At 53.4% G+C, this 230,686-nt stretch carries 173 protein-coding genes, 1 tRNA gene, 1 other RNA gene, 1 pseudogene and 1 riboswitch (2 of these 177 only partly in view); of the genes and pseudogenes, 47 read left to right on the forward strand and 129 right to left on the reverse strand.

The annotated features are described in order from the left end of the window. On the forward strand, positions 1–707 hold the 3' portion of the coding sequence (locus tag VCU37_RS00275; RefSeq protein ID WP_336248631.1) for a VOC family protein. 190 nt of this gene lie to the left of the window's left edge; 707 of the gene's 897 nt are visible here — the last part of the coding sequence; its start codon lies off the left edge, out of view; its stop codon occupies positions 705–707. Between the two features lie 35 nt (positions 708–742). Here the strand turns inward: VCU37_RS00275 and VCU37_RS00280 are convergent, their stop codons facing one another. Next, the gene (locus tag VCU37_RS00280) at positions 743–1,027 is read right to left on the reverse strand and encodes an AbrB/MazE/SpoVT family DNA-binding domain-containing protein (RefSeq protein WP_336248632.1); all 285 of its coding nucleotides are present in this window, start codon (positions 1,025–1,027) and stop codon (positions 743–745) included. A 221-nt stretch (positions 1,028–1,248) separates the two neighbouring features. Here VCU37_RS00280 and VCU37_RS00285 point away from each other — a divergent pair. The 4 genes from VCU37_RS00285 (at position 1,249) to VCU37_RS00300 (ending at position 4,306) form a co-directional block, all read left to right on the forward strand. Beyond that, positions 1,249–1,321, forward strand: a tRNA-Lys gene (locus VCU37_RS00285). A gap of 404 nt (positions 1,322–1,725) precedes the next feature. Beyond that, complete coding sequence (locus tag VCU37_RS00290) at positions 1,726–2,664, forward strand: exonuclease domain-containing protein (protein WP_336248633.1); 939 nt, start codon at positions 1,726–1,728, stop codon at positions 2,662–2,664. 120 nt (positions 2,665–2,784) lie between these two features. Further along, a complete protein-coding gene (locus VCU37_RS00295; RefSeq protein ID WP_336248634.1) occupies positions 2,785–3,330 on the forward strand; it encodes a DUF6932 family protein in 546 nt (181 codons plus the stop codon). Beyond that, positions 3,308–4,306, forward strand: a complete 999-nt coding sequence (locus tag VCU37_RS00300; RefSeq protein WP_336248635.1) for a hypothetical protein — start codon at positions 3,308–3,310, stop codon at positions 4,304–4,306. The genes VCU37_RS00295 and VCU37_RS00300 overlap by 23 nt, the downstream gene beginning before the upstream one ends. 435 nt (positions 4,307–4,741) lie before the next feature. On the opposite strand, the gene VCU37_RS00305 is transcribed toward VCU37_RS00300, so the two are convergent. Together VCU37_RS00305 and VCU37_RS00310 are read right to left on the reverse strand one after the other, a co-directional pair. Continuing rightward, a complete protein-coding gene (locus tag VCU37_RS00305) occupies positions 4,742–5,095 on the reverse strand; it encodes a hypothetical protein (protein WP_336248636.1) in 354 nt (117 codons plus the stop codon). Positions 5,096–5,197: 102 nt separating this feature from the next. After that, complete coding sequence (locus VCU37_RS00310) at positions 5,198–7,378, reverse strand: cell wall-binding repeat-containing protein (RefSeq protein ID WP_336248637.1); 2,181 nt, start codon at positions 7,376–7,378, stop codon at positions 5,198–5,200. A 219-nt stretch (positions 7,379–7,597) separates the two neighbouring features. Here VCU37_RS00310 and VCU37_RS00315 point away from each other — a divergent pair, with 219 nt between their 5' ends. From VCU37_RS00315 to VCU37_RS09320, 3 genes and pseudogenes are all read left to right on the forward strand, one after another. Continuing rightward, positions 7,598–8,806 (forward strand): S8 family peptidase, encoded by a 1,209-nt coding sequence (locus VCU37_RS00315; protein WP_336248638.1) that lies wholly within the window; start codon positions 7,598–7,600, stop codon positions 8,804–8,806. 267 nt (positions 8,807–9,073) lie between these two features. Next, on the forward strand, positions 9,074–11,059 hold the full coding sequence (locus VCU37_RS00320) for a trypsin-like serine protease (RefSeq protein ID WP_336248639.1): 1,986 nt from the start codon (positions 9,074–9,076) through the stop codon (positions 11,057–11,059). A 225-nt stretch (positions 11,060–11,284) separates the two neighbouring features. Further along, positions 11,285–12,145, forward strand: a pseudogene (locus VCU37_RS09320) (S1 family peptidase); the annotation flags it as partial. 44 nt (positions 12,146–12,189) lie between these two features. Here VCU37_RS09320 and VCU37_RS00325 read toward each other — a convergent pair. After that, on the reverse strand, positions 12,190–12,666 hold the full coding sequence (locus tag VCU37_RS00325) for a PE family protein (RefSeq protein ID WP_336248640.1): 477 nt from the start codon (positions 12,664–12,666) through the stop codon (positions 12,190–12,192). 64 nt (positions 12,667–12,730) lie between these two features. Here VCU37_RS00325 and VCU37_RS00330 point away from each other — a divergent pair, with 64 nt between their 5' ends. Continuing rightward, entirely contained in the window at positions 12,731–13,732 is a 1,002-nt protein-coding gene (locus VCU37_RS00330) for a cell wall-binding repeat-containing protein (RefSeq protein WP_336248641.1), read from the forward strand. 57 nt (positions 13,733–13,789) lie between these two features. Here the strand turns inward: VCU37_RS00330 and VCU37_RS00335 are convergent, their stop codons facing one another. The 3 genes from VCU37_RS00335 to pta form a co-directional block, all read right to left on the reverse strand. Further along, on the reverse strand, positions 13,790–14,800 hold the full coding sequence (locus VCU37_RS00335; protein WP_336248642.1) for a hypothetical protein: 1,011 nt from the start codon (positions 14,798–14,800) through the stop codon (positions 13,790–13,792). Between the two features lie 95 nt (positions 14,801–14,895). Next, entirely contained in the window at positions 14,896–16,083 is a 1,188-nt protein-coding gene (locus VCU37_RS00340; RefSeq protein WP_336248643.1) for an acetate/propionate family kinase, read from the reverse strand. After that, positions 16,084–18,168 carry a phosphate acetyltransferase gene (gene pta, locus VCU37_RS00345; protein WP_336248644.1) on the reverse strand — a complete coding sequence of 695 codons (2,085 nt, stop codon included), beginning with the start codon at positions 18,166–18,168 and terminating at the stop codon, positions 16,084–16,086. Positions 18,169–18,281: 113 nt separating this feature from the next. Here pta and VCU37_RS00350 point away from each other — a divergent pair, with 113 nt between their 5' ends. The 3 genes from VCU37_RS00350 to VCU37_RS00360 all read left to right on the forward strand — a co-directional run bounded on the left by VCU37_RS00350 (position 18,282) and on the right by VCU37_RS00360 (position 23,287). Then, positions 18,282–19,283, forward strand: a complete 1,002-nt coding sequence (locus VCU37_RS00350; protein ID WP_336248645.1) for a bile acid:sodium symporter family protein — start codon at positions 18,282–18,284, stop codon at positions 19,281–19,283. A gap of 197 nt (positions 19,284–19,480) precedes the next feature. After that, a complete protein-coding gene (locus VCU37_RS00355) occupies positions 19,481–22,978 on the forward strand; it encodes a DEAD/DEAH box helicase (protein WP_336248646.1) in 3,498 nt (1,165 codons plus the stop codon). Next, positions 22,979–23,287, forward strand: coding sequence for a hypothetical protein (locus VCU37_RS00360; RefSeq protein ID WP_336248647.1), 309 nt, complete (start codon positions 22,979–22,981; stop codon positions 23,285–23,287). An 88-nt stretch (positions 23,288–23,375) separates the two neighbouring features. On the opposite strand, the gene VCU37_RS00365 is transcribed toward VCU37_RS00360, so the two are convergent. The 4 genes from VCU37_RS00365 to VCU37_RS00380 all read right to left on the reverse strand — a co-directional run bounded on the left by VCU37_RS00365 (position 23,376) and on the right by VCU37_RS00380 (position 27,709). Further along, positions 23,376–24,566: an amino acid aminotransferase gene (locus tag VCU37_RS00365; RefSeq protein WP_336248648.1), complete on the reverse strand. Its 1,191-nt coding sequence runs from the start codon at positions 24,564–24,566 to the stop codon at positions 23,376–23,378. A 138-nt stretch (positions 24,567–24,704) separates the two neighbouring features. Further along, positions 24,705–25,532: a hypothetical protein gene (locus VCU37_RS00370; RefSeq protein ID WP_336248649.1), complete on the reverse strand. Its 828-nt coding sequence runs from the start codon at positions 25,530–25,532 to the stop codon at positions 24,705–24,707. A 324-nt stretch (positions 25,533–25,856) separates the two neighbouring features. After that, positions 25,857–26,369 (reverse strand): hypothetical protein, encoded by a 513-nt coding sequence (locus VCU37_RS00375; RefSeq protein WP_336248650.1) that lies wholly within the window; start codon positions 26,367–26,369, stop codon positions 25,857–25,859. Positions 26,370–26,410: 41 nt separating this feature from the next. Continuing rightward, positions 26,411–27,709 (reverse strand): dihydroorotase, encoded by a 1,299-nt coding sequence (locus tag VCU37_RS00380; RefSeq protein ID WP_336248651.1) that lies wholly within the window; start codon positions 27,707–27,709, stop codon positions 26,411–26,413. A gap of 127 nt (positions 27,710–27,836) precedes the next feature. On the opposite strand from VCU37_RS00380, the gene VCU37_RS00385 reads away from it, so the two are divergent. Next, on the forward strand, positions 27,837–28,085 hold the full coding sequence (locus VCU37_RS00385) for a hypothetical protein (protein ID WP_336248652.1): 249 nt from the start codon (positions 27,837–27,839) through the stop codon (positions 28,083–28,085). Here the strand turns inward: VCU37_RS00385 and rdgB are convergent. From rdgB to VCU37_RS00400, 3 genes are read right to left on the reverse strand one after another with little or no spacing between them, the layout of a single operon-like run. Further along, positions 28,082–28,687 carry an RdgB/HAM1 family non-canonical purine NTP pyrophosphatase gene (gene rdgB / locus VCU37_RS00390; protein ID WP_336248653.1) on the reverse strand — a complete coding sequence of 202 codons (606 nt, stop codon included), beginning with the start codon at positions 28,685–28,687 and terminating at the stop codon, positions 28,082–28,084. The genes VCU37_RS00385 and rdgB overlap by 4 nt on opposite strands. Position 28,688: 1 nt before the next feature. Next, positions 28,689–29,513 (reverse strand): glutamate racemase, encoded by an 825-nt coding sequence (gene murI, locus VCU37_RS00395; protein ID WP_336248654.1) that lies wholly within the window; start codon positions 29,511–29,513, stop codon positions 28,689–28,691. A gap of 4 nt (positions 29,514–29,517) precedes the next feature. Then, positions 29,518–30,000: a M67 family metallopeptidase gene (locus VCU37_RS00400; protein ID WP_336249529.1), complete on the reverse strand. Its 483-nt coding sequence runs from the start codon at positions 29,998–30,000 to the stop codon at positions 29,518–29,520. Here VCU37_RS00400 and VCU37_RS00405 point away from each other — a divergent pair. Then, positions 29,977–31,290, forward strand: a complete 1,314-nt coding sequence (locus tag VCU37_RS00405; protein WP_336248655.1) for a DEAD/DEAH box helicase — start codon at positions 29,977–29,979, stop codon at positions 31,288–31,290. The two genes, VCU37_RS00400 and VCU37_RS00405, sit on opposite strands and share 24 nt — an antisense overlap. 62 nt (positions 31,291–31,352) lie before the next feature. Here the strand turns inward: VCU37_RS00405 and VCU37_RS00410 are convergent, their stop codons facing one another. The 6 genes from VCU37_RS00410 to VCU37_RS00435 form a co-directional block, all read right to left on the reverse strand. Continuing rightward, a complete protein-coding gene (locus VCU37_RS00410; RefSeq protein WP_336248656.1) occupies positions 31,353–32,042 on the reverse strand; it encodes an ABC transporter ATP-binding protein in 690 nt (229 codons plus the stop codon). Next, entirely contained in the window at positions 32,032–32,979 is a 948-nt protein-coding gene (locus VCU37_RS00415) for an ATP-binding cassette domain-containing protein (RefSeq protein WP_336248657.1), read from the reverse strand. The genes VCU37_RS00410 and VCU37_RS00415 overlap by 11 nt, the downstream gene beginning before the upstream one ends. Then, positions 32,976–33,821, reverse strand: a complete 846-nt coding sequence (locus tag VCU37_RS00420; RefSeq protein ID WP_336248658.1) for an ABC transporter permease — start codon at positions 33,819–33,821, stop codon at positions 32,976–32,978. Before VCU37_RS00420 ends, VCU37_RS00415 begins: the two co-directional genes overlap by 4 nt. Then, positions 33,814–34,794, reverse strand: a complete 981-nt coding sequence (locus tag VCU37_RS00425; protein WP_336248659.1) for an ABC transporter permease — start codon at positions 34,792–34,794, stop codon at positions 33,814–33,816. The genes VCU37_RS00420 and VCU37_RS00425 overlap by 8 nt, the downstream gene beginning before the upstream one ends. Continuing rightward, positions 34,787–36,445, reverse strand: a complete 1,659-nt coding sequence (locus VCU37_RS00430; RefSeq protein WP_336248660.1) for an ABC transporter substrate-binding protein — start codon at positions 36,443–36,445, stop codon at positions 34,787–34,789. The genes VCU37_RS00425 and VCU37_RS00430 overlap by 8 nt, the downstream gene beginning before the upstream one ends. Positions 36,446–36,567: 122 nt before the next feature. Further along, complete coding sequence (locus tag VCU37_RS00435) at positions 36,568–37,557, reverse strand: calcium/sodium antiporter (protein ID WP_336248661.1); 990 nt, start codon at positions 37,555–37,557, stop codon at positions 36,568–36,570. A 166-nt stretch (positions 37,558–37,723) separates the two neighbouring features. Here VCU37_RS00435 and VCU37_RS00440 point away from each other — a divergent pair, with 166 nt between their 5' ends. Then, positions 37,724–38,782 carry a glutathione S-transferase family protein gene (locus VCU37_RS00440; protein WP_336248662.1) on the forward strand — a complete coding sequence of 353 codons (1,059 nt, stop codon included), beginning with the start codon at positions 37,724–37,726 and terminating at the stop codon, positions 38,780–38,782. A gap of 29 nt (positions 38,783–38,811) precedes the next feature. Here VCU37_RS00440 and VCU37_RS00445 read toward each other — a convergent pair whose 3' ends face one another. From VCU37_RS00445 to VCU37_RS00460, 4 genes are all read right to left on the reverse strand, one after another. Then, a complete protein-coding gene (locus VCU37_RS00445; protein ID WP_336248663.1) occupies positions 38,812–40,539 on the reverse strand; it encodes a DUF1998 domain-containing protein in 1,728 nt (575 codons plus the stop codon). After that, entirely contained in the window at positions 40,526–44,398 is a 3,873-nt protein-coding gene (gene drmA, locus VCU37_RS00450) for a DISARM system helicase DrmA (RefSeq protein ID WP_336248664.1), read from the reverse strand. Before drmA ends, VCU37_RS00445 begins: the two co-directional genes overlap by 14 nt. Positions 44,399–44,701: 303 nt before the next feature. Further along, positions 44,702–45,059: a transfer-messenger RNA gene (gene ssrA, locus VCU37_RS00455) on the reverse strand. Between the two features lie 243 nt (positions 45,060–45,302). Further along, positions 45,303–46,337 carry a hypothetical protein gene (locus VCU37_RS00460; RefSeq protein ID WP_336248665.1) on the reverse strand — a complete coding sequence of 345 codons (1,035 nt, stop codon included), beginning with the start codon at positions 46,335–46,337 and terminating at the stop codon, positions 45,303–45,305. 69 nt (positions 46,338–46,406) lie between these two features. On the opposite strand from VCU37_RS00460, the gene VCU37_RS00465 reads away from it, so the two are divergent. Both VCU37_RS00465 and VCU37_RS00470 read left to right on the forward strand, forming a co-directional pair. After that, positions 46,407–47,501 carry an ABC transporter ATP-binding protein gene (locus tag VCU37_RS00465; protein WP_336248666.1) on the forward strand — a complete coding sequence of 365 codons (1,095 nt, stop codon included), beginning with the start codon at positions 46,407–46,409 and terminating at the stop codon, positions 47,499–47,501. A 3-nt stretch (positions 47,502–47,504) separates the two neighbouring features. Then, positions 47,505–48,797, forward strand: coding sequence for an ABC transporter permease (locus tag VCU37_RS00470; RefSeq protein ID WP_336248667.1), 1,293 nt, complete (start codon positions 47,505–47,507; stop codon positions 48,795–48,797). Here VCU37_RS00470 and smpB read toward each other — a convergent pair. From smpB to gatC, 8 genes are all read right to left on the reverse strand, one after another. Further along, positions 48,794–49,276, reverse strand: coding sequence for an SsrA-binding protein SmpB (smpB, locus tag VCU37_RS00475; protein WP_336248668.1), 483 nt, complete (start codon positions 49,274–49,276; stop codon positions 48,794–48,796). The genes VCU37_RS00470 and smpB overlap by 4 nt on opposite strands. A 71-nt stretch (positions 49,277–49,347) precedes the next feature. Beyond that, a complete protein-coding gene (locus tag VCU37_RS00480; RefSeq protein WP_336248669.1) occupies positions 49,348–50,514 on the reverse strand; it encodes a S41 family peptidase in 1,167 nt (388 codons plus the stop codon). Continuing rightward, complete coding sequence (locus VCU37_RS00485; protein WP_336248670.1) at positions 50,507–51,742, reverse strand: PPC domain-containing protein; 1,236 nt, start codon at positions 51,740–51,742, stop codon at positions 50,507–50,509. Before VCU37_RS00485 ends, VCU37_RS00480 begins: the two co-directional genes overlap by 8 nt. A 93-nt stretch (positions 51,743–51,835) precedes the next feature. Continuing rightward, entirely contained in the window at positions 51,836–53,197 is a 1,362-nt protein-coding gene (locus tag VCU37_RS00490; protein ID WP_336248671.1) for a peptidoglycan DD-metalloendopeptidase family protein, read from the reverse strand. A gap of 53 nt (positions 53,198–53,250) precedes the next feature. Then, positions 53,251–54,342 carry a polyprenyl synthetase family protein gene (locus tag VCU37_RS00495; RefSeq protein WP_336248672.1) on the reverse strand — a complete coding sequence of 364 codons (1,092 nt, stop codon included), beginning with the start codon at positions 54,340–54,342 and terminating at the stop codon, positions 53,251–53,253. Continuing rightward, entirely contained in the window at positions 54,339–55,820 is a 1,482-nt protein-coding gene (gene gatB / locus VCU37_RS00500; protein ID WP_336248673.1) for an Asp-tRNA(Asn)/Glu-tRNA(Gln) amidotransferase subunit GatB, read from the reverse strand. Before gatB ends, VCU37_RS00495 begins: the two co-directional genes overlap by 4 nt. A 2-nt stretch (positions 55,821–55,822) precedes the next feature. Continuing rightward, positions 55,823–57,319, reverse strand: a complete 1,497-nt coding sequence (gene gatA / locus VCU37_RS00505; protein WP_336248674.1) for an Asp-tRNA(Asn)/Glu-tRNA(Gln) amidotransferase subunit GatA — start codon at positions 57,317–57,319, stop codon at positions 55,823–55,825. A 9-nt stretch (positions 57,320–57,328) separates the two neighbouring features. After that, positions 57,329–57,628, reverse strand: coding sequence for an Asp-tRNA(Asn)/Glu-tRNA(Gln) amidotransferase subunit GatC (gatC, locus tag VCU37_RS00510; RefSeq protein WP_336248675.1), 300 nt, complete (start codon positions 57,626–57,628; stop codon positions 57,329–57,331). Positions 57,629–57,734: 106 nt separating this feature from the next. Between gatC and ptsP the strand changes: the two genes are divergently transcribed. Then, complete coding sequence (ptsP, locus tag VCU37_RS00515; protein WP_336248676.1) at positions 57,735–59,462, forward strand: phosphoenolpyruvate--protein phosphotransferase; 1,728 nt, start codon at positions 57,735–57,737, stop codon at positions 59,460–59,462. A 51-nt stretch (positions 59,463–59,513) separates the two neighbouring features. On the opposite strand, the gene VCU37_RS00520 is transcribed toward ptsP, so the two are convergent. The 9 genes from VCU37_RS00520 to VCU37_RS00560 are packed head-to-tail and all read right to left on the reverse strand — an operon-like array spanning position 59,514 to position 69,715. Then, positions 59,514–59,759, reverse strand: coding sequence for a hypothetical protein (locus tag VCU37_RS00520; RefSeq protein WP_336248677.1), 246 nt, complete (start codon positions 59,757–59,759; stop codon positions 59,514–59,516). Next, entirely contained in the window at positions 59,738–60,691 is a 954-nt protein-coding gene (locus tag VCU37_RS00525; protein ID WP_336248678.1) for a VWA domain-containing protein, read from the reverse strand. Before VCU37_RS00525 ends, VCU37_RS00520 begins: the two co-directional genes overlap by 22 nt. Continuing rightward, positions 60,688–61,599 (reverse strand): DUF58 domain-containing protein, encoded by a 912-nt coding sequence (locus tag VCU37_RS00530; RefSeq protein WP_336248679.1) that lies wholly within the window; start codon positions 61,597–61,599, stop codon positions 60,688–60,690. Before VCU37_RS00530 ends, VCU37_RS00525 begins: the two co-directional genes overlap by 4 nt. Beyond that, positions 61,596–62,663, reverse strand: coding sequence for an AAA family ATPase (locus tag VCU37_RS00535; RefSeq protein WP_336248680.1), 1,068 nt, complete (start codon positions 62,661–62,663; stop codon positions 61,596–61,598). The genes VCU37_RS00530 and VCU37_RS00535 overlap by 4 nt, the downstream gene beginning before the upstream one ends. After that, positions 62,656–63,816, reverse strand: a complete 1,161-nt coding sequence (locus tag VCU37_RS00540; RefSeq protein ID WP_336248681.1) for a hypothetical protein — start codon at positions 63,814–63,816, stop codon at positions 62,656–62,658. Before VCU37_RS00540 ends, VCU37_RS00535 begins: the two co-directional genes overlap by 8 nt. A 45-nt stretch (positions 63,817–63,861) precedes the next feature. Continuing rightward, complete coding sequence (gene ligA, locus VCU37_RS00545) at positions 63,862–66,033, reverse strand: NAD-dependent DNA ligase LigA (RefSeq protein WP_336248682.1); 2,172 nt, start codon at positions 66,031–66,033, stop codon at positions 63,862–63,864. A gap of 26 nt (positions 66,034–66,059) precedes the next feature. Further along, positions 66,060–67,121 (reverse strand): tRNA 2-thiouridine(34) synthase MnmA, encoded by a 1,062-nt coding sequence (gene mnmA, locus VCU37_RS00550; protein WP_336248683.1) that lies wholly within the window; start codon positions 67,119–67,121, stop codon positions 66,060–66,062. Continuing rightward, a complete protein-coding gene (locus tag VCU37_RS00555) occupies positions 67,109–68,314 on the reverse strand; it encodes a cysteine desulfurase family protein (protein ID WP_336248684.1) in 1,206 nt (401 codons plus the stop codon). Before VCU37_RS00555 ends, mnmA begins: the two co-directional genes overlap by 13 nt. Further along, complete coding sequence (locus tag VCU37_RS00560; RefSeq protein ID WP_336248685.1) at positions 68,315–69,715, reverse strand: phenylacetate--CoA ligase family protein; 1,401 nt, start codon at positions 69,713–69,715, stop codon at positions 68,315–68,317. A gap of 61 nt (positions 69,716–69,776) precedes the next feature. Here VCU37_RS00560 and VCU37_RS00565 point away from each other — a divergent pair, with 61 nt between their 5' ends. After that, a complete protein-coding gene (locus VCU37_RS00565; RefSeq protein ID WP_336248686.1) occupies positions 69,777–72,584 on the forward strand; it encodes a hypothetical protein in 2,808 nt (935 codons plus the stop codon). A gap of 63 nt (positions 72,585–72,647) precedes the next feature. Here the strand turns inward: VCU37_RS00565 and VCU37_RS00570 are convergent, their stop codons facing one another. Then, the gene (locus VCU37_RS00570; RefSeq protein WP_336248687.1) at positions 72,648–73,682 is read right to left on the reverse strand and encodes a M15 family metallopeptidase; all 1,035 of its coding nucleotides are present in this window, start codon (positions 73,680–73,682) and stop codon (positions 72,648–72,650) included. 73 nt (positions 73,683–73,755) lie between these two features. On the opposite strand from VCU37_RS00570, the gene VCU37_RS00575 reads away from it, so the two are divergent. Together VCU37_RS00575 and VCU37_RS00580 are read left to right on the forward strand one after the other, a co-directional pair. Beyond that, positions 73,756–73,953 (forward strand): Trm112 family protein, encoded by a 198-nt coding sequence (locus tag VCU37_RS00575; RefSeq protein WP_336248688.1) that lies wholly within the window; start codon positions 73,756–73,758, stop codon positions 73,951–73,953. Positions 73,954–73,955: 2 nt separating this feature from the next. Next, positions 73,956–75,143, forward strand: a complete 1,188-nt coding sequence (locus tag VCU37_RS00580; RefSeq protein WP_336248689.1) for a MalY/PatB family protein — start codon at positions 73,956–73,958, stop codon at positions 75,141–75,143. Positions 75,144–75,201: 58 nt separating this feature from the next. On the opposite strand, the gene VCU37_RS00585 is transcribed toward VCU37_RS00580, so the two are convergent. From VCU37_RS00585 to hisS, 6 genes are all read right to left on the reverse strand, one after another. Continuing rightward, positions 75,202–78,588, reverse strand: coding sequence for a cell wall-binding repeat-containing protein (locus VCU37_RS00585; protein ID WP_336248690.1), 3,387 nt, complete (start codon positions 78,586–78,588; stop codon positions 75,202–75,204). Between the two features lie 60 nt (positions 78,589–78,648). Next, on the reverse strand, positions 78,649–79,779 hold the full coding sequence (locus tag VCU37_RS00590) for an EAL domain-containing protein (RefSeq protein WP_336248691.1): 1,131 nt from the start codon (positions 79,777–79,779) through the stop codon (positions 78,649–78,651). A gap of 17 nt (positions 79,780–79,796) precedes the next feature. Beyond that, positions 79,797–81,575, reverse strand: a complete 1,779-nt coding sequence (gene aspS, locus VCU37_RS00595; RefSeq protein ID WP_336248692.1) for an aspartate--tRNA ligase — start codon at positions 81,573–81,575, stop codon at positions 79,797–79,799. A 205-nt stretch (positions 81,576–81,780) separates the two neighbouring features. Then, on the reverse strand, positions 81,781–82,482 hold the full coding sequence (locus VCU37_RS00600) for a DUF5684 domain-containing protein (RefSeq protein WP_336248693.1): 702 nt from the start codon (positions 82,480–82,482) through the stop codon (positions 81,781–81,783). 215 nt (positions 82,483–82,697) lie between these two features. Then, complete coding sequence (locus VCU37_RS00605; protein ID WP_336248694.1) at positions 82,698–83,396, reverse strand: DUF5684 domain-containing protein; 699 nt, start codon at positions 83,394–83,396, stop codon at positions 82,698–82,700. Positions 83,397–83,423: 27 nt separating this feature from the next. Beyond that, the gene (gene hisS / locus VCU37_RS00610; RefSeq protein ID WP_336248695.1) at positions 83,424–84,743 is read right to left on the reverse strand and encodes a histidine--tRNA ligase; all 1,320 of its coding nucleotides are present in this window, start codon (positions 84,741–84,743) and stop codon (positions 83,424–83,426) included. On the opposite strand from hisS, the gene VCU37_RS00615 reads away from it, so the two are divergent. From VCU37_RS00615 to VCU37_RS00635, 5 genes are all read left to right on the forward strand, one after another. Continuing rightward, positions 84,736–84,876, forward strand: a complete 141-nt coding sequence (locus tag VCU37_RS00615; RefSeq protein ID WP_336248696.1) for a hypothetical protein — start codon at positions 84,736–84,738, stop codon at positions 84,874–84,876. The genes hisS and VCU37_RS00615 overlap by 8 nt on opposite strands. After that, a riboswitch (cobalamin riboswitch) is annotated at positions 84,871–85,071 on the forward strand. Its footprint overlaps the gene before it by 6 nt. Positions 85,072–85,158: 87 nt before the next feature. Next, positions 85,159–86,175: a FecCD family ABC transporter permease gene (locus VCU37_RS00620; RefSeq protein WP_336249530.1), complete on the forward strand. Its 1,017-nt coding sequence runs from the start codon at positions 85,159–85,161 to the stop codon at positions 86,173–86,175. A 9-nt stretch (positions 86,176–86,184) separates the two neighbouring features. Next, positions 86,185–86,946: an ABC transporter ATP-binding protein gene (locus VCU37_RS00625; protein WP_336248697.1), complete on the forward strand. Its 762-nt coding sequence runs from the start codon at positions 86,185–86,187 to the stop codon at positions 86,944–86,946. Positions 86,947–86,978: 32 nt separating this feature from the next. Next, positions 86,979–88,082, forward strand: coding sequence for an ABC transporter substrate-binding protein (locus VCU37_RS00630; RefSeq protein ID WP_336248698.1), 1,104 nt, complete (start codon positions 86,979–86,981; stop codon positions 88,080–88,082). Between the two features lie 147 nt (positions 88,083–88,229). Continuing rightward, positions 88,230–89,483 carry an MFS transporter gene (locus VCU37_RS00635; RefSeq protein WP_336248699.1) on the forward strand — a complete coding sequence of 418 codons (1,254 nt, stop codon included), beginning with the start codon at positions 88,230–88,232 and terminating at the stop codon, positions 89,481–89,483. A gap of 52 nt (positions 89,484–89,535) precedes the next feature. On the opposite strand, the gene VCU37_RS00640 is transcribed toward VCU37_RS00635, so the two are convergent. The 8 genes from VCU37_RS00640 to VCU37_RS00675 form a co-directional block, all read right to left on the reverse strand. Further along, positions 89,536–90,363 (reverse strand): ABC transporter ATP-binding protein, encoded by an 828-nt coding sequence (locus VCU37_RS00640; RefSeq protein WP_336248700.1) that lies wholly within the window; start codon positions 90,361–90,363, stop codon positions 89,536–89,538. Then, entirely contained in the window at positions 90,363–91,403 is a 1,041-nt protein-coding gene (locus VCU37_RS00645; RefSeq protein WP_336248701.1) for a FecCD family ABC transporter permease, read from the reverse strand. Before VCU37_RS00645 ends, VCU37_RS00640 begins: the two co-directional genes overlap by 1 nt. Positions 91,404–91,460: 57 nt before the next feature. Continuing rightward, entirely contained in the window at positions 91,461–92,633 is a 1,173-nt protein-coding gene (locus VCU37_RS00650; protein ID WP_336248702.1) for an ABC transporter substrate-binding protein, read from the reverse strand. 284 nt (positions 92,634–92,917) lie between these two features. Then, the gene (locus tag VCU37_RS00655) at positions 92,918–93,448 is read right to left on the reverse strand and encodes a GNAT family N-acetyltransferase (protein ID WP_336248703.1); all 531 of its coding nucleotides are present in this window, start codon (positions 93,446–93,448) and stop codon (positions 92,918–92,920) included. 64 nt (positions 93,449–93,512) lie between these two features. Continuing rightward, a complete protein-coding gene (locus VCU37_RS00660; RefSeq protein WP_336248704.1) occupies positions 93,513–94,070 on the reverse strand; it encodes a nitroreductase family protein in 558 nt (185 codons plus the stop codon). Positions 94,071–94,186: 116 nt separating this feature from the next. Next, complete coding sequence (locus VCU37_RS00665; protein ID WP_336248705.1) at positions 94,187–94,744, reverse strand: nitroreductase family protein; 558 nt, start codon at positions 94,742–94,744, stop codon at positions 94,187–94,189. 49 nt (positions 94,745–94,793) lie between these two features. Beyond that, complete coding sequence (locus tag VCU37_RS00670) at positions 94,794–95,498, reverse strand: MBL fold metallo-hydrolase (protein ID WP_336248706.1); 705 nt, start codon at positions 95,496–95,498, stop codon at positions 94,794–94,796. Positions 95,499–95,506: 8 nt separating this feature from the next. After that, entirely contained in the window at positions 95,507–97,783 is a 2,277-nt protein-coding gene (locus tag VCU37_RS00675) for a RelA/SpoT family protein (RefSeq protein WP_336248707.1), read from the reverse strand. 183 nt (positions 97,784–97,966) lie between these two features. Between VCU37_RS00675 and VCU37_RS00680 the strand changes: the two genes are divergently transcribed. Continuing rightward, complete coding sequence (locus VCU37_RS00680; protein WP_336248708.1) at positions 97,967–98,170, forward strand: cold-shock protein; 204 nt, start codon at positions 97,967–97,969, stop codon at positions 98,168–98,170. A 131-nt stretch (positions 98,171–98,301) separates the two neighbouring features. Beyond that, positions 98,302–99,531 carry an adenosylcobinamide amidohydrolase gene (locus VCU37_RS00685; protein WP_336248709.1) on the forward strand — a complete coding sequence of 410 codons (1,230 nt, stop codon included), beginning with the start codon at positions 98,302–98,304 and terminating at the stop codon, positions 99,529–99,531. Positions 99,532–99,587: 56 nt separating this feature from the next. Here VCU37_RS00685 and VCU37_RS00690 read toward each other — a convergent pair whose 3' ends face one another. The 11 genes from VCU37_RS00690 to ruvB all read right to left on the reverse strand — a co-directional run bounded on the left by VCU37_RS00690 (position 99,588) and on the right by ruvB (position 115,568). Beyond that, a complete protein-coding gene (locus tag VCU37_RS00690) occupies positions 99,588–100,592 on the reverse strand; it encodes a magnesium chelatase ATPase subunit I (RefSeq protein ID WP_336248710.1) in 1,005 nt (334 codons plus the stop codon). Continuing rightward, a complete protein-coding gene (locus VCU37_RS00695) occupies positions 100,579–102,639 on the reverse strand; it encodes a VWA domain-containing protein (protein ID WP_336248711.1) in 2,061 nt (686 codons plus the stop codon). The genes VCU37_RS00690 and VCU37_RS00695 overlap by 14 nt, the downstream gene beginning before the upstream one ends. Next, the gene (gene cobN, locus VCU37_RS00700) at positions 102,632–106,546 is read right to left on the reverse strand and encodes a cobaltochelatase subunit CobN (protein ID WP_336248712.1); all 3,915 of its coding nucleotides are present in this window, start codon (positions 106,544–106,546) and stop codon (positions 102,632–102,634) included. Before cobN ends, VCU37_RS00695 begins: the two co-directional genes overlap by 8 nt. Next, positions 106,543–107,667 (reverse strand): radical SAM/SPASM domain-containing protein, encoded by a 1,125-nt coding sequence (locus VCU37_RS00705; RefSeq protein ID WP_336248713.1) that lies wholly within the window; start codon positions 107,665–107,667, stop codon positions 106,543–106,545. Before VCU37_RS00705 ends, cobN begins: the two co-directional genes overlap by 4 nt. Beyond that, positions 107,667–108,518, reverse strand: a complete 852-nt coding sequence (locus VCU37_RS00710; protein WP_336248714.1) for an ABC transporter ATP-binding protein — start codon at positions 108,516–108,518, stop codon at positions 107,667–107,669. Before VCU37_RS00710 ends, VCU37_RS00705 begins: the two co-directional genes overlap by 1 nt. After that, positions 108,515–109,546: a FecCD family ABC transporter permease gene (locus VCU37_RS00715; protein ID WP_336249531.1), complete on the reverse strand. Its 1,032-nt coding sequence runs from the start codon at positions 109,544–109,546 to the stop codon at positions 108,515–108,517. The genes VCU37_RS00710 and VCU37_RS00715 overlap by 4 nt, the downstream gene beginning before the upstream one ends. Before the next feature lie 80 nt (positions 109,547–109,626). Next, on the reverse strand, positions 109,627–110,928 hold the full coding sequence (locus tag VCU37_RS00720; protein ID WP_336248715.1) for an ABC transporter substrate-binding protein: 1,302 nt from the start codon (positions 110,926–110,928) through the stop codon (positions 109,627–109,629). A 389-nt stretch (positions 110,929–111,317) separates the two neighbouring features. Next, positions 111,318–112,310, reverse strand: a complete 993-nt coding sequence (secF, locus tag VCU37_RS00725; RefSeq protein WP_336248716.1) for a protein translocase subunit SecF — start codon at positions 112,308–112,310, stop codon at positions 111,318–111,320. Continuing rightward, positions 112,300–113,850 (reverse strand): protein translocase subunit SecD, encoded by a 1,551-nt coding sequence (gene secD / locus VCU37_RS00730; RefSeq protein WP_336248717.1) that lies wholly within the window; start codon positions 113,848–113,850, stop codon positions 112,300–112,302. The genes secF and secD overlap by 11 nt, the downstream gene beginning before the upstream one ends. A 92-nt stretch (positions 113,851–113,942) precedes the next feature. After that, positions 113,943–114,401: a preprotein translocase subunit YajC gene (yajC, locus tag VCU37_RS00735; RefSeq protein WP_336248718.1), complete on the reverse strand. Its 459-nt coding sequence runs from the start codon at positions 114,399–114,401 to the stop codon at positions 113,943–113,945. A gap of 111 nt (positions 114,402–114,512) precedes the next feature. Beyond that, positions 114,513–115,568: a Holliday junction branch migration DNA helicase RuvB gene (gene ruvB / locus VCU37_RS00740; RefSeq protein WP_418896425.1), complete on the reverse strand. Its 1,056-nt coding sequence runs from the start codon at positions 115,566–115,568 to the stop codon at positions 114,513–114,515. A gap of 172 nt (positions 115,569–115,740) precedes the next feature. On the opposite strand from ruvB, the gene VCU37_RS00745 reads away from it, so the two are divergent. The 7 genes from VCU37_RS00745 (at position 115,741) to VCU37_RS00775 (ending at position 124,763) form a co-directional block, all read left to right on the forward strand. Beyond that, complete coding sequence (locus VCU37_RS00745) at positions 115,741–116,814, forward strand: hypothetical protein (protein ID WP_336248719.1); 1,074 nt, start codon at positions 115,741–115,743, stop codon at positions 116,812–116,814. A 132-nt stretch (positions 116,815–116,946) separates the two neighbouring features. Beyond that, positions 116,947–118,062: a hypothetical protein gene (locus tag VCU37_RS00750; protein WP_336248720.1), complete on the forward strand. Its 1,116-nt coding sequence runs from the start codon at positions 116,947–116,949 to the stop codon at positions 118,060–118,062. A gap of 39 nt (positions 118,063–118,101) precedes the next feature. Next, entirely contained in the window at positions 118,102–119,295 is a 1,194-nt protein-coding gene (locus tag VCU37_RS00755; RefSeq protein ID WP_336248721.1) for a peptidoglycan-binding domain-containing protein, read from the forward strand. Continuing rightward, a complete protein-coding gene (locus tag VCU37_RS00760) occupies positions 119,292–121,316 on the forward strand; it encodes an ABC transporter ATP-binding protein/permease (protein WP_336248722.1) in 2,025 nt (674 codons plus the stop codon). The genes VCU37_RS00755 and VCU37_RS00760 overlap by 4 nt, the downstream gene beginning before the upstream one ends. An 87-nt stretch (positions 121,317–121,403) precedes the next feature. Continuing rightward, positions 121,404–122,507, forward strand: coding sequence for a hypothetical protein (locus VCU37_RS00765; protein ID WP_336248723.1), 1,104 nt, complete (start codon positions 121,404–121,406; stop codon positions 122,505–122,507). Positions 122,508–122,527: 20 nt separating this feature from the next. Next, positions 122,528–123,601 carry a hypothetical protein gene (locus VCU37_RS00770; protein ID WP_336248724.1) on the forward strand — a complete coding sequence of 358 codons (1,074 nt, stop codon included), beginning with the start codon at positions 122,528–122,530 and terminating at the stop codon, positions 123,599–123,601. Between the two features lie 124 nt (positions 123,602–123,725). Beyond that, entirely contained in the window at positions 123,726–124,763 is a 1,038-nt protein-coding gene (locus VCU37_RS00775; RefSeq protein ID WP_336248725.1) for a hypothetical protein, read from the forward strand. Positions 124,764–124,831: 68 nt separating this feature from the next. On the opposite strand, the gene ruvA is transcribed toward VCU37_RS00775, so the two are convergent. The 14 genes from ruvA to VCU37_RS00845 form a co-directional block, all read right to left on the reverse strand. Continuing rightward, entirely contained in the window at positions 124,832–125,413 is a 582-nt protein-coding gene (gene ruvA / locus VCU37_RS00780; protein WP_336248726.1) for a Holliday junction branch migration protein RuvA, read from the reverse strand. Next, positions 125,410–126,063, reverse strand: coding sequence for a crossover junction endodeoxyribonuclease RuvC (ruvC, locus tag VCU37_RS00785; protein ID WP_336248727.1), 654 nt, complete (start codon positions 126,061–126,063; stop codon positions 125,410–125,412). Before ruvC ends, ruvA begins: the two co-directional genes overlap by 4 nt. Positions 126,064–126,115: 52 nt before the next feature. Further along, complete coding sequence (locus VCU37_RS00790; protein ID WP_336248728.1) at positions 126,116–126,868, reverse strand: YebC/PmpR family DNA-binding transcriptional regulator; 753 nt, start codon at positions 126,866–126,868, stop codon at positions 126,116–126,118. Positions 126,869–126,931: 63 nt separating this feature from the next. Next, on the reverse strand, positions 126,932–127,816 hold the full coding sequence (locus tag VCU37_RS00795; protein WP_336248729.1) for an ABC transporter permease subunit: 885 nt from the start codon (positions 127,814–127,816) through the stop codon (positions 126,932–126,934). After that, complete coding sequence (locus VCU37_RS00800; protein ID WP_336248730.1) at positions 127,813–130,524, reverse strand: ABC transporter permease subunit; 2,712 nt, start codon at positions 130,522–130,524, stop codon at positions 127,813–127,815. The genes VCU37_RS00795 and VCU37_RS00800 overlap by 4 nt, the downstream gene beginning before the upstream one ends. Positions 130,525–130,563: 39 nt before the next feature. Then, positions 130,564–131,664, reverse strand: a complete 1,101-nt coding sequence (locus tag VCU37_RS00805) for a BMP family lipoprotein (RefSeq protein WP_336248731.1) — start codon at positions 131,662–131,664, stop codon at positions 130,564–130,566. Positions 131,665–131,925: 261 nt separating this feature from the next. Further along, positions 131,926–134,448, reverse strand: coding sequence for an ABC transporter permease (locus VCU37_RS00810; RefSeq protein WP_336248732.1), 2,523 nt, complete (start codon positions 134,446–134,448; stop codon positions 131,926–131,928). 12 nt (positions 134,449–134,460) lie between these two features. Next, positions 134,461–136,983, reverse strand: coding sequence for an ABC transporter permease (locus VCU37_RS00815; protein WP_336248733.1), 2,523 nt, complete (start codon positions 136,981–136,983; stop codon positions 134,461–134,463). 79 nt (positions 136,984–137,062) lie between these two features. Then, positions 137,063–138,157 (reverse strand): BMP family lipoprotein, encoded by a 1,095-nt coding sequence (locus VCU37_RS00820; protein WP_336248734.1) that lies wholly within the window; start codon positions 138,155–138,157, stop codon positions 137,063–137,065. Continuing rightward, entirely contained in the window at positions 138,154–139,392 is a 1,239-nt protein-coding gene (locus tag VCU37_RS00825) for an ABC transporter ATP-binding protein (protein ID WP_336248735.1), read from the reverse strand. Before VCU37_RS00825 ends, VCU37_RS00820 begins: the two co-directional genes overlap by 4 nt. 20 nt (positions 139,393–139,412) lie before the next feature. Beyond that, complete coding sequence (locus tag VCU37_RS00830) at positions 139,413–141,950, reverse strand: ABC transporter permease (protein WP_336248736.1); 2,538 nt, start codon at positions 141,948–141,950, stop codon at positions 139,413–139,415. 71 nt (positions 141,951–142,021) lie between these two features. Continuing rightward, positions 142,022–142,648 carry a pyridoxal 5'-phosphate synthase glutaminase subunit PdxT gene (gene pdxT, locus VCU37_RS00835; protein ID WP_336248737.1) on the reverse strand — a complete coding sequence of 209 codons (627 nt, stop codon included), beginning with the start codon at positions 142,646–142,648 and terminating at the stop codon, positions 142,022–142,024. Then, on the reverse strand, positions 142,605–143,492 hold the full coding sequence (pdxS, locus tag VCU37_RS00840) for a pyridoxal 5'-phosphate synthase lyase subunit PdxS (RefSeq protein ID WP_336248738.1): 888 nt from the start codon (positions 143,490–143,492) through the stop codon (positions 142,605–142,607). Before pdxS ends, pdxT begins: the two co-directional genes overlap by 44 nt. Positions 143,493–143,677: 185 nt before the next feature. Then, a complete protein-coding gene (locus VCU37_RS00845; protein WP_336248739.1) occupies positions 143,678–150,850 on the reverse strand; it encodes a putative Ig domain-containing protein in 7,173 nt (2,390 codons plus the stop codon). A 262-nt stretch (positions 150,851–151,112) separates the two neighbouring features. Between VCU37_RS00845 and VCU37_RS00850 the strand changes: the two genes are divergently transcribed. Then, a complete protein-coding gene (locus VCU37_RS00850) occupies positions 151,113–152,081 on the forward strand; it encodes an NUDIX hydrolase (protein WP_336248740.1) in 969 nt (322 codons plus the stop codon). 342 nt (positions 152,082–152,423) lie between these two features. Beyond that, complete coding sequence (locus tag VCU37_RS00855) at positions 152,424–153,104, forward strand: hypothetical protein (protein WP_336248741.1); 681 nt, start codon at positions 152,424–152,426, stop codon at positions 153,102–153,104. 101 nt (positions 153,105–153,205) lie between these two features. Here the strand turns inward: VCU37_RS00855 and VCU37_RS00860 are convergent, their stop codons facing one another. The 19 genes from VCU37_RS00860 to VCU37_RS00950 form a co-directional block, all read right to left on the reverse strand. After that, the gene (locus tag VCU37_RS00860; protein ID WP_336248742.1) at positions 153,206–155,479 is read right to left on the reverse strand and encodes a cell wall-binding repeat-containing protein; all 2,274 of its coding nucleotides are present in this window, start codon (positions 155,477–155,479) and stop codon (positions 153,206–153,208) included. A gap of 255 nt (positions 155,480–155,734) precedes the next feature. After that, complete coding sequence (gene secA / locus VCU37_RS00865) at positions 155,735–158,455, reverse strand: preprotein translocase subunit SecA (RefSeq protein ID WP_336248743.1); 2,721 nt, start codon at positions 158,453–158,455, stop codon at positions 155,735–155,737. A gap of 105 nt (positions 158,456–158,560) precedes the next feature. Further along, positions 158,561–159,139 carry a ribosome hibernation-promoting factor, HPF/YfiA family gene (gene hpf / locus VCU37_RS00870; protein ID WP_336248744.1) on the reverse strand — a complete coding sequence of 193 codons (579 nt, stop codon included), beginning with the start codon at positions 159,137–159,139 and terminating at the stop codon, positions 158,561–158,563. Between the two features lie 180 nt (positions 159,140–159,319). Beyond that, complete coding sequence (locus VCU37_RS00875) at positions 159,320–159,910, reverse strand: ComF family protein (protein WP_336248745.1); 591 nt, start codon at positions 159,908–159,910, stop codon at positions 159,320–159,322. Positions 159,911–159,999: 89 nt separating this feature from the next. Beyond that, a complete protein-coding gene (gene hisG, locus VCU37_RS00880) occupies positions 160,000–160,884 on the reverse strand; it encodes an ATP phosphoribosyltransferase (protein WP_336248746.1) in 885 nt (294 codons plus the stop codon). A 72-nt stretch (positions 160,885–160,956) separates the two neighbouring features. Further along, positions 160,957–161,286, reverse strand: coding sequence for a phosphoribosyl-ATP diphosphatase (gene hisE / locus VCU37_RS00885; protein WP_336248747.1), 330 nt, complete (start codon positions 161,284–161,286; stop codon positions 160,957–160,959). After that, the gene (locus tag VCU37_RS00890) at positions 161,286–162,107 is read right to left on the reverse strand and encodes a purine-nucleoside phosphorylase (RefSeq protein ID WP_336248748.1); all 822 of its coding nucleotides are present in this window, start codon (positions 162,105–162,107) and stop codon (positions 161,286–161,288) included. The genes hisE and VCU37_RS00890 overlap by 1 nt, the downstream gene beginning before the upstream one ends. Positions 162,108–162,109: 2 nt before the next feature. Next, complete coding sequence (locus tag VCU37_RS00895; RefSeq protein WP_336248749.1) at positions 162,110–163,519, reverse strand: phosphohexomutase domain-containing protein; 1,410 nt, start codon at positions 163,517–163,519, stop codon at positions 162,110–162,112. A gap of 200 nt (positions 163,520–163,719) precedes the next feature. Next, on the reverse strand, positions 163,720–163,890 hold the full coding sequence (locus VCU37_RS00900) for a hypothetical protein (protein WP_336248750.1): 171 nt from the start codon (positions 163,888–163,890) through the stop codon (positions 163,720–163,722). Positions 163,891–164,047: 157 nt separating this feature from the next. Further along, entirely contained in the window at positions 164,048–164,881 is an 834-nt protein-coding gene (locus tag VCU37_RS00905; RefSeq protein ID WP_336248751.1) for a DUF3499 family protein, read from the reverse strand. Positions 164,882–164,987: 106 nt separating this feature from the next. Then, positions 164,988–166,751: a DUF5719 family protein gene (locus VCU37_RS00910; RefSeq protein WP_336248752.1), complete on the reverse strand. Its 1,764-nt coding sequence runs from the start codon at positions 166,749–166,751 to the stop codon at positions 164,988–164,990. Continuing rightward, positions 166,748–169,924 (reverse strand): glycosyltransferase family 2 protein, encoded by a 3,177-nt coding sequence (locus tag VCU37_RS00915; RefSeq protein WP_336248753.1) that lies wholly within the window; start codon positions 169,922–169,924, stop codon positions 166,748–166,750. Before VCU37_RS00915 ends, VCU37_RS00910 begins: the two co-directional genes overlap by 4 nt. Before the next feature lie 105 nt (positions 169,925–170,029). Further along, positions 170,030–170,260: a WhiB family transcriptional regulator gene (locus tag VCU37_RS00920; protein ID WP_336248754.1), complete on the reverse strand. Its 231-nt coding sequence runs from the start codon at positions 170,258–170,260 to the stop codon at positions 170,030–170,032. A 173-nt stretch (positions 170,261–170,433) separates the two neighbouring features. Continuing rightward, positions 170,434–174,543, reverse strand: a complete 4,110-nt coding sequence (locus VCU37_RS00925) for a coiled-coil domain-containing protein (protein WP_336248755.1) — start codon at positions 174,541–174,543, stop codon at positions 170,434–170,436. 12 nt (positions 174,544–174,555) lie between these two features. After that, the gene (locus VCU37_RS00930) at positions 174,556–175,689 is read right to left on the reverse strand and encodes a glycosyltransferase family 2 protein (protein WP_336248756.1); all 1,134 of its coding nucleotides are present in this window, start codon (positions 175,687–175,689) and stop codon (positions 174,556–174,558) included. Positions 175,690–175,691: 2 nt separating this feature from the next. Then, a complete protein-coding gene (locus VCU37_RS00935; RefSeq protein ID WP_336249533.1) occupies positions 175,692–177,224 on the reverse strand; it encodes an ABC transporter ATP-binding protein in 1,533 nt (510 codons plus the stop codon). 2 nt (positions 177,225–177,226) lie between these two features. Then, positions 177,227–178,096 (reverse strand): ABC transporter permease, encoded by an 870-nt coding sequence (locus tag VCU37_RS00940; RefSeq protein ID WP_336248757.1) that lies wholly within the window; start codon positions 178,094–178,096, stop codon positions 177,227–177,229. A gap of 43 nt (positions 178,097–178,139) precedes the next feature. Further along, positions 178,140–178,895 carry an SIR2 family NAD-dependent protein deacylase gene (locus VCU37_RS00945; protein WP_336248758.1) on the reverse strand — a complete coding sequence of 252 codons (756 nt, stop codon included), beginning with the start codon at positions 178,893–178,895 and terminating at the stop codon, positions 178,140–178,142. After that, complete coding sequence (locus VCU37_RS00950; RefSeq protein WP_336248759.1) at positions 178,876–180,735, reverse strand: FUSC family protein; 1,860 nt, start codon at positions 180,733–180,735, stop codon at positions 178,876–178,878. The genes VCU37_RS00945 and VCU37_RS00950 overlap by 20 nt, the downstream gene beginning before the upstream one ends. A 158-nt stretch (positions 180,736–180,893) precedes the next feature. Here VCU37_RS00950 and VCU37_RS00955 point away from each other — a divergent pair, with 158 nt between their 5' ends. Together VCU37_RS00955 and VCU37_RS00960 are read left to right on the forward strand one after the other, a co-directional pair. Beyond that, positions 180,894–181,571 carry a hypothetical protein gene (locus VCU37_RS00955; RefSeq protein WP_336248760.1) on the forward strand — a complete coding sequence of 226 codons (678 nt, stop codon included), beginning with the start codon at positions 180,894–180,896 and terminating at the stop codon, positions 181,569–181,571. A 391-nt stretch (positions 181,572–181,962) separates the two neighbouring features. Next, positions 181,963–182,307 carry a hypothetical protein gene (locus tag VCU37_RS00960; protein ID WP_336248761.1) on the forward strand — a complete coding sequence of 115 codons (345 nt, stop codon included), beginning with the start codon at positions 181,963–181,965 and terminating at the stop codon, positions 182,305–182,307. A gap of 234 nt (positions 182,308–182,541) precedes the next feature. On the opposite strand, the gene VCU37_RS00965 is transcribed toward VCU37_RS00960, so the two are convergent. After that, positions 182,542–183,957, reverse strand: coding sequence for a hypothetical protein (locus tag VCU37_RS00965; protein WP_336248762.1), 1,416 nt, complete (start codon positions 183,955–183,957; stop codon positions 182,542–182,544). Between the two features lie 56 nt (positions 183,958–184,013). After that, positions 184,014–186,539, reverse strand: a complete 2,526-nt coding sequence (locus tag VCU37_RS00970; protein WP_336248763.1) for a glycosyltransferase — start codon at positions 186,537–186,539, stop codon at positions 184,014–184,016. Between the two features lie 107 nt (positions 186,540–186,646). Between VCU37_RS00970 and VCU37_RS00975 the strand changes: the two genes are divergently transcribed. Continuing rightward, positions 186,647–187,609 (forward strand): glycosyltransferase family 2 protein, encoded by a 963-nt coding sequence (locus VCU37_RS00975; protein WP_336248764.1) that lies wholly within the window; start codon positions 186,647–186,649, stop codon positions 187,607–187,609. 5 nt (positions 187,610–187,614) lie between these two features. Continuing rightward, a complete protein-coding gene (locus tag VCU37_RS00980) occupies positions 187,615–188,763 on the forward strand; it encodes a glycosyltransferase (protein ID WP_336248765.1) in 1,149 nt (382 codons plus the stop codon). Positions 188,764–188,789: 26 nt separating this feature from the next. On the opposite strand, the gene prfA is transcribed toward VCU37_RS00980, so the two are convergent. The 8 genes from prfA to argS form a co-directional block, all read right to left on the reverse strand. After that, on the reverse strand, positions 188,790–189,878 hold the full coding sequence (gene prfA, locus VCU37_RS00985; RefSeq protein ID WP_336248766.1) for a peptide chain release factor 1: 1,089 nt from the start codon (positions 189,876–189,878) through the stop codon (positions 188,790–188,792). Positions 189,879–189,993: 115 nt separating this feature from the next. After that, positions 189,994–191,061 carry a DUF1385 domain-containing protein gene (locus VCU37_RS00990; protein ID WP_336248767.1) on the reverse strand — a complete coding sequence of 356 codons (1,068 nt, stop codon included), beginning with the start codon at positions 191,059–191,061 and terminating at the stop codon, positions 189,994–189,996. Continuing rightward, positions 191,058–192,407 carry a Rho termination factor N-terminal domain-containing protein gene (locus VCU37_RS00995; protein WP_336248768.1) on the reverse strand — a complete coding sequence of 450 codons (1,350 nt, stop codon included), beginning with the start codon at positions 192,405–192,407 and terminating at the stop codon, positions 191,058–191,060. The genes VCU37_RS00990 and VCU37_RS00995 overlap by 4 nt, the downstream gene beginning before the upstream one ends. A gap of 122 nt (positions 192,408–192,529) precedes the next feature. Continuing rightward, entirely contained in the window at positions 192,530–193,462 is a 933-nt protein-coding gene (locus tag VCU37_RS01000) for a homoserine kinase (RefSeq protein WP_336248769.1), read from the reverse strand. 2 nt (positions 193,463–193,464) lie between these two features. Next, the gene (gene thrC / locus VCU37_RS01005; RefSeq protein WP_336248770.1) at positions 193,465–194,556 is read right to left on the reverse strand and encodes a threonine synthase; all 1,092 of its coding nucleotides are present in this window, start codon (positions 194,554–194,556) and stop codon (positions 193,465–193,467) included. A gap of 75 nt (positions 194,557–194,631) precedes the next feature. Then, positions 194,632–195,936: a homoserine dehydrogenase gene (locus VCU37_RS01010; RefSeq protein ID WP_336248771.1), complete on the reverse strand. Its 1,305-nt coding sequence runs from the start codon at positions 195,934–195,936 to the stop codon at positions 194,632–194,634. Positions 195,937–196,101: 165 nt separating this feature from the next. Beyond that, a complete protein-coding gene (gene lysA, locus VCU37_RS01015; RefSeq protein ID WP_336248772.1) occupies positions 196,102–197,499 on the reverse strand; it encodes a diaminopimelate decarboxylase in 1,398 nt (465 codons plus the stop codon). Beyond that, a complete protein-coding gene (gene argS, locus VCU37_RS01020; protein ID WP_336248773.1) occupies positions 197,496–199,109 on the reverse strand; it encodes an arginine--tRNA ligase in 1,614 nt (537 codons plus the stop codon). Before argS ends, lysA begins: the two co-directional genes overlap by 4 nt. 119 nt (positions 199,110–199,228) lie before the next feature. On the opposite strand from argS, the gene VCU37_RS01025 reads away from it, so the two are divergent. Then, complete coding sequence (locus tag VCU37_RS01025; RefSeq protein ID WP_336248774.1) at positions 199,229–200,002, forward strand: alpha/beta fold hydrolase; 774 nt, start codon at positions 199,229–199,231, stop codon at positions 200,000–200,002. Between the two features lie 113 nt (positions 200,003–200,115). On the opposite strand, the gene VCU37_RS01030 is transcribed toward VCU37_RS01025, so the two are convergent. Beyond that, positions 200,116–201,141 (reverse strand): stage II sporulation protein M, encoded by a 1,026-nt coding sequence (locus VCU37_RS01030; RefSeq protein ID WP_336248775.1) that lies wholly within the window; start codon positions 201,139–201,141, stop codon positions 200,116–200,118. 22 nt (positions 201,142–201,163) lie between these two features. Here VCU37_RS01030 and VCU37_RS01035 point away from each other — a divergent pair, with 22 nt between their 5' ends. Continuing rightward, positions 201,164–201,988, forward strand: coding sequence for an RDD family protein (locus tag VCU37_RS01035; RefSeq protein WP_336248776.1), 825 nt, complete (start codon positions 201,164–201,166; stop codon positions 201,986–201,988). Here the strand turns inward: VCU37_RS01035 and VCU37_RS01040 are convergent. The 14 genes from VCU37_RS01040 to VCU37_RS01105 all read right to left on the reverse strand — a co-directional run bounded on the left by VCU37_RS01040 (position 201,899) and on the right by VCU37_RS01105 (position 218,875). Further along, positions 201,899–203,401, reverse strand: a complete 1,503-nt coding sequence (locus VCU37_RS01040; RefSeq protein ID WP_336248777.1) for a DUF58 domain-containing protein — start codon at positions 203,399–203,401, stop codon at positions 201,899–201,901. The genes VCU37_RS01035 and VCU37_RS01040 overlap by 90 nt on opposite strands. A gap of 5 nt (positions 203,402–203,406) precedes the next feature. Then, positions 203,407–204,384: an AAA family ATPase gene (locus VCU37_RS01045; protein WP_336248778.1), complete on the reverse strand. Its 978-nt coding sequence runs from the start codon at positions 204,382–204,384 to the stop codon at positions 203,407–203,409. Continuing rightward, complete coding sequence (locus tag VCU37_RS01050) at positions 204,377–205,495, reverse strand: DUF4350 domain-containing protein (RefSeq protein WP_336248779.1); 1,119 nt, start codon at positions 205,493–205,495, stop codon at positions 204,377–204,379. Before VCU37_RS01050 ends, VCU37_RS01045 begins: the two co-directional genes overlap by 8 nt. Further along, positions 205,492–206,088, reverse strand: coding sequence for a DUF4129 domain-containing protein (locus VCU37_RS01055; RefSeq protein ID WP_336248780.1), 597 nt, complete (start codon positions 206,086–206,088; stop codon positions 205,492–205,494). Before VCU37_RS01055 ends, VCU37_RS01050 begins: the two co-directional genes overlap by 4 nt. Then, complete coding sequence (locus tag VCU37_RS01060) at positions 206,072–207,037, reverse strand: hypothetical protein (RefSeq protein WP_336248781.1); 966 nt, start codon at positions 207,035–207,037, stop codon at positions 206,072–206,074. The genes VCU37_RS01055 and VCU37_RS01060 overlap by 17 nt, the downstream gene beginning before the upstream one ends. 17 nt (positions 207,038–207,054) lie before the next feature. Then, positions 207,055–207,408: a hypothetical protein gene (locus VCU37_RS01065; protein ID WP_336248782.1), complete on the reverse strand. Its 354-nt coding sequence runs from the start codon at positions 207,406–207,408 to the stop codon at positions 207,055–207,057. A gap of 11 nt (positions 207,409–207,419) precedes the next feature. Beyond that, complete coding sequence (locus VCU37_RS01070) at positions 207,420–209,165, reverse strand: phospho-sugar mutase (protein WP_336248783.1); 1,746 nt, start codon at positions 209,163–209,165, stop codon at positions 207,420–207,422. Between the two features lie 97 nt (positions 209,166–209,262). Then, positions 209,263–211,704 (reverse strand): hypothetical protein, encoded by a 2,442-nt coding sequence (locus VCU37_RS01075; RefSeq protein ID WP_336248784.1) that lies wholly within the window; start codon positions 211,702–211,704, stop codon positions 209,263–209,265. 54 nt (positions 211,705–211,758) lie between these two features. Then, the gene (gene fdxA, locus VCU37_RS01080) at positions 211,759–212,082 is read right to left on the reverse strand and encodes a ferredoxin (RefSeq protein ID WP_336248785.1); all 324 of its coding nucleotides are present in this window, start codon (positions 212,080–212,082) and stop codon (positions 211,759–211,761) included. Positions 212,083–212,093: 11 nt separating this feature from the next. Further along, the gene (gene pyk / locus VCU37_RS01085; protein WP_336248786.1) at positions 212,094–213,548 is read right to left on the reverse strand and encodes a pyruvate kinase; all 1,455 of its coding nucleotides are present in this window, start codon (positions 213,546–213,548) and stop codon (positions 212,094–212,096) included. Between the two features lie 149 nt (positions 213,549–213,697). Then, positions 213,698–214,978, reverse strand: a complete 1,281-nt coding sequence (locus VCU37_RS01090; RefSeq protein WP_336248787.1) for an ABC transporter permease — start codon at positions 214,976–214,978, stop codon at positions 213,698–213,700. Then, entirely contained in the window at positions 214,975–216,183 is a 1,209-nt protein-coding gene (locus VCU37_RS01095; RefSeq protein WP_336248788.1) for an ABC transporter permease, read from the reverse strand. The genes VCU37_RS01090 and VCU37_RS01095 overlap by 4 nt, the downstream gene beginning before the upstream one ends. Next, positions 216,137–217,675 carry an ABC transporter ATP-binding protein gene (locus VCU37_RS01100; protein ID WP_336248789.1) on the reverse strand — a complete coding sequence of 513 codons (1,539 nt, stop codon included), beginning with the start codon at positions 217,673–217,675 and terminating at the stop codon, positions 216,137–216,139. Before VCU37_RS01100 ends, VCU37_RS01095 begins: the two co-directional genes overlap by 47 nt. 102 nt (positions 217,676–217,777) lie before the next feature. Next, positions 217,778–218,875 carry a BMP family lipoprotein gene (locus VCU37_RS01105; protein WP_418896426.1) on the reverse strand — a complete coding sequence of 366 codons (1,098 nt, stop codon included), beginning with the start codon at positions 218,873–218,875 and terminating at the stop codon, positions 217,778–217,780. A 203-nt stretch (positions 218,876–219,078) separates the two neighbouring features. On the opposite strand from VCU37_RS01105, the gene upp reads away from it, so the two are divergent. Further along, a complete protein-coding gene (gene upp, locus VCU37_RS01110) occupies positions 219,079–219,732 on the forward strand; it encodes a uracil phosphoribosyltransferase (protein ID WP_336248791.1) in 654 nt (217 codons plus the stop codon). 13 nt (positions 219,733–219,745) lie between these two features. Here the strand turns inward: upp and VCU37_RS01115 are convergent, their stop codons facing one another. Further along, positions 219,746–220,864: a ribonuclease D gene (locus VCU37_RS01115; RefSeq protein ID WP_336248792.1), complete on the reverse strand. Its 1,119-nt coding sequence runs from the start codon at positions 220,862–220,864 to the stop codon at positions 219,746–219,748. An 82-nt stretch (positions 220,865–220,946) separates the two neighbouring features. Between VCU37_RS01115 and VCU37_RS01120 the strand changes: the two genes are divergently transcribed. Continuing rightward, on the forward strand, positions 220,947–221,813 hold the full coding sequence (locus VCU37_RS01120) for a PIG-L family deacetylase (protein ID WP_336248793.1): 867 nt from the start codon (positions 220,947–220,949) through the stop codon (positions 221,811–221,813). Between the two features lie 76 nt (positions 221,814–221,889). Here VCU37_RS01120 and VCU37_RS01125 read toward each other — a convergent pair whose 3' ends face one another. The 3 genes from VCU37_RS01125 to VCU37_RS01135 all read right to left on the reverse strand — a co-directional run bounded on the left by VCU37_RS01125 (position 221,890) and on the right by VCU37_RS01135 (position 227,760). Continuing rightward, the gene (locus VCU37_RS01125) at positions 221,890–223,221 is read right to left on the reverse strand and encodes a TIGR04053 family radical SAM/SPASM domain-containing protein (RefSeq protein ID WP_336248794.1); all 1,332 of its coding nucleotides are present in this window, start codon (positions 223,219–223,221) and stop codon (positions 221,890–221,892) included. Positions 223,222–223,361: 140 nt separating this feature from the next. Next, positions 223,362–226,574 (reverse strand): cell wall-binding repeat-containing protein, encoded by a 3,213-nt coding sequence (locus VCU37_RS01130; RefSeq protein ID WP_336248795.1) that lies wholly within the window; start codon positions 226,572–226,574, stop codon positions 223,362–223,364. A gap of 226 nt (positions 226,575–226,800) precedes the next feature. Continuing rightward, entirely contained in the window at positions 226,801–227,760 is a 960-nt protein-coding gene (locus VCU37_RS01135; RefSeq protein ID WP_336248796.1) for a 4-hydroxy-3-methylbut-2-enyl diphosphate reductase, read from the reverse strand. 54 nt (positions 227,761–227,814) lie between these two features. Here VCU37_RS01135 and trkA point away from each other — a divergent pair, with 54 nt between their 5' ends. Beyond that, positions 227,815–229,170: a Trk system potassium transporter TrkA gene (gene trkA, locus VCU37_RS01140; protein WP_336248797.1), complete on the forward strand. Its 1,356-nt coding sequence runs from the start codon at positions 227,815–227,817 to the stop codon at positions 229,168–229,170. Then, positions 229,170–230,686, forward strand: partial view of a TrkH family potassium uptake protein gene (locus tag VCU37_RS01145; RefSeq protein WP_336248798.1) — the 5' portion only. 31 nt of this gene lie beyond the right edge of the window; the window shows 1,517 of its 1,548 coding nt (coding positions 1–1,517); it begins with the start codon at positions 229,170–229,172; its stop codon lies off the right edge, out of view. The genes trkA and VCU37_RS01145 overlap by 1 nt, the downstream gene beginning before the upstream one ends.

The following is a 230,686-nucleotide window of genomic DNA, read 5'->3' on the forward strand; positions in this document are numbered from 1 at the left end:
GGACGTTATGGAACGCAGGTGATGCATTTTCTCCGAATCCCTCCTTCTCACTCATCTTGAACTTTGACAGCCAAACCAACTCAAAAGCTGAACATGAATTGCGAACCACATGGGACCACCTCCGCACGAACGGGCGTATTCACATGCCTTTGGGTGAATACGCCTTTGCCTCTTTATATGGCTGGGTTGAAGATCGATACGGTGTGAATTGGCAGTTGCTGCTTACTGACACTTCTGAAACTGAATATGAGCCAGTCATTCCATGTTTTCTGTTTTCAGGTGATGCTCAAAATAAGACCACACAGGCCATCGACCTCTATACCGACGTCTTTGAACCATCTTCCCTTGACTATGTTGAGCACTACACGGAACGAACTGACCTTGTCGATGAAACCGCAGTCATGAATGCCCGGTTCTGTCTTAATAATCAGTCCTTTAGTGCCATGGATGCATGGGCTGGGGCCGTTTTCTCCTTTTCTCCTGGCGCGTCATTACTCGTCAAATGTGCAACCCAAGAAGATATTGATCGGCTTTGGGACAGTCTTTCAGCTGACCCTAGGGCTGAACAATCAGGCTGGTGTCGTGACGAGTTTGGATTTAGCTGGCAAATCGTACCGGACTGTTTTAGCTCCCTTGTCCAACAGCCTGACACGTACGCGGCGATGGTAAAGATGAAGAAGATCGAACTTGCCCACCTGTGCACCTAAGGCGAATACGCATTGGTACCCCATTGCGGTGAGCCTCACGCGGCTCGCGGCCATAACCTTCGTTGCGGTTCCAGCTCCGGAATAACACGACTATCCCCTCGCGATGTGCCCACCTGGCCAGAAGGATTTAGCTTCTGGTCAACCATGGGACGAGGCGTTACGGGTAATGGAACCACCTCTGATCGAAACGTCGCAATCGTGATCCTGCCCTCGTGATACGACAGCATCACCAAATCACCTTGGCGAATCCCAAGTTTTTGTCGCAACTCCTTAGGAACGGTTACGACACCGTGGCGTTGGACTCGGCGGACATACTTCATAGCAGTACCTCTCTCGCCTGAATCCCCTCAGAACAATCGTGATGGTAAAGAGTCCTGTCCCCCAAACACAAATTCACCACGATGGGTAAGCATTTCAGTACTGATTGTGCGATTTCTCTGTCATTTAGCCACGATACGAATGGTCAGTCCGGTGGTACTAAAAAATTTTGACCTCATTGCTGCAACACCCTGCACTCGCATGTAATCTTTCAAGTCCTTGCGGGCCTCTAGCTCAATTGGCAGAGCATTCGGCTCTTAACCGACAGGTTCAGGGTTCGAGTCCCTGGGGGCCCACAACGCATAACCGAAAAACCCTCCAAACCCCTTACGGTTGGTGGGTTTTTTGATGTACAGAAACCTAGAGTTGGCCTAACTAAAACAAGCTACCTCAGTAGAAATAGTCACCCACTGAGTGGATGAATATATTGCCCCTGAAGAAGTGTTGGAAGGAGGATTATAAGTATTGCCTCCTGCCAGAACGCATTCTCAATCAAACAGCCAAGAAGAAAGCCGCAAAATGCCCCCACGTTGATCTTGACAAGTTTTCTGTGAACGTTGATCTCAAAGACAAGGACTAGTCGAATATGCTTACCTCCGTCTTTAGCCTGATAAGGACCGATGAGTGGTATGTCTCGCCAGTCTGCCAAACTCACCCTCAAATCCCTTTCTACAATCCACACCCATTTCTAAGGCTTTGCATGTCTCTCAATTTTTGTGCAATCGACTTTGAAACCGGCTCCTTTGACCGGTCCTTCGCTATCCAAATCGGTCTCGTCAAAGTCCTCAATGGTGAAATCGTCGATACCTTTACCTCGCTCATTAAACCTATCGAACGACACACGTCCATTGACCCGAGAGCCCAAGCACTTCACGGTATCACGATGGACGACGTGAAAGATGCACCAACCTGGCCAGAGCTATACCCGACGGTGACTCAGTTCGTAGGCAGTCTTCCCGTGCTTGCACATAATCTGAGTTTTGATAGCGGTGTACTTGAAGCCATCTGTGAAGATGCTGAGCTACCTTTTCCTGATTGGCCAGTAGGTGACACGCTGCCATGGTGCCGAACACTCCTCCGTTTGGATTCTCACGGTCTGGCAAACGTGGCTTCTCACCTTGGGATTGAACAAGGGCGTGCTCATCGAGCTGAAGATGATGCAAGAACATGCGCACTAATCGCTATTCAACTTGCTGACCTAACTGGGGTTCACAGCGTTGAAAGTATAGGCCAGCAGGCCATGGCCACGGTCGTAAAGCTCCAGACGCGTATCGATCAGTTACGTCGAAATCGCCGCAAAACCCCAGTAACTTTATTTAATCCCGAGGAATTGAAACAGGTCCTTGAATTCCTTGCTACTCAGCCACTACCACCGCGGTCACTTGAAGGACATCAGGTAGTCTTCACTGGCGCATTGGGGATTCTCCGTGAAGATGCAACCGTGTATGCACAACAAGCAGGGGCTACCGTAACTAAGTCAGTGAACAAGCACACCACCGTTCTTGTCGTGGGTACCGCAAGGCGAGCACGTTTCTTCACGAACAAGTTGAATAGGGCGGTTGAGCTCCAAGTGCAGGGCACGCTCAAACACATCCTGAGTGAAGAGCAGTTTTACCAATTAATTGACTTCGAAGAATAGACCACGGAACCGGCCCTATCCTCAAGCATTTCTGGGAAGACGGAACTTTGACTAGGCCCCTATTATCTGCCAGACTCCCCAGCACTATCACAGATATCAACAATCCGTAAGAGCTTTTGTATGGGCTATCTACCTGATTACACCGACCAAGGCTTCCTCCCTATCGGACGATGGCAAGCAAACAGCCTTGAAGATATCGCCAATAAATACATCTCAGAGGACGACTATCACCGCCAACGACTCTGGAAAGAATGGGCCGAACTTACCTCGCTTGCAAAAAGCGCCTACGGATACATCATTGCCTGCTGGCTGGGCGGTTCATTCTTCACCACCAAACCCGACCCAGAAGATATTGACTGCGTCTACATCATTGCCGACAAAGCATTTACCAATCCCATAGAACCAGACCACGCAAGTATTTTTCAGGCAATCTGGCGAAAAGGCAAACACAGTGTCGATATCCAAGTACTTCGGTTTCGCCCCTTCCTTGGCGATGAGCCGATTCCCAGCCCTGAACGAGACTATGTCCGAGAACGTGGGCAATGGGACGAGTACTGGTCTAAGTACCGAGATAAATCACTTATTATACACAAGGACAAACAAGCGGCTTACCCATCACGGGGATACCTGGAGGTGATGATTGATGGCTACCCAAGACCAGAATAATAACTTCAAACTGCCCTCAATCGAAGAGGCTCTAGCATCCCTGAATAGTCGCTACCCAAACCTTGCCGAAACGCGAGAACCATACGACCCCGAGGCCTTCACCCATGCAATGAAGGACCGCATGACAACCAGATTCCATAGCACGCCAAGGGTCCGACACTCGAACGGGTATGTCCGTCTCAACAACGACCAGAATAGCCACCGTATCGACCTTGATGCCGTTGGCACACTACAAATCGAATGGCAAGAAAGCGTCCATTACCTCGGTGGCGCGATCGAACGAAACCACCCCATTTTCAGCAATGTCTCGCCTAAGGTAATAAGCCTCACCAAGCTAGAGCTTGTTGCCACGCCACGCGTCGGCTCCATCATCCTGGATATCCAAGCGAAATCTAACCCAATGGAAGAGGCATACCCAGATGGCAAATGCTTTCTAGAAGGCCAGCCAGAACCCCTTGTTGATCAGGCCGTCACTTGGCTTCACACGATCATTAACCAAGGTGGCAAACAGAGCCCCGAAGGATTCACCGATGCTATTGGCGCTGCCGGACCAAAGCTCGCCCAGTCTCTCGACCGCATAGCTGAAATCCTTGATGATCAAGAACTCACCTTGACCAGTAAATGGATGCAACCGGGTGTCCAGCCAGTCGATGCACGGATCAACAAGACCAAAGCCAAATGGATTCGGACCACCTTGCAGGGAACTTCTCAACCAGAACGACGTGAGGTCTTTACTGGTACGTTGCACACCATCAGCACAACCAACAAGTGGAAAATCAAGGTTGATGCGGAACAGGCTACAAGCCTTCCAAAAGGTGGTCTTGTTGATATGACGCTCCACGAGTCATTGGATCAAGTAAAAGGGAACTTTCGGCTCAACGAACGGGTACGTCTAGAGGCCACTTTGAGCTCAAGAAAACGGCCTGATGGTGAGACAAAAACGACATACACCATCACATCGATCAAACCCGATTAGGACTGGCTAGTCATTGGCAGGGTGTCCTACTCGATCGGCGACCTGCTAACTAGAGCCCGAATTTAGATCACGCCTCTCAGCATAGGAACCCCAGCCATACCTGGTCCTCGCTATCTCCAAGGTGCCGACACCATCTACCACAAGAAAAGCTGTGACCGGTGGACAACCAAACCATCATCACCGACTCCACCACCGGCCGATCCAAAAAGTCACCCGGTCAGCAAAACCGCCAAGCAAGCCCAAACCCTTCTCACCGAGTTCCAAGCCGGGTAACTGAAGACCCCGGCCTCACCACCACAATCATACCGAAAAAGCAAACCAATATTCCCTGGGGGCCCACAACGTATAACCGAAAAACCCTCCAAACCCCTTACGGTTGGTGGGTTTTTTGATGTTCGCTCGCGCGATTGGTAGCCAGGTCAACGATCTGGGTTCTCAGGGGGCAGAATACGGCGAGGTAGGCTCATGGCGCTGCTCTTCTTCGATACAAACCAGTGTGAACGTCGGGAGTTGTTGGAGGGCCTGGCCAACGGTTTCATTCAAACACGCATCTAAGGAATCCAGGGCATCTTCACCGCCACTCTCGACCCGAAAGACGCACGGGGCCCGTCGCTCAATAGATGCCCCACCATCAAGGATCGTAGCCCCATCACGACGATGATCCGTCTGCAGTTGAATCCACAAGGCATCGGCATCTGCTGTTGATGCGCAACGGAATTGAACTGCATAGAGAAGATCCGATGATGTGTGTGCAGCCCACCAATCTTCACGCAATGTCCACACCTGCATACCGTCAGGCTACGTGTCCTGGTTCCTCTCTACAATGACGTGAGCCAACAGGCAGGTTGGCCTGTTGGCTCACGTACGTATAACGCCGCAGTGTTCGATGCCCTAGTTGAAGGACACCTCACGATCATTGGCCGTTGAGAGGCGTTCTCGACCCCCATAGACAAAGACCCGACTAATGGTGCTGCGTTCCTTGAGGTAGTTATTAACGCGTGTTGCATCCTCACCTTCAACAAGCACCAGGGCTCCACCCTCATGGGATACATGCGCTCCGCCAACAAGGGCGTCAGCGAATTCTTGGGATGTGGCCACCCCAATTTCAGTACTGGTATCAAAGAAGGTCTTTGCTACTGCCAAACTCAAATCAGTTGCGTCATTACCCGTAATGCGACGAGTCGTCACACCCGTATTCGATGCCTTATCCCCGATTGCGGTTACCTGTATCTGGGGATGGGCATCAAGAAACGCTTTCGTTTCAGGTGCCAGATGCTCGCCATTGGTGAGCAGCGTGACACCTTGGGTTTTAGCTGCAATCGGCCCGGTAATCAAGTCAGCTTGCCAATCGTTACCATCAGCGAGATAGACATGCGTTAGGTTGCCATTGGCTTCAAGGTATTTTGCAGTCTCTACCGCAGTAGCCGCACGGTTATGTCCAGCCAATCGCGTCACCCGAAATCCTAGGTTGCGAACAGCCGTTTCGACCTCAGGGGTAATTGCTTCTGGGCCGCCCATGATGATCACCGAACCATCGTCCCCAACAAGCCGTTTAATTTCCTGTCCTAACGAAACATGCAGTTGGTCACTGGGCGTGAGCAAGATAGGCGCATTGATGGCTTTGGCCAGCGGTACCGCTGACACGCTGTCAGCCGCAACATCACCACGAGCCATAATCACTGTTTTAGACACTGACCCTTGAGGGAATTGTTCTTTTGCCGCAGCAACCGCCGTTTCAAAACGGGTATCACCGGAAATACGTTGGGTTGGTCCTTCAATAGGAACAACCGGTTTTACCGGCTCTGACGGAGTTGGTTTCACCGGGGGAAGCGGTGCAGGAGCAGGCGGTGCCGGCTCTGGTTTCTTGTCCAAGTCAATGCACTCTCCCGCACTCAAATCATCGGTGCGTAACACGAGGTTCGTATTAAGTGCAACGGTTTGCTTGGAATCATGGTTTCCCCAGTAGTTGCAGGCGAAATCAAATGCCTCACGGTCATAATCCACCACCTTTGGAAATGGAGCTTTGGCATCAGCAAAGTTATTGCGTGAAACCACCACACCACCAGGGTTAATGAAGGTTTGAGGTAAACGGGTGTAGTAACCGATAGCGGCTATTCCACTAAAGGTGTTTTGCTCAATGCGGATCTGATCGAGAGGGTGGCCGGTTTGGCCGCCTTGTCCGGATGCCTGTGCGTCAGGCAAAATCTGGATGTGATGGATCGGGGGTTGACCGTTACCAACGATCGGCTCTCCGTACGTGATGTTGGCAACATCACCGTCAGTCAAAAACGTATTTCGACGCACCGTTACACGAGAACCCGAAATCATCACGTTAGGTTGCGCATGGTTAGCTGAAACGGTGAAGGTGTTGTGTTCAATGATGAAGGGGTCATCACTTGTTTGAGCTGTTGAGGCTACAAGCGTGAGGCTCTTGAGATTCTCAGTCCGCACAGTGTTATTGGCAAAACGCACCGGCCCAGTCGTTTGGGCAACCACAAGTGGCGCAATATCGTCAAAGGTGCTGTTGGTAATCTCAACACTCATGGGCTGCCCCCCGTGGGCGACATACACCGCAATAGAGACATTCCCAAATGGGCCTGACGCATCACCGACAAACCGGCTGTTATTGATCGTTAGCGAAGCTTGTGGGCTAAAGAATGTCCGGTTCCCCTGTAATTCAACACCGTCAAGTTCAAGCGGTGAACGAACGGCGATTTCCCTATTTGGATTTGAACGTTGAAGGGATGCTCGTGTGCCATCTTGAAGTTTGGACACAATCCGAATCGTGCCTTCTACATTGATTTCTAGAGGCAAGATGTGGGGTCCTGGTGTCGTTAAGACCAGTTCAATCACACGTTGCTCATCAGCACACCCAACTAGCTGAGCTTTCGCTGCTTGGTATGCCGCATCCAGCGTCGTGGTTTGTTCATCTACGATGATTTCTGTTCCCGTCGCCGTGCACGTTGATGACAAGGGCGTAGTCGGAACGTCCGTATTGGCTGTTCCGTTTGGTTGGGCAAACACTGCGCCAGACGGCTGGATGCCAAGCGCGATGGCCGCGAGTGTCACCATGAAAAGAGAGTGCTGCTTCGATTGTTCCATAGCGAAGTGTCTCGGCGTGATCATCCGTTTTATTTAGAGGCATTTTTGTGATAAGGCCAGGAATATTGGAAAGGTTCAACGTCTCCTCCTTCCTCCGACCATCTCAACCAAAAATGCGTATGGTACGTAGGTTAAATTTCACCCTCAGTTAGCCTACAGCACCCTAAGTGATATTCCGTAGCTTGGTGCATGAACACCATCGCTCGCACCCTCAGCACCCTTACCGCCGCAGCCGCTCTTGTCTTAAGTGCCGCTCCTTCCCTGGCTGCTGACTCACCCACCATCCGCTTGGTTGAGCGGGCTGATGGAACCCTCGCCGTTCAAAAGGGCGGCTTGTATAACGGCAAGGCCGGCAGCCGTGTCTTAGCCGAAACACAAGAGGAAATCCCCACCTATACAACGCCAATCAAAGAAGTTGACACCATAATCGAAACCGATTGCGCAGCCATTGTGAGTTCTGCCCTTTCGAACGATCCAGACCGCATGAGCCAATGGGGCTTATCCAAGTTGGAGATCGAATCAGCTTGGAGCCATTCCAAAGGAGAAGGCGTCAAGGTTGCGGTAATTGACACCGGTATTGACAAGAACCATCCAGACTTTGAAGGTCGCGTTATCCGTGGCTACACCGCTCCTGGTCAACGTGAAGGTGACTATAACGGCCATGGCACGCACGTTGCAGGCATTATTGGTGCCGGTGACAACAACCAAATCGCCGGGTCAGGCGTCGCTCCTGATGTCACGATCTTTGAGGCCAAGGTCACCCAAGATAGTGGGGTTGGCAACTCGTCATGGATGGCAGAAGGTATTGTCGCCGCAATCAACGCAAATGTTGACATCATTAATATCTCGATGACGGCCAATAGCCCAATGCCACTGGTAGAAGCAGCAATTAATCAGGCTGTTGCGCGTAATATCACTGTCTTTGCCGCCGCTGGTAATGACGGCTTGAAGGGTTCTCCTACGCGCTGGCCTGCCGCCTATGCCAATACCGTCGCAGTTGCGTCCATCACCCGTGATGACAAGCTTTCTCCGTTTTCGAATACGAATGATTACGTGGATTTGACTGCACCGGGTAGCTCAATTAAGAGCACCGTGCCCAATGGAGCTGTCGGTTTCATGTCAGGAACAAGCCAAGCAACCCCGCACGCAGCAGGCGCGGCTGCCTTGTTGAAGAGCTATAACCACAACATGACAAACCATGAGGTCCGAGAAACACTCATCTCCACCACGACCGGCAAGCTCCGCACCTTAAATATCATGAATGCCATTGCAACCCAAGGCTTTAAGAAGGAACCTGTCCAGTCCATCGAACAGCCAGTAAACACGGTAAACCCTCTCCATCAGTCAGCCCCCAAGCCAATCAATCCGGTACGCCACTTCTCTCGCCCAGAACGCTAAGAACCAACCGTTCATCTCCTGACCGGTAGATCGACAAACGGGTACGACGCTGATAGTCGTATCCGTTTTTCGTGTCATTTCTCTTTTTTGTCCATCGGTACGCACTGCTAAGGCAACAACTACCGTCCTTTGCCTGATCACTTCTTCGTCCCATCATGTGCACCCCGGGTTAAGGTCTGCAATCGTTCGTATCAAACGGTTAAGTTGCCGTGTCCCTATTTACTGCCATGATGAACACGTACTAATCAATTGGTAAAGGATGTTCACATGAACCATGTACGACTAGGCGCTCTAGCCGCAGCAATGCTTACACCTCTGGTCTTTTCCACGTTAAGCGCTGCTGAGCCACGTGATGTGGTCTCGCCCGAAGCCGGCGGCGAGTTCTCAATCATTAATGGTCGTGAAGCAACCTACGAGCAAATGCCCAGCTACATCCAGCTTGTGATAAAGGACAGGCAGGGTAAGTTCAACCATCAATGTGGGGCAACGCTCATTGATGCGGAATGGGTACTGTCTGCAGCCCACTGTTTCTGGGATGAATTCCACTATGAACGCACAGGCCAACTCCAACCCTTGCCCGTGGACCCCTACTATGCGGTGCACCCGTCATCTCACGATGAACGCAAGATTGACCGCATTCTCTTCCCGCCCCAAATTAACCAAGTTGGGTGGCCCGCCGACCTCGCCTTAGTGCATGTTGATAAGGCGTTTAGCACACCAAGCCGCGCCACCCTTGCCGCCCCCGAGTCTCCCTACCCAACCGGTGGGATAGGCACCGTATGGGGCAAAGGTAATTCAAAACGGATTGGCCCAGACCGGTACGAATTGGATTCACGCGATATTTATCAATCAAAATTACGTCGTGCTGAAGTGACCTTGAACCGAGCTGCTTTTTGCGGCGACCCGAAGCGTACCCCCAATATGTTGTGTGCAGAGGTCCCAAGTAAGACCGGCAACTCTCCAGCATCGTGTACCGGCGATTCCGGCGGCCCTTTAACGATTTATAGCGACGATAAGCAACACCAAATTCAGATTGGGCTGGTCAGCCATGCTGACGCACCAAAGGGTGTTGAAATCTGTGGTGGACAGCCCACGTGGTACACCGATATTGGTCACTGGACTAACTGGATTAAAACCCAGGTACCTGGCATTAAAACGGCTACCTACACACTCAATCCAGCCGACGGGTCACCAGCACCGATCGAGTCTGCACCTGCGCCTCGCCCCACACCGCCACCGGCACCTGCTTTACAGTGCGGCAGTGTTGAATCCGCTGGCTCAAGTGCACCCGCTCAAGACACGCCCAGCTTGTATTGGGATCCGGTTCGTGGTGCGAGTGCTGGCTCGACGGTCAGTGTGAAAGCATCATCACTGACCTGGACGAATGGGAAACTGCCCTCAAGCGTACTGATTGCTGGGGAATGCGCCTGGTCAGATGCCCTGGCCGCAACGAGCTTGGCTCAAGATGCGCCACTACTGCTGACTGACCCTAATACGCTAGAGCCAGAAGTGGCCAATGAGCTGAGTCGTCTTGGAACTAAGAAGGTTCTGATTATCGGTGGTACCCAGGCCGTTTCACCCGCCGTAGAGACTGCATTGAAGGCTCGTGGCCTCGAACCTGTACGGGTGCAAGGGCCAAGTCGTGTGGGTACAGCCGCATTGCTTGCAAAGGCAGTCGTTGGCGTTACTGGGGGCACCAAAACCCTCCTTGCCCGCGCCTACCCGGCCCCAGGCGGTAGCCCATCACAGGCCTTTGCTGATTCATTGGCTGCAGCCTATTACGCCCCGCTGACTCGAACCCCAATCCTGTTGTCAGCAACAAATGACCTGAGTCCGGAAACGGTTGATGCCTTACAGGTGTTAAAGCCCAAGCATGTTGAACTCCTTGGTGGCAGTAGTGCATTGTCGCCATCAATTGAGCACACCATTCGTTTTAGTGCGAGCACCAATAACGTCACCCGTGTGAACGGGGCATCACGTGCAGACACGGCGGCCAAGCTTGCGCGTTCACTATTTGCCAGTAACAACAAGCCTGAAGGCGTCATGGTTATTGAAGGCCAAGCCGATGACGCCTGGAAGGTCGGCTTCACCTTTGCCGGTCTTGCCGTAAAAACAAAGAGCGTCTATGCCCTCGCCTCCGGCGATGAATTGGCGCCTGAGTCAGTGGCTTTGATTAAAGAAGCTAAGGCGATGGGCCTGCCCATCCGCTGTGTTGCCAGCACCAAGGCCTGTGCGAAAGCCCAATCCCTCTAAGGGCGAGAACCAGATTATTCCACTGACCAGCGAAAACGCGAGCCTTCGGGCTCGCGTTTGGCGTTATCTGACACCATGGAGAGCATGGCAGTGGTGGCTCATTGGGCATTGTACAAACCATCACTGATGACCAGGTTTGGCGAAAAAGCCGGTATCAGGCTTTGCATATGTGTAATCACACTCCTAAAGATGAATAGCTTTTAATTATTCATACTTGGAGGCAATATGAAATCTCGGCACCTCATTACCCTTGCCGTGCTCGCCATCATCACGCTTACCGTTGGGCAGCTGCCTGCGACGGCACAGCCGCCTGCAACGGGGCATCTACCCAATGTCATCAACGGCACCGTCGTTGATGACCAGGAAGCACCGGAATTTGTTCAAATAACCCACCCAGACCCACAGCGGAACAACCATCATGGTGTTCAACCGTCAGATCTAGTCCATGACTGCGGTGGAACGATTCTGAATAGAAACTGGATTCTCACCGCAGCACATTGCACCTCAAAAAACAATTTTTTTGCAGATAATGACTACAAAGGTTCTCGAACAGATATAAAGATCTACCATAAAGTTACAAACTCAATGAGAGATGTCAAACGTGTTGTTGTTCCGCCAGACATTAAAAGACTGAAAACAAAAGCGGATATTGCACTCATTGAGTTGGCACAACCACTTCCCACAAGTGCGAGAACCCGGCTCCCTCTCCCTACCAGTACAGGCATCGGGGCTGGGCCGAGCAGACTCTTTGGGAAGGGAATGTATGAGATAGGTCCAGACGGAATACCCAAGTTCATTACAGAACCGGCCAATGAGTTGAAACTGCGTAAAGCTACGTTGCCATTCCGGGAGCCTCGTGTTTGCGGTGACAAGTACACCGGAGAGTTTTTCATTTGTGCAGGTGAATGGAATGAGAAGCAAAAGGCTAAGGATTCTTGTAACGGAGATAGCGGTGGCCCGTTAACGATCTATGGTGATAATAAAGCTGAACGTATTCAGGTCGGTTTTGTCAGTCATACTGCACGTAAACCAGGATATTTAAATTGTGGTCAGCACCCTACGCTGTTCGTGAAGATATCCCGTTGGGTTGCTTGGATCCTGACCCAAACGAACGATGTCTCTCGTAGAGACTATGAGGTTGTGGGACCAAGGGATGCCATACGGCCAGAGCCTCCTCGGGCCAAGCCAACGGATAATCCGAAGCCACCAGTAACGCCATTGCCTCCCGTTGTCCCTCCAGTGAAGCCACCGCTACCAACCAAACCACCGGTAAAGCCACCATTGCCAACCAAACCACCGGTGAGGCCGGTGCCGCCCGTGACGCCACCCAAGCCACCGGTAAGGCCGACCGATAAACCCTCTCCAACGCCAACCATTAAACCGTCACCAACACCAACGGGGAGACCATCACCTACACCAACCATTAAACCGTCACCAACACCAACGGGGAGACCATCACCTACACCAACCATTAAACCGTCACCAACACCAACGGGTAGCCCATCGCCTACGCCAACGGCTACCTCAAGGCCAACGGCACCACCAGTCGCGCCTGTGCCTCCGGCGCCAACAAGTAGCCCTACCTCGAGCCCAACGTCTGGGCCCACTACCCCACCGAGTCCAGCTCCGAGCCCTGGTCCAACGCCTGATCCTGGTATTGCGGGCGGATTGTTGCAATGTGGACCGGTCGATGCGCCTGGGTCAACACCACCGGCTGTAGATACGAACAATCTCTTGTGGGACCCTGCGCGTGGGCGTGAGAGCGGTTCTGATGTGTCGGTGCAGGCGAGCAAGCTGGCTTGGCCGAACCCTGGGATGGCTGAATACGTTGTGATTGCCGGTGAATGCGCCTATGCCGATGCGCTCGTTTCAACGAGCCTGGCCGCCAAAGGGCCTTTGTTGCTCACCGACCCAACCAAACTTGAGGACACGGTTAAACACGAGATTGTCCGCTTAGGGGTGAAGAAGATCTACATCGTTGGTGGCGAACAAGCCATCACCCCTGCCGTAGCCGATGCGCTCAAGGCCCTTGGTGTAGAGGTTGAACGTATCTCTGGTGAAACCCGTTTAGGAACGGCTAAACGCCTTGCCCAAACGATGAGCACCAAACCAGGCACTCCGGTGATTATCGCGCGGGGGTATCCGGCTGATGGGGGTACGCCGAGCCAGGCCTTTGCCGATGCGATGGCTGCCGCCTACTACTCACCTCACCAACAGAGCCCTATTGCGCTGAGTGAAACAACCAAACTCTCATCCGACGTTGCACAATTATTGGGCGCCGTTAAACCTGCACAGGTTACGGTAATGGGTGGGCATGCGGCCCTATTTGAGGGCATGGAACAGGCGGTCCGCTCTGCAGTGGGTACCGAGATACCCGTTAACCGCATTGCCGGTGTAACCCGTGCCGATACCGCAGCCAAACTCGCCAGAGCCCAAATCAGTGCAGGCAAGGCGAACGGCGTGCTCGTGATTGAAGGCCAAGCCGACGACGCCTGGAAGGTGGGCTACACCTTTGCCGGTCTCGCCGTGAAAACCAACAGCGTCTATGCCCTCGCCTCCGGCGATGACCTCGCCCCAGAAACCATAGCTCTCATCAAAGAAGCCAAAGCCAAGAACCTGCCCGTTCGCTGTGTTGCGAGCACCAAGGCCTGTGCATTGGCAAACAGGTTGTAGGCCTAGCACCCACTTAACCCGAATAGAACAGAGCTACGTGTAGGTAGTAGCTCTGTTCTATTGGTACGTACGGCGAGCTCTATACAACCGAGGCAATCTCTTTTGCTTCCGAAACCCCCCGTTTTTCTGATTATCTAGATAACTTTCCTTCCAGAAAACAATAGATTCCTTATACCCCGTCACGATCAATATCCAGGAATGGATATAGTACATAAACATAAGAAAACAGAAGGAGTACATTAAGTTATCAAACTGAAGGAAAAATAAATATGATTTTACCTCTACACCATTTATCCTAGCTAGTAGCTGTGGCGTAAAGACAACGACAACTGCCTGATAAGCACGCCCTAAGTAGATAGCTGCATTAAATTTACGAATGAGTGAAGAATCGACCCGATATCTTAAGTTATGGTATATCGCATTATCAAATAGCTTTATTGCCATCGCTGTTACCATAACAACAAAGACAGCAAATAGAATAGCTGAGGACTCGTCATCAACATAGTAACTGGCCATAACCGTAATAAGTGTCAACAAAAGTAAATTCATGTACCAAAGAATAAAATAGTCTGTTGAAAGACTCGAACTTAAAGGCCGATAGACGCCATCTATCATTTCTAGGAGTTTGATAAATATATTTCCTAACTTTGAGCCACTGATCTCCCCATAGAAAACCTCAACCTCACCAATTCTATTAGCTAACTTATCATAAAATCCATCTTCAACAACACTTGTATCTCCTATTAAATAGTCTATATTATAAATAATAAAAATACCTAAATTATACATAGACCTATCCCAGTCTGTAACAGATGCCTCAACTGGAAAATAGATATTATCTAAACAATATTTTTTATTAATATAAATGGTCCTATTAAAACGATATGAACAGACTAATTTTTTATAGTACTTTAACTTAGTCAACTTCTTTGACTTAAAGTATCTAAATAAACTATTTAAATCTTTTATTAAATATCTATTCCCATCAGAAAAGATTTTAGACTTTCTATCTTTAAGGCTATTACCTAAGGCGATAAGTATCTCCCTTGCTTGTGTATCATCAATCACAATCAAACCTTTAAAACGATCTCAATAACAAACGTGGCCAGCAACATCAGTTGCTGGCCACGTTCTAGCACGAGGGTTTACCCTGTTACAACTTGTTACAGCCCAAGCAGCTCTACAGACTCACGGGCAATTTGTTCCTGTTCTTGGGTGAGTACCACAATCACCTTCACCGCACCAGTGGAGATGACGCGGGTACCGGCTTCGTTGAACTCACGCACATCGTTACGGGCCGGGTCAATCTCAATACCCATGTGGGCGAGGGGTTCGAGAATGGCGGCGCGCATTGTTGCCGAGTTTTCACCAATCCCGCCAGTGAACACGATCGCATCCAAGCCACCTAGATGGGCACTGTATTCACCGATGTAGCCACGAACCCGATGGGCAAAGAGGTCGAGGGCCAGTTTGGCGTCGGCGTCCCCGCTATCGGCACGTTCTTCTACGGCACGTGCGTCGTTATCACCGCACACACCTTTCAGCCCTGACTGACGGTTCAACGCATCTTCGGCTTCTTGGGCACTCATCCCCGTTTGGCGCATGATGTAGAACGGAATGGCCGGGTCAATATTGCCTGAGCGTGTCCCCATCACAAGCCCTTCAAGGGGGGTCAGCCCCATGGAGGTTTCGATGCTCTTGCCGTCCTTAATCGCAGTAATGGACGCCCCATTACCCAGGTGTGCCGTAATCACCTTGTGATTATTCGGGTCCAAACCCAACTCACGCACGGCCGTGTTCGCCACATACTTATGGCTGGTGCCGTGGAAGCCATAGCGACGCACCCCGTGGTTGGTGTACCACTCCTTGGGCACCGCATAGCGGTACGCATCCTCGGCAAGGGTGGCATGGTAGGCCGTGTCAAACACAATCACGTGTGGCACATCCCCACGCAGCTCCATGGCCGCACGCACCCCGGTGATACAAGGCGGGTTATGCAGGGGTGCCAGTGGGCTTAGCTTGTCCAGGTCCTTCAGGATTTCCTCGGTCACCTGCGTTGGTTTGGTGTATTCCTCGCCACCGTGCACCATGCGGTGCCCGACTACAGCCAAGTCATCCACCAGGCCATGTTCACCGAGATGGTCAAGCACCGCAGCCAAGGCTTCTTTGTGGTCAGCAAAGGTGCGTTCTTGCTTGTCTTTATTGCCGTTCAGCTTCATGGTGATCGCGCCGACGGATTCACCAATGCGCTCGACTAACCCCTCTGCAACGGAGGTATAGACGTTATCTTCAACGGTGAAGACTTCGTACTTCAGGCTAGATGAGCCAGCGTTTACAACAAGAATGTTCATTTATAAATTTCCTTCTTGGGCTTGGATCGCAGTGATCGCGACGGTGTTAACAATATCGGAAACCAATGCACCACGACTTAAGTCGTTAACCGGCTTATTCAAGCCCTGCAATACCGGACCAACTGCCGTTGCCCCAGAGGATCGTTGCACCGCCTTGTACGTGTTATTCCCCGTATTCAAATCAGGGAAGATAAACACCGTGGCATGGCCGGCAACTTCACTGCCCGGCAGCTTCTTGGCGCCCACCGTGGGATCAATGGCCGCATCGTATTGAATGGGTCCTTCAACAAGGAGGTCCGGGCGGCGTTTGCGCACAATCGCCGTTGCTTCACGAACCTTGTCCACGTCTTGACCCTTGCCCGATTCTCCCGTGGAGTAGGACAGCATGGCCACGCGCGGTTCAATGCGGAACATTTTTGCGGTTTCAGCCGAACTAATCGCCACGTCAGCAAGCTGTTCAGCTGTCGGGTTTGGAATGACGGCGCAATCAGCGTAGATAAGCACCCGGTCAGACATCAGCATGAGGAATGAAGATGAAACATTCTCTACACCGGGCTTGGTACGAATGAACTGGAAGGCCGGAGTGATCGTGTGTGCCGTGGTATTCACCGCACCAGACACCATGCCGTCAGCGTCGCCAAGTTGCACCATCATGGAACCGAAATAGCTCACATCTTGCATCGTTTCCATGGCGACTTCTTTAGTCATGCCCTTGTGCTTACGGGCTTCGACATAGGCATCAGCATAGTCACTTAGCCGTTCACTCTTCGTGGGGTCGATAATGGCGATCCCGTCCAAGGACACCGCGATTTCAATGGCGCGACGACGAATCTCGTCCTCGTCACCCAATAAGGTGAGGTGGGCAACACCACGCTGTTGCAAAATCTCGGACGCAATCAAAATGCGATCATCGAGACCTTCAGGCAGCACAATGTGGCGGCGGTTACGCCGGGCGCGTTCAATCAAGTCAAACTCAAACATCAACGGCGTGACCACATCTGAACGGCTGACCTTCACCCGATTCAAGAACTCCTTGGTCCGTACATTGCGTTCAAAGACGCTGACGGCTTGCGTAGCACGGCGAGAATGCCCGGCCGTAATCCGGCTACGCACCTTAGCAACCGCCCGTGCAGCCTCATACGTTGGCATGTCCGTTGAATAGACGGGCATACGGTGGCGTTCCAGCCCTTCAATCAAATCAAGCAAGGCGGGGTCAGTCGTTAACCCTCCCGTCAGGACGACACCAGACACACTCGGTCCGTTCGAGGATAAACGGCTCATAATGGCGGCAGCCAAAATCTCAGGACGGTCACCAGGGGTAATGAGCAGCGCATCATCACGCAGATGTTTGATGACATTGGGAATACTCATCGCACCCACAATGAACCCATCTACGGTGTTATCCAGATCCTCACTGCCGCGAACCGGTGTTGCGTTCAGTGATGCCATCACCTCAGCCAGGGTCGGCATGGCCAACTCCCGGCTCTCCTCAATGATGCCAACCGGAATCTCATAGTCGGCATATTCGTCTAAGGCTTTGCGTACCACACTTTGTTGCACCCGGTTAATAATCAGTCCTGCACGCACAACTTCGGCTGATTTCGTCTTCATTCGCGCAACTTTTACCTCGTCGCGCAGCGTATCCATATCCATCTTTTCGGCATTCAATACCGTAATCATTGGACTACCAATATTGCGGGCAACTTCAAGGTTAAAGTCATAGGCCGTTTGGGTGCGTTGGCCGTTGAAATCTGCCCCACTAATAAAGACAAACTCGCATTCGTCTGCGAGTTCTCGGTAGGTGGCAATGATGTGCTTCATCGCCTCTTCTTCTTTGCCCTTGGCGATCATGTCGTCAAGTTCTTCGTCGGTGTAGGCATGGCGGGTGCGATCAGCCAGGTTGTAGCGCTCTTGAACCAGCGCGGTTTGGCTGTCTTCTTGCTCACCAGCCACAGGACGGAAGTACCCGAGCTTATTCACCCGTGCGCTCAGGCCTTCCATAAGCCCGAGTGTGACCATTGTTTTACCCCCGATTGGGTGAAAACTCGCCAGGTACATGGATGGCGTGGACTGTGGATCAGACATTGGTTCCTCACAAAGGGGTTTCAGTACGGTTTTATCCAGCCTTGAACGTAATACCTCAGGGCAAAGATAGCTAATGTTCTTCAAGGAAAAGCCTCCCCATATAGGGTGTGCTTATGTCCCAAACCCAAGCCGCTCCCTCGGCCCGGCTCTCAATCGACCCCTTGAGTATTGGGGTGTTGTTAATGATGGTGCTCGGGCTTATCGTGCCGACAACACCAGCCGTTCGGGCGTTTTTAAACGAAGCCCAAGACTACGCGATCATGCTGTTGTTTCTTCTTTACGGTGCGCGTCTCCCTACAAACGAAGTCATCGATGGCCTGAAGAACTGGAAACTCCAAGGTTCTATTTTTTTGACGACCTTTGCAATTTTCCCACTCATCAGCTTGGTTCTCGCTCCACTTTTGCAGCCAATCCTCACCCCCTTGCTCGTAGCCGGTGTGGTCTATATCTGTGTGCTCCCTTCCACAATCCAATCCAGTGTTGCCCTTACCGGAGCAGCCAGAGGGAACGTTGCCGGGGCCATTTGTGCTGCCACCGTCTCCAATGTGGGCGGTATGTTCATTACCCCCTTCTTGGCGACAATATTGATAGGCGGTGACGGCACCGGCGTTGGTGCAGGGGTCACCGTTGATGGGTTCATCAATATTTTTAAAATCCTCCTGGCACCCTTCATCGTGGGCCAGCTCGCACGCCCGTGGGTAGGTGCTTACGTACAATCCAAAGCAAATATCACCAAACAGGTTGATCGTTCGGTGATCTGGCTCAATGTATTTGCTGCCGTCGCTATGGCAACAGCTGATGGGGTGTGGCATGACGTTGATGCCTCACAACTCATCATCATGGGTGTGGTGTGTGTTGGCTTACTCGCCACCGTCCTCACCATTACCTGGACGGGCGGCAAGCTCATCGGCATGAACTATGGCGACCGGGTGGCCTTACTGATGTGCGGGTCAAAGAAAAGCTTGTCGAGTGGGCTTCCCATTGCCGCCGCGATTTTCCCCGCATCCATTCTTGGATTAATGAGCGTGCCTCTCATCGTGTACCACCAGATTCAACTCGTGGTGTGCGCCCTCATCGCCGGTAAGCTCGCCCAAGCACACCCCGATGGCGTATGACGTTCGACACTGACGGTCGGTGAGCCAGTCGCAGTCTGTTCGGTACGTTATTGGCAGAGTTGTCCACTTGCCCGACAGCTAAACATGGTGAACCTGATAGAATGCACTCGTTCGCCCGGCGAGTTACCACCCAGCTGTTCGCATAGCACAGGTAGTTCGTCTCGCTTCGCTTCAGTTTGCTGAGGGACCATTCATTCATGCAGCATCCGCTAGGAACTGACATTACAACCGTTTCACGCAACCCCTTTGTTGGGGCCGCCCAGCCGCGCCTCGAACCCTTTGCCGCAATTGACCAAGGCAACGGGTCGTTGGATTTTGAACTTGAATCGGTTGTACTTGCCCGAAAAGTACGTGCCGCCGACGATGCGTTAGCGCAGGCTCGCTACAGCGTCCGCCGTCCAGAGCGTGCATTGGTATTAGAAGATTTTGATAATGCACGCACGGCGTTGGCAGATCAGTACAACCGGCTCACCGGTAAAGCCATTCAGCGTCGACTTGATGACCCGCGCCCACAAAGCCAAGACAGTGCCAAAACGAAACTGCCCGCTAAGAAGGCCAAGCTCGTTAAAACAGCCCCCACCCCTCAACCGGTGAGTGTTGAGCCAGATGAACGATTAAAGGCTGGGACCACGCGCCTCCAACTCAGTTGGACCAACGGTGACGTGATTGCATGGGCGAGTGGTTTTGAAGCAAGCGCAGCCAGCCATGACCAGATCCGAGAACGCCTTCAGGCGACTGGGGCACCAGTTGCCGCGTTTGAACCCACCGCCGATATACGCCTACCAAACGGCCAACAGGTATCGGCTCTACGCGCCCCGGTATCTGGCACCCTCGGCTGGCTGGTTACGGTTCCTGGCCAAGCAACGCATCTCGGTGATGCGCTCGCACCATCGTTGAAATGGTTGGGGCTCAGTGCAGTGCTGGCGGTGCGACTAGTAGCGCAAGGCCGGTTTGTACTCCAACTTGACCGGGGCAGCCTGGGTGGCGGTAAATCAAAGAAAACTCGCAAACTTGACACCTCGCCAACTGAGTGGGTAGTGCGTTGGGTTCCTGCACTCATTGATCACAATGAGCTGATCGGTCTGACTGACTCACTCCCGGGGGCAGTTCCAGTCTTAGACGATCAGAAAGATCCGCGCGCCTACACCCAAGCTGTTCTTGCTGACCTCTTGAACGCGGTCTGTACGCAAGCAGCCGCACTTATTGATACCCCTGCAGCCTTGGACCGTCCGCGCACACCGGCTGAATGTGGTGAAGCCGTGTTGGCCCACATGGACGGCAAACCGTTTATGCTGCCAAATCAACGCGGCTATGAAATCAGCCGTGGGTTGCAATCTTGGGCAAAAAATGTGCTCGGGGCATCAACGATATCGCTTGCGCTACAACTGGATGAACCTGACGAATACGGGGCCTGGTATCTCCAAGTATTGAGCTTGACGAAAGAAGGCGCTGAACCCGTTGATGCGGCGATGGGGTCAGCTTCCAATAGCCGACGAGAACAAATCAAGAAAGAACTTGAACGCCTTGAAGGGCTCTACCCCGTCCTTGAGCGAACCAAGGGACATCGTCGCGGGGAAGTCATTTTGTCCACCGATGAGGCGTGGGAGTTAATGACCGACATTGGACCAATCCTGAGCGCAGCAGGATTTGAAATGCGGGTCCCACCACTCTCACGCAAGCGGATTGCGCCAGGGTTAAAACTCACCAGCAAGGCTGATGCAAACCAGACAAGTGTGGGGGCTCGCCAACTCACGGAAGTGTCTTGGAGTGCGACCTTTGGTGATGTGAGCTTGACTGCTGCAGAGATTCGCAATCTGGCCAGTCAGCATCGACCAGTTGTGCAAGCTCACGGCAAGTGGGTTGAGCTGTCTCACGCTGATCTGGCCGCTGCCGCCCAAGCCCTTGCCGACGCCGAAGACCAAACCACCATGACTGGGGCAGACATGTTACGCCGTGCCCTCGGTCTTGATGGGGTCATGCTCGAAGGCGGGATTAGTCTCCAAGGTGATGGTTGGGCAGCCGACCTGTTAAACAGTGCAAAGAATATTCCCACTGAACCCGACACCAATCCAGCTTGTTTCTTTGGCACCCTGCGTTCCTACCAGGCCGACGCGGTGGCATGGTTGGACTTTTTAGATGCCGCCGGGTTGGGTGGATGTTTAGCTCTCGACATGGGGCTCGGCAAAACCCCGACTGTGCTTGCCCACCTGGGTACGAGTATCAAAGGGTTAGGGTCCAATGTGGTTGATGACCAGCCGGCCAGAGGCACCTCAATCATTATCGTTCCACCCGCTGTAGTCGGGAACTGGGCCAATGAAGCCCGCCGCTTCACTCCCCACTTGTCACGTCTCATTCATCACGGTCCAAACCGTCGCAGTGGTGAAGATTTCTTGCAGGCGGTGCGCAATCACGACATCGTGATTACGACCTACGGCACGGCTGTTCGTGATATTGCACTTCTTGAACAGGTCGAATGGGGCAAGGTCGTGCTTGACGAAGCCCAAATTATTAAAAACCCGGCCAGTGAAACGGCTCAACAGCTCCGCCGCCTCAATGCGTATAACCGTATCGTATTGACGGGTACCCCCATTGAAAATGGGCTGGGTGACCTGTGGGCATTGCTCGACTTTACAAACCCAGGCCTTGTGGGTGGGCGCAATACGTTTGTCGCCCAGCTCGGGGCAACCGGCAGTGATGAAAACGCCTTACAAACCCTGAACGGTGTGCTGGTGTATCGGCGCACCAAGGCTGAAGCCTCTATTGCTGAAGAGCTCCCTGACCGTATTGACCGCATTGAGTATTGCTCAATGACCCCAGAACAGATTGGGATGTATCAGGCAGTACTCGATCAGCTCATGGCTGACCCCACAACCCAAGGCACTGGAGCGGCAAAACGTGGCAACGTCTTAGCGGCCATCACGGCACTTAAACAGATCTGTAACCACCCAGCGGCATACACGAATGACCGTGAACCGTTAGATGGTCGTTCAGGCAAGTTGACCCGTCTCGGGGAAATTGCTGACAACGTATGGCGTAATGGGGAAAAGATGCTCGTGTTCACCCACTTTGCCCGTTGGGGTGAACGCCTTGCGGACTGGCTGAGTGAACGGATGGGCCAGAAGATTTATTGCTACCACGGTGGTCTCTCTCGCCCCGCCCGCGACGACATTGTGGACCAGTTCCAAGCCACACCTGAAGGGACCAGTGCCGCGATGGTGCTCAGTTTGAAAGCCGGTGGTACAGGGTTGAACCTCACCGCAGCGAATCACGTGGTGCTGTATGACCGTTGGTGGAATCCTGCAGTTGAAGATCAAGCCCGTGACCGCGTCTGGCGTATCGGCCAAAAACATACGGTTATGGCCCACCGTTTGGTCTGTCCAGGAACCGTTGATCAGCGAGTTGAGGAAGTGGTTGAAGGGAAACGGATGATCGCTGATATGGCCTTGCCGAAGTCATCTAGCGTGGGTGATCTGGATGCGGCTGGGCTACAGCGTGCGCTTGGTATCGATACCGATGAACTTGTCCAAGACGATACTGATGGTCCCGTATCAGAAGAATTGACCTCGCCAACCACCCCATCGGAGACAACTGGTTCTCCAACGGGTGAGCGCGTCTTGGACGGGACGGGCCATTCGTGGGTATTGGATGGCACGATTGGGGGCAAATACTCCGCGTTTGCCCAGGAGGAACTGTAAATGAACGCGAATCGTCGGCGCCGTAAACGGCCTGGTTATCAGCACACCTCTGGTGCCGCCCAGCCATCTGGCGGTTCACCTTCAAAGGCAGATAAGCGCAACGGTGTGGCCTTTTGGGGTGACGATGCGGCACTCCCTGATATGACCGAGCGTGTCGTTCTAACTGATGACCCTGCTGCGGTACCACGCAGCCTGGGGCACCCGCCACTTCCAGGCAATGAAGTGATTGCGAGTAACTATTTTGAGGCCGTGCATATGCGGGCCGTCCAATTTGGGGGTGCCTTGGCTGCCTCTGCTGGTCTGTTATAACCCCGTCCAGCTGTCATGCTGATGACCACCTCAGGGATGAGTGTGATCATCAGCAATCGGCGTGGCCCCTGGCGGTGCGAGGGGCCGCCTAGTCAGCAATCACCTGTGCGATCGCGTTGGCTACATAGTCAAGATTTGCCTCACGAAGCCCACCGATATTGATGCGGCTCGATGAGACGGCATAGACCCCAAATTGGTCAATCAATTGATCAACTTGCGCGGCACTAATACCCAAAAATGAGAACATCCCTTTCTCATGGCGAATAAAGTCAAACCGGTCGCTACCGGTCAGGTTTGCGAGGCGATCAGCAAGCCCGTTGCGTAAGGCACGTAAGCGAGCACCCATTTCTTCAATTTCGTCGGCCCACTCTTGATAGAGCGCATCATCGGCGAGTACCGTGCCGACGACAGCACCGCCATGGGCAGGGGCCAAGGAATAGGTCGAGCGTGCGATCTGGGTCATTTGGCTTTGTGCAATGTCTCGTATGGCCGTATCCCTGGTAACCACAATCGCGGCACCAACTCGTTCTCGGTAAATCCCAAAGGACTTAGATGCACTCAGCGCGACAAATAGCTCTGGCAGTTTATTGGCCATAATCTGAATGCTTCGCGCATCCTCAACCAGGCCGTCACCTAAACCCAAATACGCGGTATCCATCAGCACCTGGAAACCTTGATTATTGGCAAGGTCTGCAAGCTGTTCCCACTGTTGAACCGTCGGGTCACCACCGGTTGGGTTGTGACAGCAGGCGTGGAAAAGGACGACATCATTAGGGCCTGCATCAGCCAACGCCTCCATTGCAGCCTCAAGGGTTACCCAATGGGTTGCACGGTCATAGTACGGATAGGTCTTCACCGACAGGCCAGTTTGTTCGGCAATTTGGTGATGGTTTGGCCACGTCGGGTTTGGTAACCAAAGCGTTGCATCGGGGGAGGCCCGTTTAACCAAGGCCATAATGAGATACAACGCCCCGGTACCAGCAATGGTTTGAAGGCATGCCACACGATCTGGCGAAACGGTATTACCCAGTACGAGTGTGGGTGCATGCGTTACAAATGCTTTCACCCCAGGTGCACCGACATAGGCCAGTGAGGTGAGGGAGTCTAAGACACGATGTTCGGCCTTACGAATGGCACGCATAACGGGCACTTCCCCTGCCTCGTTTTGATACATGCCAACCCCAAGATCAACCTTCGTATCACGGGTATCTGAATTGAACCGGTCTGTTAAACCTAGAAGCGGATCTGGCGGCAGCGGTTCCAGATGATGAAGCATCATTCTCTTTTCGATAGGTCAGACTGGTGCACACATGCTGTGCACCAGAACCAGAATAGAGCGATGCCCCATCACAGGGCAGTATCCCACACAGAAACTGTGAACGATTCGCAGTAGTTATGGGGGGTTGGACCTGTTTGCCTAGGTCAGGGTGATGACAAAGGTGGTCTTGGCACCGGTTTGGTCGTTCGAGTCAACCCCTTCAATGGCGAACTTGTACATACCAGGCTTCGCCTCGGGCGTAATAATCACTTCCCAGCGCTCCCCTTCCACATGGTCGAGTGCAAACCCATCATGGCCGTACCACAGGGCGTGTTTCAGACTGGTCCCCGCCGGGGGTGTAATGGTGACTGGGATCGTGTTGCGCTGTCCAGCTGGGAAAGTGCCACCAGTCACGGTTACCCGTGGACCGCTTTCAGGGGAAGGTGGTGTGGGGTTGTTCGTGGGTCCGGGAGCCGGAGGCGGTGTGGGCGTAGTGCTCGGATCTGGCTGAGGTTGGGGCGCTGGCGGTGTCGATGGTTCGGGAGGTGTTGGCCCGGCATCGGGGTTTGGTTTGATGTGGAGAATCATGCCTGAGCGTGACCACTTACCATCACGGTCATACACAATGAAGTGCACGTTGGACCAGGGGTAGGGATTTGTGACCGGTACCCGTAAGTACCAGTTTCGTTCATGCCAGATGATCGTTGTACCGGCAGGAACCGGGTCAACAAACTTAAACCTCAAGTAGCTGAGTGGCTTATCGTCTTCAGCGAGCAGCGGTACCAGATCATAATCATTGGGTTGCCCCGTCGCGTAGGTGATCAAATCAGCCGGCCACAACCGAGGGACACCAACATAGTGGTCTTGTTTATCCACACCAGGTGGCGGATATTCCAATGCGGTGGAAGGTTGGCTCACCATTCCCATAGCCAGGCCAACAGCCATCATTGCCAGAAGGTTGGTTACAACAGTACGAGATAGACGCATCGCGTTTCCTTTTACTCAGATTGCTCTTGAAAAAGAGCAACACATCATCACAACACCCCAGCCATGAGGATCCAGACCCGTTGGCCATGACCATCCTTCACACCGGGTAGGTACCGGCGAACACTGGCTGACTTCGCAACCTTATCTAGATTTATGGGCGCCAAATAACCTGAGTAACTTTAGATGCACGCGATGACTGCACCCATTGGGAATGCCCCGAAGCGTAAAAGCCTCGGGGCATTCATTAAGCGTATGCTTTGTCTAGTGGTATTGGGCAGGTGTAGGAAGTGAAGATGCGTTCTTACACCAGACCAATCTTGATGGCTAGGAGCGGGGCATCCGCCAGCTCATACGCACAAACTTGGGGGCGTCATCGTCACTTCGTTGACCTGCGATCGTGGCTTCATCTGCATCAACATCAAGGAGTTTAATGACCCGTGGGTCAATGCCATCGGCATTTTGAATCGTGATTCGGCCAACGAGTACAAGGTGAACGCCAGATGAGTCGGATGGGTACCAGCGCCCATCAATCCAAACTTCAGGATGTATCTTCGCGATTTCACGAATGGTTTCGTCGTTTAATACCCGACGCATCACGCCAAATACAACGTTTTGGTCGCACGCATTAATCATTGAGCCAGGGAGACTGACACTTAACCAAGGACGGGACTTGAGCGGTACATCATTGCGAACTTGGGCTCGCATGTGGTTAACAACTTGTTGGACTTCATCCTTGGTGCGACGTCCGTGTTCTACATACTGTTTTAAGAGTGTTGCCGCTTCCATGCGAGCTGCCGTACCCATCGAATCTCCCCAGGTAGCGGGTCCTGGACCCATGTTGACTACTATTTGTATTGGAACATTACGCTCCGCTACAATCAGTTGTCGTTCACCATGGCACCGTCCTTTAGAGTCATTTCGACCTTGGAGTAAAAGACGTCACCCAACCAAGGGCTGTTGCGGCTTTGACTTCGAATACTTTCATTGCTAATCATTTGGGTGGCCGCTAGGTCAATGACCGTTAGATTCGCCACACTGCCAGGAACGATGGGCTGCCCATGTCGATGTAACCCGGCAATCATCGCTGGCCGTGTACTCATCGCCCACACCAGTTGACAAGGGCTAATAATGCCTGGCAGAACAAGGTGGGTCCACGCAACCTGCCACGAGGTTTCAACACCCAACATGCCCGGTGGTGCCTGGTCAAGCGGTTTGGCTTTCAATGCCGGTGCGTGGGGCGCATGGTCAGTGGCAATCGCATCAATGACCTGGGCTTTTAACCCCTCTCGAAGTGCCTGAACATCACTTGCGGTTCGCAATGGCGGGTTCATTCGACCACTCGTGCCCAACCGAGGAACATCGTAGGCGGTGAGTACGAGATGCTGGGGTGTCACCTCACAACTCACGGCAAGCCCATCCGCTTTCGCTTGACGAACAAGCGCCAATGAAGCTCCGGTGGAAAGGTGTAACACGTGATAGCGCCCTCTGGTATCACGGGCCAATTCAATATCTCGGGCAACGATGATGGTTTCAGCAACACCTGGCCGCCCAGCCACCCCCAGTTGATCAGCGACTGGCCCTTCTGTGAGCACTCCACCGGCCACAAGGTTTGCGTCCTCACAATGTTGGGCTACCACCATTCCTGGTAATTGGGTCGATGCCTGTAAGGCGTTGCGCATGAGTGCCGCATCCATCACCGCGTCACCATCATCAGTGAAGAGACGGACCCCCGCCTCGTATAAGGCCGCATAATCCACATTTTTGGCACCTTGACGGCCAACGGTGAGACAGCCACTCATCACAATGTCAAGCCGATGGGCCTCCTTCGCTGCAATCGACTGGATATCACGAACCACCTCAACCGAATCAACCGCAGGATTGGTATTGGGCATGGTGACCACAGCAGTCATCCCACCAGCAACCGCGGCATCGGTACCTGAACGGATCGTTTCACTCCCCTCTCCGCCAGGTTCTCGAAAATGTACTTGAATATCAACAAGCCCTGGTGTCACCGTCAATCCGGTGAGATCTATCGTGCGATTAACGTTGGGGAGGTCGTCACCGTCAGCATAGATAGCGCCGATGCGATCACCCACGATGTGGACGTGCCCAAACACTTGCTTGGTATGGTCCAACAAGGTGAGTCCGGTTAGCAGCAATTCGTTTGTCACGCTCATGGCCGAATCCTAGCAAAGGAAGGGTCAAAGATTGGATTGCTCGCCGTGACCTCCTAAGACAGGGCTTGTCCTCGCCGTACCTAAGGGGGCAGTGCACACCAACTTGGTTCAAGAAAGGAGGCGACCCATGACCACCATAGACCATGCCCTTACCTATCCCGGTTGGGAAACTCGGCTCGTCCATGGGTTGATCGACTATTACCTTGAGACCAGTACCGACCATGACGACACCCTGGCGGCTATTCTCGACTTGCTGGAGCCTGATGTGGCGGTACATCAGCTTGCGGCGCACCCCCATATCACCGCAGGTGAAGTGTTGTGGACCCTTGTTTCCTATTTTGAAGATGAGCCTGAAGACAGCGCCCCTGCTAGTTAATCGTCAGCTAGGGACAGTAACAGCGTTTTAAGGTCAGCCAGCGCGTTCCCTCGATGGCTAATGGCATTTTTCTCCTCAGCATCAAGTTCAGCAGCCGTTCGGTCATACCCTTGTGGCACGAAGACGGGATCGTAGCCAAAGCCATTTGTTCCGCGAGGATCATCAATAATGGTGCCTTCAAGTTCCCCGCGCGCAGTTTGTACCCTTCCATCCGGCCAGGCAATCGCAGCAACACAGACATAGCGAGCCGCACGATTGGTATGGTTGGCGAGCTGGTTGACGACCAATTCACGGTTCATGGTGTCCGTATCTCCACCGTGAACGTTGTGCATCGCTGCCCAGCGTGCTGAATACACCCCTGGCGCCCCGTCAAGGGCATCAACACATAACCCACTATCGTCTGCAACGCACACCATGTTGCTCCCTTTGGCCCAAGCCAGAGCTTTTTGCGTTGCATTGGCTTCAAATGTGTCACCGGTTTCATCAACCTCAACACTGATACCAACGTCTGCAGGGTTTTTAACGGTAAACGGGAGGCCCTCTAATAAGGCGGCGAACTCGCGCAATTTACCCGGGTTGGTGGTCGCTAACAAAATATCCATGCTATGCCCTCTCCTGAGTTGTCATATGGTCAACATCGGCCCGGTTGATGCGAGGGCCGAGGAACCGTTGGGCTAGGGAAATAAATGAACCGGTATCACCAGTTGTATAAAACGCACGTTGCACATCGGTGTGTTCAGGGGCGAGGAGGTCATGGGTCACCATGTAGGAAAACACGGCACGAGCGGTCATTTCAGCACTAGAGATGAGCGCAACATCTGGACCCATGACATGCCCGATCATGCCGGTGAGGAGGGGATAGTGCGTACATCCCAGAATCAAGGTATCCACCTGTGCCGCAATGAGCGGAGCAAGAACATTGCGGGCAACAGATAGGACCTCGGCATCGTTGGTACGCCCTTGTTCGGCAAAGGTCACGAACTCTGGACTGGCTTGGCTAGTTACAGTTAGGGGTCGCTCACCGGCCATGTCGTGCAACAACCGTTCATACACACCGGAGTTGATGGTGCCTTCAGTACCGATGACACCGATAGAGCCCGTGTGGGTGCGGGCGAGGGCGGCGCGAACACTGGGTTCAATGACGCCGATTACCTTGACAGGAAATGGAACGGGATCGTTGACGACTGCAGCTGCGGTGGCTGTGTTACAGGCGGCGATGACGAGTTTGACGTCTTGACCATGTAGCCAGTCAACAATTTCTGTTGCAAAGCCTCGAACCTCATCAAATGGTCGCGGCCCATACGGGCAGCGTGCGGTGTCACCGACATAGCGGATTGATTCACCGGGCAGGAGATCAATAATCGATCGTGCAACGGTAAGGCCGCCAACTCCAGAATCGAATATGCCTACTGGTCGAGAAACAGTCATCTCGTCATGGTAGAGGATGTTGCACCCATCTGAGGGGGTGTTCGACAACTTCTCGACCCCCGATAATCGAAAATGCGCGAATAACCGGCTCCGGTTGGGCTAAGGACACAATGATGGCAACGATGCCCGCCCAGTTCAGTGATTGGGCCCGATCCGTGGGTGATGGGTATGCCGCAGATGTTGGGTGTGAATGCCAGATGGCTCGCCACCGACCACCGTGTTGCTCGATCTGGTGATGGGCATTGAGTTGTGCGTATGGTTCCATCGTGAAGCGCACCGGCGATGGATCGGCACTGGGGACGATGACGTGTCGTGTAATGGTGTCGCTATCCCCATCATCACCTAGTAGGCCACACCCTTCGTTTGGTTGCGTTGCAACGGCATGCCGGATAATCGCCGTGCGAATATCAGAAAGAATAAAAAGTGGGGTGCCAAGTGTGTCGATGCACCTAGCGTATCTGCAATGCAGCGTCCAACGCCCCTTGATGGGTTAACCCTCCGTGACTGGCAGATTGATGCGTTTGCCGCATGGGTTTCCCATGATTGCCGTGGGGTGGTTGAAGCTGTTACGGGAGCTGGTAAAACCCGATTGGCTATTGCTGCATCGCGTGTCTGTATCCATCAAGGGGGTCGAGTTCTTGTGCTTGTACCCACATTGGAGTTACAGCGTCAATGGCTCCGTGAGGTCCGAACGCATATTCCCAACGTTCAAGTAGGGCGGCTCGGTGGTGGACAAACAGATGATTTTGACCAGGTTCAGATTCTGATCGCCACCCCACACTCTGCGGCAGATCTACCCCTTGACCCTGGTCCACTCGGGTTACTCATTGCTGATGAAGCCCACCGCTATGGGGCACCCACCTGGGCCAATGCACTAAAGGATCGCTTTCACATGCGGTTAGCCCTCACGGCAACATATGAACGTAATGACGATGGTGTATCCACGGTCCTCGGCCCGTATTTTGGGCCGGTCATTTATAGTTACACCTTTGCTGATGCCGCAAATGACCATGTCATTGCTCCCTTTTCTGTGGGACTTATCCGAGTGCCACTTACCCAAGCAGAGCAGGCAAGCTATACGGCGTATTCCAAGAAGGTGCGTGAAGCAAGAAAAGAACTGATCGCCCACGGATTCCCTAAATATCCCAAGGATCTCATCGCCAAGGCTGCCCACGTTGCTGGCCAAGCTGAAGGTGTTCCTAATAGCCATGCAAATCGTGAGGTTGTGGCTGCCCGAATGTTCTTGGCAGCATTAAGTCAACGGCGTGCCGTTGCGGCACGGTGTGCCGCCAAGCTCGATGTGGTGAAGCAAGTCATACGCGAAATGGGCCAACAGATTCCCCGAACCTTGGTATTTACCGACACCGTTGACCAGGCCAACGACGTGGTACAGCTCATGCTCAAAGCCGGACATACGGCTTGGGCTATTCACGGGGAATTACGCGAACACGATCGCCGTACTCGGCTTGCCGCCTTTGCCAATGGCACGGTACCGATGGTGGTTGCTCCACGGGTGTTGGACGAAGGGATTGATGTCCCCGATGCCTCCCTTGCTATTGTTCTGGCTGCCTTTCGAACGCGACGACAAATGATCCAGCGCCTCGGGAGAGTGTTGCGATTGAAATCTGACCAGTCATCAGCCCGTCTACTCATTGCGGGTGCCCAAGACACACGAGAGGACCCAACACAAGGGGCACAACGCGAGTTCTTGTCTCACATCACGGGAGTTGCCACCCGCATTGATACCCTCGCGCTTGGCGATCGGCTGTTGGATTAGCAGCATCAAACAGGTTAGATGGCTGCCCTGAAATTCAGGATTGATCTGGGAAAATCCTGGCTTTAGTTGGATTTAATTGGGTCTAATTCAAGTACTCGGTCCGCCCAAATATCAAGTAAGGGCCGATCGTGGCTGATGGTTAATACCCCGAATCCCCGTTCAGCTTGATGGGCTTGGATAAGACGAACGAGACTGGCCGTTGTTACCGCATCAAGGGCACTGGTAGCTTCATCACAAATCAACCAGTCGGGATGTTGGATGAGTGCACGTGCAATACAGACACGTTGGAGCTGACCGCCACTCACCTCATGGGATTGCCGGTTCAATACCCCCTTATCTAAGCCCACGGCTTCTGCCATGCGTTCACTTTCTTGCCTACAATGCTCACGTGACGGACGTTGGGTACTCAATACCAGGGGTTCAGCAATAACATCACGCAATATCCATCGTGGGTCCACGCTGGCGCGTGGATCTTGAAAGACCATGGCGACCCGTCGGCGCGTGGCGATAGGTACCTTGCCACCAACCCCTTGAACTGGGGCCCCATCTATGCTGACGACACCGGCTTGTGGGGCCAGGTGCAAGTAGGCAATCTTGCCTACCGTGCTTTTCCCAACACCAGATGGACCTACAATGCCGACCGTTTCACCTCGGGCGATAGCCAACGAAAAATCGTTCAGCACCTGTTCCTTACCGTAGGCTAAGGAAACGTGCTCAAGGGCTAAAACGCTTGCGGGTTCATCAGTACGCATCGGGTGCTCCTAGCACAGTCCATTCAGGGATAGACGGGTCAGGTAACCATCGTGGGCTCCCTGCACCATCGGTAACCACGGTTGCACCATTCGGGGTTGTATCCTCAGCCAGTGCAAGGCCATTAGCAGGCCGTAACCCACCAGAAGGCAAGGCCGCTAACAGTTGTTGGGTCCAAGGATGGGCTGGTGAACCAAAGACTTGAGCAACTGGCCCAACTTCAACAAGATGACCATTGAGCAATACACCAACATGATCAGCTACTGATTTAGCGGCCTCAACATCATGGGTGATGATCAGTGAGGACCGTCCTTGGGCACGTTGGAGTCGGATTAGATTTAGGAATGAATCCACACGATCTGGGTCTAAACCAGCGGTTGGTTCATCAGCGATAAGGACACCAGGATTACCCACCAGCGCCAGGGCAAGACCAACCCGTTGGGCCTGGCCACCACTAAGCTCGTGTGGGAACCGTTTCATCCATCCAGGATCAACATCACATTTTAAACAGAGATCTTCTAAAACGTTCTCAAGCGTGGAACCTGGCTCACCGATTGCCCGAATCGTTTCTTTAAATTGGGCACCGATACTTCTGGTTGGGGTTAAGTGTGCACTCACTTGCTGGGGCATAATGCCTATCTCACGACCCAAGAACTCGCTCCGGAGGCGGGTACTTGGCAGTGCCAATAAATTGACCGGTGTGTTTTCTGGGTTCGTGGTGTACCAGATCGCGCCATCCACGGTTGCTCGCCGGGTGAGCGTTTGGGTAAGGGCAGCAACCATGACGCTTTTGCCGGATCCGCTTTCACCCACGATAGCCAGGATGGTTGCGTCAGGAAGACTCAGGCTTAGGTGGCGTAAGGCATGAACCGGTTCAAGGCTCCCCCGATGACGCACGTCAAAGGCCACGCTCACATCATCAAACCGTAATCGTGTCATAGCAGCGTCTCCTCAGCACCAGGAACCTTCGCAAGATGGTCACGGGCTGACTGGCCAATGGCACTCACACTGAGCACGGTTGCTACCAACACGATGGCAGGGCCAAGGACTTGCCACCATGTTCCAAGAATGACCGTTTGACGCGCGTCAGAGAGCAGGGTGCCGATACTGGGAACTTCTAAGGGCATCCCCAAGCCCAAGAAACTCAACGCGCTTTCATGCCATACGGCGTGGGGCATCATGAGCACAATGGCCACAATGGCTTGTGGCATTACGGTAGGAATCATGTGACGCAGCGCAATATAGGTCATGGTCGCCCCGGACTGTACCGCTGCCGTGACATAAGGACGGCTGCTAATGGACGAAATCATTGCTCGTACGAGGCGGGCGGTATTCGTCCAGTGCGTCACCGCAATTGCAACGGTTAACGCCGTGACTGAGCGGAACATGGCCACGATGACGAGAGACAGTAAGAGGTGTGGCAATGCATTGAACGCGTCAATGAGCCGCATCCCGATACGGTCAACAAAACCGCCAAAGAGACCCATCGCAATCCCGATACCCATACCGAGAATCGTGCTTGATATGGCAACTGTTGTGGCTAACAGTAACGACACTTGCAGGCCGCGTGCTGTCATGGCCATCACATCACGACCAAGTTGATCGGTTCCCATCAAGTGCTCACCTGAAGGCGGTAGTGAGATCTGGTCGTAGGACACGGTGAGTGGATCAAATGGATTAATCATTGGCCAGGTGATTGCCCACCCGATGAGGAGGAGCAATACCAGGGCGCCTACGATGAAGCGCTGGTCACGTATAAACCGTTTAAATGCGCTATCCATCAATATTCACCCTTGGATCCAAACTGATGAGTAGGGCATCACTCAGCCAGGTACCGAATAACGTGAGCAAGGTGGTGACCAGTGTGATGGCCGCTAGGAGTGGAAAATCGAGCTGAACCGCAGCACTCACAACTTCGCTTGCCAGTCCTGGCCAGGCAAAGACCGTTTCAACGAGTAATGCACCGGTAATGAGTTCGGGGATACGCGACGCTAACAGGCCAACTACCGGAAGTGCCGCATAGGGTAATGCGTGGTTGACAATCACTTGTGATTCGGGGATACCGCGCATACGGGCTCCTTGGATGTTTGGTTCAGCCATAGCCCTGCGCAACCCTTCACGCAGTTGGAGATGCAACCAGGGGGTTTGCGCAATCCCGAGCACGATAGCGGGCATAATCAGGTGAATAGCAACGGAACCCAGGGTTGGGGTTTGGCCGATGGGTGCGTTTCCTCCAACCGGAAGGACTTGAAAGCGCACGGCAAAGATGGCAATCGCACCAACCGCGACAATATATACCGGGGTGCCTTCAATGAGCTGGGAGAGGTTTACCAGTGTCCGGTCAATAATGCCCCGAGGTGCGATTGCCGTGACCGCGGCACCAATACCAGCCAACGTAAATGACACGAGGAGGGCTACCCCACCAAGCAAGATGGTCCAGGGGGCTCGCATCAAAATAACTTGACTGACTGGCAGACTTTCTGACCGAGACATGCCCCAATCCCCGTGAAACAACGACTGTACCCAATACCACCACGCCATGTACCAGGGCGCATCAAGATTGAGACTCTGGCGCAATGAATCTAATTGGCCTTGTGTGGCCGTCTGGTAAGAAGCCCCCAGATAGGCTTCCAGTGGGTCCATAGGGCTTAACGCCGCAAGCGCAAAGACGGCTAACGAGACCCCGATAACGACCGGGACGGCGGCCAAGAGCCGCCGCCAGGTCATCTTGAGTAACCGTTGTGGCCTACTCATTAGCCTTCCATTCCTCAAGGTTCCACCAGGGCCCTGAGGTTACGCCGTGTGCGTGGGGGTCGACCATCTCTTTATACCCGTCAAACCCTTTACGCTGAACATAAGTGTGATTCAAGAACACCAAGTAGATACTGCTCGGGTCATTCATCAGTTCTGTTTGAATCTCCTGGTAAGCCGATTCACGTTCACGCTGATCGGTGCTATTGCGTGCCTTATCGAGGAGCTCATCAACCTTGGCATTCTTGTAGTGTCCTGGGTTGCTCCACCCGTCGCCAGCGTGCTTGGAATGCAAGAGTTGGTACACCTGCAAGTCAGGGTCATAGGGATTACCGCCACCAAAGACCGCACCGTCCTTGGACAAGCGGGGTTTAATTACATCCCAGCCGGTGCCTTCGGTTTTGACATCGATACCAATCGCCTTCATATCCTGAGCAAATGCCAGGGCTAGGTCACGACGGACTTCATCGTTTTGGGGGAACATCACCGTAAAGGTTGCCTTCTGGCCACCCTTTTCACGGATACCGTCGCTGCCCTTGCTCCAACCCGCATCATCAAGAATCTTGTTGGCCTGATCTACATCAAATTCGGGCGCAGTGTCCTTGTTATACCAAGGCGACCATGCCGGAGAGAACGCCGTGCTTGCTGGAGTGCCATGGCCGGCAAGGAGAGAGTCGACCATCGCCTGGCGATTAACGGCCAGGTTCATTGCCTTGCGAACATCCAAATCGCCAGTGACTGGGCTATCCATCGGCAGTGAAATCATGCGGTAGTCCACGCTAGGGACATCAAGGAGTTCAAGGTCAGGGTTTGATTTGGTGACTTGTTCTGCAATACGTGGAGGGAGGTCAGCCCCATCAATTTCACCCGTATTGAACCGCTGGGTTAGGTTTGCCTCGTTCTCGGTAATAACAAAGTTCACCGTTTTAATAGACGGCACAGTACCCCAATAGTCTTCGTTGGCTACAAGCGTGGCATCTTGTTTGTCACGTAAGGTTTCGAGTTTGTACGGGCCTGTACCAACGGGGTTCGTGTTCAACTCCAACTCGGTAACCGGGGTACCTGGCTTAGCCATTTCCGATGGAACAATGGATGTCGCCAGCAAGTGAACAAACGGTGCGAATTGATGCTTGAGTTTAAAGACCACCGTCATGTCATCCGGTGCCTCTACGGATTCAAGCATGGGGAACTCTCCAGTTAGTTCACTGGCCCCATTTTCATCGAGAATCGCTTTATAGGTTGCAACCACGTCTTCGGCTTCAAAGGTGGAACCATCATGGAACTTCACGCCATCACGCAGCTTGGCAGTCACGGTCAGCCCATCGTCACTGACCGTTGGTAATTCGGATGCCAACGCCGGAACTGGTTCGAGCTTTTCATTGTGGCTAATCAGTCCATCATAGAACTTGGCAAAGCCGTGTTGTGCCCAGCCGGCCAACGGATTGAACGAATCACTATGTTCGTGTCCAAGGGCAAGTGTGATGGAATCCTTGCCTTGCGCGGTTGAGTCGGTGGTAGCGGCTGCGGTTGATTCACTTGCCGCTGGTTCAGAAGCCTCACTTGATGCAGACCCTGAAGATGTTGGGGTTTGTGCGCATGCAGCGAGGACAAGAGATAACGCGAATACGGGAACTAGCCGTGGAGATACCTTCATGCTGCGACCATATAGGTACTGCATTTGAGTTGCAATAGCTAGTGGTCATGAGACCAGTTCGTGCGCTGGCTGCGGCGCTAACCTGCACCTATATCCACAGCCCCCGATGGAGTGGGAGGCGCCTACTGGGTCATTGGTACAAGGGCCAGCGTCGTCATGATCAAGTAACTCGTATAGGCCACATAGGCGCAGAGGAGGATGGCGCCCTCAATCCGGTTAATACGTCCGGTACCTGCGCCGCGAAAGCCATATCCAAAAATAAAGAGGGTCAGGGTGAGGACCGTCATCGCACCGATATCACGAACTAATACCTCAGGGCTAACTTGGAGTGGAGAGATAGAACCCGCCAAACCCACAACCGCCAATGTGTTAAACAGATTTGATCCCAGTACATTGCCCACCACAATGTCATGGGCTTGTTTACGAATGGCAGCCAAGGAACTGGCAAGCTCGGGAAGGCTTGTGCCTACGGCAACGATCGTGAGGCCAATTACGAGATCACTGACCCCAAATCCCTTGGCGATTTCGACAGCCCCCCAGACCATAATGCGTGATGAGGCAACAAGCACCGCAAGCCCCACGACCAACCAGACGATCGCTAGCGTCAACGGCATCGGGTCTTGCATTTCTTTATCTAATTCTTCACCGAAGGTGTCATCTGCTGAATGGATCCCCTGCCATATCGACCAGCCCATAATGACCGCAAAGATGGTGAGCAAGATCACTGACTGCCATCGTGTGACATCACCATTCCAAAAAACCCAACCAGCCAATGCACAGGTAAATAACAGGAGGGGAAGCTCTTTACGTAACACTGAGGACTTCACGGCAATCGGGGTGATTAATGCGGTGAGGCCGAGGATAAGCCCGATATTGGCGATATTTGATCCAAACGCATTCCCGATGGCAATACCTGAATTCTGTTGACTTGCCGCCAGCACTGACACCACAAGTTCTGGAGCACTGGTACCAAACCCAACAATCACCATACCGATGAGCAGTGGTGGCATCCCCAGATGGGTTGCAATCGCAGACGCACCATCAACGAAGGCATCAGCACTCCATACCAAGAGGCCTAACCCGATAATCACCGCAATAAAGGCAAGAAGCATGCACGAAATCCTGAGAGAGTAGGGTCGGACTAGCTTACGTGTTCCTCGTCCTAAGGGGAATAGCAATATCGCCACCTCACCCCCGTGATTAACTACTCCTGGAGTGGGCGATGTGGCAGGCAACTCCACATTCCAACGAAGGTTTTGACCCGAGTATGCTAGCAAGATGAGTGAAGAACAAGGCATTTATGTCATCAAAGGCGGAAGTTTCGAGCGCGACACGAACTACATCGAAGATCGGATTGTCGCTGATGTTGAAGCAACGAAATTGCTTCCCCCTCCCCCGGCCAGCAAAATCGGCAATGTCGGTTTCGGGCTCAGTGAAGGTGCCCAAGCCTGGCCAGTTGAACCTGGTCGTTATCGTTTAATTGCAGCGGCAGCCTGCCCATGGGCCAACCGTACGCTGATTGTTCGTCGACTATTGGGGCTTGAAGATGTTATCTCCCTTGGCCAGCCAGGCCCAACCCATGATTGGAAGTCCTGGACCTTTGATCTTGACCCCAATGAGGTTGATCCTGTGCTGGGTACCCACTGGTTGCGAGACAATTATTTAAAGCGGTTCCCTGATTATCCGCGTGGGATAACCGTGCCGGCCATCGTTGAAATTGAATCGGGGATGGTTGTTACGAATAACTACCCTCAAATTACCCTGGACTTTTCAACGCAGTGGAAGGCTTACCACCGTGAAGGGGCGCCAGACCTGCTCCCTGAAGACAAGCTTGAGGAGATGTGGCCGGTTATCAAGCGTATCTTTACTGAGGTGAATAACGGGGTGTATCGCTGTGGCTTTGCTGGGAGCCAGGAAGCCTACGATGCCGCCTATGTACGCCTGTGGGAAGCGATGGACTGGCTTGAAGAACGCCTCGCCAAGCAGCGCTATCTGATGGGTGACACGATTACGGAAGCCGATGTGCGTTTATTCACTACGTTGGCTCGCTTTGACCCGGTGTATCACGGGCATTTCAAAGCCAACCGCAACAAGCTCAGCGAGATGGAACACCTCTGGGCCTATGCCCGAGACCTGTATCAAACTCCTGGGTTTGGTGACACGATTGACTTTGAGCAGATTAAGCAGCACTACTACATCACGCACTCAGATATCAATCCCACACAGGTTGTACCCATGGGGCCAGACCTATCAACCTGGAATGAGCCACACGGACGTGAAGCCTTAGGTGGGTCCCCCTTCGGTGATGGCACACCTCCCCCACCGCCTAAGCAGTAAGCGCTCGTACACGGTATGTGACACCACCGTCAGCGATACTGACCTGTTGACGGTGGTCTAGCGGTCTGATCAGGGAAAAATGCCACCTGGGCTAGGCCATCAAACGTCGGGACAAGCACACTGCGGTCAAGGTATTTATTGCCGCGTTCACAAGAGGTTTCTGCCAAGAACGTGCACGCATGGCATGCGGCGAGATGGACGGTGCCATCACCATCAGGAAGGTGTTCGGCGCATAACGGGTCAGATGAACACACATAAGCCCGCTGTAGGGCATTTTGGATGATGCGGGATAGACGCGCAGGCGTGCCCAGTTCGACGAGCCCACCCAGGGTGCCGTCAGTGTCATTGGCTGCGGTATAGACCAACACGCCAGCCATGGGTTCAGCCTCATCACTGCTGGCATAAATCCGTTCCTTGATACTGGCTGCGCTATAGCCACATTCCAAAGCCAGTTCACGAATAAGCACATGGGCAAAGGTATGGATCATCACGTAACGCATATCGGGCATGCCCAAACCGGGCGCAAGATTACGTGCTGTCCGCCATTGCTGGTGGCCTCGATAGAGTGTGTCAAACCGTTGCTGCACGCTAACGGCACGTTCCCAGTCTTGAATGGCTGATTCACGGAAACGAATAAACAGCCCTTCACCATAGACTTCACCAGCGGGAACCCATGTGGGGTTACCCCTCGTTAAGGTGACCAAGTCGTTAGCTTGCATCGTGTGCAGGTCTTCGTCTGGGGCATCAACGCGTGTAAACCCAATGAGGGTGTTGACTTCACGCAACCGTTCGATACGGGCCACCTGGTCGATCACTACGGTGAGGTCCTTTGGTACGTTGGTTGGGACAAGGCGAAACTGTGGCCAAGTATCGCCAGGAACATCGCCGGTGAGGACTTGCCATTCTGGCCACTTCAACTCATGTTGGGATAACGGCTGTTCAGGGGCATCGTCTGGGAGGGGAATGTCCAGGGTCGACAAGGTGACGGGGAACCAGAGATTGCTGGACCCTAAGCTGAGTACAGTCGGGCTTTGGGTGCACGGTTCAAAGCTGCTGAGGTGTGGATGACGGCCTCGGCAGGCCGGCAAGGTAGTTGTATCGTTGCCCATTAAGGCGTGGGCAAGGGGGCGTTTCGTACCACACGAACATTCAACCATGAGGTTTGCCGACTCTATCGCCGAGCCAACGCTGTAGAGCCGGAGTGTGCCTTCACAGGAGGATTGGCCCCGATGGGCATACCAATGCCAGGGAAACTCATCGAGATGCCCGTTCCGACAGGCCAACACGAGGCGGGCAGGAATAGCGTCACTGGGCCAACCGTTATAGCAATCATGATGCTCAAAACGAATTTCGTTGCCTTTTTCGTTGCCAGGCTTCAGGCGTATCGCCGGGTCATCCATGGGTGCGAGCAAACTGCATCGGGTACAACGCACCCAGCGTGGGAACGGTTCGACTGGTGCGCCGATGGGGATCTGGTCCCGTGTTTTTCCATCGTTGTCTGCCTTAAACGGGGGCATTCGAAGCGATTCAACCTGTCTACCCAATCGACGGCGCACAGCATGAAGGAGGCGTGGTTCTTCAATGGGCTCGGCGTAGGCCATATCCCACCCGTCAACACCCTGTGCAATCCTATGGTGAAGACCCATCGTGATCGCAGACCAATTGGGAAGGTCAATGAGCGCACCTGGCCCATAGTTCCACAGCAACTGACTCGTACGAATCGTGCCCGCTTTAGTAAGATATTCACGCGCCGTCATTGTCTTGGATTTCCTGGGATGTCCATGCAGGTTCTTGGTTTATGGGGTTGCCGGTATTGATCACTAACGTGATTGGGGCTTCGACTTCTCGCATTGAATTGGGCACGGTGAACGGTTGCCAGGCAGCCACACCTGGGGTGGCCAGTAAGGCATACTCAGGACCAGCCTTCGCATTGTTGTATGCCAGGTGCTTATTTGATGATTCCGCTCGGTTGATCCACGTCTCAATTCGCGCATCAAGCATCGTTTTAATCAGTCCACTCACATGCTCACCGTTGATCCGCTGGGCACGTTTGGTGATCAGCTCGGCCATCGCATCAGCCAACGGTTTCGTAGTATGGGTGAGTACATGGGCATCGTTGTTGTGGTTTAGTTCATGATGGCGCATGCGTAACCCACTCACCAACACCCCGGTCAGCCCTCGGTCTAATGCGCGTGTTGAAAACGGGGTTACCGATTGGGCTTCCACATGTTTGTAGAAGGATTGGTGGAAATGTTCAAAACGTTCAAAGTGTGAAAGATCACGTGGCCGTGACCAATTCAACACCGTACACACCAGCCCAGGGAAGGCACGACCAACCCGGCTTGTGGCCTGGATGTATTCAGACACCGTTTTTGGTTGGCCACTCACCACCATCAATCCGATACGGTTTACGTCAACACCCACAGACAACATATTGGTAGCGAGCACCACATCTATCGGTTTCTTTGTCTCCGTTGTTGTGCTGGGGTGTTCACCAAGGAAGGGTTGTTCGAGATGATCGAGATACTTAGGAATGTCAGCATTATCAATCCGAGACGTCAGCTCACGGACACGGTCTACATATCGTCGTTCTAACCCTGGCCGTACGGTACTCCCATTGGTCACACGCTTAGCACGTGCGGATATATCGTCTTTACAAAGGCGGCTGGTTGCCCCTAACTCTCGGAGGGCGTTGAAGTAGCCAACGAGCGTCATGTACGGGTCGGCGGCTGGGCCGAATGCATCTAAGAGGTGTTGACCGGCGGTCAACAAGGTGGTGTACATACGACTGAGACTCGCTGGCCGACTGATACCCATTGGGCAGATACCCAGATAGAGCCGTCCTGGTTTGGCTGTTGTAGGCCGTTGCACGGCAAAGAAATTGTCTTCAATATCAATGCCATTGGGTGGGAAAATAGTCACTTCACGGGCAAATACACGCCTGATTTGTTCATCAGCCTTGCGCACCGTGGCGGTAGACGCAACCACTTTGGGGCGAACCGTCTGCCCGTCAAGCGACCAGGAACAAAGGGCATCTACCGCGGTTTCATACAGGCCGACAAGGGTGCCCAGGGGGCCGCTGATCAGGTGGAACTCATCTTGAATGATTAAGTCGGGTGGACGAATGGGGGATATGGGCATAACCTGCGCTTCAGGGAGGTCTTTGGTTGCATGGTGATAGGTGTTACAACCATTCCCTTCCCATACAAGCCCATGCCGTTCACATGACTTGCGGGCATTGCCAAAGAGGGTGGCAACTTGGCCAGCCCAGGCCATTTGGGCAAACTTATCAACGGTGGCGATCAAGATGGATGGTGGGTGATGGTAGATCTCTTCATCTACCACCAGCACAGGTAAGCCCTGATAGTTATGTTCAGATCGCCCAAAGGGGCACGGCCCATGCTGTTCTGGGCAATACATGTAGGTGCGTTCGTGACCACTATCAATCGTGAAGTCGGTTGTTGGGGTGATTGTCGAACCACACCAGGGGCAGGCGGTGAGTTGTGCTGGTGAGCCTTTGCCTGCTTTTCGTCTGGCTTGTTTGGCAGCCAGCCATTGTTTACTTTGTTTGAATCGGTTGGGTGTGGTTGAACCGCCAACCCAGAGCCCAATGGTGAACGGGGTGTGCCCCCAGGTATTCGGGTCATCACGGCGGAGCACTTCCATTGCGCAGATGAGGGCACTGGCGCGCTGAAACTGTTGCAGTGTGAGTAAGCGCAACGTGTACCGCATAATGACGGCAAGGCCGCGACTGCCATCTACATCGCCAAGATTGTGGTGGAGTCGGCGTATCGCCATGGCGAAGGCCGCCACACCAAGGTAAGCCTCGGTTTTACCCCCGCCGGTAGGAAACCAAAGCAGGTCGGCGATCATGTGGGCATCGTCGCCGGTGCGTTCGTGGTGGGTCGGGTCGGCCAAACTGGGAATGGAGAGCAGTACAAATGCCAGCTGGAATGGCCGCCATGAACGGTTCTTGGGGATGTCGATTGTGTCACGGTCAACCGGCGTGCCACGTCGGGTGTTCAACGCAAGTTGGCTTTGGATACGCTGTGACGCCATCGCCGCGTTGGTGAATCGGAATGCGTTGAGGGCATTGTCGTCGGTGGCGAGTACCTGGATGCCTGCCCGCAGCCGGTCACGCACCCGAAGGCAACGGGTGTATGCATCAGCCGCGCTCATGTCATGGCCAATGAGGTCGTTCCCGATACGGCCGCGCATGGCCTGAATCCACCGGTCATAGTCATCAACGAGATAGGTCAGCCCATCAATCAGCGCATCACGTTTAGCCGGTGTGGCCAACGCGGCCAAGTGAGCCATGTCAAAAAACTTGAGCTGCGTCATCGTTCGCATGGCTGGCCGGTCGGTGTTGTCTAGCCCTGGTGGTTCCGTGACATGGACTTCAAAGGTAGGTAAGAATGTGGTTTCAAGCGCGGTGGCCTGGGTGGGATTGGTTGGCGCAAGGGTGGCGTGCACGCTAACGCCATGGCCAACGGCAAACTCAACTCGGTTGCGATACACCATGTTGAGGTTGTGTGCTTCTTCATCATTAGTGAGGTCACGCTGTGGTGGGCGACTAATGAAAATGGGGGCGTTCGTTGGGCTGGTAACCCGCAAGTGCGGTTGGAATACCCAGGCTTCATCTTGGTTGGTATGTGGTTTGGTGTGGGTATTGACCAAGAACAACGTAACCAGTTTGGAGTCATTGGGCTGCACGCGGCTAATGGCCCCGGTGATGCGCACATCCTCGTAGCGGGCATCAGGAATGATAGGGTCAAGCTGGGTATCTGGGGTGAGGGTGATCGAAACGTTCCCACCGGCAGGTTCACGCACCCACCGATAGGCATCACCATTGGCAGGTTCGCTTGAGTCTTGCGATTCAACACGCCGATAGTGCCCCCATTGGGCCTGAACAGTGAGGGTATCTACCGATGCTGGCACCGCAAAGGTCAGCCCCATTGATGAGGGCAGTATGGATTGTGGAGTAGTGGTGTCCTCATCATGAAGGGGATCGTCTTTATCTGAGGCATCAGATGGATTGGTTGAATGGATAACGTCAGTGTCGGGACGGGTGTCACGTGGGGCAAGTTTGCCGATCAGGTACCGTTCACGGACAGGTACCCCGATCACCTCTTCTGTTGGACCGAGCGCTGGGCCGAGCAGATCATCAGCCAATGTGGACGTGAGCAATGACCGGATATAGGCCTGGTCACGCGGGTCGTTGGCGTCGATGGTGTCTAGGTCTGCAATGGTGTCAAGACCAATGGCGTCAAAAACACCACGAACGGTGGCTACATCTGGGGTAGTCAGGGCTGCCCCGGTGGTGGCCAGCGTGTCTGGTGGAGTAATCGGCACCGGTCTTGGTAGGGCTTGGTGGGCACTCAAGAACACCTCAGTTCGATCTGCGAAGGTACGCACGCGATAGACGCGACCAACCGTTCTCGCCACACCAGCCAAGGTGAGTATCACCCCGTCACCGGTTTGCAGTTGCTGCAACTGGGGCACATGGTGCGGCACCGTAATCACGTAGCGCACAACTTGGGCGGTCTGGTTGACATGCAGTGCCCACACGGATGGGTGTTCTTCGCGTTCGTCGTGCGCGGCCTGGCGTTCGTGCATGGCGTTTCTATCGGCTAAATACCAAAACCGATAAAGGAAGTTGGCCAACCTTTTCGGCTCGTCCTGTGCTTCGTATGGGGTGCAGTTTAGAACCGGTACCTGCGAATAGTGTCGATGAAGTACCGTCCTCTAGAGAGCGCTACCTACCCGGCGCTGTCACGGGCTACCTGATGGCCCATTGAGATTGGTTATGTAGTTGTTCCCAGTTCAACGGTATGCGGTTCGTGTGTTCACCATTCGCCGAACCGAAACACAACAAAACCCGCCCCCCCAGGGATATGAATCCTCAAGAGACGGGTTGAGTGGTGGAGGCGGGGGGATTTGAACCCCCGTCCGAACATCTCGTCCAAGTAGGCCCTACGAGCGTAGGTCCAGGTGAATTGTCGGGATCGCCCTTCCCTGGGCCAAAAGGGGCCGATCCGTAGTTCACGATTAGAAGTCCCTAACTACCCATGAACACGAGAGTTAAGCAAGTCTGCTAAATGATGCCCGACCCGTTTGCACAGACGCTCAAGACGGCGGACAGGCTGCGACTATTAGGCAGCCAGGGCGAAGTTATCTTCGGCACCTAGAAGGTTGAAACGCGGATTAACGAGGCAGCGTAACGTCCTCGGCTCGCTCCCACAAGGTCGACCGACATCCGTCGAAACCATACGCCCCCGTGGTTTGGAACTGAGTTATTCAGTTGTCAAGACCACCCAGTGTACCAGCTAGCACCCATGCAGTATGTCTTTCACGGCTGATGGAATGCCCCCTCTTGTGACTTTCTACGCAAATCATGCGTCGAATATCGCCCGTATTCACCGCACATGCTGCGGCGTAGCCGAAGCTGCTTAGGCCAACCGCACCCATAAACCATGTAACCAAGCTCGCCAATACAAGCTGGTTACCGGCCAAGCCAGCATCACCGAGGTGCGTTGCCCTCTGGGCCGACATCAAGATCAATGGTGGTATCTGCAGCTGGTGCCCCAGCCGTCACCACCTTGGGGTCAATCTCGGTCGTTATATCGGCAGAACGCGTATCATCCACCACACGTTGTCCTGGCACATCGTCAGATTCACCGTTTGTCTTGGGCCCAGATGCCGAATCATCAGCATCCTTATTCGCTGAAGAGCCGCGCCCATGACGACGTTCTAAAGAGCGACGGGTCAAGGCAGACAACTGCAAGGGCACAACCATCAGCGCAGCATAGGAAATCGCCAGCACCACGACGAAGAACCGGCATATCCACACCACGAACTTCATTTGTTGTTGGGATTGACGCAGGTTCACCACCCCTTGTTCAAGGGTTGCGTCATACTCATCGAGCAATTTCTCTGTTGCTGAAACGGTCTCACTCAAGGCAGAGACTTGCGCATTCAAACTGACCACGTTCTCACCGGATTCACGCAAGTTCGCTGCCGTATCCTTGATGTTCTTGCCTTGCTCCTCCAAGTTGTCAGCAATAGGCACAAGGCTTTGTTGCAGATTATTCAAGTTCTCACTAAACCGGCGATCGGTGTAGGGCAAGTTCAACGGTGATTTATTTAATGCAGCCATCGCCCCATCAATCGTTGACGCCACCTGAATCAGACCAGGCATCGTGCCATCAAGGTTGCGCACACTCTGGGAGATATCCTTTTCAACCAGGTCACCAATACCAACTAAAGCCGTTTCACCTTTTTCGAACGCCCCGTCCATCCCTTGGGTAGCCCCTTTAATGCCTTCAAGGCCCGCACGAACCGACCCGAGGCTGGAATCAGCGAGATCACTGGATGATTTGAGTGCATCTAACGATGTGGTGGCAAGTTGTAAGGTATCGTCAAGGACTGCTTCAACGTTGTTAAGCGCCCATAGCCCCACAACCATGCCCACGGTTGCCGTAAACGCGCCGACCAAGCCAATTAGCCTGAGTACGTTCGTCATGACAACCTGGGATAACGGAAAAATCTGCTTCATGTCCTACAAAGGGTACGCCCTTCACCCACCAGGGTCGCGTACCTGGACCCACCAAACAGAATTGAACTCATGACTACACCCGCAATCTGGGCAAAAGATTTAGCCAAGGAATTCAACGGTAAGACCGTTGTGAATGACCTGGATTTAGATATTCCAGAGGGCACTATCTATGGCTTTATTGGTCCATCAGGTAGTGGTAAAACGACAAGCCTTCGGATGCTCACGGGTGTCACTGAACGAACCCGAGGCGAAGTCAAACTACTCGGTCGGGCTCCTGAGCATCTCCGGCGAAAAGACCGTGAAGCGATTGGATACACCCCCCAGCTTGGGGTGCTCTACCCACACCTAACGATCATGGATAATCTGCGGTTTATGGCCAACTTGTATGGAATGGCTTTTCCTAACCGTCGGATTAAAGAAGTGCTTGCCCAACTTGATTTGAGTGATGCGGCGAATCGCCAACTCAAAGAAGCCAGTGGTGGGATGCAGCGCCGTGTGGCATTGGCGGGTGCTATCTTACATAACCCCCGACTCTTGTTCCTCGACGAACCATCAGCCGGTCTTGACCCGGTTCTCCGGCGTGAAGTGTGGAAACAATTTCACGGCTTGCGGGCAGAAGGCCGCACCCTTTTTGTGACCACTCAGATTGTGTCTGAGGCCGCCCGATGTGACCAAGTGGGTCTCCTTGTTGACGGGCAGATCGTGGCTGAAGACACCCCAGATGGCTTACGTATCCAGGCCTTCGGTGGACATGTGATTGACCTCTACCTCACTCAGCCTGCCAGCCCTGACCTACTCACGGCACTCCATGCCCACCCACTCGTCAATACGTTAGCCCAGCTCCCAACCCATGCCAAAGCGGTCCGTGTCACAGTTGACAAGGTTGAAACTGACATACCAATTTTGCGTGCAGTGATTGCCGATTATGGCAACGAGCTCATCTTGAGTGAGCGCTACCTGGCCCCCTTCGATGATGTTTTTGTGGCTCTCCTTGAAGCCCACCGCGCCAGCCAAGCCCCGAAGGAATTGGAAGCAACCGCCAGCGACGACGCCCCGCTCCTCACCCCCACGAAGACCCCTATTCCGGTACCTAGTCCACCGGACATGGATTTGGGTACCACGATTGATTCTCTTGACCCTGCCGGCCCGTACGGAAAGCACTAACGCATGGGGATTTTTCACACGTTTATTCGCATCATCGGCGTTGTTCGCAAAGAACTCATTGAATTGGCCAACCAGCCGGGCTTGGTCACGATGCTCGTGGTTGGCCCCCTCATCATTTTGCTGCTCTTTGGGGCTGGAGTATCCACCCGCGATCCCGCAGTGCGTACAATCTTTGTGGCGCCACCCGATGAGCCAGCCCTCATCGAAATCGTCAATAATTATGCTGAAACCCAGGCCAAGCGCCTCAATATCGTTGAGGTTTCAACCGACCGCGCAAATGCCATGGCTGGATTGGAAGACGGTCGTGCAGACATGGTCATCGTGGTGCCACCAAACCCACGCAAGGCCATGGAGGAAAACCGGCGCGTCACGATGGAAGTCTTTCACACCTTCCTTGACCCGATTGAACAACAGGCTATTTTGCTCTTTGCCCGCGGGGCCACAAACGACCTGAACACCATATTGCTCACCCAACTCATTAAAGACACCCAGTCCCAAGCAGACATACTGGTTGGTTCTGTTGATGAGTATCGCAATATTTTGACCACGGCAGGACTGATCAACCCTGACACAGACCTGTCTACCCTCGATAGGGTCAGCAATGATGTAAAAACGTTCACCCTTATCCAACCCTCCATTGTGGCTGCCCCGCTGCGCCAAGAAACAACGAGTATCGCGGGTGAAATCAGCACGCCTGTCTTTTATGCACCAGCGGTCCTCGCCCTCATTTTGCAGCACCTGACGATGACGTTCATTGCCCTTTCCATCGTGCGGGAACAAGAGTTAGGTACCACCGAACTCTTTGCCGTATCTCCGTTACGCAGCTGGGAACGGTCCTTTGGCAAGATTCTTGCCTATTTCCTTGCAGGTGGGGCGATCAGCGCCCTCTTACTTGGGGGCATTGTCTTTGGTTTGGGAGCACCTGTTCGGGGTGGGGTCGCTCCGCTTGCCCTCATTATTAGCCTCGAACTCCTCGCCAGTATGGGTATCGGGTTTGTGGTGGGTCAGGCCTGTCGTAACATCACCCAAGTGGTGCAGACGTCCATGCTCGTCTTGTTAGCGAGCGTGTTCTTTGGCGGTCTCGTCCTCAGTGAGGAACGGTTTCAACCTTGGCTCGTGCCAGTCGGTTGGGTGCTGCCCATGCGGCATGCCCTCATCTCAATGCGCGATTCTATGCTGAAAGGCTTTGCTCCTGACCCCAACGTCATAGCCGCCCTGGCAATCATTGGGGTGGTCCTCATTGGGATTGGCATGGTGTGGTCTGGGCACAAGAACATCAAAACAGATCGCGCTTAGCGCCGCCGTGCATCTGACATCGCACGGGCCATTTCGCGTTTAGCCGTAGCCTCCTTCGCGCTCTGGCGCTTGTCATATTCACTCTTACCTACGCCGTAGCCGATAAGTACCTTGGCTCGCCCGTCTTTCCAGTACATTTTCAGCGGCACCAGGGTACGGCCCCGTTCTTGGGTAAATCGTGCCATATCTTGGATCTCACGCCGGTTGGCAAGGAGCTTGCGCCGCCGCTGGGTGTCATGGTTCCACCGGTTGCCTTGGGCATATTCGGCTATTTCCGCTCCGTACAACCAAAGCTCGTCGTCACGAACCGCCGCAAATGCATGGTTTAAACTGCCGTGACCAGCCCGCAAGCTCTTGACTTCGGTGCCGCGCAGCATAATGCCACATTCGACCGTCTCACTAATTTGGTACTCGTGACGGGCTCGACGATTGACCGTAATGTCATTCGAGCTGTTCTTGTGCTTTGTTCCCTTACCCATGCCACCAGCGTGCCACAGGCAGGGCTATTCAACCGTGGGTTGTGTATACGACCTCTTGCGAACCCAGCACCCTAGTTGGCAAACGCCTCGGGTTTCGTTTCGATGAGATAGTTGGCTGCTTCTTGAAGCACGCGTTCAGGGCTAGCTGAAATCGCTACGTCTGGGGTTACCCCGATCTCGTTTATATTCTCACCGTTTGGGGTGAGGTACCTGGCGGTGGTGAGCTTCATACCGGTACCACCTTGGAGGTTGACAACACTTTGGACAACCCCCTTGCCAAAGGTTTGATGCCCCACGATTTTGGCTCGCCCATGGTCTTGTAAGGCCGCAGACACAATCTCACTGGCAGATGCACTGTACTCATTGACCAACACCACAAAGGGCAAATCACCAAATGGAGGTTCAGCATCCCCCGTATCCATATCTTGGTGGTCATGGCGGCTTTCAATGGTGACCACACGGCTGTGTGGTGCCACAAAGAGCTCCATCACGCCGATACTCTCTTCTAACAACCCACCAGGGTTAGAACGCAAATCAAGCACAATCCCTTTCGCACCTTGAGATTTCGCTTCGGTGATGGCCGTTTTCAACGAATCAGCCGCTCCACGGGAAAACTCATGTAAGCGGATACTGGCAACGCCGTTATCGAGCATCTGTGTTTGGGTGAGTGGCAAGTCGAACTTGGCTCGCGTGATGGTGTATGGCTTTTCTTCACCTGCAGTGGTTGTAATCAAAAGAGATACTTCCGTACCTTCTTCACCCGTGATGAGACCGACCATTTCTTCAAACGGCATCGTTGAGCGCAACCGTGTGCCATTGACAGCCACAATATATTCACCCGCCTTGAGCCCAGCGGTTTCAGCGGGGCTGTTGGGGATGACTCCCGTAATCAACATGCCCACCTCAGTGCGCTCTAAAAACACCCCGATACCGACAAATTTGCCATCTAATTGTGATGAGAAGCGAGCAAACTCGTCTGCGGAATACCAAGAGGCATACTGATCATCCAGACTCGCCACGGCACCGCGTAAGGCCCCATCATTGATCGTCTGGTTATCGGGAACAGCAAGGGCTTGGTCACGGATAACATGTTCAATCTCAGACAGCCCATCAACAGCAGCTACCGACTGACGACCGGCTAGAAAACCGCTCCCTAATCCGATGGTGAGTACAAGCGCACCCCCAAGCAGCAGGCTAAGGGTACGGCGAGGAGCGGTAGGTAAAGATTGATTATTCATTGACGGTAAGCGTAAATTCTGTTTGAGAAGTGGTGAAACTATCGGCTACAAGAATGGTGTACGTTCCATCGGCAGGTGCGATGAATCGTAACTGACTATCTAGGGTAAGACCTTCATCATCGTCCTGGAATCCAACCAGTTCACCATTAGGTCCTAACACCCATATCATCGTGTCACCAAGGAACTTGTTTTCAGCCTTTATGGAGATGGCTTGACCGGTCTTTAAATCAATTTTGTAGGCAACGCCCTGATCCTTTGTTACGTTGCCTTGTTTGCTCTCCCCAATGGCAATCGGTCCACCGTCAGATTGAGTAATTTCACTGGGCTCACGGAAGAACGCAGCATCACGGCCCTGTCCTTGGACGGTTGTCAACGGCGGCACTTCTCCGGGAGGTACAACCGAGGGCTCATTGGATGGTGAACCCTCAGACGGAGTTGTTGACGCACCCGAAGATGGTGTATTTGACACTGTGGAGCTCGGGCTTGTTGTTGAAGGCGACGTCTCGTCTGATGGCCCAGATGAGGGGGAAGCCTCAGCTGTTTGTGTCGCCGAGGCTGACGCTGAAACACCATTTGCAATGGTGTCATCGATTGATGTATAGAACACGGTGATCACGCCCACGAAGAGGGCGACAAGGAGAATAAGCACGATCAGGACACCGGCAAAAATCACCCAGGGCAGCGCGCGATAGGGTTTCTTTACTGGCTGGTAGGGGTTGGCACCATATGGCATCGGTTGCCCCGGTGGGTACTGCCCCGGTGGCATACCGCCTGGTGGCATACCGCCTGGTGGCATACCGCCAGGCGGCACTTGACCGGGTACTCCTTGACCAGAAGGAGGATATTGGCCACCCACAACCTGCCCCGGAGGGGCTTGCCCTACTGCAGGTTGTGATGTCCACCCAAATGGTTGTCCGCCACCCATCGGCTGCCCAGGCGCTGAACCTGACGGGTCTGGGCCTGGCATCGTTTGTGCTTCAGCACCAGGTGCCACAAACGGTGTCTGTGTTGGCGCACCTGTTTCTGGCGGTGTGCTTGGCGGTGGCACCGTCGGCGCACCTGTCCCAGGGGTATCTACTTGGGTATCTTCTCCCGTCTCATGACCCGCTTGTGCCCATGGATTCGTGGCAGCGCTATCGGCTCCTGCTGGTTGGGATTCACCGTTGGGTGTAGGTTCAACCGGTTCGGGGGCTTCAGGGTTGGCGTCATTTGAGAACGGATCATTCACCGGGGTCTCCTTGGGTTGTGCTGAACCTATCCTTACGCATTCCCCTGCACCTTGCCACCACCCCTATGGCAAGGCGAATGACGCACGATGAGGTTAGGTGTACGGAATCGGATTAACTGGGGAGCCGTTAATACGGACCTCCCAGTGCAAATGTGGCCCTGTGGACGCACCCGTCGACCCGACATAGCCAATCACCTGGCCCTGGGATACTTGGGTGCCTGCACCCACCGCGAGGCGGCTTTGGTGTCCGTACAAGGTCGCCACGCCACCACCATGATCAATGATGATGCAGTTGCCATAGCCACCCCGACGCCCCGAGAAACTCACACGCCCATCTTTTGCGGCCAGAATAGGGGTACCAGACGGAGCAGCAATATCTTGCCCGGTATGTAAGCGGCGGACACGGCTGATGGGGTGCACGCGATAGCCGAATGGGCTAGAGAACCGGCCCTTAACCGGCAAAATCATGCCACCAGGCTTTGAAGGTTTCGGGGCTGATGCGGCTGATGCCCGGCGAGCTTCCGCCTCAAGGGCTGCCGCATTAGCAGCACCCGCTTTGCGAGCTTCGTCTGCTTTGGCTTTAGCTTCTCTCGCTTTAGCTTCTGCAGCGGCACGTTCGGCAGCTTCACGACGCGCAATTTCGGCCAATTCGCGTTCGATGCGCTTGGATTCACCTTCAAGTTCGTCCAACAGATGCTCAGCCGCTTCTTTATCATTTGCAAGATTCTTGAGGATGGCGCTTTGCTCATCAACCTTTACCTGCACGTTCGAGAGCAGCGCTTTTTGTTGGCTCACCAGATCGTTGACACGGTTACGTTCGTTCTCTGCTGCAACCTTTTGCTCAGCCTGGCGAGCTCGTAACTCATCAAGTCGGGTTTGGTCAGCCTCTGCACGCTGGCGCAGAATATCTAGCTCTTCAATCTGTGCTTGGTCACGGTCAGTTATCGAGCGTAAATACCGTGTGGCCTGGCCAAGTTCTGCAGCATCAGCGGCATCAAGTACTGGTAATCCCCCACTTTGCGCCGTGATGTAGGTTTGCCGTACCCGACTCTTGAGCGTGCTGGCGTGCGTATCAATCTCTTTACGGGTTTCATTCAGACGCTGTTCGGTGGTTTCTAACTCAGCCGCCGTCACCGTCAAGGCGCGTTCAGCATTATCTAATGTGGACTGGGCTTTAGAAAGATCACTGGAACGCTTGTCCAACTCAACTTGGGCAGACTCCAATTCACCGCTAACGCGATCATAGTCAGCTTTTGTGGCGCTTTGAGCCTCATTGATCCGACTAATATTTGACTGTGCCTCACGGATACGACCTTCAATCCTGTTCAGGTCTTCTCTCGTTTGACCAATGCCAACACCTGGGAGTGCAAAGACGAGCAGCGCAGCTAACGCAGAAATGGACAGATTGCGGCCACGACTAGTAGCCGTCACCAAGGGGGAAGTGTGACGAAACATGCCACTACGGTAGCGGCTTCTCATTAAACGGCATGTCGCACTCAAAGACAGGACTATCGCGAACGATGGACAGCTAAATCTGCCAATTCAAGCAATACCCGTTTCGCAGGATTACCTACCGGTTCGATAGCAGCTTGAGCAATCTCGTACTGGTCTGTAATGCGTGCTTCCACGTAGTCAGCTGCACCGGTTTCACGAACGATCTCACGAACCTGTTCAAGCTGATCGGCATCCACGTGGGCATTGCCCAAGCATTGATTGAGGATAGCCCGTTGGGTTGGAGTTGCCCGTTCCAATGCGGTAAGTATCAAGACGGTGCGCTTCCCCTCACGGATATCACCACCCACGCTTTTACCCGTTTCTGTTTGGTTGCCGAACATGCCCAACACATCATCGCGCATCTGGAAGGCCACTCCAACTGAATCCCCGTAGGTACGCAATGCACGGAGTAGGGACGGGTCACATTCGCCCGCCAAGGCCACACCCAATTCAAGGGGTCGGGTAATGGAATAGCGCCCACTTTTGAGGAGGGCTACGTGCTCACTTTCAGCAACACTCGCTTGGGGCAAGGCAGCTAGTCGAACGTCGAGCCACTGACCAGCCATCACTTCCGCACGCATGGTGTTATAGACCTCAACCGCATCCATCAATACCTCAGGTGAAAGACCAGCCTGCCAGAATGCTTGGTCAGCCCAAACTGATACGAGGTCACCAGCAATGATGCCACTAGAAATACCAAACCATTGTCGGTCACCAATCAATGCTTGGTCATCATGGAATGAGGTCATCGCTACATGGCTCGTCACGGCACCTCGACGGGTGGATGCCCGATCCATAATGTCATCATGAATGAGCGCAAAGGTGTGCAGAAGTTCAACCGCTGCCGCAATGGTGAGCACTGCGTCATTGGGCTCTATTTGTGTTGCGCGATGTCCCCACCACACAAAGGCAGGACGAATCCGCTTACCACCAGCCGCGATAATCGCATCAGTGACGTCGGCTAAGGGGTTAAGGTTTGGATCGACGTTCAGAAGATGTCCCCTGAAGGCCCCACATAACTCCACTAAGCGACTATTGGTAGCTGCAGCTATCGCATCAAGCCCCGTTCCTGGGGCAGGGTCAATGAGGCCTTGGGGAATGGTCATGACAGTTTGGCTCTCAACAGTTCATTGACCAGCCCAGGATTAGCCTTCCCACGGGTGGCCTTCATGATTGGCCCCATCAATGCACCCATTGCTTTGGGATTACCTGCCCGAACCTTGTCCGCGGCATCTTGGTTGTCAGCGATCACTTGGTCAATAATGGCCTCGAGTTCAGCGGTATCACTCATCTGGGCATGGGCAGGAGCTAGTTCCGCAATGCTTCCCTCCCCAGCTAAATAGCTCAGCAAGACCTTATGCGCCCCTTGAGTAGCAAGAGTGCCCTTAGTGACAAGTTCAAGTAGCTCAGCCAGGGTTGTCCCATCAAGCAGCTCATTGACATCACGGCCGGTTTCATTTTGCCAAGCTGCAACCTGGTTGGTTAACCATTTCGCCACATCACTGGGGTTAGCTTGGGCAGCCACCGCCGCATCATAGAGCTTTGTAAGCCCAGACGAATAGATAATGCCTGCCGCTTCAGCATCAACACCCTGGTCCATCATCCGCGCCCGTGTGACAGCCGGTAACTCCGGCAAGGTTTCGCGGATTGATTCAATCCATTCAGTGCTGGGGTTAATGTCTGGTAAGTCGGGGCAGGGGAAGAACCGGTAGTCATCAAGGGTTTCTTTCCGCCGCATCGTGCTGGTCTTACCCGTATCTTCATTGAAGTGCCGAGTCTCTTGCACCAGCGTTTCCCCCGATTCGATCGCGTCAATCTGACGGCGGATTTCAAAGGTGATTGCTCGCCCTAAACTGCGCACACTATTCAAGTTCTTCACCTCGGCACGGACCCCAAACGGTGTGCCTGGCTTGTGGACACTCACATTAGCGTCACAGCGCATTGACCCTTCTTCAAGCCGCGCATCACTAATGCCAAGTGCGGCAACAATTTCACGCAGCGCACTTAGATATGCCTGGGCTTGAGCCGGTGTGCGCATATCGGGCCGACTCACACATTCCAGTAAAGGCACCCCGGCCCGGTTGTAGTCCAGCAAGGAGTGTTCAGCACCGTGGATACGTCCACTTTCACCAACGTGCGTGGATTTACCCGTGTCTTCTTCCATATGGATACGTTCAATGCCGATACGCCACATTTGCCCGTCAACGTCTACATCCAGATAGCCATTTTCACAGATCGCCACGGTGTATTGGCTGGTCTGATAGTTCTTTGGCATATCGGGATAGAAATAGTTTTTACGGCTGAAATGACTAGTCGGGCTAATCGCACAATTTGTAGCCAACCCGATTTTGATGGCATCAGCAATGGCTTGGTGATTGACCATGGGCAGCGTGCCTGGTAAGGCAAGGTCTACCGCACCGACAAGGGTGTTCGGTTCGGCACCAAAAGCGTTGGGGGTGGGGCTGAACATTTTTGTTTTGGTATTGAGTTCAATATGAACTTCGAGCCCAATAATCACTTCCCACCCATCAACAAGGTGGTCGGTCCCAGTCATCTGATCGGCTGTCATTGGTTGTCCCGTCATCGTTATCCCTCCAATGCATTGGCACCACGCGGGGCCAGGTCAAGGGCTAAATCGGCTTCCAGCGCCGCAGCAACACGCAAAATAGTGGCCTCGGCCATTGGTTTACCAACCAGTTGAAGCCCGATGGGTAACCCTTCTGTCTGGCTGAACACCTCCCCGTCCGCAAAACCCACCGGCACACTCATGCCAGGCAGACCAGCCAAGCTTGCGGGCACGCTGTAAATGTCGCTGAGGTACATGGCGAGCGGGCTTCGGGTCGCGTCATTCAGTTTGAACGCGGGGCTCGGTGCTGTCGGGGTCACAATCACGTCGAGATCATTAAACGCGTTCGCAAAGTCGTTAATGATGAGGGTTCGTGTGCGCTGGGCCCGCCCAAAGTATTCGTCGTAGCTGCCCGCACTCAACACATGTGTCCCAATCATGATGCGCCGCTGTACCTCAGGGCCAAAGTTGGCGCTTCGCGTATTGGCCATCATCTCAGCCGTGGTTGCCCCATCCACACGGGTCCCCCATCGAACCCCATCATGGCGGGCAAGGTTTGAGCTTGCCTCAGCCGGGGCAATGATGTAATAAGCCGCTAACCCGTACTGGGCAAAGGGTAATTGGATTTCAACGATCTCAGCACCCAATGCTTCCAAACGCGTGAGGGCATGGCGGGTGGCATCAGCGACACTCGGGTCACAGCCCTCACCGAGATGTTCAGGCACATAACCGATTCTCATCCCTTCAATGCCCTGGTCAAGCCCAGTGGTAAAGTCACCGGCGGCATCAGGCAAACTGGTGGCGTCCTTCGAGTCATGAGAACACATGACTTCAAGACTCCACGCCACATCTTCAACGGTGCGCGCAAACATACCGGCCTGGTCCAAACTCGACGCAAAGGCCACCAACCCATAGCGGCTTGCGCGCCCATAGGTGGGTTTAATCCCAACCACACCACACACACTGGCAGGTTGCCGAATAGATCCGCCCGTGTCGGTGCCGGTGGCAAGGGGGACTTGGAAGGCGGCAACTGCTGCACTTGACCCACCGGATGAACCACCGGGAATACGGTCCAAATCCCACGGGTTATGGGTTAATCCATAGGCACTCGTTTCTGTGCTCGATCCCATAGCAAATTCATCCATATTGAGCTTGCCAAGGGCAATGGCATCAGCATTGCGAAGGTTCTCAACCACAGTGGCGTTAAAGGGTGGCCGGTAGGTTTCAAGCATTTTTGACCCGGCGGTAGTGGGTACCCCTTTGGTGCACATCAGGTCTTTGATCCCAACCGGCACCCCAGCAAGGGCCCCAACAGGAGCCTTTTTCGCCCGACGAGTATCAACATCGGTAGCATGCGCTAAGGCGTCATCGGCCATCATGGCCAGCCAAGCCCCAATATGAGTATCAGTGGCCGCAATCCGATCAAGGTGCGCGTTTGTCACTTCAACGGCACTCACCTCACCACGTTCAAGGAGGTGGTGCAGCCCTTTAGCAGTCTCGCGGGTTAAATCTGTCATGGCCATGTCCTATTCTTCACCGATGATGCGCGGAACCCGGAATTGTTCAGCTTCAACCGCTGGTGCATTCAAGAGCACATCATCACGTGACAATGGTTCACCTATCTCGGTATCCTCACGCCACACATTGACTTGGCGGAATGGGTTCGCCGTTGGTTCGACATCATCCACGCCGGGAGCCTGGGCGATGGTTTGGGCATAGGTCAAGATTTCATCTAGCTGTTGAGCGTAGGTATGAATCTCGTCATCACTTAACGCCAACATGGCCAGCTTGGCCACGTGGGCAGTTTGTGCTTCAGTTAAGGCCACTGACAACCTCCTCGATACAGGGTTTGGACCCAAATATTCAATAATTATGGTGACCAGTCGAAAACTGGGTGAACCATTTTTTCCAATTCGTGCAAGACTACGAGATATGAGCCACTCCATCACAGGACTTCCAGCAGCAACAGGTTCCGCTCTCGCACCTGCGTTCATTCTTCGGACTGAACACGCAGTTGCCGACCGAACACCGGGTACCCCGGAAGAAGAAACGACCCTGCTTGAGCAAAGTATCGCAACGGCTATCGAGCAACTTCAAGACATCGCCGCCAAGGTGAGAGATGAGGTTGGAGAAGAAGAAGCCGGCATTTTTGATGCCCATGCCATGTTTGCAGGGGATCCTGCCCTCGCTGATATGGCAAAAGGTGACATTGCCAACGGCACCCGTGCCGACATTGCGGTGGCAACCGCATTCACCACGTTCAAAGAGATGCTGATGAGCACCGGCGACGAATACATGATGGCCCGTGCAGCAGATATGGATGATGTCAGCAACCGTGTCCAGGCCATCATTAACGGGGTGGACTTGACCGTTGCGGTGCCATCCGAGCCAAGCGTCATCATTGCTGAAGAACTCACGCCAAGCCAGACCGCAACACTCCCCAAGGAACTGATGGCCGCACTCGTCACCGAGAAGGGTTCAGCAACGAGTCATGCGGCCATTTTGGCCCGTGCTGCTGAGATTCCAGCTGTCGTTGGAGCTGAAGGCATCATTGCGGCAGTTGAGCCAGGAACCTTGGTAGGGGTTAACGGCGCAACGGGGGTGATGGTGATTGATCCTGATGAGCATGAAGCTGAAGAGATAGAGCTGCGGATCCAGCGTGAGTCTCGCCGGAAAGAATCCTTGGCTGAACTGGTGAACACACCTGGGCAGACCAAAGACGGGCAGCGTGTTGAGCTTGCGGCCAATATTGGCGGGCTTGAACACCTACCTCTAGCCGTTGCTCAAGGAGCTGAAGGCTCGGGCCTGGTGCGCAGTGAACTTGTCTTCCAAGACCGCACCACAGCTCCAACGGCTGAAGAGCAAGCCGAATTTTATGGTAAAGCTCTTGCCGCCTTCCCAGGCAACCGTGTGGTAATTCGCACGATGGATGTGGGGGCAGACAAGCCCCTCCCCTTCGTAAACCAGGACCCTGAAGAGAATCCCGCACTTGGGGTGCGCGGGGTGCGGTTAAGTTTGGAACGTCCCGACTTATTTGACGCGCAGTTACGCGGGCTACTCATGGCCTATCGTGATACCACTGACGGTGGGCGTTTAGCCATCATGTTCCCAATGGTGTCGGTGGTGAGTGAGTTTAAGGCGGCTAAACAACGCACCTTGGAAATTGCTCAAGAGCTTGGGGTAGATACTACAAACCTCGAAATCGGCATGATGATTGAGGTACCCGTAGCCGCATTATTGGCCGATCAACTTGCCGAGTACGCCGACTTCTTCTCAATTGGTACGAATGACTTGGTGCAGTACCTATTTGCGGCAGACCGCCTTGATAGTCGTTTAGCCAAGCTGGCTCAATACTTGAACCCTGCCGTGATCCGGTTGATTAATCAGGTCGTGAAAGGGGCGAACCGTCACGGTGCTTGGGTAGGGATTTGTGGTGAATCAGCGTCTGACCCCGCGATGGCTGTGATTGCCGCCGGCCTTGGGGTTCGCGAGTTATCCATGACCCCAACGGCCATTGGTGAGGTGAAAGACACCTTGCGCAATCTCACGATGAATCAGTGTAATAACGCCGCTGAATTGGCGATGAATTGCACGACCAGCCAAGAAGTCCGTGAGCGGGTGATGGAGATTATCTCAGAAGCCCGAGGGCGCTTAGGCTAATCCAGGGAACGAGTAAGGGCGTACCCGTTGTGGGGTACGCCCTGTTGGGTGCTAATCACTCCGTTGTGGTAAGGAGAAGGCTGCCCCGAGGATTGACTCCAAACCCACAGAGTGATTGAACGAGTCCATTCCATGGAATACACCTTTGGTCTCAATGCGTTCACCCGTTTTCACATCCCACTGCTCTACTGCAAATGGTTGTGCCGCACCAGGAAGAACTATCACACCAACTAACGCTACCGCACCATAGGGTGACGTGGAATCAACATTGTCACCTAGAGAAGTCGGCGGAACCACACCAGGTTCATCACAAAGGCAGCGAGTAAGAAGACAACCCCGACCAGAATCCAAGGCCAGGTGAATTCGTTATAAACCAATTCTTTGCCTGCCGAGGTGCCAAGCTCATCAAAAATCTTGGTGAGGGATGCCTGATTAGCTGTTTCATAAAACTGCCCATTCGTAATAGAGGCAACCTGTTTAAGCTCATCGGGGGCAGCCGGGGCGGGATAATACAATCCATCAACCCAGATCTCCCCTTGCCCGGTACCAAACACGATCGTTGACACGGGAATATCTGCGTCTTTGGCCTGTTGGGCGCCCCAGTCTGATGGGTTCCCAACGGTGGTTTCGCCATCACCAAGCACCACAATCGTGGCACCTTTCGTATCGTCCACGTTGCGATTACGGAGATCAGCTTTAATCATCTGTACGGCTGAATTGATCGCATCGCCCATTGCGGTACCAAAATCCGGCTGAGCTTCTTGGAGTGCCCGCTTCACTTCGTCACGCGATACCCGTGGGTTTACTGCTGGAGTGACCGTTTGATTAAAGAGCACAAGGCCAAGACGTGCATTATCAGGTACCGCATCAACAAAGCTCTCTGCGGCCTTCTTGGCCGCTTCAAGCCGGTTTGGACTCACGTCTTTGGCTAGCATCGACACACTGATATCAAACACCAACACGACGGTGGAGGCCTCAACATCTTCATAATGTTCAGCCTGTGGCCCAGCTGCAGCGATAATGAACAGGCTACTTGCTACTAACATCCCTATCCCGGGGACAATCCCACGCCATGATGGGCGAGCCGACACCAAGCCCTCGAACAGACTGGTATCAGCTAAGCGCAAGGCGTACGTTGAACGCCGATTTGCCACCACAGCCCACGTAATAGCCACTAATACCGGTGCAATCAGTAGAAGGAGCAATAGTGGACGGGCAAAGGTAATCATGAGGCCTTCCTTGCTACCGTTCCGCTCATGGCCTGAAGCACCCGTTGGCGTTCGAGAACCTGGCTAATCATTTGGGTTACCGGGTCCTGATCGGTCCGAATCACCCACTCTTGGGCCCCGGCATGTTGGATTTTGGCTTTGATCCGTTCTTGACGAACAAGGGCTTGCCGGTGATAGGCCTCTCGGATCCGCTTGCTGGTGGTATCGACACTGAGCTGTGCGTTTGTTTCGGGATCTACGAGACGAACCACACCGACATCAGGTAAATTCAAATCAACAGGATCAACGATACGAATACAAACCGTGTCATGGACATGGGCTAGAGCTGAGAGCGGGCGCTGCCAATCCTTGTCTAAAAAGTCGCTCACCACTGCAACAACGCCACGGCGCGGATGCAGCTGACTTACACGCTCCATCCCCTGGCCAAGGGAGCGTTGACCACCTTCAGCCGGTTCGTTCGCCCAACGCCCGAGTTGGTGCATCACTGTTGCGATATGCTCCGTTCCGCTTTGGGGTTTCCACCAGCGCTCCCTACCACCTCGGATGCCCAAAACCCCAAACTTATTCGGCCCTCGGGAAATGAGATAGCCGAAGGCCGTTGCCGACACTTGGGCGATCCGCGCCCGGGTATCACCACGCGTGCCAGTCAGCATTGATTCGCTCTGGTCACAGAGCACCACCGCAGTTACTTCACGGTCAGCAACCACGTCTCGCACGTAGGTTTCACCTGTACGAGCTACAAGGGCCCAATCAATGCGACGAACATCGTCACCATGCTCATATAAGCGGGCATCACCAATTTCTGAACCTTGGCCGTGACGCACACCCAATACGTCACCGTGAAGCATCCCATTCAGCCGTCTCGCTAATACAAACTCCAGACGGCGTAATTCTTGCGGATTAATCATGCCCCTGGACCGGTTGGCGCTGGAACGGTGGTTAAGACATGGTAGAGAATCTCATCAATCTCTACTTCATCAGCAATCGCGTCAAAGGAACGCCCGATACGGTGATTGAGCACATCGGCAGCAACGTCATACACGTCCTGAGGTTCAACATGGGCGCGACCACGCAAGAGCGCCAGCGCCCGTGCCGCTTGCACCATCGCAATTGACGCACGCGGGCTAGCTCCCCATGCAATCATGCGTTCCAAGCCCGGTAACCGGAAGGCACCCGGTTGGCGGGTTGCCATGGCGATGCGCACGGCATAGTCAGCAACTGCTTTGTCTATATAGATCGTCATCGCAGTCCGCTGGAGTGCGCGCACTTCGTTGATACTAATCACTTGGCGGACCTGTTCATGCCCAACGCTGGCACGGCGCACAATCTCCATCTCTTCATCTATGGATGCTGGGTAGTCAATCAGCACGCGCATCATGAAGCGGTCCCGCTGTGCTTCGGGGAGCTGGTGAACCCCTTCTGAATCGAGTGGGTTCTGGGTAGCCATCACCAGGAATGGCAGCTCAAGTTTGTGTGTTTCACCACCAATGGTGACCTGGTGTTCTGCCATCACTTCGAGGAGTGCACTTTGCACTTTGGCTGGGGCACGGTTGATTTCGTCAGCCAGCACAAAGTTGGCGAATACCGGACCAAGCTGAACCGAGAAGGCTTGCTCATGGGCCTGCCAAATCCGGGTGCCGATGATGTCAGTTGGCAACAGGTCTGGCGTGAACTGGATACGGCTCATCGTGCCACCCATCGTGGCAGACAGGGTATTCAATAATTGCGTTTTACCCAATCCTGGCGGCCCTTCCAAGAGGCAGTGGCCATTGGCCAGGAGACAAACCATGACACGCTCAATGACCCGTTGCTGCCCCACCATGACCTGATTAATTTCTGCAAGAACTTGCGTTAACTTCGCACCGGCTTCACGGGCGGTAAATACCTCCGGTGTGCTCGGCTGTTCAGATGGTGCGGAAGGTTGTGTTTGAGTGGTACCAAAAGGGACGGTAGGTTCAGGAAAATCAGTCAAAGTCAAACCTCATCCCGTTTGCGATGGACTCTAGATCGTTTACGGGTATTCGTTCGTTGCCTTCAATGAGCACACCGATGAGTTCACCATCGGCACCCATACGGCCTACCAGTTGGGGATTATTGTCTTTGGTCAATACCTTGCCATAGACCACTGGCACATCAAAGTCCGCATTGGCACGGTGTTGATCAATGAGGGCACGAGTGCCAGTACCTCTAAAGCCCGTTACTTCAATGGTTTTGCCATTACGCAAAGAAATCACATTCGTCTGTTCGACTCGACCATCAGCAACCTGCTTCACCGTTGGACCAAGGTCAGTGGAACCCAACGGTAAAAGTGTCAGATGCATAAATGGGTCGGTACTCGACGTGGGTGTTTCACGCAACTGCTCAGGATTCTGGGTGGTTGGCGACGCATGGCCACCACCTGTGCCTGGTGCCGGTGGAGCATGGGGCGCACCACCGGGTGGTTGTTGGCCAGGGGCTTGTCCGCCACCTTGGCTGCCCCCAGGCTGGCCACCACCTTCACCACCTTGGCCATCGCCAACATGAGGGCCCTTCCCCTGAACACCATCACCAGGTCCACCAGCACCGTCTTGACCGCCGGCACCACCTTGGCTCCCTTGCTCACCTTGACCGCCACCGGACTCGCCCTGGGTACCGTCAGCCCCCTGGCCGCCTTGACCACCCTCGCTTTGACCATCTTGGGCGTTGGCACCGTCTTGGTCATTTTGGTCAGACGGTTGAGTTGTAGGTTCATCGGCCGGTGGTGATGGAGCAATCGTGGCCGGTGGATGTTCCGTATCACTCAGCCCGACAGCAGTGCTGGGCGGTGGTGACCACTGTGTCGCAAGCCATAACCCAATAAGCGCCACGAGAAGGACGAGCCCACTCGTCGCCCAGATCATCCATACCAGCGGCTTATGGGCTGTTTCAGCAACTTGTGAAATGGCGGCCGGAACAGGCAGGTGCCGGGGATCAAACGTGACCTTCGGGCCTTGCCTGCTCAGCAATAATGGTCGGACAACCGAACCGTAGGGAGGATTTGGCGGTAAATCCTTCAACCGTTTTGGTTTGGCAGAACTTGGATCTACCGACACGCCAACATCTCCCTGGCGGGGCGGTTGAGTGGGTGAGGTCACAGGTTCTTGCACGTCAACACGGTATTGCGGAAAAGGTAAGCCAACTGCAAAGATTCGTTAAGGAAAACTAAGATTGGTAGGAAAATTGCCTGCAAGCAAGTCTGCAAGGTCGTCTTCTCCAAGAATCGGTATACCGAGGGCTTCCGCTTTAGTCCGTTTTGACCCGGCTTTGTCCCCCGCAATGACGGCGGTCGTTTGCCCGCTCACACTTGATGAGATGCGTGCCCCGAGGGCAGCAAGTGCGGCACCGGCCTCCTGTCTCGTCATCGCTTCAAGGGTACCTGTCAGCACGAATGTCATATTGGCAAGTGGGGTTGGCCCATCGGGCTGTGCATGGGGATCGGGTTGGTCGGTTGTCGTGCGCATACCCATGGCAATCAGCCGATCTACAAGCTCAGCGTTGTGACTCGTTGCAAACCAGTCATGTATAGACGTGGCAACAGCGGGACCAATCGTATGAATGCTCGCCATCTCATCAATACTGGCTTGGCGAATCCCCCCAAGTGTTCGATAATGTGCGGCAAGTACTTTGGCCACCTCTGGACCAAGATGGCGAATATTGAGCGCCACAAGCCAACGTTCAACCGGTTGAGTGAGTGCACGCTCGATTTGGGTGAGTAATTGGGTGAAGCTTTTCAGTGCTTCGCCCTTGGCATTGAATCCCAGGAGTGTCCGCTCAGCCGTTAACGCTCGGTGCCGACGTTGCCGTTCCGCATCATCTAGCACAGTATCAGCGAGGGCAGCAATCGCTTCAGTACGCGCATTGGCGAGTGCGTGACGGGTTGTTGTGGTGTCAGCTAACGCAAATACATCCGCAAGCGTTGTGAGGAGTCCAACCTCCAGATACAAATCAATCCGCGCACGACCCAAGCCGTCAATATCTAACGCTGTTCGCCCAGCTAAATGCGCCAAACTCTCAGCCAACCGGTTAGGACAATCTACATTCAAACAAAAATGGTGGGCTTCTTCCCCAGGTCGAATCAGTGGTTGCCCACAAAAGGGGCACCGACTTGGCATTTCAAAGGGTGTTGCGTCCTTGGGACGCCTATCAAGTACCGGCCCGACTACTTCAGGAATCACATCGCCGGCACGCCGAACAAGGACCGTATCGCCTTCACGGACGTCCTTTTCATGTATCTGAATCTCGTTGTGCAAGGTGGCGTTTCGAATCTCAACACCCCCCACAGTCACCGGTTCAAGTACCGCATAGGGGGTGACACGCCCGGTTCGCCCAACATTTATTGCAATGCGATGCAGGAGTGTCGGCCGTTCCGGTGGCGGCATCTTATAGGCAATGGCCCATCGTGGTGCGCGGGCAGTCGCTCCCAAGCGTGCTTCTTGAGCACGGCTATTCACTTTGACCACTACCCCATCAATTTCAAACGGTAACTCGTGGCGCTGCTCCGTTAAGGCTTCAATGTGGGCCCACACCTCATCACGATGTGGCGTCACAATCCGGTAGGGCGCCACTGGTAATCCAGCACCGGCTGCCCAGTCTAAGAACCCTTGGTGAGTGCTAAAGGCATCATCAGGTTCACAAGCACCTATCCCATGTATCCACACGGCGAGAGGACGGGATTGTGTGATGGCCGCATCCTTTTGGCGCAACGCTCCACTAGCAGCATTGCGTGGGTTCTTGAACACCGCTTGTCCTGCTTGTTCGCGCGCAGCATTCATGTGTGTAAACGCCGCTAAGGGGTAATACACCTCACCACGCACTTCCAAGAGGTCAGGAGCATCATCACCTAATTGTGCTGGAATACCCGCAATGGCACGAACATTTGCCGTCACCGTTTCACCGATACGGCCATCTCCACGGGTGGCTGCAAGCACGAGCTGGCCATGGTCATAGGTCAGGTTAATGGCCACACCATCAATTTTGACCTCAGCTACCCATTCAACTGGTTCGCCACCCAAGGCACCAACCGCAGCTTCTGTACGCGCAAACCATGCATCTAGCTCCCCTTTACTAAATACATTGTCAAGGCTCATCATGCGTTGGCGGTGTTCAACGGGTGCAAATGCGGCGGGGCTGCCTACCTGCTGAGAAGGACTTTCGGGGTGCACCCATTCAGGGTGGGCATCCTCAATGGCGAGGAGCTCTTGAAATCGAGCATCATAATCCGCGTCAGGCATCGGGCTTGTTTGGGCAAGATCATAGGCCCGCCGAGCTGCCGTTAATTCAGTGATAAGCGCCTGATAGTACGCCTGGGAGGATGGGTCAGCCATAACAACCTTAGTGAGAAATCGGAACCCTAGGCAAGGGCATGGTCAATCGTTGCGCCGCCTAAGCATTCATCACCGTCATAGAAGACCACCGCCTGACCGGGGGCTACCCCGAGTGGCCGGGCTTGAGGAAAATAGACCGTTACTGTGTCGCCATCCACTTCGATGGTGACTGGATACTGGTCACCGTGATAGCGAACCCGTGCCGTGAGGTTCTCAACATCGATCGGTGGGTCACCCAACACCCAGGTTGCACCGCTTGCTGCTAACTGGGCAACTTGGAGGTCGGTACGCGACCCAATTTGAACAACATTCCCACGGATTCCAGTTACAAACTTCGGTTCTGCCTGACCGCCGAGGCCCAGGCCACGGCGTTGCCCAATGGTGTAGGCAAACGCCCCGTCATGGGTGCCAACTTCATTCCCTTGCGTGTCCACAATCGGACCAGGTGCTGAGCCGAGCTGACGGTGAAGGAAGCCCGATGTATCACGATCAGGAATGAAACAAATATCGCTGCTATCTGGTTTGGATGCGGTTAGCAATCGGCGTTCTTTCGCCATTGCCCGCAATGTGGCTTTGGGATAGTCACCACAAGGGAAGAGCGTTGCGCTCAGCCGGTCTTGGGTGGCCATATACAACACGTAGGTTTGATCCTTGCCCGTGTCAACAGGGCGAAACATGTGCCAACGTCCCGTCTCATCTTGATTGAGTCGGACATGATGGCCAGTAGCCAGCGCATCAAAACCGGCGCTACGTGCACGGTCTTGAACAGCAACATATTTCACACGCTCATTGCACCGGATACACGGGTTTGGAGTACGTCCTTGGGCATATTCGGTTACGAAATCATCCACAACTTGTTCGGTGAAGGCATCATGCATATCCCACACGTAGAAGGGAATATCAAGGGCATCAGCGACACGACGGGCATCACGGGCGTCATCAAGGGTGCAACACCCCCGACCAGGTAGTCCCGATGGGGTATCGGCCATTTTGAGATGGACCCCTGTGACCTCATGGCCAGCTTCAACAAGGAGGGCTGCCGCCATTGTTGAATCAACCCCACCACTCATCGCTACTAAAACACGCATGAGCCCATGTTGCCTGTCGCGGCTGTTCCCGCCGCCATCTTCGTCAGGGCTGACACCGCTTGCGCAATATCTTGGGTGGTACTTGCCCACCCCATTGACAGGCGCAAGGTGGCCTGTGTTGGGGCTAAGCCAATAGCCTTGATCAGCGGGGAGGTTTTCAGCGCACCACTTTGACAGGCCGTACCCGCACTCACATAGACACCTGCCCGGTCAAGGGCCATCACGGCGGTCTCAGTGTCAGTATCAGGTGCGGTGAGGTGCACAATGTTGGCTACCCGATGAGGAGATCGAACCGTCGGTGTCCAGGATGTTCCGGTAAGTCCGTCAACAAGACTGTCACTGAGAACCTGTATCCGCTGCTGTTCTCTTTGCTGGTTATTCACCGCATGGGCAATCGCTTCACCAGCACCCACACACAGTGCCACGGGAATGGTGCCAGATCGAATGCCGCGCTCTTGGCCACCACCAAGTATGGGACTGATAATCGTTTTATTTCGACGCACGATACAAACGCCAACACCCTGAGGACCGCCGAGTTTGTGGGCACTTATCGCCATAGAGGTACATCGGGCAGCGATGTCTTCAAGGGGAACACGACCAATGCCTTGGGTGGCATCAATATGGGACCAAATGGGATGATTTGCTTGTTCATCGTGTACCGACATGGCATTAAGCCAATTACTGATCGGTTGGATGGCACCCAATTCACTTGTCACCAATGTGCCGACCACCAGACGCGTTTGTGGGGTTAGGGCTGCAGTCACGTGTTCGGCTGGAATAACCCCGCAATCTGGATTACCAACCGGCATCGGGGTACACCAAGTGAGGGTGCATCGCCCCTGGGTTTGGGCGTACGTCAGTGGCTCGATTACTGAGGGATGATCTGTGGCTCCCGCAATGACATGCGCCTGTGCATCGCCCTGAAGCGCACCAGCGATGGCGAGATTATTGGCCTCGGTTGCCCCTGAGGTGAACAGGACATCGAGTGGGTGGATACCCAACGCATCTGCAATACGGTCACGGGCGTCCTCAAGTGCTGTTCGGGCTTGGCGTCCCGCACGATGCACAGCAGATGGGTTTCCAGCATGGACCGGATCGAGCCAAGGGTCCATAGCCTCACGAACCTTGGGATGTAGCGGCGCACTCGCTGCATAATCCAAGTAGACGGATTGTCTATTGGGTTCCAGTACCACTTACAACACCCCACCCAATATCCGACGCGGACCGGAAGGAAGACGATGACTTACTTCAATGGTGGGTTCGACACCACAAATCTTGCCAATTTGGGCGGTCGCTATCCGTATTGACGGACGATCAATGCGATCTACTTGGATGACGAGCCGCTGGTGTATCACCGACAACGCGTATTCATTGGCTTGGGCCAATCGCAGCGCTTCCTCGATATCGGTCCGGATACCGCGAAAATCTGGACGCTCCAACGTTGAGCTATCTGGGCGTATCCCTGGCGGGGCAACCGACACTAACGGTTGCCAGGCAGCCTCTGTGATTGTTCCAACTAACCGCGGTGCAACCGACTGGCTATAGGGGTGAGGGTCTCCCTCGATAATGGCTTCTACCCGTGTGCCGGTAGCAAATTGCACCAGTGCGGTCCCAGCCCAGCCCAGGGAGGTGATCACCAATTCTCCAGGCCCTTGGGTAATCGGTTCCCCTGTCTCAGGGTCACGCAAGCCCACAATGTCTTTATCCCCATAGGTCATGAGCCCATGGAACTCACTGGGGTCAGCGTCTTCGGCCATCGGTGGCTCACCATAGAGCACCCGACCAGCCGCTGGACCCCATACCGCTTGGATACGGACGGGATGACCAGCAATCCGTTCACTCATCGTGGCAAGTTGCGCCCGAAGGCCTTCATCTGGTGGTTCGCCAACGCACAGTACGACGTGGATGTGAGGCCGTTTTACCCCGTCATCTAACAGACGCTCAATAAGGAGGCTCGCCTCATAAGTGGGTACGGCTACAACGCTCGCCGGCAATAACCCAAACCCACGCCGAGCAGGGGCAAGAACGGATTCACCCGTGCCTCGGGGATGGAGTGACGCCATGCGCTGCCCACGTCCTAAATGAACGATTCCCCAAAAATCTAGGGTTGGGCCGGCCGGAACTAAATTGATGAGGGTGTCATCTTCGTGAAGACCCAGTACTGCGGCAAGGTCTCGGCCACTTTCTAATCCTCGTTCCAGATCAGCGGAAGACCAGGCAATGGCCAGGACGTTATCTACCCCGGCTTCGTGCACATGAACTGGTTTGTAAGCGTGGTACAGCGCATCACGGCGTGCTTGGACGCTCGTACCGTGACGGGCGCGCCCAAAGAGATCCCGCAACCCTGCTTTTTGGCGAACTTCTCGTTCTTTTGGAGTCAGCATCAGTGCGGGATTACCAGGACCGCCACGCCCTGCCACATCATCTTCGGTTGCAGCTGGCACCTCTCGCAAGGCGTCAACGTCTTGAATTACAAGGTCAGCGAGGCGAATATTCCAATACGGTGCATAGGCAATTACCTCTTGACTTAGCCATTCTCGTAAAGAATCGTCTTGCTGTGCCCGATATTGGTCTAACGGAAGTTCGTTCCACATATCAACCCAGTTTGCCCGTATCCCGTCTATTATCGTTATAACTTAACGAATTGGAGCCAGCGTGACCGACACCAGCTCGTCCCCTCGTTGGTGGGACTTTGATGATTTTTCGACCGCCACACCTGCTGAATCTCAGAAGGTACGTCGTGGTGCCAAAGCTGAATCACCTTCAGCTATCTCTAGAGATGACGGGGAAGACCTCAGTAGTCACCCCTCGTCGATAGGGCTATCTGATACGCACGATGCCCCTGACATCGTGGCGATGCCAGCCGGCATGTTCAGCGAGACAGATACCAGCCGTACCGCTGATGAAGAAGCACAGGCCGCATTGGTAGCGAGTTTGCCTGACGATATGGCTGAAGCAGAGCGAGAAGCCGCTGAATACACCTCAGTGCCTCCTGTGGATACCACTCCTGCGGTACCGCTGCCGCCGGCATCAGATAGTCAGTCTGACTGGGACATCCCCTCGATGCCCGGATTCGCTGCTGATTTGCCAGTGCCACCGCCATCACCGGCACCAACGATCACTGATGCACTCAATGATCCGCTGGTGAACGATGATCTCGACACAGATTTGGGCGGACAGGAATCTGTCATTACGAGTAGTGCGCCAGCAGCAGAAACACCGGCAACCTGGGATGGGCTTCGTGAGACGGACCAGGACCTCGCGCTCAGCCATGATGAAGATGACAACACGGCAATGCCGGATTGGATGCTGAGAACTAGCGACGACGATGCTGACGATATTGTCCAACCCCTTGGTCTTGCTGATGATGACACCCTTGATCAGGAACCAAACAGTTGGGGTGACCAACAAGGTGCGCAACCAACCACGACAAGCGCACCTGATAGCGCTCAGGATGACTTCCCCGCCTTCTCAGTAGCGACCACCGAACCGTCAGATGACACGACGGTGAGTGAACCCGACGATGTAACGCCAAGCTGGGTAGATGTCGACACGCCAACCCATGACATAGCTGCATCAGGCACTGATCCCGTGGCTGAGTGGGATATTCCATCACCATCTGATAGCCATCTTGAACCCGTACCAACGAGTTCCAGTAGTGAAGATGCACTCCCGGCATGGGGAGAACTTGACGACACCCAACCATCATCAGACGAAGATGCGCTTCCTGCTTGGGCCAATACGGATGCAAGCGATTCAGACGGTACCGGTGAGGACTGGAGTACGTCTGATGAGACGATGGCATTGAATTGGGATAACCCGGGTGATGCATCCACTACAACCGATGAGGCAGAACCATCAACCCAATGGGATGAATCGGCTGAACAATACCCCTCCTGGTCAAGCGATCAGCCCGATCCGTCATCCATATCGGGTGAGTCAATCCAAGCAACCCAAAGCAGTTGGGATAGTACAGATGACCGCCCAGTGGCCACATGGGATACCCCTACCGACGATACGGCCAGCACCTGGAATGTGAGTGAAGAGCCCGAGGCGTCAGCTTGGGATAACACTACAGACGATACCTCACCAGCTTGGGGGAGTTCTGCCCAATCAGCCACCACATGGGATACACCCACCGAAGACGTGACGCCAAGTTGGGATGTGTCCGATGACGACGCCCGGTCAGGATGGGGTGCACCAGCTGGCGTAACACCTCCTCCCCCACCACCAAGCGGTCAGGTCGCGGCATTGCCCTTTAACGATGACAGTGGTGATGTGGTAGAGGATACCTTTAGCACAGCCGGTAAGGCATCTGGTGATGTGCTACCAAGCATCGAATCAGCACCCCCACCTCCTCTCGGGTCTGGCGTGCCCATGGCACCCGAAGATCTCCCTGAATGGATGCGCCCTGATGAGGAACCTGAACCGGTCATCGAAACCCCAGCTAATGAAGAAGATTTAGTTGCGGAAGAAATCGCAGCTCCATTCAACCCCGTAATTGCTGGTGTTGAGGACACCCCCGTCGCGCCGGTGCGTGACCCTAGCCTTATTACCGCACCCCTACCTGAGGACGAGGTTTCCCCACCACCGGGCACAGCGCCCATACCAGGACGCACAACGTGGGGACAGCCTGGACCCAGCGGTATTGGGCCAGCCCCAATTACATCACCCACGCTGTCTCACCCCGTACCTGATGGTGACCAGGCCCCTGCTGGTCCTGCGCTTAAGAAACAAGCTAAGGGCAGTTCGGTCAAACGTATCCTCATTGCGGTACTCGCAACGTTGCTTGTGGCCGGTGGTGCGTATGCCCTTTGGAACTATGTGCTGTATGACAAGTTCTTCGCGCAAAGTACTGGCGTTGCCGTGCTGGCACCGGGGAACTCAAGCGTGACGTTCCCTGCAGACCAGAACAATCAGGTTGAATGGACTGTTGAAACCCAACCCGGTGAAGCGTTTGTGTTGACCGTTGAGACACCGCCGGATGCGCAAATTGGGTTTATTGCGCAAAATACAGACGGTGAGGCTATCGGTGCGGCGAACACCCTTGATAATGGGCGAAACGGCTATCGGTTTGTGGCTCAGAACGAGAAAGGTGGACCAGTTACCGTTACTGCGCGTGCGAATGATTCCATCAGTGCGAATGTGTCCTTACATATTGCACCCTTCGCTGGTCGAGCAGAAACGGCTGACGGTGTGAATTGGCCGGTCAGTATCCCGGCTGGCCAGGCGGCAACGGTGAATATCATCACCCGTGGTGCCAATCCTCAAGTTGAAGTGACTGGAACCGACGGGAGCGCACTCGGCCAGGCGGAGTCATTCTCTGCATCAGATGAAGAGGAGCTGTACAACGCTCAGCTAGAGATACCAGCGCAAGCCGGTGAACAACAAATCGTGATTACCTTACGTACCGATCAGGCGTATGCGGCTACATCCACCGTCATTGTGGATCTGGATAATTAGGTCGTAGATACAACTAGAAACGGAGGCCCAAGAACGGGCCTCCGTTTGTGTGGTGCAGCAGTCCTACACCGGTGAACGCGATGCCGTATGCATCAATGCCGTGGTATTTTGTTCAACGGATTGGGGATCGGCAACAAAGGTCCAGTGCCATGGCTCTCGTGGAACATCTTCAACGAAGCCATAATGCTTTGCGTTTTTACGCATCCAGGCTTTTGCCGCATCATTGAGCTGAAGGTCAATAGAAAGCCCCCAACCATGATTGCTCTTGCCAGGTGCAGCTGCCCGCCCACCTTTGCTATACAAGCCATATTTTTCAACCATGCACTGTTGGCAGGCCACATCACGGTACGACGAGTTTACGCCGATATCGACACCATCACGTTTAGCGGCCGCTCGCATCATTTTGAATGCTTTCGCTGCCGGTGACCATAGCTCGTGGTCCCCAACCCCTACCGATTCAAGCTGATCAGCAGGAATCTTACCGTTACCAAACTCTCGTAGTGCAGCGGGAACTTTGCCGTCTCGTCGGTCAGGAACAGCAGGATGCGTACCGCGAGCCAGGGCTGCAATACCTTGGGCTGGATCATCTGCGCCAACCCCGATGGGTGGCTGACCACCATTAGTGAGCACTCCCCCTGGGATACCGGGAGCAACGCCTACTTGCGCCATACCCCCGACGAGTGCCTGAGCAGATGTCCCACCAGGTGTTTGAGCACCTGCACCGGTACCCACCGAGGACATAGCTCCGGCCTGGAGGATGGCGCTAAGGGCCTGGACCGCAGGCTGTGCGAGCTGGTGTGCACTACCTGTCCCGAAGGCACTTGAGCCAAGTGGGCTACTCACCAAACCTGATGATGTCATTCCTGTCGCCCCACTGCTACCGCCTTGGGTACCAAACCCTTGCCCATATGCCTGGAGTGTTTGGGCAGCCAAATGGGATTGAAAGGCAGCTGCAGACGAACCTGGACCAGCGGTTTTCGCCGGTGAATGCTGGGCTGATGTACTGCGATGGAACGGGTTATTTCCCTCAATTTCAGCGATATGTGCGGCAATGGTGCCAATGCGGTCACTGATTGTTCCGATTCCTGCGATGGCCATAGCTTTTTTCATCGGCATAGGGGTCAGGTACGTTAGAGTTCAAACAGATTGCTCATAGTGGTAAGGAACCCAGATGGCCGTTGCTCAAGATTTAATCAAGCTACTGGTTTGTGTGGAATGTCATACACCGGTCTATTACAAGGAACGTCGGAAACTTGTAATTTGTCCAAAGTGCGATATTCGCTATCCCGTCCGGGACAATATTCCTGTCATGCTCCCTGAACATGCTGGTCGTGGTCAAAATCCGCCACCATTTGAAGGAACGGTGTAGCCATGATAAATCCGATACATGCACAGTGGGATCAGATTTCCATTGCCCATCTCCGTGATGTTGGTGGTTCGAAATGGAGCCGTTTCCCCGATCATATTGGTTGTTTTATTGCTGAAATGGATTTTGGGATTGCTCCCGAGATACGTGATTGCATTATCGACTATGCCTCCTCAGAACGCCACGGATACCTCACCAGCCCGTGGCCTCAACAAATGGCTCAGGCATTTAGTCATTTTTGTGCCAATCGATACAACTGGAATGTGAACCCTGATCTCGTGGCACCCATACCAGATGTGCTGAGTGGGATGGAAATTGTTGTTGAGATGCTCACCAACCCAGGCGAACCTATCGTGGTACCAACGCCGGCGTACATGGGTTTCTTTTCAACGCTGCGCGCTATCGGTCGCCCCATTATTGAGGTGCCGAGCCGGCCTGAAGCACGTTGGGCAATGGATTTTGATGGCATTGATCGGGCACTGAGTCAAGGCGCAACAAGCGTTGCCCTCTGTAATCCTCAGAACCCGACCGGGCGGGTCTACACCCGCCAAGAGCTAGAAACGTTGGCCGACATTGTGGATAGCCACAATGCGATTGTCTTCAATGACGAGATTCACGCTCCCTTAACATATTTTGGCCATCAACACATCCCATACCCCACGGTTAGCCCGCTGGCTGCAAGCCATTCGGTAACCGCCACAAGCCCATCTAAGGCCTGGAATATTCCTGGCCACCGTTGTGCCCAGTTGGTCTTTACGAATCAAGCCCACTACGACCTCTTTGCTTCTGGCCCGTTTTATCGGTTTACTGATCGGGTACCAACACTCGGACTGTTTACGAATACCGTTGCGTACGCATCAACCCCCACCTGGCTACCTACCCTTATCCCTTATCTGGAACGCAATATTCGCTATCTGTCAGATGCCATTGCAGCCGGGGTATGGCCAGGGGTGGAGGCCGGTCGAGATTATCAAGAAGCCGAAGGCACCTATCTCGCGTGGATCAACCTCGCTCACACCCCAGCAGCAGGTCAACCAGCCACCTATTTAGCGGAACGTGCGAACGTAATGGGTACGAACGGTGTTGCCTGCGGTAGTGACTGGCAACACTTTTTGCGCCTCAACCTTGGCACACCGCACCCCATTTTGACTGACATCATTGATCGTATCGGTCACGTTTTAGCAGATAGCTAGCACCCCACCCTGCCCCGACATAGCTACCGAGCCGGGACAGTGGTGGTCGAGATACCCGTCACGGTGAAAGCACCGCAATCTCGTGGCCCAGCGTGGGATCAATGACCTGCTCTCCACCGATGAGCAGTACCTGTCGCGGGTTTAATGATTCGATGGCACTCCGAGTGGAATCGGGCAGTTGTGTGGAATCAGTCAGCAGCATGACGCCCTTTTTTGCTTGCATCAGTGGGGTTGCAAGCAAGGCGTCCGCCGTGGAACCTCCATTGGCGATACCAATGACCCCTGTCGGTGCAAGTGCGTTGGCAATGGTGACGGCTGTTTCAAAGCGGTTCTGTCCACCCAATCGTGTGTGCGGCCGATTCCCGCTGGTCAGTGCACTCACCGATTCGTCACGAACGGCTTGGGAGCCACCAATCACCGTGAGCGGTTGGCCAGGGCGACGTTGTACCTGGTCGCTGATAGCCGCTGGTACTGCACCCTGTTCAGGAATAAGTAAGGTCAAACCACCCTTACGGGCAGCAAATACCCCGCCAGTGAGTGCATCAGCGGGTTTATCCCCCGTAGCCACAACAATAGGACTGGTCGTTGGGAATGTTGCCGCAACGAGCGCTGACGTGTCATATCGGGTGGCTCCGCCCAGTCTAGTGATATCCAGATCGGCATTTAACGCCCGAAGCTGGTCAACCACGTGACGGCTCAATACTTGTTCTCCACCGACTAAGAATACTCGTTTAGGGGCAAGCGATCGAATACGCTCAAGGACTGGTTGACTTATGGCATCCATTCCACTCAATACAATAGGTGCGTTATGGGCGGCCGCCAAAGGCCCCGCAACAAGGGTGTCTGCCCACCGGCTGGACTGGGTAATCACAACCGTATCGGCATGGTCGGGATGGGTTTGTGCAGCCAAGGCAAGGGATGTTGCAACTCGGTCTGGTCCAGCCACACGCGTTACGGTATGCATCGTGGTTGGCGCGGTGGTTGGCTTAGATACCCACTGCATCCAGTCAAAGAGTTCATCAACCTGACCAAGCATGTGATGGCGCAATATCCGTTGCGCACCAGAGGCCACCACCCGCCCACGTCCCACATCAGCGGCAATCGTGAGATACATCGGCGTCTTGGTTCGGTAGTTGCTCGGCCACAATCCGCTGGTAATTGCACTACCAGAAGGAATCGTTTGAACGGCACGGAACGTATCAGGAAGGGTTTCCCACACTTGGTAAGGCTCTACAAGTTCGACTTGATGGGTCGCGCGACCAGGCATAACCGGATCTCGCTCACTCTGTTCAGCCGTGATAAGACCAGCAGATCGACGACCAAGGCCTACGGGATTTTGCTTAGCAAATCCCATATCGGTCAACATGAATTGACCACCATCAATGGCAATAAGTGCGCCACCTTTGGTGACCCAATCACGCACTTGTGCCGCCGCTGGTGCACTAATATGGCGTGTCAGAATGAGGACATCAAGGTTGTTGGGAACCTCGGGAGTTTTCAATAAATCCACGTAAACTGGCTCAAATCCCATCAATTCCAACCAATTCATATGGGCTGCATCAGACGTGATCCCCACCCGTAACATGCGTACTCGTTCAAGATGGTCGGGGAGGTCACCGGCCTGGGTGATATTCATGGTGGCCAGATCTGCACGAATATCGTTCAGGTGCGCCGCTGGGATAATGATCGCACCATTCTTGGGGTTGCGATACAACTCCACCCCACGTTTTAGCAGTGTATTCACGACACGAACTTGTTCGAGTGAGCGTGGCACCATCTGCCAAGGGCCCGTCATATCCGCATCACCCGACACAGGCGGAGCCGTTGCGGTGGTTTGGGGCAGTGACTGGCCTTGGGCGAGTTCATCCACCTCAACACCCCATAATTGACCGGGTGACCACGCCGCCAAGTCAGTGGTGCGATCCCCAGGCACCAGGGCACCCGAGCCAAGGGTCACTGACGCAAGCGCTCGATATGGCTGTTTGGCAGAAACGAATGCCGAGCCTTTGGGTACCGGTTTGCCATTAATAGTGGCATCTTCACTCAAATACGAGACGGTAACCCCCTTTTCAACCAGATTCGTAATTAACCGCTCAACATTGACATTGGGATGTTGGGTATCTGGCGCATGAATAACCCAGCCTGCCGGCCACGTTTGACCACTTGATCCTTGGGTGCCGGTGGCCGCTTGGATACGGTAGTTGATCAGTGAGGACGCTAATTCACTCCGTGTATCCATCGCCGCAAGCGCCATCGCATCCATGGCCCCACGGTGGAAGGCAATATTGCCCGCCACCGCAGGGTTCTTCCCATTGACTAGTGGCCGTCCAAAGGGATTAAAGGGGGATTCAACCGTCACCCCAGCACCATTCATCAGTGTGGACCACACCGAGGTATATACCGGTGCCCAGTCATCCCAACGCCCATTCGCTTCATCCCGCATGGCTACCCCGACCTGTTTCGCATCAAAGCCCATTGCCCGTACATCAGGTCTATTGATGATTTGCTCATCGAGCCGATGCAGCCACCCGGCCATTCGAGATTCAAGTAACGCACGGTCCATCGCAACGGCATGTGGGGTTCCAGCCGGCTCAACTAAGCCCATCGCATTGCCGCTGGGACTGTAATATCCATGCAAATCAAGGTGCATGACTGGCTGAAAACGCTGTAACAACGCTTGCAGTGCTTTTGTTTCTGGTTGAGATCGTGTCACCTGGTCACGGTTCAGGTCGATGCCAGCCGCGTTTCGTCGTGTACCTGCCGTGCGTCCATCAGGGTTCACCGAGGGAACGAGGACAAGCTCATACGCATCGAGAAACGCGTCTACCGTTGGACCGGTGCTTGCCCCTTCAACAATGGGATCAGTGCCCTTTGCGTTGGCGAGGTAGCGTGCCCAAGCCAATATCGCGTCTGTACCCTCACCCTCTGAGCCATGAATATTCCCGGTTACCATCAAGGTCTGGCGCCATGGGATCACAGCACCGGATTTAAGGTCTGCATCCAAACGCACAGGATCGGTACGTAACCGATCACGCATTGCTTGGGCGCGTTGACGTTCACTCGCATCTGCGTTACTCACGTGAATCGCAAAAACCTCTCGCCCCGATGCGGTGTTCCATCCTGTGACAAGATGGATTCGGTCACTTGCCTTATCTAATAAACACGCTTGTGTGAGCACTTCATCAAAGGGCACGATGCCAGTTTCACGAGTCATATCAACTGCAGGTTTCCCTGTGGTCGTTAAGGCACAGCCAGGAATGGGCGTTGGCTGTTGTTTGGCACCACGACTAATAGCTGCACTTGGTTCGTCATCAACCCCGTTACGAATGGTCTCTGGGTCGTTGCTTGAATACAAACGTTGAAGATCACTCGGTGTCGCGTTTGCCGGTAGCGAAAGGCAAGCTGCAATGGATAAAGCACAGATGAAAGCAGGATAGACACGCATACGTCAAGGACGCTAGCGAATACACAAGCGCTATGCCACCTACGTTAATAATTCTATTTTTTATTGGGGTGGCGGCCCATAGAGGGGCCCTTGCCCCAGCATGACTCCTGTAGAGGCAAAAAGGAACTCATCAGAATCATCCTCTATTCCCAGCCCAATGAGCATGTGCTCACCGTACGTCATAACATCAACCATGCGAGCCGCACGGGCACGGTTAGACCCACGAAGTTCTTTTAACACGGTGGGATGGAATTTCACGATGTCAGGTTCAATATCAACGAACTGTTCAAGGGTTGTTGCCCCAAATCCCACATCATCAAGCGCAACCATGCAGCCGATGGCACGAACCATGTGGGCAAACTCTTTAAAATGCGCCTCATCTTGGGTAAATGCTTTTGCGCTGATCTCTATACAAAGTTGGAACGTATTGGATGGTCCCTGTTCTAAGCGGCGGACGACTTCTTCCATCATCCCTGGCGTCATCCATGCACCAGGAATATTGACATGAAGATTGAGTCCACCTGACAAGGATTGTCCCATCTCCAAGGCAGTGGATAAATCACGCAAATCAGGGGTTGACTTCGTAACGAGTTCAAAGGCAACCACTTCTCGATGCTCAATCCGCACAATAGGGAGGGCTCGGATAGGCAAGGCTGGCGTCGGTTTTTTAAGGGTAGGTATAGGAATGGTGTCCGTATCATCCCAGGGGTCAGCTAATGGCGCACTCGAGACTGAAACCACCATGCCTGGGGTATGGCTTTTGGTAAGGACATCTTTAGCCCGATTAATGACTTCCAGTGCGGTGGCCCGACCAGGGTAAAGGTGACCGACGACTACCGAAATAATGGGATCAGTATCTTCTGGTGTGGCTGCACCAGAGACCAGCATTTGGATGCGCATTGCGAGGGCGCGACCTTCTCGGTTCGTTAGCCCTGAGGTAACAATCCCGAACTGGTCGCTCTCTAATCGCAGTACACGTCCGTGGGGTGGCACATATTTCATGGCCACACGAATGGCCCGATCCATATAAGCATGGAATCGCGTGAACCCATCGGCACGAACCATATCCACCCAGTTATCACAAGACACAAGCATTAACGTCGCATCACCGGCATCTTTCACATAGCGATCTGCGACTGCGGCAAGGTCACCTATTGCGACTTGGGGGATGGGCTCTACAAGATCGGCCATTGCCGGTACGGTACTCCCTATTTTGTCTGAGGTAGTGTACGTAACCCCAAATCGGTCAATTGTGCATGGTCAACGGGGCTTGGTGCACTACTCATCGGATCGTCACCAGACTTCGTTTTGGGGAAGGCTATGACATCTCGAATTGAGCTTGCCCCAACCATCAGCATCACGAGACGATCCAGTCCCAAGCCAATTCCACCGTGTGGTGGTGTGCCATAGCTCAACCCACGCAAGAAGAAATCAAAGCGTTCTTGGGCAACTTCGGGACTAATACCCAAGGTAGTGAAAACAGCTTCTTGTTGTTGGGCATCATGGATACGAAGCGAACCTGAGCCGAGTTCAACACCGTTTAGGACCAAGTCATAACAAATGCCAAGGGCTTCGCCAGGATGCTCGGCAAACGTGGCGCCAGGTTCAACGGGACGGGTGAATGGGTGGTGGAGAGCTTCCCATCGGTTGTCGTCGGCATTCCATTCGAAGAGTGGCCAGTCGGTAATCCATAAGAATGCCCACTGGTCATCGGGAATAAGTCCCAATTCAGCACCCATGGCGTTTCGCACCGCACCCATGAGGGCTTGCGTTACAGTCGTTTCTCCAGCACCAAAGAAGATCGCATCCCCTGGCTTCGCTGCACAGGCTTCAACGATGGCCACAATCTCATCGGGACTCATAAACTTTGACAGCGGGGACCGTAGCGAGCCGTTCGTCTCAACAACTCCCCAAGCTAAGCCTTTTGCCCCTCGGGCTTTGGCGAAGTCAACCCAACCGTCAAATTGTTTACGGGTCATCGTTCCGCCATCTGGTGCACAGATTGCGATCACTGATCCACCAGCATCAATTGCCCCCCTAAAGACCCCGACCTCGGTACCCGCTAGGCGTTCGGTAAGATCGACCAACTCCATCCCAAACCGTACATCGGGTTTATCGGTACCAAAGCGGCGCATTGACTCGGCGTAGGTCATCCGTGGGAAGGGGGTGGAGAGTTCCTGACCGAGTACCTCTCGCCAAAGGGCCGCCATAATCTCTTCATTCAGCGCATACATATCCTCATCACTGATAAATGAGGCTTCAATATCGAGCTGAGAGAACTCTGGCTGGCGGTCGGCACGCAAATCCTCGTCGCGGAAACAACGTGCAATCTGGTAGTACCGTTCCAAACCAGCAACCATCAACAGCTGTTTAAAAAGCTGAGGGCTTTGAGGGAGGGCGTAGAACTCGCCGGGCTGAAGTCGGCTAGGTACCAGAAAGTCACGGGCACCTTCGGGTGTGGATCGAGCCAGCATAGGGGTTTCAATATCCAAGAACCCATTTGCTTCAAGTACCTGACGCATCACAGAGGTGACCTTGGCACGCGTTTGAATACGCTTAGCCAACTCAGGACGACGAAGGTCAACATAGCGGTGCTTAAGCCGGATCGTTTCATCTGTGTCAATGCCATCTTCAACCAAGAATGGTGGCGTTTGTGCTGCACTGAGAATCTCAAGGTGTTGGGCCTCAACTTCAATATCCCCAGTGTCCAGTTGGTCGTTGCGCATCCCTACAGGACGCATACGCACGGTACCCGTCACCTTAATGACATATTCGCTACGCACATCATGGGCTGCGGCTACCGCATCATTGCCTTCCGGGTTCGCAACGACTTGGCATGTGCCACTCCGATCACGAAGATCAAGGAATACAACACCACCATGGTCACGTCGCTTAGCTACCCACCCCGCAAGTGTGACGGTTTCATCCGTATGTGTCGCGCGTAATGTGCCTGCACCGTGGGTGCGCATCGTGCCATAAGGGGTCATTGGTCCTCCATACCAGTTGTTATTCTCGGCTCGTTCCGTGAACAATCTCTCCCTAGCCTAGGGGGTAGATGCTGAACATGACAGGTGTTCTTGAGATAGCCCGACAAAACGCAATGAAGAGCTACTGCGATTCACATAGCAAGAACGGGAGACCACAGGGTCTCCCGTTCTTGACTGTAGTAAGCACTACAAGAATCAGTCGGTATTACTGACCAAATCCATGACTGTCCGACTGGCCAAATCCATGACTGTCCGACTGGCCAAATCCATTCCCGCCGGCTGGTGGCTGCTGTGGCGGAACAGGCGGTTGTGATGGTGCAGCGGGCGGCTGGTATCCACCAACATTCCCTGGTGCTTGCGCCGTGTACCCACCGTACGTATTGACGCCAACACCCATCAATGCCGGATCAATCCAGGGTGACTCCATGAGTACGCGTTGATCGGCACCATAGAGCGGACCCTGATATTGCGCGTTGCCACTAAATGCCAGGTAGAAATTGGTGAATGGGGTCAGGAGAACGTGGGCAATTCCAAACCCAGGAGATTGTCCAAAAACAATGGCTTGTTCATAGGTCATCAGGATGCCTACAATCATTGCTACTGGTGCGGTGAGGAAGTTAACAAATGGAACTGCACTCAAGAGGGCCAAGAGAATAATGCCACCGAATACATAGACCGGACTACGCCCAATCATCTTGGTCCAGATATAGATATTGTAAATCGGGATGATTGCCGCCCATGCGGGGAACCCGGCCTTCTTGAAGATGACGAACAGCGGGATGACAAAAATAATCGAAATGATTAACGCCACCAGAACAACAACAAGGGCAGCTGCGCCGACTGCTGCGGTCTCTTGCTCCGTAAGTTGAGAACTCGTTTGGGCAAGCAATGGGAAAAGATTGTGCATATATGTCCTTTTAGTAGGTGACTTTGGTTAGTTCCATTTACGAGACATGGACCTTAACACAGATACGTCATGTTGGCAGGTGTATGGTTCACCAAGTTCCAGTTTTTTGGATGGTTAGGCCAGTCGTCTTCTCAATCGTCCGACGATGTTTTCCTACGCATTACACATTTATAGGCATTACCTGGTTCGCCAAGGCAACTACTGCGGTGGAGCAGCTACTGACTGAACCCGTGATCATCAAATTGACCGAACCCATTCCCATCTGTGGGTGGCTGCTGCAGTGGAATAGGCGGCTGTGACGGTGGAACAGGCGGCTGTGACGGTGCAACGGGCGGCTGGTATCCACCAACATTCCCCGGCGCCTGTGCCGTATATCCGCCATAAGTATCAACACCAAGGGGAGCGAGTGTCGGGTCAATCCATGGTGGCTCCAACAGCACACGGTTCCGTGCACCAGCAAGTGGCCCTTGGTACTGCACATCGCCGCTAAATGCTAAATACAGATTGGTAAACGGCGTAAAGACCGCATGAGCGATACCAAAACCGGGTGACTGCCCAAAGACCAACGCAACCTCATAGGTCAATACAAAGGACAGGATCGTAAAGAGTGGTGCAAGGAGGATATTCAAGATTGGAACCGCGCTCAGCACCCCAACGAGGATAAATCCTCCAAACGTCGCAGCCGTACCACGCCCAAGCATTTTGAGCCAGATATACATGTTGTATATGGGAACAAGTGCAGCCCATGCCGGTAGTCCAGCCTTCTTGAATAGAAAGGCGAGCGGGAGGATGAAGAATATCCCGATAATCACAAAGGCCGCACTGAACACGATGATCACACCGAGTGCTGCCGCGGCGCCATCATCTTGTATCTGTGTACTTGTTTGGGCAAGTAGTGGAAAAAGGTTGTGCATACCTGTCCTTGAGGTCGGTGTCCATCGTCAATCAGACGTGCGGACAATTGACCCTAACACAGCTACGTCTTGAGGACAGGTGTGCTGTTCACCAGTAGCGAGATGCTTAACCGTAACCTCGTCGTTCATCATTTCATCATCACCGATAATGATGGCAAATTGCGCACCGGCACGATCAGCCGACTTAAACAGTGCGCGAGGTTTTCGCGTGGATTCACCCATTTCAGCGCGTATCCCAGCTCGACGGAGTGCGGTGATCAGGTGAAAGACACGCGGCCCGTGATGAGGTGCCATTGGGATACCAAACACGTCAACTCGAGGTGTACGTGCTAAACCAGGGTTGGGGTCACCAGGGGAAACTCCATAGATGGACAGATAGGTCCGATCTACTCCCAAGGCTAGGCCAATACCTTGGAACGGTTCATTCCAACCAAGATCCTCAGCCAACCCGTCAAAGCGTCCCCCTCCCCCAACGGCGCTCTGGGCACCAAGGTTCGTGGCCTGATATTCAAAGGTTGTTCGGGTGTAATAGTCCAATCCGCGCACGAGGTGATCATCATGAATGACCGGGATACCCTCAGCATCCAAGAGGGCAACAACCTGACGGTGATGTTCGGTTGCCGCCTCACTGATGTGATCCTTGATGACGGGTGCGTTGGCCATGATCTCAGCCATGCCCTCCGCCTTTGAATCAAACGCACGTAAGGGGTTCAGATGACGACGCTCAAGAACATCCTTTGGCAATTTACCTTGCGTTTCGAATTGGTCGAGATAAGCATTTAATGCTGCGTGATAGGCCGGACGGTCGGCACGGTCACCGAGCGTATTCAGGCGAACCTCAAGATTTGATTCATCAAAGGTCTTCCCAGCCGTTGCCGCAGCATTGCGAAGCGCATCCCATCCCAAAATGATCATTTCAGCATCAATCGCAGGGTCGGTGGTACCCAAAGCCTCAACATCCATCTGGGTGAAGGATCGTTGACGGCCACTTTGTGGCCGTTCATACCGAAATACCTCACCAACCCATGAGACCTTCCATGGCAACACACCACCGCGTGGAATACCAGCGCTCAGGGCCGCACGCATGATGCCTGCCGTTCCCTCCGGACGCAAGGTGAGCGATCGTCCACCCTTATCTTCAAACGTGTACATCTCTTTATTGACAATGTCTGTACTTGCCCCGACCCCACGGGCAAATACCTCGGTATGTTCAAAAACCGGTGTACGGATTCGTTCATACCCATAGGTCAACGCCGTAGTCAACATGGCCGATTCGATGGCATTAAAACCACTACTAACCGGTGGGAGTAAATCGGGGGCACCTTTAACACTGTCGATAATGCTCATGCGCCTAGTGTGCCTGTTTCAAGCCGCTGCCGTTGAACAGACTGTCATGGTGTGCATTTGGAAGGTCGTACCTGGCCACACCGGAACAAATGAACATGGCATGAGTATTGGTGTCGGTGCACGGCATTGGTAGAGTGCGTGCCGAGGTGTGAAGGGAATCTGGTGAAAATCCAGAACTGACGCGCAGCGGTAACAACATCATAGAGCGATAAACCACTGATGAATCAGTTGGGTTGCACAGCACTAGTGAGGTATCCAGTGAGGTGTTGGGAAGGTTCGCTCATTGCCCGGTTGAAGTCCGAAGACCTACCTCAGTGCATATACCCCGATAGCCACGCGACTTGGCTGATGTTCAGGAGGCCCATTGAATAGGAATGCAAGCACGTTTGACGCTGAGTTTACTGAACTTGCCAAGATCAGAAAACGAATCGTAATTGTGGTTATTGTGTTGGCTATCGGTGTCATCGTTGCGCCCCTCTTGACCTTTATGGTCGGTCCTGCCCCGGTCGATCCTGGCACTGTTTTCGGTGTAATTGCCGAGAACCTTGGATTTTCTGTGCCCGTGGACTGGAGTTCAAATATTGATGCAATTGTCTGGCGAACACGGGTACCTCGGGTGCTCACCGGCATTGGCGCTGGCATGACCTTGGCGATCTCAGGGGTCGCGCTACAAGCGCTTATTCGCAACCCGTTGGCCGAACCATTCATTTTGGGTATCAACTCGGGAGCGTCGACGGGAGCAGCCATTGCCATTTTGGTCATCGGTGCCCATAGCGTTGTTGGAGTGCCACTCCTGGCCTTCTTAGGGGCCATCGCTGCACTCGTCTTCGTGATGATTGCCGCAGGTGGGCATGGGGCAACCTCATCACGACTTGTCTTAGCTGGGCTTGCGGTGGGCTATGCCGCAACAGCATTAACCAATTTGTTAATTTTTACTGCCTCGAATGTTGAAGCTGGGCAGGCGGTATTGTTTTGGATGCTGGGGTCCTTGTCCCGTGCCGATTGGTCTAGCGCCACGATTGCAATCAGTACTGGCCTTGCCTTAACGGTTATTTTGTTTGTCGTTGCCCCCGTCCTGGACGCCCTCGCTGCTGGCGATTCAACGGCACGCTCTATTGGCGTAAATCCTGGTCTGGCTCGCGCGACCATTTTGATTGTGGTGAGTGCAGGTATCGCCTTTATCGTGTCGGTAAGTGGTGGCATTGGGTTTGTTGGCCTGGTGATTCCTCACTTATGCCGTGGGCTGGTTGGTCATACTCATCGTGGACTGGTCCTCGCCTCCACATTGGCTGGCGCCATCTTCTTAATTGGGGCAGACGCCATCGCCCGAACAGTGCTTGCACCTGCTGAGCTTCCCATTGGTGTGATTACCGGCGTGGTCGGTGCACCGTTCTTGTTGTTGTTGATGCGCGCACAGAATAAGCCGTTTTAGGGGGCGATCATGCTTGAAGTTCAAGATGCGGTTGTTAACCGAAGCAACATCGCCATTGTTCATGGCGTCAGTTTTGATGTTCGCCACCAAGAGACCGTCGGCATTGTTGGCCCCAACGGATGTGGCAAATCAACGTTGCTTAATGCGATCTATAAAGCCTTGCCATTGGCGTCGGGCAACGTACTCATTGATGGCACCGATGTGAGTACATGGTCCACACGTGAGACGGCGCGGCGAGTGAGTGTAGTTCAACAAGATTCCAGCGCTGCCCAAGCGATGAATGTCTATGACACCGTTCGGTTAGGGCTCTTTGCTCATCGTTCGATGTTGTCCTTTGGTGGTAAAGAGGACCGCGAAATCATTATGGAGGCACTCGAACAGGTTGCGATGACCAAATACGCACACCGCCCCATCACCCAAATCAGTGGTGGTGAACGCCAGCGTGTGCTGATCGCCAGGGCAATCGTCCAAAACGCAAGCCATCTCCTCCTTGATGAACCCACCAACCATCTGGACTTACACCATCAATACGAACTGTTACATCTCGTCAAAACACTCGGGCGAACCTGTGTCATTGTGCTCCATGACCTTAATCTCGCAGCCACCTACTGTGACCGTATCGTGATGATGAATGAGGGTGCAGTGATCGCGGCAGGCACACCCGAAGAGGTATTCACCGAGGAGCGCATTACACAGGTGTACCGCGTAAAAACGACCTGCCAACGAACCAACGGCCATATTCATATGCAGTTTGGCCGACTTGAATCCTGATTTCATCTACCCGCCGAGAGAAAGAGAAACAGATGATACCCCGTTCCTTTGCCGCACTTGTTCTTGCCGCAAGTACCTTGTTAGCGGCCTGTTCGTCAACCCCAAGTAATGCTCCAAGTGATGCGCCAAGCGACAGTGCAAGTGCCACAACTGAAACTGCAACAAGTGAATCTTCTTCGCCAGATGCCAGTGAACCTTCAACGGAAACTGCCGGTAGTTCAAGTGGTGCCTACACGGTTGCAGCCCATACGACCTATCCCTACGAAACAGAATCCTGTGGGCGTAAACTGACCTTTAAGGAAAGCCCAAAGAAAGTGGTCTCTATCGGGTTCGCTACCGTACCGACCATGATTGATTTGGGTCTAGAAGACCGTATTGCTGGCCTCACTCAGGAAATTCCAGAACATACATATCCCGCTGAGATGGAAGCCAAAATGAAGGCCATGCCGAGGCTGCTTTCGAGTCAAAAAGGGGGTGGCGGCGTCGAGGTATCCACTGAAACGATTTTGAATGCTGAAGCAGACATGACGATTGGTCCAGAAAACAACATGGACTTTGATGCCCTCGCTGCGGCAGGTGTACAAGGCTTTGTTCAAGCCGGTTATTGCCGAAACGTAGACCCCGCTCCCGCCAAAATCAGTGACATTCATGATGTCTACGACGCAATCGGCCAGATTTTTGATGTGCCTGAGGCAGCTGCCAAAGCGAAAGAGGATGTTGATAAGCGCCTTGAGGCTGTCAAAGGGACCGATAGCACACCGGCAGGCACTGCTGCCGTACTCTATCTCACTCCTGGTGAAGCAACCGTGTGGACCTACGGTACGTCATCAATGGCCCATGTGATTATGGAGACGGCTGGCCTTGATAATGTCTATAAGGACAACGATAAGCGGGTATTTGAACTCAGCCTTGAAGACCTGCTTGCTCGCAACCCTGATCGCATCATTTTGGTCAATATCGGCTATGACGAGGCCGAAACCAAGGAAGCCTTCACCACGATGGGCAATATGAAAGACCTCAAAGCGGTTAAAGAAGACAAGGTGATGGTTATGCCTTTTGCGTGGACCGATCCTGCCTCATCACTCGTGGTTGATGGTATCGAAAAGGTGAGTACTTGGGTGAATGAAACGAAATAGTCCTAGCTACTAACAGCTGTTCAGCGGGTTGTCCTCGGACAGCCCGCTGCTACTATCTGTCATCCGTATTACTGATAATGGTTCGCAGTAACAGTGATAAGGATGGCTGCGTGACCACACACCTTTCACCCGTACTGGATGGTCCTGTTGCGTTCTGCTCTGAATGATTATCGTGCCTTTCGCGCACTTCCACCCCATCTTCAGTTAACCATCATCACCAGCTTTGTATTTAATTGCGGGTTCTTTCTGGTCATCCCGTTCTTGGCATCACATATGAAAGATGATCTGGCATTTGCGGGAGCCCTCGTCGGTGTGGTCTTAGGGGTTCGCACCTTTGCCCAACAAGGCATGTTTTTCTTTGGGGGGATGATAGCCGACCGCTTTGGCATTAAACCGTCGCTATTAATTGGCTGTCTGGTCCGTATTATTGGGTTTTTGTTTCTTGGATTCGCTATAGAGCCGGTGGGCATGATTACAGGTGCTGTACTCACTGGTCTTGCCGGAGCGCTGTTTACCCCCGCCATTGAGTCTGCCGTCTCAACATGGGCCCATGAGGTTGAAACGAGCGGTGGCATTACACGGAAAGAAACCTGGGGTATCTACGCGGTATTCAGCCAGATGGGTTCAGTTGTTGGACCTGGCTTAGGTGCAATCCTCTTTGGGGTGCCATTCCCCCTCGTGTGTACGATCGCTTGTGGTGCTTTTTTCGTGATGTTTGTATTACTTGCCCTCAAGTTGCCGCGGCACATTGAGGGACTGGAATACTCAAACCCCCTCGACAGTATCCGTGCCATTACGGCTAATCGTGCATTTATCATCTTCGCTGTCATCAATGCCAGTTTTCTCATCACATACAATCAGCTCTATCTCGCCCTACCGGCTGATATCAGCCGTCAAGGAATGCCCGGCGGGTTAATTGCGTGGTATTTCGGGCTGGCCTCCATTATTTCCATTCTTGGCCAGATGCCTTTAGCCCGTTTGGCGATTGCCAAAGGATTCCGCACCACGCTTGTACGAGCCTATGTCATTATGGCTGCTGCCTTTCTTCCCTTGCTGGCCGTATCGCCTTTTGCTGGGCACGGAGAATGGTTTCAGGCACTACCTGCAATCGCAATGGTGATTTTGCTCCACATAGGGTTCATGCTCAGTGCCCCAATGACCCGTGACCTCACCGCCGTCCTTGCGCGTGAACGGCACGTCGCCACACACATGGGGGTCGTTGGCACCATGGGCGGTATCGGAGTTCTGGTGAGTTCAACCATCACCGGTTCACTACTCGAGTACACCACCGAGCCGTCGCTCTTGTCGGTCATCCCTTGGATTGGATGCATGGTGTTCCCGATTTGTTCAGCCATCGCCTTCTCGTTTTTCCCCTTCCCAGAGTCAGAACCCACGAACTAGTCCATCGGCGTTGGTGGTGGTGACCAGCGCCGATAGCAGACATACCAACCCGCTACAACACGCCCCCTGGCGCTGTGGACGGGTTAGAGTTCTCAGTGGTGTCAGAGGACTGATAGCTAAAAAGAATGCGTCGATCACCCGTTATGGGGTCCGTCACATGTGCAGCCGAGATCCCAAATACCTCACGGAGTCGTTCTGGGCTGAGCACCATTTCTGGGGTGCCCATGGCTACCAGGCGCCCCTCATGAACAACAACCACCTGGTCAAAGTAGAGGGCGGCAAGATCGAGGTCATGCATTGCCGCAACAATCGTCTGGCCCAACTCGCGCACCATGGTTAGCAAGGTGTGTTGGTGGCGGACATCTAAATGGTTTGTTGGTTCATCTAAAAAGAGCAACTCCGTTTGCTGTGCAATCCCGCGAGCAAGAAGGACACGACGCTGTTCACCACCAGAAAGCTGGTGGAACCCGCGGTCAGCATACGCACGCATCTGGACTTGCTCTAAGACTGCCAATACCGTCTCATATTCAGAGGCATTACCCCCCGTCCATGGTGGACGATGCGGAAGCAACCCCAAGGCCACAACTTCGGCAACCGTGAGGTCTGCCGGGGGTTCTTCGTTTTGCCCCACCATGGCCATGCGCCGGGCGCGCTGGCGTGGTGACAGACGCTGCAAGGCTCGCCCTTGAATACGAACAGATCCTGAAGGTATGGGAATGATTCCAGCCAGGGTACGCAACAGGGTAGATTTTCCTGCCCCATTCGGGCCAACCAGGGCAACCATCTGCCCTCGGGGAATCTCAAGGTTGATGCCATTCAAAATAACCTGTTTCCCGATGGCACAATCAAGATTGGTTGCTTGGAGCGCAATCTCGGTCATCAGCTTGCACCTCCAAAGTGATAGTGACGCCGCCCCAGCAATATCAAAAAGACCGGAGCACCGACGAGGCCAGTGACCACACCCAATGGCACTTCCATCGGCGGAGCCATGATACGGGCGGCTACATCAACCCAAACAAGAAAGAGTGAGCCGGTTAACATTGCAACGGGCAAGACGACTTTGTGCCGAGCACCCACCATCAGGCGTGCCAAGTGGGGCACAATCAATCCCACAAACCCGATCCCACCAGAAACGGCGACAAGGACACCAACCAGACCCGCTTGGAGTACAAAAATACCATTGCGTACACCGCGTACTGGAACACCAAGGCTGGTGGCCACATCGGGACCATTGGCGAGGGCATCAAGCCAGCCGCTTATGGCCATCAAGAGGAGAAATGACACCGTCACCACGATGAAGGGGAATGCCAATTGTCCCCACTTAGCTCTTGTAAGACTGCCAAGGAGCCAAAACAGTACCGATTGCGCCGCTTGGGGTTCTTGGCTCCGGAAGACAAGGAAACTTGCGATCGCTGAAAATGCGGAACTTAATACTGTGCCTGTAAGCACGAGACGAAGCGGGGTCAACCCGCCTTGGGCCATGGCCACCCCAAAGACCACGGTTGCCGCTCCGAGTGCTCCGACAAGTGAACCGGCGGTGAGGGCAATGCTGCCAAGGGATGTGAACAGCCCCAAGGTGATCACTGCAGTTGCCCCAACGCTGGCACCCGAAGAAATCCCAAGGAGGTAAGGGTCCGCGAGCGGGTTGCGAACCAGGGTTTGAATCACGGTGCCGGCAACGGCGAGTCCAGCCCCCACCGAGCAGCCCAGTAATACGCGTGGTGCACGGATATTCCATACGATTGTTTGTGCCGTTGGTGGCACCTCACCTTGACCAGTGAGGTTGAATCGCAGCACATCTAGAACCGTGTCTGGTGGGATGGGGCTTGGGCCGAAGCCGGTGGCTAAAATCGCGCTCACGATAAGCAGGATCAATAGCCCAATCACTAAGGGCAGAACGGGAAGTCGACGTATGGCCATCTGATGACCAGATGGCCGGGACGGTGTCATCGCCATGGACCAGTCAGAACCTACTCGTTACTGAGCTTGTTGGGCACCGTACCCAAATGACGCTGGCATGGCCGCGTTAAGGTCACTTGCTGGAACAAGGCCAAGGTCCTCAAGTCCCTTACGTACTTGAACGGCGGCTTCGATATTTGGATAGCCACTGGTGAAGAGGACAAGAGGCAACACAATGATGCGGTTTTCTTTGACCACATCAAGGTTAGCTAATGCCGGTTGAGTTTGAATTGTCTTGATTTTGTTAGGAATCTCATCGGCATCGCCCTTGCGATAATCCAGTACCACAATCACATCAGGTTCAGTGGTTGCGACGGCTTCCCAACTCGCTTTAAACCAGGTCGTGTCCTGGTCTTCAAAGACGTTAATACCGCCAGCTACATCAATGATGCCTTGAGGCGGGCCATTATGTCCTGAGGTATAGAGCTCATCGGTACCGCTATCAAAGAGTAGAATCTTCGGCTTCTTCTCTGGCTGGGGCGCATTCTTCAGTTCGTCCAACCGAGCGTTGAACTCCTCAAGGGCCTTCGCAGCCTCATCGGTATTGCCCGTGAGCTTGCCATAATTCTCAATATCTGAGCGCACCGCATCCCAAGGGTCCATGGTGCCAAGTTTTGAGGCACTGCCTGCGGCGGGATCTTGTCGGCATGAATCGCTGATAATGTACGTTGGAACACCGTTGTCATTAGCCGCTTCAACCGTCACCCCTGACGAGCCGGAAAAGAGACCGCTAAAGGAACCAATCAAGAGGTCAGGGTTTGTGGAGACAATCATCTCCATCGAAATTGGGTTTTCTAGACGTGGTACGTTCTCTATGCCTGGCCCATAGAGGGCTGTCAATACATCATCATTATCTTTGCGCAAGGTCGCTGCCGCTAATTTGTCTGCGGCACCAATACGTAGCAAGGTCCCGACATTGGCTGAATTACTGGTTGCCACGATATGTGAAACTTGGCCATCGTAGGTGATTTCATTGCCACAGTTGGTGAGGGTGATGGGGCCACTACTGGCTTCACTGGTTGTTGAGGCAACACTTGCACTTGAGGTCGCTTCAGCACTGGGTGAAGCCGATGATTGCGTAGCTGAGGAATCTGATGGATTAGGTTGGGCCTGGCCACAGCCGGTGAGGGTAAGGGCAGCCAAACCAGTGGAAAGCACCCACAAACTAAGTGTTTTGGCGAATGACGACATAGCAATCCTCTTCACGATAGGGTCCCAATTGGGACGTGAAACCTGAGAAGAATCAGCCGGACACCGGGTACGAGGCTGTCGATCAATCACGCCTTCCCAGACATGGGGTGTCTGGCAGTTGTGGGTATGACCACGCTGTGACCACCACAGGTTTGTAATGGCGCTTCACCGCATTCCCATTCTCTTGTGGCAACTGATTCTCAGCTGAGCCTAGCGCACTAGAGCCTCAGTAGACCTGTCCATTAAGGATTGATATAGCGAATACACCAAATGACTGGCTGCCATCACTGGCTGGTGATGAGCTCGGGGTCAAACAGATAGTGCACTGTTCGCCAGACGGGGTCATGGGGCCGATCATCTTTGATGACTCGAGCACCTGTAGATTCCCAAAATGGGATCGCCGCATCGTGCGTGTCATGGGTGTGGAGATAGAGGTGTGTAACCGACGGGGCTGCCTTTGCCCACTCAATTAGCTCTTGCACAATCGCACGGGCAATACCGTGACGGCGCCACTCTTTTAGTACTGAGAGTCGGGTGATCTGTGCCACCTCCGGGTCATCTTTCTCAACGTACCCATCGATCGTGAGTGGTGCCCCCATCCGGATACCGCCGCATCCAACCACCTGGTCACCAACCTTGGCTACGAGGAGCATGTTGGTTCCGGTGTAGACGGTAGCCAAGTGGTCAACATCCCAATGCCAATCAGGGTTATAGGACCATCCGAAATCTTCTTCAATACCTCGCATAATCAGCGCTTGAAGGGCTGGTACATCAGACGGTTCCATTGGGCTAATTACAAACTCAGGATGAGACATGGCCCCATGATATGTAAATGATTCGCATGTACTTGTTGTATGCGGAATACCTGTTCAACTCGATTCAGGGCAAGGGAGAGATCAAATCCGGTTGTATCTTGCGCACCTTATTTGTATACAGCTTGCGTTTCTTTTTGGGATTACCTACATACAACCACCCAAGCAACTGTTCACCCTTTTTCAGCCCATGGAATCGTTTAACTTCTTTAGCGGAGGTCCAACTCCCTGACCGCCAGACCACACCCCAACCGCTGGCCCAGAGGGCGGTAGCCATAAAAAAGGCAGCCCCGGTTGCGGTTGCCATCTGTTCCCACGCGGGCACTCCCCCTTTGGTCTTGGGACTCGCGATAATCGCAATGAGGAGCGGTGCGCTTAAGGCTTTCTTATGTGGTTTCTTCCCTTTTTTACCTGCTGCCTTATTGAAGGCGATACCGAGGGCATGGCGGTCCTTTCCACGGATTGTGTGCATACGCCAACAGTTGAGTTTGCCGTGATTGGCAACCTGGACAACGGCAGGTAATAGCGCGTTTAGTTCGTCATCGGTAGGCGCCTTATCACCTACGTCTTTACAGCTCCGCCGTTGGGCCAAGGTCTCCAAAAAAGCCTTCGTATCGACTGCCATGCACTGCCTTTCCATCGGGTAAGGAACACACCTTACCCGATAGGATTTAGGTCAGCCTTACCTACTTCAATCCATGAAGATCTGCTTGCCTTTGCCCGACTTGAAAAACAGGAAGACTATTCGCTAAGCGGAGAGATCAGTGCTGTAGCCGGTTGAGGCAGCCCAGAACGTTCCCTTGGTGCCTGGTCAAGGTTGCCCACATACAACCAGCCTAGGAGTTCTTCATGCGGTTCAAGACGATGGAAGGTCCTTACTGGCTCAGTAGAAATCCAAGGTCCTGTCCGCCACACGGACCCCCAACCGGTTGCCCACAGACCCAAATTAAGAAAATGTGCGGCACCCGTCGCCGTTGCCATTTGTTCCCAGCGTGGAACCCGATCATGTGGAACGGGGCTAAACACAATCGCAATGAGGAGTGGCGCTCGCAACGGCTTTTCACTGGGTTGATCTGAGACCACGCCATCAGCCTCATTAAAGGCATGCCCAAGGTCAACGCGCGCGTCACCGCGCACGGTGTGCATTCGCCAGCAGTCTAGGTTCATGTGGTTAGCCACTTGGCACAACAGCGGAACCAGTGCCTGTAATTCTTGATCACTTGGTGCCCGTTCACCGAAGCGTTGACCGCTGGTGCGCTGAGCGATCGTTGCTATCAATTCTTCTGGTGAACACGCCATACGCAAGACCACTCTAGCAGATTACTAAAGGTGACTTAACTTTTATCAGTTATCGTAAGCGTGGAGATGATGCATATTGACGTAAGAACGGGTTAATTCTACGTTCTTGCCCCATAGATGTAACCTCACCATGACCAGGTGCGATAATGCGATCATCGGGTTGGGTTTGCATCATGAGCCGTAGTGATTGTTGCATCTGTGCATCATCACCTCCTGGTAAATCGGTTCGCCCAATCGACCCTTTGAAGATTAGGTCGCCAGCAAAGACCACCCCTTCTTCTCCGAGGGCGTCAGCAATGAACACACTCGACCCTGGCGTATGCCCTGGGGTATGCATGACGGTAAATGCAATCCCAGCAAGCGTCATCGTGGAACGGTCAGTATATGTTTCTAGTTGGTCACCAAGACCTGAAATATCCCACGCCAATCCCAACTGCATCAAGGTTTCTTTGGGTGTTCCCATACCTGCGGTTGGGTCTTCCCACATCCAAGTATCCGCTTTGTGAAGGCGAATTGGTACTGTCGGCCAGAGACGTGCAAGATCAGGGGCACTCCAGGTGTGATCCAGGTGGCCGTGGGTAAGGAGTAACGCTTCAACGTGATACCCTTTTTCTTCAACCAAGGCAGGCAGCGCTTCACTACCGCCCTGACCAGGATCGATAATGGCACAGTGTCCTGTGGTTCGGTCTCCTACAACGTAACAATTGGTTTGCCACATTCCGAGACATAGAACATCAATAAAGGGTTCAACCATGGCTCCTCCTACACTGAACCAGGGGCAGACCGTACTGCCGAATACACACCTTGTATCCGTTTTAGGCTTCGAAGCGCATGTTCAAGATGGTCATGTCCAGCCAATTCGAGTACAAGATGAATCCACACGGTCGCGTTATTACGGGTTTCAGACCGAATAGCAACAAGTGGGGCCTTTATTTCAGCAAGTAATTGAGTGATATCACGCAATAGCGCTGGTCGTGATATGGCTTGAAGTTCGAGACTCACTTCAAAGGTACCTGTATCCCCTTGGGTACTATTCCACTGCACATCAATCAATCGTTCAGGCTGTGACTGCAGGGCTTCTGCATTCGGGCATTCCTCATGGTGCACACTCACTCCGCGCCCACGCGTAATAAATCCGATAATCGGATCACCGGGCACTGGAGCACAACACTTCGCAAGTGACACCATCACGTCTGCGTCGCCGTTCACAAGGACCGCATCTTTGCGGTGCTGCTCGGCTCTGCGTTGGACCGGCGCGACAACCATCGAGAGTTCTTCATCGGCCTCCACGCCTGGGGTACGTTCCATGCGCGCAAGGTCCACCATGCGTGACGCCACGTTCTGACCGCTGATATGCCCATCGCCTACGGCACGATAGAGCGCGTCTTCGTTGTCATAGTTGTGTTCTTCTACGACCCGTGCCAAGAGATCACTGGCGAGGAGTTGTTTCCACCCAGCTCCGGTTCGTGCCAGTTCTCGACGAACGTCTTCTTTCCCTTTTTCAATCGCGTCTTCACGGCGTTCGCGGCTAAACCAGGCCTTGATCTTTGACCGTGCCCGCGATGAGCCGACGAACTCTAACCAACCTTGGCTGGGGCCAGCGTTCGGACCTTTATCCGTTAAAATCTCGACGGTTTCACCATTGACCAGCTTGTAATCCAATGGCACAAGCCGCCCATCAACCTTTGCGCCAACGGTGCGATACCCAATTTCGGTATGTACGGCAAAGGCAAAATCTACTGGTGTTGAGCCAAGTGGGAGCTGGCGAATATCGCCCTGTGGTGTAAAGACATACACCTCATCGGCATACAGATCCATCTGTACCGCACGGGTGAACTCAGAATCGCCCAGGTTTACTTGGCTTTCAACAAGGTCGTTGAGCCACGGCCGTTCTCGTTCACCTTGACGGGCTTTCGCTTTATATTGCCAATGCGCCGCAACCCCAAACTCTGCGGTGTAATGCATAGCCTCAGTGCGGATTTGTACTTCAATTAACCGCCCGCCAGGCCCCATTACCGTTGTGTGAATCGACTGATACTGGTTGTACTTAGGCATAGCGATGTAGTCCTTGAACCGCCCATCAATGGGGGTCCAGGCCTGGTGCACAAGCCCAAGCACGCTATAACAATCAATGACTGAATCCACAATGACACGGACACCAATCAAGTCCTGAATATCGTCAAAGTCCTTGCCCTGATAGGTCATCTTTTCGTAGATGCTCCACAGGTGTTTTTGACGGCCAGAGACCTTTGAATTCATATGCACACTATTGAGCATGTCCGTCAGCTTGAAAATGATCTGATCAATATAGGAATCATTGTCAAGCTGGCGCTCTGCGACCATGCGCCGTATCTCTTCATAGCGTTCGGGATGTAAGCACTGAAAACTCATGTCTTCGAGTTCCCATTTAAACCGCTGCATCCCCAACCGATGCGCAAGGGGGGCATAAATGGTTAGCGTCTCACGGGCTTTGATCGCCTGCTTATGCCGAGGCATGTGATGGATGGTGCGCATGTTATGCATGCGATCTGCAATCTTGATTAACACCACACGCAAATCCTCAGCAATAGCCAGGATCATTTTGCGTAAGCTCTCCGCTTCACGTTCACTGGCAGAACGTGCGGCCATCTTTTCTATCTTGGTGACTCCGTCAACGAGTAGCCCAACGTGATCACCGAAACGGTTGGCAATTTGTTCACGGGTGACAGGCGTATCCTCAACCACATCGTGCAATAGGGCAGCCACAATTGTTTCAGTATCGGCACCAAGGTCTGCCAAAATCTGAGTTACCCCGATGGGGTGAATAATGTACGGTTCACCGGATCGCCGGAACTGACCGGCGTGGGCATGTTCGGCCAACTTGTACGCATCAACGACCATCTCCATATTTATCGTTGGATTCGTACGGTTAAGCGTGGCAACGAGATCAACAATGCGCTCGGGAATTCGGTCACGATCTCCACCGACCGCGTTCATGATGGCTCGAACCCCACGTTGCATCGGCCGCAAGCGGGAACGGCGAGGCTGAGTTGGTGGCATGTCCCTCCTAAATCATGAGGAATTAAGCCTACCCAATATATACGTCTTCTCCTCTTTTAGGTATTCCTAACAAAACCGTGTATACTTACGGTTGCGTAACTTTTCGTTGATTCGGAAAAGCACGTGGAAATAGTGTGATCACAATCAGCGTGGTTACCGAATACAATGAAATGAGATAGGCCCGTGGCAACTGGCAAAGTTAAGTTTTTCAACGCCGAAAAAGGTTTTGGTTTCATCGCTCCCGATCAGGGTGGTGAAGATATTTTCGTACACTTCTCACAGATTGATATGTCTGGGTTCCGTACATTAAACGAAGACCAGGCGGTTGAGTTTGAAATCGGCAAGGGCCGTAAAGGTGACGAAGCGCAGAATGTGCGCCCCATCTAAATAGTGTTTGCCTCGCTACGAGGCGACTCCCCCAGGAACGACCGCTGTTGACAGCGGTCGTTCCTGCCTTTCTAAACCATTAGGCGTTCAGATATTGCATATACCACGCGGCCATTCCTTACACTGAACCTATGACGATCAATGAGTTGCTCGGCCAGTGGACTCACGGCCTCCGTATCGAACGCCAAGATCGCGCGATTACCGCCATATTCGAACAGCCCCATACGGTTTTGGGTTCAGCGATGTTTCACTCTGGCATGCGCCCAGATTTGGTTGGCGTGATGAATATGCAAACAAGTGAAGCAACCGGCAACTCCTACCACCCAACCATCATGCAAATTAAAGCTGACGCCGCCCAGCTTGCACAACGGTTTCACCTCGAACCGACTCAAGTAATGACGATGGGAACGGCAGCCTCAATGCGCTGTTATGGACTTGCGGAACGGTGGTATGAAGATGATCGTTGCCCACCGGTGGGGGTCATTGCCGTTGCCACCGCAGGGGTTGAAGGGAATGCTGGACGGGCTGGTGACCCTACAACCTGGGTGGAGCTCGATGGCGATTACTGGCCACGCCCTGATAGCGCCACTATGTCAGCGCATCATCGCACCTCACCAACAACCGATGACTGCCCTCCATCTCAGGGATCGGGCACGATCAATATCATGGTGTTCCTATCTGCTCCGCTCAAACCCACTGCGTTTGGACGGGCAATTATCACCGCAACTGAAGCCAAGTCGGCTGTGTTAACAGAATTTGCCGTCGGGTCGCTCTATTCTCCTACCCCGGCAACTGGCACGGGTACCGACCAAATCATCATTAGTGCCCCCACGGAAGGCCCCCACTTTATCTCCGGGGTTGGCCATCATGTAGTGATGGGCGAAATGCTTGGGCAAGTCGTCATGGCTGCGGTCCGTGATGCGCTACGCCAGCAAAATGGCATGACACCCATGTCACGGTGCAGTGTCTTAGCCCAGCTATCACGTTTTGGGCTAAACCAAGAACGTTTCATTACAGAAGCTGCCCCCTATTTGCCTGACCATCTGTTGCGCCATCTCGAAGAGAATGTGCATGCCATGATTCACGACCAAGTCGTTGTTGGGCTGAGTGCTGCTCTTGCCACCGTGGCCGACCAGGTACGAACGGGCATTCTCTCACACTCTGCGGGCAAGGAGCTCGCAGCACGACTAGGCACCCAAATCGCTATGGCGGTGTGCACTGACCGTGCAGATGGTACGGATATAGCCGCTACCATGACCAAGATCGGATTAGATCCGGCTGTACTCGTACCCACCGCTGTGGCACTAGGGTGGGAACAACGGTGGGATTGGGAGCAAGCCAAGCGCATTGACCGTACCTGAGCAAAACCCAAGTCTCCCTGTACAGCCGATGGCTCACAACGCCTGGTGACTCTTCGCTACGTTGCAACCATCTCAAGAGGTGTACGGCGGATTCGGTGTGGTAATACGAGGCGCGCGGCTTGGTGTAAATCAGTTTCTTCAACCTTAGGGTGGCCAAGCCAAGCCGCAATTGCGATTGCGGCACGCATCATCATTAAATCTGCACGATGACCGTCAACGTTGGCATCCAAACTGGTTTTCGCAATCATTTCCAAGGTGACATGCTCAACCACCACATCTGCGATACGCGCCTTGGCATCAGCAATTTGTTCGCTGAGGGCGTTGTCATCTTCTTCCCATTGAGCGATGAATTGGTCGGGGTTGTCTTCGAACGCCATACGGCGTTCAATCACCTCAACACGCAAGGCAGGGTCATGTTCACCGGTAACGGTTACACACATGCCAAACCGATCCAAGAGCTGTGGACGCAACTCTCCTTCCTCGGGGTTCATCGTGCCAATAAGTGAAAATCGTGCTGGATGGGTTACCGAGATACCTTCACGTTCAACGGTATGCACCCCCATCGCAGCCGCATCTAGCAGGACATCAACGATGTGATCATCAAGGAGGTTCACTTCGTCAACATAGAGCAACGCACGATGAGCACTAGCTAAGATGCCGGGCTCGAATTGTTTCTTACCTTCTTGAATGGCTGCTTGTACATCAATCGTGCCACATACCCGGTCTTCGGTAGAACCCACCGGCAGGTCAACCACCCGACAGGATACGGAAACCGGCGTCAAGTCTGCATCAAGGTTCAATGCAGCCCCGTACTGGAGATACTCTTCTTCGGTCAGGTGAAAGGCGGTATGCCCAATTTCGATCTGGTCTGGGAGTAATGCAGCAAGCCCTCGAACTGCAGTTGATTTCGCTGTACCTTTTTCCCCACGAATCAGAATCCCTGAGAGCTGTGGTGATAGGACGCTGAGAATCAACCCCAGCTTCATTTCTTCTTGGCCGACGATGGCCGAAAAGGGATACATAGGCAGGGACACAACAGAACCTTTCTTAGCGTTCTTCATGGGCTAGTTCAGTATGAGTTACGGTTACTAAGTCATCACGATTTAGCATCGTAAATGAGTAGTACGCCCCGTTGAGGGCTTCAGCAAGGTCCTTGGCTCGACCAGGTGACCGACCCCGAGTGTCACTTGAGTCAACAACGACCCAGGTCACCGACTCATCTTGACTGAGCGACCGAGCAAAGGCAAGCGTCTGTTCACGTACTCCAGCACCGGTTTGCCCTTCATGCCCAACATTTGCACGGCCATCAGTTATGACGATCACCAACGGTCGTACCGTTGGCTCTTTTTGCCGAGCAACGCGGATCACCTCCTGGGCTTTGGCCAACCCGGCTATCAGCGGGGTTCGCCCACCGGTGGGGAGTAGTTCAAGCGCGCGGGTAGCCCGCTCAATGGCGTGGGTCAAGGGCAATACAACTTCTGCACCCGAACGTCGAAATGCAATTAACCCAACCTGGTCGCGACGGACATACGCATCAAGGAGCAAACTGAGTACAGCCCCTTTACTGGCTACCATGCGTGCCTTTGCGCCCATCGATCCACTGGCATCTACCACAAACAGTACACAAGCCCCCACCTTGCGTTGTCGAATCACACGGCGCCAATCCTCATGCTCAATCAAGATACGCGGCCCTGGTATTGGCCGTTGTAACCGGCGATCGTATTGATACGGGATAGCGGCTAAAAGGGTGTCAATGAGTGAGAGATCAGCAATCTGATCAGTTCGTTCGCTATAGATTTTTCTCCCTTGCACACTACGTGTCCGTGAATGAAACCGTCGTCCAGCTTGCTGTCGGTGGGTTCGGTCACGGTTCAATGTGATGGGTTTTACCGCAAACGGTGCACCTATTGGAGATGGACTATCTGTGCCGCCCTGGTCTTGCCCATCAAGAGGTTCAACATCAATATCGCTACCTTCATAGCGAATCGGGTCGCTATCTTCATCGTTCTGAGACGGGGCAGACGGTGTCGGCGGTGATGATGACTCCTCAGTATCATCTTCCGCTTGACCATCCGACTCTTCGTCAGGTTCTTGTCCGCCGGGGGCATCATCTGGGGTGGTACCTGGCTGGTCTCGCCGATCCGTTGTGGAACCATGATCACTCATTTGGGGATCATGACGAGTTTGCCTAGATTCAGGGGGGCTACCATCAAATGGGCTATTGGTATGCGGTTGGCCTTGATCAGTCATATCCCGACGACGATGAGCCAAAACGAGTTCTGCTATCGCCATCACGTCATCCTCGGTGACACGCCATCGACCATCTCGCGCCGCGTGAGCTCTGGCGGCCATGGCCATGACCACATCGCCACGATGACCGGCAACCCGTGCATTCATACACAGTTGAGTGATAAAGGCGGTGACTGTTGTAGATATCCGAGTCTGGGCAAGGAAATGCCGGCCACGGTTAACCTGTTCTCGTAACGCCAAGTCATCAGCTATGTGGGCTGCAATAACCGCATCAGGGTCACGGTCAAATGCCTGTTGGGTTTTCATCACGTTTACGCGTTGTGCAATATCACGCAATTGGTGGACCGAAACGCTCAGCCCAAAGCGGTCAAGTAACTGTGGTCGTAACGCCCCTTCTTCGGGATTCATCGACCCAACGAGGACAAATGCGGCTGGATCAATTCGACTAATACGGTCCCGATGGACGTGCACAACCCCTTGTCCAGCCGTAGTGATAAGCAAGTCGACCAGATGGTCAGCCAACAGATTAATCTCATCAACATAGATCAACCCCCCGTCCGCTTGTGCCATCAGCCCCTGCGTTGAATGTACCCGACCAGTAGCCATGGTGGGTTCAAGATCGACCCCGCCGACAAGACGATCTTCCGTAATATTGAGCGGAATCGTATACACCGGCCCATCCATAAATAGCGCCGCGGCAGAACGGATGACAGTAGATTTCGCCGTTCCTTTTTCCCCGTCCAGGAGCAGCCCACCAATCCGCGGTTCGATGGCCAATAATTGCAGGGCCAGAATGACCGCCTCATGACCAACGATGGCACTGACTGGCAGATACCGCCGAGTAGACGGGTTATTCACGACTCAGTCCAAGTGTTCGGAGATCTATCCCACCCGATGAGGAGAGGGGTGTCGAACTTGGCGCATCATCATCCATGAGGGCTTCGATGTCACCCTCAACGGTGTCACGAATATCGTTGAGTCGGTCAATAGCATCTTGGGGTGCTGACCAGATCCCTCGCTCCGCAGCATCAATCAGCTTATTGGTTATGTTGTACAACGCATGAGGATTATGTTCAGTAAAAAATGCTTGCATATTGGGGTCAAAGGCATAGCGCTCAGCAACCTGCCGCCACAACGTATCGTCAACGACATCGGCAAGCGCATCCCAACCAATCAAAATGTCGAGCACTTTGGATAAGTCTCCGGCTCCTTTATATCCATGGCGTTGGAGGCCGGTTATCCAAGCAGGGTTCAATACACGTGACCGGATAATTAGTCGTGCCTCCTCCGTACCGGTTCGGGTTTGAATACGACGCGGATCGGCCATATCACCGACATACGCGTCTGGCTTCACGCCACGCACATGGGTTGTAGCAGCAATAAGGCCACCAAATTCGTTGTAGAAATCGGTACAACTCAACATGTCATATTCACGGGTGTCCTCATTTTTGGTGACGACATCCATCGTGGCTAAGCGGCGTTCGTAGCGTTCGGTATCGGCTTGACCGAACACGCCTTCACCGTAGGCATAAGCCGAATCGGCGATAAACGTTTCAGCCAGGTCGGCCTGCGTTTCCCACTGACCGGTCTCGATAAGTGCTTCGATCCCCACTCCGTAATTGCCAGGCTGACAGCCAAACACCCGCAAGGTGGCACTGCGCATCGCGTCATCCACGGACAAGCCACGTGCGGTGAGCAGCTTGACGTCTTCAAGGACATGTGCCCGCAAGCGATTTTGTTCCTCGGGTTCTTCAAGCGCAGCAACCATACGGGCCGCTTTATCTATCAAGTCAACAAGATTTGGAAATGCATCACGGAAAAAGCCAGATACTCGCGGCGTCGCATCAATACGGGGACGGCCAAGCTCACTGATGGGAATAATCTCAAGACCTTGTACATGTCCACTCGCAGCCCATTGAGGCCGCAGGCCGTAGAGGTACAGGATTTCAGCGATATCAGTTCCACCCGTGCGCATATTGGCTGAACCCCAAACGACAAGACCCACATTGTGCGGGTAGGGGTCATCGGGGTGGGCAGCCGCATGGTTTGCCAAAAGCTGTTCAGCTAAGGTGACCCCTTCTTCCCACGCTGCCGGGGTGGGCATTGTTAGGGGGTCAATGGAATAAAAGTTCCGACCAGTTGGCAGGATCAGTGCATTGCCACGGGTGGGTGCTCCGCTTGGCCCGGCCAATACAAATCGGCCTGCCAAAGCGTTCAGCGTTGCTGTGATTTCATCTTTGGTATGGTCTAAGCGCCAAAGTAACTCCGTGATCACAAAATGGACAACCGTACATACCTGCGCATCAAAGAACCCAAGTACCGCTTTGGTGATATCACAGGCATTCGTTTTGGCATCTTCTGGTTCTAACCGACCGTTCTGTGCCCACGCCACAACCATGTCCATCAAGGTTTCTGCAGTCTGCTGAGCATCCTCAATGACCTGACTGCCGATACGCCCGTCCTTAAAGATCGGTTGTGTACCTGCATGATGGGCAGCCGACAATGAGGTTCCCCAGGCTTCCAAAATGGCATCACGCAGACCTGGAATATCCCCATTTGGGATACGGGTGAGTTGTGTCAAGAATGTGGCTAGACGGGCCCGTTCAGTGCCCGTATCCGGTTGGTGTTCTTGTAGTGTCGTGCCACCATCAGCCACAACCGAACCAAGGACGTGGAGCCCATCGGCAATGACATTCTCACTTAGGTGCATGAGGTGGTGATTCACCTGGTCAACAATCCCGTCAGGGTCAGCTTCAGCTTGTGCTTGGGTCAACTCCAGATCGACCTGCAAATCGGCGCGCACGACAGCATCCCAGAGCTGGCGCGCCACCGCCCTGGCACGCTCGGTATCCACGGCAACAGCCTGGCTATAGTCACGGACTATCCGTTCAATCTCGGCAAGTTCGTCATACAGCCCAGATGGACGCATCGGCGGTGTCAGATGGTCAATAATGACCGCGGCACTGCGGCGTTTCGCTTGGGTGCCTTCACCAGGATTGTTGATGATGTAGGGATAGATATTGGGCAGATGGGTCAAGACCAGTTCGGGGTAACACGATTCACTCAACCCGAGTCCCTTACCTGGTAACCATTCCAACGTGCCATGGGTACCGACATGGATAACCGCATCGGCTCCAAAGTGATCACGGATATATCGGTAGTGGGCTAGATAGTGGTGGGGAGGTGGTAAGGAGTCATCGTGCATACGACCATCGGTGATCGCTTCAAAAGCTCCCCGTGGTGGCTGAATCGTCAGGTAGACATTGCCCCGTGTCACTCCTGGAAAGGAAAACTGATCATGGTAGACAAATAGGTCTCCAGGAAATGATCCCCAGTTACGTTCCATCTCCGTTTGAACAACCTGAGGGAGCCCGTCAACCATTGGCTGAAAGGCGGCCACATCACCGTGGATTTGAGCGTTGATATGCATTTGTTCAGCGTCAAGAAACCGCTGGTCACCGGTTAATCCATCACGAATCGCCTCGATGATCTCGTCTCCGTACGCAAACGGTTCACCCACGTCATACCCGTCGTGGTCAAGGGCAAGGAGGAGGCGGCGGATTGATTCAAAACTATCTAATCCAAATGCGCACCCGATCTTGTCATCACGGGGTGGATTGTGATGGAAGATAATCGCAATCTTCTTTTCATGATTTGGTTTGTAACGTAGTCGAGCCCAGGCTAGGGCTTGATTTGCCATCGCGGCAATCCGGTCTGGGATGGGTGCCCGGCGCGGCTGCATCGCCCCGGTCAGGGGATCGACTAGGTCAATCTCGCGTGTCCCCACAAATGCGGCAATGATCTCGCCATCAAACTCTGGGCCGGCAGCTTGTGTGCTCACGTCCATCCCACCTAGCCCTTGGGCTGTTTGCGCCCATTGTGCATACGTGCCATAACTGGTCATCGCATGGAGGACTGGCAAGTCAAGATCAGCAAATACGGTTGACAGACCAGGGTCAATCATCGTCATAGACATGCCGAAAAGGTCAATCATCACATCAAGGCGCAATGTGCCGTCCACCCGACAAAACGCGTCAATCACATCGGAGAACGCCAACCCTCCATAGGATGCATCAGCCCAGCGATAACAGAAAATTGGTACCGCGATGGCCCCACGGGCTTCGATGGCTTCAACGAGGGCGTATTCGATATCCGTATTACGGTCAATCCAAAAGGTCCGTGGATAGATGATCCCGATCAGTGGTTTATCACTGCCGACCACTGATAGATAGTCTGCAAGGTTGGTAAAGAGCCCGTGTTGGGGATGACTAATCCCTTGAAACGGCATCGGCATTGGATCTGGAATCGGAAGTTCATTGCCGTGAACCCGGGCAAGGAGCGTGAGGAATACATGACGGATATTGTCAAGGCCTCCCTGACGCAACAGGGCTGATAGTTTCGGCCAAATCCGTTCCTCGATACCGTCACCATGTGCCATCGCCGCAGCCGTGGCATCTTGATCTCCGTCGGTCGGTTGGATATGTAACCAGCCCACAGACTGACCGGCCTCTCTTCGTGCCTCGCGCAGAGCAGCCAAGGTTGGCCAGCCTGGGAAACTACCCAAGCCACCGTGTAAACAGAGAATCGTGATATCCGCATCTACGCAGGCATGCGCAAAGGCGGTGATCGCTTCCGGGGTCGTGAGCTGTTCAATCCCCCGAGCAATGACGGTAACCGGTTCGTCATTCTTCTGGAGTTCATGAGCAACTGTACTCACAAGTGGGAGGGACCCTCCCGTTGTTGAAAAGTAACAGATTGTCGTCATTCCGCCCCTTCCAACTGTGCAAGGGTGTTGTAGATCACACACATCAAGGGGTGTTGGTTGTCTGGAGAAGTCACATCGAGGCGGGATGGACAGTCACCAGGACACCGTCCTGCGAGTGCGCACTGCGTACATGGCCCGCTCAGTGGAGGAACACGGTTGAACTGTTTAAGTGCCTCACGATCTATCGCCTCAATTGTGCCTGCCTGTCGGGTTGGATCTCCAACAGCTTGTGAACATGGATAGACGGCTCCGTTAGGACTCACAGCCATACATTGACCCGTAACCGCAAAACAGTACCGGCTGACCGGTGTTGGTTGAATGTGGGAATCATGATCAGACGGCAACCGCAATGGCTTGCGCAAGGCCAAACGAACTGTTTCGAGTTCTCGCCATATGAGTGGTTGACGACGCTCACGATTGAGGGCCATAAGCGCTGAATACATCTCAAAAATCCCGCAACGAATAGCGCGTGCACTTGGTATTAAATCAGGTCGTGTAGCCGCACTTCCCAAAGGAATAATTAAATCCAAGGCGATTCCGGTGATATTGCCAAAGGATGCGGCGGTCACCACAAGTTCATCAAGGCGATGCGCATTTATCGATGAAACAACACTCGTAATACGAACTGGTACGTCAAATGCAGCAAGGTGTATGAGGCCACCAAATGTCGCTTTGGCATTTCCCCGTGTTGTGTCTTGCACCGATGGTGGCCCATCAAGGCTGACCCCAACTTGGATACCCCAAGCATGGAGCTGTGCGGCCATATTCGCGTCAATACGGGTGGCATTCGTTTGTACCGCAATTGTTTTGGGTGAGTACCCCGCGCTGCAGACCAAATCAACCACACGGTCAATAACATCAGGCACCAATAGCGGTTCACCACCCGCAAGTTGGATGTGGAACGGCGCTCCTGACGCTTGGGCATCATCAAGCACGGTTTGGACTGCGCGTTCGGCAGTTTCAAGCGCCATACGTCCACCGCGCCGGTCCCGCCGGTAGCAATACACACAATCCAAATCGCACGCCGCAGTCGGCCAGAGTACGAGGTACCGGATGGGCGAAACCTCAACAGGGGTAACTAGGGGTAACTGGGTGCGTGAGGGTACCAGTGCCGAGTCCATTAGGAATCCAAGGCTTGTGCCATGCGAGTAGAGATAAAGCGGGCACGCTCATGGTCAAATATCACCCCATCGGTCTGGAATGCCGTTTCCAAGGTGCCGTCTCTCGCAGTTGTATCTGGGTCACCGATATGTACGACCTCTCCAGGTCCTGCAATCCAGAACCGATCGGCGTAATGCAACATCAAGTCAACATCATGGGTACACACCACCATGGCGATAGCCTGTTCAGTACTGACCTCCCGCAGTAGCTCCAATAAAGCGATACGTCCGGGTGGATCTAAAAATGCGGTCGGTTCATCTAGGACCATCACCATTGGCTCTTGTGCAAGTGCCCGCGCCACCAATACCCGTTGGCGTTGGCCATCAGATAGTTCAGTTACATCACGGTTCCATAACGCGCTCGCTCCAACTGCATTGAGTGCACGGGCCATGACCGCGCGGTCTTGATCATCCAGGCGTGCCCCCAAACCGCTATGGGGATACCGACCCAATGCAACCACCTCATGGACTCGTAACCGTCCCCCGATAGAGCGATCCGTTAACACCGCCGCAAGTACTTTAGCCATCACTCGTTTAGGGGTTGAACCGACCTGAAAACCTGCCACCGTGATCGAGCCGGCAAGGGGTGGTTGAAGACCGGCGATCGTGCGTAATAGTGTCGATTTTCCCGCCCCATTTGGCCCGACCAACCCGATGAGGTCACCTTGGGAAACAGTCGTAGTAATGTCACGAAGAATTGTTCGTTCCCGTCGTTTCCCACGGTCATACCCCACCGCCACGTGTTGGAGGTTAAGTCCAGTTCCCCCTTGCTGTTGATCGGCTAAACGAGGTGATGGCGTCTGGGCATTCATCGATCCTCCATCCCCCGATACCACCGCAACAAAATCACGATGACGATGGGCGCACCGAAGGCCGCATTCACGGCATTGATGGGGAGTACGCCTGTCCCAGGCTGTTGCGCGATCACATCAGCAAGTAACGCCATTGCCCCACCGCCCAATATGCAACCAGGGATGAGCACCCGATGATCCGAAGAACCCATCACACCCCGGGTGACGTGGGGAACGGCGATACCAATGAAAGCAATTGGACCACAAAATGCATTAGAGACGCCTGCCAATATCGAGGTAATAGCAATTAACGCCCACCGCATTGTACGCATCTCAATGCCCATTGTTTGGGCATACCGTTCACCCAGTAATAATGCATTCAGCGGTTTAGCTAACGAAAAGGCGATTGCAAGCCCAACCAAGATGATGCCAACAAGAATCCCAATTCGGTCCCACGTCACCCCCGTGTAACTCCCGAACCCCCATCGGGTGAATTGGGCTACCAACGCAGGTTCAGCATAGGCAATCAATACGCTGATAAATGCTGATACAAAGTAGCCAATCATGACCCCAAGCAAGAGCAGCACCGCTGAGGAGCGGATGATATGGCCGATCCCAAGGACGAGAGCCATGACCACCCCGGAACCAATCGCTGAAGCGATGACAATGGCAAATTGACCGCTCAATCCCAAACTTGAAGTGAATTCAGCACCGTAGGCGGTGCTCAACGCCCCTGACCCCATAATGACGAGGGCTACACCAAGACTTCCTCCTGATGAAATACCAAGTACATACGGGTCGGCTAGAGGGTTGCGAAAGAGCGTCTGCATGATCAGTCCACTCACGCCAATCGCCGCACCCACAACGACAGCGGTGATGGTCCTTGGTATGCGGATGTCATGCACAATCGTGTACACCACGGCATCTACCGTTTCACCAGAGATGACCTTATAGGCATCGGAGAGGGACACGGTGACCGATCCAATCGTGATACCCATCACGATAACGATCAGCCACACGCATCCAAGCACCCCAAAGCGAAGACCGATGAATGACCGTTCTGTAGGTGGCAGCGACGGTGCATGCCCAACCTGGAGATGCTGGGCATGCCCATCAACGTGTGGTGTGCTCACTTGCCTACGTTCAGGTAGTACACAGGTTCGTAATCAGTAAAGGCATCCGGGTGGAAAGCGGCTGCAAGGTCGTGTAACACCACGTCGGGTTGAATAACACCCGTTTCCCAGTATTCGTTTCCACCTCCAGGACCAATCTTTTTCATCGGGTTAAAGACTTTTCCGTCCTTGACTGCTTTGAGTTCACCAAGGCGAGCATCAACGGCAATGATGTCGGCGGTGCTTGCCCACGCCGGAGCCGATGATTGAGCATTAATCCAGATGTCGGCTTGCCCACCTTCGGCCACAACCTTTTCAAAGTCAACTGGCTCAGAACCACCGCCAGGAGCTGATTTCATGACATATGACCCACCGGCATCTTCAATGAACTTAGCCACATAACTATCATTGCCCGGCACATACCACTGCCCCTGATAGACCGAACCTGCCAAGACGGTTGGTTTGGAGGCTTCACTGGCAACCTGTTCTTTCACCGTGTTGTAGGCCGTTTCGATACGGTTGTACTCCGTATTAGCTTTTGCCTCTGTATTGGTCAATACGGCGAAGAACTTCAACCATTCAGCACGCCCCAGTGGGGTTGCTTCAAGCCATGCATTGTCATCAAGTACAGGAACGTCAGCGGCTGCAATGGCCGTGTAGGCATCATTGGCCATGCCAGACATCAAGGTAACATCCGGCTTTACCGCAAGGGCTTGTTCAACATCGATATCCCCGTTGGGATTGGCAATGGCGGGCGTATTCGCAGTTTTAAAATATTCCAGCGCTTTGGTAGATGAAATATATTCCGTAGCCCCTGTTGCTCCTATATGGTCAAGCGCATCGAGTAGTTCAAAATTTGAAATCTCAGTTGTTGACGGTGTGATGATCCGTGTTGCAGGAACCGTGATGACCTTTGCCTCTTCTAGGTCAGGTCCGAGATCTGGTTGTTCTGCGCCACACTTGACCAGTACGGCTTTTTGTACGGCTTGGGTGTCGGGATTGGTAATACTGATTGTCTTATAGAAGTTGTGGTATTCAACTTCAATCAGTTTCGCTTCCTTAAACTCAACTTTGTCAGGGAAGTAATCCTTATTCCTATCAAATGTGGTTGGGTCGATGCAGTCAGCGGTATCACCACCATCAGCTTGGGCTGTGGTTGCTGAAGGTGATGCCTCATCAGGCGAACTTGCTGCTGATGAAGGTGTTGTCGTTGCGGTACTGCTCGCTGATAGTTCAGGACTTTGTTGGAAGCACCCAGCGGCAAGGAGTGCACAGGCAAGAAATGCCGTGGCGGACTGAATGGTATGGCGGGTTGTCATAGGTTCCTCATACAGGGTGGAAGAAACCGGCCTGACACATTGCCCGTTCAGCCCAGTCCTTCCGTCGCGGACTTGGTATGGCTACACAACAGCAAGGCGACCGGACTCATGCTCTTACTTGCTAGGTAGAGCAATTACCGTTGCGCAGACAGTGCCGGATTTACACCGGCTTCGCTTGCTCCTGCGACCTCATTTCATCGAGGCAATGCGACTGTAATCGCTGTTGAACTGGCGATACAAGTTCAAATATGGCGAGGAAGACCATTACCTTCAAGGTCAAAAGACCAACGAGCCCCTTTCACTCGCCAATTTGGCCAGGTATGTCAGGAGCCGTTCGCTAGCGGATACGACAAGACCCGCCGAATGCGGCGGGTCTTACGTTCAGAAGGCTACGTCGTTGTCTCGTTCGCTACTTCATCAGCGTGTTCAAGGACTTCTTTCTTCGTATGGTCAAGCCGTCCCGTTTTAAACCAAACGAGTAAGGGGCTCGCCAACCCGATAGAGGAATACACGCCGAGGCCCATACCGATGGCGAGTGCAACCGCCAAATCCAGCAAGGTTGTAGCACCCAAGAGCCCGGACCCAATGATGATCAGGCTGATGACGGGCAGTAGGGAGGTGATCGACATGGAAATTGAGCGGATTAACACGTGATTAATGGCCTCATTGACAATAGCTGGCCAATCTGGTTCATCAGTGTGTTCTTCGGCCACTTCGCGGACCCGGTCAAATACCACGACCGTGTCATACAGGCTGTACCCCATGATGGTGAGGAAGGCCGTGATAGTGGCAGGGGAAACAGACCATTGAAAAATGGAGTACACCCCAACGGCAACAAGGATGTCATGGAAAAGCGCCAAAATAGCGGCCGCAGCCATACGGAACTCAAACCGCCAACTCAAATACCCTACGGTAAGCAAAATAAAGACAACAAGGGCTACGAGCGCTTGCCGCGTGACCGTTTCACCCCATGACGGTCCAACGGTTGAGATTGAGACCGTTCCACCGGTAATTGTTTCAATCTCCTTGGCAACTTCAACATCGTCAACACCCTCGATCTCGGTGAGGGCCGTTGTTGAAACGAGTGCACCAGTGCCCTCGTTGACTTCCTGGACGATTGAATCCGGGATACCCAAACTCGACAGTTTTGTTTCAATCATTCGTGGTTCCCAGTCGTTCTTCGCATCCTCAACTTGGAAAGAAGACCCACCGGTGAACTCAATGGAGAGGTTTAAGCCCCGAACTGCCAGGGATCCGGCACTGAGCACCATGAAAATGGTACTCACGATAATCAGCGTTTTTGCAAAGGCAATGACGGGTACTTCCGTCCGCCCAGTCACAAGGCGCCTGATAAACCCGTCTTGAGATGACTTAGGCATCATCACCCTCCTTCGCCGTTGATTCGGTCGCAGCGGCAGCGGCAGCAGCACGTCGAACCCCGCGCCGTTTAGCTGCTTCTTGTTCAGCCGTGATTCGGTGTTGTTCAATGACTGCACGCTGTTCATCAGTGAGCCCGCCAAGGAGCCCCATGATCTTCATTTGGGCAATTCGGGGGCTTCGGGTGAGCAGACCGAACATGCCTTGGGTGAAGGTACCGAACATCAGTAAGTCAACAAACACACTGAGCCCTAAGGTAAACGCGAATCCTCGGACCTCACCGATAGCGAGTAGATAGAGCACAACTGCGGCCAAAATACTGACAATTGACCCCGTTAAGTTTGTTCGCCACGCCTCTAAGAATGCATGGTCACTTGCGGAACGAATCGACCGCCCGGTGCGTAGCTCATCTCGGTAGCGTTCACGGTACAAAATCGACGAGTCTACTGCCGTACCGATTGACACGATCACACCAGCGATACCGGCCAGGGTGAGTGTGAACCCGACGTACTCACCGAGCAATGTGATTAAGGCATAGATCCATAACCCAAACATCGCGAGTTCAAACATGCCAAAGAATCCGATGCCGCGGTACAGGATGACCAGGTACACACCGACAAGCAAGGTACCAATCAACCCGGCGACAAGGCCAGCTTGGAGGGAGTCTGCACCTAAGGATGGGCTGATCTGTTGGAAGGTACCGAATTCAAGCTGAAGTGGTAAGGCGCCAGAGCGAAGAACAAGGGCAAGGGTTTCTGAGGCCTGGCGCTCTCCTGTGTCAATTTGAGCACTCCCCCCTCGGATACCAACACCACATTGAACCTGTTCGCTCATGGGGCTAACCGTTTCAATAATGCCGTCGAGCACAATCGCGATGGCATTCATCGGATACTGGTTACAAGCCAACTTGGCAGTCTCATCACCAAAGGCCGTTTCACCTTCAGCATTGAAATTCATCGAGGTGACCCAGCGGTTCGTGTTTTGTTCTAGAGCCGCTTGGGCATCATCCAGTTGGTCACCGGTCAAAAACGTCGGATTAGCGACTACCGTCTGCCATTGGTCACGCGGCAGGTCTTCACCCGTATTGGGGTCCTGGGTGCGCATACACAACTTAACTTCTTGATCATTGTCACCAGGGCCCAGGCTGGGATCATCACACTTCAACGCTTGAGGATCACCCGCAGGTAAGATCTCCTTGACAGAACGGAACTGCATTGAAGCGGTACGCCCAATGACGTCACGGGCCTGACCTTCATCGACAAGACCAGGAAGTTGAACTTGAATGGTCTCTCCCTGTCGGGCGATGGTTGGTTCAGCAACCCCGAGGCTATCAACACGTTCACGAATAATGTCAACCGTTTGGTCCAACACTTCGTCGGTGATTGTTTCTCCAGGATTGGGTTTGGCCACCAGGTTGGCACTCAAACCACCCTGTAAGTCCAACCCCAGTCGTGGTGTTAGGTTATTTGTTAAGATCCAGCCGTAGAGAATGGCTACCACCACAATGGGGCCAATCATTAAGGCCGCGAGCTTTTTCCAGCCCACTCGTACTCCCTTTGGTTTGCCTCAAACACGCGAGGCTCTTATAGAACAAAAATGTGTAACGACCTGTGTCGTTACCTACCAAACCACAATAGTTATGCCTTAGGCTCTTCGTGTGCGTCGCCGTGGTCTGCTGTTGTGGGATCGGTTATCTCCGGTGACTCGTCATCAGGGGAAGTCGCAAGCGCGATCTCCTCGTGGTCCGTGTTCCGCTCCTCCGTGCCTGCTTCATCATCTTCGTCCCATTCCTCATCAACGAGGTCGGTTTCTTTCAGGACTTTTCGGGCGATGCCAGCTTTCAGTACAAACGCCGTTGTGTCTTCACTCAATTGCAGTTCATATCCGTCGTCGTCAATCCCGATGATCGTCCCTTTAAAGGCCCCGATCGTGATGACGTCATCACCAATACGCAAACTTGAATGGAGCTGTTCTTGTTTCTTCTTTTGCACAGAGACTGGGCGAATCCCGAAGAAATAGATAAGTGCAGCGAGAATAATAAACGGAAACAGCATCGTGATTGGGTTACTCTGCTGTGCGATAAGCGGTGATAACACGGAGATCCTCACATCGGTTAAGTGACTGGCAGGATGCCTTAGGCTACCAGGATATGAAGATGTTTTACGGGCCAGTCCCTATCCAATCGGGAGACGAATCACCCATCGTCATTATTCTTGCTCGTCAAGAAGGGTTAGCTCACTGAACTGCATTGGTGGGGTCAAACCAAGATGGGCCCACGCACTCGGCGTGGCCATACGGCCACGTGGAGTTCTGGCCAACATGCCCTGTTGAATAAGGAATGGCTCCACCACATCTTCTATCGTGTCGGGTTGTTCACCAACGGCAACGGCAATGGTTGACAACCCAACCGGACCACCTGAATAGTCTGAACAGAGTCGTTCGAGTACTTGCCGGTCAAGCCGATCCAACCCACGGGCATCAACATCAAAGAGTGTCATAGCAGCCAAGGCACTCGCTTTATCTACCGTGCCATCCCCTCGAACCTCAGCCCAATCTCGTACCCGTTTCAACAGACGATTGGCGATACGGGGGGTTCCACGACTGCGTGACGCGACAAGCTTGGCCGCCTCCGGTGTGATAGGGACACCTAACAGATCAGCTGATCGCGTGATGATGGTGGCGAGTTCTTCGTCCTCATAAAACTCCATGCGGGTCGCAAAGCCAAAGCGGTCACGCAAAGGTCCAGTTAACAAGCCTGTCCGCGTCGTTGCCCCGATAAGGGTGAACGGCGGGAGTGGCAAACGGAAGGCTTTAGCTGCGGGCCCCTTGCCCACGACAATGTCCAGTACAAAATCTTCCATTGCCGGATACAAAATCTCTTCAACAGCGCGAGGAATGCGATGTATCTCGTCAAGAAAGAGCACATCACCGTCTTCGATATTGCTTAAAATCGCGGCTAAATCACCAGGACGTTCCAGTGCTGGCCCACTGGTTACGCGGAGTGCTGCGTTCATCTCGCTCGCCACAATGTGGGCCAAACTTGTTTTACCGAGACCAGGTGGGCCACTGAGAAGTAAGTGGTCAGCACTAGCACCACGTGCTTTAGCACCATCTAGAATTAACCCGATCTGTTCTTTCACCCGCCGTTGCCCTACAAAGTCTTGTAGGGTTTTTGGACGAAGGCTCACTTCAAACGCATCTTCAGGTTGCGGTTGGCTGGCATCTAAGAACTGATCACTCACAACAGCCAATTTAGCGTTCACCTGCCTTTGCTTGTCCTTACGGGTGGTTTAGTACCTGAAACCCGAGATGGCTACGCATGATTTTCTTTTCAAAGACAACTATCCAAAGACACCGGTGAAGCCATCACAATCGTTTCATAATAGAGCTCTAATTCGTATGGTTTGCTAATCAGATTTGCTCACGAAGGAAGTCATGGACCACGTTACGTCTTTTCCGTTACGTCTCGCGCTGGCTACAGTAATTCCAGTGGCACTCACCGCGTGTAGCGCCATGACGCATTTTGACGATGCGATAGCTGAAAATGCTGATTTCGGAGGGGTGGCGGCTATCCCCGAGAGCCCCGCGCTCTTTGATGAGTCCACCATCGTGCCTGATGGCACAACATCTGATGATGGTCTCGTTGTCAAAGATATTACGACTAATGCGTTACCAGTCGATCCCTTCCTTGTGAAAGACACTGGTTCGATAGACAAGGTTCGCCAATTATTTCTTTCCTCGTGTATGCGTGAAAAGGGTAGTTCTGTGACGCTGCCCACCGTTCGCTTCGACACCGACGAACCACGGAACCCGGCCATTGCAGCCAATAGCGGACAGATGATCTTCACTCCAGAAAACGCGGGAAAGTACGGGTACTACTACAACTCGGTCTACCCGAATAATGGTGTCCTTGAATTCAATGCGGCGGTCGAAGAGATTTATTCAAAAGGCAGCGGTATTGATCAGTCGGACGGGGCTACCAACACCGATCCTGATGCTGAGGCCTTAGCCGCGTGTGAAGAAGCATTGATGGAGTCAGAACAAGACCTGTATGGAATGGACTCTCAGGGCTACGACTCGAAGGAATCCTATGAAGAGGGATTAAAGCGTGACCCACTCGGTGCCATGTACTACTACACGGGAACGAACACCGCGTATGTGAAACGAACGACCGATGCCTGGAAAACTTGTATGGCGCCGCTCGGTATCGCAGATCTACCTGACTCTCCACTGGAGATGCCGCCTGCATCCCTTGATGAGCATTGGTACAACAACCAGGTTGATACAAACCCCATGACCCATGCCGCGAGTGCTGAAGAGCTGTCTGTCGCAAAAGCCGATGCAACGTGCAGAGAATCATCTGGGTACAACCGCGCCATGTATGACGTGAGTTGGTCAATGCTTCAAGACTATGTCAATGAGAATAAGGACATCCTGTTAGAAGAATTAAAAAATAGACAATCTATTGAACAAAAACGTCAAGAATATATTTCAAGCCACTTAAACTAATAACTAAAGGAGCACCAGATACATTAATAGGATCTAGTTATTCTTTCCTCCTATTATACTGAATCCCTATCTATCTTGATCCCATATTTAACTACGTACCAACCGAATCCAACCTGTATTGTGAGAACTATTATGCCACATCATTACCCAACCCCTGTACTTGCTCTTATCACTGCACTATTACCGTTTGGGTTAGTGGCGTGTCAAAGTGGCGAGAACCCCAATGACAGTTCATCAACCGCTCAGGTTGAAGAAAATGATCCTATGGAATTCCCTTCTCCGCCTTCTACGTTTGATCCAAGTAAGATTGAAAAAGATGGGGCGAAATCTGTAGATGGGCAAGTTGTTAAAGATATTAAAAGGTTCACGCTCCCAATTGATCCTTATATTGTCGAATCAACAGGATCAGAAATTAAAGCACAGCAAGTCTTTTTAGATAAATGCCTCAAGTCAAAAAATGTATCTGTCAATTTTCCGGATATTGATTTTAACCCCAATAAACCGAAGGACCCCAAGTTTGCGGTATCATCGGGGCAATTTCTTTTCACCCCCGAAAATGCTTCAAAATATGGCTACTTTTCAGCCTACAGCGATGCCAGCTACGATAAAATACCGGCATTTTACAACGAGATTGAACGGATTCATAAAATCGCCGAGAAGGAAGTCCCTATCGAAGGTGAAGAGAACTCCTTCACCGTTGAAACGGTAAGCGAAAAGGCGAATGATCCGACCTATAAAGCATTGATCGAATGCGAAGAACAATTTTCCAATGAATTCATGGATCCTAGTTTCAATTCTCCAGAGAACGAAGATGAACAAGAAAATGAATATTCATTTGAAAAAGAATTAAAGCGCAACCCAACTCAAGCTATGTTCTTCTTTTCAGATGCCGAACCTCCTATCTTAAAAGATACAATCACAAAATGGAAAGAGTGCATGAAGCCACTTGGTATTCCTGATTTACCAGATACGCCTTTTGAAATGCCAACTCAATCACTTTCAGATAAGTGGTATGACAAGCCTGATGAGACAACCACATTTCCACCACCACCCGCAGATGAATTAGTTATTGCGAAGCAAGATGCTGAATGTCGTCAATCTTCAGGGTTTTATCAAACCTACTATGATGTGCAGTGGGGATTACTCCAGGACTATGTAAAAGAGAACAAAGACGCCATTCAAAAGACAAAGCAACGCGAAGAAGCTGCTGAAAAGAAGCGTCAGGAATTCATTCTTCAAAACCAGTAGTTCTTCATACCCGCTCATTGCCTTCATTTGGGAGTGGCTTTGGTTGATCGCCATCGCATCGTTCAGCTCTTAACCAATAAAATTGCAATCGGTATATTTGCACTTGTGGTGTTTGTTGGGCTGATTTGGCTGGCCGCTAGTCTATTTCAATCGCCTGCACAGCGTGAGGCGAACGCGAAACCACCCGAACCCCAGCCTATTGTTGTGCCTGTAACCAAGACGGACTTACGGGATGACTTTACCGTTAAAGCGAAACTCGCCGCAGAGACGAACTTAACCTATTCCCTACCGAGTCCAGAAGGTGAACGCACGGTCGTCACCGGGGCGTTGAAGCGTCCTGGTGACACGATCTTTGATGGGGTTCCGATCATTGAATTGAACGACCGCCCCGTGCTTGTCTTTTTCGGGTCGGTACCCATGTATCGCACGATTACAGCAGGAACAATCGGTGGTGATGTCCAGCGTTTACAACTGGCCTTGGCCAAGCTGGGGTACAACATCGAAGCAGACGGCAATTTTGGGCCTCGCTCACAATCCGCATTACGACGACACTTCAAAAGCGTCGGCTCTACCGTTCCACTCTGCCAAGTCGAACAGATCGATCCCAAAACCAACGAACCCAAACCGGTGCATCTTCCTTGCCTCCGCTTATCTGACGCCATTTTTGTACCCATCGATAAGCCACGAATGGTATCTGGCCCACAAAGTGGCCAGATCCTGAGTGGTGACAATGCGAAAGTGGTACTAAGCGGTGGCGGCTCAAGCTTGGTGGCGACCATTCCATCCACCGAATTAGCGAATCTCACCGTAGGGACAGAAGCCACCGCATTATATAACGGTGAAACCATCCCGTTAACCGTTGCAGGGATTAGTCCCGTTACTGAAGATAAAAAGAAGGAAGGGGCCGAGACTGACCAGCCTGCCCCAGATGGTGGGGGCAGCGCGTCGAATGTCACCTTTACGCCTGCACAAGCCGGCGTATTTAATGACCTCGGGTCCAACGAGGTACTCCTTACCGTGCCTCGTTCAAAACCCATTCTTGGGCACCTTGTCGTGCCGCAACGTGCGATCGCACAAAACGCGAGTGGACAAAGCTCCGTGCTGGTGCAACAGCCTGACCAGTTTGTCGCCGTTCCGGTGAATGAGGTGGGCTGTGTGGCCGGACAATGCGCAGTTGAGTCTGTCAACGGACAGTTGCGTGAAGGCATGATGGTCCGAGTGGATCAAGAATGAGTCTGCTTCGTCTGGTCGGTGCGGCAAAGACCTATGCAGGTCCAAGCCCCGTCATTGCCTTGCGCGACGTTAATCTGACTATTGATCAAGGTGAATATGTTGCAGTAGTCGGCCCATCTGGTTCTGGTAAATCGACCTTATTAAATGTGCTAGCCCTCCTTGACCAACCGTCAAGTGGCACGTACACCATTAATGGTGAAGAAGTCGGTGAGGCGAATGATATTGCCCGAGCTAAATTGCGTTCACACTGGTTTGCTTTTGTTTTTCAAGCCTTTCATCTTTTGGAATCACGGACCGTACTCGCCAATGTCGAGATGGGGTTGATGTATCGCCAGGTATCTGCCGAACAGCGCCGCGCCCAGGCGATAGAAGCGATTGACTTTGTTGGGTTGAATGACCGTACCAATATGGCGGTGAATACCCTCAGCGGTGGGCAACGCCAACGTGTTGCCATTGCTCGCGCGATCGCTGCAGGTGCACCAGTACTTGTTGCCGATGAACCCACGGGCAGCCTGGATTCTGTTACCTCGGCCATGGTGATGGATGTATTTGAAAAACTGAAACAGGAGCGAGGAACCACGATTGTCCTGGTCACGCACGACCCCAATGTGGCTAATCGTGCCCACCGTCGGATTCAAGTATTTGACGGTCGAGTCAGCGAACTCGGCTCGTCATACACCGAAATGGTTGATGACCCGACCGACGTCCTACCGCCTATACGGCGCGACGCGAACGATCACCTTGATGATGACGGAACAAGGCAGCTTGCTACGGAAACATCCAACGACCTTACGGCCAGCACCACTGAGGAACAGCACGACCTCCCCACCGATGACGGACGTATCGGTAACGATGCCGCAGTAGCGTTCAGAGATATTGTCACTGACGCTTGGGCATCACTCACCGACTATCCGAAACGCATGATCGGGATGGTCATTGCCGTAGCCCTTGGGGTGGCTATGTCCTTGGCAACATTGGGGATTGGCCAATCGGCGAGTAGCCAAGTTTCTGAGACCTTTGACTTGGCACGCAATACTCAAGTCAAAGCGTTTAGTCCCTTCGATGTGAAGGATCAATCCGTGATTGATGACATCACGAGTGACACAACACTCGATCGTGTCCGTCACGTAGCAGGAGTTACCAATATCACTGCCTTGATTCGGTACGGTACGGTCCCAGCCAAAACAACCCTAACAAGTAAAGAAGAAGAGGTGACCATTTTAGGAGCACCGGATATTCGTGGGGTCGGGCAGCAGTATCCAATTGAGTGGGCCGACCAGCGCAACCAGTTTGGTGAACACGACGTGATCCTGGGGAAAGAAATGGCCGCCAAGTTAAACCTTGGGCCAATCGCCCTCAGCCCGTCGGTGTTTATCAATGGCCGCCCCTTCCGCGTGGCAGGGTTGATTAGACCTTCTGGCCTGGATTTCGAAATCGGGAGTGCAGCGATTCTTACGCCCAAGGTGGCGAAGGAACTCAGCCAGGCCGAACATGTGTCATTTGATATCACTACCATGCCAGGGGCGGCCCAACAGGTTGCAGGACAGCTCCCCGTCGCACTTTGGCCGCGTGACCCGGATCAGATCAGCGTTGAAGCGCCACCCGACCCACAAACAATGCGTGAAACGATTGAGTCCAACATCACCACGATGCTCTACACGTTGACCGGGGTATCCATCTTGGCGGCCATCGTGGCATTGACCAATGCCATGACCACCGCCGTTGGGCGCCGGACCGGGGAGTTTGGATTACGTCGGGCTATGGGTGCGAGACGGCGGCACATCGCCACCCTCGTTGCCTTAGAATCAGGCATGCTGGGTGCCCTAGGTGGACTTACCGGCACCGTACTTGCCTTACTCGCCGTACTAGGAGTGACGATCTGGCAACGTTGGCAGCCGGTATTTGACGTGAAGCTGCTTCCACTCGGTCTGGCAGGAGGCATCGTAGTAGGGACATTGAGCGCTCTTGCAGCCATGTTCCGTGCCGCAGCCATTGAGCCGGCCGACGCACTTCGCCGATAGTTATTCGGGTTTACTACCTATGCGGAGCACACCTAAACTGCGCCAAGATTAAAGAGGAAGCTATCTCCGAGCATCAAGGAGCTTTTGATGTTTTCCTCACCAACACAACGGTTATCAATAGCGATCGGCCTCTTTGCACTCACGGCCTGTTCCACAAACGCAACGGGCACTCCCGAACAATCTTCTGAGACGGGGGGAGGCGATGATTCGGATACCGCTGAGTTACATACCCCCCTCACCGCCTTTGATGTCAATGCCATTGAGCCAGATGGGGCAACATCGGTAGATGGACAAGTCATAAAAGATATTTCAACCTTTGCACTCCCTATTGATCCCTATATTCCACCACGTACCGGGTCAAAAGATAAGGTTCGCCAAATTTATCTTTCAAATTGTTTACAAGAAAAACATGTAGCAACCTCATTACCTCCGATTGAATATAATTTCAATCGACCACCAAATCCTATGGTTTCTAAATCATATGGATTATTTCTTTTTACTCCGGAGAATGCCAGTACCTATGGATATTTCTCTGGATATAATTCAGAGATTGATGAAAACTATAAACAATTTAATAAAACTATAAACACTATTCGTTCAATTGCTGAAAAAGAAGAGGAGGTACCGGGTCGGGAAAATGTATTTGAAGTCGTTGTCGATGAGCAGAACATAAATGATCCGTCGTATATGGCACTCCAGGAGTGCGAACAAACCATCGACCAGGACTTACCGTTTCTGCGTGCTCAGATGGACACTGCGCATAACGCACAATCTGATGACGAACGTATCGAATATGATGCCAGCCAAGCCTATTTACTCTATGGTGATGCCCAACCACCCCTGCTGGTAGAAACTCAGAAGGTGTGGAAAGAATGTATGAAACCGCTTGGTATCCCTGATTTGCCTGACAACCCACTGGAGATGCCTTCCAATTCACTCATCATGAAATGGTTTGGTGAACGTGAACCTGATTTTTCTCAGCGCTCTACCCCATCACCTGAAGAACTCACCGTTGCAACCCATGATGCCCAATGCCGTCAAACTTCAGGTTTCTATCGGACGTACTACGATGTCCAATGGGGTTATCTCCAAGAATATGTAAGAAAAAATAGGGATAGTATTCAACAGACAAAACAACAAGAGGACGACGCTGAACGCGCCCGCCGAGCCTATATCAGCCAGCATCAGTAGACCTCCTCAAGGAGCGTACGATGATCGCTTATCGTTCCCACTCTGTAGCTATCGTGATTGGGATGGTAGTTCTTGCGGCCTGTGGCAATACAGCACCGAGTTCACCCGATGACCAACCACGTGAACCGTCTGAATCCGCCTCTCCTACTACCCCGACACCGCTACCTGATACTACCCTGACACCGCTACCTGAGTTCGCTGTCCCACCAGCGCTTCAGCAAACTGAGTTTGATTTGGCCAATGCCGTACCTGATGGCACCACCTCAGATGATGGGCGTGTAGTTAAAGACATCAATCGTTGGACCTTGCCAACAGACCCCTACGTGGGAATCCCGCTATCAACGATTTTGCAAGCCCAATCAGCCGTTGTGCAACGGTGCCTACAACAAAAAGGCAAAACGGTCACGTTCCCTCCACTCCCATCGGATGCCAACACCGAGCCTCGCTCAGTGGCCGATGACCGTTTGCTCTTTAATGAAACCATTGCCCAACGCCAGGGATATGGTTTTGCGATAGACGCACCGCTCCCAGGTACAGATCCGTTGCATGAATATATGAATTTGATGGCCGAATATGGCGACGGTTCAAATATGGAAGACATTATGGCGTGCCAGCAAACCTTTTGGAACAAGGCACCGTTCGCCCAGCGCTACGTGATACCGCTAGACCCTGGTGATGTGCCTTTCGAACAGGTCATCATCGACAATCCATTCATCGCGCAGCGCCATTTTGAGGAGATCACTACCCCTGCGATAGACACGGCACGAGACGCCTGGCGCGCCTGTATGCAGCCACGAGGTATCCCTGACCTACCGGACTATCCCGAACTGATGCCCCCACCATCAGTGCGCCAATCGTGGCTTGGGCGTGATGTTGACCGCAGCGAGGAACCGCCCTACCAGGCAGAAGAAATTGATTTAGCGGTATTTGATGCCCGCTGCCGGGACAGCTCGGGCTATCACCGCGCCCGCTATGACACCGCCTGGGGATTACTGCAAGCACATGTAACGAACCACCAGCCAGAGATGGACCGCCATTATCAACGCATCCAAGATGAAATGGCAACCCTTCAACAGCTGATTGATGCCAAGTGATTGGGCGACGCGCTACCAATAATGACGATATGGGCATGCATCGTTCACATTCAGAGACTTGCCTTAATACCCCTTACCTCGTAGGCTTCCTTGGTTAGCGTTGTAAGGAATTGAGAGGAATGTAATGCGTTTATCCCGGAGTACCTTGATCTGCCTGGCATCTTGTCTCGCTGTTGGCCTCAGTGCATGTGGCGGCAATACGACTACTGATACCCCAAGTGATGCCACGCCCAGCGATACGTCAACTCAAGCAAGTGATACAGAGGCCGCTTCTGGTGAATCAGCATCACCTTCTGCGTCTTCTACCCCGACAGCGGCGGCCAAACCTAAAGAACGGGACTTTAAGACGTGGTACCTGCCGGCCCAAGATTATGAAACGATTGACATTCTGTTGGTCCAAAAGGCTGAACAGGTTGCCCTTTCAAGATGTGTTGCCGAAAAAGGCATTGACGCTGCTATTCCACCGGTGACGTATGACGAAGCCGTGTCAAAAGAGATGATGGACAATGCCCAGGCGCTGGCGCAGTTCACGCCTGAACATGCGGCAGCCAAGGGGTATCGCCTTTCGCTTATCAATGACAACAACCGTGAGTTCCAACAGTATTTCACGACATTGGCCCAGAGTGGAGATTTTGAGAAAACCGCGAAGGTACTTGAGTGCTACTCCACAATTCATGAGACCTACCCGGTCCTAAACATCATTGGCAATGATGTTGGAGAACCATCTGCGAGTGAGCCGGCCCCCGGTGGCGGTATCAATCAGGACTTCTTAGCAGAAGCTCAACGCAATATGAAGGCCGTTAAAACCCCTGAGGTTGCGGAAGCATCCGCAAAATGGCGTGAATGTATGGCTCCCCTTGGCATAGAGGATTTGCCTGAAACACCCGCCCAGATGCCGCCTGTTTCTAAAATGCGTGAGTGGTATGACCTGGCTAACGGTGATAGTCCCTTATCCGGTGAGGCCGGTGAAAGTGAAAAACAAGCAGCCACGCACGATGCGCAATGTCGTTTATCCAGCGGCTATAGCGAAGCGGCCTATAACGCCTACTACGACGCCTCATTAAAAGACGTGACGGAGAATAAGCAGAAATACGAAGATAAGAAAGCCCGTCAGGAAGCCCGTCACCAAGAATTATTAGACTTTATCAAGAAGTTCGAATAATCAAAGCAGTTATGTGTTGAGGCCCCGACTTGTCGGGGCCTCAACACATATTCAACCGATATTCAGTCTTACCGGGCCAAGGCGCGTAATGCGGTTCGAATTATGTCTTCTGTACTTCCGTCAATACCGGCAATGGCGGTTTCAACTTCAGTTCCCGAATAGCCTAAGGAGGCAAGGGCAGCGCGGGCCTCATCACGCGCCGTTAGGTGGGCAGCCGTTTCTGGTGAGGCGATTGCTTGGGTTGTCGCAGGGAGACCAGATAACTTCTCGCGTAATTCAAGCACCATTTTCTGCGCCCCCTTCCGCCCCACCCCAGGGATTTGGGTTAAGGCTCCGATATCCTCAGTGCTCACCGCACGCCGCATCCCCTCAGCGCCCAAGGTGTCTATAGCCGCCAAGGCAAGTTTTGGTCCCACACCATTGACACTTAACAAAATCGTGAACGTATCTCGGTCGGACTCACTTGCAAATCCATACAAATCCATGGCGTCTTCTCGCACCGCCAGATAGGTGTGCACGGTCACAGGGCTCCCGCTAGGGCCAGGCTGCATCCCCGAAGGGGTACGAACCAGGTATCCCACACCTTGGACGTCTACAAATAACTGTCCAGGACGATGGCTGACAATCACACCAGATAAGAATGCAATCACGGCTGGTCTTTCTGCTGAGGCAGGCGACTTGGGTGTATTGCGGCAAGCCCTGGCCCTGCCGTTTCCATGGCTTTGGCTAAGCGTGCTGACATCCCCCCACTTGAACGGGTGTCGCCACTCACTCGGCTCCGAAGATGAGCATCTCGGTGTGGATTCAACCGCGGGTCACGTTGACGAAACGCTGGAATACCGAGATGACAAATCGCAACCGCCATCGCATCAGCCCGATCTGCTGGTGTGGGACGGGCAGGGAGTCCAAGTGTTTTTTGAACCATCATCTGGACTGCAGCTTTATCAGCGTCACCACTCCCTGTGACGGCAGCTTTTACTTGGCTAGGGGTGTATTCAACGACGGGGATACTCAAGTCCGCGCCAATTAAATGTACAAACCCCACCACCTGCACAGCACCAATACCGGTGTTGCCCTGCTTATTAATAAAAATGCGTTCAACAGCAAGTGCGTTTGGACGATACTGACGCGCCATGGACTGAATCCCGGCATGAATAACGGCAAGTCGTTCAGAATGGCTGTCATCGGCATGGGTTCGGATCACGTCCGAGGCAACAAGATGTGGCCTGGCTCCAGTGCCGCCGAGTACGGCGATACCACAGCGGCTCAATCCGGGGTCAATACCAATCACAACGCCCATGTGGTTTCCTGAACTACCGGTGTAACCATCACGATGATGACACAACACCTGGTTAGGCGAGGGCTTCCATCACCTCATCAGAGAAGTCATGGTTAGCAAAAACTTCCTGCACGTCGTCACAGTCGTCAAGGGCATCAAGGACGCGCATCACCTTCTGCGCATCTTCAAGGTTATCAATCGGTACTTGCATAGACGGCAGCATGGGGCTGTCAACCTCAGCGACAGTAATACCTGCATCAGTGAGCGCAGTACGCAATCCGTTGAGATCGCCAGGTTCACAGGTGACTTCCCAACTATCGTCAATGCGTTCAACCGTGTCGATACCCGCATCAAGTCCAGCCATTAATAAGTCGTCCTCTTCGACACCCTCAGCTGGGACGCGCAAAATCCCCTTGCGTGCAAACAGATACCCCACTGCACCTGGTTCAGCCAGATTGCCACCGTTCTTATTGAAGGCGGTGCGGACATCGGCTGCAGCTCGATTCTTGTTATCCGTCAGGCATACGACGTACACCGCTACCCCTGCTGGGGCGTAGCCTTCGTAGGTAAATGTCTCCCAGTTCGCGCCACCAGCATCTTTCCCGGCTGCACGGTCGAGGGCACGCGCAATATTGTCTTTCGGCACACTGGCATCACGGGCCTTTTGCACCATCGTTGCCAATGTGGGGTTCATATCAGGATCAGCCCCACCTTCGCGTGCAGCTGCCTCAATCGCTTTGATAAGACGCGCGAACAGCTTGCCGCGGGCGGCATCATTAGCACCCTTTTTACGCTTGATCGTGGACCATTTACTATGCCCGGACATGGGTCTCCTTATATCGAATCGTCGGCGACGAGTGTACTCGCCCCAAGCAGCCTTGAACCCAGCCTAAGCCCTTCGTCTTACCCGCAGCCAAGCCGCAACCGTGAGCCCGACCAACGCCAAAAGCCACGGAAGTGCCAAGAGGAATTGAGGTGCATGGGTTACGGTGACGAGGTAGTCCGCTAGCGCTTCTCCAAACCCCATCACCACACAGGCAAGCATGGCTGGCCATACGTTGCCTCTGGCAACGACCGCTGCCGCCAATGCTAAGAAGCCACGTCCTGCAACCATCATCGGACTGACGATACCTAGACTGCCGACCGTCAGTTGGCTCGCCGCAAGACCAGCGGCGAGACCAGATCCAAGGAGTGCGATGAGATGCCAGCGTGCAGGCCGGATACCACTTTGGGCCGCCGCATCTGGGGCCACTCCGACCGCATGAAGATGCGCCCCGCCACGATGGTGAGCCAACCAGGTGGCGAGAACAAGCGCACCAATGGCGCCGGCACCATCAATCCAGGTTAATGAGCCGAGTGCTTCGTGCAGATGAGGAAGCACGATACGGGCCGTACCAGGGGAAGAACCCGGTGAACCGAATACCGCTTGAAGTCCTAGGGGAACGAGCGCTAGTCCAACCAGGTTGATACCAATAGCGCTAATGAAGGCATCGGCTTTTCCAACTAGGACCACCCCTGCGTGAACGAGACTGATAGCAACCGATCCCACCACCGCCATACCAATAGCCACGAGGGGTGCCCACCATCGTTCAGGAGCATTGGGTACCCACGCCGCCCACGCCAACGCCGTAAACGTCCCTACCGCAATCTTGCCTTCCAACCCAATATCTAAGAGGCCGGCACGATACGTTAAAACCGCACCTAAGGTGGCGAGGACAAGTGGAGAAGCGGCTACCAGAGTGGCGATTCCCAGCGTGCTGATCGTTGGGGTCATCGTGATTCCTCAGGGTTGGGTTTGTCGTGTTTACGCCGCGCCCTGGCTGGCAATCGAATACGCATCGTGACGCATAGCACAAGTACCCCTTGGATAACACCGGTAATCGCGAGAGGTATCCCAGACGATAGTTGGATGGCCCCTGCACCAGCCATCACGGTTGTGAACGCAAGGGCAGCGATGGCTATACCCCAACCACGATAAGCCCCCACCAGTGCGATCATGATGGCCATAAACCCGTAGCCAGGGCTAAAAACCATGGAGAATCGGCCCCCAGCAGGCCCAAGTACAACTAAGGCACCGGCTAATCCAGCCAGGGCACCCCCGATGACAAGCACTTGGGCCTGACGTCTCGGTGGGTTAATACCCATAGCCTGTGCGCGCTTGATCCCCTGGCCGAGATAGCGTGTACCGAGCCCCCATCGCGTGTACGCCAACACGATTGCCGTAATGGTAAGAGTCAAGATAGCGATAAACACGTCGGCCCCTACTGGGCCCAGTATCGCTGTGGGTAGCCGTGTCGTGTCGATTACGGGGGCGGTAGTCAACGCGCCTTGTCCCCCGTTGAACGGGCCAGCAACAAGCCATGCGCAACCAAGTACCCCCAGGGCGTTAAAAATCAGTGAAACCACAATTTCATTTGCCTGCAGCCGTGCTTTTAGCCACGCGACCGGAACGGCCCATATCCCACCAGCAAGGGCACCTCCAAGAAGGGCAAACACACTGCCCACCCACCCAGGAATACCTGCATATTGTCCAATAATCGCCGCGGACAATGCGCCAGCATAGAGCTGGCCTTCTGCTCCAATCCCAATGACATCGGCACGGAACATCACTGCAACACCTGCCGCTATCACCAGGAGTGGGGCAAGATGGGCAAGCATGGCCCCCTGGCCTGCAGAGGTGAACCAGGCAAATTGAATGAGGTCTTGTGTGACATGTAATGGGTTGGCACCCCAGAGACTGACCACCCCTGCTGCTGCACATACTGCGATGAGTACCGCAATGAGCGGTCCTGGAATTGTCAGGCGCTGCGGTTGGGGAATGATCGGTGCGCGTGGTGGATGGGTCTGGTGAGTCGGTGCACCTAGAGGCTGCATTGGGATCAGGTTGCCCTGATCGGCTTTCCAGAAGCGGTCACCAACCTGTTGGGCAAAGAGGGAGTCTGTCGTGGTTACCACCACCGCACACCCGTTTGCGGCTTGATCCCGCAATGTTGCAACAAGATCTGTGGTTGCCCCGGGGTCCAACCCTTGTGCTGGATTACAGGCAAGTAACACCGCTGGGTTCACAGCTAGTGCGCGACCGATCATCACGGCTTGTGTTTGACCACCTGAGAGCGCACGAATGAATCGGGTGGGGCGAATGCCTTGTAATGCTTGTGCCGAATGAATGACACGCTGACTTAGGTGACGCAACTGGCGTTGCCGTATCCATCCGTGGGGTGACCAAACGGGTGATCCGGGCACTGCCATAGCGGTATTGGCTGCAATCGTCATGTTTGGTGCAGGACCATACTCCGTACGATCATCAGGGATCCAGGCAAGCCCCATTCGTGTTCGTTCAAGGAGGGTATGCCCTTCAAGAGCCACATCATTCCAATGGGCGTGCCACCCCTTGTGGTTGTTGAGCCCTGTGATGGTATCGACAAGGGCATCTACCCCTTCTGTTGGGCTGCCCAAAACAACAACGACCTGGCCAGGTAGAGCAACAACTGGCCGGTGTGCACCGGGCTGATAGATGCGTAGCCCAGATACTTGAGCAGCAGCTTGTGCCCCATCGGTTGCAGGCAACTGCGTTGAGGATACAAGCACAGGCTGATGGGGTGAAGGTTGTGGCGAATTGGGTTTGGCATCTGGTTTGTCAGTTTCACTGGCAACATGCAGTGATGGCTGGCGAGGGTGTATTGGCCCTTGCTTATCCATGGATTTCCATGGTTCTACAATCTCCCCGTCAACCATCAGATAGCCAGCCATTGCGTCGCGCACCTGCTGCTCATCCAGTGACGTTGTTGCTATCGGCCCAAAAGACCGTCCCTCATACAGCACCGTAACACGGTTGGCCACTTGAATGATCTCATCTGGGAAATGGGTAATCGCAACAACTCCGATACCTTGTTTAGCGATCGAAGCCAAGGCATCAACCACGTGTAGCCGATCTTGATGGCTTGCCCCCGCCGTGACTTCATCAGCAATCAATACGTGAGGGTTTTGTGCCAACGCGGCAAGCATTGAAACAATATGGCGTTGTACCGGGTTGAGGGTATGGCCGGGATCTGTCGGCACAATACCAAATGCCGCCAAGTCCACGTCATACTGATGAGCCAATGCCGCTGTTGCTGCAATGGCACGGGCCATATCGATACGCCCCCATCGAGATGGCTCCCGGCCAAGCCATACCGAAGCCGCAACTGGGCGGTCTGGAATGATATGAGGATGCTGTGTGACTAACGCCGTGTTTCCCTGAACAACAACCCGTCCACGATCAGGCATAAGGTCACGGGTAAGGCATCTCGCCAGCGTGGATTTACCTGCCCCGTTGTGACCGATGATGCCGTGAACTTCCCCTGCGATTACGTCTATACGAACATCAGACAGCACCCGTTGTCCCGAAAAGGACACTACGAGGCCAGCCGCAGACAGAACGGGCTGGCCAGGCGCGCGAATAGGCCGCGGAGACTCCTTTGGGGTATGAGGAACATGTGCCATTGAACTGGTTACACCCTAGGCGGGCTTGTGACGGCAACACTATTGCCCATTTAAAGCGCTTGGAACCGTAATCTTGCCATCAATAATGTCTGTTGCCGTTTGGTCCAGCTCTTTCTTCACCGTATCAGGCACAGCGTCGTTATTACCTTCATAGGTTAGCCCCAACCCTGCGTCCAATCCGATGACCTGAACCGTACCTGGTTGGACCGTTCCATCCTTCAGACCATTGCTTGTATCACTGATTGAACGCCCAATTTGTTTAACCATTGACGCAAGCACGAAGCCTGGTTCGACAGGATTCATATTTAAATCCACGCCAATGGCATAGTCATCAGCTTCTTTTGCGGCATGGGCCACACCCAGGCTGGCCCCACCAGCAATCGCATAAATAACATCAACGCCTTGGTCATACATAGCCTTGGCTTGTTGCGCCCCAGCGTTGGCATCAGTAAATGAGCCAACATAGGCCACATCAACTGGCATATCTGGTGATACCGAGGCAACCCCGGCTTTAAACCCACCGATGAAATCATCTATCACTGGACTTTCCATACCAGCCACGATGCCGACACGGTTATTGCCTTCTGACTTTGGGAATGCGGTTGTGTCCTGGCTCGCTTTCGCTGCAAGCACACCAGCAAGGTAAGAACCTTCGTTTTGGGCATACGTGATTGAGGTGACATTTGGAGCATCAACCACCATGTCCCAAATCACATAGTGTTGGTTCGGGTGGGCTGGGGCAACCGTTTGCAAGATATCAGCCATTTGAATAGTGCCAACCACCACGAGGTCATAGTCGCCGTTACTCGCCGCTTCAAGGTTGGCTTTCCAAGACACCGGATCGTTCAGTGGGGCTTCAACGGTTTTAGTTTCCCAACCCTGGTCAGCGAGGGTATGCAGACCTTGTTCAACGTCATCAAAAAAGGCATCATCACCCAGGGGGCCGTTCAATACACTAACGATTGAAGGTGGCTCACCCGTAATTGACGCATCGGCAGAAGTTGAACTCGATTCCAACGGAGTGATTGCTTCACTACCCCCTTCGGTTGATTCGCTTCCATCTGAGGTTGTCGTACCTCCAGCACACCCGGCAAGTACCAGACATGCAGCTACAGGGACGACGAAACGGGTAGAAACCATGAGCACTCCTTAAGACGTGTGTGCCTTCAGTCTTAGCAAGCTCATAGGTAATTACAACACCAAACGTCCCGCAATCTCATTAAGCTCAACCTACCCACACTTTTCTTTTCCAATACACTATTAAGTAATTAAATAATATTATTTATAGCATTAAAGATAATTGATGACAATCAAAACCTATCAATAAGTTGCTATTAATAATCATGAGTTAACATTATGGTTTGCTCAGTACTTAACATTGCATGCACATAAAGAAAACTGCTATTCGGCCATGGCCTCAAGTTCATTGATATTGGCAGCCTGACGAGCTGGGACAATTGCGGCAAGCACACCGATGACTAATGAACCAATAATCATCCAGACGATCGGTACCCACGGATAAACAGTTCGGCTGATCCCGAGCCCAGACAAGCTACTCACTAAAGCCCAGGACAGGCCGATACCCACACCCAAACCGATGATCGTGCCAAAGATCGTCGTAAGCACACTTTCGAGGGCGATCATCCCCATAATGCCCACTCGATTCATCCCAATAGCTCGTATCATTCCAATCTCTCGGACACGTTCCATCACACTTAGGGCAAGGGTATTAATAATCCCAAAGACAGAAGTGATAATGCTCAGCGCCAATAAAGCATACAAAATAGATAAAATGAGATCGATTTGGGCAGAATCCTCTCCCCCGATCTCCTCACGAGTGGCGGCATGGTAGATCGCATTATCAACAAACTGGGCATTGATATCACGCTGCACTTGTAGAAGATCAGCATCATCGTCCACGATGATGTCAACGGCTATCGGCTGTGCGTTTTGGCCAAAAAGCTCCTCAACCCAGGTGTCTGGAACAACTACCTCAGAAAATAGCGCAGGAGCTTCGACAAGGGCACCAACCTTTGCTTTCTTCTCCCCTAACCTTGTGGCAACAGTAAGTTCATCCCCCACGTTCCACGCATCTTTATCCCCACGAAGCACGTTGATGAGTACGTCTCCCTGAGCAAGTGCGTCCGGATCACCGTCAAGTACCTTCTGGGTACGGAAATTCGTGACATCGGGGCTAACCATCATCGTTAGCGAAGAAACCGTGTCGCTATCCCTGGTGATCGCCATATTGGATAGGTACAACCATGAGCTTTGACTAATTCCCTCAACATCAGCGATTTTCTCTGCTTCTGATCGTGGAACGGGCGCACCTGAACCTGTGTAAACAACAAGATCAAAATTGGTATTACTCTCCAGTACCTGCGTGGACCCTTGTTTAAGTGACGTACTCAACGTGGCCCCAGTAATAACCAATGCCACCCCAATCAAAAGCGCCCCAGCGGTAGAGGCCGTTCGTTTCGGGTTACGCACAATATTGCCCACGGCAAGCCTCGTGTGAACCGGCCACAGGTTGTGAAATGGCTTGGCAACAACCTGCACGATAGGTACAGCCGCTATGCGTAGGGCACCAAGTACCCCGAACAGGACAAGTACCGCCCCGTACCCTACGGTTTTAGGCTCTGGTGTTATTGCACCCACATAAGCAGTGCCAGCCCCAGCGAACATCACGGCACAGAACACCCAGTTGACCCAGGTCACCACTTGTTCTTGAACACCGCTGGCGTTGCGTAATACCTCAAGAGGATCGGTCAATGCTGCGCTTCGCGCACTGAGCAGCGCCCCAACAATTGTGACGATCATGCCAGTGATGAGGCCAATACCCATTATTTCCAGGGTCATTGTATTCATCGCAATTTCGATATTGAGACTTGAAAAGAGTGCCCCAATACCTACGGTGAGTGCTATGCCAAGCGCGATACCAAGCACAGAACCTAAGATCCCGATTACTACCGCTTGCCCAATAACCAATCCAAAAATAGATCCAGGCTTAGCACCGATAGCGCGTAACATCGCAAATTGTTTCATGCGCTGGCGCACCACCATGGCAAAGGTATTGGCGATGACAAATGAACCAATAAAAATACTTAAGAAAACAAAGACCATTAGGAAAACACTGACGAATCCCAGGCCGGTTTCTAGCGCCTTAAACCGGTCTTGCGCGTAATAGTCAGCGCTCATCACGATGGCATCAGCTGGAATGGTTTTTGCAACCGTTTGAATTGCCGTTGTGACGTCTTGGCCCGGTTCAAGGTAGACCTCAAAGCTCGGAACTTTGTTGTCAGGGATGGTCAATGGCTCGATGACATCGCGTTCCATAAGCACAATCACCGAACCAAAGGTGGGGTCAATTGCTTCTAATGCACCTGTGATCCTGACCTTGCGAGAACCACCATTGATGGTCAAGGTTGTAGTGTCACCGACGTGTAAATCATTTGCTTCGAGTACGTTTTCGAATAACACAACTTCGTGTTGCCCGTAGGGCCATCGCCCGTTGACCAGTTTTCCCCAACGGTCATCATCGTAATAAGGACGTACGATCGTCGGCGCTCCGGCATTATCAATCGCCTTGCCACTGCCATCTTCGATTTGTGCGTTTTGGGTGCTAATTCCTGGTTCGACTAGTGCCCCCGATCCGAGTGCGTGGCGAATCTTATACTCATAATCCAACGGTAAGGAACGACGAATCGAAGACCCTAATGACTCACTCAGCCGTTGGCCAACAACAAAGACATTGGCTCGGGTGGATAGCCCTATGATCGTATCAAAGGTTGACTGAAGCGAGTCACGTAACGTTAGTGTCCCAGTAAGAAACGCGACCCCAAGGGCCACGCTTAGCATCGTGAGCAAGAACCGAGAAAGTCCTTCAGTTACTTCTCGCCAGCTGATTCTAAGGAGTGCCCACATAATGCTGGCGCCTTATTCGGTCATCGCTTGGAGTTCATTCACTCGTGCGGCACGGAGAGCAGGAATATAGGCAGCGAGGACACCGATGATCATTGCCCCAATAATCAAGGCCGCGATCGTACCCCACGGGAAGATGACCTTGCTGATACCCAGTTGCACCAAAGCGGCTACTAATGCCCATGACAGCCCAAGGCCGATACCCATACCGATAATCACACCAAAGATCGTTAGTAAAACACTTTCGAGCGTAATCATGGTCATTACCCCGCTACGGCTCATCCCGATAGCGCGAATCATCCCAATTTCTCGAACACGATCCATCACACTCAAGGCTAACGTGTTTACGATGCCAAAGACCGCAGTAACGACACTAAGGGCAAGTAAGGCATACAGAATGGCAAGGATGAGATCAATTTGTGCACCGTCTTGACCGTTTACTTCCTTGGCAGTACGGGCTTCATAGGTTGCATGTTCAACAAATAATTGATTGATGTCATGCTTGACGGTTTCAAGGTCAGCGCCATCATCGATCTTGATGTCTATAGATACCGGATCGGCTGATGAGCCCAGCAACTCTGCTGACCAGCTATCGGGTAGCAGGATACTGGAGAAAAATACCGGGCTTTCAATAATGGCCCCAACCTTGGCGGTTCTTGACCCAAATGGGGTAGTGATTGTTACCTCATCCCCGACAGCCCACGCATCACGATCAGTACGCAGGGTATTAATCATGATCTCATTATCTGCTAAGGCATCATCATCACCATCTAGGACCGTGTAGTTGCGAAAATCCTTCACATCATTGGCCACGAAAGTGGCAACATCACTTGCGGTTTCTTGGTCACGTTCGATAGCAACTTGTCCGATATAGGACCAGTTTTGCCGTTGTACCCCGTCAATATCAGCAATTTTCCCTGCGTCACTACGAGAAACGACTCGGCCTTGCCCGTCATACACAAAGAGGTCAATGTCGGTGTAGTTGCTGATTAGATTGGTACCTCCACCCTTGAGTGACGAACTCAGCGTTGCTCCAGCCATCACCAAAGCCACACCGATCACCAGTGCACCTGATGTGGATGCGGTGCGTTTGGCATTGCGCACAATATTCTCAACAGCCATGTGGGTTTGAACAGGAAGCACTACCGCAAAGGGTTTGGACACAACCCTGATAATGGGATTGGCAATAACACTCAACAGGCCAAGGGTGCCAAACAATACGGCAGCGGCACCATACCCCACCATCGTCAGATCGGTTTGTTGGGCACCAATTACGGTAATCAGAATGCCAATACCCAACACCAGCGCACTCACCCAATTAACCCAGGTTATGTTCGCATCATTCGCACCTTGGGCATTGCGTAACACATCAAGCGGATCGGTCAGTGCTGCCGTCCTTGCGCTTAAGACGGCCCCGATGGTGGTTACCACAAGCCCGGTGCCCAATCCAATCAGCATGGTCGGCAGTGACATTGCCACAAGGTTAATTTCGAGCCCGATCTGACTAAAGAGTACGCCCACGCCAGCCATCAGGGTCATACCAAGCACAATGCCGGCAAGTGAACCCAAAAGCCCAATCGCAATCGCTTGGGTAATGACGAGGACAAAGATACCCGTCGGTGAGGCACCGATGGCACGCAGCATAGCGAATTGCTTTAACCGCTGTCGTACGACCATTGCAAATGTATTTGCAATGACAAATGAGCCGATAAAGATGCTGAGGAATACAAATACAAGAAGGAAGATACTTATAAATCCCAGCCCCGATTCAAGGGCGGTGTACCGATCAGCCGTGTAGCGCTCCTTGCCCATCACGATCGTATCGGCGGGTAGCTCGTGAGCGATGCGCTGAATGGCGTCTGCGACGGGAATATCGTCTGGCAAATAAATCTCAAACCCCAGGACCTTCCCGTCGGGGGCTGCAATTGATTCAATCGCATCACGGTCCATGAAGATCTGAACTGTTCCGAATGATGGCTGTTCAAAGGCAATGGAGCCCGTAATTGTTACCTGCCGACTTCCCCCAGCCAAAATAAGCGTGGTGCGATCGCCTACGTGAAGCCCATTTGGTTCTAAGGCTGCCTTGTCAACCAAAATCTCTCGAGAACCCTTTGGCCACCGGCCTTCTTCCAAGGATCCCCACAACGGGTCAGCTTGGTACGGCTGAACAATTGTGGGGGCTCCAGCATTGGAAATGATTTCACCTTCTGCATTTTCTAAGCGCGCATCGACCGTATTCATAGTCGGGTCAACAACGGCTTGATCGTCAAGGCTGCGGCGAATCTTGTGTTCATATGAGACTGGCATTGAGCGCCGTACCGAAGAACCCAAGGTTTCACTGATCTTGGTACCAACAACAAACACATCTGCACGTGAACTCAACCCGATAATGTCATCGAAGGTGGACTGTAATGAGTCACGTAATGTCAGTGTTCCGGTAAGGAATGCAACCCCAAGCGCAACACTCAGCATGGTAAGAAAGAAGCGAGAAAACCCTTCGCGGACCTCACGCGCACTTATCTTAAATAGTGCCCTCATGCTGCATTCCTTCTGTATTCAAGGTGTAATCGCACGCTGATACTTGCTCTTGTCGCTTACGGGAGACTACTAGGTCTCCCTATTTCTTCTCATCTTCCTTTTCCCATGCTTCAATCTGGTCGTCAACGGCTTCAGCGACTTTCGTATTCAAGTCTGGGCGAACTTCGAGATACACATCATCTTGTCCAACACCAACTGAGACGGTGCGTTGATACTGCGGATTGTTACTCGTGATCAGGTCAACAAGCTCTCGGCGTAAGGGCCGAACCAAGGTGGCAATGACCGGCTCTTTTGGTGCTTTCGTATCCTCTGTGCCTACCGTAATGACCTGCTTGCGGTGGGTCCGTGCGGCAGCCAGCACGCCCTCATTGCCTTTACCAAGTAAGGAGAACACCACTTGTGCACCATCTGTATACAGCTGGTTAGCGGCATTATTTGCTTGGGTCGCATCTTCAATGCCATTCGTATAAATCACCCGCACATCCATGTCGCCACGAACAGACTTTGCACCATCTCGGAAACCATTGACATAGGCGTCAGAATCTGCCCCTGGATAGGCTGCAACAATACCAACAATGCGGGCATCAGGGTTGGCTGATTGAGGGAATAGCTCCGTGTCTACTGTGGCAAGACCGGCCACACGACCAGCAAGCCAAGCCCCACGCTGATTATCAAAACGGATATTCGTTACATTTGGTAACTCGATATCAGTATCCCAAGTTATCCAGTACTTATCTGGCGTTACTTTTGCCGCTTCAAGGATCCAAGGAGCGAGTTGCCCGGTCCCTGCAACGAGAAACTCTGCATCAGATGCCGCAATTGACCGCAAGGTTGTCTGCCAATGGTCAGAGTTAATGGCATCGTGGTCAAAGACTTTTACGTCGTAATGTTCGTTCCGTAAGTCTTTGGCGGCATCTTCAATCGCACGAAAATCCTGTCGTGTTTCTTCTTTGCCATTAAGGGCAATCCGCACCTTTGCAATGGTTGCTTCACCTGTAGCAACGTCAGTCGGTTTGGCTGATTCAGATTCTGCTGCTACTTCACTACTGGTTTCACTGCCAGGGTCAGGTTCCGTTCCGCCGGTGCCCGCCACCAAGGCAAAGCCGATCGCAACAGCGCCCAATACAAGGATTACAAGGACAACCCCAAGGAGGACCTTTAAAAACCGTTTCATGATTCCTCACCACCGGTAAACCCGTAGTGTTCAACGGGAACATCAAGTGACGGGGATGATGGTGGTGGCGTCACTTCGCCCGATTCGGGATCCTTATCTTGTTCGGTTTCCGGACTCGTACCTTCGGTGGCATGAGTCAAATCTTGGGTTTCGTCAATCCCAGGAGGGGGTACAGATGGCGTGTTCTGATCTACATCCTCGGCTTCTTCGTACACGGCAGTGATTTGTCCGGAGGATAATGGTTCCTCCGGCTTGTCATAGACATGAACGTGGACATCACCGCTCACCGTTACGCGCCCAAGGCCTGGAATCATAAACGCCTTGTCACCATCCTGATCGACCCCAATAAATTGGGGTTCATCAGCCGATGAGGTTGCAGTCGGTGCTATGGGAGATGGTGGTGTTGACGGCGTAGCAACTGTATGCAAGCTCGGTGTGTACGGGCCAGATACCGATGAAGGGGAAGCAAGTTCGCGTCCTTGGGCGCTGAAGGTCCGTAATGCATCCAATACCGAATCAGTTGTGGGAGAACGCATTTCTGCTTGCATCTCCCCATCGCGTAAAAAGACAACCCGGTCGGCCCACGCTGCAGCGGTGGGTTCGTGCGTCACCATGATCACGCTTTGGCCAAGTTCGTCTACCGCGTAGCGAATGAACCCCAACACCGAATCGGTTGCTTCTGAATCGAGGTTACCGGTGGGTTCATCAGCAAATACAACTGCCGCATCAGATACCAGTGCGCGCGCACAGGCAACACGCTGTTGTTGCCCACCAGATAGCTCGGCGGGACGGTGTGTAAGGCGGTTCCCAATTCCAAGTGCGCTGATAACCGCATCAAAGCGATCACGATCGATCTTTCGCCCTGCGATATCACTGGGGAGGGTGATATTTTCTTGGGCACTCAAGCTAGGAATCAGGTTGAACGCCTGGAAAATAAACCCGATATTGTCCCGTCGGAATGTGGTGCGTTGGGCGGCACTCATACTTGAGACCAGTGCCCCGTTTACATTCACCACACCGCTTGAAATACTGTCTAGGCCCGCGGTGCAATGCATGAGGGTGGATTTACCGCTCCCAGAGGGACCCATAATGGCGGTGAATTGACCACGGCCAAAGGTCACATCGACATCATGAAGGGCGGTGACGGACACATCGCCACTGCCATAGACCTTACGAAGTCGTTCGGTTTCAACAATGGGATGGTCAACTGGAGTAATTGGACGTAGTGATGACATCGTTCTTTTCCTTCGCTTGATTATTCAGCCATTGCTGACAACACATTGATCTTTGAAGCTCGATTCGCTGGTATCGCTGCCGCAATGATGCCAACCACAATGGCACCGATAATCACGACACCGATCGTACCGAACGGCACGGTTGTTCCGCCGATACCAAGGTCTTTAAGGGCGGTGACAAGAGACCACGCCAACCCAACACCCGTGATGAGACCAACGACGGTACCCAACAAGGTGATAAGGAGGCTCTCGATAGTGATCATGCCCATCACATTGCGACGGTTCATCCCAATTGCCTGGCTCATACCAATTTCACGGGTCCGGTCCATGACGCTGAGTGCAAGGGTGTTGACAATGCCAAAGACCGCTGTAATCACGCTAAGCGCAAGGAGGGCATAGAGGATGCCAAGAATGGTGTCGAGCTGTTTTCCGATTTCTCCACTCATTTCTTCAGCATTATTAGCCTTGTAAGGCAACCCATCATCAATCTTGGCATTGATATCCCGTTTGACCGTCTCGACATCAGCCTCATCATCTACCTTGATATCCAAAGTGAGGGGGTCTCGAGCCTCGGGGTCTAGGTCTTTGATCCACGTTTTAGGAAGAATCAGCGCCATATCCAAGCCTGGTGCGTCAACGATCGCACCCACCTTTGCCGTCCGCTTACCATAGGGTGTTACGAAGGTGACTTCATCGTCGACCTTATACGTATCCTTCTTATCAAGACGGGTTTGGTTGATGATAATGCGATCATTTGCTAGGGCATTTTCGTCACCATCTTTGACGGTCTGGGTACGGATATCCCCAATATCGGGGTCAACATATTGGACATATTGCTCTCCGGTTGACGCATTATCATTTTCGCGAGTAACCACCGCCTGACTCACATGTGTGGTAATCACTGAAGAAACACCGTCTACATCTTTGATTTGGTTGACGAGTTGTTCAGGAATAAATCCGCCATTCGACGAGATCACAAACAAGTCGGCCTTCAAATTATTCGCCGCAACGGAGTTGGCTCCCTGTTGAATGGATGCGCTCAACATGCTGCCAGCGATAACGAGTGCGACCCCGATGGTCAATGCTCCTGCCGTTGCGGCGGTACGGGCTCGATTGCGCAAGATATTGCCGACAGCAAGGTTTGTTTCAACCTTGGCGATTCGCCTAAAGAGGCGAGCGGCGAGTGATACGACTGGCCCTGCCATGAAGGCCAGCGATCCCAGCACACCCAAGATCACGAGTGTTGCCCCAACCCCAATGAGCATGAAGTTCGATTGGGTTGCTGCCATCCAACAGGTGACGATACCGATAATCAGCATGACGGCACCGACATAGTTACGCCAGGTATATTCGCGCCGGTCAGCACCTCCTGCATTGCGCAAGACATCAAGCGGGTCTGTCAGCGCAGCTGTTCGTGCACTAAAGAGCGCGCCTGCAATGGTCACAATGAGGCCAACGACACATCCAATCACCATGATTGTTGGACTCATCGTAGGCGTTGAAAGTGGTAACCCAAGCGATTGGAAGAAGACACCGATCGCCATGAGTAAACCAATCCCAAATACGATGCCGAGTAATGACCCAAGAATGCCGATTGATACGGCTTGGGCCAAGACCAGGAAGAATATGCCACGGGGACGAGTCCCAATTGCTCGTAACATCGCGAATTGTTTCATTCGTTGACGAACGACCATTGCAAATGTATTTGCAATAACGAATGATCCTATAAATAAACTAATAAATACGAATACGAGAAGAAATACATTCACAAACCCGAGCTGAGTTTCAATTGTTTCTTCTGCTTCTTTAATTCTTACATCTTTAGACACCACGACCGCATTTGCGGGAACTTGCTTTGCAATATCAGCGATGGTCTTTGGAAGATCTGCGCCTTCAGGCAAGGTAACACCGATGGCTGGCACCTTTTTAACATCGGGAAGTGCCAATGGTTCAACAACATCTCGTTCCATAAACAACAGTACCGCACCAAACGTTGAGAAGTCTCCTTCAATACTCCCCACTATCGTGACGTCACGCGCAGCTCCATTGACATACATCGTTGTGGTGTCACCCACCTTGAGGCCGCTGGATTCCAATGTGGAGGGCAGCATAATCACTTCACGTGGTCCTCGGGGGAAGCGGCCTTCCACTATCTTGGCCCAGAGATCGGTCTCGTAGGCGGGCATCAGGATCGTTGGAGCACCTGAATTAGAAATTACTTCGCCGTTTGCATCTTCGATGCGAACATTGAGCAAGTTCATTTCCGGTTCAATCACGGCGTCAGGGCCGACCACTGAACGAATCTTATGTTCAAGATTCAAGTCAAGATTTTGTCGTGTTTCATTTCCTGATCGTTCATCAATGACAGCACCACGAACATAAAGGTCAGCAGTGATGCCGGCTTTAACAACATCATTAAATGTTGAAGCCAATGTGTCGCGCAATGCCAGGGTTCCTGTTAGAAAGGCTACGCCAAGAGAAACACTTAAGAGCGTGAGGAAGAACTTTCCGAATCCTTCTCGCACCTCACGCCAACTAATTTTGATTAGCGCAAACATTCTGTTTCCTCTTCGTTTGGTTTTGGCCAAACATAGAGGAAACAGAACATCGATTCCTGGGCAAAATACCCCTATAACTTGTTCAAGAAATAGGTATGTAGCCTGAGGTCTTCAGTCAGCTCAGGATGAAACGAACTCACCAAGATATTGTCTGATTCTGCGATCACACAGGTGCCCGAATAGTTCGCCAAGTTAGTAACTGATGGTCCAAGCCGGGTGATGGCTGGCGCCCGAATAAACACCGCATGCATTGGCTCATCCAACCCTTGCACGTCGAGGTCTACTTCAGCACTTGCGATTTGACGGCCGAATGCATTGCGGCGGGTGTCAATGTCGATAAGCCCAAACGTGGTTTGATCACTTGGGGTGCCATCAGCAAGAACTGTTGACCTTCCAGCCAAAATGGCACCCGCACAGGTGCCGTACACACCCATTCCAGTGGCAACCGCTTCACGAATGGCATCAGTGAGCCCCCAACGGTCAGCGAGTTTACCGATTGTGGTTGACTCGCCACCAGGGATGATGAGGCCATGGAGGCCAGCTAACTCTTCCGGTTGACGAATCTTAGTGCCCGTGACACCAAGGGTGTCCAACAGATGCAAGTGTTCAACAACGGCACCTTGTAGCGCAAGAACCCCTACCCGGGGCTTCGCGTTACCAACCACGCTCGGCAAAGCGCATCGGTGCGGGGATTTCATCAACGTTTAATCCCACCATGGCCTCACCTAACCCCTTACTCACTTCAGCAAGCACCTTGGGGTTATCGTAGTTCGTGGTCGCTTCGACAATGGCCTTAGCACGTTTTGCGGGATCACCGGACTTGAAAATACCTGAACCTACAAAAACGCCCTCTGCCCCCAACTGCATCATCATCGCCGCATCAGCCGGTGTTGCTATCCCACCAGCAGTGAAAAGTACAACGGGTAATTTGCCTGTCTCCGCAACTTCATTGACAAGTTCAACAGGTGCCTGAAACTCTTTTGCAGCAACATAGCGTTCATCGGGGTTAAGCCCATGCAGGTAGCGGATTGCCGCGCTGATATCACGCATATGCCGTGTTGCTTCGACAACATTGCCTGTTCCAGCTTCACCTTTGGAACGAATCATGGCCGCCCCTTCAGCAATCCGCCGTAGTGCTTCACCAAGATTGGTAGCTCCACACACGAATGGAACGGTAAAGGCATGTTTATCGATGTGGTGTTCCTCATCAGCAGGGGTCAACACCTCAGACTCATCAATATAGTCAACCCCAAGCTCTTGAAGAATCTGTGCCTCTACAAAGTGCCCTATGCGCGCTTTTGCCATCACTGGGATGGATACTGCATCAATAATTCCACTAATCATTTCGGGATCACTTGCTCTTGCAACCCCGCCTTGAGCACGGATATCTGCTGGCACTCGCTCAAGGGCCATCACTGCCACTGCCCCAGCTTCTTCTGCAATCTTGGCTTGTTCTGGCGTCACCACATCCATGATGACGCCACCTTTTAACATGTCAGCCAAGCCGCGTTTTACTCGATCAGTTCCCGTTTGTGCACTCATGGCCTCCAGGCTACAGACCAACGGCGTGACTGCGGCGATGAAAACACGGTTTTCTTCCTTGCTTAATGATTGCTTACTCACCTGGACCGGCCACTCGATACTGCAATCAGTCACACAGAAATTACGGCCAACATGAACAGAACCGCCCCGGAGGGCGGTTCTGCGTATCCGATTAGAACGAACGGTTACTGCTTGCGCGGCTTCAGTTCGGGATCGGCCGGGGTGTTGTCGGTCCAGTTGAACGTATCCCACTGAATCTTTACACCCTTACCACCGAGAATGTCAGCCACATTCTGCGGAATGGCTTCTGCACCACCGTAGAGCCAGACATGTTGCAGGCCACGGCTCTTGATGCTGTCATCAACGAAGTTCTGCAAACGAGTGTCGTTCACATCAAGTGGTGTGAGCAGCATTGGAGCCTTACGACGAGCAGCCATCGCGCCACCAGCAAGGGCGTCAACGATGTGGTCTGGATCTGAAGCAGCCACACCGATTTCCTGGAAGTTCGTCCAGTGGATCTTGGCTGTCGAGATAGCACGTTCCACAACATCGTTACCACCGACCGTGATGTACCCAGCGGTCACCTTCGGGTCGTAGGTGTACGTGGTCGTGATCTGGTTATTCGCGAAGACTGGCTTCGTTTCATTGGCCAGATTACCCAAGGTGGTGTAGAGGACTGCACCATCCTTGTACGCCATCGCCGTACCGGCGACCAAGGCATCACCGACAGCGGGGTTACCACCGTCAACGATGGAGACCATCTTCGGCTTGCCGAGCTGTTCATAGATCATCGCGGCGGTAGCGAAGCGGTTTTCACCACCGATACGGACAACCTGGAATCCAGCGAACTGCGCCTTTAACTCGGATTCGACCTTTTCACTCAGGGCGACTTCGCGACCCATCATGTAGATCGTCCCACCGGGGCGCAGGATGCGCTTGATCTCAGCAGCCGTGTCTTTGTGGAGCTCGTTGGATGTGCTCAACAAGACTGGTGCGCTCTTGGAATCAGCGAACGGGGTAGCTGCGTTGGCATCTGCGTACTGATCATTACGGGCAATGACTACAGACTGTACGGACTGATCCTTGAACTGACGACGGCTAATCGCAATCGCCGTTTCAATACGGGTCGGGCCCTGTAGACGGGTACCAGTAATCGTGGTGCTGCTAATTCCAGGATTTGATGGGCTCGGTGCCGGATTTTGACCCGGGGCACTGGCACTTGTCACCGTGATGGTGAAGTCGTCAGTAACAACCTTGCCATTTGCACCTGGTACCGAAGCGGTCAGCTTGGTTACACCAACAACGGTTGGGGTACCGGAGATGACGCCATTGGTCTTATCAAAGGTCAAGCCAGCTGGCAGGGCCTTATCAAAGGTGACATCGGCGATATTCGCACGGGCAACGGTTACTCGGATGTCAGGCAGCTTCGTATTCACGACCGTCCGTCCATCAGGAACGTCAATAGTGGCGTCCTGAGCAGATGGATCCGTGTTCGTATTCACCGTCACGGTGGTTTCGAACAAGCTGGTGTGGGTGCCGTCAGTGACCTGGAAGGTGACCTTCGTGGTCGGAATCACCTTATCGGTGACAACGTCCATCGTGTAGCTGTCGCCTTCCTTGCTCAGCTTCACACCTTCAGGAGCAGAGGTCATTGTGACCGTCAGACCCTTCAACGGAGTATCAGCATCAGCGAGGTTAATTGGGCGCTTGATCGCGGGGTCGCCTACCTTCGCGATGACCGGGTTCACCCAGCCCTTAGGTGCGAACTTGTCGCCAGTACGAGGGTTGACCTGCCATGGGAAGGTTTCCTTGATGGGCTTGTTCGGATCATTCGGGTTGGTGATCGTGATGACCACATCAACTGGCTTATCGGTCGGCTTGGTGGGCGTACCCGTAATCGTGATCGTGCCCTTATTCGGATCCCAGTTCGGCGTCAAGCCTTCAGGAAGACCATCAACCTTGGGGGTCTCACCCTGAGGCACGTCATTGGTCCCAATCACCAACGGATCAATCGGCTTATCTTGCGTTGAAGTCTGGCCACCTGGGTTGTCCACGGAAGGCGTGGGCTTAGGTGTCTGCGGCTTCTGATTGACCGTAACAGTCGTTGAGAAGGTGGTCTTGAACTGGCCATCACTGACCGTGAAGGAGACCTCTTCAGTTGGAAGAACCTTGGTTGGTTCAACAACTAAGAACCAGCGGTTGCCTTCGTGCTTCAAGGATGCGATGTCAGGTCCGCTAACACGTTCGACGACAAGCTTGTTCATCTCGGTGTCGGCATCGTGGACGAAGATCTCACGCATGACCGTCGGGTCACCAACCGTGGCGATAACCGGATTCACTACACCCGTGGGTGCCTTGGGTTGTGCAACAGGGTTGACCGTGACCGTTGTCTCAAACAAGGTCTTGTGGGTGCCATCAGTGACCTGGAAGGTGACCTTCGTGGTCGGAATCACCTTATCGGTGACAACGTCCAACGTGTAGTTCTCGCCTTCCTTGTTCAGCTTCACACCTTCAGGAGCAGAGGTCATTGTGACCGTCAGATCCTTCAACGGAGTATCAGCATCACTCAACTTGATCGGCTGCTTGATTGCAGGATCGCCTACCTTCGCGATGACCGGATCGACCCAGCCCTTAGGACCAAACTTCTCGCCACCCTTGGGGTTAACCTGCCATGGGAAGGTTTCCTTGATGGGCTTGTTCGGATCATTCGGATCGGTCACGGTAATGACCACATCAACAGGCTTATCGGTCGGCTTGGTGGGCGTACCCGTAATCGTGATCGTGCCCTTATTCGGATCCCATTTCGGCGTCAAGCCTTCAGGAAGACCATCAACCTTGGGGGTCTCACCCTGAGGCACGTCATTAGTCCCAATCACCAACGGATCAATAGATTCGCCAACCTCGGAGGTCTGACCGCCTGGGTTGTCAATGCTTGGCTTGGGCAGTGGGGTCTTGGCCTTCTCATTCACTGTTACTGATGTCGAGAAGGTATTTTCCAGCTTGCCGTCGCTGACCTTGAAGGAGACCTTGCTCGTTGGAACAACCTTGTCTGTCTTGACAACGAGGAACCAGCGGTCGCCTTCCTTTACCAAGGATGCTGCATCAGGGCCACCAAGCAAGGTGACGACGAGGTCATCATCATCGGTATCAGCGTCAAAGACAAAGATCTCACGCTTGACTGTCGGGTCACCAACCGTGGCAACAACCGGGTTCACCATACCTGTAGGTGCCTTGGTGTTGGCCACTGGGTTCACCGTGATGGTGAAGGTGGTGGAGGCTTTCTGCCCCTTCGCACCAGTCACAGTGGCGGTGAGTTTGGTGACGCCAACCTCAGTTGGGGTGCCATCAATTACACCGAGTTCCGGGTGGTAGGTCAACCCAGCTGGAAGGTTCTTATCGAAGGTCACATTGCGGGTATCCCCGTTCTTGACTTCGATGTTAACCGGAGGAAGCGGAGTATTAACCGTCGTCTGTGTGTCGTTAGCAGAGATGGAGAGCTCTGGAACCTTGACAGCCTCAATGGTCAGTACCTCAGTATCTTGAATGACACCAGCAGCACTCTTCAAAATAACGGTGACGTTGAATACACCTGGAACATCCGGGGTACCAGAGAAGGTCTTGGTTTGTTGATCAAACTTCAGCCAGGTCGGCACGCCAACGATTTCGAGGGCGTCACCAGGCTGACCGTTGTTGATCTTCACCGTTACGGGCTTAATCGGAGTACCGACGTCAACGGTCTGCTTACCCAATGGATCGAGGTCAGAGACCTGAGCACGGAAGGTCTTCACCGTCACGGTGTACGGATCACCCTTCAGGCCTTCCTTATCAGTCGCAACCAGAACAACCTTGGCATTAATTGGCTTGGCACCATCGGCAACCAGGACCCAGCCACCCTTGTCATCTTGACGGACAGAGACACCAGGTACAGGTTCGGCAATCGCAACCTTGACCGTAGCTGGATCTTCGTCAGTAACCGTGATACCAACTTCACGACGCTGACCTTCTGGGAAGATCACATCCGGAGCGTACACAACAGGCTTCTTGTTGGCAGGGGGAGCCAACGGGGCCTTGATATCAATGGTGAAGGTGTCACGGTCTACAACGCTGCCGCCCTCATCAAAGATGGTAACGGTAACGGTGGTCTTCTTGACCTCAGTCGGCACACCGGAAATCACATTGGTCTTAGGATCAAAGGTGATGCCGTCCGGCAGGTTCTCTACCTTCAACTGGTCACCAGGCTGCTTGTCAATGACCTGAACCTTGATTGGTTTGATCGGCTTCTTGACCTCACCGGACTGGTCAGCAATTGGCACTAAGCGAGCCGTCGACTTGCTGGTTGTCACGGTGGCCCAAGTTACGACGGAGGTTGAGAGACCTTCCTTATCGGTAACGGTGATACGCACCTGCGTCGGGTCAATCTTCTTGTCGGTGTTAAGGACAAGTACCCACTTGGACCCATCGAACTTCGCTTCGACAGGAGCCTGAGACTCAACGACGACCTTAAGGTCCTTGATTGGGGTGGTGTCATCGGCAACATTCAGGACAACAGGTGTAAATGCCTTACCCTTTTGGCCGACAAGCTGTCCAACAGAAGCGGTTGGTGCGGTGTTGCCCTTGGCCCGTACCTCAACATTATTGGTGAACGTTGAAGAACGACCGGATGCCTGATCTGTGACCTTGTACGTAACCTGAGTGCGCTGAATGACCTTATTGGTCGCAACGACTAAGACCCAGTTCTTGCCTTCACGAACAACCTTGACACCCTCAGGAGCATTGCCCTGAATAGCAACGTTGAGATCATCGGTCTTGTTGCTGCCATAGCTCAAGGAAATGACACGGCGAGCTTCTTGGTCGCCAACGGTGGCTGTTACATCGCTTACCGCACCAGTCGGCTTGGTCGTGTCCTTGATTGGACGATCAACAACGCTGATCTTGCCCTTTTGGGTGTCCAAGACACGGCCGGCGCCATCCTTCAAGGTTACGGTGATATCGAACTCGCCGACCTTGGAAGGTGTACCGCTGATCTGACGGGTTTTGGGGTTATAGGTAAGCCCGGAACCTTCGGGGATAACAACTTCAATATTGTCGCCAGGCTGTTCACCCGTAATACCAATGGTGATCGTGTTGATTGGGTCACCTACATAGACCTTTTGGTTACCAAGACCAGTGATCTTGGCTGCTGGGTAAACGGCAACTGTGGTCTTGAACTGAGACTTGTTCTTTCCGTCAGTGACCTCAAGAACAACATCCGTGACGTTAATGACCTTTGTGGTCTGAGCAACAAGCTCCCACCCATTGGCACCCTTGCGAACACTGACACCTTCTGGAGCGCTCTTAACCGTAACGGTCAAGTTCTCAACAGGGGTATCAGCATCTTGGAGAGTGATGGGGCGGACCTGTACCGGAGAACCAACACGAGAGATGATGGAGCTGACCTGACCGGTTGGGACAGAGTTATTTGCCTTGGCCTTGATCACCCAGTTAAAGGTGGTCTTGTGCGCTTGACCCTTAACCGTGAATGTCACCTTGTAGGTCTTGACACCACCAGCAACGGTACCAACAATATGGCCGTTCTTGAGACTCAAGCCTTCAGGCAATCCATCAATGACGAGTTGGCCTGCACTCACGCCAGCAGGAAGATGTGGAGCCAGATCCCAATCAACCTTGTCACCAATGTGGTTGGAGCGTTCACTGATCTGAATAACGTTCCAGGTAAAGGTCTTGGTCACACGCTGCTTGTTTACGATCAATGAGACCGTTACTTGCTGTGCACCAGGGGTTGGCGCCGTGGTGCGGCCGACGATCTTGCCGGTTTCGTGGTTGTAGCGCAGACCGGATGGGAGGCCAGCAACCTCAACTTGCTTGAAGTAGGAGGGGTCTACCGGAACGTCAAGAGAAATATCGGTGCCGACCCAGTGAGACTGGTTGGCAATATCCCCAATAACCGTTGGGACATTCTGGTCAACAGAGACGATGGCCGGGAAGGTGGTGGAAAGGCCGGTGTTATCGGTGACCTTAAGTTCGGTCGTGACCTGGCCATCAGTGACCTTCGTAGCTGGAACAACAAGAACCCATGAACCGTCGGCTTGACGTTCTGGCTTAACCTCAGCAGGGTTGTCACCGGAGACAGAAACAGTCAGATCCTTGATGGGGCTATCTGCGTCATAGACGAAGATAGGCTGACGGACTGGCTTCCCAACAACGGTTTCAACAGGCTGGACGAGGCCGATTGGTGCGTAGTGGGGAACCTCAGGCTTTTCCCAGATGCAGATGCCAACCACGACACGGGTCTGTTTTTCTCCATCAGAAATAATGAAAGGAACGCCAGTCAGTGGGATTGGCTTATCACTTGGAACGGTAAGGGTCCAGTGACCATTGGAGCCAGCGAGTTCCCATCCAGCGGGAAGCGGACGCTCGGGGCGAATGGTCAGCTGACCATTAGGAAGCCCATCGTCGAGAGCCTTGATAATCGCGGTGGCCTTTGTCCCTGGGTGACCGGTAGCTTGCTGGGCAATTGGAATAAAGCTTGCGATTGGGGCCTGGTTGACCTTTTGGGAAACAACTTCGACGTTGAACGGTACCGGCTCATTCCTTGCGCCATATTTATCGGTGACAACTACGGCAAGGTTCGAGAAAGAAGCTGCCTTGGATATTGGCACCTCAAGGAACCATGCACCCTCAGTGAAAACAACACGAGAGTTGTCGGGGCGACGTAGTACATCCACCTTGAGGGTACGAATGTCCTGATCGTCACTGACGTTCAATGGTACAAGACCAGTGGAACCTGGACGGTTGGTAGCGTTGAAGCTCACCGACTGCGGTGCTGCCTGTGGTACGGCGTTGCGGGGCTGTACAAGCCAATTGAAATCAAAGCGGTGGGCATAACGACCGCTCTTTACAACAACGCTTACCTCGTACCGTCCAACGGTTGTCACACGACCGGTAATATGACCGTTACGGTCAAAGTGCAGTCCGGGCGGAAGGCCGTACACGCAAATCTGACGAATGTCGTAGCCGCGGAACTCAGCCCACAAGTTGTAATCAACCTGGTCGCCTACCGTATTCGTACGGTTCTGAAGGTTGGCTTGTGGGCGCTGTGGCCACTTCTTTGATTGCGGCACCTGGAAGTGCGGGCGCATCAACCGTGGGTCGTAGTTCTTACGATGGTGGACAAGGGAGAGGTCATCAACCTCGTCGCCACCATCAAGATCTACGGGTGCAACACCGGCAGATTCATTGGCAACAGCCTCGCCTTCTTGGGCAACGGCGGGGTTGACGGGGACGGTCGACAAGACCGAAGCCATTAACCCCAGCGTCATTGCTACGGTTAAAACTTTTTTCGGGGCACCTGAGGCCATAAATTCATTCCTTTTTCGCGTTTACATTTACGAATTTTGGGGCGTTTATATCCCACTAGACGTACCGATAATGCCCCGGTACTAAGCGAAACTCCAAAATAAAAACTTTGCGTATTCTTTTGCTTACAGATGGTGAGCCGTTTAATGAATCGGCGTCAAAAAGTAGTCCTATAGGGCAAGTTAGCGCGACGGGCGAATAGGACGTTTACCGCATCCTTCAAGGAGGCAGAACATCCCGTTGCCTACGCATTAAGCTGCATCTATGACCCCGGTTGATACCTTGCCCCTCCTATTGCCCCATCTCAGCACCGCAACACGAATCATTTGTATGGATGAAGCGGCGGCCACCGTTCTAGACGAACGCCTCCCGCAGACTGAGGTATTCAGTATGGATCCTGCCCGATATAACGGAGCGCCTGTGGACGCTTGTCTACTCCTAGACGGCGATGTTGCCGCACGGGGGGTACAGGGGCCGGTACTCATTGCCAAGGCTATTGATACGACGCGACCAGGGGGGCTAATCGCGGCGTTGGTTCCCAGTCAACGATTCACTCAGGCGTCAGGGAAGGCTGGCGGCATGTTGGCCGAAACATTGCACCATGCAATGGCCGAGCGAGGCCTTGATGTCTTCACGATGCTGGCACCAGGTGCAGGGGCCAACCTCGGTGGCCGACCATACGCGGGGTATGACGACATCACGATAGATCGCACACCGGGACTATTAGATGCTGGTCCCTTTATTCTTGCCCTTGCCCATACTTGGAAAGGCAGCGACGAACGTAGCGCAAACTTTTTCGCGAGCCTACCGATGCGCGTAGCGGCAGCTTCAGCAATTTGTTTCCATCCGGTGACCGGTGAACTGCTTTGCGTCTACGACAACTTTAAACAAGGTTGGACGCTTCCTGGCGGTGTAGTAGATAAACACGAAAGCCCCGAAGAGGGTGCTATACGTGAATGTTTTGAAGAAGCAGGGGTTGCAGTTGAAGTAACAGCATTCGCAGGATTGTTTACCCACTCAAACCCTGAGCGATTGCACTTTTTATATTTTGCATCCCCAGTTGGACAGCACTGGGAACACCCTCAAACAGCGCACCCACACGAGATTGATGATGTGGCTTGGTTCTCCCTTGATGAGGCGAATAAAAAACTCAATGCCTATATGTGGCACAAGGTAGCGACCTGCCTTGATGTACCTGGAAAGACATGGCCATTCGATCCCAATCAGCAATAACTGAACCCGATACATGCGGCTACGTCCCTCTGTCATTGGGTTACGTATGAGTCGGTCTTATCCTATGACCATGTTCAATATGCATTAACAAAGGTGGCTAGTGCGCTTAATGCCGTATCAGTAGTTACGCTACCTCTATTACACTGTTTCTAATCATATTAATACGTATAGAACGTCTTTATTTATTTTGCGATACTGTATATCCACCCTATTACTCGATGCTGCGTCGAGGTGTATGATTTGGGTTGAAGGGAGGTCCACCACGGCTACTTGTGCTGGCCAACCGTCATGGGCGCGCCACTGCCTCCCCTACCTGGAACCGAGAAAGGATTGACAGAACAAATGGCCATTCAAGTTTATAAAACGTTATCAAAGATCGTGGGAATCATTCTTGCGCTGGTTGGTGTGGGCGCGTTATACGGGGCCATGTTTGCCAATTCCTTTATAACGGCACAATTTGAAGACCAAAATATTCACTTTCCATCTGAAGAGGCCATCAATGCTCAGGTCGAGCAGGGAAGGATTACTGAGGAGGACGCCCAAGTCATTCGTCCGTATGCCGACCAGATTCTCCTCAATGGCGATCAGGCGAAGGCCTTTGCTGATCACTATATTTTCGCCCACATGCGCAATTCCGCCAAGAAGGCTGGCTTAGAGGGCGAGGAAGCAACCTACGAAGGTGCAGGAGACCCAGCCAGGGAAGCCAAGACGGCACTTACGGACCGAATCAAGGCCGACAACCCCAGTGATGACGAAGCCACCATTGCAGCCAAGACCACCATCGAAATGGCGAACCCCCTATCGACCTACCCAGAAGCCAAACGGGCTGCCGAGTTAGATTCCTTGCGCAACGAAGTGCTATTCCGGGGTAACGCTATCCGTGGCATGCTACTAAACGCATACGGGTGGGGGTTGCTCGGTAAGATTGCAAACGTGGCTGGAATCGCACTCATCATCATTGGTATTGCGCTTGCTGGATGGGGGTTCATTCCATCCAAGAAGAATACCGAAGCAGCAGCGTAACCATCTCACGATAGCTAACCCTAGTCACCAGACGTTCTGGTAGTAACAGCAAAGACGGTAGTGGACGGGAGCACGTAGGTGCTCCCGTCCACGCTGTTTAGTTACGGCTTATAGGGAGTTGTATTCCACGTCAGGGTGACATCTTTGCCGAACAACCCTTCGAGACTGGCTTGGTTGATCGCTTCGGGGCCACCGTAGGCACGGACCGTCTTTAGTTGCTGATCACTTACCAGTTTCGACAGGTAGGTCCGTAACGTCCCATCGTGCCCATCACCGAGTACAAGGAGGAGTGGGGCACCCATTTGGGCTGCATCCACGCCACCAGCGAGCGCATCAACAGTGTTCGCTTCCTTACCAGATGTAAGGGCCACCGCGGGCACCGTCTTAAAGAATTGTTGCGCCGTTGTGACCGCACGCTCAGCTGAATTAGAGCCGGCAATGAGTGTTGCCTTAGCCTGGTCAGCTATGGCACGTTCATAGGCATATCGTGTTTTTACTGATGTACCGCCAAGAAGCGCTTGTGTTTCAGGGGGAATGTTCCCAAGGCTCGTATAGAGAATTGCCCCAGGTGTTGCTTTACCACCATCAGTGACCTGCGCCATGGCAGTTCCCGCCACAAGTGCATCAGCCATGGTGCGGTTATCAGCATCGACAAGCGCAACCGTGCCAGGCTGGTTGAGCTTGCGGTAAATCTCAACTGATGTTGCGAATCGGTTTACTCCACCAATCCGTTCAATCGTTGCCTGGGGGAAGGCTGTTGCAAGTTCAGTCTGTACTTGCTCAGAAATCGCAACGTGCTGGCCCATCAGGAGCATCTTGCCTGACGGCTTCAATACCCGTTGCAACTCTTTCAACGTGGCAGGATGCAGTTGGTCAGACTGTGTAAGCAACACTGGTGCTTTTGCCTGATAAGCCAGAGGTGTTGATGCTACCGCATCAGCAACTTGATCAGCACGGGCAAGTACAACCGTGTCTGCCTGTTTGTCGCCATAGCGTTGCTGACTGATAGCTACGGCGGTTTCGACACGAGTCGGCCCGCTTACACGGGTCCCTTCAACCGTACCGGCAGGACCTGGAGAAGGATTTGGCGTTGGTGTTGGCGTTGGAGTTGGATTCGGCAGTGGAGCAGCCGGTGGCGGTACCGGTGAAGGCGTCTTGATGGTGAACAATATTCGTTTTGCATCTTGGGGCGCACCCGTTGCGTCCCGGAATGCCACAACTGCGCTGAATGTTCCGACCTTTGTTGGGGTACCACGCACCGTGCGTGATGCCGCATCGAAGGTCACCCCTTCGGGAAGACCCTTAACCTCGATGACATCGGTAGGAACAGGGTTTTCGACCTTAATGGTGAACGGCTGAATGGGTGTATTAACAATCTGGTCGACTGTTTCAGGAACACCCAGCAATGCACGTGTTTTCAGGGCGGGATCGTCCACTTGCAGCGTTGTCCACTGATCTGTCCTAACACCATCAGGTTCAACCATTGTGATTTTGACAGGAGTAGGTGCTACCGCATCCTTTGTATTCAAGGTGATCTGCCAGCGAAGGTGCGCACGCCGCAAGGAAAGGAGTGGGTTATCAGCCTCAAACTTCAGCTCACTTAAAGGGAACTCACCAGAATGATGCTGGATGGGGAATGCGTTGCGGAGCTCATCACCTTTTGTTGCCTTGATGATCGGAACGTCAAAGGCCCCTGGCACGCGCGGGGCATTGGGTTCAAGTACCGTGATCTTAAAAGACAACCGGTTTATCTCGTTATTTGTCTTATTGATCAACCGCTCAGTGACGGTATACACCCCCGCCTTGGTGGGCGTTCCCTCGATATAGGTGATCAATTTTCGGTTTGGGTTTGGTGGCACAGGGTTATGGACAAGACCAGGTGGCAACCCTTCAATTTCGACATGTGTGCCGTCTACATCTTCATCGGCGATATCAACGACATGAACCAAGATCTTGTCTATCGCTTTGCCGATACGGCCATACCGATCAACAGTTGGGTGCATGTAGGGAACTGCAGCTCGAATACCTACACGCATTTTTGCGGTCGTTGAGCGTTGCTCGGTATCGGTTGCCGTGACAAAGACGTCTATGGTACTGGTGTAGTTCGTGGTGTCAATGGACAGATACCAACCATCTGATTCATAGGCAACAGTCGCTTTATGCTCCGTTTCCACCGCAACCTTCAAATCACGGACCGGTGTGCTGTCATCAGTGATATCTAGCTTTGTACGACATGGTTCAGCTTGTTTGCACCGAACTGTCTTATCGGGAAGTTTCACAACCGGCGGGGCATTTACCGCTGGTGGCTGTGCTTGTACAGGCGCAGGACTGACAAACGGTACGCCTGGGAGGGGAATCAAGAGTCCTACCGCCATGCAAACGGCAGTTGAAAGAGTACGGATTTTGAACGCCATCGGTGCCTTCTTTCTCAATCAACACATTGGATAGTGGTTTGAATGGGACAAAATCAAGACCGATTATCTCTCAATCTGCGAATGCATGACAATTGCATCAACTACTTAGGGTATTAAAGTCACTACTCCTTATGGTCTCTCCGCACTAAAGGTTCGCTAAACGACCGATTGCTGGTGCTTTTAGCACCAGCAATCGCATCGAAGTACTGAAGGAAGTTACTCCTCGTTTGGGTTTGCAACGTCAAAGCTATAGCTCGCTCGGGACTTACCCTTTTGTGGCTTTGACTTTGTTTCGTACACCATGTCAGACGGAATGGTTGGTTCAAGGACGGGAGCTTGTTGCGCCTTCGGGGTGAATCCTGGCGCCATCGTTGGTGCCATCGCAGGCTGAGCCGTCATCCGTACACGGTCAGTGGGCATATTGAAGATATAGCCGACGCTCTCTTCCTTGATACGTGCCTGAACACTCTCAAAGGCAAAGAATGCCTCGCGCTTATATTCAACTAGTGGATCACGCTGACCCACGGCACGCAGGCCAATGCCGTCACGAAGTTGGTCCATCTCATAGAGATGTTCACGCCAAGCACGGTCAAGTACGGTCAAAATAACGCGTCGTTCAATCGCACGCATCTGGTCTACGCCCAGGTCTTGCTCACGTTGCTCATAGGCTTCCATCGCAACGTCTTCGATATCTTCAACTAGTCGTGCATGCCCATCTTTGGTTTCATATGCGGTGGGATCAATCTCAAGGTCATCCATTGAGAAGGTTTCAGCGACCTTTTCAATGAGCTCCTCGATGGCCCATTCTTCACTAAACGTATGCTCAGGAGCGTAGGCGTTACAAAGGTTGTTGACCACATCCTCAACAAAGGTTTCACTCAGCTCTTCAACGACCTCATCTTCGCCATGCAAGATCGCTTCACGTTCGGCGTAAATAACTTTGCGCTGTTCGTTCATCACGTCGTCGTATTTGAGCACATTCTTACGGATCTCAAAGTTACGACTCTCAACCTGGGCTTGGGCGCGTTCAACACCACGGCTCACCATTTTGTGCTCAATCGGCACATCTTCTGGCACATTGAAGCGCTGCATAATGGTGGCCACGGCATTTGCGTTAAATAAGCGCATCAAGTCGTCTTCTAAGGACAGGTAGAAACGACTTTCCCCTGGGTCACCTTGACGGCCGGAACGCCCGCGTAACTGATTATCAATACGGCGACTTTCGTGCCGAACTGTACCGACGACATACAGCCCACCGGCTTCTAATACTTCTTCACGCTGGCGTAATACATCTTCTTCATACCGGCCAATCGCCTCATCGTAGGCAGCCTTCCACCGTTGTTCCCATTCATCACGATCTTCGGCTTCACCCGTTTCAGGGTCAAGCACAGGCTCGGCCCCCACGATGCGATTCGCTTCCTTGGTCGCCAGGTGCTCCGCATTTCCACCCAGCATGATGTCCACACCACGACCAGCCATATTGGTCGCCACCGTGACTGACCCCACGCGCCCAGCCTGGGCAATGATGTCTGCTTCACGGAAGTGGTTCTTGGCATTCAGCGTGGTGTGATCAATGCCTTCTTTACGCAAGCGCTCACTCAATTCTTCGGATTGATCCACACTTGCTGTACCGATAAGGACCGGTTGACCATTTGCTTGGCGGCCACGGATATCCTCAACCAGGGCATGCATTTTCCCTTCCAACGTGCGGAACACGAGGTCAGGGTTATCAATACGAATAACTGGGCGGTTCGTTGGAATGGCGACAACACCCATATCGTAGGTTTCAGAGAACTCAGCTTCTTCCGTTTCAGCCGTACCGGTCATACCGCCTAGCTTGTTGTAGTTGCGGAAGTAATTCTGCAACGTAATGGTGGCTAGGGTTTGGTTCTCCTTTTGAATCTCCACCCCTTCTTTGGCTTCAATGGCCTGGTGGAGACCGTCAGAGTACCGACGGCCAGGCAAGGTACGACCGGTGTGCTCGTCAACAATCATGACTTCGCCATCTTCAACGATGTACTGATCGTCTCGGACGAATAATTCCTTGGCCCGAATGGAGTTTTCTAGATAATGAATGAGCGGTGTGTTCGCATCGGCATACAGATTGCCAACACCCAGCATCTCTTCGACCGCTTCCACACCTTCTTCGGTCAGCCCGATGGTGCGTTTCGCTTCATCAACGTCGTAGTGCTCATCACGACGCAACCGAGGCGCAATGCGCTGTGCGAAGACGTGGTACCACTGGCTTGACTCATCTGCAGGACCGGAGATGATTAGCGGGGTACGGGCCTCATCAATCAGGATAGAGTCAATTTCGTCGACAATGGCAAATTCATGCCCCCGCTGCACCAGTTCATCTGGTGCCAGCACCATGTGGTCACGCAGGTAATCGAACCCCAATTCATTATTAGTTGAATAGGTGATATCGCGTGCGTAGGCCCGCTGTTTATCCCACCTGGTCTGTTCAGCATGAACATAGCCCGTCGTCAATCCCAAGAACCCATGGACACGACCCATTTGTTGGGCGTCACGACTGGCTAGGTAGGGGTTCACCGTCACCACGTGGACACCTTTGCCCGTGAGGGCATTCAGGTATACCGGCATAACTGAGGTGAGGGTCTTTCCTTCACCGGTACGCATTTGGGCAATATCACCTTGGTGAATGACCATGCCACCGATCACTTGTACGTCATAGGCGCGCAAACCAAGTACGCGGTAGGCCGCTTCACGCGCGGTTGCGAATGCGTCCGGCATAATGTCGTCCAAGGTTTCCCCGTCTTCAAGGCGGGCTTTGAACTCATCGGTGCGAGCCTTCAATTCCGCATCAGACAGGTCTTTCACCGTTGATTCAAGACCGGTAATCACATCGGTCAATTGCCAGAGTTCTTTCAGGCGTTTGCCTTCACCGGCGCGTAAAAACTTTTCGAGCAATCCCATTTGGGTCCTCACTACACAATCATTAGGTGGGATGAATGGCTACCTAGGGTATATGCCATACCCGTAAAAGGGCCCCGGCATCTGCCGGGGCCTGTCAAAGGATAGTTAGGCTTCTTCAGGAAGTGTCTCAATCAACCCAAGATCACCTTCACCGCGACGATACATCACACTCGGTCGACCGTTCTCTGGATTAAGGAATAAAAAGAAATCGTGGCCAAGTAAATCAAGCTGTAATGCAGCTTCTTCTTCGCTCATACGATTAAGGACAAAAACCTTCCGACGGCTGACCAATTCTTCATCTGGTGTGAGACCCAGTGCCCCACCAAGTTTGAGCGGTGGGAGATCAGTCGTAGCCGGTGGCGTGGTGTCCGCCGCCTTCCGGCGAGCATCAACGAGCCGCTCCTTATATTTGCGTAATGCACGCTCATACTTATCAATGGCTATATCAAGTGCTGAACGGTGGTCCTCGGCCTGACCTACACCACGGATAACGTGACGCCGGGCATGAGATGTAATTTCAACAGTGGCTGCCTTTGCGATGCGCGGATTGTTCTCTTCGTCAAACATCACCTCTGCGCTGACTAATTTGTCAAAGATGCGGGTGGCGTGGTTTACACGCTCGATTGCCTCCTCTTTCAGCTTGGCATGAATGTCCCCGTTACGAACACGAATCGCGATGTCCATGACAGCCCTCCTTTGAGGCTAAGAGATGTAGTTGTCATCCGGGATGAACCCAGTGCAGCCATGCAAGCACACCAGCGCAAAAAAAGCGAATCACTTTTTGTGCTGATTGGTCAGTCTGACCAATTTCTTAAAAAAAGATAACGTTCTATTCACCAGACCTGTTGACTCGCCATCAGTTGTTCATGGACGGCCAACTCCGGCCAATGTCACGATACTGACACGAATCCCCTTGGCAACTAACAACGATGCTCCAGCGAGTGTTGTTGCGCCTGTTGTGCGTACGTCATCAATCAGCACCATGTGGTCATGAGGAATTCGATTCCCCGATAAGACCAGATGGCGTTTCGCATTGCGTTTACGCTCAGCTTCGCCCAACCCCTGTTGCCGTCGACCGATCTTGCGAATAAAAAGACGTTGTGCCCCTGGCCCAGCTAGCCACTCGGGTAGATCCAAACCGCGCCGACGCATCCGTATCCATGGAGCAGGAATAAATGTTCGACGTTCCGGTGGAACGTTACTTAGCGTGGGTGCGAGCAGGTCTGCAAGGGCTTGCGCCCCAGGGAGACTTCCAGATCGTTTCACAAATCGGATCGCCGCACCGACTGGTGAATCGTAGGGATAGGCAGACTGCATTTGAATCATCGGGCTGAGTTGATAGACCTGCCCATCTGTCGGGCTTGCAGCTATGCACAGCGAGCATAACCCTGGATATCGCACAATATCGAGACATGATAGGCAACGATGTGGAATAACAAGGCTTAGCACGTTCACATCATTACTGTAGCAAGGCGGTCTCCCCCCTCACACACCGGTGGGAAAGGCGCTGCATGACGCTAGTGCGAACGCAATGTCCCCTGAAGTTAATTAAGTAAAGCGCCAACCTGAAGGGCCACAATGCCGGTGGCACCAAGGGCGCGCAAGTCGCTGAGATTGGCCCAAAGGTCACGGTTTCCACAGACAAAATGCAAGGCCACTAGGTCATCACGTCCGGCGAGGGGTAACACCGTGGGACTCGCCAGGCCAGGGAACAACCCACGCAGGTCGTCAATACGGTCAACCGGAATATGCAACATCACGTACCGAGCTTGACGTGCATCTAGGGCCGCTTTAACTCGCAGAACGAGATCATCAATGATCGGGTGCGCTTCATCGCTATGGACGAACTCCGCTTCACACGCCATGATCTCAGCAAGTACGCGCAACCTATTTTGGCGCAATGAGGTGCCGGTCTCTGAATTATCAACAATCGCATCGGCGATGCCGGCCGCGCACACTCCTTCGAGTGACCCACCCATATGCACCACGGTCACATTAATGCCGAGCTGATCAAAGAAGCGTTGCGTATTGACCGGTTGGTGGGTAGCAACCGTTCCACCTGCTAAATCCTGGACACTGGTACGGCCATCGTCGTCACGACTGGCAACAATGAGCCGATTCCTTGCGTATCCAAGCGGTAAACGTGGCGCCGCACCCAGGCCGAACTCTGCGGCAATATCCGTACTGAGGAATGCCCCATCAAGTGTTCCAACCGCTAAGGCTGCCGCAGCATCTCTGGGACGCATTTCAATAAACTCAAGCCCGCTATCTTCCTGAACAGCCGAACCAGTACCACGGAGTGCGGTGGTGTGGTACCCCGCAGTGGACAGCAACTCAATGGCAAAGTCACGCAAACGCCCCTTGCTTGGAACACCAAGGCGTACGAGGTCGTGGCTATTGGCTTGGACCGCAGTAGGAAATGAAGTCATAGGTCCTCACTTATTGTTCTGGCAGGAATAATCGTTACAACCCCCAACCAGCCGTGTCACCGCCTGGTTGTGCTAGGAGAGATTGCCGTACGTCGAGTGACGGGCTGGTGAGCCAAATCGATCAACAAGATGGCGCTCAACGTCTTGCCATCCAACCCCTTGTGTTCTCAGCAGGACAAGGAGATGAAAGATGACATCAGCCGCTTCACCTGCAATGGCGTCATGATCAGTTTGGGTGGTGTCTTCACGCACTTCGAGGCATGTTTCAAAGGCCTCTTCCATCACTTTTCGCTGCGCCAGCAGCGGGTCGGCCAACACCGTATTTGTGTACGACCCTTCTTGGGGCTGTACCGCCCGTTCAGCGATCCGTGCTGAGAGACGGTGCATAATATCGTCGGGCATTACAAATCCAATTGAGGTAGCCAACTCTCCAACAATGCAGCGAGTCGGGGGCCAGCAATATCGCCTGCTTCGATGACTTCCTGATGGTTCGTCGGTGTGCCACCAACCTTATGCACATTCGTTATCAAGGAGCATCCAAATACTTGCATACCGGCATCAACTGCCGCAATAACCTCGTTGACGGTACTCATCCCGACCGCATGGCCGCCCCAGCGCCGACACATTTCAATCTCTGCGGGAGTTTCATAGCTCGGCCCAGTAAACCCGATGTAGACCCCTTGTTGGACATGTTCACCAACAGCTTTAGCGTGCGCAATAAAACGTTCACGTAATGCCATCGTGTACGCATCACTCATATCCACAAAGACCGGGGGAAGATGGCCAATGGATGGATGCATTCCGGTGAAGTTGATGTGATCGTTGATCACCATTAAATCACCGGGGGCAAGCGTATCGTTGATTCCACCCGCAGCGTTGGTCACCACAAAGAGGTTGATGCCCAAACCAGCTGCGGCCCGAACCGCAGCGACAACCCGATCAATGGGCTGGCCTTCATAGAGGTGAATCCGGCCACGTTGTACTAAGACAGGTACTCCGTTCAAGTGGCCAGCACGAAATGCCCCTGAATGCCCCTCAACTGTCGTGTCAGGCAATCCCACCGCAGTAAACGGAATATCAATGGGATCGTTAATATGCTCAGCTAACGCCCCGAGACCAGATCCGAGGGTGATAAATACCTTCGGTTGTAGCCCGCCCAGAGCCGTTCGTAACGCATCTACTACAGCAGGGTCAGCAAGGTTGCGTGCGGGGGTATCGGTCATGGTTATCCTTCAGGTTGGGCACCAGCGGCGTGGAGTGCTAGTTGAAAACGTGCTTGTATGTCTTTTAGCAGGTGTTCAGCGTCTGCTTCAACATTGAACCGTAGCAAGGGTTCAGTATTGGACGGACGTAAGGTAGCGCGCCAATTGGATGTTTGGTAGGCCACACCACCGCCAAGCAGCGGGGATGGTTCGAATTGAAGTTCCGTACGAACTTGTGCATACACCGTATCGGGTGATGCTGTTGTCCAATTTTCTTCTTCAGCCATATACCAACGAGGCAAGTCAGCAAGGCGTTCACGAACGGTGCACGTCCCGCGTTTGGCTATGAGATCGTTGATAACAAGCGCGGCAGCGAGTAATGCTGAATCAGCGTTGAAGGTGGCGTTGAAGTAGTAGTGCCCTGAATGTTCAACTGCAGCAATGGCATGATGGGTTGCCATCAGTGCTTTAATTGCAGAGTGGCCTACAGGGGTTTGGACTGCGGTTGCCCCGCTGGATTCGATCAACAACGGAACCGTTTGACTCGATACCTCGCTATAGAGCACTACTGGGGGTTGGTTGTCGTGGGTAAACCGACTGATTGCGAGTCGGGCGATGTGTGATTGGGCGAGCGCTGGTGGCACGGCTTCACCCGTTTCAGTTACCAAAATGAGACGGTCGGCGTCCCCATCAAACGCCAATCCAAGGTCAGCTTGTTCACGGCGCACTGTTTCAATCAGATTAGCCAAATTGGCTGACTTCAATGGGTTTGGTTCATGGTCGGGAAAGCGCCCATCTATGCGGTCAGCCAACCAGATGACATTTAAATCTTGGAATGCGATTGGGGCAACCACGTTGGCCATGCCATTAGCTGCATCAATCACGATGGTTAACTGATCATCGTTGGGTTTAAGTGGTATGAGGCGTCGGATATGGTTTGCGTATGTTTCACTCAGAGCCGACTGGTCTGATACCGGCCCTGGTTCTTGTGCATCAGGGGCAGGCAGATTAGGGTCAGCCGCAAATGCACGGATATCCCACAACCCGCTATCTTTTCCAACCGGGCGAGCAAGGGGTCGGCAGAACTTAAATCCATTCCACGGGGCGCTGTTATGGCTGGCGGTAATCATGATGCCCGGTAAACGAAACATGCCAGACCCGAAATAGACCACTTCAGTGGCCGTTTCCCCGACATCAACGACGCCTAGGCCAGCACGGGTAATTTCCTCAACAGCAATTGCGTGAATAGCCGGACTACTGAGGCGACCATCACGACCAAGCACGATCGCATCCTCATCACCGCGAAGTACCCGAACCGCGGCACGCACGATCTGACGCACAGCGTACTCGTCGAGGGTCTCTCCCCACACTCCGCGAATGTCATGTGGATTAAACAGGGCTTCTAGTTGGCCATCAGTAGCGTTTGCAGACATGAGACAAGAGCTTAGCCCACAACAGGTATGAACTTCATTCAAGGCGTTGAAATACTGCGTATGTCTGACCATGTATCCCGTTGGGTAGAAACAAGTCCAAGACTCTCTCAACTACTAAATAGAAAAGGGTCTAAACGATTTATACGAATAGGAAAAACCCCGGTTGAAGGGGGAACCGGGGTTTAGGTTTATGAAATGTTCTATGCGTCTAAGAGAGCCAATACATCATCGAGTGGAACCAAACTGTTGTCTTGGTCACTCGTCCACCAGCCAGCCTCGCAGCCTCGGCACGTTGAATAGTGCATCGGGCGTCCAGCCGGACTAATAGCAAATTGCACCACGTTGTGGCTGTGGCAATGCGCACACGTCATATACAGTCGCCTCCATGCGGCCGGGGCTACATCCTTGTAGCCCGAATTGATCTTGTGCTCACAGTATCGGCACACCTGCGCAAAGGTTTAGACCTGAGGTTGAACCTTTCAACGCGTGGTCGTAAGCCTGGCTGATACCTCTATTTCACCGAGGGAATTATGCCCCTTCAGGATCGTCCTCGTCCTGTGGAGGTAATGGCAGTCGCAGGACGGTTGCGAGCCCCTCACCAGCTTCGATATGTTCGACAGGATGCACGGGCGAATCGACGTCCGGAGATACCGCACGTCCGGAGGAAGGATGTTGCACCCTGGACTTGGCCCCAATACGGTCCAATAGCTCATGCAACCGATGTTCGATCAACTCCCGCTGATTCTGTTCTACCTCAGCGGTGGCTTGTTCTTGGGCCGTAATCACACCGATTGGTTCACCGTGTTCATTACGTTCAATCGGTTCTGCATCCTCATCCTGGCTATCGTTTTGATCGGCAAATGCCGCAAGTTGGTTGGCTCGTTCTACCGCATTGAGTACTGGTCCAAATTGGGTAGCGGTATCTTCACGGTCTGACCATCCGTGTTCGCGCCACTCTTCGTCAGATTCCAGGGTTGCTAACGCGGTGCTCTGGGCCAGTTCATCCAATTCCGCAAGAAGTTCGGCATACCGATTAACTCGAGCTGGACGTGCCAATTGTGCGCGTTGTGCACGCTGTGATCGCAACCGTGCCGCATTCGCACGATCAACTATTTCATTTGCGCTTGGCTCTTTACGCGGCTCAACGGGATTACGATCGTCAATGAGGTTCCAACCGACTGGTACCCGCATTTGGTTTGCATGATGGGGACAAAGGTCGTGAGTGGATGGGTCAGGTTCTGGTGTGAGATCAGTGAGCCAGGCTTCAGAAGAGCTATAGCGGTAGGCCAACGTGGCTACCGCAGGCCAACGACAACCAGTCTTGACACACGTTCTCATTTTTGAGGACGGACCAAACGGCATGTACAGACCCTAGAGCAGACGGAACAGAACTAATTGCTAATGCAACGGCTGAAATCCTGCCATAAAACAGTCAAAAGTTTTGTTAAGTAATCCCGTTTTAACGTATTTACCCAAAAATATCTTCAATAATTGTTTCTGATGGTGCCTCATCAATAGGGGCAGGAAGATTAGATGGAACTTCTAGCGTGCTTGTTCCAGTTGGTTCACGAGGGGTTGCACTTGAAGATTGTTCCGGGGTGGGCGTACCTGTGGGCGAAGATGCAGACGCAGACGGTTCAGGTACACGGTTTAATTCACTGGCCCGTGATCCGCCGGGAACAAGGTCGACAGGGGGTTCAACACGGAGCTTTACCGTGGCGTTTTGGGCAGGGGTAGTGAGCTTGGTACTTTGCCTGACCGCTTTTGGTGCCAACCCACCTCCGGTAAGCTCTTGACTCGCAATCCCAACAAGCGACCACCCCACACTGGCCGTCCGTAAGGAGGCCACCACAGGGTTTGCAGCTTCAAGACGAACCGACCCTGTGACCGGTGACGGAACGAGTGTGACGGCATTTGCGCCAACCGTGATGGTATCCTCACCGTCGGGGGAAAAGATTGTCACGGTGGTTGGCTCCTCCCCTGGGTTGGAAATAGCCACGTGAGCGCCATCTACACCGGTGACCACCCAATCAGTTGCAGCTCCATTGACCCCATTTGTGATGTCGAGGTCTGCCCCAATGGTGCGAACAGCCGCCACAATCGGCATTCCGTTATCACTCGTCACGACCAAGCCCGGATTAGGCAATGTTGAAATATCACCGAGCTTGACAACCGCCACTGACCCTGCGGGCACCGTGATTGGACCGGCCAAGGCGCCTTCCCCAGGGACTGGAGCACTTGCTTTGGCTTGAACGGTAACTTGTTCATCATTGGGGTTTGCCACAATGAGCTGATGATCCTTTGAGGCTAACGTTTCGGCTTGTGCTGGTGCCGGCGTAGCTTGGGGAGACGGCTCACCTTCGGTTGACGGCTGAGATTGTTCGGGCGTTACCCCCTCAGCCTGGGTTGCCCCTAAGGCCGGAATAATGGCCTGATCCGTCGGAATAGGAACGCCCACTACCCGTGCTCGACCCGTTACCCGGCCCAGCGTTGCCGCCGCAGTATTTGTGTCAACGGCTCGTCGGACCAACTCTCCACTGGCAACAACACGTCCAGCTGACGTGGACACACGAACCGAGAACGCCTCCACATTCGGAACATAGTCAGCGAGATCAATAACAGTTTGATTGAGCGCGGGGACTTCAATTCCCGAAGCCAAGGTCAAATTCACCGGACCCGACGGTGTTGCAATAGACAGGTTTGCAACGGCTGGGGTGGTCGTTGGGTTGGCCAATACAAGTGTTGATACTGAGCCAAGCGTGGTATCAAAACCAACCAGATCCCATTGATCGGTAGCTGACGTTGCACAATTGACACGACTATTCAACCCACCAACCGCATCAACCACACTTGCTTGCACTGGTGCACCAGCCCAATCCAGGACCGCAGCACTTGTCCGTGACAAAATCCTGCGCTCCCCTGCCTTCAAAGTAAATTGCTCGTCATCGGGGGCGGCCCCTTTTGTTTGCAGGTACCGGACATTAACCGTCGCGTCGTGCTCGTTATCCACAGACTGAACAAGGATTGACGGGGTGGTGTCTTTATCTGCGGTACCGGGACAGGTCAGTGACCCAGTACTTGCAGGAGGTAACGTGGTGACAAGGTCTGTTGTCGTCGCCGTGGCCGGATCTCCGATCAGGTTGTTGGGCATATCAAGGGCTATCCCAGCACCTGCGGCAAGGGTAGCGACTGCGATACATGCAATACCTGCGGCCATTGAACGGCGACTCATGATTGTCCTCCAGGCGTTGGTGTTGTCGTTACAACAGGGATAGGACCAGTTGAATCAGTAATCTCTGTCAAATCATCGGGAAGATCGCCATCATCAATGGCAGTGGATGTACGCCGCCCTGGTGGACGGAGCGCCAAGGACAAGATAATCAGGAGCACGATCCCCTGGAGCATGATGAGCCCTTGGTCTAGAGGGGCTCGTACTGCGGTGATCTGAACACTGCGCGTATTTGGCGGCAACGTCCACGCATGCACAAGCTCAAGGGCATTGCCATTGGCGTTTACCGGTTGGAGCACAGTTCCATCTGCACGAGCTTCCCACTGACTGCCATGTCCTAACGCCAAGATGACAAGGTCACCAGCGCCTGCGGGAACTGGCATGGTCCAGCCATTCGCAGTTCGGGTCGGACGCAGCACCTGTGGGGTTTCTGCCTCTGTCAACGGGGGCAACGCACCACCAGCTCGTATGGTTGCCGCAAGTTCAGATGAGGGGATACTCACAAACGGTTGCCAAGTTGCAACACGGTAAACAACCGCCGCGGTTGAGGGCACCCGGTCAAGCCACGGCTGGGCACTCAATGCCGACGTCAGCCCTTCATCTGCACCGTCAAGAACAATCCAACGCACCCCAAGGAGGCCGAGAACATTGCCTGCATTAGAACCGATTTGGCGCACCGCGCTTGGTAATGCCTCATCAATAGCCTGAACTAACGTTGGGTCATCAAATTGCCCATAGGCATTCATCCGTGGCCCGTCAGCCCACGTTGCCGCCCATTCCAACCGACCTTGGGCGTCACGCCCAAGGCGAATCGTACGTTGGGCACCAACCTGGAGGGTCTCACTAGATACAAAGGCCGGTGCAAGCGGGTCAACATGTAAACCGTTCCATGGCCCGTTCGCAAGTTCAAACCCCTGGTACCCAATACCTGCAACGAGGAATGTACTCAGTAGCATGCCCCACGCACTTGTACGCGTACGGGTACCTTCTTCCCAGGTACTCCACGTGACGGTGAGAACCACGAGAAGTGCGATCCCGATGAGCCACAGGCCACCGGCACCAACGCCCCAATCTTGTCCTATTGCCGCCTTCGTCATGTTGAATACCCCGAAGGCACCGAGGACTACCGCCAATCCAGACAATCCTGCAACGAGGGCATTGCGACGGACCCCGATGGTGAACATTGCGACTGCGGCAATTGCAGGCACCAAGACCGAAAGTGCCAACTTGATGAGCGCAATCGGATCTGGCGCTGCCAACGTTAGCGTCTGGCCGATGTGCCCAGTAATGGCAGCCAAGAAATTGGTGTCGTCCCACATCGGCTGCTGAAAACTATCGAGCCAACCCATGGTGGGGCCCCATTTAGCGAGCCAGGGGGCGACCAAACTGACACCTAAAATGACGGCCGAAACCATACGGACCAAGCCCATACGCGATGCAGGGCGCAAGCTACGACCGATGGCAATGATGAGTAAGGGCACCATCACCCATAGTGCGGCACGGGGATCGGCACCAACCATGATGGCTGCGATAAATGCCCAATAGGCTGTGGCGCGCCATGCCTTTGCCGGCTGCCCCACCGTGCTGAGCCCAAGGGTGGCACTCGCAAGCCCAGGGGTCAAAGCCAAGATCAAGGCCCCATCAAGGTCTCCGCTTCCAATCGCATTAACAAGGAGCGGTGAGGATGCGACCGCAGCGGCTGCGAAGACTCGTGGAGCTGGGCGTCCTGTGAGATACCGACCCAAAAACATCGTGCCGATCCAAGCCACTACCGGAAGGGCAAAGAGGGTGATTCGCTGTACGAGCCATGTTGGAAGGGGGAGGACCCAGGCCAGACTGGCAAGTGCCCATGCGGTGGGTGAGCTTGGGCCGCCGTCTCCGATGGGGCTGAGCGGTTGACCGCTTAATAGTCCGTTGATCCAATCATGTCCATTAACCCAAGGAGCGATTTGACCACCGCTGATGGCCCCGTCATTCCAGAAGGTAGCAGTGGAGAAAATCAACGCGATGAGCATCGGTAGCCCGATGATGATCAAGGACTGGTCACGTAAAAACCGCTGAAATGGTTGGTCAGCGAGCGGATCGGTCAGCGACCAGCTTTCATCATTGGCAGCATCATCTTCATGAATGAATGTTTCTATAAAGGCGAGCACCACTCGGTTTGCCCGCGGTAACCCGCCAACCCTGAGCGAATCCATAGCCCGTTCGGGTTTTGTTCGTAATCGCTGAATCGTGTGACGACGTCGGGTGGTCCCACCGAGTTGTCCAACGGCCCATGCCCAGGCCCGGATGACGGCCCATGCTTGGCCAAAGCGCCGGGTGAGGACAAGCCAAAGCAATGTGGCCAGACCAAGGACCACGCTAAGTAGCTGAGCAACGATGAGTCGCCCAGTCGACATATTTTTCCAGCGAGTCGTGATCGTATTCCGGGTTTGGAGATAGCGGGTGTTGACTGGGTCTTCGTCTCGATCAGCGGCATAGGCTACAGCCTCATGAACGAGGCCGACCTGGTTTCCCAAGATGCGAGCGCGCCAACACAAATCAAAATCTTCACGATGATGGTCATACCGCGTATCAAAACCACCGATTGTTTTCCACACATCGGTGCGCACGGCGAGACAGGCGCCATCAACCCAGAGCGCTTCTCCACGATCGTCGTATTGGCCCTGGTCTAATTCACCAGTTTCAACACCACCTTCTGCGTGGGCAAAGAAGTCTGCACTCATCCCAAAACTTCGCAGGATCGGAGCCTCTGACCAAGCACGAATCTTTGGACCAACGATTGCGATGTCAGGGTGCTGTTGGAGATGGCGTACCATCCATGCGATTGCATCGGGTGACAGCGCGACATCTGAGCGCATAAAAATGACGATATCGGCATCCTTCATGCCGGTGTTGGCAACCATTGGATCGCGTAGCGCCATATTGGCCGCACGGGCAAAGCCAACGCGTCGGTCAGGTCGTAAGACCCGGTCGTCTCCCAGACGGGTAGAGAGGGCGTCATAGACGTCAGACAGTCCAGTGTCATCAACCGCAACGACGTCCATCATCGGATAGGTCTGGGCGCGTAACGTTCGAATCGACGACACGATGTGATTGGGTCTGCCAGTGGCGACCATCACAACAAGAACGTGTGGTGTGGCGGGTAGGGCGAGGGAAGTACGTACAGTGCTCATGGGCGAGCATTCAGGGTACCGGACAGCGAACCAAATATGGTGGAGCTTTACTAGTTTTGCCGTACAGGTTGGGAGACTTGAAGGCCGTCGAAATGCTGATGGAACCTAGGATGCTGCCTTTTTTAAGCGACGGCGTTCACGTTCACTCTTGCCGCCCCAGATACCAAATCGTTCATCATTAGCCAGGGCGTAGGCCAAACATTCATTAGCGACATCGCATAGTGCGCAGATGCGTTTGGCTTCGCGTGTTGATCCACCCTTCTCAGGGAAGAACGTATCGGGCTCTGCCTGGAGGCATTTTGCCTGCCCAGCCCAGGGCAATTGCTCGAACATCATAAGAGGACACCTTTTACTACCACGCGTGTAATACCACCCGTGAGATTCTGACCTAATTAATGTTAAACGTCAACTTGAAGGTGAGACATTTGGACAGGTCAAACCAAAGGCTGGTCGACAGCAAATGCCATCTGACCAGCCTTTTTAAGGATTTAAGGAACGTTAATTTTTATTTAACGTTTCTCGCAAGATCGTATGTGTGTGGCAAGCCCTACTGCTGTTCTTGCAACGAATCCGCAATAGGGGCACGTGGTGTTTGCTTGTGCAGGCTCACGGCGATCAGGCGGGGCTGGACGTGAACGTTTGCCACTAGAGGATGAAGATTTCGCCAGCGGTACAACGGCACCGTCACTCGCGCGCGATGTGCTTCGACCACTCTGCGTGACTGAGGTAGGAGAAAAGATCTGTTGGCCAGGTCGTATCGTTGAGGCTTCCCGGCTTACCGAACGGACTTCATCAATCAAACTATTGCGTAGCTCAGTTAAGGAGCGACTTACCCGACTTGCCACGCGATCATCCAGACCTTCAACCGTATTGAGTGCAACGGTCAATTCAGCGACATGTCGTCCAATCGTTGAGACGAGGTCATCGACGCGACGCCGATCTTCGCTGCGGTCACTATGGGCTATTGCTTTCAACTCACCAGCTACCGCCTCAAGCCGCGCGACTTGTGCACCTTGGATATCCCCGACCTTTCGTTCCATGTCAGCACTCGATTGCCCGATACGGTCAGCAACAGCTTGAGTAACCACATGATGTTGATCAGCCATGCGGCGCAAATGGGTGGTGGCTTCGGCACGGAGTTCTGTCACTCGGTCAGCCATTTCACCGCCAACCTTCTCCGCCAAGTTCTCCAATTCCTTCGCAACGACCTGTTCAGATTCACTTCGGCGACGAAGTGCTGTATCCATCTGCGCAACGAGGCGTTCTTCCATCGTGGCCATCGCTTGGTCGATCCGATTAGCAACCGCATCATCCACACGGACAACGAGCTCACCCATACGCTCACGAAGATCAGCTTCTACACGATTCACGATTGTGGTGAGTTTGCCCTCAATATCGTCAAGGCGACCCAAATGTGATTCAGCTAACTGTGATTCACGAACCCGTAACTCATCTTGGAAATCAGCGATTTTAGCGATCAGAGATGGTAACGGGTCAGGACGTTCACTATGTAACCGTTCCAATGAAAGGTCTACACGCTCTTCAACACCAGCTAAGGCCGTTGTCAGGGCATCAGCCGCCGCTGCCAGCCGGGTCACGCCCTTGTCTTCTCGGTTGGAGAGGGTTTCAACCTGGCGGGTGAATTGGTCACCTGCCTTGGTCAAAGCATCTGTAACGGCACCACCAATATCGTCACGTAATGCACTGCCCATCGCTCCGGTGCGTCGTTCGAGTTGATCGGCGGTCTGGCTAATCGCACGCTCGATTTCTCGACGACTTGCATCTACAACTTCTTCAAGCCGGTTTGTCGCATTGCGATAGGCCGCTTCGGCTTCAGTCATCGCCTGCTGCGTTGCCCCATGATGGGTGGCAGAAAAGTTCTTCGTCTCATTCAGCGTCTTGACCAGCTCAGCCAGACCTGCACGCAGTTGATCATCAATCAGACTGCCAGTGGCTTCAATCACATTTTGGCTTGACGCCGCTAATGCGGTCGTCACATCGTGCTGTGCTGCACCCAGTTTGGCGGCAAAATCGGCAACAACGCTTGCTTGGGCAACCTTGGTATCTTCTTCTATTTCACCCAGTCGTGCGGCCAAATCATTCAACGCACCATCCAAGCTGGCCATACGCTGATTGACGGCTCCGGTCAAGCGATCCAAGTTGGCATCGGAACGAGTGCGCTCTTCAGCCGCTGCGGCAGTCAACACCGCCGATAATTGATGGACAGTGGCGTCCACTTGTGGTTGGATTTGTTCAATTGATGCCACCAACTGTGCACCCACCGCTTCAATCCGGTTGGCTCCACGGTTATTTGCTTCTTGGACATCGGTCGTACGTGCAGCTAAATGTTTCGCGGCCTCATCGAGGCGCTGAGCCATGGCTTCCTTAACCACGTCCAATGCACCGGCTAAGTCACGCCGATAGGCACCCGTCTGCTCTTCGGTTGTTTGGACAAAGGACTGCGATGCCGTCTCAACGGATGCACGTAAACGGCTGACCTGATCAAGCACAATATCTTGCATACGGTCACTTGATTCATTGAGATCAAGCGTCGTATGTTCAATGCGTTCAAGACGCTGGTTGAGCGCGAGATCAACGTTGCGGGTGAGGGTAGTGATCTCTTCGGCAGAGGTCGTGAGTGCCACCTCATAACTCTTGGCAGCTTCGGCAACCTTACCTGGCAAGGTTTGGCCCATGCGTTCAACATCACGTACCGCAGTATCAAGCTGCGCCAGGGTGTCAACACGCACCGTTGCCATTTCTTTGCGCGCTTCTGCAACAAGGTGTTCCATCGTTGCCCGCACGGTGGCTGATGCATCATTCAACTCAGTCATCGTGCGTTCAAGACGGTCACGGTCATGCTGGTTGACCTGCGTCGCCTCATCACTGATCTTGCGCACTTCAGTGCGGGCTACGTCAATCATCTCACTGAGCTGCTGACGAATATCTGCGGCAGAATCACGCATCTGCGCGCTTACGCTCAGTGCGTTCTCACGCACGTCACCATTCATTGCCGTTAACGACTCATCAACCTTGGCGTGCAAGGTTTCTATCGCACCCGTTACGGCTGGTTCAAACTGGCTGAGATACTGTCCAAGAACACGTTGAGTATCAACAAGGCTGCTGCGCGCTTGATTGGATAACTCAAGCGCTTGCGTTTGGCTCGTGACTAGGTCACCGGTAGCCGAGCGCACCTCACCGACAATCTTAGACCCAGCCGACTCAGCGATTTCTATAAGACGGGCACTACTCTTGGCGAGCGTATTGGCGACCTGCTGCGTTCGGATATCCCAATCCTCAACAAACCCACCATTGGCTCGGTACAGCTCATTGGCCGCTGCGTTGAGTGCTGTTAACGCCGTTTCAAGTTGCGCCTGCTCACTCGCAATAATCTCGTGAGCACTACCGGAAAAGGAAGCGGCTGCTTCATCCAACTTGCCCAATGCTGCGGTTAATGCACGATCTTGAGCCGTTTCTATTCGCTCGACAACAGCATTGGTGTGTGCTCGCTGGTCAGCAAGCTGCTCTCCGACACGGGTATGTAAGGCAGTAACCGCTTCTTCAAGGACTGGTGCGATCCCATCGGCCGACGATTGCAACATATCGATCATGGCATTGAGCTGATCGATTCGCCTCGTTGAGGTGTCTGTGACGCCGGTCAGTGCCGCAAGGCTGTTCGCTAATTCAGCACGGCCGGCATCACGGTCATCATGAAGGCCATCCGTAGCTCGTTCCAGCGCTGAAACCGCATCACGCCACTGCACACCGGTGGCTTGGACCGCGACGTCTAAGCGTTCACCGACCTCAGCACTGAGCGCTTTAAACTCTGCACGCTGTTTATCTCGATCAGCCCGCAGATGGGCAAGGGCTTGGTCTAACCGTTCAATCAGCGTCTCACGGTTTGACCGTTCAAGGGCAAGTTCATCAGAAAGTGCGGTATGGGCGGCAGAGAGCTGTTCAGCTACTTGGGTACGCCCATAGTCCATCCGGTTTTCAATCGCGCCAATGGCCTGGCGTAAGAGGGTTTCGTCACGCTGGCTCGTCGCTTCAAGCTGTTCACGGATTTCAACGACTGTGGTTGCAAGCCGAACAGCATAGTTTTCAGCTTGGTTATCCAGCGCAGTTCGTACACCGCTAAGGACCTCGCGCACATCGTCACTGAGTTTGCTCCGGTTTTGTTCCAGCCGATCACTCAGGCGATCAATAGATGAACGTGTGCTCGCGTGCCCATCACTCAAAACACGCCGCATATCTTCTACTGCGTCACCAAGTACGCTGCCGTTCGTGTCACGTGCTTGAGCGGCAACCGCATAGAGGCGTTCAACGGCCTGTTCCAGGGAAGAGGATGATTGGGATGCCGCTTGTTCGAGCTGCTCAATCGCGGTACGAAGGTCACCATCAATACTGCTGAGTTGCTTAGACACTCCAGTTTGGAGTGCCTCACCAGACCGATCTAGGGTGTCGGTCAGGTCTGAAAATCCGCCTGTGAGCTGTGAAACAGATTCTTCGACCCGACTCACAAGGCGCCGGATCTCGCGCTGTTCAGCAAGCTGCTGATTGACCGCAGCTTCAAAGGCTTCGTCGACGCGGGAGTGGAGTTTGTCGGGTTCGTCAGTCATGGCACCGCTATCTTACGAAATGGCGCGCCGTTTCCTTTGCAGCCTACGCCGAATCCAGTCCGCATAATCAAATGGGCCGAACCATTGATCAATAATCTGCCTGTTGGAAATACGTGCCGCTGATTGGATTTCGTTACGTTTTAGCAACATTTTGCCAACAAGTTCACTGTCTTTAATCGCACCTAGAAAGGCGGTAGGAACGTGGAATGCCAAATCTGCCGTGCGTAAGAAGGTTGTTGCTCCCAATAGGTGGGCATCTGGGCCTATGGCCTGCCAGTCATCGTTTTTGAGGACGGTAAGAAACCAGTTCCGATAGGACAGGCGCTCAACAAATGCCGAGCGGCGGGCACCTGAACCACCACGTTCGTGGAGTGCAATGGCCGTTGGTTCGTGGTAGGCAATCCATCCACGCCGACGCAACCGCCAATCCACATCGACGTCTTCAAAAAACGCAAAGAAATCTTCATCAAAAATCTCGCCATTGATGGCAATATCATGCAGCGCTTCAGTTCGGTAAAGTGCGGCACAACCTGAGACCCCAAAGACTTCGCCGCCTTCTATTTGGCCAAGATCGGGCTGGCCTTCTCCCCGATTTCGGAATACCCGGTTCCGGTGTGCGCTGTGGCCAGTGGTGTCGATAATCGGGTTGCCATGGCGATCCCGTATTGGCTGGGCTGGCACGGTTTGGGGACTATAGGCGTATTCGTCGACACCATCAGATACATCAAGGCGGTGGATACGCCCTTGGACACTCGCGATGGTGGGATCTGATTCAAGCCGGGCGACCAGTTTGGCAATGTGGTCAGGGTGTAACCGCACATCGGGATTACAGATAAACACGGCGCCGGAGTGATCTGGGGCCTGGGCTATGCCTTGATTCGCGGCACCGGCAAAACCAAGATTAGACCAGTTCGCAATGACCTTGATACGTCGGTTAAACCGCTGGGCGATGGATACTGATCGGTCGCCAGAGTTGTTGTCAACAACGACAATGTTCAAGTGAGGATAGGTCTGGTTTAACAAGGTGTGTACACACGCACCAAGATGTTGTTCGGTATTGAAACTGACAATGACGGCAGTTACCTGCATACCTTGCTGTTTGTTGGAGTACATGCGTCCGTAGTCGCTACCGTCACCAGTGCCCATCGTTACTCCATTTCATCCGTTCGTGGCCACAAGGGATTGGGGTGTACCCGCGGCCCACCTTCTGCTAGCGGGTGTGGTTCAAATTGAGGTGGCCACACGCCTTCAGGGTTATCGATTGTGAACGTCATTCCCAAGTCCGCGGTCCCAAAATCCCAGGGTTGGCTTTGTACCCCAAGGCGTAAGGCCCCTTCGTTCACATCATGGATTGCATCCGTTTCCGCATTGCCAACTTCAACATCCACAAGCCACGTACCGGAAAGCACGTTCAATTGCATATCCGCATACACAGTGAGCGCCTCCCCTTCTGGCGGTGGTGCGAGATATTGCGTTCGCCATGAGGTTCGACTGTCATAGGTGGCATGACCATGGTCTGCACGGCGCAAACAGACCCGAACGTACAGACCGCCATCCTTAATCAGGTCCGTCGTTGGTGTGGTTTGAATCCCAATACGAACCTTTGTGCCTGGCGCGAGCTTCTTCCCTGCCGCGGTGTCAGGCCAGTTGGGTTCCAGGGGAAATGCGCGCTGCACGGCCACCGGTCGCGGGTCTGGACGACTGGGTGCTGCACCAATGGCATCAATCCAGACCTTATCAATGGTCATCTGGTGAGTACGTGGGTCGGTTTCTTCTTCAACCTCATGGGCATGGAGTTCTGGGAGGTCAGGAACCACCAGGTCAGCCCCTTTACCACCATCAAGACGGCGTTTGTATTCGGTGATGCCTTGTTCACTTGGCCCGTCGAACACGATATTGCCGTGTTCAAGGACAATGACACGATCACATAAGTTGGCGACACTGTGCAGGTCGTGGCTCACCAGTACAACTGTTTTCCCGGCCTCAGCAAAGGCACGCATCCGGGCCAACGAGCGATCCTGAAAGGTTTGGTCCCCAACGGCCAACACCTCATCAACCAGCAAAATATCGGGGTCAACGTGCACGGCGATGGCAAACCCCAGCCGCACATACATGCCACTGGAGTAATTTTTCACTGGGGTGTCAATAAAGTCGCGCACCCCAGCAAAATCCACAATGCGGTCAAAGGACGCATCAATTTCAGCCCGTTTCAGGCCGAGAATTGAGCCATTGAGATACATATTTTCACGGCCGGTGAGTTCAGGGCTAAATCCGGCGCCAAGTTCAAGCAGGGTGGCCATACGCCCGCGAGTAATCACGTCGCCCTGATCAGGTGGCAAGATTTTGGCCATCACCTTTAATAACGTGGATTTCCCGCTGCCGTTGTGCCCCACCAAGCCCACACGTTCACCCGGCATAATCGTGCAGGTAACGCCGTTGAGTGCGTGGAACTCGTTATAGGGAATGCGGCCAGGTCGAATGAGGCGTTCACGCAACCCTGGACGAGCGGTCGCATAAACACGAAAGACCTCGTGAACATCACGTACTTCGATCGCCGGTTGGCGACCTTGGCCTATCCTCTTGTCGGTATCGTGTGCCGATTGGGGTGTGGTGGCGGTGCTATCGTTACGCGTTTGACCAGGGTTCTCTCGCGATGCTTCTTCACGGGGGTTGTCGGGCATCACTACACCTCCTTTGCGAAGGAAACGGCCTGGCGACGGAATAGCCACCAGCCACCGATGAGGACGACAACCGCAAGTCCAGCACAGACCAGCCATGTTGAGAGGGCTGGGGACCCAGGTGGCGGGTGAAAGTCTGCCCGGTCAGGAGGCAGCGGGATGCCATAAAGAATCGTATGGAACATTTCGATGAACCAGCTGGCTGGGTTGATGCGAATAATACGCTCGAAATTAGACCCGTTTGCAGCGTCGATCAGTTTGACGTTTTCGAGTGAATAAATAACCGGGGTCAGATAGAACCATGCCTGCATGAGTACGGGCAGAAACTCATTTAAGTCTCGGAACCGCACCGTCAATGCCCCAAAGGCCATTGATGTGCCTGCGGTGAACATCGTGGTCAGGAGGAGAGCAAGGGCGAGGTAGGGCAGTGTTTCAGGGTGGAACCCACGATTCCACAAAAAAAGCGGACTGGTGGCTAAGAGAGCTAGGGAAAAGTGAACCAGTTGGCTGATGACGAGCGAAAGTGGCAGTACTTCCCTTGGAAAGTAGACCTTCTTCACCAACGGACCATTGGCGATGATGCTGGTCGCTGATGCCATCACTGAGTTTTGGAAAAACTGCCACGCCAAGTAACCAGACAGAAAGAATGTGGTGAAATCGCCATTCTCACCGAACGGCACCCGCAGGAACGTTAAGAACACGACCGTGAAGATCACGGCCAACATCAGTGGGGTCACCAGGGTCCAGGCGAAGCCAAGCACGCTGCCCTTGTAGCGAACGGTCAGTTCTTTGGCGATGAGATTACGCAGTAAATCGCGGGCTTCCCAAACTTCGTTGAGAACCATAAAGGGGCCGCGTGAGAGTGCTGATGCCATGACCGAAAAAGTTTACTGACCTTAGCTCATCATGTCCTTGCCCTTATGCCTGTCGGGCATGGAGATAATCAGCGATTTCTGCTAATCCCACGGCAGCACTGACCGGCCAGTGCAAGGTGGCTTGGGGGCTGAAAGCGGTGGGATTTGGATTGATCTCAACGGTTGGAATCGCGTTTTGAATAGCAAATGGTGGCAAGCTCGCAACTGGGTGCACGATGGCACTGGTGCCAACCACAAGGACCAAATCGGCATTGAGAATGGCATTCGCTGCCTGGTCTATGCACCCGTCAGGCAGCATCTCTCCAAAAAACACCACACCTGGGCGGATATACCCAGCACATTGCACACATCGTGGTGGTGCCACCCGTTGTTGTTCAATCTCGGGCATCACGATGGGTTCACGGTGGATACGGCCACAGTCTTCACAATAGGGCTGGGCGATATTGCCATGAAAATGCACCACATCGGTACTACCAGCTCGCTCGTGGAGGTTGTCAGTATTTTGAGTAAAGACCTCAACATGTACCATCTTGGCCATGTCAGCAATGGCGTTATGTCCGGCGTTAGGTTCAGCCTTATCTTGGATGAGAGCCATGCGCCACATATACCAAGCCCACACCAGGTCACGGTCACGACGCCAGCCTTGGATACTGGCTAGCGTTTCGGGGTCGTACTGTTCCCACAGGCCAGTCTGCTTGTCCCTAAACGTGGGTACCCCGCTCTCTGCGCTCATGCCAGCCCCAGTAAGTACAACGAGGCGCTGAGTATCGTCAAGCAGGTTAGTGAGTATCGGATTCATGGTCAGAACGCTCCGAGTTATCGCGCATTTCTACGGGTAGATTTTCGTCAAGGGCAATTTGCATCGCCTCAAACGGGGTGAATTGTTCCTCATCAGTAATTACTGCAAGATGAGCATCAAGGATATTTAACGTTATTTCTTCTGGACTCCGCGGATACTGGAACGGCTGTTCGGTGATATATCCCAGATACCGTCCCGCTTCTTTATACCGATTGGTATGGGTAATGAGCTCAGGATGCCAACAGGCTCCGAGTACGAGATAGCCCAAGGCACGCAGTTCCAAACTCATTCCGCGGTATCGACCGGCCCCATTCGGGTCATCCCGACTGGTCCGTCGCGCTACTTCTTCATTGGCGATCAATTCGGTATAGAGCACGCGCCTGTGTTGAAAAGCGGTGATGGTGTTTGTGCGTTCAAGTGCCAGATCATCCAAGACCGCCATCAATGCGTAGAGCGTACGACGGGCATAGCCACGGATGAAGAGAATCTCATGCCCGCGAAATGCGACAAGAATGACACCCATGCTGGCAAATGCTGCGATCACATCATCGGCGCTTCGTTCAAGAATTAATCCTTGAATAGCGCGTGCGCTGAGATCTTGGGTTGATGCACTAACATCAAGCAAGGCCATAGCGGTGATAAACGTCATGGCGACGTGATACGCGCGACGGATAAAGAGGGTACCTACGTATCGGGTGACAAATAACCAGCCCACAAGCCATACAGGAGAGAGCGGGAGGTGGGAGATCCCCCAAAACAGGCCGATTCCAATGACGGTTCCGACTATGCGTTGAAGTGCTTTGTTGGCTTGCTCTGCTCGGGTGCCACCGCTATTTAACAACACAACGGTGAAGGCGATAGCCCAATAGGCACGACTAAACCCAAACCCCAAACTCAATATGGCGGCCAATGTGGTGCCGATCCCTACACGGATAGAAATAAGGAGTGGCTCACTCGGCCAATCCAAGGAGGCGGCGATGAGCCGGCCCGGGGTCGGGCGTCCAAGGCTTAAATCTCGGAGGCGCCGACTTTGTACATCGGCCTGTCTGGCGGTGTAGCTCGGGCTGACCTTATGACTAATCTCCTCGGGCAGTTCCATGGCCGCCATTTCAGCAGATCGCGCAAGATACCTAATGTGAATGTCACGGAGCTTGTCTGCTTCAGCGTCTTCGTTTGGTGTGGCTTCAACCGGCAGTGCATCGGTAATGATTGTCCAGGCGTCATAAAGGCTTTCAGCAGCATTGGCTTGTACAGCCGTGCCACCGCGATACCGCGGATACCGTTCAAATCGCCGAACCGCGTTTTCCGCGCGGCGTAGGGCTTGTTCTTCGGCCTTATGACTTCCCCAGAAGATATCGACTAAGGCCAAGAAGGCCCCAAAGATGCCACCGATGAGGGTCATCACGAGTAGGAACACAGGGTTCGTACCATTCACCGTTAGCTGGTTGGAGATACCAATAGCTAAGACCATGAATACGCCACCAGGAGGACCAATGCGCATGACGGTCACAACATAGACCGCGATGACGGCAGTGATGACTTGGAAAATCACACTGAGGAGGAGGTTATGCCCTGCCAGAATGCCCATCGTGGTGCATATCAGGAGGCAGCTCACTGTCCACGTTTGAATGAGGAGCCGTATCCGACCAGCCTGGCCAGCCCCATATTGGACACAGAAGGTACCGATAAACGTCAGGAGCCCGAGATGAACATCACCCAGGAGGGCACCAACAGCAACCGGGGCGGCCGTTGCGATGGCGGCACGAAGTGCAAGGTCACCTCGGTTCTCCAACATTGAACGGGTTTCATCACTGAGCCACGACACAAACCGGCTAATCATCACCACAACTGTAAACAGGTTCAGTTCCCTTGTGTGATATTGCTCAAATGAGATGGTAACTAAACCGGTGTTCAAGATCGGTCGTAGGCCGGTCCTCCGATGGCCATGGTGCGTGTATTTGCACGTTCACCCCGATAGCCACAGGCTAGCCTGTGGCTATGGCCGCTTTTTATCGTTCCCTTCCTGCATGGTTTAGTGGGTTGATACTGCTGACCGGTTGTGCCCGTGCAGGCGGTGAACCAGCGCAATACACCGCCAACGGGGGGCTTCATGTGGACCGTTCTCACACGGTGAGCCAAACGGTGAATCCGGCTGGTGGTCAAGTGCAGGCTGTGGATGTCTTAGTTTTAGACCAGCCCACGGAGGGGGATGGTGTGTTAAACCTCGCCCTTGCCGCTGAAGGTGATGTACTAGCTGAACAGGCCGTGCCCCTTGAGAACATCACCGAGCCTGATCGTTGGGTGTCCTTTGCCTTTGATCAGCCTGTAGCCGTACCCGATGTGGTGGACGTCCAACTCACCATCAAGGGTGAAGGTAGTGTGCTGGTGGCGGCCAATCACACTCCCGATGATGCCAAACCTAGTAATGAGCCTGTCCACGACCCGTACCCTCAAGGTGAGGCCATGGCTAATGGCAAGCCCATCAACGGTGATATTGCCTTTCGTATCGTGGGCACAACCGGCCCAAGCGGTCTGCCTGGCCAGGTAGGGGCTATCGCCAAGGAAGGCACCAAGCGGCTCATAGGCCAGCCGCTCTTTGCCTACACGTGGGGGCTTGTCGGTATGGGTGCAGTGTGCTTGGCGGCTTGGGCTTTCTACACGAGTCGAAAAAGCTAACGCGCATCACCATTAGAACCATTCAGCCAGATGTGATCTGCATAAGAAGTTACTCATCACCAGGATAGAAAAACCAGTATCCCCTGGCCAGCCATTAGTTCGCCTAACCCCCATGAGAACAAGACATCGGGAACACTAATCAAAAGTTACAAGAATGATTCAAAACCCGATTCATTTTCCTTAACTAGATACCACCGTCGTAGCATCAAAGTAGGGCTCATTGGGTCCTATCAACAATAAGAAGCCGCCTTCAGGTGAGATCTGAGCGCGACAAGCTTCAACCCCCTTCACAAATATCCAAGAAACTCACTCCTTTTCATAACGCACGTTTGTGGGCTATTAGGCTCTTAATCTAGTAGCCCACAAACACACACAGTCTCCTGGAGAGATCATGAAAACGGATGAATACTCACGTAATTTAATAATTTTAAACACTGGTAAGTCAATAATGTTACCGATTGGATTGGCGACTATTGCCTTTATCTCAATACCATTCATTATTCCAGCGATAGTTGTAGGTTTTTTATCTGCGGTCTATCTCTATTTCTCGCCATCTAATAGAAACATCATCCAGGGTATCTGTTTCTGGATTTGCCTCTTATCAGGCTCTTTTGCTCTGTTTATTAGCTTGTCTCTAATGGTGAATGAGCATGCTACCTCTACTGTAAACCCTGCGGATATATCTGTATCCCACGAAGCTACACAATATCCCATCATTGAATCTGCGACAGAGTAACACTACACCACCATTTTTTGAAAAGAACGACTGTCTTATCCAATCCAAAGGATCTTGGAGATTGAGTGTTGCCTTTGTCAAAACACACTAGAGATAGCGTGTAGCCACAACAACAAACAGTTCGCATATAGAGAGCACGGGAGAAGAACGACAGGGTCAGCCATTGCCTAGGTTCTGTATTTGCTGTTGCTTCATGTGGATTTAAATCGGTAGTTAGCTTGTTAGCTCCACTCGTTAACTTGTCAGTTCACGGGGTGAAGCAAGGAATTGCACGTCACGGACAACTGGCCAAAGCTGCACAACGGTGGTGGCAAGAAAGACGGTTCGGTACACGCTAATGAGCTTTTCGCTTGTTTCGGGCTGTGTGAGCACTAGGTCATGCAAGCTTGGCAAAGCCAGGGCCATGTCTGGGTTGAGGGGGCTGAACAGGCCAAGGGTGATACCCGGCCCACCGATGGTGTCCGCTAAGGCAAAGACGGTGATGATCTGGATGAGATGCAGCCAGCCCACCCCAGGCCAATCAGGGCGGCGCATAATTGCCAGCACCACAAAGGGCACAAACCACACAAAGTAGTGCACGCTGAAGGTAGCCAGGGCAAACATCAATCCGTGGAAAATAAACAGCCACTTCCACAGGTCAGGCGCACCCACCCGTTGGCCAAACCAGCCATATTGATGGCCCAGCAAGGCAAGCAGCACAATCACGGCACCCACGCCAAAGAAGTAGATGGCTCCAGGATCATCAGGCAAATCCAGGCGATAGGCCAGGTAGGTCGAGCCCGTGTGATAGTCAGCCAAGGTGGCCAGTTCACCAACTGAGTCACCCACGATCTGGTTAATCACCATCACGATGCCAAAGGGGATGAGGGCCAGCACCGCCCATAACACCTGGGCAATGAGACGGCCCAGCCAGGCCCATCCAGCAAGGGTGGGCTCAGTGGAGAGGTCAAGTTCACCAGTAGCTTGATCAGCGATCAGGTCGGCCGCTTGGGGCGTGCCCACTCCCCTACCCAAGAACCAGCCAGCCGGGGCAACCAGGGCAAAGACAGGCACCAACAGCAACGGATAGCCACGCATCGTGATGCCCACCCCGAGGGCGAGCGCTGCCCAAAACCAGCGGTTGCGTTCGGCCAGCATCAGGGCCCACACCACAAACACCACCGCAAACATTTCATAGCGCCCAAAGGCGGCACTGGCGTACAGGCCAATGGGGCTCACCATCCAGAGGGCAAAGCCTTGCACAACACGCTTAGCTGCCTGGCCCTTATTCATCCACACCAAAATCAGCCCGGTGAGCAAGTCGAGCACCAGGTAGGGCAGTTTCAAGATAAAGATGGTTGGGAAGGCATCCGGCCGGTTGGCAAACTCGCGCAGGTATTGGGGCGCCAAGGCCCCAGAGTCAGCCCACCACCACGGGTCGGTCCACAGTTGTGCCTGGTCGGGTAGTAAAGGTGCGGCGACCAATAGCCAGAGGGCATGTAACCAGTGGGCTCCCATATTGACCATATATTCGGCATACACCGTGCCATCGAAGGCAATCAGGTGGGAGCGCCAATACACAGCCAGCATGTCGGTTTGCAAGCTAAAGGGGGCGATCAATAAGCGCAGCACAATACCAATGCCGAGCCAACCCAAAATCCTGCGGTCCAACTTCACGCTACGCCCAACCCGTACGTGCCATCATCCCTGCTGCCATCAGTCTTGGCTTAGTGGCCAAATTTGCGCCGGACAACCCCCACCGCCTTACTCGCCACCGAAATGGGACCTTCATGCACCATCACTTGTGCGGCACGTCGCAGGTAGTGCGCACGAGAGCGTTGAATGGCCACATCGGTATGTTTCACCCCTGAAGACAAGTATTCTCCACGGCGGTGACCTACATCAGGTGCCCGTTTCGGGTCGAGACAGAACCGCACGATGGGTGCCAGGCTCTTTTCCCAGGTCATCTCGGTTCGGATTTGTTCTAAATTGGCCACACATTGGTCGTAAAAGGCCTGGTCATCGTGTAACCGGATAATGGCATCAGCCAATGCGTCAACATCTTCGGGAGGAATCGCAATGCCAAGGGCACGTTGGGTGGTTAGGTCACTGAGGGTGTCACCTTCGGTGGCGATAATCGGCAAGGCACTCCAGATGTAGTCCAGAATGCGAGTGCGGTAGGAGTAGCGTGTTTCGAGATGCTCAAAGTGCGTGCTCACCCCGATATTGGCTTCGAGGAGATAGTCGGCACGATGGTCGTAATCAATCCAGCCATCATTGAAGAACACGTGCGTATTCAATAACCCAAGCTCATCAGCCAAGTTGTAGGCATTGGCGCTCATTTGCATCTTGGGTACGTCTGGGTTCGGGTGGGCCGACCCCATAAACCACAACTTTACGTTAGGGCGGTCCTTCACTACCTTGGCCACGGCATTAATCAGGGTCAGTGGGTCAAACCAGTTGTAAATCCCGCCGCCCCACACGAGTAAGAAGTCGTCGTCAGTAATGCCATCAACAACGCCACGCAACACGCGGTCTTGGTGTTTAGATGGTGGAATGGTGGGCATCCCAAAGGGTGCAACGTCAATCAGTGAGCGCAAACTTTCATCAGCGTCAAAGGTGGCGGGGTTAATCCGCTTCACCATCGCCAAGTGGCCTAGCCACAAGTCACGCTGTTTTTCAGACGCGCATACAAAGAAATCACCACGCCGTAATTGGTCGTCAATAATCTGCCGGTCAGAATTTGCCGTGGCATAGCGTTGCCAGTCCAACTCATGTTTGCGCTGGGTCATCGCTTCGATGTGGAATGGGTCATATAGGTCAACGAGTACCGGAATATCCAGGTCAATGATTTGTGGATAGTGGAACATCACAAAGCCCTGGAAAATAACCACATCAGTTGAGTTCAACAGCACTTCAATGCCACCAGCCTCATTGACCCCAGTTACCTTGAAATCGTGTGAGAACTTCTCAGGGGTTGAGATACTGGCCAGAGTGACGTCACAACCAGCTGCGGTTAAGACGGTGGCCATTTCCCAACAGCGAATGGCCGGACCGGCCATCTTTGCCCCAAGTCGGTCGCCGGTGATAATCAGAATGCGGCGCGGCTGGACAAGCTGCTGGTCAAGTTCAAACGCAGCCACGGTGGCCTGCCAGGTTTGCAGGTATTCATCGCCAGCCACATTTGGTAAGAGCGCTTGTTTAAACAGTTTGAGAATCTTCTGGTCACTCATCGCCCGATGGCCTTGCACCCAACGGCGTTTATGGGCCCAGGTGGGCAGTTGTTTCGCAAAATCACGGATAGCGCCCAGATGTGCCGCCGTGAGGGCACTCATCGGGAAGGTTTGGTCATCCACGTTCTCGGCACCTGGGAAAATGCGGAGGTCAGGGAACTGATCGTGGTCAACCATGTCGGTAAGCCCACGTGACAGAGTTAGTAACAGGGCGGAAGGGAAGGTTGAGGCAAAGAGCTCATCACCGTAGTTCTTGTACACGGTGGCCAGGGCGTTGCGTTCAAGCATGAACCGCTCACGGGCGTAGCCAAAGCGTTTAATCGTGCCGTGGTGTTCGTGGTAGACCCGGCTGGCTGGCACAAAGTGGGTTTCTAACCCAAAGATCCAGAGGCGCCAGCCAAAGTCAACGTCCTCGAAGAAGGCGAAATAATCCTCGTCAAACCCACCCGCGTCTAAAAAGACCTTGGTTATGACAAACATTGCGCCACCGGAGGCAAATAATGTTGGTCCGGCTGCCGGTGGGGTTTTGGTGAAATCTTCTTTATTGTGTGCCGCATAGCCCATGGCGTTAAAGGCCATCTCGCCACCGGCGTAGTCAATGGTTTTGCCATCGGCGTGCAAAATGAGCGAGCCGACACAGCCAACTTCGTCATGGCTTTGGAGGTAGGCGATACCGGCACTGATCCAGTTGGGGTCAGCCACGGCATCATTATTCAATAGCGCCAACACTTCACCGTTGGCAACCCGAGCAGCTTGATTGACCGCCGGGCTGAATCCCACATTCTCGTTGTTGACCAGTACCCGAACACGGGGGAAGTGTTCACGAATATAGTCCACGGAACCATCGGTTGAAGCGTTATCAATCAAGATCACTTCAACGAGTTCAGGGTCATACGTCTGTTTTTCGATACTGTCGAGACAAGGACCAAGCATATCCTTGCCGTTTAAGTTAACGATGACCACAGACACCGTGGGATATTCAGAACGGAAACCGGGCGGGTCAATGCGAGAAACAGACATTAAAACTCCAAAGAGACGGACAGGGGTCCACACTAATACGTGCGCAGTCTAAGGTAGATCGTAATAGTTAGCGTGTTGGCCTATCACACGCACATAGGCTGGCGGTAATGACTGTGCAGACATTAAGTGTTGTGGTACCCGTATACAACGAAGTCGAAAGCCTGGACCGCTTTGTGACTGAGCTGATGGAGACATTGCAGGCCGACTCGATGGCGGCCTATCAGAGCAAGGTCTTTCTCGTCGATGATGGGTCAACCGACGGGTCTGTGGAGCTAGAACGCCAACTTCAAAAAACATGGGATGGCCAGCTCGAAGTCATCGAATTAAGCCGTAACTTTGGTAAGTCAGCAGCCTTACGCGCTGGCTTTGACTATTCAGATAGCGAGCTCGTGGTGACTTTTGACGCTGACGGCCAAGATGTGCCCGCTGAATTGCCTCGGTTGCTGGCCGCATTGGATGAACAAGGCGTTGATTTGATGTGTGGGTGGCGTCAAACCCGTATTGATCGCAGTGTGAAGCGTCGCACCTCAAAAATCTATAACTGGGTTACTCGCAAAGGGAGTGGCTTGGATTTGCATGATTTCAACACCGGGCTCAAGTTGTTGACTCGTGAACTCGTTGATGCCCTCCCCCTTTACGGGGAGTTCCATCGGTACGTTCCCGTGCTGGCCTATGACTTGGGGTTTCGAGTTGGAGAGATCGCCGTTGAACATCGTCCACGCACCGCTGGTGTGAGCAAATACATGAGTTTGTCTCGTTTCCCAAAGACCTTCCTTGATTTGTTTACGGTGCTGTTTTTAACCAAATTCTCGAATAGCCCCATGTACCTTTTTGGCGGCCTCGGCGTTGCACTAGGTGGGTTAGGGTTTGTCATTCTGAGCTGGTTAACCTTCGTGAAATTAGTACTGGGTGAAGGTATCGGCCAGCGTCCACTCCTGATGTTCGGCATGTTGTTGACCCTTGTTGGCCTCCAGCTCTTTATGACCGGGCTCCTGGGGGATGCGCTGCGACTGAGTCAGGCGAGTAGCCGACCAACCTATCGGGTCAGATCGTCAACCTTAAAGGCCTAACCACTATGCGTGCCCTGGTTATCACGCATGTTTATCCTCGGTGGACTGGCGATAGCCAAGCACCATTCTTGGCGCATTGGGCAAAGGCGCTTCGTCATGCAGGGCATGACCTGCGGATTCTTGCACCGCACGACCGCGGTGCTGAACTGGACGAAACGCTGGATGGTATTCCCGTCCATCGTGTCCGTTATGGTGACGATGAACACGAGCGAGTGGCCTATCGCGGACAGATGCATGAACTGGTAAAAAGCCGTTCAGGTATGGCGCAATTGGGTCGCCTTACCTCCGCTATGGTGCATGCAATCCGGCAAGAGGTCCACACATTTAAGCCAGATATCGTGCATGTGCATTGGTGGGTGCCCGGCATGATTTGGGCGCGCCTGGCGGCTGTTCGTGTGCCGATTGTGTGTCAGCTTCATGGCACTGACGTCAAGCTGGCACAACGCAATGGTGCAACACGCCGCCTCGCACGGTGGGCGTTAGCACGGGCGGATGGTGTTGAGGCGGTTAGCACTCACTTGGCGTCTCAAGCGGCAGCCCTGACCGCTACGCCTATTCGTATCAACCCTATGCCCTTGGGTGAAGGGTTCTTCTCGCCACCAACTGCACCGTCCACAATTGACCTTGACCTGGCCCGTGTCTTGGGGGTTGGCCGTTTGGTACCTGCAAAGGGATGGCGTGAATTGATTGAGGCATGTGCCAATAGCCCGGTTCCGTTACTCGTGCGCATCATCGGTTCAGGCCCCCAGCACGATGAACTCCTTGCCTTGGCACACCACCTACAAGTACCGCTTGAATTGCCGGGAAACGTTAATCCCGAACAGATGCCGAATGAATACCGCCAAGCCGATGTAGTGGTCCACCCCAGCCATGCGGAAGGGTTTGGAATGGTCATTCCCGAAGCCCTCGCCTGTCGGCGGCCGATTGTGGCTACAGACTCTGGCGGTGTCCTTGATCTCCTTGAACCTGAACATGTGGTGCCTGTTGGCGATGTGTTGGCCTTGCGGGCAGCAATATTGAATGCCTTAAACGACCCACAAACCGAACAGGCAGAAAACCTCGCTGAACGGGTTCATGACCTGCTCAGCCCGCAAGCAGCAGCAGAGCGGTCAACCGCCATCTGGCACGCCGTGGCAATGCCGTCGTACAGATAACATCGGCGCTCTGAGATTAACTGAGGTTATTGATTAGCAAGGAGTTCAAGCTTTTGGGCCTGTTCCGTTTTAATCAACGCATCAACAAGCTCTTCCAAGTCGCCGTTCATAATCGACCCCAGATTATGACTGGTGTAGCCAATCCGGTGATCAGTAACCCGACTTTGCGGGAAGTTATACGTACGAATCTTCTCACTACGATCCCCCGTACCAATCTGACCGGCACGCGCCTCAGCACGCTCATTGGCCGCCCGTTCTTGTTCTGCCGCTAACAGGCGGGCACGCAGCACACGCAGGGCCTTTTCACGGTTTTGAATCTGGCTTTTTTCGTCTTGCATACTGACCACCAGCCCGGTTGGCAAGTGGGTGATCCGTACAGCCGAGTCGGTGGTGTTCACGCTTTGCCCACCGGGGCCAGAGGAGCGATATACGTCGATCTTGAGATCGTTCATATCAATGTGCACGTCCACCTCTTCAGCTTCTGGCATCACCGCCACGGAGGCGGTGGAGGTGTGGATACGCCCACCCGACTCAGTGACGGGCACACGCTGCACACGGTGTACCCCACTCTCGTGTTTGAGCACGCTATAGGCCCCAGACCCGTTGACTTCAAAAGCAACTTCTTTTACCCCGCCTGCATCATTTTCACTGATAGAGATGCGGTTTGTTTTCCATCCTCGTGATGAGGCATAGTTCACATACATTCGCTCAAGCTCACCAGCAAAGAGCCCGGCCTCATCGCCACCGGCACCAGCACGGATTTCCAAGATGACGTTCTTTGAGTCCAGTGGATCCGCCGGTAAGAGCAGTACTTTTAATCGGTCGGTCATGGACTCGGCTTCAGCACGGTTCTCGGCGGCTTCAGCTTTGAAGAGTTCTGCATCCTCACTGGATGATTCTTGGGCAAGCATCTCTGCCGTATCTGCATTTTCGAGCAGTTCTTGATACGTCGTCCAGGCTTTAACGACTTCAGTCAACTCAGCGTAGCGGGTGCTCAGTTCACGAAACTTCGTTTGGTCACTAATGATCTCAGGGTCCGAAAGGTTGATTTCCAATTCGGCATGAGCTGCCGTCAACTCTTCTAAGCGGCGGCGCATCGTATCGTCAATCATCATTACTCCTGCATGGCAGTGGTTCCGCCCTTGAGGGCGCATCATCCGTGTGGAAACGGTAGCGTATCCCAGCGTTGTTTACGCCGTCGGCCTACTAACGTGTCAATATCTCGTGTAGCTAGTCTGGGCTGGGCGTGTCTTGGGGTACCCACTGGCGCTCGGCCACACTCATCGGCCCGAAAGAAGGGCCAATCCCCGTTTCAGTTGTTTCATCCGCACTCCAAAACACCGGACTTGTGAGGTGGGCAACGTCTCGCTGGTCCTGTATATCAGTCGCTGCGACTGCCTGGAAGGCGCGAATCGCGACCTCAAACATGTCATCTTCTGGGGTTGCGGTAGTCAAATATTGCAACCATAAGCCTGGAATTGCCATCCAGGCTAAGAGGGGGTTGTGAGCCCCCGCCTTTAATACTTCATAGGCCAGCCCTGCAATGAGCGGAAGGAGGAGAATCCGCAGCCCCACCTGGTAGCCAATAAAAATGGTTTTATTGGCCGCATCAGGAGCTGGCACAATGACGCCGGCCAACGTGTACACCACGATGGAGAGCAAAATAACGAGCAAAAGGAAATTGGTACCACAGCGAGGGTGCCGCGGTGAATAGGGGGCAATCTTGGCTGGGTCCAAGCCATCGCCATGTTCAAAGGCGGCAATCGTTTGATGTTCAGCCCCGTGGTATTGAAATGTACGTTTGATATCACCGATGTGACCGATACCCCACAGGTAAACCAAAAACATCACAAGGCGGACCACACCTTCAACGAGGTGAAACTGGATTGAGTCACCGCCACCAAGCCGATCAGCAATGAGGCTCATCCCCAGGTTGGGTAGGACTATAAATACCCCGATAAATAGCGCAACCGAAATGACCGTCGTGACAATCATCTCGGTATTGGAAAGCTCTTCGTCATCATCAGCGATTTCAGTACTGATGGACAGCGCCTTCATACCCGTCCGTAAGCTGTCAATCAGTGCCCATGAGCCACGGATAAGTGGCCACCGTAACCAGGAATGGGTTTGAGCCGCAGGGTGCACCGGATGACGCTCGACTTGGATAGCCCCATCTGGGCGACGAACCGCCACCGCCCAAGTGCGTTGACCACGCATCATAATGCCTTCAATAACGGCTTGGCCGCCGTAGCTCACGCCACCCGTTGACCGCCCAGGGTTGTGTGGATCTGCGCTCATGAGCTAATCGTTAAATTGCCTTGGTCATCGGCTTCAATGTTGATACGAGCATTAGCGAGATAGCCAAACTGGTCGGCAATCACATCATCAATCTGGCGGCCTGTTTGGGTATCCATCGTGGTAATGACCGTCAAACTGCCATCTCCGTCAACATTTCGGCCAGCACCCAACCACCGTTTCACGGGATGGATAGCTGATGGCTCCAACCCGCCGGTCACGGTTCGTGAGGCACCTGGTGCACTCAAGCTCCACGCCTTTGCTAAACGCGTCAGTGAGTGCAATACCACCACGACATCCCACCCGTCTTCGACTAAACGCTTGGCACGTTCAAGGGCAAGGTCAGCGACTTGGGTATGATCATCGGCTGGTCGGTCAAAGGCAGAGGCAATGACTTCACCAGGAACCGCACGACGCAAGAGCGTGATTTCTTCTGGGGCTTCATCGACGGCAACCACCATCAGGTGTGCCGTCTCATTGTGCTCGGCAAGGCCAGTCGCAATATCTGCCAGCATTTCAGTCACCAAAGCCCCCTTCGTTACCCCAATGAGCATACGCTGGCCTCGGTTGATCGTTACTTGACTCCCAGGAAGCACTAACGGGTCTTCAGCTTTGATGGCCGGAAGTTGGTCAAACTCGGTACGCTCAGGCAAGTCAGCCGGATCGTCAACCTCGTAGGCATTGACCATTTCGACGATGTCAAGGGCGGGCACCTTGTCATTGGACCGTTGGGGTCGAATAGGACCCTGGACAATATCCCCACGTCGTAGGCTATATTTACGAATCTGGCCTTGAGAGACATACACATCACGGCTACCTGGAAGATAGCCAGTCGTGCGTAAAAAGCCGTACCCTTCAGGCAGGATATCAAGCACCCCAGCACGAACCTCAGGCCCTTTATCTTCTTCGGTCTCATCCTCTACGCGGTCTGCACGCCGTACATCGTCACGAGCCTGCTCATCACGACGATTATCCTCGCGAGCGCGTTCGTCACGACGGTTATTCTCTTTACGACCGTTGTCATCGCGATGTTTCTCATCACGGCGCGACCGACGGCGCGACCGACGGTCTCCGTCACGGGTATTACGTGGTTCGCGTTCGGGTGTCGTATCCTCTCCTTGGGTGTCACTATCAGACACATTGGACGCTTCCGCAGAAGACGTAGCCGTCTGCTCAGGCATTGGTTCAGGCTGATCGTGAGATTGCTCCCCCGGTGTACCTTCGTTGAAGGCCACGATGGCATCAATCAACTGGGCCTTGCGTAGCTTCTGATATCCCTTCATGCCGATCGCACCAGCATGTTGTTTTAATTCCGTCACCGACTTGGCTGAAAGTTCGCTACGGTCCATTAATCACCTATCAATTGGGGCGCTACCCGCGCCTGATTCGGACATCGAACGGGCAAACGTCGAACGCCCGTCTCGAAGGTTTCGGCGTTCAACTATAGCTACTACGCGCCGATTTGCGTCCGCTAGACGTTGATTGTGATTGTTCCAGAGGTATTCATCGGTAACGAAACAATGTCTAATTGGCCAGGAATATCTGAAAGAACTTGACGCACCGCACCCTGCGGGTCTGGATGATCTGCAGTGCTGACCAACGCTGCGACGGTTGGACCTGCTCCGCTCAAAAAGGCGGGGATACCAGCATTCACCAGGGCGGTTACGCATGCCCCACTCGTTGGCATGATCGCAAATCGGGCCGGCTGATGGATGACATCTTCAAAGTCGGTGGGATCAAGTGGTGCGAGCCCAGCAATACCCATCACCACCGCAGCACAGCGTGCCGCATTAGCCGCTGCATCTGCCAGTGGAATATGGGTTGGGAGAGCCGAACGTGCCTGGGTAGTACTCATGCGTTCATCAGGGTGCACCACTACACAGACGAGGTCACGGCGCGGAATAAACCGGCGGGGGGCCGAATGCACAGGCTTTACCACGATGCCACCAAGAAGGGCTGGGAGGGCATTATCAGGATGCCCCTCCAGTTCAGTGGCGAGTTCATTGATGTCGACATCACCACCGACCAGCATGCGCCCGATTGATAACCCAGCAACAAGGGCAGCACTTGACGACCCCAAACCACCCTCTAACGGAATGGCACTATGCACATGCAAGGTAACGTCAGGAATGGATTGGTGTGTGCGTTCACACCAGGTAAGCAGCCCGTGCCAGACAGCATTGGTCTCATCTGTGGGCAATTCGTCCGCCCCCGCCCCAAAACTGATCACTCGCGCGGCTTGGGGTGGCTCTACCGTGGCAAGTAATGGCAGATCCAAAGCAAGGCCAACGGCATCGTAGCCAGGCCCAACATTGGCACTGGATGCAGGCACGATAACCCCTGGGCTGGTCGTTGTTGCGATGGCTTCACGAACAGACCGGTCGGCGCGAGCGATATCAAACATGATTAGTCAGCCAGCCCAAGAGCTTCTGCGGCAGCATCAAGTGACGGGTCAATGACCGTTGGCCGTGACCCACAAGAAATTGCCCAGTCAGGGTCTTTCAGGCCATGCCCGGTCAAAATACACACCACGGTTGCCCCTGCTGGAATCTCACCGCTATCAACCAAGGTCAATAGACCGGCCACACTGGCCGCGCTGGCTGGTTCACAGAAAACACCCTGGCTTGCCACGAGGCGATACGCCTCCAAGATTTGTTTATCCGTTACGGCACGGATAGAGCCGTTACTTTCTTCAGCGGCCTCTAAGGCGTACTTGCCACTTGCAGGATTCCCGATACGAATAGCAGTTGCAATGGTTTGTGGATGCTCCACCTTGTGCCCAAGGACGAGTGGGGCAGCTCCGGCAGCTTGGAACCCACGCATGACGGGCAATGCATCAATGATCCCGTCCGCTTTGTACTCCTTGTAACCTCGCCAGTAGGCCGTGATATTCCCCGCGTTACCAACGGGCATGATGTGGACATCTGGAGCTTGACCAAGAAAATCACAGACTTCAAAGGCACCAGTCTTTTGCCCTTCAATACGGTAGGGGTTCACGCTATTAACCAACGTGACTTGTCCACCCTCAGCCAGCTCTTGGCACATCTCTAGCGCTTGGTCAAAATTGCCACGAACCTGAAGTACCTTTGCACCAGTGATGAGGGCTTGGGCTAATTTGCCCATTGCGATATTGCCCTCAGGAACAATGACCCCACACGTCAACCCTGCCTTAGCCGCATACGCGGCGGCAGATGCACTCGTATTACCTGTGGAGGCACAAATAACGGCTCTAGCCCCTGCTTCTTTTGCCTTGCTCATGGCCAGGAACATCCCACGGTCCTTAAAGGACCCAGTCGGGTTGGCACCTTCATATTTCAGCCATACCCGCGCATTCGCCCGTTCACTCAGCGCTTCGGCGTAAATCATCGGGGTGTTACCTTCACGCAAGGTAACGACTGGCGTATCGTTGGTAACCGGCAATCGATCCTGGTATTCAAGCTGGAGGCCGCGCCACATCGGGCGACCATGTTCACTGGTAGTCATGCCATTGAGATCCATGTGCACAGCGTACTTTCTGTTTACAACACCGGGCACGGCAAGGATAGGCCTGCATGCCCGATATGATCACCATTGTCAATCAATAACGGGGGTGAGTGAAATGAGCGTTTGCACCCCCGGCAATCCCAGTAACTCCTCAACGGTGGTTTTGACAAGCTGACTATCAGCCTCGTGTGTCACGATAAGCAATGACACCCCTTCACCTTCAATGCCTGATGCGTGGCCTTCTTGCCACACCGATTTCATACTGACCTGGTTACGGCCAAGCACACTTGTAATCTCAGCCAGCACGCCGGCTCTATCTTCAACTTCGAGCAGTACCGCCCACTCAGATTGTCCTGCTCCGGGTACTGGTTTAATGCCCTCCGTTGTGGCAACCGAGCCGGCTCGTTCCCCCGCTAGGCGGCCACGCGCGGCGGTGACCACATCACCCATGACGGCTGAACCGGTTGGTAACGACCCTGCACCCGGTCCGTAGAACATCAATTGCCCAGCACCGTCAGCTTCAATGAGTACGGCGTTGTTGGCCCCGCGAACACCGGCCAGGGGGTTCGTGTGGCCAACCCAGGCGGGGCTTACCCCTACAGAAATCGTTTCTTCGCCGGTTGCTAATTGTTCTCGAATGGCAAAGCCGAGGAGCTTAATGACATACCCCATCTTTGATGCCAACGCTATTTGATCAGCGGTAATCGCAGTGATGCCAGTTACTTCGACATCTTCTAACGTAATCACGGCATCAAAGGCGATGGAGGCCAAAATGGCGGTTTTGGCAGCGGCATCAAACCCATCGACATCGGCGCTCGGGTCGGCTTCTGCGTAACCAAGCGCTTGGGCTTCAGCAAGGACGGTTCCAAAATCAGCCCCGTCTTCGGCCATCTTGGTCAAAATAAAGTTGGTGGTGCCATTCAAAATGCCCATCACTTTCGTAATGCGATCACCCGACAATGAGTCGCGCATGGGGCGAATAATCGGAATCGCCCCAGCAACAGCTGCTTCATATTCCAAACGAACATGATTGGCTGCCGCTGCGGCGTATAACTCTCGCCCGTGTTTGGCAAGCAGTTCTTTATTGGCCGTCACCACGCTTTGCCCGGCGTTTAATGCCTCAAGCAACCATGTGCGCGCGGGTTCAACCCCACCCATCACTTCAACCACGATGTCAACAGCCGGGTTGGCAATGATGTCTTTCGGATTTGTGGTCCACTGCGCATCAATGCCACGGTTACGGCTGATATCACGCACCATCACTGGCCCCACACGAACAGGCGCACCCACTCGCCGCTCGATTTGGTCAGCGTGTGCCTGCAAGAGTTTGAGCACCCCGGTGCCCACCGTGCCTGCACCTAATAAACCGATGGTTAATGCCTTGTGTCCACTCATGGCCCTACCATACTCGCATCCCCGTATTGGTAGTGCGATAGCGCTGGTTTGGCTTAACGGTTTAACGAGTCAGCCATAGAGCCATCTGTGCGCCGCGTTCGCGGCGTTGCCTTTAACCCTGATAAATGACACGAGAACCCTGTGCGCTTAATGGTATTGGGTTTCTTAATCAGCCAGCCTAGTCACCAGTTTCAATGCCTGAGGTAACTGGTCGCGGGCAATCACGTCGGCCACCGTCTCACGACGCACCCACGTTTCGTGATTGCCATTAGCAACCGCAACCATCACCGGACGCGGTACCCGGTTGTAATTGGACGACATCGAAAGGGTGTACGCCCCAGTGGTTGCACTCGCAACCAAATCACCTGCACGAAGGTCAGCGGGCAACGCCGCCTGGCCAAGCATGTCACCACTTTCACAATGCAGCCCTGCCACCATCACCTGACGCATCGTAGGCGACTCGGCACCACCAATCCGGTGAACCGGGGCCATGGTGTGCACCGCCCCATACATGGCTGGGCGGGGGTTATCACTCATCCCCCCATCTACACTTACAAAGCGCACATCGCCCACATCTTTCACGGTACCCACGCTGTACACCGTAATCCCGGCGGTACCCACCAACGACCTGCCTGGCTCAACCATCAGATGAGGAACGGAAGGAAACGCCCCGTCTAGGGCTTCAAAGAGAGTTTCAACGTGATCGGTGATGGAAGGTACCACGGCACCAGGTACATAGGGCACACCCAACCCACCACCAAGGTTGAGGTGGCGAACCGCTACTCGGGTGTCATGGGCAAAGGCCGCAACACGCCCAATACCAGCAATGAAATTGTCTTTATTAGCGATATTTGACCCAATATGAAGATGCAATCCGGCCAAATCCAGTTGCGGATATTGGCGAATCAAATCAACCGCGGCGTGGGCTAATTCATAGCGAATAGACAGCCCGAACTTCTGATGTTCAGCCGCAGTAGCCACCGCTTCATGGGTATCAGCAACTACCCCAGGGGTTAACCGCAATAACACTGTAGCGGGCTGACCCAAGGCGCCTAAGCGATGCAACTCATCAAGTGAGTCGATCACGATAAAGCCCACCCCGTATTCAACAGACTGGGCCAGCAGCTCCATACTCTTGTTGTTCCCGTGCACCAAGATGTGCTCTGGGGCAATCCCAGCGGCCAAGGCCACGGCTAATTCACCTTCACTGGCTACATCCACATGCAACCCATGTTGGGCCATAAAGGCACACACACCCACCACGGGCAACGCCTTAGACGCATAATGAATGGTGGTCTCACCAACGCCAGCACCGGCGGCCAGGGCTGTTTTCCACTGGTTGATCCGGCTTTCCACCGTGGCAAGGTCAAGCACATAGGCAGGGCTGCCGTGTGCGGCGATGAGTTCACTGAGCTCGACACCACCAACACGGTGCAGATAGTTACCCTCGAACGCGGCGGTATCTGGCCAAAGCTCAGCCCATTCAGCACCGTGGCTATGGGCACCAATGGCGCCTATACCGCCTTCAAGGCGGCCCAATCCACTTAATCCCAAACTGCTCACATCGTGTCCTTGGGGGTGACACCCAACAGGTTGAGCCCCTGGGCAACGGTGATACGGGTGGCTTCGCACAACCAATAACGCGCACTGGACAGCTCGGGGTCTGGCCCAATGACCTGACATTCGGTATAGAACTTGTGAAATGCATCAGCCACCTCTTCGCAATAGCGGGCCACCTTATGTGGTGCCCGATCAGCGGCGGCTTTTTGAACCACTTCAGGGAACTTGCTGATTTGTGCGACGAGTGCCGTTGCCGTTGGCTCTTGCAATAAGCCAAGGTCTGTCGTGTCAATGGGCATCGGTTCAAAGCCCACTTCGGCGGCTTTGCGCCCAATCCCAGCAATACGGGCGTGTGAATAATTGATGTAATGCACGGGGTTGTCTTTGTCCGCACGAATCACCTCGGCCATATCTACCGTGAGGGTGGTGTCTGAACTCGTGCGCAGATAGATGTAGCGAGCCGCGTCTGCCCCGATTTCGTCAAGCACCTCATCAGCGGTCAAAATCTCACCGGCACGCTTACTCATGCGCACCGGTTCACCATCACGCAAGAGATTGACAAGCTGGGCAATCATCACCTCAACAGCGCCTTTGGGTAAGCCCCACGATGTTGCGATGGCTTGTAAGCGCCCGATATAGCCGTGATGGTCAGCGCCAAGCACATAGATCATATGGTCAAAACCACGGCCAATTTTGTGTCGTAAATAGGCCACGTCAGCCGCAAAGTAGGTACGGTCACCGTTGGCTTTGACTAACACACGGTCTTTGTCATCACCATGGGTGGTGGTGCGCAACCACACAGCCCCGTCTTGTTCATAGATTTCGCCACGCGCCGTGAGTTCAGTAATGGCATTCGCAATACCCTCAACGTGGAGTTCACGCTCACTTGTCCATTCGTCAAAGGTCACGCCAGCACTGGCTAATGTGGCCGCAATCGCATCGAGCATGAGGCGGTAGCCCCGTTCGAGAATGGCTGATTGGTCATCGGCGCTGATACCTTCAGCGGCGAGGTCGTTGGCTAAATCAACGATATAGGCACCGCGATACCCATCTTCAGGTACGTCCTCACCACGCATGCGTGCCTGAATGCTTTGGGCAAAGAGCTGCATTTGGCGACCAGCATCATTCACGTAGTACTCGCGCACTACCTTGGCTCCAGTGGCGTCCAACATCCGAGCGATGGAATCACCCAAAAACGCCCCCCTCAAATGTCCGGCATGGAGTGGGCCGGTAGGGTTTGCGCTCACAAACTCAACATTTGTCGCTATCCCATCATTTACCAAGGTCCGGCCCCATTGTGGTCCAGCGTCAACAATCGTGCGAACCTGCTGGCCGACGGCACTGTGAGACAGGCGAAAATTAATGAAACCGGCACCGGCGACTTCAATGGCATCCACATCAGGCAATTCTTGGGCTTCGAGGGCCATCACAATCTGGGTCGCAATATCTCGGGGGTTCTTTTTCACCTCACGGGCCAATTGCATCGCCACGTTGCACGACCAGTCACCATGGTCGCGGTTGCGAGGCCGCTCAAATTTGACAGGAATATCGGGAAGGTCAAGGGCCGCTAATGCCTTGAGTACCGCTGCAGCTAAGAGTTCGGTGCCAATCATCAGGTAACAGTACCCCACCAAGGTCGGCTACCATGACCCTAGGCATTGCTTTGCCACCAGTTTTTTCCCCAGCCTTGCGTTGGCTGCCCTTTTTCCATTGCGTATATTGAGGTTTCTTCATGTTTCTAGACGTTAACGGCACACAATTGCACTACCTCTCCGAAGGTGAAGGACCCACCATCGTCCTCTTGCACGGATTGGGTGGCACCAGCGGGGTGTGGCGAGGGGTGATGGACACACTCACCACGAACCATCACGTGGTTGCCATTGACCTTCGCGGTCATGGCCGTAGCGCGCCAATTCTCAAGCCAGTCACAATTCGTGATTTTGCCGATGATGTATTGGCCCTCCTTGATGCCCTAGAACTTCCGGCAGTCACACTGGTTGGCCATTCGTTTGCCAGCCTCATCGCGCAAATGGCCGCAGCGGTACGTCCATCAAGCATCGACAACCTGGTGTTGGTCGGCGCTATGAGCTGGCTGGACCCCGATGCACGCGATGCCTATATTGATCGTGCCGAACTTGTTGAACAGGAAGGCTTGGACAGTATTGCGGATGCTTGGATTGCCAGTGCACTTGCACCACGAACCCATGCGCACTCACCGCAATTGAGCGGGTTGACCCGTGAAATGCTTGAACGTAACGACCCCGCCTCGTATGCACACGCGTGCCGCGCGATTGCGAAATATCAGCCCATCGCCCATGAAGATCTCGGCCAACCCACCCTGTTACTCGTTGGCGACCACGACCGTTCAACACCTGTTGCGATGAGTGAAGAGCTCCATGCCGCTATTCCTGTCACCCGTATCGAAGTGATTCCCTCAGCCGCGCACTGGGCGATGCTCGACCAGCCCGATTGGATTAGTGCCAAGATGATGACCTGGCTGCTCTAAACCGACCAACAGATGGAACAGGACGGCCACCGCTGATCTGAGGTGACCGTCCTTTGTATTGGTGTAGATGCTGATACCAGTGCAATCAGGTAACGGCGGGCACGTTACCAGCACTATGTGTATCGCTTGTACACCGTGGTGGCCGGCAAGGAAAACTCAATGCGCTCAGCCTGTTTGAGTGTCCCCGACAATCCGCGTTTACTGGCTTGCCAGCCGAGATAGGAGACCGTTGCGGTAAAGCTCAACCACACGGCAAACCCAAAGGCTGCTTTGAACCACAGCGGCAGTGGTGAGCCGGTGACAAAACCTTCAATGAGCCCTGCGATCACGAGCATGAAGGCGCCACCAATAGCAACCGTCACCGCACGTGACCCAACATCAGCGAATGCTTCCCCCCTACTGCGTGGTCCTGGATCTATCCAGGTCCACCCCATAGCCATACCCATGGCACCACTAACAAATATGGCAAAGAGTTCCATACAGCCATGCGGGGCGATATAGAGCCAGAACGTTGATTGCTGACCGGCGTCGACAAACACCGCCCAAGCACCGCCAAGCTGAATGGCATTGATGACGAGAACGAACAGGGTGGGTACCGCAAATAAAATACCTGAACCGAATGCCGTGATGGCGATACCGATGTTATTCGTGGTCACCAGCGAGAAGAACACCGCACTGGGTTGGTTTGAGTAGTAGTCAATAAACTCATGGTCCACATAGTCTTCTCGAAAATTCGGAGACATAAACGCGTCAAGCACGTTGTGATCTTGTATCGCCCACAGCCCAAAGAGTGCTGCGGTTACGATGAAAATCGCACTCGACAACAAGATCCAATACCGAAGCGACCAAAACGCAGCCGGGAATGTCTCAAGGAACCACCGCTGTATGGACTGCCACGTAACCGGATGGGTTCGATAGGCAACCCGACCCGCCTGGGCGCACAAAACGGATAGGCGGCTGACCAGCTCTTCTTCCTGAAAGGCCGTCCGAGCAATATTCAAGTGCGTTTGTGCCGCCTCAAGGTCGGTCGAAAACTGAATAAAGTCGACGGTTTGTGATCGGTAGTTCATCTGGTCAGTTGTCCTGGCCAACCGGTCCCATAGTGGCTCATGTTCTCGAATGAACTGGTCAATCGTCATACAAGCAGGATACGATTTTTATGTGCAACCATCACCGCAATACTTAGATCATCAGATTATTACCAGTGAGGCTGTCCTCCTGGATATCTACCCGGCAGCCTTTCCTACTCGAGCGCTCGCACGCATCATTGATGCGATGTTCGCCACCGTCTTGCTGGGTTTTCTTCTCGTGGTGGCGGTAGCGTTATACACGGTATGGGAATATTTTTCCCTCCCAACGTGGATAACGGTGGTGTTTGTATTGTTCGCCGTTTTCTGTGTGTACTACCTGTACCACATTCTGTTCAATCTCAAGGGTGGCCGAACACCAGGCAAAATGCTCACTGGCCTCCAAATCCTTAATCGAGACGGAAGCCCTGCCTCTCCCCGCCAGTACATCATCCGAGAGTTCATTGCTATTGCTGAATGCGTCATGTTCCTCGGATTTCCAGCCATTATTTCGAGCATCAACTCACCGGTTGAGCAACGCCTCGGGGACCGGGCCGCCAACACCATTGTGGTCCACACCCGTCGGAAAGCGTTTCACGGTACGGCGCTCGCTGTTGATTGGCCAATTCCACCGGGCATGGAACCCTTTATCGAAGGGATAGACGTTTCTGGGCTTGGGACCGAAGAAATCGGGGTCATTCGTGCGTATCTCATCCGACGTTCACGCTTCATTCCCCAAGCTAAGGAGCGATTGGCCAAACAACTCCGAGCAATGGTCCTACAACGCATCACCGGGTATATCCCCACTGACGTTCCAGATGACGTACTCTTAGCTACCATCATGGCGAAGGTCACTGGACCAACCCCGTTGAACCGCAACGTTGACCCGGCTTTCGGCCGACATGTTGCTCGCACCTAAATAGGTATCTAGCAGGCGGTCACTCAGCTGTCCAGCAGGCGCATCAATCACATCTACACCCATACGAGTAAGCATCGCTGCAGTGCTCTGGCGTCGTTGAATAGCTCGTCGTGCCGCCAACATCCGCATGGCACCAAGTTCATCAATCGGTTTGGTTTGTGCCCACATATCAACGGTGGGATCTCCTGCGGCACCAATCACAATATGATGACGGCGTGATAGGCGTGTAATCGCTGAACGTAACCGTGTCCGGGCATGTTCGGCGGCCAGGTCAGTCAACACCACAACCAAGGCTGGGCGTTGCCAATTGGCCATCAACCACGTTGCTGCGGCAAGGGGGTCAGCTTCATCCCAGTTGGGATGAACCGCGGCAAGGATACGCCCAAGTGCGACCCGTTGGCTCAGGGTGTTATCTGGCGGCAAAATATTGGTGACGGTACCGGCATAGGTAATAAGCCCAAACCGATCCCCCAAGCCAGTGGTGACATGGCCGAGGGCGAGTGCTGCATCAATATTGTGGTCCAACCGAGGGGCACGGTCCAGTTCAAATGTCTCTTGTTCGATCACATCCAAGTCAACAACCGGACCGTCGAATACCGTTGGCGGTGGTGTAAACCGGCGAACGGTCGGAGCACTCAGGCGGCTGTGATCTAACAGAACGATAACTTGGTGGTTCCGTTCTGCGCGGGTTTGTTCAACAACTAAATGCTGTGAGCGTGCCGACGCTGCCCAGTTGATATGTCGAATATCATCATCGGGCGTGTAGTCACGAAGATAATCAAACTCCGAGCTCTCCCCCACGATGCGCACAGCCCGCTGTCCAGCAAAGAGACGACGCGCATCAGTGAGCCGGAGTTCAGCCAGTTTCCGAGACGGGAAAGCAGGATTGACCAGTACCTGGGCATCCAAAGCCCACACCCACTGGGCAGCCGCGAGACCTAAGGGTCCGAATGAACGGATCACCGGGCCGTCAATCGTAATCATTCCACGGCGTACGGGACGGATTTGGTAGGTCGACACCGCCACCGCATTGGGTGCAAGCTTGATGGTAAGCCGACCAGTATCCGGACGAAGAGACGGTGAAGCTCCATCACTTAACCAAAGGGTTGCCTGTCGGGTTGCGTGGTTGGTGATCGTCCAAGAAACGGTGGACGGTTGGCCGAGCACGATGGGGGTATCGACGGTACGAGAACCTGACAGTGACGATATTCCTGGCGCAAGTACCCCATCTATGACCAGTAGGGCCAACATGATCCCAAGACATACAAGTGCCAGGACCAGACGGTGGTCAGGCCAAACAAAATCGGCAAACCCAACGGGAATGGCCAACAATGCACTGAGGACAACCAGACGCCCCGTCGGCACAATGAGCGCAAATCGACGAGTAGTAGGTGGTAACGGCGTCTGGTCCATCGGTGTTACTTGGGAACAGGAACCCCGGAGACTAACGTCTTGAGGACATCTACGGCGGTTGCCCCATCCATCGCCACATCAGGGCGCAAGGTGATACGGTGACGCAAAGTAGGTATCACCATCGCTTTCACATCGTCAGGGGTCACATAGTCTCGATGATTCAACCAGGCCCACGCCTTTGATGCCTTCAACAGCCAAGTGGAACCACGCGGACTGATACCCAGTTGAAGGGATGGCGTGTTACGACTTGCGTTTGCCAAATCGACGATATAGCGAATCACCGACGGCTCAGTACGCAACAACGCAATCTCATCACGAGCGGCGAGCAAATCCTCACGGTCGGCGACGGCCAAAATGCCAGATTCACTTAATTTATGCGGTTTCAGTCCGGCATCATGACGCTCCAACACCTGGCATTCTTCATCTGGTGCTGGATAACCCACCTGAAGCTTAAACACGAAGCGGTCTAACTGTGCTTCAGGAAGAGGATAGGTACCTTCTTGTTCAATCGGGTTCTGCGTCGCAACTACGAGGAATGGGTCAGGCAATGTAAGCGGACGACCTTCGACCGTTACCTGGGTTTCTTCCATCGCTTCGAGGAGCGCTGCCTGGGTACGCGGTGGTGTACGGTTAATTTCGTCGGCTAATAACAAATTCGTAAAGACCGGCCCGGCCCGAAACCGGAACGCTGCTTCCACACTTGGGGCACTCGGGTCATACACACTTTGCCCAAGAATGTCTGACGGCATCATGTCCGGCGTGAACTGCACACGAGTACTGTTCAAACTTAAGGCACTTGCCAGGGTGTTTACCATCAATGTTTTAGCGGTACCTGGAACACCCTCAAGGAGGACATGCCCACCAATCAGCAAGGCGGTAATCATCCCACTGATAACCCCATTTTGGCCGACAATCACCTTGCCCACTTCGTTACGGACATCAGTAATCCTGGCGCGAGGGTCTCGCAGTTCATCACTAATCATTCGGTTGTGCTCCATGCAGTTGGGCTGAGAATGCCGCATCAATATCGGCAATCTTGAGCGTCAGTTCGTATAGTTCCGTCCGTGTTGTCGGGTTTGGACCGAACAACACATATTCAACATCTTTCTTCGGCCAATGCGTTGCTCGGACAACCATATCGATCAATAAAGTTGAATCAGATTCTAAAGCTCCTACCCGAGCCCGGAGGCGTTCGTGCAAGTCTGTACGTGCCATTGTGGCTATTGCATCCAGTTGTTTGCTACTCCATAGGTAATACCCAAAGGCCTGAACGGTTGTTGACCCCGGTAATTGTGTCATCACTCGCTCTTCAATGACGCGATTTGGACGAATGATTCGCCAATACACCAACATGCCGAATGCAAGGAGAAGCTGCGTGATGATCGCCCAAGGTAGGAACTGGATATAGTCACTGAGACTTGGTGGAATCGGGATGTCAAACCCGTCCGGGTTATAACGAATAACTTTGTGGTATTGACGCCCGTCAGTTTCAAGCAGCCGTATCAGCAAAATGGCGTTGTCATTGTGACTGATCGACCTATTCAAGAATGCTTCGCCACCACTCAGGGTGTAGATCGTGCCCTTGCCAATATGTTCACGCAATAGCCACGATCCATCCTGGCCAAAACAGAAGTCTGCATCGGAAAGCAGCGTAGCCTCACCAAATGTGGCTTCTCGAAGATACACCGTTTCTACGTCAGCGAGTTCTGGCCAATCGCAGGTTTTCGGTACTTCAGTGGGATAATGTCGAGTAGTCCTTATATCAACGTGCTCCAACCGAAGCAGCTGGTCATCTGTGGCCTGAACAACCGTTCCGCCTGCTTCAACGTAGGCAAGGAGCGCATCTTCTTGATCGCTATCAATGTATTCACTCAGCAGTAGTACGGGCGCTTCAGGTTGGTCTGGGAGTTTGCGCGTCATCGTGAGTGGCATATCAAAATGATCCAAGAGCTCTACGAGCGCTTTTGCACCTTCAGGTTGGGTGCTATTCACGTCCCAGTCATAAAACTCGCGTATGTCCTTGGGACCGATCCAGAGGACAAATCCGATCAGGGCAAGCAGCCCAACCACAACCAAGATCCATCGATTATTCATCGGCTATGAACCTCTTCAAGAATTGTGCTCCGCCACTGCACCGCACGCGACACATCATCCCCTGTCGCCTGTTTTCCGGCATACATTGCCTGTTCGAAGCGTTTCGTGAACACGGCAAACGCGTCGCCCTTCAGTCCAGCTTCAGCGACAGCCTCACCGGTCGTTAGCCCACGGCGTTCGGTTACTCGCCCCGCAACATCAAGTTCGGCAACCGTACTTCGCCATATACAGCGGAATGCCTCGTGCATATCGCCCTCAGCAACGGCCTGAGTATAGCGCTGCTCCCACTCAGCAGGGGTCAACCCGAGGTCCTCTTCAATGCCCTTGCGTTTGGTGCGTTGAACGGTTCGGATCCGATACACCAAAAAGATGATGATCGCCAAGGCAAGGAGGAATCCAACAATAACCACAATGGATGCCACAACTGTTCGTGGCTCCTCTGGTATGTCTACATCAAAAAGCTTTAAGAAATCCTCAATCCATGTGCCAACCACATCAATGAGCCGCTCGTACCATGCCAGATGAGATCCACGAAACTCACTCCTGGCAAGGATGTCTTCGATGGCTTCTCTAATCTCACTGGCGGGAATCATCCTGGACCCATTCCACCCCTGGTGTAGATACCTCACCCATATGAGGTTCTTCTTGAAGTGCATTGATACGACGTTGTAAGTCCGCACCTTCGGCACGAATCATCACATCTCGGTACAGCAATACCGTACCCATCGCCGTGATTGGTTCGGTGACTAACGCGGCAATAACAACCGCCAGTGACTGCGTTACCCACAGATAGGAATGGGGTATCGACAGGAGTGCACTCGGCACAGCCGCTAAAGCCTGATTGGTAACCCACGTCGTGAACAGTAATGCCAAGGAAACACCAATAATGACGAATCCGGCTTTGGTGAGCATCCGGACTGCGCGACTAATTGCTTGCATTGGTCCCAGCGATTCGGCGAATGCGATGATGGGAGCCAGTGTGGTAACCAATTGCCAGACTAAAGAAATCGGGTAGGCAATAGCCGCGATGATCAACGTAAGAACCAGACCGCCAATAATTGCGGCATCTAACCCACCTTCTAAAAAAGAAAAGAAAAACAGAACAAGCACACCGAAAAGTGGAATGAGCCCTTGAGACAACATCCAAGCGATATAGCTGACGAGGAGTTGTCGCCTTGTCGGAGACTGGAATGTGGTATGTCCACTCACGTAGGAATGGGCTATTGCGATTAACCAGATGCTAAGAACCGGGCGAATAACGCCTACATGGACAATCCACATCCCGATGACACTAGATGAGGGGAATCCTGTGCTCTCATCAATATTTTGGAATGCAAATTGGTAGAACGGTTCGTTTCCCAAGGCATTTTGAAGCAGCAATGTGGGTAGTATCACTACAACCACTGGCATGGTCATTGCCCAGAGATGTTTACGGATTTCACGCACCGTTGCATCCACGATCTCGAATACACCCATAGCTCGGTTGGGTAAGGAACCCTCAAGTGGGCGAGAACGCGGTTTATCTCCGTTGGCCAATGACATAGGTAAGCTCCAACCGATCAACCCTGGGGGTTTGGTTCTTCTTTACCGTTGGAATCAGCACGAAGCAACGAAGGATCAACAGGATCGGGCTTACCTTGGGGTTGGGTTGCAGACGAGCGATAGGTCTCCTTTGGTGTTATCGCATCCACTTGAGCCACTGACGATACCGGTGTGGCCACCGGAGTGGGTGTCACTGGGTTTACCGCCTGGTCTTGTTCAGTGGCCGGCACAACGGTAGCAGGCTGTTTGGCTGAATGGATAAGCGGGCTGGTGTCAGTGTGTGTTGACACATGCACGTCATTGATCTCGCCAGGGAATAGCCAAATGACGGCCCCAATGATGGCAATTCCGACAAGCCAGATGACGATCATTCCGAGTATATTCATGCGGCACTCACTCCGGCCCGAGCCATGGTCACCGCAATGAAATCTTGCAAGATTTCTTGGGCTCGGATGTGTGCCCGTTTACGCGCGGCCCCCGCTTGACCACCTTCTACTGGTTCTACAGCCTCTGCATAGAACTTCAGTTTCGGCTCGGTACCAGAGGGACGCACCATCACCCGGCTGCCATCTTCACAACTGAGTCGAATGAGCTTGGTGGGTGGTAGATCGATAGGTTCCACTGACCCGTCGGCATGCGTAGTCACACCAGCATCATGGTCTGCAATCGCAATAACGGGGCTACCTTCAATCTCTTTCGGCCAGTTTGCCCGCAACCCATCTAACGCCTTTTGCACAAAATCTGCGCCGGCTTCTAATTCCACGTTGTCTTCAACAAGGACGTGTGCGCCATAAGTAATGGCCATTTGGTTGAGGATGCCGTTTAAGCCGATGCCATCAAGTTTGGCCCGTTCAGCCAGATCAGCGATCATCAGGGCTGCACTGATGCCATCTTTGTCACGAACCACATCGGCAACACTTACACCCAATGCTTGTTCATAGGCCAGCACCATATGTTGACCGTTCGCTTCACCTTGTCGTGCCGCCTCAGCCATCCACTTAAACCCCGTCAGTGTTTCGGCATAGGCAACGTCGTAGCTAGCCGCAATTTTGGCTAGCAGTTGGCTGGAAACCACCGTAGTAGCAACCAGCGGTTCACGGTCACCATTGAGTGTGTGTGGGCCACTGATTCGGTTGGCCAAAATATCCTCAGCCAACATCGTGCCAATCTCGTCACCACCAAGGACAACCCACCCGTTCGGCGTAGGAATAGCCGCGCAGATACGGTCTGCATCAGGGTCATTTGCAAGCACTAAATCGGCATCAATCTGTTCTGCCAAGGCAAGCACCATATCCATCGCACCGGGTTCCTCAGGATTGGGGAACTCGACGGTGGGGAAATTCGGGTCGGGTTCAGCTTGTTCAGGCACCACATGCAAGTCGGTAAACCCAGCACGAGTGAAGATCTCTTCAAGGGTTTCTTTACCCACACCGTGTAATGGGGTGTAGGCAATCCGCAAGTTGGCGCCACGGGCACGGTCTGTCGGCGGCAATAGCCCAAGCACGGCATCAATATAGTCTGCACGGATTTGGGGATCCACGGCCTTAATCAGTTGAGACCCTTCTTCACCCATCGGAATGGCGTTTAGATTCTCAATCGCCTCCATGCCTTCAGTGACCATGGCATCAACGGGTGGAATGATCTGGGCACCTCCATGCCAGTACAACTTGTAGCCGTTGTCTGCAGGTGGATTATGGCTGGCGGTAATCATCACCCCGGCTTGAGCATTCAATTTGCGCGTCGCCCACGCCACAAGTGGTGTAGGCACTTTATCCGGCCAGGTCATTACGAACAGACCGGCCCCAGCAAGCACCATTGCGGTATCTGCGGCAAACTCTGCCGACATATGCCGGTGGTCGCGGCCAACTACAACACCTTTGCCAGGTACATCTTGTTTAGTCAAGATGTCACCCAATGCTGCGCTAATTCGGCGTACCTGTGCCCGATTCATGCGGTTTGGGCCAGGGCCAAGAGCACCACGCATACCTGCCGTTCCAAATTGAAGTTGTGACCCGAATCGGTCAGCTAAGCCAGGCGTATCACCCAAGTCAAGTAACGCTTGGGTTTCCTCGCGCGTTGCGGGATCTGGATCAGCCGCCATCCATGCGCGCGCATTCGCTTCTAACATGCTCAACCTCCGAATACCGTGATAGACCACGTACCGTACCCTATGCGTTTTCCAACGCCCTGATACTCCACCGGGTGTAGTGCCACTAAATGCGTCCTCATCCTAAGTCGTTAGAGACGTTTCCTGTGGATTCATTATCGTCAGTTTCTTCCATAAAACTAACTTCTGGAATGTCATCATCGTCAACTACATCATCATCGTCAATACCGGCATCATCATGATGCGGTTCTCCGTCACGACGTTTCCTCCGACGGCGAACAACTTTCGTTTTACTCCGCTTAGGGATTGATGACCCGATAAACATACTCAGCCCACCAAACCCCAGAACTCCAGCAACTGCTGCCACTATTATCCATCCATCAACAGGCAGACCAAGGGAGCCAATGGCGTTTTGGAATGGTGGCCACGTTGTAAACAGGTAGACGACACCTGCCGCCAAAGCCACGGCGATAAGACCAGCAACTTGCCCAAATCGGTTTGCTTTCGGGCGTTTAGGTCCATAGTCAGCATGTGCCCACGTACCTTCATCAAGCCCATCCCATTCCGGGGCCGGGGAAGGCCCATCAGCCATAAATGCCGTGGCATCACCCAATTGGGTTTGGGTTGGTGATGGTGTTGTTGTTATACCCCGCGGACTTACCGAAATACCGCCAAAACCATGGAGGTCATGGTCTGTGTCATCATCGTGTGCGCTATTGGCCCAAGGCGTTGTTCTAAACGCTCGGTCAGCCATCCCAGGAATCCAGACCGCAGCCGGAACGGGCATTTGTGCCGCTCCAACCTCATCAATATCTTCCTCGTACGTTGCGGTGACGGCTTCATCATTCGTGAGATGGTCACCAGAAGTGGATGGCCGCTTTCGTGTGGTGGCAGGATCTGGGGCATCCGCGAGTTCAAACCGTCCACCGAGTGGCACTGGGCTGGCAGGAACCTGCAAAACATCATGGCCACCCGCAATCCAAGCAACATTCAAATCTGATAGGAACCGCTTAACGGTCGGTGACGCGGCGGCTGGTAACGCCTCTGGTGTTGGAGTGCCTGGCTGCTGATCAAGCTCAGGAGGGGTTGAGCTGGGGGCACCGTGTTCAGTTTGGTGTATTTGGGTCAGTATGGCATCTAGAGGAAGCTGCTGCGTATCATCACGTTCATCCGCTGTGATGTCCTCGCTGCTGTTTTCGTTTGATACGCCATCACGGTTTGGTGAACCCGGGTCGTGTACGGCCCCCACTAATTGACTGCCGTCGGATGTACGCACTGGATTTGGTGTTGCGGTCTTAGGTTCAGGTTCTCGCATCAAAAGAACCTGCGGTGGGTATTGGGCCTCACTGAATGCGTCGAAGAGCTCCGTATCGTCAGCGGGATCCTCATCGCGTGTGGCTGGTGCCTCAACTACCGCCTCAGGAGCAGGGGCTTGGTCTACTTGGTCTTCGTATTGCAGGTCATCACCACGTGCTGACGCTGCCATGAGCGCCGCAGCAAGCGCTTCAGACTCCACTTGTCTCGCATGATCTTGAGCGTTTGGAATAAGACCGGTCGCTTGAGCGTCGGTGATTTCTGTACCTTCATGCTCACTCACGGCTGGCTCAGCTATGTCTGGTTCGTCTTCATCTAGTGCCAGCAATGACGCAACAGATACTGGCTGACTGTCAGTACGAGGATTCCACGGGAACGATGGCGACGACGCTTCGATATATTCGGGTGCGAGTGCAAGATACGGGTCAAATGCTTGTGGCGCCGCGTCGTGCTCGTCAGGGTCGTCTTGGCCAAGGAGATCAATAATAGGATCAGACGAGACGGTGCCCTGGTCGTCAAGCTCAACGGGTGCGTCGGCATACCCGTCAGCCACGTCGTGTGCTTCGTGGTCATCAGCCCGCAGAGGCTCATCAGCCTGCTGTGACGCATCAACTTCCTGTGACGCATCAGCTGAGGACAGGGTGGACACCACATCTGATGCGATAGGAGGTTCAAGCGGTTCTGCTTCAATCACTGTATCGGCCGACGATTGATCGACCGGAGCCAATGCCGTGTCATGGACTCGTTCAGATACGGTAGAGGTAGGTGTGTCCTCCGTCGGCGGTATCGGTGGTTGTGTTGCTTCTGGCTGGGGCCGATAGGCCGGCGTAATGCCAGGGTCTAGAAGGAGGTCACGGTCAAGTTCAAGGTCGGCATCAAAAATTATCGGACCATGATCCAAGCGGCCGGTTGGCACCGGACCGACCGTTGCGTCAATCCCTGGTACATCAGCCCACGCCGATTGCAGCCTTGCCGCCGTAACTGTAGGGGCTTCCTCAAGCACTGCCGCCGCATCTGCCAGGGGAAGTTCAAGCTCCTCGATGAGGACAACTGCAGCGTCATCACGGTTCATGTCACCCGTTAGTTCAAGCTCTTGCTGGGCCAAGTGAAGGAAACTCACAAGATCCATTTCTTCCATTTCACTTGACACTTCAGCAATGCGATCAAGCAGTGGCTCAACCTGACCGGCAGGGATAAAAAACCCTAGGTAGGTCGCAAGCTGCGTTTCTGGAAAAATCACGGGCATTCACCATGGGTCCGATAGCGCAGCGGGCAGGTTACCCTGCCCGCTTGAATCGGATTAACTGTCTTTCTCAAATAGCGTGACGAATTCAACGTCTGCGTCCTGAGGCCCTGTTGCGGCAGCACCACCTGGGCTGCCCAGGCCAGTGACCTCGAAGAACTCTGCATTTAGTTCAATGAAATTCGTCTCTTCTTCAGGTACATCATCTTCGTAATAAATGGCCTCAACCGGACAGACAGGTTCGCACGCTCCACAATCGACGCATTCATCAGGCTGGATATACAGCATCCGATCGCCTTCGTAAATGCAGTCCACAGGACATTCATCTACACAAGCGCGATCCTTTTCATCAATGCATGCGGAGGTGATGATATAGGCCATTACATAGTCTCCTAGGAATTGATCCGATCACCAATACGGTGTACCCAAATACGACTCGTTCCACCGGAGGCACCGGGAGGCCCAGTTACAAGAACAACCACGTCACCTGGCTCGACATAGCCGCGATTAATCAAATTCTCTTCGGCCATTACAAGCAGCGCAGTCGCGTGATCGCGCATGGGTACCACAACAGATTCGGTACCCCACATCAATGCCGTCCGGCCTTTAACTTCCTGGTCGATGACCATACCAACGAGTGGCATACGGGGACGGTTCTTACTGACAAGCTGCACACTCCACCCTGAAAGGGAGAACACCGCAATAGCCTTCGCATTGACCGCATTGGCCAATTCAACCGCATGTTGGCTAACCAAACGACCAGTCATCGTGGGGTCATTGCTTGGCACAGCCCGTGCAGGAGTATGGTGCATATAGTTGGGATGACTTTCGGCAACCTCGGCAATACGCGCCATCGTCTTAACCGCTTCAACCGGGTAGGCACCTGCCGCCGTTTCACCACTAAGCATCACCGCATCCGTACCATCAAAGATGGCATTGGCGACATCTGAAGCCTCGGCACGGGTGGGCCGCGGGTTACGAATCATAGAGTCCAGCATCTCAGTCGCGGTGATTACCGGGCGACCGGCTGCATTGGCTTTGGTAATGATTTCTTTCTGGATAGCGGGGACACGTTCAGGGCCAATCTCAACACCCATATCACCACGTGCGACCATGACCGCATCGGTGACATCAATAATTTCGTCCAAGTTTTCAATAGCTTCAGGGCGTTCCAGCTTGGCGATGATGAGCTGATTGCCACCGTATTGGCGAACAAGCTTCTGGGCTGACCGAATATCACGCGCAGAACGCACAAAGGAAAGGGCCACCCAGTCAACCCTTTGTTCAACCATGAACTTCAGGTCTTCAATATCTTTTTCTGTCAACGATGGAGCACTCACCGCCACACCCGGAAGGTTCAACCCCTTGCGGCTCTTCGCCAACCCACCAACAACAACACGAGCACGCACCGCATTGTTAACAACCTCAGAGACAACAAGACGTAAGGAGCCGTCGTCAATGAGCAGCATGGACCCAGTATGAACATCACGTGCTAACGCTTCGTAGACAACCGGAATAGCGACAAGGCCGTCTTTTTCATAGGTATCAAGGGTTTCAACGCCTGGGAAAATCCAGACTTCTTCGCCCTCAACCAGTTCCAGACCCGGATCAGGCACCAACCCCAATCGAATCTTGGGTCCTTGGAGGTCACCAAGCACCCCGACAGTTCGGTTTAATTCCTCACCGATCTGACGAACAAGCCGGATGCGTTCAGCGTGGTCCTCATGGGAACCATGGCTGAAGTTCATGCGCAGAACGTCAGCTCCAGCCTTGATAATGCCCTTAAGGCTTTCATAATCACTCGTAGATGGACCGACGGTTGCGACGATCTTTGCGCGACGTGCCACTCATGGCTCCTTTGTATCGAAATCAGACATCAGGCAACGGGGCCCGACCACTCGACCCAGCTTAATACGCCTGTGGGACATGTGTTCATCATGCCCCACAGGCAGCCAATGGGTGAACTATCCCTCAATCGGTGCCCGTTGCTGCTGGATTAGTGCCCGCTCTTATAGGGGATATTCTCAGCCGCGGGTGGGGTGACCCGTCCGACAAATCCAGCCACGGCCAAGACGGTTACCACATAAGGAATCATTAAGAGGAACTGGCTCGGAACCGGCGCTCCGATAATGGACAGGGTATTGGCAATATTGCGGCTGAATCCAAACATCAACGCTGCCACAAGCGCACCCATCGGGTTCCAACGGCCGAGGATCATGGCAGCGAGGGCGATATACCCGTTGCCGGCCGTCATCTCCTTGCCGAAGGCAAGACCAGAACCAATGGTGAAGTAGGCGCCACCTAGGCCAGCCAAGGCACCACCAAGAATCGTGTTTATCCACCGTGTCCGGTTCACATTGATACCCACCGTATCGGCAGCCCTGGGGTGTTCACCTACGGCACGAAGCCGTAAACCCCATTGGGAGCGGAAGAGGTAGATCTGAAGCAACACCAAGAAGACGTAGCCCAGGTAGACGAGAATCGTTTGGTTAAAGAGCACTGGCCCCAAGATCGGGATCTGACTCAGCAGCGGAATAGCGATATTCGGGAGACGCATCCCGGCATTTAAAAACGATCCCGCCTCTGTGAGAACGGTTGAGAACAAGAAGCTTGTTAGGCCCACCACAAGGACGTTTAACACCACCCCAACGATGATTTGGTCAACCTCGTGGTTGATGGCGAACCAGGCTAAAAGCACCCCGATCAAGGCACCAGCAATAGGGGCACCAATCAGCCCCACCCAGGTCGTATGAAACAGGTTGGCTACTACCACGGCGACAAACGCCCCGGCGAGGAGCTGCCCTTCAATGGCGATATTCACAACCCCGACTCGTTCACAGACCACCCCAGAGAGGGCACCAAATACGAGAGGAACACTGAACCCGAGCCCTCCGGCTAACAGGCTCGTAACAGGAATCACCGCGTTTCGCCCGGCCCCAGACCACACCAAAAAGGCAAGAATAAATCCAACGGTGAGTATCACCCAGGGCAATACCTGAACCGGTTTGCGAGCCTGGGCACGTACCCAAGCAAATGCGGTGAACCCAGCGGGAATAACGAGCAGACCGAGTAGCGTTTCTCGGGCGGGAACCCCTATGCGCAGTTCAGGCAGCCACGTACCACCCGCACCAAGGTTCAAAAAGGTTTCCCCACTGGTGTACATCGCCATGAGCCCGATCAGGACGAAGGCAATGCTGCCGGTTACTAATCCACGCAGAGGGAGCGGAATATGAACATCATCGAGGGTGGTTTCTGGTGTTACCGATACAGCACTCATGATTTCTTCTCCGCACGCATAAAGGGAATGGCCGCACGGACTAGGGCCGGTGCAGCAATCAACAAAACGATCACACTTTGCAGAACGAGCACAATGTCAATAGGGGTGTTGGCGGCGGTTTGCATCAAGAAGCCGCCTGCCTTGAGCGCCCCAAAGAGGACGCCGGCAAGTGCAGTACCAACGGGTCGGTTACGCCCCAAGAGCGCCACGGTGATCGCATCAAAGCCAATCGAACCAGCAATACCGGATTCGAGGCGACTCTCGGTTCCAAGAATCAGCGTTCCTGCAGCTAATCCTGCAAGGGCACCACTGATCATCATCGTTCGAATGGTTACCATACCAACGCTCATCCCAGCGAACCGAGCTGCTTCCATATTGTGCCCTACGGCTCGAATTTCAAAGCCAATCGTCGAACGCTCAATCAGCCACCACACGACTGCAGTGGCAAGAAGGGCCACAAGGAAGCCTGCGTGGAGTCGGAATGGTGGCCCTATAAGGGCTGGGAATTGTGCACCTTCCAACACTGGTGGACTTTGTGGATTCGTTGATCCGGGGACCAAGAAGGTGGGGAGGGTCAGTAGCCAACTCAACAGAAAAAGTGCAACCGAGTTCAACATAATCGTTACGATCACTTCGTTGGCGCCGGTTTGGGCTTTTAAAACACCAGCAATACCAGCCCAGATAGCCCCACCAAGAATAGCGCCCAATAGGGCTGCAATTAAGTGGACACCAGCAGGCATCGGTATAGCAAATCCGACATAACCCCCGAGTGCTGCACCCATGAGCATCTGGCCTTGGGCCCCAATATTAAATAGTCCTGCTCGGAACCCGACGGAAAGCCCCAGACCGGCACAAATAAGCGGGGTGGCAAAAACCAACGTTTCCGTAAATGGTCGGACGGCGCGCTGCCAGTTCGGTGCGTTGAAATCAAATACTGACCCACGAAACATTGAGACGTAGGCATCAGCTACCGAATGCCAAATCGCCATCAATGTATCGGTTGGGCGGGCGAAGAAGTAACCGGATGCACGTTGTACTTCCAGATTGGTCGCCGCAATCAGTACGGCTCCTATCCCGAGTGCAATCACAACCGCAGCGATACTTAACCCTGCTTGGTCAAGCCATACTTTCCAGCGACTGTGTTCTGGTTGGGCAAGGTCAGTCACGCTTCCCACCGTTCCCTTCGACTGCTTCAATCGCTTCATCTAACGGCACCCCCGCCATCATCAAGCCAAGGATGTCACGATCCGTGTCTGGGCCAACCTCGCCCACAATACGCCCGCGGTACATCACGACAATGCGATCAGATAGTTTCAAAATCTCATCAAGTTCGCTACTAATAAGCACGATTGGTTTGCCGGCATCTCGCTGGGCAACAAGCTGGGCATGGATGAACTCAATGGACCCAACATCAACCCCACGGGTGGGCTGATTAGCAACAAGCAGCGTGATGTCATTACCGAGCTCACGTGCCACCACAACCTTTTGCTGGTTACCTCCACTCAGGGTACCAATCGGGTCGGTAACAGATCCCAAGCGCACGTCGTAAGTTTCTACCGTTGCATTGGCATGCGCATTCAATTTTTCGGGACTAATCGTTTTACGGTCAGCAAAATGCCGGTAAGTATTGAGAATCAGATTCTCCGCAACGGACATTTCTTTTACCATCCCGTCAACCGTCCGGTCCTCTGGGATGAAACGTACACCACCATCAATATGGCTACGCACGCTCATATTCGTAATGTCCTTGCCATGTAATCGGATTCTCCCCCCTTCAGCATTTTCGACCCCAAGCAGCACCTGGGCAAGTTCGGTTTGCCCATTTCCTTGTACCCCCGCAATCCCAACGATTTCTGAAGCGCGCACATTCATCGATGCATGGTCAACTACAAGCTGACCGGTTTCATTCAGCACACTGAGATTGTCAATCTCAAGTACAACGTCACCAGGTTCAATAGCGGACCGTACCCCCTTGAGGTCTACCGGGCGTCCAACCATTGCCGCAGCCAGATCTGCTTCGGATGTGCTTGGTTCAGCAGTCCCAACAACCTTACCGCGACGAATAATCGTAATTCTGTCGGCAACCGCACGGACTTCACGCAATTTGTGGGTGATGAAGATAATTGAGGTGCCATCGTCGGCAAGCTGCCGCATGATCGCCATCAATTCGTCAGTTTCTTGAGGGGTGAGTACTGAGGTTGGTTCATCAAGAATGAGTACCTTGGCATCTCGGCTCAACGCTTTGACGATTTCTACTTGCTGTTGGGCACCAACGGGTAGATCTTCAATTAAGGCATCGGGATCTAAGGAAAACCCGAACCGGTTGCTCACATCAAGTACCATTTGACGGGCTTGCTGAAAATCAATCAGTCCAGCCCCCTTCATTGGCTCGTGACCGAGTGCCACACTTTCAGCAACCGTAAACACAGGAATTAGCATGAAGTGCTGGTGCACCATGCCCACTCCGCGGTCCACTGCATCACCAGGGCCAGCAAACACTACGGGTTCGCCATCAAGCAAGATCTGTCCGCTATCGGGCTTATATAAGCCGTAGAGGACATTCATGAGCGTTGACTTACCCGCCCCGTTTTCGCCCAGTAATACGTGGATTTCTCCCGGTTCGACGACCAAATCTATGTTGTCATTCGCAATAACGGGTCCGAAGCGTTTCCCGATACCGCGTAGTTCGAGTTTCATCCAGCTCTCCTGTTGCAAGGCTTACACGAATGATACAGGACCATAAAAAACGCGAGCACGTTTGTACTCGCGTTAGGTCTGCTCCAGCGTAATCAGTAACGATTACTTCGGCGCGTTCGGGCTCTCTACCTTGAGATCACCCTTGATGATTTGTTCTTCTAGCTTCTTGACCCCATCCTTCACTTCCTGTGGAACCTGGCTATCAAAGTCATAGAAGGGAGCCAATGACACACCACCGTTTTCCAGGGTGCCCACATAGGGTTCATTTGTGAACTGGCCCTTGGCGGCCAAGGCGACGGTGTCAGCAACTGAGGCATCAATTTTCTTGAGCACAGAGGTTAAGATCACATCTTTGTGTTCAGGTGCGCTCTGATTGCCGTCAGAGTCAACCCACACGACCATCGTTCCCTCGTGCGCCTTTGCGGCAGTGGCAGCACCGTTAGCAAGGGGACCTGCCACCGGCATAATAATGTCAGCACCTTGGCTAATGAAACCTTCAGTGATGGTCTGGCCTTGAGAAATCTCATCGAAGGTTCCAGCAAAGGTGCCCTTCTGTTCTGCCTTATCCCAGCCGATGAGCTTGACGTCTTTGCCGAACTCTTCGTTGTATTTGGCCACACCATCAGCAAAGCCATCCATAAAGATTTGAACACTGGGGATAGGGAGGCCACCAAAGGTTGCGACAGCGCCAGTCTTTGTTGTCCCGGCGGCCACGTACCCTGCCAAATAGGAAGCTTCTGCGGTATTAAACAGTAGGGGCCGGGCATTGTCGAAGGTGACGGCATTCCCACTCGCATCTGTAAACGATGAGTCGATTAATGCAAATTCGGTCTCTGGATTGTTTTTTGCGGCTTCTGCAATGGGTTCAGCCAATAAGAAACCAACACCGATGGTTAACCCACAACCACCTTGGATCATAGAATCCACGTTGGGTGCAAAGTCTGATGTTTGAGTGGATTCGGCAGTGTTGCTCTTGATACCCAAGTCAGCAACGGCTTGGTTCAACCCTTCATAGGCACTCTGGTTAAAGGATTTATCATCCCAGCCACCCGCATCAGAAACGAGGCAGGCGAGAAAATCCTTATTGACATCGCCGTCAGCAGTAGTTGCTGACGTACTTTCGCTGCTGCCACCTGCCGCGGTACTTGCACTTTCAGTGGGGGCAGCGTCGGGGGCTTGTCCGCAAGCGGCAATAGCCATTGCTAGGGCAGCGAACAGGGAAATAGAACGGAATTTCACAAAAGCTCCAAAAATTAGGTGATCGTGAACCGCGCTGATTGATGCGGTTCTGTCCTCTCAGCACATGCGGTATTAGCCGCTAACCGTCATAGTAACCGGCAACCATCCGAAGTGGTCAAAAAATAGGACACTATGGTTGTGCAAAACTACAAAAAGGTGAACCGATGCAAAACTCACGTTTACATGTCAGTACTCATCCCCTGTCTGGGCATTTTCTTACCGATTTGCGCTCAACATCGACCACCCCTGAACGGTATCGGGTACTCACCCATCGTCTAACCTCAGTTTTAGCGCTTGAAGCCACCGCAGGGATGGATGTTCGTGACGTCCCAGTCACTACACCACTTCAAGAAACAACAGGGCATTACCTTGCCCAACCGATTGTTGCGGTTCCAATCCTGCGTGCAGGATTAGGCATGTTGGATGCCATTACTGAACTATTCCCAGCCGTGAGTGTGGGGTATATCGGGTTGGAGCGGAACGAAGAAACCTTGCAACCCACTGAGTACTACTTCAAAGCGCCAGCCCTTGATGGTGCCCATGTATTGATGATTGACCCCATGTTGGCTACTGGTGGCTCAGCAGCTGTTGCGGCAAAACTCCTCCGTAACCAAGGTGCAGCCACACTCAGCTTAATCTGTGTCATTGCCGCCCCTGAAGGTGTTGACAAGTTACTTTCTGCAGATGACGGCATCGAAATCTATACCGCCAGTTTGGACGACGGACTCAATGAGCGCGGCTATATCTTGCCTGGTCTCGGTGATTACGGCGATCGTCTCTTTGGAACGGAATTGATTGGTACTGGCTTAGTAAGCTGAGGCGAATCAGAATCTACGCTTGGTTATTCAACACCATCTCAGCCAGACTGTCTCCAAAGATGTTCCATTGCCAATCACGTAAATGGAAGGCTTCACGCACCGCTTCGGGATTGTCTGGCTCAGCCATAATCGCAGGGCCAACCGTTTTCGTGGGGAGCACCATACCTGGGTCGATCCCGATGTCTTGAGCAACTTCGTTACGGAACAGCCTGATATGGTCTATCAGCCGTTTTTGTGTTGACGATGGCCGGTTCCGTTCCTGATGGTGGGCAAATTCGGGTTCCACCATCGGATTCTTCAAGACATCGATCAATTCATCACCATAGGTGCGAACCATGCGTCGAGTCATACCTCGTCCGGGGAGGTCAATCGCTTGGGTCACCGGTTCCGCGGCCAAGTCCGTAACGACGGCATCAGGCAGAATCAGGTTCGGTGCCATATCTTGTTCACGGGCAATCGCTTCTCGCCAATCCCAAATCGCTTTCGCTCTGGCACGCGCGCGATCGTTGAGACGGCCCACACCCTTCGTTTTGTGCCAAGCCCGACGTTCTCGTGGGTCCGGTTGGGAGCGGAGATGATCAAGCTCCTCAACGTACCAATTCCACCGCCCTCTAGCTTCTAATTCATCAGCCAGCACCTCCCATAAATCGGGGAGGTCAGCAACATCACCTGCAGCATAGGAAATCTCATCGGGTGTAAGCGGGCGACGCTCCCAAGGTGATCGTTGCATGGCTTCCTTATTGGCATCCAAATCAACCCCAAGCAAATGATGCAATAAATCCGCCAAACCGCGCTCATAACCTAAAAAGGCGGCTGCGAGACTCGTGTCCTCGATCAGTTCTGGCTGGAGGCCTAGCCGTGCGAGTGGCCATACATCGTTTTCCATTGCATGCAGAATCAGGCACTTATTCGCAAGCCAGTCCGCAACTGGTTCCCAATTTTGTAACGTAACAGGGTCAAAGAGCGCGACCTTGCCGTTGCCACCAACCTGTACGAGGGCTGCACGCAACCAATAGGCCCTTGCGTCATCACGCTCGACATCAGCGCCCACAGGGTCCATATCACCTAGCCAGTCCAGGGCAGCTTCAACATCCTTGTCGTTATTGACAAGACGGACACGATCGAGGGGCACGGGTTTCCTTAAATCACCTTTACAACGTTTAAGGCACACAGCGTAGGTCACAAAAGCTGATCGTGCGTGTCAACCTGGAGGAATGTCTATTACTCCTCGCCTCCTTGCTATTCATGCTCACCCTGATGACGAGTGCATCTCCACGGGTGGTGTACTCGCTGATACGGTTGCCCGCGGATACCACGCAAAGGTCCTGACCTGCACAGATGGTCGCCGCGGGGAAATTGTTGATCCCACCATGGATGCCCAAGCCGTCGCCCCGATTCTCCATGAAGTTCGTGAACGAGAACTAGCAAACGCCATGGAGATTTTAGGTGGGGTGGATTATGAACTCCTTGGATACCACGATTCCGGCATGGTAGGCGATGACGGAAATAACGACCCCGATACCTTTTGGCAAGCCAACGTGGATGAAGCCGTGCGTCGAGTGGTAGCGGTCATTCGTGACTACCAGCCCGCTGTTGTTATTCTCTATGACCCATGGGGTGGATACGGACACCCTGACCACATCCAAGCACATCGGGTTGGTACCCTCGCGGTTGAAGCGGCAGCTGTTTCTGCCCTTTACCCAGAAGCCGGTCCAGCCTGGAATGTACCTAAAACGTATCAAACCGCGTTTACTAAACGGCGTGTGGCCGATTTAAATGCCCAGCTCATCGCACGCGGGTTAAGTACCCCATTTGGTGAAGAAACAAATCCGGACAATATCGTCTCCGGGGTCTACGACCATCAGGTCACCACTCGCATCGATGTTCGGAACTACCTCAAAACAAAGCTTGCGGCGCTCAAGGCGCATAAAACTCAAGTGCATGACACATCGCACTTCTTTAATTTTCCCCCAGACTTGGAAGAAATGTTTTATGGCTACGAAACTTTCCGGCTGGTTCGTGCCAACCACTTCCCCACCACCGAAGAGTCAGATATTTTTGAACAGCTCGATACGTACTAAGCGCCGAGACGGGGTTGCAGCTATTGCCCAACCCCGTTTATAGCAGGGCTTGCCGGCCCCAACACCCCAGCCTGGTTTACCGGATTGGCTGTTTGGTAAGGAGCTCTTCGGGATTCCAATCTTGGGCCGCTGGAGGTACGTAGACACAGTTCGGGTCTGAGGCATACGGGTCACCGGTAAGGGCATAGGCCGTTGATCGACTCCCCCCGCAAAAGGAGTTGTAATCGCATACGGCGCATTTACCCGTCCAACTCTTAGGGTCACGTAAACGCTTGAATGCCTCGGTGTGTTTATAAATATCTGCAAATGCCTCAGTTTTTACATTGCCACAATGGATGGGCAAGAACCCGCTGGGATAGACATCACCAATGTGGTCTACAAAGGCAAACCCGCTGCCACTGTTGACTGCGAGTGGTGGGCGCGGTGGGCGCTGTGGTTGCTCCTCAATCGGGCCAAGGCGTTTAATTGTTTCTTCCGTGAGATAGTGGTACAGCTCCCCGCGTTCACCGGTTGACTCACCTTTTTGCCGTTGAAACGCAACTCGACGGTATTGGGGAGCCTCTGTGGTTTTAATGGCGATGCGCGTACTCACATCGTGGAGCCAATGCAGCACATCCTCACGTTGGGCAGCATCCATGGCAGCCAACATGGCTCCACGCCCCGTGGGCACAAGGAAGAAGATGTACCACATCCAGGCGCCCGTCTCCATCGCCGTTTGAAGCATGGCGGGGCCTTCATGGATATTGGCCAATGTCAGCGTGGAGTTCACCTGTACGCGCATCCCCACATCAACAATCATTTTCGCTGCTTTGACTGTGGCATCAAAAGTGCCACTAAAACCACGGAAGGCATCATGGGTTTGGGGGCTAGCCCCGTCAAGGCTAACTGACATCGCTTTAACACCGGCGTCCTTTAATGCTTCCACCCGTTCACGCGTGAGTAACGGGGTCACCGATGGGCTAACACTTACATTCAACCCGTTTGCGGTGCCGTGGCGCACAAGTTCTTCGAGGTCATCTCGCTCAAAACAGTCACCACCGGTGAGGACCACCATCGGTCTTGGTGGCTCATACGCTGCCAACTGGTCCAACAGTGCTTTGCCTTCTTCAGTGGTTAACTGATCGGGGTGGGCGTGGGGGTTTGCTTCAGCTCGACAATGGGCACACACAAGGCCACATGCACGGGTTACCTCCCAAATCACAATGAACGGTTTTTCATTGAGATCATGCTTGAGGGTACGCACAATCGGCCCTTTACCCCCATGAGGATGGCCACCGGGATGACCGCCAGGATGACCACCTGGATGACCGCCAGGATGACCGATATCAGCATGACTATGTCGGTGGTCTTGTCCGTGTGCGTGTTGAATCGGGTGTGCACCCAGGACGTGTTCATGCGAATGTGCCATTTCCACAGGGTACCTGACCAGGGCAGTTCAGTGGCCCTCTCTGCCCTGGTATCTGATGGCCAATAGGCCTGTAGAAACGGGGTGATGATCAGCATCACCCCGTTCATTCCCCCTTATGTACGTTGAGGATCGCCCTTTCGCTACGATTTGGCCGCAAGTCCAACTAACGCTTCATCACGAATGCGAGTTGGCCCGCCATAGACCATCACATTGGTGATGGTGGGATGGCTTGTAATCCAAGCAGCCACGGCTGGAGAAAGGGTGTCATCCATCAGCATGATGGGGCCATTTGCTTGGGCAATATGGGCACCACCTGCAAGGGCATCTGCAAAATCTGCAGTCGTCGCAAATCCCACAGCACCAGGTTCGCTAAAGAAGTGCTTGGCTACGGCCAGACTTAAGTCTTTGCCGTCACGACCCTGGACCGATTCACGCGCACTACCGGCTTGTGTTGCAACCGATCCAATCGCCGTTACCGGAAGCTGGGAGTGTGCCGTTAAGAAGGCTTCAGTTTCAGGAGCCATGGACTGACCGTTGGTCAGCAAGGATGCACCACGAATATGTGCCGCAGCCGGACCAGCAATAAGGTCTGCCTGCCAGTCGCTGCCGTCGACAAGCAACACGTGGGATAATCGGCCGGCATTATGTAGTCGGTTGGCCGTTTCAACTGCAGTACCTGCTCGGTTCTCTCCGGCTACCCGTTCCACCTGTCCACCTATCGCAGTGACCGCTTCTTCAACCGTCGTAGTAAGGGCTGCCGTCCCACCCATCATGATGACTTTTCCGCCACGAGGTAAAAGCCGCTTAATTTCACTGGCCGCTACTGGGTGCAATGCATCAGATTGGGTTAACAAGATCGGTGCGCCGATCGCATTCGCAAGCGGTACAGCAGAGACGCTGTCGGCGGCAATATCAGCGCGCGCAAGAATGACGGCTGGTACCTCACCAGGGAACTGTGCAGCCGATAAAGCTCCCGCTGTTTCAAAACGCGTTTCCCCGGCGAATCGCCTGATAACGCGGCCTTGCGAGGCAACCCCAGGGTTGTTCTGATCTGCTCCAGTTTGGCTACTCGGTGGCTGGGAAGCAGGGGAAGTATTCGACCCTGGACTCACCGGTGACTGAGGATTGACTGGCGACTGAGGATTAACTGGCGGCTGCGAAGCCGGAGTATAGGTCTGTGGTCCTGCTTGACTGGCATTCGTCAACTTTGGGTCAATGATGGCCCGAATAGCATTGGTATTGACCGTTCCCCAATAGTTGTTACGCGCGTCAAAGGCTTCTCTCCTTGATGTCGTAAAGGTAGAGCTGTAATTAGGTTGTGTATTTGGCAACATACCGGAGATACGGGATACATCGTTGTAGTGGAATTGCACCACCCCATTCCCCAGCGGTGTGCTCTTGGGGTTCACCATAGCAATACCCCCATTGAACACATTGTGTTCAACCGTTACGTCCGTGACAGCAGGACCGCCACCTGGTGATTGGTCAAAGACTGAAAGTACCGAAAAACTCGGGGATGGCTCAGTGAACGTAAAGGTGTTGGCGTTGATCGCAACATGCGGGCGACTGATTTTAATAAATTGGCTTGATTCTTGCGGCTTTACCCCTGAGAACTGATTCTCAGTAATTACCGACCGCGCCTTATTGGCAACATTTGCATAGAGATCAATTGCGGGGACACCGACGGTGGGCGTAAAACTGATCTTGTTTTTATGGAAGACCAATTGCTGGTCCTGCCCCTTACCAACGAATACTTGCATGTTGTTGATAGTTGAGTTGGTGAGTACAAGATGTTTCCGGTCGGGGGTAAACGGCATGGTGGCGTTAAAGAGCATCGACCGTGCAAAGTAGAAGGGCGGTTTACCCGTAAACACACTGTTTTTCACCACAAGCGTGTCATTAGGATTGAATGCTTTGTCTGTTACGGTTGCCGTGAACCCGTTGAACTCGACAGGTGAATTAATAATTACCCCGGTACGAGACTGAGGGAACTCCAACACCGTACGCTTCTTGTGATCATCACCGCCAACACCAGCCGGTGTCGTATCACAGCCAATAATCGTTATCTTGCCCCTGGCATCAATCCCCTGCGGTAACCGCTGGGGTGCACAAGTCGTCACCCTGATGGTGGCCTGCTCAACCTTCGGGTCTCGTAACGCTGCCGTTGCCTTGGTAATGGCATCAATTAACCCATGTTCCGTCTTGACCTCAAACACCGGAACGGTTGGCGCACCAGGGGGGTTCGGGTTATCTTCAGACAACGGATGGTCTGTGCGTGCCGCCACGGTGTGCCGATTCAATGCGCCCCAATGGTTCTGTGTGGCATCAATATTGGTCGGTGGGGTAATGGTTTCCTTCGCACCGTTGACGTCACCGCCAAAGGGCAGCATTTTGTGTGAACCGTTTACGTCATTGCGATTAAAGTGAATGGCGTCATAGGCCAACGGCTGTCCAGACGCATTGAGCATCACATAGGGTGCTCGAATCTTGTTATTTAAGATATGCACATCAGTGACAGGCAACCCAACTGATGGTTCTGGATTGACCACATTGAATGCCATCGCATCAGGGTGTGGCCGATCCATGCTGAACGTATTGCCTTCAATGTGGACTCGTGGACGCCCAATGTGAATGAACGCCCCAAATAGCCAGGTCTCATCAGCCGTAAAGTGGTTATTCACCAGGCGTACTTCCCCAGGCGGTTCCTGAACGGGGTGGAGATCGATCATTGGATTGTTAACCCGTGGGGCATAGTCAATCGTGTTGTTGCGTAACTCGTAGGTGGCACTGGCAAAATCACCCGAATGGACCCGTGCTCCGACAATGGTTGAGTCACTAATACGAATATGTTTACCAGCACTGGTACCGTGCTCAAATGCTACGTCGAATAACCGTGGCTCAGTCACACTCATCGGAACGTGTTGGGTGATCACGCTATTGCGAATCGTAATGCTGTCACTGAGTTTAAAGAGGTAGTTATTAAACCCAATGACAACGCCATGCAATTCGAGGGGAGACCGTACCGTGGACCCATCAAATACTCCGGCTTGAAGCAGTGGTGACCGTTCGGTTCGTGCATTGCCGTTTACCCCGGCTGCTTCATTACGACACCCGATAATGGCGATGGTGCCCTTCGCATGGATATCCCTCGGAAGTAACTGCTGGTCACAGGTTGATAAGGTAATGTGAACCCGCTGTCCTGGATGGGCTTCCAAGTATTGCGTGGCTTGGGTTACCGCATCACGTAAGCGATTGGGGCTATTGACATCAATCGTGTGATTGGCCGCTGGGATACCCTGCGCTGTCACTGTTCCAGGTGGTTGCTGGGGTGCTCCTTGAGCAGTAGCTGGCACTGCAAGGGTTAGGGTGCACAAGCATGACAGCAAAACGGAGGTTACGCGTAGTCGTTCCATAGGTTCTCTCTGGTCAGTAGGTATGGTAATGCCGCAACTGCGTGGTGTGGCACAAACAAGTGGATGACCGCACTATAACCGATTAGCTAAAGCTAACCTAAGTGATTTGGTCCTACGTACCGAAGAATAGATACCGTTTTTCGCTCATACGCCGTTGTTGGGTGGCCTATCGGTTTGCCACCGGCAATGACCGCAATTTAGATGGCAATGCAAAATGCATGTCTTCTTCAACCACATCTAAGAGTTCAACAACGGCCCCACGTGGACGAGCTTTTAACCATTTAATTACACCCTGAACAAGTGCATCAGGTGCGCTTGCACCGCTCGTGAGGCCCACCGTATCCACACCCTCTAACCACGCCGGATCAATACCATTTGCATCGTCGATCAGATGTGACGCGGCCCCATAGGTGCGTGCGACTTCCACCATACGGTTGGAGTTGGATGAATGGGCTGAACCAACAACTAACACAAGGTCAGACTGTTCAGCAAGCACCTTCGTCGCATCCTGACGGTTTTGGGTTGCATAGCAAATGTCCTGGCCCTTGGGTTTACGCACATTCGGGAACTTTTCACAGATGGCCGCAATAACCTCACGGGTTTCATCCACGCTGAGTGTGGTTTGGGTGATGTAGGCCACATTGTCAGGGTCGTCAAGCTCAAGGGCCATCACATCTTCAACGGTTTCTACAAGCACCATTTGGTCTGGGGCCTGCCCCATCGTGCCAATGACTTCTTGATGGCCCGCGTGTCCAATCAAAATAATGGTTTGGTCTGCTGCCGCATGACGCCGAGCACTTGCATGCACCTTGGTGACAAGTGGACAGGTCGCATCAATATGATCCAACCCGCGGGCTTGGGCATCTTCACGCACATGGGGCGGGATACCGTGGGCAGAAAACACCACTGGCGAACCAGAGGGCACATCATCTAAATCCTCAACAAATATGGCACCCTTTGCCTCTAAATCAGCAACCACATGAACATTATGCACAATGTGGTGGCGAACATAGACCGGTGCGCCATAGTGGGCCAGTGCCGTTTCTACGATTTCGATTGCACGATCAACCCCTGCACAAAACCCACGAGGAGCTGCAAGAAAAACAGTGACTGGTGACGGTGACATGCATTACAGGCTACAGGTCGCAATATCATCGGAGACGACTAAAGGAGGAACTGGGTGTACATCATCATTGTGGGCGCCGGCGAGGTGGGTACCCATCTCGCAGAATTATTGAGTACTGAACAGCATGATGTGGCTGTCATTGACTCGATGCCTGAGCGGGTTCGCCAGATCTCAACCCAGCTTGACGTACTGGCCATTGAAGGCACTGGGGTCTCTACCTCCGTACTCCAACGAGCGGGAATTGAGCAAGCCGACTTGCTTCTGGCGGTTACAAACGATGATGAAGTCAACATCGTTGTATCTGCTTTAGCCAAGCGTATGGGGGTGGAAAACACGGTTGTCCGTATTCACAATCGAGAATTGCGTGAAGACAATCGTGAGTTTGTCTTGAGCCTGTCACGTGCAGATCAAGTGATTGACCCAGATACATCAATCGCTGATGCGGTTGTACGGTTACTGAAATACCGAGGGGCGCTCAATGTCACCGAACTTGCGGGTGGTGAATTACTCCTCCTGGGCGCTTGGGTGACTGAAGATTCTCCGATCAAGGGGCAAACATTAAGCGAGTTGGCGAAGGCCCGTCCAGAGCAATGGAACCATCTCTTTGTTGGCCTAACCCACGACGGGCAGACATCTATTCCTCGTGGGAACGCATCCATTGAGGTGGGTGACCAGGTTCGCGTACTGTGCACGCGCAAGGCTGGGCCAGAAGTCACCCGAATGCTCGGGATGGCAACCCATAATCCCAAACATGTGTTGTTACTCGGCGGTGGGGATATCTCAGAGCTTGTTGCACAGCGTATCCAATACCGTGTGCGGAAATTATTTATCATCGAGCGCAATTTAGAACGAGCCCAATATCTCGAAGAAAACTTGCCAGCCGCTATTGTCCTTCACGGCGATATTGCAGACATTGAGTTATTGGAGGAAGCCGATATTCAACGTGCAGACAGTGTGGTCGCATTAACAGGTGAGGACGCGGCAAATATCACCGCATGTTTATATGCCAAGCAAGCAGGTGCCCAAGAAACCATTGCTGTTGTACACCGCCTCAGTTTGCTCCCAATGATGAAACATGCCGGTATTGACGCGGCAATCAGCCCCCGTACCTCGTCAGCCGATGCCGTTTTGCAGCTTGTACACAAAGGAATAACGTCGATTTCAACCTTCTTGGACAGTGAAATTGAGTTAGTAGAACTTGAAGTCCCCGTTGACAATCCGATGGCAGGCCAACGCCTCATGGACATGCATTTACCCAAAGATGTCTTAATCGGCGCAGTGGTCATCGATGGGAAGGTTGAAATTGCCCGCGGGATAACGACCATTCCAGCCGGTGGCCATATCATCGTGATATGTCCGCCCGAGCGGATTGAAGATATCCGAAAAGCATTCTGCGAACCTGGAACCTGATGGCGTCAAAGCGAATCAGCATAGGACGTCGGTGGCGCGACCGAATCGTTATCCCCTGGTATCGGCATCCATCGACTACTGGCGTCTTACTCGCAACCAGCATGGCCCTGTGTTCGGTGGGACTGAGCATTTCAACCGTTGTTGAAGGGATCTACGATGGACCCAACACCACCCGGATGGCTTGGTGTTCCGGTGCCTATGGACTTATCAGTCTGGTGTTGTTTTTAACAACAGAAACACCTACGACAATGAAACGCCGGTCGGTGTTTATTGCAACGACAGGGATTTGGCTCTCCCTGCCCTTGATTGGCATGGTGCCATACCTCCTGACTGGTACCGTGACCGACCCCATCAATGCGTGGTTCGAATCAACAAGCGGGTTCACCGCTACAGGATCAACCATTCTGGGTGGAGACATGCTTTTAGGCGTAAGTAAGGGCATGTTATTTTGGCGCTCCATCACCCAGTGGATAGGTGGGATTGGTGTTGTCGCGCTCTCCCTGCTTGTCTTGCCCTTCTTGGGGTCTAAGGGTATGGACCTCCTCGGTGTCGAAGCCCCCGGACCGATCAATGAACGGCTCGCACCACGCGCTCGTGAAACCGTTCAGATCATCGTGTTCGTCTATATGCTGCTCACCGGCGCATGTGCGGTGTTGTACGTTGCGCGTGGTATCCCAACCTTCGATGCGATCAACCATGCCCTCACCACCGTGGCAACCGGTGGATTTTCAACGCGGCCAACCTCCCTACTTGAATGGAGTGACGACCCTGTCATTGTGCTAGGTGCACCCTTTTTCATGTTCGTATCTGCCTGCAACCTCAGCCTGGTGTGGGCCATTGGCCGGGGACATATTCGTGATGTACTCCGTGATGGTGAGCTGCGGTTCTTTATCTACTGGACATTAACCGCGGTCGGGCTCGCCTGCGTCGTCAACGGATTGCAGTTGGGGTGGACTACACAAGTATTCACCACGACCTTGTTCACTGTAGTGAGTTTTATCACCACAGGTGGACTCGATGTTGTTGATTTCTCGGCATGGCCCCCCCTCTCAACATTCATTCTCTTTATCGTGCAATTCCCCGGAGGAATGACCGGTTCCACAGCCGGTGGTATGAAAATGATGCGTATGACCGTGATGGCACGGTATGGGCTTGCTGAGGTCAGTCAGCAAACCCGTCCCCACGAGATCATCAGTGTTCGACTCTCACGGACAAGTCCAGGGATCCCCGACAAGATCATTAAGAGTGTGCTGGGCTTTATGGGGATGTTTATGGCTATCTGGGTGGTTAGCGTTGGCGCGATGACCGCAATCGGCGTCAGTGTTGAGACCGCGATGTCTGCCACCACATCAAGCCTGTCCAATGTTGGTCAGGCCTTAGGCGAGGTCGCCAATGGCGACTTCACCGTACTGCCTAAACCAGCGCTGATTGTTGCCCTTGTCAATATGGAAATTGGCCGTCTTGAGATTCTGCCGGTGCTCATGATGTTCTCAGCCATTCGAGATTCTCTGATGGA

This window comes from Stomatohabitans albus, assembly GCF_036336025.1.
GTDB classification, from domain to species: domain Bacteria; phylum Actinomycetota; class Nitriliruptoria; order Euzebyales; family Euzebyaceae; genus Stomatohabitans; species Stomatohabitans albus.

Bases quoted from the DNA above. Each gene is read 5' to 3' on its own strand.
- argS (WP_336248773.1), bottom strand. From the start codon at position 199,109: ATGATTGGCACCGAACTCTTAGCTGCAGCGGTACTCAAGGCATTAGCG.
- VCU37_RS01120 (WP_336248793.1), top strand. From the start codon at position 220,947: ATGTCTATTACTCCTCGCCTCCTTGCTATTCATGCTCACCCTGATGAC.
- VCU37_RS00570 (WP_336248687.1), bottom strand. From the start codon at position 73,682: ATGGCCATCGCAGGAATCGGAACAATCAGTGACCGCATTGGCACCATT.
- VCU37_RS00580 (WP_336248689.1), top strand. From the start codon at position 73,956: ATGATAAATCCGATACATGCACAGTGGGATCAGATTTCCATTGCCCAT.
- VCU37_RS00375 (WP_336248650.1), bottom strand. From the start codon at position 26,369: ATGGGTCCAGGACCCGCTACCTGGGGAGATTCGATGGGTACGGCAGCT.
- hisE (WP_336248747.1), bottom strand. From the start codon at position 161,286: ATGCCCGACGATATTATGCACCGTCTCTCAGCACGGATCGCTGAACGG.
- fdxA (WP_336248785.1), bottom strand. From the start codon at position 212,082: ATGGCCTATATCATCACCTCCGCATGCATTGATGAAAAGGATCGCGCT.
- ligA (WP_336248682.1), bottom strand. From the start codon at position 66,033: ATGGCTGACCCATCCTCCCAGGCGTACTATCAGGCGCTTATCACTGAA.
- gatA (WP_336248674.1), bottom strand. From the start codon at position 57,319: ATGACAGATTTAACCCGCGAGACTGCTAAAGGGCTGCACCACCTCCTT.
- VCU37_RS00955 (WP_336248760.1), top strand. From the start codon at position 180,894: ATGGCCGCTTTTTATCGTTCCCTTCCTGCATGGTTTAGTGGGTTGATA.
- pdxT (WP_336248737.1), bottom strand. From the start codon at position 142,648: ATGAAATCCCCGCACCGATGCGCTTTGCCGAGCGTGGTTGGTAACGCG.
- VCU37_RS00410 (WP_336248656.1), bottom strand. From the start codon at position 32,042: ATGCGTACTGATGAACCCGCAAGCGTTTTAGCCCTTGAGCACGTTTCC.
- VCU37_RS00490 (WP_336248671.1), bottom strand. From the start codon at position 53,197: ATGTTTCGTCACACTTCCCCCTTGGTGACGGCTACTAGTCGTGGCCGC.
- VCU37_RS00895 (WP_336248749.1), bottom strand. From the start codon at position 163,519: ATGTCTGCAAACGCTACTGATGGCCAACTAGAAGCCCTGTTTAATCCA.
- VCU37_RS00970 (WP_336248763.1), bottom strand. From the start codon at position 186,539: ATGTCTGTTTCTCGCATTGACCCGCCCGGTTTCCGTTCTGAATATCCC.
- VCU37_RS00765 (WP_336248723.1), top strand. From the start codon at position 121,404: ATGTTTTCCTCACCAACACAACGGTTATCAATAGCGATCGGCCTCTTT.
- VCU37_RS00385 (WP_336248652.1), top strand. From the start codon at position 27,837: ATGACCACCATAGACCATGCCCTTACCTATCCCGGTTGGGAAACTCGG.
- VCU37_RS00850 (WP_336248740.1), top strand. From the start codon at position 151,113: ATGACCCCGGTTGATACCTTGCCCCTCCTATTGCCCCATCTCAGCACC.
- VCU37_RS00890 (WP_336248748.1), bottom strand. From the start codon at position 162,107: ATGACCGATACCCCCGCACGCAACCTTGCTGACCCTGCTGTAGTAGAT.
- VCU37_RS00605 (WP_336248694.1), bottom strand. From the start codon at position 83,396: ATGCACAACCTTTTTCCACTACTTGCCCAAACAAGTACACAGATACAA.
- VCU37_RS00950 (WP_336248759.1), bottom strand. From the start codon at position 180,735: ATGATTAGCCGGTTTGTGTCGTGGCTCAGTGATGAAACCCGTTCAATG.
- VCU37_RS00800 (WP_336248730.1), bottom strand. From the start codon at position 130,524: ATGGCACATGTTCCTCATACCCCAAAGGAGTCTCCGCGGCCTATTCGC.
- hisS (WP_336248695.1), bottom strand. From the start codon at position 84,743: ATGAGCATTATCGACAGTGTTAAAGGTGCCCCCGATTTACTCCCACCG.
- smpB (WP_336248668.1), bottom strand. From the start codon at position 49,276: ATGGGTAAGGGAACAAAGCACAAGAACAGCTCGAATGACATTACGGTC.
- ruvC (WP_336248727.1), bottom strand. From the start codon at position 126,063: ATGGGCGTTGTGATTGGTATTGACCCCGGATTGAGCCGCTGTGGTATC.
- VCU37_RS00355 (WP_336248646.1), top strand. From the start codon at position 19,481: ATGCAGCATCCGCTAGGAACTGACATTACAACCGTTTCACGCAACCCC.
- VCU37_RS01075 (WP_336248784.1), bottom strand. From the start codon at position 211,704: ATGCCCGTGATTTTTCCAGAAACGCAGCTTGCGACCTACCTAGGGTTT.
- VCU37_RS00645 (WP_336248701.1), bottom strand. From the start codon at position 91,403: ATGGCCATACGTCGACTTCCCGTTCTGCCCTTAGTGATTGGGCTATTG.
- VCU37_RS00665 (WP_336248705.1), bottom strand. From the start codon at position 94,744: ATGGCGTGTTCACCAGAAGAATTGATAGCAACGATCGCTCAGCGCACC.
- VCU37_RS00905 (WP_336248751.1), bottom strand. From the start codon at position 164,881: ATGCCGTTTGGTCCGTCCTCAAAAATGAGAACGTGTGTCAAGACTGGT.
- VCU37_RS00350 (WP_336248645.1), top strand. From the start codon at position 18,282: ATGTCCCAAACCCAAGCCGCTCCCTCGGCCCGGCTCTCAATCGACCCC.
- VCU37_RS00465 (WP_336248666.1), top strand. From the start codon at position 46,407: ATGACTACACCCGCAATCTGGGCAAAAGATTTAGCCAAGGAATTCAAC.
- VCU37_RS00420 (WP_336248658.1), bottom strand. From the start codon at position 33,821: ATGGATAGCGCATTTAAACGGTTTATACGTGACCAGCGCTTCATCGTA.
- VCU37_RS01030 (WP_336248775.1), bottom strand. From the start codon at position 201,141: ATGACGATTGACCAGTTCATTCGAGAACATGAGCCACTATGGGACCGG.
- VCU37_RS00940 (WP_336248757.1), bottom strand. From the start codon at position 178,096: ATGGCATCAGCACTCTCACGCGGCCCCTTTATGGTTCTCAACGAAGTT.
- VCU37_RS00315 (WP_336248638.1), top strand. From the start codon at position 7,598: ATGAACACCATCGCTCGCACCCTCAGCACCCTTACCGCCGCAGCCGCT.
- pta (WP_336248644.1), bottom strand. From the start codon at position 18,168: ATGTCTGATCCACAGTCCACGCCATCCATGTACCTGGCGAGTTTTCAC.
- VCU37_RS01025 (WP_336248774.1), top strand. From the start codon at position 199,229: ATGTTTCTAGACGTTAACGGCACACAATTGCACTACCTCTCCGAAGGT.
- pdxS (WP_336248738.1), bottom strand. From the start codon at position 143,492: ATGAGTGCACAAACGGGAACTGATCGAGTAAAACGCGGCTTGGCTGAC.
- VCU37_RS00900 (WP_336248750.1), bottom strand. From the start codon at position 163,890: ATGACGTGTGCGCATTGCCACAGCCACAACGTGGTGCAATTTGCTATT.
- VCU37_RS00805 (WP_336248731.1), bottom strand. From the start codon at position 131,664: ATGGTTTCTACCCGTTTCGTCGTCCCTGTAGCTGCATGTCTGGTACTT.
- VCU37_RS00470 (WP_336248667.1), top strand. From the start codon at position 47,505: ATGGGGATTTTTCACACGTTTATTCGCATCATCGGCGTTGTTCGCAAA.
- VCU37_RS00745 (WP_336248719.1), top strand. From the start codon at position 115,741: ATGGACCACGTTACGTCTTTTCCGTTACGTCTCGCGCTGGCTACAGTA.
- VCU37_RS00435 (WP_336248661.1), bottom strand. From the start codon at position 37,557: ATGCTTCTTGCCTTTATTGCGGTGATTATCGGGTTAGGCCTCTTGGTA.
- VCU37_RS00360 (WP_336248647.1), top strand. From the start codon at position 22,979: ATGAACGCGAATCGTCGGCGCCGTAAACGGCCTGGTTATCAGCACACC.
- VCU37_RS00430 (WP_336248660.1), bottom strand. From the start codon at position 36,445: ATGAAGGTATCTCCACGGCTAGTTCCCGTATTCGCGTTATCTCTTGTC.
- VCU37_RS00295 (WP_336248634.1), top strand. From the start codon at position 2,785: ATGGGCTATCTACCTGATTACACCGACCAAGGCTTCCTCCCTATCGGA.
- drmA (WP_336248664.1), bottom strand. From the start codon at position 44,398: ATGCACGAACGCCAGGCCGCGCACGACGAACGCGAAGAACACCCATCC.
- VCU37_RS01090 (WP_336248787.1), bottom strand. From the start codon at position 214,978: ATGAGTGCTGTATCGGTAACACCAGAAACCACCCTCGATGATGTTCAT.
- VCU37_RS00770 (WP_336248724.1), top strand. From the start codon at position 122,528: ATGATCGCTTATCGTTCCCACTCTGTAGCTATCGTGATTGGGATGGTA.
- VCU37_RS00980 (WP_336248765.1), top strand. From the start codon at position 187,615: ATGCGTGCCCTGGTTATCACGCATGTTTATCCTCGGTGGACTGGCGAT.
- prfA (WP_336248766.1), bottom strand. From the start codon at position 189,878: ATGATGATTGACGATACGATGCGCCGCCGCTTAGAAGAGTTGACGGCA.
- VCU37_RS01125 (WP_336248794.1), bottom strand. From the start codon at position 223,221: ATGGCACATTCGCATGAACACGTCCTGGGTGCACACCCGATTCAACAC.
- VCU37_RS00720 (WP_336248715.1), bottom strand. From the start codon at position 110,928: ATGACAACCCGCCATACCATTCAGTCCGCCACGGCATTTCTTGCCTGT.
- VCU37_RS00340 (WP_336248643.1), bottom strand. From the start codon at position 16,083: ATGAACATTCTTGTTGTAAACGCTGGCTCATCTAGCCTGAAGTACGAA.
- VCU37_RS00710 (WP_336248714.1), bottom strand. From the start codon at position 108,518: ATGAATGCCCAGACGCCATCACCTCGTTTAGCCGATCAACAGCAAGGG.
- VCU37_RS00820 (WP_336248734.1), bottom strand. From the start codon at position 138,157: ATGAAACGGTTTTTAAAGGTCCTCCTTGGGGTTGTCCTTGTAATCCTT.
- VCU37_RS00560 (WP_336248685.1), bottom strand. From the start codon at position 69,715: ATGTGGAACGAACTTCCGTTAGACCAATATCGGGCACAGCAAGACGAT.
- VCU37_RS00415 (WP_336248657.1), bottom strand. From the start codon at position 32,979: ATGACACGATTACGGTTTGATGATGTGAGCGTGGCCTTTGACGTGCGT.
- VCU37_RS00825 (WP_336248735.1), bottom strand. From the start codon at position 139,392: ATGTCATCACTACGTCCAATTACTCCAGTTGACCATCCCATTGTTGAA.
- gatB (WP_336248673.1), bottom strand. From the start codon at position 55,820: ATGACGGGACAACCAATGACAGCCGATCAGATGACTGGGACCGACCAC.
- hpf (WP_336248744.1), bottom strand. From the start codon at position 159,139: ATGGACATCGCGATTCGTGTTCGTAACGGGGACATTCATGCCAAGCTG.
- VCU37_RS00660 (WP_336248704.1), bottom strand. From the start codon at position 94,070: ATGGCAGTCGATACGAAGGCTTTTTTGGAGACCTTGGCCCAACGGCGG.
- VCU37_RS00990 (WP_336248767.1), bottom strand. From the start codon at position 191,061: ATGAGCGCAGATCCACACAACCCTGGGCGGTCAACGGGTGGCGTGAGC.
- VCU37_RS00945 (WP_336248758.1), bottom strand. From the start codon at position 178,895: ATGAATCCGATACTCACTAACCTGCTTGACGATACTCAGCGCCTCGTT.
- VCU37_RS00975 (WP_336248764.1), top strand. From the start codon at position 186,647: ATGACTGTGCAGACATTAAGTGTTGTGGTACCCGTATACAACGAAGTC.
- VCU37_RS00640 (WP_336248700.1), bottom strand. From the start codon at position 90,363: ATGACCGAGATTGCGCTCCAAGCAACCAATCTTGATTGTGCCATCGGG.
- VCU37_RS00405 (WP_336248655.1), top strand. From the start codon at position 29,977: ATGCAGCGTCCAACGCCCCTTGATGGGTTAACCCTCCGTGACTGGCAG.
- VCU37_RS00365 (WP_336248648.1), bottom strand. From the start codon at position 24,566: ATGATGCTTCATCATCTGGAACCGCTGCCGCCAGATCCGCTTCTAGGT.
- VCU37_RS01045 (WP_336248778.1), bottom strand. From the start codon at position 204,384: ATGATTAGTGATGAACTGCGAGACCCTCGCGCCAGGATTACTGATGTC.
- VCU37_RS00930 (WP_336248756.1), bottom strand. From the start codon at position 175,689: ATGGGCACTGGTGACGGTAGCGACTACGGACGCATGTACTCCAACAAA.
- VCU37_RS01050 (WP_336248779.1), bottom strand. From the start codon at position 205,495: ATGAATAATCGATGGATCTTGGTTGTGGTTGGGCTGCTTGCCCTGATC.
- VCU37_RS01000 (WP_336248769.1), bottom strand. From the start codon at position 193,462: ATGTTTGATATCGCTCGCGCCGACCGGTCTGTTCGTGAAGCCATCGCA.
- VCU37_RS00495 (WP_336248672.1), bottom strand. From the start codon at position 54,342: ATGACCATTCCCCAAGGCCTCATTGACCCTGCCCCAGGAACGGGGCTT.
- VCU37_RS00685 (WP_336248709.1), top strand. From the start codon at position 98,302: ATGACGATCAATGAGTTGCTCGGCCAGTGGACTCACGGCCTCCGTATC.
- VCU37_RS00480 (WP_336248669.1), bottom strand. From the start codon at position 50,514: ATGAATAATCAATCTTTACCTACCGCTCCTCGCCGTACCCTTAGCCTG.
- VCU37_RS00760 (WP_336248722.1), top strand. From the start codon at position 119,292: ATGAGTCTGCTTCGTCTGGTCGGTGCGGCAAAGACCTATGCAGGTCCA.
- VCU37_RS00790 (WP_336248728.1), bottom strand. From the start codon at position 126,868: ATGTCCGGGCATAGTAAATGGTCCACGATCAAGCGTAAAAAGGGTGCT.
- VCU37_RS00440 (WP_336248662.1), top strand. From the start codon at position 37,724: ATGAGTGAAGAACAAGGCATTTATGTCATCAAAGGCGGAAGTTTCGAG.
- secA (WP_336248743.1), bottom strand. From the start codon at position 158,455: ATGGGATTGCTCGAAAAGTTTTTACGCGCCGGTGAAGGCAAACGCCTG.
- VCU37_RS00830 (WP_336248736.1), bottom strand. From the start codon at position 141,950: ATGTTTGCGCTAATCAAAATTAGTTGGCGTGAGGTGCGAGAAGGATTC.
- VCU37_RS00530 (WP_336248679.1), bottom strand. From the start codon at position 61,599: ATGATTAATCCGCAAGAATTACGCCGTCTGGAGTTTGTATTAGCGAGA.
- VCU37_RS00690 (WP_336248710.1), bottom strand. From the start codon at position 100,592: ATGAAGAACGCTAAGAAAGGTTCTGTTGTGTCCCTGCCTATGTATCCC.
- VCU37_RS00370 (WP_336248649.1), bottom strand. From the start codon at position 25,532: ATGCGTCTATCTCGTACTGTTGTAACCAACCTTCTGGCAATGATGGCT.
- VCU37_RS00600 (WP_336248693.1), bottom strand. From the start codon at position 82,482: ATGCACAATCTTTTCCCATTGCTTGCCCAAACGAGTTCTCAACTTACG.
- aspS (WP_336248692.1), bottom strand. From the start codon at position 81,575: ATGACCCCTTATGGCACGATGCGCACCCACGGTGCAGGCACATTACGC.
- rdgB (WP_336248653.1), bottom strand. From the start codon at position 28,687: ATGGATATTTTGTTAGCGACCACCAACCCGGGTAAATTGCGCGAGTTC.
- cobN (WP_336248712.1), bottom strand. From the start codon at position 106,546: ATGACGACAATCTGTTACTTTTCAACAACGGGAGGGTCCCTCCCACTT.
- hisG (WP_336248746.1), bottom strand. From the start codon at position 160,884: ATGACTTCATTTCCTACTGCGGTCCAAGCCAATAGCCACGACCTCGTA.
- VCU37_RS00630 (WP_336248698.1), top strand. From the start codon at position 86,979: ATGATACCCCGTTCCTTTGCCGCACTTGTTCTTGCCGCAAGTACCTTG.
- VCU37_RS00290 (WP_336248633.1), top strand. From the start codon at position 1,726: ATGTCTCTCAATTTTTGTGCAATCGACTTTGAAACCGGCTCCTTTGAC.
- VCU37_RS01105 (WP_418896426.1), bottom strand. From the start codon at position 218,875: ATGGCTATTGCCGCTTGCGGACAAGCCCCCGACGCTGCCCCCACTGAA.
- VCU37_RS00590 (WP_336248691.1), bottom strand. From the start codon at position 79,779: ATGGCCGATCTTGTAGAGCCCATCCCCCAAGTCGCAATAGGTGACCTT.
- VCU37_RS00460 (WP_336248665.1), bottom strand. From the start codon at position 46,337: ATGAAGCAGATTTTTCCGTTATCCCAGGTTGTCATGACGAACGTACTC.
- VCU37_RS01010 (WP_336248771.1), bottom strand. From the start codon at position 195,936: ATGAGTGGACACAAGGCATTAACCATCGGTTTATTAGGTGCAGGCACG.
- VCU37_RS00750 (WP_336248720.1), top strand. From the start codon at position 116,947: ATGCCACATCATTACCCAACCCCTGTACTTGCTCTTATCACTGCACTA.
- VCU37_RS01040 (WP_336248777.1), bottom strand. From the start codon at position 203,401: ATGGACCAGACGCCGTTACCACCTACTACTCGTCGATTTGCGCTCATT.
- VCU37_RS01065 (WP_336248782.1), bottom strand. From the start codon at position 207,408: ATGATCGTCATCTGGCTTGTCGGAATTGCCATCATTGGGGCCGTCATT.
- VCU37_RS00670 (WP_336248706.1), bottom strand. From the start codon at position 95,498: ATGGTTGAACCCTTTATTGATGTTCTATGTCTCGGAATGTGGCAAACC.
- VCU37_RS00795 (WP_336248729.1), bottom strand. From the start codon at position 127,816: ATGACCCCAACGATCAGCACGCTGGGAATCGCCACTCTGGTAGCCGCT.
- VCU37_RS00915 (WP_336248753.1), bottom strand. From the start codon at position 169,924: ATGAGCACTGTACGTACTTCCCTCGCCCTACCCGCCACACCACACGTT.
- ptsP (WP_336248676.1), top strand. From the start codon at position 57,735: ATGAGCCACTCCATCACAGGACTTCCAGCAGCAACAGGTTCCGCTCTC.
- VCU37_RS00380 (WP_336248651.1), bottom strand. From the start codon at position 27,709: ATGAGCGTGACAAACGAATTGCTGCTAACCGGACTCACCTTGTTGGAC.
- VCU37_RS00655 (WP_336248703.1), bottom strand. From the start codon at position 93,448: ATGTCTCATCCTGAGTTTGTAATTAGCCCAATGGAACCGTCTGATGTA.
- VCU37_RS01095 (WP_336248788.1), bottom strand. From the start codon at position 216,183: ATGAAGCGATTGAAGCAGTCGAAGGGAACGGTGGGAAGCGTGACTGAC.
- VCU37_RS00815 (WP_336248733.1), bottom strand. From the start codon at position 136,983: ATGAGGGCACTATTTAAGATAAGTGCGCGTGAGGTCCGCGAAGGGTTT.
- VCU37_RS00860 (WP_336248742.1), bottom strand. From the start codon at position 155,479: ATGGCGGTAGGACTCTTGATTCCCCTCCCAGGCGTACCGTTTGTCAGT.
- VCU37_RS00650 (WP_336248702.1), bottom strand. From the start codon at position 92,633: ATGTCGTCATTCGCCAAAACACTTAGTTTGTGGGTGCTTTCCACTGGT.
- VCU37_RS00320 (WP_336248639.1), top strand. From the start codon at position 9,074: ATGAACCATGTACGACTAGGCGCTCTAGCCGCAGCAATGCTTACACCT.
- VCU37_RS01135 (WP_336248796.1), bottom strand. From the start codon at position 227,760: ATGTCACCGTCACCAGTCACTGTTTTTCTTGCAGCTCCTCGTGGGTTT.
- thrC (WP_336248770.1), bottom strand. From the start codon at position 194,556: ATGGATCTCAATGGCATGACTACCAGTGAACATGGTCGCCCGATGTGG.
- VCU37_RS01060 (WP_336248781.1), bottom strand. From the start codon at position 207,037: ATGTCATTGGCCAACGGAGATAAACCGCGTTCTCGCCCACTTGAGGGT.
- mnmA (WP_336248683.1), bottom strand. From the start codon at position 67,121: ATGCGTGTTTTAGTAGCGATGAGTGGTGGGGTTGATTCAACAATGGCG.
- VCU37_RS00675 (WP_336248707.1), bottom strand. From the start codon at position 97,783: ATGCCACCAACTCAGCCTCGCCGTTCCCGCTTGCGGCCGATGCAACGT.
- VCU37_RS00575 (WP_336248688.1), top strand. From the start codon at position 73,756: ATGGCCGTTGCTCAAGATTTAATCAAGCTACTGGTTTGTGTGGAATGT.
- VCU37_RS00425 (WP_336248659.1), bottom strand. From the start codon at position 34,794: ATGAGTAGGCCACAACGGTTACTCAAGATGACCTGGCGGCGGCTCTTG.
- VCU37_RS00310 (WP_336248637.1), bottom strand. From the start codon at position 7,378: ATGGTGACACTCGCGGCCATCGCGCTTGGCATCCAGCCGTCTGGCGCA.
- secF (WP_336248716.1), bottom strand. From the start codon at position 112,310: ATGATGCCTAAGTCATCTCAAGACGGGTTTATCAGGCGCCTTGTGACT.
- VCU37_RS00300 (WP_336248635.1), top strand. From the start codon at position 3,308: ATGGCTACCCAAGACCAGAATAATAACTTCAAACTGCCCTCAATCGAA.
- VCU37_RS00995 (WP_336248768.1), bottom strand. From the start codon at position 192,407: ATGGACCGTAGCGAACTTTCAGCCAAGTCGGTGACGGAATTAAAACAA.
- VCU37_RS01100 (WP_336248789.1), bottom strand. From the start codon at position 217,675: ATGAAACTCGAACTACGCGGTATCGGGAAACGCTTCGGACCCGTTATT.
- VCU37_RS00615 (WP_336248696.1), top strand. From the start codon at position 84,736: ATGCTCATGCGCCTAGTGTGCCTGTTTCAAGCCGCTGCCGTTGAACAG.
- VCU37_RS00855 (WP_336248741.1), top strand. From the start codon at position 152,424: ATGGCCATTCAAGTTTATAAAACGTTATCAAAGATCGTGGGAATCATT.
- VCU37_RS00925 (WP_336248755.1), bottom strand. From the start codon at position 174,543: ATGACTGACGAACCCGACAAACTCCACTCCCGCGTCGACGAAGCCTTT.
- VCU37_RS00960 (WP_336248761.1), top strand. From the start codon at position 181,963: ATGAAAACGGATGAATACTCACGTAATTTAATAATTTTAAACACTGGT.
- VCU37_RS00845 (WP_336248739.1), bottom strand. From the start codon at position 150,850: ATGGCCTCAGGTGCCCCGAAAAAAGTTTTAACCGTAGCAATGACGCTG.
- VCU37_RS00585 (WP_336248690.1), bottom strand. From the start codon at position 78,588: ATGCGTGTCTATCCTGCTTTCATCTGTGCTTTATCCATTGCAGCTTGC.
- VCU37_RS00280 (WP_336248632.1), bottom strand. From the start codon at position 1,027: ATGAAGTATGTCCGCCGAGTCCAACGCCACGGTGTCGTAACCGTTCCT.
- murI (WP_336248654.1), bottom strand. From the start codon at position 29,513: ATGACTGTTTCTCGACCAGTAGGCATATTCGATTCTGGAGTTGGCGGC.
- VCU37_RS00910 (WP_336248752.1), bottom strand. From the start codon at position 166,751: ATGAGTCGCCGTTCAATGGCCGCAGGTATTGCATGTATCGCAGTCGCT.
- VCU37_RS00625 (WP_336248697.1), top strand. From the start codon at position 86,185: ATGCTTGAAGTTCAAGATGCGGTTGTTAACCGAAGCAACATCGCCATT.
- VCU37_RS00810 (WP_336248732.1), bottom strand. From the start codon at position 134,448: ATGTGGGCACTCCTTAGAATCAGCTGGCGAGAAGTAACTGAAGGACTT.
- VCU37_RS01055 (WP_336248780.1), bottom strand. From the start codon at position 206,088: ATGATTCCCGCCAGTGAGATTAGAGAAGCCATCGAAGACATCCTTGCC.
- VCU37_RS01070 (WP_336248783.1), bottom strand. From the start codon at position 209,165: ATGTTAGAAGCGAATGCGCGCGCATGGATGGCGGCTGATCCAGATCCC.
- VCU37_RS00775 (WP_336248725.1), top strand. From the start codon at position 123,726: ATGCGTTTATCCCGGAGTACCTTGATCTGCCTGGCATCTTGTCTCGCT.
- VCU37_RS00935 (WP_336249533.1), bottom strand. From the start codon at position 177,224: ATGCCCGACAACCCCCGTGAAGAAGCATCGCGAGAGAACCCTGGTCAA.
- VCU37_RS00305 (WP_336248636.1), bottom strand. From the start codon at position 5,095: ATGCAGGTGTGGACATTGCGTGAAGATTGGTGGGCTGCACACACATCA.
- VCU37_RS00705 (WP_336248713.1), bottom strand. From the start codon at position 107,667: ATGGACTCGGCACTGGTACCCTCACGCACCCAGTTACCCCTAGTTACC.
- VCU37_RS00525 (WP_336248678.1), bottom strand. From the start codon at position 60,691: ATGATTACCTTTGCCCGTCCACTATTGCTCCTTCTACTGATTGCACCG.
- VCU37_RS00445 (WP_336248663.1), bottom strand. From the start codon at position 40,539: ATGACGGCGCGTGAATATCTTACTAAAGCGGGCACGATTCGTACGAGT.
- VCU37_RS00920 (WP_336248754.1), bottom strand. From the start codon at position 170,260: ATGATGTTCGAGCAATTGCCCTGGGCTGGGCAGGCAAAATGCCTCCAG.
- upp (WP_336248791.1), top strand. From the start codon at position 219,079: ATGCAAAACTCACGTTTACATGTCAGTACTCATCCCCTGTCTGGGCAT.